The 226,951-nt window shown below is 58.7% G+C and carries 210 protein-coding genes, 5 tRNA genes, 1 other RNA gene, 1 pseudogene and 1 other annotated feature (1 of these 218 running past the window's edge); of the genes and pseudogenes, 128 read left to right on the forward strand and 89 right to left on the reverse strand.

What is annotated here, in order from left to right; all coding sequences use genetic code 11:
* Positions 1–78 precede the first annotated feature (78 nt).
* From ptrA to recD, 3 genes are read left to right on the forward strand one after another with little or no spacing between them, the layout of a single operon-like run.
* The gene (ptrA, locus tag BBB56_RS02890; RefSeq protein WP_123798632.1) at positions 79–2,973 is read left to right on the forward strand and encodes a pitrilysin; all 2,895 of its coding nucleotides are present in this window, start codon (positions 79–81) and stop codon (positions 2,971–2,973) included.
* A complete protein-coding gene (recB, locus tag BBB56_RS02895) occupies positions 2,970–6,506 on the forward strand; it encodes an exodeoxyribonuclease V subunit beta (RefSeq protein WP_123798634.1) in 3,537 nt (1,178 codons plus the stop codon). The genes ptrA and recB overlap by 4 nt, the downstream gene beginning before the upstream one ends.
* Positions 6,503–8,344: an exodeoxyribonuclease V subunit alpha gene (gene recD / locus BBB56_RS02900; protein ID WP_123798636.1), complete on the forward strand. Its 1,842-nt coding sequence runs from the start codon at positions 6,503–6,505 to the stop codon at positions 8,342–8,344. Before recB ends, recD begins: the two co-directional genes overlap by 4 nt.
* 239 nt (positions 8,345–8,583) lie before the next feature.
* Here recD and argA read toward each other — a convergent pair whose 3' ends face one another.
* Entirely contained in the window at positions 8,584–9,912 is a 1,329-nt protein-coding gene (gene argA / locus BBB56_RS02905) for an amino-acid N-acetyltransferase (RefSeq protein WP_123798638.1), read from the reverse strand.
* A gap of 232 nt (positions 9,913–10,144) precedes the next feature.
* Here argA and amiC point away from each other — a divergent pair, with 232 nt between their 5' ends.
* Entirely contained in the window at positions 10,145–11,389 is a 1,245-nt protein-coding gene (gene amiC, locus BBB56_RS02910) for an N-acetylmuramoyl-L-alanine amidase AmiC (protein WP_123798639.1), read from the forward strand.
* 78 nt (positions 11,390–11,467) lie between these two features.
* Here the strand turns inward: amiC and BBB56_RS02915 are convergent.
* From BBB56_RS02915 to BBB56_RS02925, 3 genes are all read right to left on the reverse strand, one after another.
* Positions 11,468–11,544: transfer RNA gene (locus BBB56_RS02915), tRNA-Met, on the reverse strand.
* Between the two features lie 50 nt (positions 11,545–11,594).
* A tRNA-Met gene (locus BBB56_RS02920) sits at positions 11,595–11,671 on the reverse strand.
* A gap of 51 nt (positions 11,672–11,722) precedes the next feature.
* Positions 11,723–11,799: transfer RNA gene (locus tag BBB56_RS02925), tRNA-Met, on the reverse strand.
* A gap of 206 nt (positions 11,800–12,005) precedes the next feature.
* On the opposite strand from BBB56_RS02925, the gene mltA reads away from it, so the two are divergent.
* Both mltA and tcdA read left to right on the forward strand, forming a co-directional pair.
* On the forward strand, positions 12,006–13,157 hold the full coding sequence (gene mltA, locus BBB56_RS02930) for a murein transglycosylase A (RefSeq protein ID WP_370661847.1): 1,152 nt from the start codon (positions 12,006–12,008) through the stop codon (positions 13,155–13,157).
* Positions 13,158–13,205: 48 nt separating this feature from the next.
* Complete coding sequence (gene tcdA / locus BBB56_RS02935; RefSeq protein ID WP_123798643.1) at positions 13,206–14,009, forward strand: tRNA cyclic N6-threonylcarbamoyladenosine(37) synthase TcdA; 804 nt, start codon at positions 13,206–13,208, stop codon at positions 14,007–14,009.
* A gap of 3 nt (positions 14,010–14,012) precedes the next feature.
* Here tcdA and csdE read toward each other — a convergent pair whose 3' ends face one another.
* Both csdE and csdA read right to left on the reverse strand, forming a co-directional pair.
* Entirely contained in the window at positions 14,013–14,465 is a 453-nt protein-coding gene (csdE, locus tag BBB56_RS02940; RefSeq protein ID WP_123798645.1) for a cysteine desulfurase sulfur acceptor subunit CsdE, read from the reverse strand.
* Positions 14,462–15,676: a cysteine desulfurase CsdA gene (gene csdA, locus BBB56_RS02945; protein WP_123798647.1), complete on the reverse strand. Its 1,215-nt coding sequence runs from the start codon at positions 15,674–15,676 to the stop codon at positions 14,462–14,464. The genes csdE and csdA overlap by 4 nt, the downstream gene beginning before the upstream one ends.
* Positions 15,677–15,872: 196 nt before the next feature.
* On the opposite strand from csdA, the gene BBB56_RS02950 reads away from it, so the two are divergent.
* The 4 genes from BBB56_RS02950 to rlmM all read left to right on the forward strand — a co-directional run bounded on the left by BBB56_RS02950 (position 15,873) and on the right by rlmM (position 18,901).
* Positions 15,873–16,094, forward strand: coding sequence for a YgdI/YgdR family lipoprotein (locus BBB56_RS02950; RefSeq protein WP_123798649.1), 222 nt, complete (start codon positions 15,873–15,875; stop codon positions 16,092–16,094).
* A 350-nt stretch (positions 16,095–16,444) separates the two neighbouring features.
* Complete coding sequence (locus BBB56_RS02955; RefSeq protein WP_123798651.1) at positions 16,445–17,362, forward strand: transcriptional regulator GcvA; 918 nt, start codon at positions 16,445–16,447, stop codon at positions 17,360–17,362.
* 50 nt (positions 17,363–17,412) lie between these two features.
* Positions 17,413–17,808: a DUF423 domain-containing protein gene (locus BBB56_RS02960; protein WP_123798653.1), complete on the forward strand. Its 396-nt coding sequence runs from the start codon at positions 17,413–17,415 to the stop codon at positions 17,806–17,808.
* Positions 17,801–18,901 carry a 23S rRNA (cytidine(2498)-2'-O)-methyltransferase RlmM gene (rlmM, locus tag BBB56_RS02965; protein WP_123798655.1) on the forward strand — a complete coding sequence of 367 codons (1,101 nt, stop codon included), beginning with the start codon at positions 17,801–17,803 and terminating at the stop codon, positions 18,899–18,901. Before BBB56_RS02960 ends, rlmM begins: the two co-directional genes overlap by 8 nt.
* 3 nt (positions 18,902–18,904) lie before the next feature.
* Here the strand turns inward: rlmM and xni are convergent, their stop codons facing one another.
* The 3 genes from xni to queF form a co-directional block, all read right to left on the reverse strand.
* Complete coding sequence (xni, locus tag BBB56_RS02970) at positions 18,905–19,681, reverse strand: flap endonuclease Xni (protein WP_123798657.1); 777 nt, start codon at positions 19,679–19,681, stop codon at positions 18,905–18,907.
* Between the two features lie 40 nt (positions 19,682–19,721).
* Positions 19,722–21,083, reverse strand: coding sequence for a nucleotide 5'-monophosphate nucleosidase PpnN (ppnN, locus tag BBB56_RS02975; RefSeq protein WP_123798658.1), 1,362 nt, complete (start codon positions 21,081–21,083; stop codon positions 19,722–19,724).
* Between the two features lie 170 nt (positions 21,084–21,253).
* On the reverse strand, positions 21,254–22,099 hold the full coding sequence (gene queF, locus BBB56_RS02980) for an NADPH-dependent 7-cyano-7-deazaguanine reductase QueF (RefSeq protein WP_123798660.1): 846 nt from the start codon (positions 22,097–22,099) through the stop codon (positions 21,254–21,256).
* 65 nt (positions 22,100–22,164) lie between these two features.
* Here queF and syd point away from each other — a divergent pair, with 65 nt between their 5' ends.
* From syd to BBB56_RS03000, 4 genes are all read left to right on the forward strand, one after another.
* Positions 22,165–22,731 carry a SecY-interacting protein gene (syd, locus tag BBB56_RS02985; RefSeq protein ID WP_123798662.1) on the forward strand — a complete coding sequence of 189 codons (567 nt, stop codon included), beginning with the start codon at positions 22,165–22,167 and terminating at the stop codon, positions 22,729–22,731.
* Between the two features lie 565 nt (positions 22,732–23,296).
* Entirely contained in the window at positions 23,297–23,620 is a 324-nt protein-coding gene (locus tag BBB56_RS02990) for a YqcC family protein (RefSeq protein WP_123798664.1), read from the forward strand.
* Positions 23,620–24,396, forward strand: a complete 777-nt coding sequence (gene truC, locus BBB56_RS02995; RefSeq protein ID WP_123798666.1) for a tRNA pseudouridine(65) synthase TruC — start codon at positions 23,620–23,622, stop codon at positions 24,394–24,396. The genes BBB56_RS02990 and truC overlap by 1 nt, the downstream gene beginning before the upstream one ends.
* 11 nt (positions 24,397–24,407) lie before the next feature.
* Complete coding sequence (locus tag BBB56_RS03000; RefSeq protein WP_123798668.1) at positions 24,408–24,854, forward strand: flavodoxin; 447 nt, start codon at positions 24,408–24,410, stop codon at positions 24,852–24,854.
* Positions 24,855–24,888: 34 nt separating this feature from the next.
* On the opposite strand, the gene garD is transcribed toward BBB56_RS03000, so the two are convergent.
* Positions 24,889–26,448, reverse strand: a complete 1,560-nt coding sequence (gene garD / locus BBB56_RS03005; RefSeq protein ID WP_123798669.1) for a galactarate dehydratase — start codon at positions 26,446–26,448, stop codon at positions 24,889–24,891.
* A 507-nt stretch (positions 26,449–26,955) separates the two neighbouring features.
* Here garD and BBB56_RS03010 point away from each other — a divergent pair.
* The 6 genes from BBB56_RS03010 to BBB56_RS03035 all read left to right on the forward strand — a co-directional run bounded on the left by BBB56_RS03010 (position 26,956) and on the right by BBB56_RS03035 (position 33,943).
* Positions 26,956–28,302, forward strand: coding sequence for an MFS transporter (locus tag BBB56_RS03010; RefSeq protein WP_123798671.1), 1,347 nt, complete (start codon positions 26,956–26,958; stop codon positions 28,300–28,302).
* A 9-nt stretch (positions 28,303–28,311) separates the two neighbouring features.
* Positions 28,312–29,658 carry an enolase C-terminal domain-like protein gene (locus BBB56_RS03015; RefSeq protein WP_123798673.1) on the forward strand — a complete coding sequence of 449 codons (1,347 nt, stop codon included), beginning with the start codon at positions 28,312–28,314 and terminating at the stop codon, positions 29,656–29,658.
* Positions 29,659–29,668: 10 nt separating this feature from the next.
* Entirely contained in the window at positions 29,669–31,000 is a 1,332-nt protein-coding gene (gudD, locus tag BBB56_RS03020; RefSeq protein WP_123798675.1) for a glucarate dehydratase, read from the forward strand.
* Positions 31,001–31,045: 45 nt separating this feature from the next.
* Positions 31,046–31,816 (forward strand): 2-dehydro-3-deoxyglucarate aldolase, encoded by a 771-nt coding sequence (garL, locus tag BBB56_RS03025; protein ID WP_123799422.1) that lies wholly within the window; start codon positions 31,046–31,048, stop codon positions 31,814–31,816.
* An 18-nt stretch (positions 31,817–31,834) separates the two neighbouring features.
* Positions 31,835–32,719 carry a 2-hydroxy-3-oxopropionate reductase gene (gene garR / locus BBB56_RS03030; protein ID WP_123798676.1) on the forward strand — a complete coding sequence of 295 codons (885 nt, stop codon included), beginning with the start codon at positions 31,835–31,837 and terminating at the stop codon, positions 32,717–32,719.
* Between the two features lie 81 nt (positions 32,720–32,800).
* Positions 32,801–33,943 (forward strand): glycerate kinase, encoded by a 1,143-nt coding sequence (locus BBB56_RS03035; RefSeq protein ID WP_123798678.1) that lies wholly within the window; start codon positions 32,801–32,803, stop codon positions 33,941–33,943.
* Between the two features lie 27 nt (positions 33,944–33,970).
* Here BBB56_RS03035 and BBB56_RS03040 read toward each other — a convergent pair whose 3' ends face one another.
* The 4 genes from BBB56_RS03040 to pepD all read right to left on the reverse strand — a co-directional run bounded on the left by BBB56_RS03040 (position 33,971) and on the right by pepD (position 39,282).
* Positions 33,971–35,035: a sugar ABC transporter substrate-binding protein gene (locus tag BBB56_RS03040; RefSeq protein ID WP_123798680.1), complete on the reverse strand. Its 1,065-nt coding sequence runs from the start codon at positions 35,033–35,035 to the stop codon at positions 33,971–33,973.
* A gap of 25 nt (positions 35,036–35,060) precedes the next feature.
* Complete coding sequence (locus BBB56_RS03045; protein WP_123798682.1) at positions 35,061–36,062, reverse strand: ABC transporter permease; 1,002 nt, start codon at positions 36,060–36,062, stop codon at positions 35,061–35,063.
* The gene (locus tag BBB56_RS03050; RefSeq protein WP_123798684.1) at positions 36,059–37,564 is read right to left on the reverse strand and encodes a sugar ABC transporter ATP-binding protein; all 1,506 of its coding nucleotides are present in this window, start codon (positions 37,562–37,564) and stop codon (positions 36,059–36,061) included. Before BBB56_RS03050 ends, BBB56_RS03045 begins: the two co-directional genes overlap by 4 nt.
* A gap of 260 nt (positions 37,565–37,824) precedes the next feature.
* The gene (gene pepD / locus BBB56_RS03055; RefSeq protein WP_123798686.1) at positions 37,825–39,282 is read right to left on the reverse strand and encodes a beta-Ala-His dipeptidase; all 1,458 of its coding nucleotides are present in this window, start codon (positions 39,280–39,282) and stop codon (positions 37,825–37,827) included.
* 254 nt (positions 39,283–39,536) lie between these two features.
* Between pepD and gpt the strand changes: the two genes are divergently transcribed.
* The 5 genes from gpt (at position 39,537) to BBB56_RS03075 (ending at position 48,264) form a co-directional block, all read left to right on the forward strand.
* Positions 39,537–39,998: a xanthine phosphoribosyltransferase gene (gpt, locus tag BBB56_RS03060; protein ID WP_081141165.1), complete on the forward strand. Its 462-nt coding sequence runs from the start codon at positions 39,537–39,539 to the stop codon at positions 39,996–39,998.
* A gap of 105 nt (positions 39,999–40,103) precedes the next feature.
* Complete coding sequence (gene frsA, locus BBB56_RS03065; protein ID WP_123798688.1) at positions 40,104–41,351, forward strand: esterase FrsA; 1,248 nt, start codon at positions 40,104–40,106, stop codon at positions 41,349–41,351.
* A 58-nt stretch (positions 41,352–41,409) separates the two neighbouring features.
* Positions 41,410–41,811, forward strand: coding sequence for a sigma factor-binding protein Crl (gene crl / locus BBB56_RS03070; protein ID WP_123798690.1), 402 nt, complete (start codon positions 41,410–41,412; stop codon positions 41,809–41,811).
* A gap of 482 nt (positions 41,812–42,293) precedes the next feature.
* Positions 42,294–44,204, forward strand: a complete 1,911-nt coding sequence (locus BBB56_RS23695; RefSeq protein ID WP_233592980.1) for a pectate lyase-fold domain-containing protein — start codon at positions 42,294–42,296, stop codon at positions 44,202–44,204.
* A complete protein-coding gene (locus BBB56_RS03075) occupies positions 44,152–48,264 on the forward strand; it encodes an autotransporter outer membrane beta-barrel domain-containing protein (RefSeq protein ID WP_233592981.1) in 4,113 nt (1,370 codons plus the stop codon). Before BBB56_RS23695 ends, BBB56_RS03075 begins: the two co-directional genes overlap by 53 nt.
* Before the next feature lie 205 nt (positions 48,265–48,469).
* Here the strand turns inward: BBB56_RS03075 and ompC are convergent, their stop codons facing one another.
* The gene (ompC, locus tag BBB56_RS03080; RefSeq protein ID WP_123798692.1) at positions 48,470–49,582 is read right to left on the reverse strand and encodes a porin OmpC; all 1,113 of its coding nucleotides are present in this window, start codon (positions 49,580–49,582) and stop codon (positions 48,470–48,472) included.
* Between the two features lie 252 nt (positions 49,583–49,834).
* Between ompC and proB the strand changes: the two genes are divergently transcribed.
* From proB to BBB56_RS03150, 15 genes are all read left to right on the forward strand, one after another.
* Positions 49,835–50,938 carry a glutamate 5-kinase gene (proB, locus tag BBB56_RS03085; protein WP_123798693.1) on the forward strand — a complete coding sequence of 368 codons (1,104 nt, stop codon included), beginning with the start codon at positions 49,835–49,837 and terminating at the stop codon, positions 50,936–50,938.
* An 11-nt stretch (positions 50,939–50,949) separates the two neighbouring features.
* Positions 50,950–52,203 (forward strand): glutamate-5-semialdehyde dehydrogenase, encoded by a 1,254-nt coding sequence (gene proA, locus BBB56_RS03090; protein ID WP_123798695.1) that lies wholly within the window; start codon positions 50,950–50,952, stop codon positions 52,201–52,203.
* Between the two features lie 361 nt (positions 52,204–52,564).
* The gene (locus tag BBB56_RS03095; RefSeq protein ID WP_123798697.1) at positions 52,565–53,296 is read left to right on the forward strand and encodes an XRE family transcriptional regulator; all 732 of its coding nucleotides are present in this window, start codon (positions 52,565–52,567) and stop codon (positions 53,294–53,296) included.
* Between the two features lie 423 nt (positions 53,297–53,719).
* The gene (locus BBB56_RS03100) at positions 53,720–53,998 is read left to right on the forward strand and encodes a transcriptional antitermination N peptide (protein ID WP_123798699.1); all 279 of its coding nucleotides are present in this window, start codon (positions 53,720–53,722) and stop codon (positions 53,996–53,998) included.
* Positions 53,999–54,200: 202 nt separating this feature from the next.
* Entirely contained in the window at positions 54,201–54,668 is a 468-nt protein-coding gene (locus BBB56_RS03105; RefSeq protein WP_123798701.1) for a glycoside hydrolase family protein, read from the forward strand.
* Positions 54,665–55,012 (forward strand): DUF7940 domain-containing protein, encoded by a 348-nt coding sequence (locus tag BBB56_RS03110; protein WP_123798703.1) that lies wholly within the window; start codon positions 54,665–54,667, stop codon positions 55,010–55,012. The genes BBB56_RS03105 and BBB56_RS03110 overlap by 4 nt, the downstream gene beginning before the upstream one ends.
* On the forward strand, positions 55,009–55,302 hold the full coding sequence (locus BBB56_RS03115; RefSeq protein ID WP_123798705.1) for a hypothetical protein: 294 nt from the start codon (positions 55,009–55,011) through the stop codon (positions 55,300–55,302). The genes BBB56_RS03110 and BBB56_RS03115 overlap by 4 nt, the downstream gene beginning before the upstream one ends.
* Before the next feature lie 28 nt (positions 55,303–55,330).
* Positions 55,331–55,456: a hypothetical protein gene (locus tag BBB56_RS23900; protein ID WP_255420532.1), complete on the forward strand. Its 126-nt coding sequence runs from the start codon at positions 55,331–55,333 to the stop codon at positions 55,454–55,456.
* Between the two features lie 47 nt (positions 55,457–55,503).
* On the forward strand, positions 55,504–57,252 hold the full coding sequence (locus BBB56_RS03120; protein ID WP_123798707.1) for a putative phage tail protein: 1,749 nt from the start codon (positions 55,504–55,506) through the stop codon (positions 57,250–57,252).
* Between the two features lie 197 nt (positions 57,253–57,449).
* Positions 57,450–57,525 (forward strand) — tRNA-Thr (locus BBB56_RS03125).
* 567 nt (positions 57,526–58,092) lie between these two features.
* A complete protein-coding gene (locus tag BBB56_RS03130) occupies positions 58,093–59,100 on the forward strand; it encodes an alpha/beta hydrolase (protein ID WP_123798708.1) in 1,008 nt (335 codons plus the stop codon).
* Positions 59,101–59,230: 130 nt separating this feature from the next.
* On the forward strand, positions 59,231–59,620 hold the full coding sequence (locus BBB56_RS03135) for an acyl-CoA thioesterase (protein ID WP_123798710.1): 390 nt from the start codon (positions 59,231–59,233) through the stop codon (positions 59,618–59,620).
* Positions 59,621–60,332: 712 nt separating this feature from the next.
* Positions 60,333–61,319, forward strand: a complete 987-nt coding sequence (locus BBB56_RS03140; RefSeq protein WP_123798712.1) for a glycosyltransferase family 2 protein — start codon at positions 60,333–60,335, stop codon at positions 61,317–61,319.
* Between the two features lie 2 nt (positions 61,320–61,321).
* Positions 61,322–62,611, forward strand: coding sequence for an oligosaccharide flippase family protein (locus BBB56_RS03145; RefSeq protein WP_123798713.1), 1,290 nt, complete (start codon positions 61,322–61,324; stop codon positions 62,609–62,611).
* A 16-nt stretch (positions 62,612–62,627) separates the two neighbouring features.
* Positions 62,628–63,623, forward strand: a complete 996-nt coding sequence (locus BBB56_RS03150; protein WP_123798715.1) for a glycosyltransferase family 2 protein — start codon at positions 62,628–62,630, stop codon at positions 63,621–63,623.
* A 104-nt stretch (positions 63,624–63,727) separates the two neighbouring features.
* Here the strand turns inward: BBB56_RS03150 and BBB56_RS03155 are convergent, their stop codons facing one another.
* Both BBB56_RS03155 and BBB56_RS03160 read right to left on the reverse strand, forming a co-directional pair.
* On the reverse strand, positions 63,728–65,296 hold the full coding sequence (locus BBB56_RS03155; RefSeq protein ID WP_123798717.1) for a methyl-accepting chemotaxis protein: 1,569 nt from the start codon (positions 65,294–65,296) through the stop codon (positions 63,728–63,730).
* Between the two features lie 405 nt (positions 65,297–65,701).
* Positions 65,702–66,664 (reverse strand): chemotaxis protein, encoded by a 963-nt coding sequence (locus tag BBB56_RS03160; RefSeq protein ID WP_123798719.1) that lies wholly within the window; start codon positions 66,662–66,664, stop codon positions 65,702–65,704.
* A gap of 179 nt (positions 66,665–66,843) precedes the next feature.
* On the opposite strand from BBB56_RS03160, the gene BBB56_RS03165 reads away from it, so the two are divergent.
* Positions 66,844–67,236: a YgiW/YdeI family stress tolerance OB fold protein gene (locus tag BBB56_RS03165; protein ID WP_123798720.1), complete on the forward strand. Its 393-nt coding sequence runs from the start codon at positions 66,844–66,846 to the stop codon at positions 67,234–67,236.
* A gap of 167 nt (positions 67,237–67,403) precedes the next feature.
* Here the strand turns inward: BBB56_RS03165 and dbpA are convergent, their stop codons facing one another.
* A complete protein-coding gene (dbpA, locus tag BBB56_RS03170) occupies positions 67,404–68,786 on the reverse strand; it encodes an ATP-dependent RNA helicase DbpA (RefSeq protein ID WP_123798722.1) in 1,383 nt (460 codons plus the stop codon).
* Between the two features lie 410 nt (positions 68,787–69,196).
* Between dbpA and BBB56_RS03175 the strand changes: the two genes are divergently transcribed.
* The 5 genes from BBB56_RS03175 (at position 69,197) to yniD (ending at position 72,321) form a co-directional block, all read left to right on the forward strand.
* Positions 69,197–69,409 (forward strand): hypothetical protein, encoded by a 213-nt coding sequence (locus tag BBB56_RS03175; RefSeq protein ID WP_123798723.1) that lies wholly within the window; start codon positions 69,197–69,199, stop codon positions 69,407–69,409.
* A gap of 242 nt (positions 69,410–69,651) precedes the next feature.
* Positions 69,652–70,419 carry a transcriptional regulator LldR gene (gene lldR, locus BBB56_RS03180; protein WP_123798725.1) on the forward strand — a complete coding sequence of 256 codons (768 nt, stop codon included), beginning with the start codon at positions 69,652–69,654 and terminating at the stop codon, positions 70,417–70,419.
* 18 nt (positions 70,420–70,437) lie between these two features.
* Positions 70,438–71,625, forward strand: coding sequence for an FMN-dependent L-lactate dehydrogenase LldD (gene lldD, locus BBB56_RS03185; protein WP_123798727.1), 1,188 nt, complete (start codon positions 70,438–70,440; stop codon positions 71,623–71,625).
* Between the two features lie 44 nt (positions 71,626–71,669).
* A complete protein-coding gene (locus BBB56_RS03190) occupies positions 71,670–72,098 on the forward strand; it encodes an OsmC family protein (RefSeq protein ID WP_123798729.1) in 429 nt (142 codons plus the stop codon).
* A gap of 115 nt (positions 72,099–72,213) precedes the next feature.
* A complete protein-coding gene (gene yniD, locus BBB56_RS23700) occupies positions 72,214–72,321 on the forward strand; it encodes a small membrane protein YniD (RefSeq protein ID WP_233592982.1) in 108 nt (35 codons plus the stop codon).
* Between the two features lie 116 nt (positions 72,322–72,437).
* Here yniD and BBB56_RS03195 read toward each other — a convergent pair whose 3' ends face one another.
* The 3 genes from BBB56_RS03195 to BBB56_RS03200 form a co-directional block, all read right to left on the reverse strand.
* Positions 72,438–72,674, reverse strand: a complete 237-nt coding sequence (locus BBB56_RS03195) for a hypothetical protein (protein WP_123798732.1) — start codon at positions 72,672–72,674, stop codon at positions 72,438–72,440.
* A 109-nt stretch (positions 72,675–72,783) separates the two neighbouring features.
* Positions 72,784–72,954, reverse strand: coding sequence for a hypothetical protein (locus BBB56_RS23600; RefSeq protein ID WP_199756186.1), 171 nt, complete (start codon positions 72,952–72,954; stop codon positions 72,784–72,786).
* A 117-nt stretch (positions 72,955–73,071) separates the two neighbouring features.
* On the reverse strand, positions 73,072–73,719 hold the full coding sequence (locus tag BBB56_RS03200) for a CPBP family intramembrane glutamic endopeptidase (RefSeq protein WP_123798733.1): 648 nt from the start codon (positions 73,717–73,719) through the stop codon (positions 73,072–73,074).
* Positions 73,720–73,936: 217 nt separating this feature from the next.
* Between BBB56_RS03200 and BBB56_RS03205 the strand changes: the two genes are divergently transcribed.
* Positions 73,937–76,543 (forward strand): bifunctional diguanylate cyclase/phosphodiesterase, encoded by a 2,607-nt coding sequence (locus BBB56_RS03205; protein ID WP_123798735.1) that lies wholly within the window; start codon positions 73,937–73,939, stop codon positions 76,541–76,543.
* 245 nt (positions 76,544–76,788) lie between these two features.
* The gene (locus BBB56_RS03210; protein ID WP_123798738.1) at positions 76,789–77,085 is read left to right on the forward strand and encodes an I78 family peptidase inhibitor; all 297 of its coding nucleotides are present in this window, start codon (positions 76,789–76,791) and stop codon (positions 77,083–77,085) included.
* A gap of 145 nt (positions 77,086–77,230) precedes the next feature.
* Here BBB56_RS03210 and BBB56_RS03215 read toward each other — a convergent pair whose 3' ends face one another.
* Entirely contained in the window at positions 77,231–77,479 is a 249-nt protein-coding gene (locus BBB56_RS03215; protein ID WP_123798740.1) for a biofilm development regulator YmgB/AriR family protein, read from the reverse strand.
* 422 nt (positions 77,480–77,901) lie between these two features.
* Here BBB56_RS03215 and BBB56_RS03220 point away from each other — a divergent pair, with 422 nt between their 5' ends.
* The gene (locus BBB56_RS03220; RefSeq protein ID WP_123798742.1) at positions 77,902–79,173 is read left to right on the forward strand and encodes a multidrug efflux MFS transporter; all 1,272 of its coding nucleotides are present in this window, start codon (positions 77,902–77,904) and stop codon (positions 79,171–79,173) included.
* Here the strand turns inward: BBB56_RS03220 and BBB56_RS03225 are convergent.
* On the reverse strand, positions 79,073–82,183 hold the full coding sequence (locus tag BBB56_RS03225) for a beta-galactosidase (RefSeq protein WP_123798744.1): 3,111 nt from the start codon (positions 82,181–82,183) through the stop codon (positions 79,073–79,075). The two genes, BBB56_RS03220 and BBB56_RS03225, sit on opposite strands and share 101 nt — an antisense overlap.
* A 608-nt stretch (positions 82,184–82,791) precedes the next feature.
* Between BBB56_RS03225 and iraP the strand changes: the two genes are divergently transcribed.
* The 4 genes from iraP to BBB56_RS03245 all read left to right on the forward strand — a co-directional run bounded on the left by iraP (position 82,792) and on the right by BBB56_RS03245 (position 86,267).
* Positions 82,792–83,046 (forward strand): anti-adapter protein IraP, encoded by a 255-nt coding sequence (iraP, locus tag BBB56_RS03230; RefSeq protein WP_123798746.1) that lies wholly within the window; start codon positions 82,792–82,794, stop codon positions 83,044–83,046.
* 109 nt (positions 83,047–83,155) lie between these two features.
* Positions 83,156–83,464, forward strand: a complete 309-nt coding sequence (locus BBB56_RS03235; protein WP_123798748.1) for a PsiF family protein — start codon at positions 83,156–83,158, stop codon at positions 83,462–83,464.
* 200 nt (positions 83,465–83,664) lie between these two features.
* Positions 83,665–84,576: a lipid A hydroxylase LpxO gene (gene lpxO / locus BBB56_RS03240; RefSeq protein ID WP_123798750.1), complete on the forward strand. Its 912-nt coding sequence runs from the start codon at positions 83,665–83,667 to the stop codon at positions 84,574–84,576.
* Between the two features lie 164 nt (positions 84,577–84,740).
* A complete protein-coding gene (locus BBB56_RS03245; RefSeq protein WP_123798752.1) occupies positions 84,741–86,267 on the forward strand; it encodes an FAD-dependent oxidoreductase in 1,527 nt (508 codons plus the stop codon).
* 39 nt (positions 86,268–86,306) lie between these two features.
* Here the strand turns inward: BBB56_RS03245 and proC are convergent, their stop codons facing one another.
* Entirely contained in the window at positions 86,307–87,119 is an 813-nt protein-coding gene (gene proC / locus BBB56_RS03250; RefSeq protein WP_123798754.1) for a pyrroline-5-carboxylate reductase, read from the reverse strand.
* An 88-nt stretch (positions 87,120–87,207) separates the two neighbouring features.
* Here proC and BBB56_RS03255 point away from each other — a divergent pair, with 88 nt between their 5' ends.
* Genes BBB56_RS03255 through BBB56_RS03265 form a run of 3 tightly spaced genes read left to right on the forward strand, consistent with a single transcriptional unit; the run spans position 87,208 to position 88,633 of the window.
* Positions 87,208–87,717, forward strand: a complete 510-nt coding sequence (locus tag BBB56_RS03255) for a hypothetical protein (protein WP_123798756.1) — start codon at positions 87,208–87,210, stop codon at positions 87,715–87,717.
* Between the two features lie 10 nt (positions 87,718–87,727).
* On the forward strand, positions 87,728–88,171 hold the full coding sequence (locus BBB56_RS03260) for a DUF421 domain-containing protein (RefSeq protein ID WP_123798758.1): 444 nt from the start codon (positions 87,728–87,730) through the stop codon (positions 88,169–88,171).
* Between the two features lie 12 nt (positions 88,172–88,183).
* On the forward strand, positions 88,184–88,633 hold the full coding sequence (locus BBB56_RS03265) for a YaiI/YqxD family protein (RefSeq protein WP_123798760.1): 450 nt from the start codon (positions 88,184–88,186) through the stop codon (positions 88,631–88,633).
* A 2-nt stretch (positions 88,634–88,635) separates the two neighbouring features.
* Here BBB56_RS03265 and BBB56_RS03270 read toward each other — a convergent pair whose 3' ends face one another.
* A complete protein-coding gene (locus BBB56_RS03270) occupies positions 88,636–89,328 on the reverse strand; it encodes a DUF2076 domain-containing protein (protein WP_123798762.1) in 693 nt (230 codons plus the stop codon).
* Positions 89,329–89,609: 281 nt separating this feature from the next.
* On the opposite strand from BBB56_RS03270, the gene aroL reads away from it, so the two are divergent.
* From aroL to ppnP, 7 genes are all read left to right on the forward strand, one after another.
* Complete coding sequence (gene aroL, locus BBB56_RS03275) at positions 89,610–90,134, forward strand: shikimate kinase AroL (RefSeq protein WP_123798764.1); 525 nt, start codon at positions 89,610–89,612, stop codon at positions 90,132–90,134.
* Between the two features lie 123 nt (positions 90,135–90,257).
* Positions 90,258–90,449: a YaiA family protein gene (locus tag BBB56_RS03280; RefSeq protein WP_123798766.1), complete on the forward strand. Its 192-nt coding sequence runs from the start codon at positions 90,258–90,260 to the stop codon at positions 90,447–90,449.
* A gap of 271 nt (positions 90,450–90,720) precedes the next feature.
* Positions 90,721–91,482, forward strand: coding sequence for an IclR family transcriptional regulator (locus BBB56_RS03285; RefSeq protein ID WP_123798768.1), 762 nt, complete (start codon positions 90,721–90,723; stop codon positions 91,480–91,482).
* A 166-nt stretch (positions 91,483–91,648) separates the two neighbouring features.
* Positions 91,649–93,205: an OPT/YSL family transporter gene (locus BBB56_RS03290; RefSeq protein WP_123798770.1), complete on the forward strand. Its 1,557-nt coding sequence runs from the start codon at positions 91,649–91,651 to the stop codon at positions 93,203–93,205.
* 12 nt (positions 93,206–93,217) lie between these two features.
* Positions 93,218–94,147: a DUF1177 domain-containing protein gene (locus BBB56_RS03295; protein WP_123798772.1), complete on the forward strand. Its 930-nt coding sequence runs from the start codon at positions 93,218–93,220 to the stop codon at positions 94,145–94,147.
* A 2-nt stretch (positions 94,148–94,149) separates the two neighbouring features.
* Entirely contained in the window at positions 94,150–94,830 is a 681-nt protein-coding gene (locus BBB56_RS03300) for an AroM family protein (RefSeq protein ID WP_123798774.1), read from the forward strand.
* Positions 94,831–94,934: 104 nt separating this feature from the next.
* Positions 94,935–95,225, forward strand: a complete 291-nt coding sequence (ppnP, locus tag BBB56_RS03305) for a pyrimidine/purine nucleoside phosphorylase (protein WP_123798776.1) — start codon at positions 94,935–94,937, stop codon at positions 95,223–95,225.
* A gap of 251 nt (positions 95,226–95,476) precedes the next feature.
* On the opposite strand, the gene BBB56_RS03310 is transcribed toward ppnP, so the two are convergent.
* Together BBB56_RS03310 and rdgC are read right to left on the reverse strand one after the other, a co-directional pair.
* On the reverse strand, positions 95,477–96,871 hold the full coding sequence (locus BBB56_RS03310; protein WP_123798778.1) for a hypothetical protein: 1,395 nt from the start codon (positions 96,869–96,871) through the stop codon (positions 95,477–95,479).
* Positions 96,872–96,929: 58 nt separating this feature from the next.
* Positions 96,930–97,841: a recombination-associated protein RdgC gene (gene rdgC / locus BBB56_RS03315; RefSeq protein ID WP_123798780.1), complete on the reverse strand. Its 912-nt coding sequence runs from the start codon at positions 97,839–97,841 to the stop codon at positions 96,930–96,932.
* A 146-nt stretch (positions 97,842–97,987) separates the two neighbouring features.
* Between rdgC and mak the strand changes: the two genes are divergently transcribed.
* A complete protein-coding gene (gene mak, locus BBB56_RS03320; RefSeq protein WP_123798782.1) occupies positions 97,988–98,914 on the forward strand; it encodes a fructokinase in 927 nt (308 codons plus the stop codon).
* Here the strand turns inward: mak and BBB56_RS03325 are convergent.
* The 3 genes from BBB56_RS03325 to sbcD are packed head-to-tail and all read right to left on the reverse strand — an operon-like array spanning position 98,903 to position 104,141.
* Complete coding sequence (locus BBB56_RS03325; RefSeq protein ID WP_123798784.1) at positions 98,903–99,262, reverse strand: cell envelope integrity protein TolA; 360 nt, start codon at positions 99,260–99,262, stop codon at positions 98,903–98,905. The genes mak and BBB56_RS03325 overlap by 12 nt on opposite strands.
* The gene (locus tag BBB56_RS03330) at positions 99,262–102,945 is read right to left on the reverse strand and encodes an SbcC/MukB-like Walker B domain-containing protein (RefSeq protein WP_123798787.1); all 3,684 of its coding nucleotides are present in this window, start codon (positions 102,943–102,945) and stop codon (positions 99,262–99,264) included. Before BBB56_RS03330 ends, BBB56_RS03325 begins: the two co-directional genes overlap by 1 nt.
* Positions 102,942–104,141 carry an exonuclease subunit SbcD gene (gene sbcD / locus BBB56_RS03335; protein ID WP_123798789.1) on the reverse strand — a complete coding sequence of 400 codons (1,200 nt, stop codon included), beginning with the start codon at positions 104,139–104,141 and terminating at the stop codon, positions 102,942–102,944. Before sbcD ends, BBB56_RS03330 begins: the two co-directional genes overlap by 4 nt.
* A gap of 195 nt (positions 104,142–104,336) precedes the next feature.
* Here sbcD and phoB point away from each other — a divergent pair, with 195 nt between their 5' ends.
* The 6 genes from phoB (at position 104,337) to proY (ending at position 111,715) form a co-directional block, all read left to right on the forward strand.
* Complete coding sequence (phoB, locus tag BBB56_RS03340; RefSeq protein WP_033788773.1) at positions 104,337–105,026, forward strand: phosphate response regulator transcription factor PhoB; 690 nt, start codon at positions 104,337–104,339, stop codon at positions 105,024–105,026.
* Between the two features lie 14 nt (positions 105,027–105,040).
* On the forward strand, positions 105,041–106,354 hold the full coding sequence (phoR, locus tag BBB56_RS03345; RefSeq protein ID WP_123798791.1) for a phosphate regulon sensor histidine kinase PhoR: 1,314 nt from the start codon (positions 105,041–105,043) through the stop codon (positions 106,352–106,354).
* An 18-nt stretch (positions 106,355–106,372) separates the two neighbouring features.
* Complete coding sequence (locus BBB56_RS03350) at positions 106,373–107,308, forward strand: PstS family phosphate ABC transporter substrate-binding protein (RefSeq protein ID WP_123798793.1); 936 nt, start codon at positions 106,373–106,375, stop codon at positions 107,306–107,308.
* 164 nt (positions 107,309–107,472) lie between these two features.
* Entirely contained in the window at positions 107,473–108,576 is a 1,104-nt protein-coding gene (locus BBB56_RS03355; protein ID WP_123798794.1) for a cobalamin-independent methionine synthase II family protein, read from the forward strand.
* A gap of 401 nt (positions 108,577–108,977) precedes the next feature.
* Entirely contained in the window at positions 108,978–110,297 is a 1,320-nt protein-coding gene (gene brnQ / locus BBB56_RS03360; RefSeq protein ID WP_123798796.1) for a branched-chain amino acid transporter carrier protein BrnQ, read from the forward strand.
* Between the two features lie 68 nt (positions 110,298–110,365).
* Complete coding sequence (proY, locus tag BBB56_RS03365) at positions 110,366–111,715, forward strand: proline-specific permease ProY (RefSeq protein ID WP_123798798.1); 1,350 nt, start codon at positions 110,366–110,368, stop codon at positions 111,713–111,715.
* A 75-nt stretch (positions 111,716–111,790) separates the two neighbouring features.
* On the opposite strand, the gene BBB56_RS03370 is transcribed toward proY, so the two are convergent.
* From BBB56_RS03370 to BBB56_RS03380, 3 genes are all read right to left on the reverse strand, one after another.
* Entirely contained in the window at positions 111,791–113,746 is a 1,956-nt protein-coding gene (locus tag BBB56_RS03370) for an acyltransferase family protein (RefSeq protein WP_123798800.1), read from the reverse strand.
* A 478-nt stretch (positions 113,747–114,224) separates the two neighbouring features.
* Positions 114,225–115,040 carry an inositol monophosphatase family protein gene (locus BBB56_RS03375; RefSeq protein ID WP_123798801.1) on the reverse strand — a complete coding sequence of 272 codons (816 nt, stop codon included), beginning with the start codon at positions 115,038–115,040 and terminating at the stop codon, positions 114,225–114,227.
* 128 nt (positions 115,041–115,168) lie between these two features.
* Positions 115,169–115,750 carry an ACP phosphodiesterase gene (locus BBB56_RS03380; RefSeq protein ID WP_123798803.1) on the reverse strand — a complete coding sequence of 194 codons (582 nt, stop codon included), beginning with the start codon at positions 115,748–115,750 and terminating at the stop codon, positions 115,169–115,171.
* 105 nt (positions 115,751–115,855) lie between these two features.
* On the opposite strand from BBB56_RS03380, the gene queA reads away from it, so the two are divergent.
* The 5 genes from queA to secF all read left to right on the forward strand — a co-directional run bounded on the left by queA (position 115,856) and on the right by secF (position 121,336).
* On the forward strand, positions 115,856–116,926 hold the full coding sequence (gene queA / locus BBB56_RS03385) for a tRNA preQ1(34) S-adenosylmethionine ribosyltransferase-isomerase QueA (protein ID WP_123798805.1): 1,071 nt from the start codon (positions 115,856–115,858) through the stop codon (positions 116,924–116,926).
* A 76-nt stretch (positions 116,927–117,002) separates the two neighbouring features.
* Positions 117,003–118,127, forward strand: coding sequence for a tRNA guanosine(34) transglycosylase Tgt (gene tgt / locus BBB56_RS03390; RefSeq protein WP_123798807.1), 1,125 nt, complete (start codon positions 117,003–117,005; stop codon positions 118,125–118,127).
* 24 nt (positions 118,128–118,151) lie between these two features.
* The gene (gene yajC / locus BBB56_RS03395) at positions 118,152–118,484 is read left to right on the forward strand and encodes a preprotein translocase subunit YajC (RefSeq protein ID WP_031374695.1); all 333 of its coding nucleotides are present in this window, start codon (positions 118,152–118,154) and stop codon (positions 118,482–118,484) included.
* Positions 118,485–118,509: 25 nt separating this feature from the next.
* Complete coding sequence (gene secD, locus BBB56_RS03400; protein ID WP_123798809.1) at positions 118,510–120,357, forward strand: protein translocase subunit SecD; 1,848 nt, start codon at positions 118,510–118,512, stop codon at positions 120,355–120,357.
* 10 nt (positions 120,358–120,367) lie between these two features.
* The gene (gene secF, locus BBB56_RS03405; RefSeq protein WP_123798811.1) at positions 120,368–121,336 is read left to right on the forward strand and encodes a protein translocase subunit SecF; all 969 of its coding nucleotides are present in this window, start codon (positions 120,368–120,370) and stop codon (positions 121,334–121,336) included.
* Positions 121,337–121,408: 72 nt separating this feature from the next.
* Here the strand turns inward: secF and BBB56_RS03410 are convergent, their stop codons facing one another.
* On the reverse strand, positions 121,409–121,969 hold the full coding sequence (locus BBB56_RS03410) for a SadB/YajI family lipoprotein (RefSeq protein WP_123798813.1): 561 nt from the start codon (positions 121,967–121,969) through the stop codon (positions 121,409–121,411).
* A 17-nt stretch (positions 121,970–121,986) separates the two neighbouring features.
* Positions 121,987–122,424 (reverse strand): peptidoglycan-binding protein LysM, encoded by a 438-nt coding sequence (gene lysM / locus BBB56_RS03415; protein ID WP_123798815.1) that lies wholly within the window; start codon positions 122,422–122,424, stop codon positions 121,987–121,989.
* Positions 122,425–122,600: 176 nt separating this feature from the next.
* On the opposite strand from lysM, the gene nrdR reads away from it, so the two are divergent.
* The 6 genes from nrdR (at position 122,601) to pgpA (ending at position 126,669) form a co-directional block, all read left to right on the forward strand.
* Complete coding sequence (nrdR, locus tag BBB56_RS03420; protein WP_120451265.1) at positions 122,601–123,050, forward strand: transcriptional regulator NrdR; 450 nt, start codon at positions 122,601–122,603, stop codon at positions 123,048–123,050.
* Between the two features lie 2 nt (positions 123,051–123,052).
* On the forward strand, positions 123,053–124,156 hold the full coding sequence (gene ribD, locus BBB56_RS03425; RefSeq protein WP_123798817.1) for a bifunctional diaminohydroxyphosphoribosylaminopyrimidine deaminase/5-amino-6-(5-phosphoribosylamino)uracil reductase RibD: 1,104 nt from the start codon (positions 123,053–123,055) through the stop codon (positions 124,154–124,156).
* Between the two features lie 89 nt (positions 124,157–124,245).
* Complete coding sequence (gene ribH / locus BBB56_RS03430) at positions 124,246–124,716, forward strand: 6,7-dimethyl-8-ribityllumazine synthase (RefSeq protein ID WP_123798819.1); 471 nt, start codon at positions 124,246–124,248, stop codon at positions 124,714–124,716.
* Between the two features lie 19 nt (positions 124,717–124,735).
* Complete coding sequence (gene nusB / locus BBB56_RS03435) at positions 124,736–125,155, forward strand: transcription antitermination factor NusB (RefSeq protein ID WP_123798820.1); 420 nt, start codon at positions 124,736–124,738, stop codon at positions 125,153–125,155.
* Positions 125,156–125,207: 52 nt separating this feature from the next.
* Positions 125,208–126,185 carry a thiamine-phosphate kinase gene (gene thiL / locus BBB56_RS03440; RefSeq protein ID WP_123798822.1) on the forward strand — a complete coding sequence of 326 codons (978 nt, stop codon included), beginning with the start codon at positions 125,208–125,210 and terminating at the stop codon, positions 126,183–126,185.
* Positions 126,172–126,669, forward strand: a complete 498-nt coding sequence (gene pgpA, locus BBB56_RS03445; RefSeq protein WP_123798824.1) for a phosphatidylglycerophosphatase A — start codon at positions 126,172–126,174, stop codon at positions 126,667–126,669. The genes thiL and pgpA overlap by 14 nt, the downstream gene beginning before the upstream one ends.
* Positions 126,670–126,829: 160 nt before the next feature.
* On the opposite strand, the gene BBB56_RS03450 is transcribed toward pgpA, so the two are convergent.
* The 4 genes from BBB56_RS03450 to xseB form a co-directional block, all read right to left on the reverse strand.
* Positions 126,830–127,804 (reverse strand): aldo/keto reductase, encoded by a 975-nt coding sequence (locus BBB56_RS03450; protein WP_123798826.1) that lies wholly within the window; start codon positions 127,802–127,804, stop codon positions 126,830–126,832.
* Between the two features lie 62 nt (positions 127,805–127,866).
* On the reverse strand, positions 127,867–129,732 hold the full coding sequence (gene dxs / locus BBB56_RS03455; protein WP_123798828.1) for a 1-deoxy-D-xylulose-5-phosphate synthase: 1,866 nt from the start codon (positions 129,730–129,732) through the stop codon (positions 127,867–127,869).
* A gap of 19 nt (positions 129,733–129,751) precedes the next feature.
* Positions 129,752–130,651 carry a (2E,6E)-farnesyl diphosphate synthase gene (gene ispA / locus BBB56_RS03460; RefSeq protein WP_123798830.1) on the reverse strand — a complete coding sequence of 300 codons (900 nt, stop codon included), beginning with the start codon at positions 130,649–130,651 and terminating at the stop codon, positions 129,752–129,754.
* Positions 130,651–130,893 (reverse strand): exodeoxyribonuclease VII small subunit, encoded by a 243-nt coding sequence (xseB, locus tag BBB56_RS03465; protein WP_123798833.1) that lies wholly within the window; start codon positions 130,891–130,893, stop codon positions 130,651–130,653. The genes ispA and xseB overlap by 1 nt, the downstream gene beginning before the upstream one ends.
* A gap of 230 nt (positions 130,894–131,123) precedes the next feature.
* Between xseB and thiI the strand changes: the two genes are divergently transcribed.
* A complete protein-coding gene (thiI, locus tag BBB56_RS03470; RefSeq protein ID WP_123798835.1) occupies positions 131,124–132,572 on the forward strand; it encodes a tRNA uracil 4-sulfurtransferase ThiI in 1,449 nt (482 codons plus the stop codon).
* A 33-nt stretch (positions 132,573–132,605) separates the two neighbouring features.
* On the opposite strand, the gene yajL is transcribed toward thiI, so the two are convergent.
* Complete coding sequence (yajL, locus tag BBB56_RS03475; RefSeq protein WP_123798837.1) at positions 132,606–133,202, reverse strand: protein deglycase YajL; 597 nt, start codon at positions 133,200–133,202, stop codon at positions 132,606–132,608.
* A complete protein-coding gene (gene panE / locus BBB56_RS03480; RefSeq protein ID WP_123798839.1) occupies positions 133,156–134,076 on the reverse strand; it encodes a 2-dehydropantoate 2-reductase in 921 nt (306 codons plus the stop codon). Before panE ends, yajL begins: the two co-directional genes overlap by 47 nt.
* A gap of 135 nt (positions 134,077–134,211) precedes the next feature.
* Between panE and BBB56_RS03485 the strand changes: the two genes are divergently transcribed.
* The gene (locus tag BBB56_RS03485; protein WP_123798841.1) at positions 134,212–134,703 is read left to right on the forward strand and encodes a YajQ family cyclic di-GMP-binding protein; all 492 of its coding nucleotides are present in this window, start codon (positions 134,212–134,214) and stop codon (positions 134,701–134,703) included.
* Positions 134,704–134,847: 144 nt separating this feature from the next.
* Complete coding sequence (gene adhP / locus BBB56_RS03490) at positions 134,848–135,873, forward strand: alcohol dehydrogenase AdhP (protein ID WP_123798843.1); 1,026 nt, start codon at positions 134,848–134,850, stop codon at positions 135,871–135,873.
* 47 nt (positions 135,874–135,920) lie between these two features.
* Here the strand turns inward: adhP and BBB56_RS03495 are convergent, their stop codons facing one another.
* From BBB56_RS03495 to BBB56_RS03530, 8 genes are all read right to left on the reverse strand, one after another.
* On the reverse strand, positions 135,921–137,309 hold the full coding sequence (locus BBB56_RS03495) for an MFS transporter (RefSeq protein ID WP_123798845.1): 1,389 nt from the start codon (positions 137,307–137,309) through the stop codon (positions 135,921–135,923).
* 132 nt (positions 137,310–137,441) lie between these two features.
* Positions 137,442–138,329 carry a heme o synthase gene (gene cyoE, locus BBB56_RS03500; RefSeq protein ID WP_123798847.1) on the reverse strand — a complete coding sequence of 296 codons (888 nt, stop codon included), beginning with the start codon at positions 138,327–138,329 and terminating at the stop codon, positions 137,442–137,444.
* Positions 138,330–138,342: 13 nt separating this feature from the next.
* Positions 138,343–138,672 carry a cytochrome o ubiquinol oxidase subunit IV gene (locus tag BBB56_RS03505; protein WP_123798849.1) on the reverse strand — a complete coding sequence of 110 codons (330 nt, stop codon included), beginning with the start codon at positions 138,670–138,672 and terminating at the stop codon, positions 138,343–138,345.
* Positions 138,672–139,289: a cytochrome o ubiquinol oxidase subunit III gene (locus BBB56_RS03510; protein WP_123798851.1), complete on the reverse strand. Its 618-nt coding sequence runs from the start codon at positions 139,287–139,289 to the stop codon at positions 138,672–138,674. The genes BBB56_RS03505 and BBB56_RS03510 overlap by 1 nt, the downstream gene beginning before the upstream one ends.
* Positions 139,289–141,271: a cytochrome o ubiquinol oxidase subunit I gene (gene cyoB, locus BBB56_RS03515; RefSeq protein WP_123798853.1), complete on the reverse strand. Its 1,983-nt coding sequence runs from the start codon at positions 141,269–141,271 to the stop codon at positions 139,289–139,291. The genes BBB56_RS03510 and cyoB overlap by 1 nt, the downstream gene beginning before the upstream one ends.
* Before the next feature lie 4 nt (positions 141,272–141,275).
* The gene (gene cyoA, locus BBB56_RS03520) at positions 141,276–142,199 is read right to left on the reverse strand and encodes a cytochrome o ubiquinol oxidase subunit II (protein ID WP_123798855.1); all 924 of its coding nucleotides are present in this window, start codon (positions 142,197–142,199) and stop codon (positions 141,276–141,278) included.
* A 453-nt stretch (positions 142,200–142,652) separates the two neighbouring features.
* Positions 142,653–144,137, reverse strand: a complete 1,485-nt coding sequence (gene ampG / locus BBB56_RS03525) for a muropeptide MFS transporter AmpG (protein WP_123798857.1) — start codon at positions 144,135–144,137, stop codon at positions 142,653–142,655.
* A 51-nt stretch (positions 144,138–144,188) separates the two neighbouring features.
* Positions 144,189–144,767 carry a lipoprotein gene (locus BBB56_RS03530; RefSeq protein WP_123798859.1) on the reverse strand — a complete coding sequence of 193 codons (579 nt, stop codon included), beginning with the start codon at positions 144,765–144,767 and terminating at the stop codon, positions 144,189–144,191.
* Positions 144,768–145,044: 277 nt separating this feature from the next.
* Here BBB56_RS03530 and bolA point away from each other — a divergent pair, with 277 nt between their 5' ends.
* The 9 genes from bolA (at position 145,045) to BBB56_RS03575 (ending at position 155,432) form a co-directional block, all read left to right on the forward strand.
* Positions 145,045–145,359 carry a transcriptional regulator BolA gene (gene bolA, locus BBB56_RS03535; RefSeq protein WP_123798861.1) on the forward strand — a complete coding sequence of 105 codons (315 nt, stop codon included), beginning with the start codon at positions 145,045–145,047 and terminating at the stop codon, positions 145,357–145,359.
* 299 nt (positions 145,360–145,658) lie between these two features.
* A complete protein-coding gene (gene tig / locus BBB56_RS03540; protein WP_123798863.1) occupies positions 145,659–146,963 on the forward strand; it encodes a trigger factor in 1,305 nt (434 codons plus the stop codon).
* A 333-nt stretch (positions 146,964–147,296) separates the two neighbouring features.
* Complete coding sequence (clpP, locus tag BBB56_RS03545; RefSeq protein ID WP_033788807.1) at positions 147,297–147,920, forward strand: ATP-dependent Clp endopeptidase proteolytic subunit ClpP; 624 nt, start codon at positions 147,297–147,299, stop codon at positions 147,918–147,920.
* 127 nt (positions 147,921–148,047) lie between these two features.
* Positions 148,048–149,319 carry an ATP-dependent protease ATP-binding subunit ClpX gene (gene clpX, locus BBB56_RS03550; RefSeq protein WP_120451289.1) on the forward strand — a complete coding sequence of 424 codons (1,272 nt, stop codon included), beginning with the start codon at positions 148,048–148,050 and terminating at the stop codon, positions 149,317–149,319.
* Positions 149,320–149,507: 188 nt separating this feature from the next.
* Positions 149,508–151,862, forward strand: coding sequence for an endopeptidase La (lon, locus tag BBB56_RS03555; RefSeq protein WP_123798865.1), 2,355 nt, complete (start codon positions 149,508–149,510; stop codon positions 151,860–151,862).
* A 215-nt stretch (positions 151,863–152,077) separates the two neighbouring features.
* On the forward strand, positions 152,078–152,353 hold the full coding sequence (gene hupB, locus BBB56_RS03560; protein WP_033752705.1) for a nucleoid-associated protein HU-beta: 276 nt from the start codon (positions 152,078–152,080) through the stop codon (positions 152,351–152,353).
* A 246-nt stretch (positions 152,354–152,599) separates the two neighbouring features.
* Positions 152,600–154,468: a peptidylprolyl isomerase gene (gene ppiD / locus BBB56_RS03565; RefSeq protein ID WP_123798867.1), complete on the forward strand. Its 1,869-nt coding sequence runs from the start codon at positions 152,600–152,602 to the stop codon at positions 154,466–154,468.
* Between the two features lie 139 nt (positions 154,469–154,607).
* Positions 154,608–154,931 carry a helix-hairpin-helix domain-containing protein gene (locus BBB56_RS03570; protein ID WP_123798869.1) on the forward strand — a complete coding sequence of 108 codons (324 nt, stop codon included), beginning with the start codon at positions 154,608–154,610 and terminating at the stop codon, positions 154,929–154,931.
* Between the two features lie 102 nt (positions 154,932–155,033).
* Positions 155,034–155,432: an acyl-CoA thioesterase gene (locus BBB56_RS03575; RefSeq protein ID WP_123798871.1), complete on the forward strand. Its 399-nt coding sequence runs from the start codon at positions 155,034–155,036 to the stop codon at positions 155,430–155,432.
* 43 nt (positions 155,433–155,475) lie between these two features.
* Here the strand turns inward: BBB56_RS03575 and queC are convergent, their stop codons facing one another.
* Both queC and BBB56_RS03585 read right to left on the reverse strand, forming a co-directional pair.
* Positions 155,476–156,171, reverse strand: a complete 696-nt coding sequence (gene queC / locus BBB56_RS03580; RefSeq protein WP_123798873.1) for a 7-cyano-7-deazaguanine synthase QueC — start codon at positions 156,169–156,171, stop codon at positions 155,476–155,478.
* A 74-nt stretch (positions 156,172–156,245) separates the two neighbouring features.
* Positions 156,246–157,931: an SgrR family transcriptional regulator gene (locus BBB56_RS03585; protein ID WP_123798875.1), complete on the reverse strand. Its 1,686-nt coding sequence runs from the start codon at positions 157,929–157,931 to the stop codon at positions 156,246–156,248.
* A gap of 92 nt (positions 157,932–158,023) precedes the next feature.
* Here BBB56_RS03585 and cof point away from each other — a divergent pair, with 92 nt between their 5' ends.
* A complete protein-coding gene (gene cof, locus BBB56_RS03590; RefSeq protein WP_123798877.1) occupies positions 158,024–158,845 on the forward strand; it encodes an HMP-PP phosphatase in 822 nt (273 codons plus the stop codon).
* 34 nt (positions 158,846–158,879) lie between these two features.
* On the opposite strand, the gene BBB56_RS03595 is transcribed toward cof, so the two are convergent.
* Positions 158,880–159,911: a PLP-dependent cysteine synthase family protein gene (locus BBB56_RS03595; protein ID WP_233592983.1), complete on the reverse strand. Its 1,032-nt coding sequence runs from the start codon at positions 159,909–159,911 to the stop codon at positions 158,880–158,882.
* A gap of 115 nt (positions 159,912–160,026) precedes the next feature.
* Between BBB56_RS03595 and BBB56_RS03600 the strand changes: the two genes are divergently transcribed.
* The 5 genes from BBB56_RS03600 to amtB all read left to right on the forward strand — a co-directional run bounded on the left by BBB56_RS03600 (position 160,027) and on the right by amtB (position 165,969).
* The gene (locus tag BBB56_RS03600) at positions 160,027–160,488 is read left to right on the forward strand and encodes an Lrp/AsnC family transcriptional regulator (RefSeq protein WP_123798881.1); all 462 of its coding nucleotides are present in this window, start codon (positions 160,027–160,029) and stop codon (positions 160,486–160,488) included.
* A 23-nt stretch (positions 160,489–160,511) separates the two neighbouring features.
* Positions 160,512–162,290: a SmdA family multidrug ABC transporter permease/ATP-binding protein gene (locus BBB56_RS03605; RefSeq protein ID WP_123798883.1), complete on the forward strand. Its 1,779-nt coding sequence runs from the start codon at positions 160,512–160,514 to the stop codon at positions 162,288–162,290.
* On the forward strand, positions 162,277–164,052 hold the full coding sequence (locus BBB56_RS03610; protein WP_123798885.1) for a SmdB family multidrug efflux ABC transporter permease/ATP-binding protein: 1,776 nt from the start codon (positions 162,277–162,279) through the stop codon (positions 164,050–164,052). Before BBB56_RS03605 ends, BBB56_RS03610 begins: the two co-directional genes overlap by 14 nt.
* A 258-nt stretch (positions 164,053–164,310) precedes the next feature.
* Positions 164,311–164,649 carry a P-II family nitrogen regulator gene (glnK, locus tag BBB56_RS03615; protein ID WP_003850469.1) on the forward strand — a complete coding sequence of 113 codons (339 nt, stop codon included), beginning with the start codon at positions 164,311–164,313 and terminating at the stop codon, positions 164,647–164,649.
* A gap of 33 nt (positions 164,650–164,682) precedes the next feature.
* Positions 164,683–165,969 carry an ammonium transporter AmtB gene (gene amtB / locus BBB56_RS03620; protein ID WP_123798887.1) on the forward strand — a complete coding sequence of 429 codons (1,287 nt, stop codon included), beginning with the start codon at positions 164,683–164,685 and terminating at the stop codon, positions 165,967–165,969.
* Positions 165,970–166,194: 225 nt separating this feature from the next.
* Here amtB and tesB read toward each other — a convergent pair whose 3' ends face one another.
* Positions 166,195–167,058, reverse strand: coding sequence for an acyl-CoA thioesterase II (gene tesB / locus BBB56_RS03625; protein ID WP_123798888.1), 864 nt, complete (start codon positions 167,056–167,058; stop codon positions 166,195–166,197).
* Between the two features lie 200 nt (positions 167,059–167,258).
* On the opposite strand from tesB, the gene BBB56_RS03630 reads away from it, so the two are divergent.
* Positions 167,259–167,816 carry a YbaY family lipoprotein gene (locus BBB56_RS03630; RefSeq protein ID WP_123798890.1) on the forward strand — a complete coding sequence of 186 codons (558 nt, stop codon included), beginning with the start codon at positions 167,259–167,261 and terminating at the stop codon, positions 167,814–167,816.
* Between the two features lie 32 nt (positions 167,817–167,848).
* On the opposite strand, the gene BBB56_RS03635 is transcribed toward BBB56_RS03630, so the two are convergent.
* Positions 167,849–168,160: an MGMT family protein gene (locus tag BBB56_RS03635; protein WP_123798892.1), complete on the reverse strand. Its 312-nt coding sequence runs from the start codon at positions 168,158–168,160 to the stop codon at positions 167,849–167,851.
* A gap of 166 nt (positions 168,161–168,326) precedes the next feature.
* Between BBB56_RS03635 and ffs the strand changes: the two genes are divergently transcribed.
* Positions 168,327–168,423, forward strand: an RNA gene (gene ffs / locus BBB56_RS03640) — signal recognition particle sRNA small type.
* Between the two features lie 123 nt (positions 168,424–168,546).
* On the opposite strand, the gene hha is transcribed toward ffs, so the two are convergent.
* From hha to BBB56_RS03655, 3 genes are all read right to left on the reverse strand, one after another.
* Positions 168,547–168,765, reverse strand: a complete 219-nt coding sequence (gene hha, locus BBB56_RS03645) for a hemolysin expression-modulating protein Hha (RefSeq protein ID WP_123798894.1) — start codon at positions 168,763–168,765, stop codon at positions 168,547–168,549.
* A 23-nt stretch (positions 168,766–168,788) separates the two neighbouring features.
* The gene (tomB, locus tag BBB56_RS03650) at positions 168,789–169,166 is read right to left on the reverse strand and encodes an Hha toxicity modulator TomB (protein ID WP_123798896.1); all 378 of its coding nucleotides are present in this window, start codon (positions 169,164–169,166) and stop codon (positions 168,789–168,791) included.
* A gap of 149 nt (positions 169,167–169,315) precedes the next feature.
* Positions 169,316–169,669: a hypothetical protein gene (locus BBB56_RS03655; protein ID WP_123798898.1), complete on the reverse strand. Its 354-nt coding sequence runs from the start codon at positions 169,667–169,669 to the stop codon at positions 169,316–169,318.
* Between the two features lie 349 nt (positions 169,670–170,018).
* Between BBB56_RS03655 and BBB56_RS03660 the strand changes: the two genes are divergently transcribed.
* Genes BBB56_RS03660 through BBB56_RS03670 form a run of 3 tightly spaced genes read left to right on the forward strand, consistent with a single transcriptional unit; the run spans position 170,019 to position 172,414 of the window.
* Complete coding sequence (locus BBB56_RS03660) at positions 170,019–170,687, forward strand: metal ABC transporter ATP-binding protein (protein ID WP_123798900.1); 669 nt, start codon at positions 170,019–170,021, stop codon at positions 170,685–170,687.
* Positions 170,684–171,523, forward strand: a complete 840-nt coding sequence (locus BBB56_RS03665) for a metal ABC transporter permease (protein WP_123798902.1) — start codon at positions 170,684–170,686, stop codon at positions 171,521–171,523. Before BBB56_RS03660 ends, BBB56_RS03665 begins: the two co-directional genes overlap by 4 nt.
* A gap of 12 nt (positions 171,524–171,535) precedes the next feature.
* Positions 171,536–172,414: a metal ABC transporter substrate-binding protein gene (locus tag BBB56_RS03670; protein WP_123798904.1), complete on the forward strand. Its 879-nt coding sequence runs from the start codon at positions 171,536–171,538 to the stop codon at positions 172,412–172,414.
* Positions 172,415–172,455: 41 nt separating this feature from the next.
* Here the strand turns inward: BBB56_RS03670 and ykgO are convergent, their stop codons facing one another.
* The 4 genes from ykgO to BBB56_RS03690 form a co-directional block, all read right to left on the reverse strand.
* Positions 172,456–172,596, reverse strand: coding sequence for a type B 50S ribosomal protein L36 (ykgO, locus tag BBB56_RS03675; RefSeq protein WP_123335743.1), 141 nt, complete (start codon positions 172,594–172,596; stop codon positions 172,456–172,458).
* A gap of 2 nt (positions 172,597–172,598) precedes the next feature.
* A complete protein-coding gene (locus BBB56_RS03680) occupies positions 172,599–172,859 on the reverse strand; it encodes a type B 50S ribosomal protein L31 (RefSeq protein ID WP_123798906.1) in 261 nt (86 codons plus the stop codon).
* Positions 172,860–173,109: 250 nt separating this feature from the next.
* Positions 173,110–176,265 (reverse strand): efflux RND transporter permease subunit, encoded by a 3,156-nt coding sequence (locus tag BBB56_RS03685; protein ID WP_123798908.1) that lies wholly within the window; start codon positions 176,263–176,265, stop codon positions 173,110–173,112.
* Between the two features lie 16 nt (positions 176,266–176,281).
* Positions 176,282–177,484, reverse strand: a complete 1,203-nt coding sequence (locus tag BBB56_RS03690; protein ID WP_123798910.1) for an efflux RND transporter periplasmic adaptor subunit — start codon at positions 177,482–177,484, stop codon at positions 176,282–176,284.
* Positions 177,485–177,626: 142 nt separating this feature from the next.
* On the opposite strand from BBB56_RS03690, the gene acrR reads away from it, so the two are divergent.
* Positions 177,627–178,265, forward strand: coding sequence for a multidrug efflux transporter transcriptional repressor AcrR (gene acrR, locus BBB56_RS03695; RefSeq protein ID WP_123798912.1), 639 nt, complete (start codon positions 177,627–177,629; stop codon positions 178,263–178,265).
* On the opposite strand, the gene rsmS is transcribed toward acrR, so the two are convergent.
* The 3 genes from rsmS to priC are packed head-to-tail and all read right to left on the reverse strand — an operon-like array spanning position 178,262 to position 179,230.
* Positions 178,262–178,417 carry a pleiotropic regulatory protein RsmS gene (rsmS, locus tag BBB56_RS03700; protein ID WP_123798913.1) on the reverse strand — a complete coding sequence of 52 codons (156 nt, stop codon included), beginning with the start codon at positions 178,415–178,417 and terminating at the stop codon, positions 178,262–178,264. The two genes, acrR and rsmS, sit on opposite strands and share 4 nt — an antisense overlap.
* Before the next feature lie 9 nt (positions 178,418–178,426).
* Entirely contained in the window at positions 178,427–178,672 is a 246-nt protein-coding gene (locus BBB56_RS03705; protein WP_123798915.1) for a GlsB/YeaQ/YmgE family stress response membrane protein, read from the reverse strand.
* 36 nt (positions 178,673–178,708) lie between these two features.
* Positions 178,709–179,230, reverse strand: coding sequence for a primosomal replication protein PriC (gene priC / locus BBB56_RS03710; RefSeq protein WP_123798917.1), 522 nt, complete (start codon positions 179,228–179,230; stop codon positions 178,709–178,711).
* Positions 179,231–179,286: 56 nt separating this feature from the next.
* Between priC and BBB56_RS03715 the strand changes: the two genes are divergently transcribed.
* The 6 genes from BBB56_RS03715 to htpG all read left to right on the forward strand — a co-directional run bounded on the left by BBB56_RS03715 (position 179,287) and on the right by htpG (position 185,478).
* Positions 179,287–179,676 carry a DUF454 family protein gene (locus tag BBB56_RS03715; protein WP_123798919.1) on the forward strand — a complete coding sequence of 130 codons (390 nt, stop codon included), beginning with the start codon at positions 179,287–179,289 and terminating at the stop codon, positions 179,674–179,676.
* Between the two features lie 141 nt (positions 179,677–179,817).
* Positions 179,818–180,369, forward strand: a complete 552-nt coding sequence (gene apt, locus BBB56_RS03720; RefSeq protein ID WP_123798921.1) for an adenine phosphoribosyltransferase — start codon at positions 179,818–179,820, stop codon at positions 180,367–180,369.
* Positions 180,370–180,508: 139 nt separating this feature from the next.
* Positions 180,509–182,515 (forward strand): DNA polymerase III subunit gamma/tau, encoded by a 2,007-nt coding sequence (dnaX, locus tag BBB56_RS03725; protein WP_123798923.1) that lies wholly within the window; start codon positions 180,509–180,511, stop codon positions 182,513–182,515.
* Positions 181,866–181,927 (forward strand) — a sequence feature (DnaX frameshifting element). Its footprint overlaps the gene before it by 62 nt.
* A 55-nt stretch (positions 182,516–182,570) precedes the next feature.
* Positions 182,571–182,900 carry a YbaB/EbfC family nucleoid-associated protein gene (locus tag BBB56_RS03730; protein ID WP_081139342.1) on the forward strand — a complete coding sequence of 110 codons (330 nt, stop codon included), beginning with the start codon at positions 182,571–182,573 and terminating at the stop codon, positions 182,898–182,900.
* On the forward strand, positions 182,900–183,505 hold the full coding sequence (recR, locus tag BBB56_RS03735; protein WP_123798925.1) for a recombination mediator RecR: 606 nt from the start codon (positions 182,900–182,902) through the stop codon (positions 183,503–183,505). Before BBB56_RS03730 ends, recR begins: the two co-directional genes overlap by 1 nt.
* A gap of 104 nt (positions 183,506–183,609) precedes the next feature.
* Complete coding sequence (gene htpG / locus BBB56_RS03740; RefSeq protein ID WP_199756187.1) at positions 183,610–185,478, forward strand: molecular chaperone HtpG; 1,869 nt, start codon at positions 183,610–183,612, stop codon at positions 185,476–185,478.
* 219 nt (positions 185,479–185,697) lie between these two features.
* Here the strand turns inward: htpG and BBB56_RS03745 are convergent, their stop codons facing one another.
* Positions 185,698–186,567 carry a LysR substrate-binding domain-containing protein gene (locus BBB56_RS03745; protein WP_123798929.1) on the reverse strand — a complete coding sequence of 290 codons (870 nt, stop codon included), beginning with the start codon at positions 186,565–186,567 and terminating at the stop codon, positions 185,698–185,700.
* 179 nt (positions 186,568–186,746) lie between these two features.
* Between BBB56_RS03745 and BBB56_RS03750 the strand changes: the two genes are divergently transcribed.
* The 4 genes from BBB56_RS03750 to BBB56_RS03765 all read left to right on the forward strand — a co-directional run bounded on the left by BBB56_RS03750 (position 186,747) and on the right by BBB56_RS03765 (position 190,811).
* Positions 186,747–187,592, forward strand: a complete 846-nt coding sequence (locus BBB56_RS03750) for a DUF6024 family protein (RefSeq protein WP_123798931.1) — start codon at positions 186,747–186,749, stop codon at positions 187,590–187,592.
* Positions 187,593–187,738: 146 nt separating this feature from the next.
* Positions 187,739–188,383 carry an adenylate kinase gene (gene adk / locus BBB56_RS03755; RefSeq protein WP_123798933.1) on the forward strand — a complete coding sequence of 215 codons (645 nt, stop codon included), beginning with the start codon at positions 187,739–187,741 and terminating at the stop codon, positions 188,381–188,383.
* A gap of 110 nt (positions 188,384–188,493) precedes the next feature.
* Positions 188,494–189,453, forward strand: a complete 960-nt coding sequence (gene hemH, locus BBB56_RS03760) for a ferrochelatase (protein ID WP_123798935.1) — start codon at positions 188,494–188,496, stop codon at positions 189,451–189,453.
* 56 nt (positions 189,454–189,509) lie between these two features.
* The gene (locus BBB56_RS03765) at positions 189,510–190,811 is read left to right on the forward strand and encodes an inosine/guanosine kinase (RefSeq protein WP_123798937.1); all 1,302 of its coding nucleotides are present in this window, start codon (positions 189,510–189,512) and stop codon (positions 190,809–190,811) included.
* 37 nt (positions 190,812–190,848) lie between these two features.
* On the opposite strand, the gene ybaL is transcribed toward BBB56_RS03765, so the two are convergent.
* Positions 190,849–192,537, reverse strand: coding sequence for a YbaL family putative K(+) efflux transporter (gene ybaL / locus BBB56_RS03770; RefSeq protein WP_123798939.1), 1,689 nt, complete (start codon positions 192,535–192,537; stop codon positions 190,849–190,851).
* A gap of 452 nt (positions 192,538–192,989) precedes the next feature.
* On the opposite strand from ybaL, the gene ushA reads away from it, so the two are divergent.
* Positions 192,990–194,744 carry a bifunctional UDP-sugar hydrolase/5'-nucleotidase UshA gene (gene ushA / locus BBB56_RS03775; RefSeq protein ID WP_233592984.1) on the forward strand — a complete coding sequence of 585 codons (1,755 nt, stop codon included), beginning with the start codon at positions 192,990–192,992 and terminating at the stop codon, positions 194,742–194,744.
* 175 nt (positions 194,745–194,919) lie between these two features.
* Here ushA and BBB56_RS03780 read toward each other — a convergent pair whose 3' ends face one another.
* Positions 194,920–195,354, reverse strand: coding sequence for a multidrug/biocide efflux PACE transporter (locus tag BBB56_RS03780; protein WP_123798943.1), 435 nt, complete (start codon positions 195,352–195,354; stop codon positions 194,920–194,922).
* A gap of 87 nt (positions 195,355–195,441) precedes the next feature.
* Between BBB56_RS03780 and BBB56_RS03785 the strand changes: the two genes are divergently transcribed.
* On the forward strand, positions 195,442–196,311 hold the full coding sequence (locus tag BBB56_RS03785; protein WP_123798945.1) for a LysR family transcriptional regulator: 870 nt from the start codon (positions 195,442–195,444) through the stop codon (positions 196,309–196,311).
* On the opposite strand, the gene ybaK is transcribed toward BBB56_RS03785, so the two are convergent.
* From ybaK to copA, 3 genes are all read right to left on the reverse strand, one after another.
* The gene (gene ybaK, locus BBB56_RS03790) at positions 196,308–196,787 is read right to left on the reverse strand and encodes a Cys-tRNA(Pro)/Cys-tRNA(Cys) deacylase YbaK (RefSeq protein WP_123798947.1); all 480 of its coding nucleotides are present in this window, start codon (positions 196,785–196,787) and stop codon (positions 196,308–196,310) included. The two genes, BBB56_RS03785 and ybaK, sit on opposite strands and share 4 nt — an antisense overlap.
* A 175-nt stretch (positions 196,788–196,962) precedes the next feature.
* The gene (locus tag BBB56_RS03795) at positions 196,963–197,763 is read right to left on the reverse strand and encodes a TraB/GumN family protein (RefSeq protein ID WP_123798949.1); all 801 of its coding nucleotides are present in this window, start codon (positions 197,761–197,763) and stop codon (positions 196,963–196,965) included.
* A 61-nt stretch (positions 197,764–197,824) separates the two neighbouring features.
* Positions 197,825–200,344, reverse strand: a complete 2,520-nt coding sequence (gene copA / locus BBB56_RS03800) for a copper-exporting P-type ATPase CopA (RefSeq protein WP_123798951.1) — start codon at positions 200,342–200,344, stop codon at positions 197,825–197,827.
* 136 nt (positions 200,345–200,480) lie between these two features.
* Between copA and cueR the strand changes: the two genes are divergently transcribed.
* A complete protein-coding gene (cueR, locus tag BBB56_RS03805; protein WP_123798953.1) occupies positions 200,481–200,897 on the forward strand; it encodes a Cu(I)-responsive transcriptional regulator in 417 nt (138 codons plus the stop codon).
* On the opposite strand, the gene BBB56_RS03810 is transcribed toward cueR, so the two are convergent.
* From BBB56_RS03810 to tesA, 5 genes are all read right to left on the reverse strand, one after another.
* Positions 200,894–201,340, reverse strand: coding sequence for an NfeD family protein (locus BBB56_RS03810; protein WP_123798955.1), 447 nt, complete (start codon positions 201,338–201,340; stop codon positions 200,894–200,896). The genes cueR and BBB56_RS03810 overlap by 4 nt on opposite strands.
* The gene (locus BBB56_RS03815) at positions 201,340–202,254 is read right to left on the reverse strand and encodes an SPFH domain-containing protein (RefSeq protein WP_123798957.1); all 915 of its coding nucleotides are present in this window, start codon (positions 202,252–202,254) and stop codon (positions 201,340–201,342) included. The genes BBB56_RS03810 and BBB56_RS03815 overlap by 1 nt, the downstream gene beginning before the upstream one ends.
* Before the next feature lie 62 nt (positions 202,255–202,316).
* Positions 202,317–203,174, reverse strand: coding sequence for a co-chaperone YbbN (locus BBB56_RS03820; RefSeq protein WP_123798958.1), 858 nt, complete (start codon positions 203,172–203,174; stop codon positions 202,317–202,319).
* Positions 203,175–203,242: 68 nt separating this feature from the next.
* Positions 203,243–204,016, reverse strand: a complete 774-nt coding sequence (locus tag BBB56_RS03825) for an SDR family oxidoreductase (RefSeq protein ID WP_123798960.1) — start codon at positions 204,014–204,016, stop codon at positions 203,243–203,245.
* Positions 204,017–204,047: 31 nt separating this feature from the next.
* Positions 204,048–204,674, reverse strand: a complete 627-nt coding sequence (tesA, locus tag BBB56_RS03830) for a multifunctional acyl-CoA thioesterase I/protease I/lysophospholipase L1 (protein WP_123798962.1) — start codon at positions 204,672–204,674, stop codon at positions 204,048–204,050.
* Here tesA and ybbA point away from each other — a divergent pair.
* A complete protein-coding gene (gene ybbA, locus BBB56_RS03835; protein ID WP_123798964.1) occupies positions 204,642–205,328 on the forward strand; it encodes a putative ABC transporter ATP-binding protein YbbA in 687 nt (228 codons plus the stop codon). The two genes, tesA and ybbA, sit on opposite strands and share 33 nt — an antisense overlap.
* Positions 205,325–207,742 (forward strand): putative ABC transporter permease subunit YbbP, encoded by a 2,418-nt coding sequence (ybbP, locus tag BBB56_RS03840; RefSeq protein ID WP_123798966.1) that lies wholly within the window; start codon positions 205,325–205,327, stop codon positions 207,740–207,742. The genes ybbA and ybbP overlap by 4 nt, the downstream gene beginning before the upstream one ends.
* Positions 207,743–208,071: 329 nt before the next feature.
* Here the strand turns inward: ybbP and purK are convergent, their stop codons facing one another.
* From purK to ppiB, 4 genes are all read right to left on the reverse strand, one after another.
* Positions 208,072–209,136 carry a 5-(carboxyamino)imidazole ribonucleotide synthase gene (gene purK, locus BBB56_RS03845; RefSeq protein WP_123798968.1) on the reverse strand — a complete coding sequence of 355 codons (1,065 nt, stop codon included), beginning with the start codon at positions 209,134–209,136 and terminating at the stop codon, positions 208,072–208,074.
* Entirely contained in the window at positions 209,133–209,642 is a 510-nt protein-coding gene (purE, locus tag BBB56_RS03850; protein WP_123798970.1) for a 5-(carboxyamino)imidazole ribonucleotide mutase, read from the reverse strand. The genes purK and purE overlap by 4 nt, the downstream gene beginning before the upstream one ends.
* A gap of 131 nt (positions 209,643–209,773) precedes the next feature.
* On the reverse strand, positions 209,774–210,490 hold the full coding sequence (gene lpxH / locus BBB56_RS03855; protein WP_123798972.1) for a UDP-2,3-diacylglucosamine diphosphatase: 717 nt from the start codon (positions 210,488–210,490) through the stop codon (positions 209,774–209,776).
* The gene (gene ppiB / locus BBB56_RS03860; RefSeq protein WP_123799424.1) at positions 210,490–210,984 is read right to left on the reverse strand and encodes a peptidylprolyl isomerase B; all 495 of its coding nucleotides are present in this window, start codon (positions 210,982–210,984) and stop codon (positions 210,490–210,492) included. Before ppiB ends, lpxH begins: the two co-directional genes overlap by 1 nt.
* Positions 210,985–211,201: 217 nt before the next feature.
* On the opposite strand from ppiB, the gene cysS reads away from it, so the two are divergent.
* Both cysS and BBB56_RS03870 read left to right on the forward strand, forming a co-directional pair.
* A complete protein-coding gene (cysS, locus tag BBB56_RS03865; RefSeq protein WP_123798974.1) occupies positions 211,202–212,587 on the forward strand; it encodes a cysteine--tRNA ligase in 1,386 nt (461 codons plus the stop codon).
* 35 nt (positions 212,588–212,622) lie between these two features.
* A complete protein-coding gene (locus tag BBB56_RS03870) occupies positions 212,623–213,720 on the forward strand; it encodes an AAA family ATPase (protein WP_123798976.1) in 1,098 nt (365 codons plus the stop codon).
* A gap of 23 nt (positions 213,721–213,743) precedes the next feature.
* Here the strand turns inward: BBB56_RS03870 and ybcJ are convergent, their stop codons facing one another.
* Positions 213,744–213,956 carry a ribosome-associated protein YbcJ gene (gene ybcJ / locus BBB56_RS03875; RefSeq protein WP_123798978.1) on the reverse strand — a complete coding sequence of 71 codons (213 nt, stop codon included), beginning with the start codon at positions 213,954–213,956 and terminating at the stop codon, positions 213,744–213,746.
* Complete coding sequence (folD, locus tag BBB56_RS03880) at positions 213,956–214,822, reverse strand: bifunctional methylenetetrahydrofolate dehydrogenase/methenyltetrahydrofolate cyclohydrolase FolD (RefSeq protein ID WP_123798980.1); 867 nt, start codon at positions 214,820–214,822, stop codon at positions 213,956–213,958. The genes ybcJ and folD overlap by 1 nt, the downstream gene beginning before the upstream one ends.
* A 181-nt stretch (positions 214,823–215,003) precedes the next feature.
* Between folD and BBB56_RS03885 the strand changes: the two genes are divergently transcribed.
* Positions 215,004–215,080: transfer RNA gene (locus tag BBB56_RS03885), tRNA-Arg, on the forward strand.
* Between the two features lie 15 nt (positions 215,081–215,095).
* Here BBB56_RS03885 and BBB56_RS03890 read toward each other — a convergent pair.
* Positions 215,096–215,332: pseudogene (locus BBB56_RS03890) on the reverse strand (tyrosine-type recombinase/integrase); the annotation flags it as partial.
* 236 nt (positions 215,333–215,568) lie between these two features.
* Between BBB56_RS03890 and BBB56_RS03895 the strand changes: the two are divergent.
* A complete protein-coding gene (locus tag BBB56_RS03895) occupies positions 215,569–216,012 on the forward strand; it encodes a TOBE domain-containing protein (RefSeq protein ID WP_123798981.1) in 444 nt (147 codons plus the stop codon).
* A gap of 225 nt (positions 216,013–216,237) precedes the next feature.
* Here BBB56_RS03895 and BBB56_RS03900 read toward each other — a convergent pair whose 3' ends face one another.
* From BBB56_RS03900 to BBB56_RS03910, 3 genes are read right to left on the reverse strand one after another with little or no spacing between them, the layout of a single operon-like run.
* Entirely contained in the window at positions 216,238–216,741 is a 504-nt protein-coding gene (locus tag BBB56_RS03900) for a DUF1543 domain-containing protein (RefSeq protein ID WP_123798983.1), read from the reverse strand.
* Between the two features lie 22 nt (positions 216,742–216,763).
* The gene (locus tag BBB56_RS03905; RefSeq protein WP_123798986.1) at positions 216,764–217,393 is read right to left on the reverse strand and encodes a LysE family translocator; all 630 of its coding nucleotides are present in this window, start codon (positions 217,391–217,393) and stop codon (positions 216,764–216,766) included.
* Positions 217,390–218,124 carry a YqcI/YcgG family protein gene (locus tag BBB56_RS03910; RefSeq protein ID WP_233592985.1) on the reverse strand — a complete coding sequence of 245 codons (735 nt, stop codon included), beginning with the start codon at positions 218,122–218,124 and terminating at the stop codon, positions 217,390–217,392. Before BBB56_RS03910 ends, BBB56_RS03905 begins: the two co-directional genes overlap by 4 nt.
* Before the next feature lie 165 nt (positions 218,125–218,289).
* Here BBB56_RS03910 and BBB56_RS03915 point away from each other — a divergent pair, with 165 nt between their 5' ends.
* Complete coding sequence (locus tag BBB56_RS03915; protein ID WP_123799426.1) at positions 218,290–219,231, forward strand: LysR substrate-binding domain-containing protein; 942 nt, start codon at positions 218,290–218,292, stop codon at positions 219,229–219,231.
* Between the two features lie 337 nt (positions 219,232–219,568).
* On the opposite strand, the gene BBB56_RS03920 is transcribed toward BBB56_RS03915, so the two are convergent.
* Both BBB56_RS03920 and eat read right to left on the reverse strand, forming a co-directional pair.
* The gene (locus BBB56_RS03920; RefSeq protein ID WP_123798990.1) at positions 219,569–220,909 is read right to left on the reverse strand and encodes an aspartate aminotransferase family protein; all 1,341 of its coding nucleotides are present in this window, start codon (positions 220,907–220,909) and stop codon (positions 219,569–219,571) included.
* Positions 220,910–220,972: 63 nt separating this feature from the next.
* Entirely contained in the window at positions 220,973–222,337 is a 1,365-nt protein-coding gene (gene eat, locus BBB56_RS03925; protein ID WP_123798992.1) for an ethanolamine permease, read from the reverse strand.
* Positions 222,338–222,583: 246 nt separating this feature from the next.
* On the opposite strand from eat, the gene BBB56_RS03930 reads away from it, so the two are divergent.
* Together BBB56_RS03930 and qhpR are read left to right on the forward strand one after the other, a co-directional pair.
* A complete protein-coding gene (locus BBB56_RS03930; protein ID WP_199756188.1) occupies positions 222,584–223,588 on the forward strand; it encodes a phosphotransferase enzyme family protein in 1,005 nt (334 codons plus the stop codon).
* 138 nt (positions 223,589–223,726) lie between these two features.
* On the forward strand, positions 223,727–224,833 hold the full coding sequence (gene qhpR / locus BBB56_RS03935; protein WP_123798996.1) for an AraC-like transcriptional regulator QhpR: 1,107 nt from the start codon (positions 223,727–223,729) through the stop codon (positions 224,831–224,833).
* 204 nt (positions 224,834–225,037) lie between these two features.
* Here the strand turns inward: qhpR and BBB56_RS03940 are convergent, their stop codons facing one another.
* Both BBB56_RS03940 and BBB56_RS03945 read right to left on the reverse strand, forming a co-directional pair.
* The gene (locus BBB56_RS03940; protein WP_199756189.1) at positions 225,038–225,391 is read right to left on the reverse strand and encodes a hypothetical protein; all 354 of its coding nucleotides are present in this window, start codon (positions 225,389–225,391) and stop codon (positions 225,038–225,040) included.
* A gap of 358 nt (positions 225,392–225,749) precedes the next feature.
* Positions 225,750–226,658, reverse strand: coding sequence for a LysR family transcriptional regulator (locus BBB56_RS03945; protein ID WP_123798997.1), 909 nt, complete (start codon positions 226,656–226,658; stop codon positions 225,750–225,752).
* Positions 226,659–226,919: 261 nt separating this feature from the next.
* On the opposite strand from BBB56_RS03945, the gene BBB56_RS03950 reads away from it, so the two are divergent.
* Positions 226,920–226,951: the 5' portion of an aldo/keto reductase gene (locus BBB56_RS03950; RefSeq protein ID WP_123798999.1), read on the forward strand. The gene runs 955 nt beyond the window's last position; 32 of the gene's 987 nt are visible here — the first part of the coding sequence; it begins with the start codon at positions 226,920–226,922; its stop codon lies beyond the right edge, outside the window.

Below are 226,951 nucleotides of genomic sequence, written 5' to 3' on the forward strand. Positions count from 1 at the left end.
ACGTCAGTTGGCACGATTTTCGGCTGCGCCTGCCCGGCAGCGCGGCTTCAAGGGTACAGGGTAACAGAAGGGGTTTACATGCGTAGATACGCTCGCTGGATAGCGGCGCTGATGTTGAGCCTGACGGCCTGCGGCGCGCTGGCACAGGCGACGACGGGCTGGGAGCCGGTCAACGAGACCATTCGCAAGAGTGAAAAAGATCCACGCCAGTATCAGGCGATCAGGCTGACCAACGGTCTGACCGTGCTGCTGGTCTCCGATGCCGAGGCGCCCAAATCGCTGGCGGGCTTAACCCTGCCGATCGGATCGCTGGACGATCCGGATCGGCAGCCTGGGCTGGCGCACTTTCTTGAGCATATGGTGTTAATGGGATCGGCGCGCTACCCGCAGCCGGATAATCTGGCGGAGTTTCTGAAAAAGCATGGCGGCAGCCACAACGCCAGCACCGCCTCCTGGCGCACCGCGTTCTACCTGGAGGTGGAAAACGACGCGCTGGAACCGGCGGTGGATCGTATGGCCGACGCGCTGGCCGCGCCGCTGCTCGATCCGGTTAACGCCGATCGCGAACGTAACGCCGTCAACGCCGAGCTGACCATGGCGCGCTCGCGCGACGGGCTGCGTATGGCGCAGGTTGGCGCAGAGACGCTTAATCCGGCCCATCCCGGCTCGCGTTTCTCCGGCGGCAACCTTGATACTCTTAAAGATAAGCCGGGCAGCAAACTGCTGGACGCGCTGGCGACCTTCTACCAGACCCACTACTCCGCTAACCTGATGAAGGCGGTGATCTACAGCAATAAACCGCTGCCGGAGATGGCGGAGATCGCCGCCCGCACCTTTGGCCGCATCGCTAATCATGATGCCACGGTGCCGGCCATCGATGTCCCTGTGGTGACCGACGCTCAGCAGGGCATTATTATTCACTACGTCCCGGCGCAGCCGCGCAAGCAGCTGAAGATTGAGTTCCGCATCGCCAATAACAGCGATCGCTTCCGCAGCAAAACCGATACCCTGATTGGCTATCTGATCGGCAACCGCAGCAAAAACACGCTGGCCGACTGGCTGCAAAAGCAGGGGCTGGCCGATGGCGTCAGCGCCGGCGCCGATCCGATGAGCGAGCGCAGCAGCGGGGTATTCGCGATTACCGCCTCGCTGACCGATAAGGGGCTGGCGCAGCGCGATCGTGTTGTGGCGGCGATTTTTAGCTACCTCACCATGCTGCGCGAACAGGGCATCGACAAGCGCTATTTTGATGAGGTTTCTCACGTGCTGGCGCTGGATTTCCGCTATCCCTCGCTGACGCGCGATATGGATTACATTGAATGGCTGGCGGACACCATGCTGCGCGTGCCGGTCGAGCACACGCTGGACGCGCCCTACCTGGCTGACGACTACGATGCGGCGGCCATCAAGGCGCGCCTCGACGAGATGACGCCCCAGCATGCGCGCATCTGGTACATCAGCCCGCAGGAGCCGCACAACAAAGAAGCCTACTTTGTTAACGCTCCCTATCAGGTCGATCGCATCAGCGAGAAGACGTTTGCCGACTGGCGGCAGCTTGCCAGCCAGATCCAGCTGTCGATGCCGCTGCTGAACCCCTATATCCCCGATGACTTCACCCTGATACCGGATGACGGCAAACGCTATTCCCATCCGGTTGCGCTGCCCGGCGCGGAGGGCGATATGCCGGTGTACTGGATGCCCAGTCGTTACTACGCCAGCGAACCTAAAGCCACGATTATGCTGGCGCTGCGCAATCAGCATGCTATCAGCGACGCGCGCCAGCAGGTGCTGTTTGGTCTGAACGACTATCTCTCCAGCCTGGCGCTGGATGAGCTGAACTCGCAGGCCTCGGTAGGCGGCATCAGCTTCTCCACCAGCGAAAATGACGGTCTGGTATTCAGCGCCAGCGGCTTCACTCAGCGCTTGCCGACGCTGCTGAAAAAGCTGGTAGAAGGCTATGCGTCCTTCCAGCCTGACGCGCAGCAGCTGGAGCAGGCGAAATCCTGGTATCTGGATCAGCTGGACGCGGCGGACAAGGGCAAGGCATTTGAGCTGGCGATTCAGCCGATGCAGATGCTGTCGCAGCTGCCCTATACGCAGCGGGAAACGCGCCGTGCGCTGGTAAAAGAGATTCGTCTCGACGAGGTTATCGCCTATCGCGACAATCTGATCCATCATGCGACGCCTGAAATGCTGGCGGTAGGGAATCTCAGCGCCGGCAGCGTCGCGCAGCTGGGGCGCGAGCTGAAACAGCAGATGCAGCCCCAGGGCACGCGTCTCTGGCGCAACAGCTACGTCTCCTTTGCGACGCCGCTGAAGGTCAATCTGCAAAAAGCGGGCAGCAGCAGCGATTCGGCGCTGGCGGCGCTCTATGTGCCGCTGGGCTACAGCGAGTATCAGAGCATGGCGAACAGCTCTCTGCTGAGCCAGATTGTGCAGCCCTGGTTCTACAACCAGCTGCGCACCGAAGAACAGCTGGGCTATGCCGTGTTCGCTTTCCAGATGCCGATTGGCCGACAGTGGGGCATCGGCTTCCTGCTGCAAAGCAACAGCAAGCAGCCTGCTTACCTGTTGCAGCGCTATCAGGCATTTTATCCGCAGGCGGAAAAGCGGCTGCGCGCGATGCCGCAGAGCGACTTCGCCCAGTATCAGCAGGCGATGATCAATCAGCTTAAGCAGCGGCCACAGACCCTTGATGAAGAAGCGTCGCGCTTTAGCCGTGATTTTGACCGCCAGAACTACGCGTTCGATACGCGGCAGAAAGTGATTGAGCAGATCCAGCAGCTGACGCCGGACTCGCTGGCGAACTTTTTCCATCAGGCCGTGATGCAAAAAGAGGGCATGGCGATGACCTCGCAGATTGCGGGCAACGGAGCGGGCAACATCGAGTTTGCGCAGCTGCCGGGCTGGAAAACCTGGAATGAGGTCGCGAAACTGCAACAGTCGCTACCGGTTAAGAGTGAGACACAATGAGTTACCCTGAGTCGCTGAATCCTCTGACGCTGCCGCTGCGCGGCGAGCGTCTGATTGAGGCGTCGGCGGGAACCGGCAAAACCTTTACCATCGGCGTGCTCTATCTGCGCCTGCTGCTGGGGCTGGGCGAGGAAAACGCCTACAGCCGGCCGCTGTCGGTTGAAGAAATTCTGGTGGTGACCTTTACCGAGGCCGCCACCGCCGAGCTGCGCGGACGCATCCGGGAAAACATCCACGAGCTGCGGCTCGCCTGCGTGCGCGGCGCCAGCAGCAATCCCGTGCTGGCGCAGCTGCTGGGGCAGATCGCCGATCTCGCGCAGGCCGCTGCGCTGCTGCTGGCGGCCGAGCGTCAGATGGATGAGGCGGCGATTTTTACTATTCACGGCTTCTGTCAGCGTATGCTCAACCTTAACGCCTTTGAATCCGGCATGCTGTTTGAGCAGGAGCTGATTGAAGATGAGGCGGCGCTGTTTAAACAGGCGACGGCGGACTTCTGGCGACGTCACTGCTATCCGCTAACGCTGGATGTGGCGCGCGCCATTATCGCCGAGTGGAACGGCCCGGAGAGTCTGCTGACCACGCTGCGCCCCTGGCTACAGGGGGAATCGCCGCAGCTGAAGCGCCCGCCCGCCGAGGATGAAACCCTGGCGACGCGTCATGCCGCGAATCTGGCGCGCATTGCGGCGATGAAGCAGCAGTGGCAGGCGGTCAGTGAGGAAGTTGAGGGCATCGTCAGTCAGTCGGGCGTTGATAAGCGCAGCTACAGCAGCAAATACCTGCCGCTCTGGGTGGCGAAGATCACCCAGTGGGCCAACAGCGACACGGTGGATTACCTCTTTCCCAAAGAGCTGGAGCGTTTTGCCCAGCGCGTGCTGGTGGAGAAAACCAAAAAGGGCGAGCCGCCGCGGCATCCGCTGTTTCAGGAGATCGACACCTTTCTCGCCGAGCCGCTGTCGCTGCGTGATTTGGTGATTGCCCGCGCGCTGGTCGAAGTGCGCGATGCGGTGCGTAAAGAGAAACGACTGCGGGCCTTGCTGGGATTTGACGATCTGCTCAGCCGTCTCGACGAGGCGCTACAGCAGCCGGGGGGCGCGCTGCTGGCGGAGACCATCCGCAGCCGTTTCCCGGTGGCGCTGATCGATGAGTTTCAGGATACCGATCCGCAGCAGTACCGCATATTCCGCACGCTTTACCTGAATCAGCCTGAGCTGGCGCTGCTGCTGATCGGCGACCCCAAACAGGCTATCTATGCTTTCCGCGGCGCGGATATTTTCACCTATCTGCGCGCGCGCAGCGAGGTCAGCGCCCATTATACGCTGGACACCAACTGGCGATCGTCGCCGGGCATGGTGCAGAGCGTCAATCGCCTTTTCGCCCGCATGCCGTCGCCGTTTCTCTTCTCGGCAATCCCGTTTTTGCCGGTCAATCCCGCCGCGCCCAACCAGCAGCTGCGTCTGCTGAAGGATAATCAGCCGCAGGCGGCGCTGCGCTTCTGGCTACAGCCCGGCGACGGCGTCGGCGTCAGCGATTATCAGCAGTTTATGGCCCAGCAGTGCGCCGCCGACATCAGCCGCTGGCTGGTCGCCGGTCAGCAGGGTCGCGCGCTGCTGGGCAAAGGGGAAGATTTGCGGCCAGTGCAGGCCTCCGACATCACCGTGCTGGTGCGCAGCCGCAACGAAGCGGGGCTGGTTCGGGATGCGCTAAACGGCCTGTCTATCCCGTCGGTTTACCTCTCCAACCGCGACAGCGTCTACACCACGCCCGAAGCGCGCGAGCTGTTGTGGCTGCTACAGGCGGTACAGGCTCCGGAGCAGGAGCGATTGCTGCGCAGCGCGCTGGCGACCTCTATTTTCGCCATTGATGCCGCCTCGCTGGATCGCCTGAGTCAGAACGAACGGGAATGGGATGCGCTGGTCGAGCAGTTCGCGGGCTGGCAGCAGCTATGGCATCAGCGCGGCGTGTTGCCGATGCTGCGCGACGTGATGAATCAGCGACAGCTGGCGGAGAATATGCTGGCCTCGGAGAACGGCGAGCGCAGGCTGACCGATTTAATGCACCTTGGCGAACTGTTGCAGGAAGCCTCGACGCAGCTCGACAGCCCCCATGCGCTGGTGCGCTATCTGGCGCAGCAAATTGCCCGGCCAAACAGCCAGTCGGCGGATCAGCAGCTGCGTCTTGAGAGCGATCGCCATCTGGTGCAGATCGTCACCATCCATAAATCCAAAGGGCTACAGTATCCGCTGGTATGGCTGCCTTTCGTGGCGGGTTTCCGCGAGGCGGCCAGCGCCCTGTATCACGACCGCGAAAGCTTTGCGACGCTGCTCGACGTGCAGGGGGATGAGCAGAGCATGGAGCTGGCCGAGCAGGAGCGGCTGGCCGAGGATTTGCGTCTGCTCTACGTCGCCTTAACGCGCTCGGTGTTTCATTGCAGCGTGGGCATCGCTCCGCTGTTCAAAGGCGCGCGCAAAAAAGAGGGCGACAGCGATCTGCATAAAAGCGCGCTGGGCTATCTGGTGCAGCAGGGCGAGAGCGGTAATGCCGACCAGCTGCGCGCCAGTCTGGCGACGCTGGCGGATGCGGATACCGACATCGTCACCGAGGCGCTGATCCCCGGCGAGAACTGGCGCGAGCAGGCGCAGCCCGATGATGCGCTCAGCAGCCGTCAGGTAACGCGCGACCTGCGCGACGCCTGGCGAGTGACCAGCTATTCCGGCCTCCAGCAGCACAGCAGTTCGCCGCTGCTGGAGGCGATGCCCGCTTTTGACATCGACGCGGCCGGGGAAGAGGGCGGCGAAGCCGAACAGGCGCTGACGCCGCATCACTTCCCGCGCGGCGCCGCGCCGGGCACCTTTCTGCACAGCCTGTTTGAATCCATCGATTTTACGCGTCCGCCAGACAGCGCCCTGCTGGAGACGCAGCTGGAACAGAACGGCTATCCCGGCCACTGGCTGCCGGTGCTGGAGGCGTGGATCGCGCGCGTGCTGCATACGCCGCTGAATCGCGACGGCCTGACGCTGGGCGCGCTGCAAAATCGCGACCGTCTGGTGGAGATGGCGTTTTATCTGCCGCTGGAGCAAATGCTCAGCGCCTCGACGCTGGACGGGCTGATGCGTCGCCACGACGAGCTGTCGGCGCGCGCGCCGCGTCTTGAGTTCCAGCAAGTGCAGGGGATGCTGAAGGGGTTTATCGATCTGGTGTTTCGCTGGAACGGCCAATATTATCTGCTGGATTATAAATCTAACTGGTTAGGCGACAGCGAAGCGGCCTATACGCCCGAAGCGATGGCGCAGGCGATGGTGGATCACCGTTACGATCTGCAATATCAGCTCTATACGCTGGCCCTGCATCGCTATCTGCAACATCGTCTGCCTGGTTATGATTACTCGCGCCATTTTGGCGGCGTGTTTTATCTGTTTTTACGCGGCGTTGACGGCAGTTCGCCGGAAAATGGTATTTTTACCGCGCGTCCTTCGGCTGAGTTTATCGCCGGCCTGGACGCGCTGTTTCGACGCCCGGAAGAGGAGGAAGTATGACGGAGATGGTGTCACTGCTCGATCAGGCGGTAGAAAAACGTCTGCTGCGGCCGCTCGACCTGCAATTCGCCCGACTGCTGGCCGATGCCTCGCAGCCCGCATGGCTGCTGGCGGCGGCCTGCGTCAGCGCTGAAGCGGGCGACGGCCATGTGTGCCTGCCGCTGGCGCACCTGAACGCGGAGACGCTGTTTGCCGGACGCCATCCTGAACTGGCGCAGGCGCTGTGGCGCGCCGCGGGCGCGCCGTCGTGCTGGAAAACCGCATTGTCAGGCTGGCCGGCGCTGAGCGACGGGGCCATCGCCACGCCGCTGGTGCTCAATCACGAGCGGCTCTATCTGCATCGTCTGTGGCAAAGCGAAGGGCAGGTGGCGCGCTTTTTCACGCTCCAGGCCGATCTGGCTGATATGGACGTGGCTGAGGCGCAGCGCGTGCTGAGCGCGCTGTTCGGCGATCGCCCGGATGACTGGCAGAAAATCGCGGCTGCCGTGGCGCTGACGCGTAAAACCGCCGTTATCTCCGGCGGACCGGGAACCGGCAAAACCACCACCGTGGCGAAGCTGCTGGCTGCGATGATCCGTCTCAGCCGCAACAGCCTGCGCATCCAGCTGGCTGCGCCGACCGGTAAAGCGGCGGCGCGTCTGACGGAGTCCCTGGGACAGGCGCTTCAGGCGCTGTCGGTCAGCGACGAAGAGCGGGCGCGTTTTCCCAGCGAGGCCACCACGCTGCATCGTCTGTTAGGCGCGCAGCCCGACACGCAGCGGCTGCGCTACCACGCCGCGAACCGGCTGCATCTCGACGTGCTGGTGGTGGATGAGGCATCGATGGTGGATCTGTCGATGATGGCGAAGCTGATCGCGGCGCTGCCGGAGCACGCGCGCGTCATTTTTCTCGGCGATCGCGATCAGCTGGCGTCGGTGGAGGCGGGCGCGGTGCTGGGCGATATTTGCCGCTGCGCCGAAACCGGCTACAGCCTGGCGCGCGCGCAGCAGCTGGTGGCGCTGACGCAGTGCGCGCTTGATGGCGCAGATGACGCGCACGCGCCTCACGTACGCGACAGCATCTGTCTGCTGCGTAAAAGCTACCGTTTTGATGCGAAGTCCGGGATCGGCCAGCTGGCGAGGGCGGTTAACCTCGGCGATCCGCGCGAGGTCGAGTCCGTTATCAATGCCGCTTTTGAAGACATCGATTTTCAGGCGTTGCAGAGTGGCCAGGCCTATCAGGCGATGCTTGACGCGGTGGCCGAAGGCTATCGACCCTATCTGAAGCTGGTGCAGTCGCGCGCGCCGGTTGAAGAGATCCTGCTGGCGTTCAGTCGTTATCAGCTGCTCTGCGCGCTGCGCGACGGGCCGTTTGGCGTGCAGGGGCTGAATCAGCGTATTGAGCAGCGGCTGGTGCAGCTACAGCGCATCCGGCGTCCGGCTGTGGGCAGCCGCTGGTATGCCGGACGACCGGTGATGGTGACGCGTAACGACAGCGCGCTGGGGCTGTTTAACGGCGACATCGGCATTACCCTGCGCGACGCCGGGAATCAGCTGAAGGTGTTTTTCCCGCTGCCGGACGGTTCGGTAAAGGCCGTGCAGCCGAGCCGCCTGCCGCCGCATGATACCGCCTGGGCAATGACGGTGCATAAATCTCAGGGATCGGAGTTTGAGCACACGGCGCTGGTGCTGCCTGCTCAGTTTTCGCCGGTGCTGACGCGCGAGCTGGTCTATACCGCCATTACCCGCGCGCGCAGTCGGCTCACGCTGTATAGCGAACCGGCGGTTTTCCAGCGCGCGGTGCAGCTGCAAACCCAGCGCCGCAGCGGGCTGGTGGAAAGGCTGAGTCTGGCTGGCTAATCGGTTTCAGCCGCAAACGGCTCGGTAGATAACAGCGCGGGCCAACAGGGGCTGTGGAACAAAGCGCCCCGTAGCAGGGGCAAAACGTCGGAGCGTTTTTGAACAGCGCACAGGCTGGTTTCTTTACAGGCGCACCTCAGGGATGAGGTGCGTATACTGTGCGGGATGCCTTGAGCGGCTTTGTGCAACGGCGCTGGCTGCCTGTGCCTGCCCGGTTATGTGGCCTGGATTGGTTTAGATCAGGTCAGGTCTGCCATCAGTACCTTAGAGCGGCGCTGATAGTTGTACATCTGCTTTTTGCTCTCCGGCAACGACTCAATATCCACCGGCGTAAATCCGCGCTCCTGGAACCAGTGGATGCTGCGCGTCGTCAGCACAAACAGCTTCTCCAGCCCCATCTGACGAGCCTGAAGCGCCACGCGCTGAAGCAGCAGTTCGCCGCGCGACGAGCTGCGATAGTCAGGGTGAACCGCCACGCAGGCCATCTCACCGATTTTCTCATCCATAAAGGGATAGAGCGCGGCGCAGGCGATGGTCAGGTTATCGCGAATGATAATGGTGAACTTGTCGATCTCCATCTCCAGCTGCTCGCGCGAGCGACGAACCAGAATGCCCTGCTGCTCCAGCGGGCGGATCAGCTCCAGAATGCCGCCAATATCATTAATGGTGGCGCGGCGAATCTGTTCGCTCGACTCCATAACGATCTGCGTGCCGATACCGTCGCGTGAGAAAAGCTCCTGCAACAGCGCGCCATCTTCCTGATAGCTGATGAGATGGCTGCGGCGCACGCCGCTGCGGCACGCTTTTACCGCGCCGCGCAGAAAGCGCACGGTGCCGGAAAGGTAGTCGCCGTCGCTCTCCATCTCGTCGATGCGCGCCTGCGCGTCGTTGGGAAACAGTTCGGAAATAATGGTGCCGTCGCGGCGGGTCACGCCCTGTTCCGAGCAGAAGCCGATCATTTTTTCCGCTTTCAGCTTAATCGCCAGCTGGGTCGCGACCTCTTCCGACGTCAGGTTAAAACTCTCGCCGGTGACGGAAACCGCCACCGGGCCGAGCAGCACGATGGCGTTGTTATCCAGCTGCCGGTGGATCGCCTCTTCGTCAATACGACGGATGCGTCCGCTGTGGCAGTAATCGACGCCGTCATCCACCCCCAGCGGCTGGGCGATAATAAAGTTGCCGCTCACGACGTTGATATGCGCGCCCTGTAGCGGCGTGTTATTCAGACTCATTGAGAGGCGCGCCGTGATGTCGAGCTGCAAGCGGCCTGCCGCCTGCTTTACCAGCTCCAGCGACTGCGCGTCGGTGACGCGGGTGTACTTATGGTATACCGGCTCCAGCTGATGCTCAGCCAGGCTGGCGTCAATCTGCGGACGCGCGCCGTATACCACCACCAGGCGAATACCGAGGCTGTGCAGCAGACCGATATCGTTGACGATGCTGGAGAAGTTCTCGTGCTCGATAGCCTCGCCGCCCAGCATGATGACAAAGGTCTTATCCCGATGGGCGTTGATATAGGGAACGGTATGGCGAAACCCCTGAACCAGCTCAGTACTACGTTCCTTCACGGCAAACCCTCAATGAATGATTATTCGTAATTTATGTATTTTTATTCTTTTAGAGCGGCTTTTGCAAGGGCTAAACCTGACGTAAATTTACGTTTTTTCGGATGCGAAACGCGCTAAGAGACTGCATTATTTAGCTTTTCCAGGATGACTTCGCCAAAAGGATGGGCTAAAGTTTTCACCGCCTTTTATTGATATGGCGTTTTTTTAGACAGAACAGAGTTGCTGGAGCGGCATGTCAGAATCAGATCCTCTTTTTTCCCGTCGGCGGTTGTTACAAGGTACAGGCGCGCTGCTGCTGTTGAGCGTGAGCCGCGCAGGCCTGGCGGCAAAAAATCATATCGTGGCGGTACGCATCTGGCCCTCATCGACCTATTCGCGCATGACGCTGGAGTCCAGCGTGCCGCTGCACTATAAGCAGTTCGCGCTCAGCCACCCGGATCGGCTGGTGATCGATATACAAAATATGCACCTGAATCCGGTGCTAAAGGGCGTGGATAAACTGGTTCGCGTCGACGATCCCTTTATCAAAAACGCGCGGGTAGGGCAGTTCGACGCCACGACCGTGCGCATCGTGCTGGAACTGAAGCGCAACGTCGCGCCTAAAACCTTTACGCTGGCCCCGGTGGCGGGTATTAAACATCGGCTGGTGGTGGATCTCTATCCCAGTCAGGACCGCACCGAAGACGATCCGCTGCTGGCGCTGCTCAAAGACTATAACCAGGGCGAGCTGGAGCGCAATGAACCGGCGAGCGCGCCGCTGCCCGGCAAAGCGGGACGCGACAGGCCGATTATTATCATGATCGACCCCGGTCACGGCGGCGAAGATCCCGGCGCGCACGGTAAACACAAAACGCGTGAGAAAGACATCGTGCTGAAGATTGGCCGACGTCTCAGGGCGTTGATCGAAAAAGAGCCGAATATGAAGGCCTATATGACGCGCAACGAGGATGTATTTATTCCGCTGCGCGTGCGGGTGGCGAAAGCGCGCAAACAGCGCGCCGATCTTTTTGTCTCTATACACGCCGATGCCTTTACCAGCCGCAGCGCGCGCGGCTCTTCCGTGTTTGCGCTGTCAACCAAAGGAGCCACCTCGGCGGCCGCGCGTTTCCTGGCGCAAACGCAGAATGAATCCGACCTGATTGGCGGCGTCAGCATGAGCGGCGATCGCTACCTCGACCATGCCATGTTCGATATGGTGCAGCGCCAGACCATTCACGACAGCCTGAAGTTCGGTAAAGAAGTGCTGCAACGCATGGGGCGCATTAACCATTTGCATAAGCGCACCGTCGATCAGGCCGGTTTCGCTGTGCTGAAAGCGCCGGACATTCCGTCGATTCTGGTGGAGACTGCCTTTATCAGTAACGTGGAGGAGGAGCGTAAGCTACGCACCAGCCGCTATCAGCAGCAGGTTGCCGAGGCGATTTTTCACGGTATCAAAGCTTATTTCGACAAGGGCGGCGCGCTGGCGCGACGCTGAGGCAGAGGGATGGCGCAGGCTGTCCCGCTTTTACCAGGGACAAAAACAAAAAAACACCCTTTCAGGTGTTTAAATGATTGGTTGCGGGGGCCGGATTTGAACCGACGACCTTCGGGTTATGAGCCCGACGAGCTACCAGGCTGCTCCACCCCGCGTCCGTCTTGCGCTTTGCGACTTTTCACTGTGCTCTTCATGAAAGAAGAGTTGGTTGCGGGAGCCGGATTTGAACCGACGACCTTCGGGTTATGAGCCCGACGAGCTACCAGGCTGCTCCATCCCGCGTCCGTAGTGCGCATTGCGACTTTTCACATTGTCTCTTCACTAAAGAAGAGTTGGTTGCGGGAGCCGGATTTGAACCGACGACCTTCGGGTTATGAGCCCGACGAGCTACCAGGCTGCTCCATCCCGCGTCCGTGGATGCGCACTATACCTTGCAACGCCGATGATGCAACCCCTTTTTACGGTAAAGCGCTAAATTGGTAACCATTTGCTGAATATTTTTCCCATCTGATTATTTTGCGCACAGCCGTGCGCAGAGAAGGGGCGGACGGATTTCAATCTGCCGGGCGCTTTGCTATCGTCGCGTGGCGAACACTGATGATGAAAAGAGATGGCGATGAATAAAGGACACTGGGCGAAGTACGCACTTACTGGGGCAGTTTTTGCCCTGCTGGCGGGTTGTAGCTCAAAACCCACCGATCGCGGTCAGCAATATAAAGACGGCAAGCTGGAACAGCCGCTGGCGCTGGTTAATCAGCCCAATGCAAAGGGCAGTCCCGTTAACGGCAGAGATTTTGGCGAACAGGTGCGACAAATTCAGTCGGCCTCGTCTGCCTTATATGGCCGTCACACCGGCACCTATAGCGCCATTGAGAGCTGGCTGATGGCTGGCGCCGATACGCGACAGCTGCGCCAGTTCGGCCTGAACGCCTTCCAGATGGAGGGAACGGATAACTACGGCAACGTGCAGTTTACCGGCTACTATACGCCGGTGGTGCAGGCGCGCTATACGCGTCAGGGCGAGTTCCAGTATCCCATCTACCGTATGCCGCCGCGTCAACGCGGCGCGAAACTGCCGAGCCGCGCCTCTATTTATAGCGGCGCGCTGGACGAGCGTTACGTTATTGGCTGGAGCAACTCGCTGATCGATAATTTTATTATGGACGTGCAGGGCAGCGGCTACGTTGATTTCGGCGATGGCCGCCCGATGACGTTCTTCGGCTACGGCGGCAAAAACGGCTGGGCTTACCACAGTATCGGCAAAGAGTTGATCGACCGTGGCGAAGTGAAGCGTGAAGATATGTCGATGCAGGCCATCCGCGACTGGGCGGCCGCCCACTCCGAGCAGGAGGTGCGCGCGCTGCTGGAAACCAACCCTTCATTCGTCTTCTTTAAGCCGGAACCTTATACGCCGGTGCGCGGCGCCAGCGCGGTGCCGCTGGTGGCGAAAGCCTCTGTGGCTTCCGACCGCTCGCTGATCCCGGCAGGCACCGCGCTGCTGGCCGAAGTGCCGCAGCTTAACGAAAAGGGCAAGTTCAACGGTAAGTATGAGATGCGCCTGATGGTAGCGCTGGATGTCGGCGGGGCGATCAAAGGCCAGCACTTTGACATCTATCAGGGCATCGGACCCGACGCGGCGCATCTGGCGGGCTTCTACAATCACTATGGCCGCGTCTGGGTGCTGAAAGCCGCGCCGGGAACCGGCCAGCCGCTGTTCAGCACGCCGCAAAACGGCGATAATGGCTCTCTGTTACTGGGTTCAAACTGATATCACGCTTACGGGCGGCAGCGCCCGCAAGCGGCAACAAGGTTAATTATGAGTGTGGTTAACGACGCCTGGCGTCAGCGCTTCGGCGGCACGGCACGTCTTTATGGGCAGGATGCGCTGGCGCAGTTTGCGGCGGCGCATTTCTGCGTGATCGGTATCGGCGGCGTCGGCTCCTGGGCGGCGGAAGCCCTGGCGCGCACCGGCATCGGTAAAATTACCCTGATTGATATGGATGATGTCTGCATCACCAATACCAATCGTCAAATCCATGCGCTGAACGGCAACGTCGGTAAGGCGAAAACCGAGGTTATGGCGGAGCGCTTGCGCGCCATTAATCCTGACTGCGAAGTGATCTGCATTGATGACTTCATCACGCCGGACAATACGGCGCAGCTGATGGCCGCGGGCTTTGACTACGTGATCGACGCCATCGACAGCGTGCGGCCGAAAGCCGCGCTGATCGCCTGGTGCCGTCGCAATAAGATCCCGCTGATCACGACGGGCGGCGCGGGCGGACAGATCGATCCCACGCAGATCCAGGTCGCCGATCTGGCGAAAACCATTCAGGATCCGCTGGCGGCGAAACTGCGTGAGCGGCTGAAGCAGCTTGGCGTGGTGAAAAACAGCAAAGGCAAGCTGGGCATCGACTGCGTTTTCTCTACCGAAGCGCTGATGTACCCACAGCCGGACGGCAGCGTCTGCGCGGCGCGCAGCACGGCGGAAGGGCCAAAAAGAATGGACTGCGAGGCGGGATTCGGCGCGGCCACGATGGTGACCGCGACCTTTGGTTTTGTCGCGGTGTCTCACGCGCTGAAGAAATTTCTGGCGCGCGCCGCGCGTCAGGCGGCGTAAGCCTCAGAGCTGGCTGGCGCGCGCGGCCTGCTGACGCACCGCTTCCGCCAGCGCTTTCAGCCCGCTGCTGCGCGAGGCGCTGAGCTGGGCGCGCAGGCCCAGTTCGTCAAACAGCTGAAGCGGATCGCTTTGCAGCAGCGCCTGCGGCGTTTGCCCTTCCACGGCGGTGAGCAGCACCGCCAGCAGGCCGCGTACGATACGGCCTTCGCTGTCGCCATAGAAGTGCAGCGTGCCGTCGTGGCGCAGCTGGCTGCTGAGCCAGACGCGGTTTTCGCAGCCGCTCAGCTCGATGCCGGGGGTTTTGAGTTCGTCTGGCAACGCGGGCAGCTGGCGGCTAAGCTGGATCAGCTGACGGTAGCGATCTTCCCACTGCTGAAAATGGGCGAATTTCTCTTTCAGGCTATCAAGCGTGATGAGATCGCCAAACGGGTGCGGGCCAGTCAACGTCTGACTCATGATTCCTCCTCCGCTAACAGATCGAGCGCGGTATAGACGGCGCGCGTCAGTGCATCAACGTCCTGTAAATTATTATAGGGGGCAAAAGAGACGCGCAGCGTGCCGCTTACGCCCAGCGCCGCCATCAGCGGCTGCGCGCAGTGCTGGCCTGCTCGCAGGGCGATGCCCTGTTCAGCCAGCAGCGTCACGATGTCGCTGTGGTGAATGCCCTCAAAATCAAAAGACAGCACGCTCGATCTTCCTGCGCGGTAACTGCGAAAGCCGGGAAATTCCCCTAGCTGCTCTTCAGCCAGACTGGCAAGCTGCTGGCTCCACATCTCCGCTTTCAGCCGATCGTGCCGCTCCAGCCAGCTGAGCGCGGCGCTTAGCCCGACGACGCCCGCCACGTTCGGCGTGCCGGCTTCAAAACGCCAGGGAACCGGCTGCGGGGCAAAGCCGTTAAAATCGACCTGCGTCAGCATCTTGCCGCCGCCCTGCCACGGCGCCATCTCGTCCAGCAGCTCGGCTTTGCCATACAGCGCGCCGATGCCGGTGGGACCGTAAAGCTTATGGGCGGAGAAGGCATAAAAATCAATGTCCAGCGCCTGCACGTCGGGCGGGCAGTGCGCCACGCCCTGCGCGCCGTCGACCATGACTTTCGCGCCGACGCTGTGCGCCAGCGCGATCGCCTGCGCCAGATCCGGACAGCCGCCCGTGACGTTAGACATCTGACCAATAGCCAGCAGGCGGGTACGGGAAGTCAGCAGCGCGGGCAGCAGGCGACTATCGGGCAGGTAATCAGCGCCGATCGGCCACTTCACCACTTTTGCGCCGCGCGCCTGCGCGGCCATTAGCCAGGGCACCAGATTGGCGTGATGCTCCGCCTCGCTGACCACAATTTCATCGCCAGCCTGGAGACGCGGCAGCAGCCAGCTGTTAGCCACCAGGTTAATGGCTTCCGTGGTGCCGCGCGTCCAGACGATCTGATGCTCATGGGCGGCGTTCAACAGCCGCGCCACCTGATGCCGCGCCTGCTCATATCGTTCCGTTAGCTGACGCGCCGCAGCATACTGGCTGCGATGGACGGTGCCAGCGCTCAGGCTGTAAAACTGTTCAGTGGTGTCAATCACCACCTGAGGTTTTAGGGTGGTGGCGGCGCTGTCGAGATAGACGCCTGCATCGCTCAGCGCCGGAAACTGCTGGCGGAATGTGGTGGGATTAAATGCAGTCATGTCGGCTCGTCATACAAATAGATAGGCCCAAAACAAAAGCCTGGCTCTCTCCTGGCAAAGCTGTAAAAGCGCGTTATGCTGAATAATGCAAGGTTTAAACCAAAACCCGCATTATGAGCAACCTTCTTTAGTCGATTTGACTACCGGTTAGCGCATGCGGGCGGTTTTATGCAATCAATCTGCAAGGAGATAGAAGATGAAAAAACTTTCCGCAGTGCTGGCCATCTGTGCCATGGCTTTTACTCTGGCCGCGTGTTCAAGCAATTATGTCATGCATACCAACGACGGTCGCACCATTATTTCAGAAGGCAAGCCATCCGTTGACAACGATACCGGTATGATTAGCTATAAAGATGCAAACGGCAACAAGCAGCAGATCAACCGTGCTGACGTTAAAGAGATGGTAGAGGTGCAGTAAGCGAGAACGCGCTTGTTGCAGGCAAAAAAAAGCACCGCAATTTGCGGTGCTATTCAAAATCACTATGGACAGACAGGGTAAATCTACAGGAATTAAAAGTTTGATCTGCAATCGTCAGATCAAAATGCAAACACAACATCACGACCACAAGCCAAAAGTTTCCCGGAAGTCTGCGAACTCACTCACAAATCCTGAAATCTTTTCGTTCCGGCTCAGGAAGTGCGGCAACTATAGGTATTTGCTGGAGCTTCCTCAACGGACAATTTATAATGTCTCGGATTACTAAAACTAATATGTAAGCGCTGTGTATTAGCTTATGTGTTTTGCCTTCGATCCGAGCACGGAAAACCATGTCGAAACGCCTTCCTCCTCTCAATGCCCTCCGCGTATTTGATGCCGCGGCGCGTCATCTTAGCTTTACCAAAGCCGCCGAAGAGCTGTTCGTGACTCAGGCAGCTGTAAGCCACCAGATAAAATCTCTGGAAGATTTTTTGGGGTTAAAGCTGTTTCGCCGGAGGAATCGTTCGCTGTTGCTGACGGAAGAGGGGCAAAGCTACTACCTCGACATCAAGGAGATTTTTACCGCGCTCAACGATGCGACGCGCAAACTTCAGGCGCGCAGCGCGAAAGGGGCGCTGACGGTGAGCCTGCTGCCCAGCTTCGCCATTCAGTGGCTGGTGCCGCGTCTTTCCAGCTTTAATATGGCTTATCCGGGCATCGATGTCCGTATTCAGGCGGTGGACCGCGATGAAGAGAAGCTGGCTGACGATGTGGATGTCGCCATTTTCTACGGACGCGGCAACTGGCCTGGGCTGCGCGTGGAGAAACTCTATGCGGAATATCTGCTGCCCGTCTGCTCGCCGGTGCTGATGACCGGCGATAACCCGTTGAAAACGCCGATGGATTTGTCACGCTTTACGCTGCTGCATGACGCGTCGCGGCGCGACTGGCAATCCTATATTCGTCAGCTAGGCTTGCAGCACATTAACGTGCAGCAGGGACCTATCTTCAGCCATAGCGCCATGGTATTGCAGGCCGCCATTCACGGTCAGGGGGTGGCGCTGGCGAATAACGTGATGGCGCAAAGCGAGATTGAAGCGGGACGATTAATTTGCCCGTTCAACGACGTATTAGTCAGTAAAAACGCTTTTTATCTGGTTTGTCATGACAGCCAGGCAGAACTGGGTAAAATAGCTGCCTTTCGGCAGTGGATCCTTGCGAAAGCCGCCAGCGAACAAGAAAAATTCCGTTTTCGCTATGACCACTAACCTGTTGATTTCCGTGCAGTGAATGATCGCTGCGCCTTAAGGATAGTCAGATGTCCAGTCGTGCCATGTTTATTTTTTCCGCCATCAGCGGTTTTTTGCTGGTGGCGTTTGGCGCTTTCGGCGCCCACGTATTAAGTCGCTCGCTGGGTCCAGCCGAAATGGCCTGGATCCATACCGGGCTGGAGTATCAGGCCTACCATACGCTGGCCGTGATCGGTTTAGGCGCGGCGATGCTGCGCCGCGCCAATCTCTGGTTTTACTGGAGCAGCGCGTTTCTCGCGCTGGGGATCGTGCTGTTTAGCGGCAGCCTGTATTGTCTGGCGCTGTCGCATCTGAAGTTTTGGGTTTTCGTGACGCCGGTAGGAGGGTTTTGCTTCCTGATCGGCTGGTTTTTGATGTTGATTGGCGCGCTGCGTCTGAAACGAAAGGCAGATCGCCATGAATAAAGTTTTACTCTATTGCCGTCCCGGTTTTGAAAAAGAGTGTGCGGCAGAAATCGCCGCCAACGCCGCCGAGCGCGAGATCTATGGTTTTCCGCGCGTAAAAGAGAACAGCGGCTATGTGCTGTTTGAGTGCTATCAGCATGAAGACGCCGAGCGTCTGGTGCGTGATATGCCGTTTGATTCGCTGATTTTTGCCCGGCAGATGCTGGTGGTGGGCGAGCTGCTGAAGGATCTGCCGCCGGAAGATCGCATTACGCCTGTCGTCGGTATGCTGACCGGGGTGGTGGAGAAGGGCGGTGAACTGCGGGTTGAGGTGCCAGACACCAACGAAGCCAAAGAGCTGACAAAGTTTTGCCGCAAATTTACCGTACCGCTGCGCGCCAGCCTGCGCGAAGCGGGGATTTTGCTTAATTATGAAAGTCCGAAACGCCCGGTGGTGCACGTCTTCTTTATCGCCCCCGGCGCCTGCTACGTCGGCTACTCGCTGGTCGGCAATAACTCGCCGTTCTATATGGGCATTCCGCGCCTGAAATTCCCGGCGGATGCGCCGAGCCGCTCCACGCTGAAGCTGGAAGAGGCGTTTCACGTTTTTATTCCCGCCGACGAATGGGATGAGCGGCTGGCCGGCGGCATGCACGCCGTCGATCTGGGCGCCTGTCCTGGCGGCTGGACCTATCAGCTGGTTAAGCGCAGCATGTGGGTTTACGCGGTGGATAACGGTCCCATGGCGCCGAGCCTGATGGACACCGGTCAGGTGACGCACTGCCGCGAAGACGGCTTTAAGTTTCGCCCGACGCGCAACAACAACGACTGGCTGGTGTGCGACATGGTGGAAAAACCCGTGCGCGTCGCTAACCTGATGACGGAGTGGCTGGTCAACGGCTGGTGCCGCGAAGCCATTTTTAACCTCAAGCTGCCGATGAAAAAGCGTTATGAAGAGGTCACGCAGAATCTGACTATGATGGCCGAAGCGCTTAAAGCGCAGGGCATCAACGCGCAGATCCGCGCACGCCAGCTTTATCACGATCGCGAAGAGGTGACGGTGCATATTCGCCGCATCTGGGGAGCCATTCCAGGCCGCCGCGACGAACGCTAAGCTTCAGGCCGGGCGTGACAACGCCTGGCCTTCATAGCGCAGCGTTTTCAGATTTCCCTGCAACGCCAGATCCTGCTTCAGTCTCGCTACCTCCCGGCTGAGGAGAGCAGACTCCTGTCCCGCTGCCAGCTTCGCGCGCCATTTCTCCGGCACCGCGTCGAGCTGTTGATAGATAGCGTCGAGTGAGCCAAAGGTTTGCAACAGGGTTTTCGCGCTTTTCGGACCGATGCCCGCCACGCCGGGAATTTTACTGCTGCTAATGCCGCACAGTCCCCAGTAATCCGGCAGTCGATCCGGCGCAACGCCAAATTCACTCTCGATAAAAGGCACATCCAGCCAGCGCTTCTGGAAATAGTCGCGAATGCGGATTTGCGGCGCAAGCAGCTGACAATAGCCTTTGTCGGTAGAGACAATGGTCGCCTGATGACCCGCCTGGGCCATTTTTACCGCCAGCGTGGCGGCCAGGTCGTCCGCTTCGTCGCTTTCCGCAACCCAGCAGCTTACGCCGATATGGCGAAAAGCCTCCTGTAGCGCGGGCATTTCCGCGTGCAGATCGTCAGGCATCGGCGGCCGCCCGCTTTTGTAGTCCGGCAACAGCTGATGACGCCAGCCCTGATGGCGCAGCTCGCTGTCGAATACCGCGACGACATGCGTCGGCTGCGTATGGCCCAGCAGCTGACGCAGCGCCGCGACGCAACCCTCGACGCAGGGCGATCCCTGTACGGCATGCAGACGACGTATCAAATTGAGGGCGTCTACGATAAGAAGATGAAATGACATAGGCTAACCGGCAGCCCGTTCGGGCTGCCTTCCTTGCGGGTTATTTAATAATCTCATAGCAGGGAATATAGGCGGTGCCCGGCAGCTTCATGCGGTGCTGAGCAACAAATCCCTGTAGCAGTTCGTCCATGCGGCGCATAATCTCAGGCTCGCCGTGCAGTTTGTACGGCCCTTTTTCGCGAATTTCGCGGATGCCCACCTCTTTAACGTTGCCCGCCACGATACCGGAGAAGGCGCGTCGCAGATCCGCCGCCAGCTGCTCTGCCGGCTGGCTGGTGTAGAGATTGAGGTTCGCCATATTTTCGTGAGACGGATAAAACGGCTTTTGCAGATCTGACGAGATGCGAATCGACCAGTTAAAGCTGTAGGCGTCGCCGGTTTCACGGCGATACTCTTTCACCTGCGGCATCGCTTTTTTCATCAGACGAGCCACTTCCGCCGCATCGTCGATCACGATCTTGTAGTGCTTACGCGCGGCCTCGCCCAGCGTGTTAACGATAAAATCGTCCAGCACGTGGAAGTAGTCGGCGCTCTCCTGCGGGCCGGTAAGAATCAGCGGCAGCACCTGCTCATGGTTTTGCGGGTTCATCATAATGCCCAGAAGGTAGAGCAGCTCTTCCGCCGTGCCCACGCCGCCGGGGAAAATAATGATGCCGTGCGCGATACGCACAAAGGCTTCCAGACGCTTTTCAATGTCCGGCATGATGATCAGCTCATTGACCAGCGGATTCGGCGGCTCGGCGGCGATGATCGACGGCTCGGTCAGGCCGATAAAGCGGCTGTCGCGATAGCGCTGCTGGGCATGGCCCACGGCCGCGCCTTTCATCGGCGCTTCCATCACGCCTGGGCCGCAGCCGGTGCAGATATTCAGCTCACGCAAGCCCAGCTGCGTGCCGACGTTGCGGCAATACTGGTACTCCACCGCGTTAATCGAGTGGCCGCCCCAGCACACCACGGTATTGGGGTATTCGCCGATGTGCAGCGCGCGCGCGTTGCGCAGAATAGAAAAGACCTGATTGGTTATATGCGCCGAATCGTCCGGCGCGGCTTCTTCCAGCCCGGCAATCGACAGCTGGCCGTTAACGAAAAGAATATCGCGCAGCACGGCGAACAGGTTGGCCTGCAGGGAGCGAATAATGCGCCCGTCGACAAACGCCTCTTCCGGCGGATTGATGAGTTCCAGCTTTACGCCGCGTTCACGGCGCAACACGTTAATGTCGAAGCTTTCAAAGCGGGAAAGCAGTTCGTGACTACTGTCGGTCTGGCTGCCTGAATTAAGCACGGCGAGCGAGCAGTTACGAAACAGCTGGTAAAGATCGCTGCTCGCCGTGCGCTTGAGCATGTCCACTTCCAGCTGAGACAGCAGATCCATCGAGCCAAGAGGGCTGATATGCGTAATCAAATGAACTCCGTTACACCCGCCTGGGTGACTGATGACACCGCCTTCGCGGCGGCGAAAATCCCTGGTCGGCCATCCTCCGATCGCCGCCTCCACCAGAGTAGCCTTGTCGAGCGGGAATGCTCAAGAGGAACGCAACGCCTGACGCGCAGGCTGCGAGAAGCCTCGCAAAGCTACTGACGCGCCAGACGCGAAAAGCCCGGCGTAAAGGGAACGTTGCTGCGCCAGGGGTTAATATCCAGGCCGCCACGGCGCGTATAGCGCGCATACACCGTAAGCTGTTCCGGCTGGCAAAAGCGCAGCACATCGTTAAAGATGCGTTCCACGCACTGCTCATGAAACTCATTGTGCTGTCGGAAAGAGATCAGATAGCGCAGCAGCGCCTCGCGGTCGATGCGCGGGCCTTTATAGCGGATCATCACCGAACCCCAGTCTGGCTGATGAGTAATCAGACAGTTGGATTTCAGCAGATGGCTGACCAGCGTCTCTTCAACGCGGTCGCTGCCCGCTGCGCCAGCGAGATAGTCGGCGTTAAAACTGTAGTCGTCGATCTCGATGTCCTGCTCGTCGATGCAGGAACCGCTAAACTGACCGACAGGCTGGCCTTCGATTTCGCTCAGGCGAAACAGCGCCACGCTGACCTCGCCCTGCGCGCAGGCGCCTAAATCGCGCTCCAGCGTCTGACGAACCTCGCCCCAGTCGGCGAAGCGCGTCTGGTTAAAGCTGTTAAGGTAGAGCTTAAAACTTTTCGACTCGATAAGATGTTCGCTGGTGGCGTTGAGGACGACTTCGCCCAGCGCCACCTGCGGAACGCCTTTACTGTTGAGCCAGGAGAGTTCATACAGCGTCCAGATGTCGGCGCCGGTAAACGGCAGCGAGTCTGGCGTCAGGCCCAGCGGCGCGCGGTTCAGGCTGCGCGGCACCGCCTGTAGCAGGCTGGCATCGTAGCGATCCTGATAGGCTGTGGGTTTGCCCAGGGTCAGGTTGCTCAGCGCCTGATCCTTTTCATATAAAGACATAGCGGTTACCCGTTAAACAAAACAAAGTGGGTAAGTGTAACCCATCAGAGGTGAGAAAAAGAGTAATGCAACAGACTACGGACGCCCTGCGACAGTTTACCACCCGATATTGCGATGCCTGGCAGCAGCGCACCGGTCACGCGCCCGCCAGTCAGGCGCTGGTCGGCGTGCCGTCGCCCTGCATTGTGGCGACGCAGACCGATGAAGTCTGGTGGCAGCCGCAACCTTTTACCTTGCCCGCAACGCTGGAAGCGGTCGAGCGCGCGCTGGATATTCAGCTTCAGGAGGCGATCACCGCCTTTTACACCACGCAGTTTGCCGGCGATATGACGGCGTGCGCCGATGGGAGGAGAATATCGCTGCTACAGGTCTGGAGCGAAGAGGATTTTGTGCGGTTGCAGGAGAACCTGATCGGCCATCTGGTGATGAAGCGTCGTCTGAAACAGACGCCGACCCTGTTTATCGCCACCACGGCGTCCGAGCAGGAGATCATTTCGCTGTGTAATCTCTCCGGCGAGGTGATTCTTGAACAGCCCGGCACAAAAAAACAGCAGATCCTGGCCTATGATCTTCAGATGTTTCTTAAGAACTTACAACCGGTTATCGAACCCTTTGCAGATAATACCTGGTAGTCTTGTGAGATATTTCTCACATTGGATGTGAGAGATTGGCATTTTTACAAAAACACTGCCATATGTCTCGAATGTAAAAATATTGTGAATCATTGACTTAATGGCATTAGTCCTAATTTGGGTCTATAAATAATAGCGTAACGATTTTTAGTACCTTGTTTATTCAACGGTCTCTGCCAGAATAAACAGCATTGGCAGGAAGCCAGAGGATAAGGACCGCGTCTGGAGACGCAGGCCAGGAGGCGGGACCGTAACGGAGTTTACGTCACAGGGAAGGCTTCAGGATGAAGCAGGACACTCAGGAACGAGACAGGGACACCTCCAGGACGGAGAATGAGAGTCACCCATGATGGGCGGCGGGCCAGGAAGCCAAGGGAATTATCAGGATGATAAGCGCAGGATGGCGCACAGGAAAAGTTGTCAGGGAAGAGCAGGGAGCATCAACGTAGCGGGAAGGCTGCAAACGAACCGGGAGCACTGTTAACACAGTGCTCCCTTTTTTTGCGCGCGCGTCCGGCGATGGTATATGCTTGCCGCCCGATTTTTTGCTCGCCGGAGGTGGCGTATGACGCCTTTATTGTTACAACGGCTGGACCAGCTTGAAATGCTGATGCGCGATCATCAACACTGGCAGACGACGCCGCCGTCGGCCAGCGCGCTCGCCAGCAGCCAGCCTTTCTGCCTGGATACGCTGGAGCCGCTTGAGTGGCTGCAATGGGTATTGATCCCGCGTATGCGGGCGCTTATCGCCGCGCGGCAGCCGCTGCCGCAAAATTTCGCCGTCGCGCCCTATTTTGAAGTCGCGCTGGCGTCCAGCACCCCTGGCCACGCCGCGCTCCTGCGCTGTCTGACGCAGCTTGACGCCCTGTTCTCAGATGAGACGTCCTGATGCTGGAGATTATCTATCAGGACGAGTGGCTGGTCGCGGTCAACAAACCTGCTGGCTGGCTGGTACACCGCAGCTGGCTGGACCGTAAAGAGAAAGTGGTGGTGATGCAGACCGTGCGCGACCAGATTGGCCAGCACGTTTTCACTGCCCACCGCCTCGATCGCCCTACCTCCGGCGTGCTGCTGATGGGCCTGTCCAGCGAGGCAGGACGTCTGCTGGCGCAGCAGTTCGAGCAGCATAAAATACAAAAAACCTACCATGCGGTGGTGCGCGGCTGGTTGCAGGAGAGCGGCACGCTGGATTATCCGCTGGTCGAAGAGCTGGATAAGATCGCCGATAAGTTCGCCACGCAACAACGCGCCGCTCAGCCGGCGGTCACCGATTATCAGGCGCTGGCCTGGACGGAGATGCCGGTAGCGATTGGCCGATATTCAAGCGCGCGCTACAGCCTGATGCAGCTCTCGCCGCGCACCGGCCGCAAACACCAGCTGCGTCGTCATATGGCGCATCTGCGTCATCCGATCATCGGCGACACTACGCACGGGGATCTGCGTCAGAATCGCGGCGCGGCGCAGCATTTCGCTGCCGATCGCCTGATGCTGCACGCCAGCAGTCTGGCGCTGACGCACCCGATAACCGGCGAGCCGCTGGTGATCCGCGCCGGACTGGATGGGGTATGGCGGCATCTGGCGCAGCAGTTTGGCTGGCAAGAGGCGTTTAATGCCGCAGCACTTGAGTTTGCCGACGAGGCGGGCGAGGATAACCTTCTGGTTTAAGGAGCAGGCACATGGCAAAGATTGGCATATTTGTAGGTACGGTGTACGGCAACGCGCTGCTGGTGGCGGAAGAGGCGCAGCCGATTTTGCAGGCGCAGGGTCATGAGGTGGCGGTATTTGACGATGCCACCTTAGCGCAGTGGCAAAATTACAGCAGTGATGTGGTTCTGGTGATCACCTCCACCACCGGCCAGGGCGATTTTCCCGACAGCATCGCCGGTCTGTATCGCGAAGTGAAAGATAAGCTGGGCTATCAGCCAGAGCTGCGCTATGGGGTCATCGCCCTGGGCGACAGCAGCTACGACCATTTTTGCGGCGCGGGCAAGACGTTTGACGCGCTGTTGCAGGAGCAGAGCGCGAAGCGCGTCGGCGACGTCTTGCTGGTGGATGCCGTTGAGGATCCCGAACCGGAGTCCGTTACCTCGCCCTGGGTTGAAGCCTGGGGAAAAGAGCTTTGAGTTAACCGCGCTGCGCCAGCGCAGCGCGTGATATTCAGGTCACCGGCGCCGGATTGAATACCGCCAGCTGGTTGCGGATCCCCCAGCGATCCGACCAGGTTTGCTGACGGCCGCTGGCGATCTCCAGAATCAGATGAAACAGCCGCCAGCCAACCTGCTCAATGGTCTCTTCGCCCGTCGCGATCGTTCCGGCATTGATGTCCATCAGATCGTGCCAGCGATCGGCCAGCGCCGTGCGCGTCGCCATTTTTATCACCGGAATCGCCGCCAGCCCGTAAGGGGTGCCGCGGCCGGTAGTAAACACCTGCAACGTAATTCCCGACGCCATTTGCTGCGTGCCGCAGACAAAATCGCTGGCGGGCGTGGCGGCGTAAATCAGCCCGCGCCGCGTGGGACGCTGGCCCGGCGACAGCACTTCGACAATGGGGCTGCGGCCCGACTTGGCGATCGAACCCAGCGCTTTTTCCACGACGTTCGCCAGTCCGCCTTTCTTATTGCCGGGCGAAGGGTTCGCGCTGCGGTCGGTTTTTCCCTGATCGAGATAGTCGTCATACCACGCCATCTCTTCCAGCAGTCGCCTGCCAACCTCTTCATTAATGACGCGTGGCGTCAGCAGATGAATCGCGTCGCGCACTTCGGTCACTTCCGAAAACATCACCGTCGCGCCGCAGCGTACCAGCAGATCGGAGGCGAAGCCCACGGCGGGATTGGCCGTTACGCCGGAAAAAGCGTCGCTGCCGCCGCACTGCATCCCGACGATCAGCGCCGACGCCGGGCAGGTTTCGCGCTGGCGCTGATTGAGGCGCTCCAGATGTTTTTTCGCCACGCTGAGGATCTCCTCGACCATCGCGCCGAAGCCGACGTGGCGTTCGTCCTGTAAGCGCACAATATCGCTGTCATCCAGCGAGATGGCCTGCACGTCGTCGGTGCCGGTCAGTAACCGCTCAGGCTGCAACTTTTCGCAGCCGAGACTGACCACCATAATTTCACCGCCGAAGTTGGGGTTCAGCGCCAGGTTATGGATAGTGCGAATCGGCACCACGGCCGCGGGCGCGTTAATCGCTACGCCGCAGCCGTAAAGATGGTTGAGCGCCACGACGCCGTCGACGTTGGGATAAAGGGGCAGCAGGTCGCGCTCGATAATCTGCACCACATAATCCACCACGCCCGCCACGCAGTGCACGCTGGTGGTGATGCCGAGCAGATTGCGCGTTCCCACGCTGCCGTCGGCGTTGCGGTAGCCTTCAAAGGTGTAGCCTTCAAGCGGGGGCAGATCGGGCGGCACATTAGTGGCCAGCGGCAGGCTGGCGAGCGGCGGCGCTTCAGGCAAAGCCACCAGCGACTCTTCAATCCAGCTGCCCTGCGGAATATCGCGCAGCGCGTAGCCGATGACTTCGCCATAGCGGCGAATAGCTGCGCCTTGCGCAATGGGCGATAACGCGACTTTATGCCCCTGCGGCACATGTTCTGTCAGCGTCAGGCCATCGGGAAAGAGGGTGCCTGCCGGGAGTCCCTGGTTATTGACCACGATGGCGACATTGTCATCTTCATGGACTTTAATACAGAGTGGCGGCTCATTGACTATTCGCTTCATCGCTCACCTTTCAGTCATATGCGCCGTACATGGCGGCGCCTTATCGTTTCTTTATCATGCCTATCGGATTTGCCAGCTTTAGTATAGGGGCGAGGTATGCCCGCCGCATTGTGCAACTGACTGGCTTTAAGCCCCTGTATCAGCTGTTTTCATAGCGTTTATCCAAACGCAAGTGAAGAGTCTCACAAAGCCCTGTTTATCTGTTTAAAAGTTAACCGTTTTCGGGTGAAAAAACCGGGTTCCGTGAGGTACGCCGCAGACAGTTGTGCAGGTGCAAAAGAATGCCTCGCAAATACCCGTTATTGTCAGGCATTCATCCAGTGCCACCGCTTTTTGCCCTTTCTATACTGGCTCTCGCAATACGACGTTAGGTTATTCGTCACGACGCACTATCGGTTTGCCCCTATAAAAAAATCGCCGTGTTTAACCCGACTTCTCTCTGATACCCAACGCGATGTGTATGCAGTCAGAGCGAATGTAGCGAACGCTATATTTCAGGAGTGCATCATGAATAGTTACAGCCAGACGGCGGAAGCGGTGCAAAAGCGCACCAACGCCCGCTACTGGATCGTGGTGATGCTGTTTATCGTCACCTCGTTCAACTACGGCGACCGCGCCACCATTTCCATTGCCGGTTCCGCCATGTCCAAAGATATTGGTCTGGATTCGGTCGGCCTCGGCTACATCTTCTCTGCGTTTTCATGGGCCTACGTTATCGGTCAGATACCCGGCGGCTGGCTGCTGGACCGCTTTGGATCGAAACGCGTCTACTTCTGGAGCATCTTCCTGTGGTCGCTGTTTACCCTGTTGCAGGGCTTCGTCGATGTCTTCAGCGGCTATGGCATCGTGGTGTCGCTGTTTCTGCTGCGTTTTATGGTCGGTCTGGCGGAAGCGCCCTCTTTTCCCGGCAACAGCCGTATCGTGGCAGCCTGGTTCCCGGCGCAGGAGCGCGGCACCGCCGTCGCCATCTTTAACTCGGCGCAGTACTTCGCCACGGTGATCTTCGCGCCGATTATGGGCTGGCTGGTATCGGCAGTGGGCTGGGCGCATGTGTTCTGGTTTATGGGCGGTCTCGGCATCATCCTGAGCTTTATCTGGCTGAAGGTGATCCACGATCCCAACGACCATCCCGGCGTCAATAAAGCGGAGCTGGAGTACATGGAGCAGGGCGGCGCGCTGATCAATATGGACGCGAAAAAAGCTGAGCGCAAAGTGAGCTGGGATGAAAAGTGGTATCAAATCAAACAGCTACTCTCAACGCGCATGATGTGGGGCATCTATCTCGGCCAGTACTGCGTTAACGCCCTGACCTACTTCTTTATTACCTGGTTTCCGGTTTATCTGGTGCAGGCGCGCGGCATGTCGATTCTCAAGGCGGGTTTTATCGCCTCTGTCCCGGCGGTGTGCGGCTTCCTCGGCGGCGTGCTGGGCGGCGTGATCTCCGACTACCTGATGCGCAAAACCGGCTCGCTTAATATCGCGCGCAAAACGCCTATCGTCCTCGGCATGTTGCTCTCGATCAGCATGGTGATGTGTAACTACACCGAAACGGAATGGGTGGTGGTGTTCTTTATGGCGCTGGCGTTCTTCGGCAAAGGCATCGGGGCGTTGGGCTGGGCCGTGATGGCGGATACCGCACCGAAGGAGATCAGCGGTCTGAGCGGCGGACTGTTCAATATGTTCGGCAACTTCTCCGGCATTGTGACGCCGATTGCTATTGGTTACATCATCGCCACCAGCGGCTCGTTTGAGGGCGCGCTGATCTATGTCGGCATTCATGCGTTCGTCGCCGCGTTTAGCTTCCTGGTGATTGCCGGGGACATTAAACGCGTCGAACTGAAACACCGGACATAAGGAGAGAATATGAGTACGCAAAGTACGCCGGTGATTACCGATATGCAGGTGATCCCGGTCGCCGGATACGACAGCATGCTGTTGAACATCGGCGGCGCGCACAACGCCTGTTTTACCCGCAATATCGTGGTGCTGACCGACAGCGCGGGTCATACCGGCGTTGGCGAAGCGCCGGGCGGCGACACCATTTATCAGACGCTGCTCGCGGCGATCCCGCAGGTGAAAGGCCAGCAGGTGGCCCGCATGAACCGGCTGGTGCAGCAGGTGCATCAGGGCAATCAGACCGCCGACTTCGATACGTTCGGCAAGGGCGCCTGGACGTTTGAGCTGCGCGTCAACGCCGTGGCGGCGCTGGAAGCCGCGCTGCTCGATCTGCTCGGTCAGTGCCTTGGCGTACCGGTGGCGGAGCTGCTCGGTCCCGGCCAGCAGCGCGCTGAAGTGACGGTGCTCGGCTATCTGTTTTATATCGGCGATCGGCGTAAAACCGATCTGCCGTACCAGAGCGGCGATAGCGGCGGCCATGACTGGTATCGCCTGCGTCATCAGGAAGCGTTGACGTCAGACGCCATTGTACGGCTGGCGGAAGCGGCGCAGGACAAGTACGGCTTTAAGGACTTCAAGCTTAAAGGCGGCGTGCTGCCGGGCGAGCAGGAGATCGACGCCGCCGTCGCGCTGAAGCGGCGCTTTCCGGAGGCGCGCATCACCGTCGATCCCAACGGCGCCTGGCATCTGGACGAAGCGATTCGCCTGTGTAAAGGGATGGGCGATGTCCTGACCTATGCCGAAGATCCGTGCGGCGCGGAGCAGGGCTATTCCGGGCGCGAAGTGATGGCGGAGTTCCGCCGCGCAACGGGGCTGCCTGTCGCCACCAATATGATCGCCACCAACTGGCGCGAGATGAACCATGCGGTGATGCTTAACGCCGTCGACATCCCGCTGGCCGATCCCCACTTCTGGACGCTGAGCGGCGCGGTGCGCGTGGCGCAGCTGTGCGACGACTGGGGACTCACCTGGGGCTGCCACTCTAACAACCACTTCGATATTTCCCTGGCGATGTTTACCCACGTAGGCGCGGCCGCGCCGGGCAAACCCACCGCGATCGATACCCACTGGATCTGGCAGGAGGGCGATCAGCGCCTGACGAAACAGCCGCTGCAAATTCGCAACGGCAAAATCGCCGTGCCGGACGCCCCTGGTCTTGGCATTGAGCTGGACTGGGATCGTCTGCGGCAGGCCAACGATCTCTATACCTCACTGCCCGCGGGCGCGCGTAACGACGCCACCGCGATGCAGTATTTAATTCCCGGTTGGACATTCGACCGCAAGCGCCCGGCATTTGGCCGCGCCACAGTGTAAGGAGCAGGAAATGAGTTCGACACCGAAAGTCACCGCGATGCAGGTCATTCCGGTTGCCGGTTATGACAGCATGTTGCTCAACCTGAGCGGCGCGCACGCGCCTTTTTTCACCCGTAACATCGTTATCATCAAGGACAACGCGGGCCACACCGGGGTAGGGGAAATACCCGGCGGCGAAAAAATTCGGCAGACGCTGGAGGACGCCGCATCGCTGGTGGTCGGCAAAACGGTCGGCGAGTATAAAAACGTGCTCAGCCTGGTGCGCAGCACCTTTGCCGATCGCGACTCATCGGGACGCGGCAGCCAGACCTTTGACCTGCGCACCACGATTCACGTCGTCACCGGCATCGAAGCGGCGCTGCTCGACCTGCTGGGGCAGCATTTACAGGTCAACGTCGCTACGCTGCTGGGCGACGGCCAGCAGCGCGACCGCGTCGAGATGCTCGGCTACCTGTTCTACGTGGGCGACCGTAAAAAAACCGCGCTGCCCTATCAGAGCCAGGAGAGCGACGCCTGCGACTGGTATCGCCTGCGTCACGAAGAGGCGCTGACGCCGGAGGCGGTAGTGCGCCTGGCGGAAGCCGCTTACGACAAATATGGCTTCAACGACTTCAAGCTTAAGGGCGGCGTGCTGCGCGGCGGCGAAGAGGCGGAGGCGGTAACGGCGCTGGCGAAGCGCTTTCCGGAGGCGCGCATCACGCTTGACCCCAACGGGGCCTGGTCGCTCAATGAGGCGATCCTGCTGGGCAAACAGCTAAAAGGCGTGCTGGCCTATGCAGAAGATCCGTGCGGCGCGGAGCAGGGCTATTCCGGGCGCGAAGTGATGGCGGAGTTCCGCCGCGCGACCGGGCTGCCCACCGCCACCAATATGATCGCCACCGACTGGCGTCAGATGGGCCACACCCTGTCGCTTCAGTCGGTGGATATTCCGCTGGCCGATCCGCATTTCTGGACCATGCAGGGTTCGGTGCGGGTGGCGCAGATGTGTCACGACTTTGGCCTGACCTGGGGTTCGCACTCCAACAACCATTTCGACGTGTCGCTGGCGATGTTTACCCACGTCGCGGCCGCCGCGCCGGGGGCTATCACCGCGATCGATACCCACTGGATCTGGCAGGAGGGCAATCAGCGCCTGACCAAAGAGCCGCTGCAAATCAAAGGCGGCATGGTGCAGGTGCCGCAAAAGCCGGGTCTCGGCGTCGAGCTGGATATGGATCAGGTGATGCAGGCCAACGCGCTCTATCAGAAACATGGCCTGGGCGCGCGCGACGATGCGCAGGCGATGCAGTATCTCGTGCCGAACTGGACCTTCGACAATAAACGTCCATGCCTGGTGCGCTAACCTTTTGGCTCCCTGCGGGGAGCCGTTGTAACGGGAGAAGAGATGATGAGTAACACGGCCTGGCCGAACACCTTCCGCCGTCGTCTGCTGGCGGGTGAGACCCTGATTGGCAGCTGGTGCGCGCTGGCGAACCCTACTACTACCGAAGTGCTCGGCCTCGCCGGTTTCGACTGGCTGGTGCTGGACGGCGAACATGCGCCCAACGACATTACCACCTTTGTGCCGCAGCTGATGGCGCTAAAGGGCAGCGTCAGCGCTCCCGTGGTGCGTCCGCCCTGCAACGAACCGGTGATCATCAAGCGTCTGCTGGATATTGGTTTCTATAACTTCCTTATTCCGTTTGTGGAAACAGAGGAAGAGGCGGCGCGCGCCGTGGCGTCAACGCGCTATCCGCCTGCCGGTATTCGCGGCGTCTCGGTTTCACACCGCAGCAATATGTACGGCACGCTGCCCGACTACAACGCCACGGTAAACAGCAACATCACGCTGCTGGTGCAGATCGAAACCCAGCAGGCCGTAGACAATATCGATGCTATCGCCGCGGTAGAGGGCGTAGACGGCATCTTTGTGGGGCCGGGCGATCTCTCAGCCGCGCTGGGCTATCTTGGCCAGCCTGCGCATCCGGAGGTGCTGAAGGTCATCAAGCATGTGTTTGAGCGCGCCAGAGCGGCGGGCAAGCCGAGCGGCATTCTTGCGCCGGTTGAAGCCGATGCGCGCCGCTACCTGGAATGGGGCGCGAGCTTCGTTGCCGTAGGCAGCGATTTAGGGGTTTTCCGTCAGGCCACTCAGGCGCTGTGCGACAAATTTAAGAAGTAACCCGAGAGGAGAAAGGCAATGAAAATTGGATTTATCGGCCTTGGCATCATGGGCAAACCGATGAGTAAAAACCTGGTGAAAGCCGGTTACTCGCTGGTGGTGCGCGACCACAACGCCAGCAACGAGGCGGAACTAACCGAGCTGGGCGCGACCGTGGCGAAATCGCCGAAAGAGGTCGCCGAGCAGGTTGACGTGGTGATCACCATGGTGCCCAACTCGCCGCAGGTGAAAGAGGTCTGCCTGGGGGAGAACGGCATCATCGACGGCGCGAAGCCGGGCCTGATCGTTATCGATATGAGTTCAATCGCCCCGCTGGCCAGCCGCGAGGTGCATGACGCGCTGGCGGAGAAGGGCATTCATATGCTCGACGCGCCGGTCAGCGGCGGCGAGCCGAAGGCGATTGAAGGCACGCTCTCAGTGATGGTCGGCGGCGACAAAGAGATTTTCGAACGCTGCTACGACATTATGAAGGCGATGGCCGGGTCGGTGGTGCACACCGGCGACATCGGCGCGGGCAACGTTACCAAGCTGGCAAACCAGGTGATCGTCGCGCTCAATATCGCGGCCATGTCAGAAGCGCTGTCGCTGGCCACTAAAGCAGGCGTTAATCCTGAACTGGTTTATCAGGCGATCCGCGGCGGGCTGGCGGGCAGCACGGTGCTCGACGCAAAAGCGCCGATGGTGCTGGACCGCAACTTCAAACCGGGATTCCGTATCGATTTGCATATCAAAGACCTGGCTAACGCGCTGGACACCTCGCACGGCATTGGCGCGCACCTTCCGCTCACGGCTGCGGTGATGGAGATGATGCAGGCGCTGCGCAACGATGGCCAGGGCAACGCCGACCACAGCGCGCTTGCCTGCTATTATGAGAAATTAGCGAAAGTCGAGATTACCCGTTAACGCTATGCGGCGGTCCACGGCGGCCGCCACACAGCGTCATCATGGATGATGAATCGTCCAACAACAGCGCCTGGATTGCCTATGAAAATCGTAATCGCACCGGATTCATACAAAGAGAGTTTATCCGCCCAGGGCGTGGCATCGGCAATCGAAGCGGGGTTCCGCGACGTCTTTCCTGACGCCACCTATGTGAAAATACCGGTTGCCGACGGCGGGGAGGGAACGGTAGAGGCGATGGTGGCGGCGACCGAGGGCAGTCTGGTCAACCTGTGCGTCACCGGGCCGCTTGGCGCGCCGGTCGACGCGTTTTACGGACTGTCGGGCGATGCGCGCACCGCTTTTATTGAGATGGCGGCGGCCAGCGGGCTGGAGCTGGTGCCTGCGGCGCAGCGCGATCCGCTGATTACCACCTCTTTTGGCACCGGCGAGCTGATTAAAAGCGCGCTGGATAAGGGCGTGCAGCACATCATTATCGGCATTGGCGGCAGCGCCACCAATGACGGCGGCGCAGGCATGATGCAGGCGCTGGGCGCGCGGCTGCTGGATGCTCAGGGCAAAGAGATCGGCTATGGCGGCGGCGCGCTGCCCGCGCTGAAGAAAATTAATATTGACGGGCTGGACGCGCGCGTAAGGCAGTGCCGGTTTGAGGTGGCCTGCGATGTGACCAACCCCTTGACCGGCAGCGACGGCGCGTCCGCCGTGTTCGGCCCGCAAAAAGGGGCCACGCCGGAGCTGGTGGCGCAGCTGGATAAGGCGCTGGCGCACTATGCGGCCATTATTCAGCGCGACCTCGACATCGACGTGCTGCATATTCCCGGCGGCGGCGCAGCCGGCGGCATGGGAGCGGCGCTGCACGCCTTCTGCCAGGCGGACCTGCGGCGCGGCATTGAGATCGTCACCGAAGCGCTGGGGCTGGCGGAACAGGTTAAAGACGCCACGCTGGTGATCACCGGCGAAGGGCGTATCGACAGCCAGAGCATCAACGGCAAGGTGCCGATTGGCGTGGCGCAGGTGGCGAAACAGTTTCATAAGCCGGTGATCGGCATTGCGGGCAGCCTGACGGCCGACGTCGGCGTCGTTCATCAGCACGGGCTGGACGCGGTATTCAGCGTGCTCTACAGCATCTGTACCCTGGAGGAGGCGCTGGCGAAAGCGGAAGAGAATTTGCGGCTGGCGGCGAGAAATATTGCGGCCACGCTTAAGATCGGCAGCGTGATGCGGTAAAAAAGCGGCCTTCAGGCCGCTTTTCTTTTACTTCTTATACTTCGCTTCCAGCGTGGCGAACCACGGCGCGACGAAGTCGGTGTTGCCGCCCCAGCCGGGGACGATCTTATTCAGCGAGGCCACGTTAATGGCGCCCTGCTGGCTGTTAAGCTGCTGCTGGGAGATCGACGCCCCTTTAAAATCATAGGTAGCCGGTGTGGTTTCGCCCGCGATCTTGTTCGCCACCAGACGCATATTTACCGCGCCGATAGTTTTTGGATCGACCGCCACCGTCTGCACCCACGGACTGTTCTTCTCGCGCATCAGCTGCAAATCCTGGTTGGAGACGTCGATGCTGTAGAGCTTGATTTCCGTCCGGCCATTTTCCTGCAACGCTTTATACGCGCCCTGACTGAACGCGTCCCACGAGCCCCAGATGGCATCGATCTTGCCTTTCGGGTACTTCGCCAGAATCGCGCCGATCTTGTTGGCGGTATCGCCCTGTACGTCAGAGGAGACGGCGCCTATGGATTCCAGCTGGTGAATGCCTGGGTTTTCCTTCAGCAGCTTCTCATACACCACCTGACGACGCTCCATCGCCGGGAAACCGGCGACCCACAGCTTGACGATACTGGCCTTGCCGTTGAAATCTTTAATCAGCTGGCCGAGCGACGACTGCGCCAGAGAGGCGTCATCCTGCGCGGTCACGGTTACGCCCGGAATCGGCGTATCGACAGGCGTATCAAATACCGACACTTTAATGCCCGCGTCAGCGACGCGCTTCACCAGTCCGCTGGCGTAGGGCGCTTTGCCGTGCGACAGGATAATGCCGTCATACTTCTGGCTGATGGCCTGATTGACAAAATCCTGAAAGCGCGCGTCGTCGCCGTTGCTGAGAAAGGTGCTGACCTTAAAGCCCAGCTTGCGGCCCTCCTGAATTGCGCCCGCAACGAACTGCGTGGTGTTGTCATCGGAACCTAAGTTGCGGATCACCGCGATGCGCACCGGTCCTTCATGATTCGCGATAGGGGCAGGCACCGGCGCAAGGGTGTCAGCCAGGGCGCTGGCAGAGAGCAGACTAACGGCCAGCAAGGAGAGCGATCGTATTTTCATTGTCATTTTTCCAGGTTAATCAGCGTTAGCGGCGCTGAACATAGGTCATCGCCAGTGCCAGAGCCAGCACCAGTCCTTTAATAATATCCATGGCGTAATAGGGCACAGAGAGCATCACCAGGCCGTTTTGCAGCACGCCGAGCAGTACGGCGCCGACCAGGGTGCCCAGCGCGTTGGGCTTGCCGGAACCGGCCAGCGACAGGCCAATCCAGGCCGCGGCCACCGCATCCATCAGATAGCCGCCGCCCGCATTGACCTGCGATGAGCCGATGCGCGACGCGAGCAGAATGCCGCCCAGTCCCGCCAGCAGCGAGGCGATCACATAGGCCAGCACGCGATAGCGCGTGGTGCGAATGCCGGAAAGGCGCGCGGCTTCAGGATTGCCGCCCAGCGCATACATGCGGCGGCCGTGAGTGGTCAGCGACAGGGCGAGCTGCGCCACCAGCGTCACCACCAGCATGATAATGACGATCACCGGCACCTGGCCCAGCAGGCCAAAGCCCGCCGGAATGGCGCCTTCGGCCATATCGCCGCTCGGCATCACCATGTTTTCCGTAATCGAGCCGCCGAAGCTGTAGGTCATGGCCACGCCCTGAATAATAAACAGCGTGGCGAGCGTCGCCAGCATATCGGGAATGCGCAGCACCACGATAAGAAAGGCGTTAAACAGGCCGATCAGCGTACAGAGCGCCAGCGTTATCGCAATCGCCTCGCCGGTGTTCATGCCGTACCAGACGAACAGCGAGATCACCAGCGCGTTAGCCAGCGAGGCGGTGGAGCCGACCGACAGATCGAAGCCGCCCACGGTCAGCGAGATCGACACGCCGACTGCGATTACCGTTACGATGGCGATAGAGCGCAGGATATTGATGATATTGTTCGGGTCCAGGAAGCTGTCAGACGCCAGGCCAAAGCCCGCGATCAATATCGCCACCGTAATCAGCATGCCCCACTTATAGAGGAAGTCGAACACTTGATGGCGCAGCGACGGGGAGGCCGCATTCAGGGAAATCTCTTTGCTGCTCACGCAGGGGTTCCTCCAGTGGAATAAAGCAGAAGCGTCTCTTCAGTGACCGCGTGCGCGTCCAGCTCGGCCACAATGCGCCCGTCCCAGAGCACACAAATACGGTCGCAGAGACCGACCAGCTCAGAAAACTCGCCGGAGGCGTAAATAATGCCTTTGCCCTCCTGCGCCAGTTCGCTGATTAACCGGAACAGTTCGGTTTTGGCTTTGATGTCGACCCCTTTGGTCGGCTCGTCAAAAATCAGCACGTCGGCGTTGTTGCGTAGCCATTTGCCGATAGCCACTTTTTGCTGGTTGCCGCCGGACAGGCGGCGCAGCGACTGCGCCGGACCGGTGGTGCGTACGTTGAGCCGCTGAATAATCTCCTCTGCCCAGCGCCACGCCTGGCGATGGCCGAACAGACTCCAGCGCGAAAAGCTGTTATCGGCGCTGACGCTGAGGTTCATCGCCACCGGTTCGTCGATAAAAATGCCCTCTTTACGCCGCTCTTCCGGCACCAGCGCCATGCGCTGACTGACGGCGTCGTGCGGCGAACGCGGACGCCACGGCCTGCCGTGCAGCTCGCCGCGCGTGACGCGGCTTTTGCTGGCGCCGAACAGCGCCTTGCACAGCTCGGTTTTCCCTGCGCCCGCCAGCCCGGCAATGCCAAGGATTTCGCCTTTATGCAGCCGCAGCGAAATATCCTGCAACAGCCGATCGTCGTGCAGACCCTCGACCGCCAGCAGCAGCGGCTGCGGCCTGACAGGGCGGCGCGGCGGATAAATATCAGTCAGTTCATGGCCGAGCATCTTCGCGACGATCTGCTCGCCGCTCAGCGCCGCCAGCGGGCCGCTCTCAATCAGTCGGCCGTCGCGCAGCACCGTTAGCCGATCGCAGATGGCCTTTAGCTCGTGGATACGGTGAGAGATAAACACCACGCCGATGCCGCTGTGTTGCAGGCGGCGCACCACGGCGAACAGCCGCTCGCTCTCGTGCTGGTCAAGGGGAGCGGTGGGTTCGTCGAGGATCAGAAAGCGGCAGGGATGCGACAGGGCGCGCGCCAGCAAAATCTGCTGTTTTTCCGCCAGCGTGCAGCGCTCTACCAGGCGGTTAACGTCCAGGCTGACGTCGAGCTGCGCCAGCAGCGCGCGCGCCTGACGGCGGAGGGCGCTCCAGCGAAAGCCGTGCCCCGGTTCGGCCAGCCGATCCAGCAAAATATTTTCCGCCACGCTCAGCTGAGGCACTAAGGCAACGTCCACCTCCTGCTGCACCAGATGAATGCCGAGTCGTTTGGCGTCACGCGGGCTGCGTATTGAAACCGGCGAGCCGTCCAGCCGGATTTCACCGCTGTAGTGACTGTGCGCACCCGACAGCACCGCCATCAGCGTCGATTTTCCCGCGCCGTTGGCACCGGTCAGCGCGTGAACCGAATGGCCGTCGGCGACAAAATCCACCTGCGTCAGGGCAGCAAATCCGCCGAAGGCAATAGAGATATTGCGCATCTCAAGGCGATTTAACGCGCTCATCAAGCGAAGCTCCCGTGTAAATAACTGGCCGCAATTTTTTCCTGAAGTTTCAGGCGCGGCAACAGCCGAAAGCGCATAAGCTAGCACGAAATCTTATTAGCCATCCAGACATCTGGATACTTTGGCGGCTAAAGCTGAGGCGCCCGCTAACCCTGGTGTTTTACAACAGGAAACAGCAATAAGGTGGTGTTTTGTGCTGGGAAAAAGGCGCAGGCATAAAAAAACCAGGCCGGAGCCTGGTTAATGAAGGGGCAGGGCGATTACTTTTCTGGAACCACATTCAGCAAGGTGGTAAGCAGTTTCCAGTAAAGGCCCACGCTCTCGATATGCACCTGTTCGTCCGGCGAGTGCGGACCGGTAATGGTTGGGCCGATAGAGACCATATCCATGTTCGGGTAGGGCTTCTTGAACAGGCCGCACTCCAGACCGGCGTGGATGACCTGAATATTCGGCGTCTTATCGAACAGCGCGATGTAGGTCTGGCGGGTCAGCGCCATAATCGGCGAGTTAGCGTCAGGCTGCCAGCCCGGATAGCCGCCTTTCGGCGTGGTCTGCGCGCCAGCCAGCTGGCCGAGCGAGGTCAGCATCTGCACCACGTAGTCGCGGCCGGTGTCGATCAGCGAACGGATCAGGCAGTTAATCTCGGCTTTGTCATGGTCCATGGTTACCACGCCCACGTTCAGCGAGGTTTCAACCACGCCTTTCGCCACGTCGGAGTTGCGGATAACGCCGTTCGGCGTGCTGTTCAACAGGTTGAGAAAGCGATCGCGGCTGTCAGCGGTCAGCGCGTCGCCCTGATGCGCCAGCGGCTCGGTGACGACATTGATGTTCTTCTCTTTCACGCCGTGTTCATTTTGCAGCGCCAGCAGGAAGTGCGCGGCCGCCGCTTTCAGCGCGTCGACTTTATGGCTCTCTACCGCCAGCGTGGCGAAGGCTTCGCGCGGAATGGCGTTGCGCAGCGTGCCGCCGGTAAAGTCGATCAGACGCAGGTCCAGCTCGGCGGCGTGCGCGGCAAGAAAACGCGCCAGCAGCTTGTTGGCATTGCCGAGACCCATATGAATATCGGCGCCGGAGTGGCCGCCGCGCAGCCCTTTCAGCGTCAGCTTCAGGGTTTCAAAGCTGGCCGGAACCGCTTCGCGCGTCAGCGGCAGCGTGGTAATAAAGTCGATGCCGCCCGCGCAGCCCATGTAGATCTCGCCTTCCTCTTCCGAGTCGGTGTTGATCAGGATTTCGGCCTGAAGCCAGTTCGGTTGCAGACCGAAAGCGCCGTCCATGCCGGTCTCTTCCGTCATGGTGAGCAGCACTTCCAGCGGGCCGTGCGTCAGGCTGCTGTCGGCCAGCACCGCCAGCGCGGAGGCCATGCCGATGCCGTTGTCCGCGCCCAGCGTGGTGCCACGCGCCTTGACCCACTCGCCGTCGATATAGGGCTGGATAGGATCTTTCGTGAAGTCATGCACGGTGTCGTTGTTCTTCTGCGGCACCATATCGAGGTGCGCCTGAAGCGCGACCGGCGTGCGCTTTTCCATCCCGGCGGTGGCCGGTTTGCGGATCAGGATATTGCCGACCGCGTCGCGCTCGACCCAGAAACCCTGCTCTTTCGCCCAGCCAACAATATAGGTGGCCAGCGCTTCTTCATGAAAAGACGGGTGCGGAATGGAGCAGATTTTAGCGAAAATATCCCACAGCGGTTGGGGAGAAAGCTGAGACAATTCAGACACGACAGGTCTCCTGTGTCAGTGCGCCGGCCGGGCCGGGGCGCGCGAGTTTCCAGTAAAGGGTCGCCGTCAGGGAATCTGACGTGATGGGGCTGAGAATATCACTGTTTACCGCCGGGTGCGTACTCAGGCGCGCTAAAAAGCCGCAACCGGTCGTTCGTATGCTGGTTTTTAGCGCTGAGGATCCTTATAATCTCGCGCAACCTTTTTCCCGTTGCACATTTTTAAGCCGATTAAGTTGGCTGGGATCGCTATTCATGAGTGAAAAATACGTCGTTACCTGGGACATGCTACAGATTCATGCCCGCAAACTGGCTCAGCGCCTGCTTCCTGTTGAACAGTGGAAAGGCATCATCGCGGTCAGCCGCGGCGGTCTGGTGCCGGCTTCGCTGCTGGCGCGTGAACTTGGCATTCGCTATGTCGACACCGTTTGCATTTCCAGCTACGACCATGATCATCAGCGCGAGATGAAAGTTCTGAAGCGCGCGGAAGGCGACGGCGAAGGCTTTATCGTTATCGACGATCTGGTGGATACCGGCGGCACCGCGCAGGCGATTCGCGAAATGTATCCCAAAGCGCACTTTGTCACTATCTTCGCCAAACCGGCAGGCCGTCCGCTGGTGGACGACTATGTGGTGGACATCCCGCAGAATACCTGGATTGAACAGCCGTGGGACATGGGCGTGGTTTATATCCCGCCTATCGTTAAAGGCGCCTAATCCGCTGCTTCTGACAACGCCCGGCTTGCCGGGCGTTGTGCTTTTTTCGCCTCGCGCCCTCTGTTGCCGTGCAGTACACTAAAGTTCTTGCCAGGAGAACAGAGTATGTCGAGTAAAAACCTCAGCGAAGAACTCTTCAAGCCGCACTATAACTATCCCGAAACCTCGTCGCTGGTGCATCGCCAGCATCATGCCGCTGTGGACGTCGAAGCGACGCTGGATGGCGCCAGCCAGCACGGCTGGTATCGCATGCTGAACAAGCTGATGTGGACGTGGCGCGGCGTGCCGCCGCAGGAGATCAGCGAAGTGCTGGCGCGTATCGCCATCAGTGACCAGCGCCATACGGATGACGCGCTGCTTGACACCGTGATCGGCTTTCGCAGCGGCAACTGGCCGTTTGAGTGGACAAAGCAGGCGGGTTACTGGCAGGAGCGCGCGCAGAAAGAGCAGGATGACCATCTGGCGGGCGAACACTGGCTGCGCGCCTCGCATCTCTTTAGCCTGGCCGCCTATCCCTATATAAAAGGCGATGAGCTGGCGGATCAGGCGCAGACGCTGGCAAACCGCGCCTATGAAGAGGCGACGCAGCGTCTGCCGGGCGAACTCAAGGCGCTGAGCTTCAATATCGAAGGCAACAGCCCGATCACCGGCTTTCTGCATATGCCTCCCAACGCCAGCGCGCCCTATGCCACCGTGCTGTTTTGCGGCGGTCTCGACTCGCTGCAAAGCGATCACTATCGCCTGTTCCACGACTATCTTGCGCCGCGCGGCATCGCCATGCTGACGCTGGATATGCCGTCGGTCGGCTTTTCTGCGAAATGTCGGCTTAATCAGGACACCAGCTTTCTGCATCAGCAGGTGCTGCAAGAGCTGGCAAAGGTTCCCTGGGTGGACCACCAGCGCGTCGCGGCGTTCGGCTACCGTTTTGGCGCTAACGTGGCGGTACGGCTGGCCTATCTGGAGGCGAACCGGCTGCGCGCCGTCGCCACGCTTGGCCCGATTGTGCACAGCCTGCTGACCAACGCGCAGCAGCAGGACGCCATCCCCGATATGTACATGGACATGCTCGCCAGCCGTCTCGGCATGGACTTTGCCAGCGACAGCGCGCTGCGCACCGAGCTGAACCGCTACTCGCTGAAAGTGCAGGGGCTGCTGGGCCGCCGCACGCCGACACCGATGCTGGCGGGCTACTGGCCGAACGATCCCTTTGGTCCCGAAGAGGATGCGCGTCTGATCGTCAGCTCCTCCGCCGACGGCAAGCTGTTAACCATTGCCCCCCGACCGGCGCTGGCAAGTTTTGAACGCGCGCTGAATCAGGTTTGCGACTGGCTGGCAAAGCGGTTACAACAGTAGCTGGCAAATTCACTGTGGTTTGCTTTAATACTAACGGTCAAACTTATGGAGAATTAGCATGACGTTACCGAGTGGTCATCCCCGTAGTCGCCTGCTTAAGCGCTTCACCGAGCTGGGACCGTATATCCGCGAAGGGAAATGTGAAGAAACGCGGTTCTTTTTCGACTGCCTGGCCGCCTGCGTCAATGTCAAACCTGCGCCGGAAAGCCGTGAGTTCTGGGGCTGGTGGATGGAGCTGGAAGCGCAGGAAGATCATTTTACCTATGTCTATCATATCGGCCTGTTCGATAAAGACGGCGACTGGTCAGTGGCGACCATCAAGGGGAAAGAGAATAATCAGAAGGTGGAAGAAACGCTGCGTAACTTCCATACCCGTCTGAAAGCAATGTTGCAGGAGCTGAACCTGGGTCTGACGCCCGCCAGCGGCTTCGATGAGCAACCGGTAAAACTCAGCGCATAACGCCGCTGATGCCTGGATAACAGACATAGCCTGTTTTATAGCGGCTATGTCCTTTCTGAATAAGTTTCTCTCTCCCGCTGCGTTTATATTTGCCTCTCCGCTTTGCTTATTTCCTGCCCGGTATAATTTCTGCCGCTGTTAGTACCTTTTTAATCCGCACGCCTGAAAATATTCCTGCCGCTTATTTGATTATCATTATTAACTAAATCGACTTTATAAAACCTGCGTAATCAATACGGCCAGCCAAAATTACAGGTCCAGATAAAAAAGAGTCAGACAGGGCACAATTCCTATTCTTATTTTATTGAGTCCGATCTCACTTACGATTTGTAGACGTTTTCCTGACGAAATGGTGTGATGGCGACCAGCGCGACGCGTCTTGTTGCGGCTTTTCTCCGTTTGTTATCGCCTGAAAAAGAATGCCAACCCGGACACCCTAAAAGTTCGGGTGGCTCTGCGCCGTCTCTCTGGAGGAAAACCTTGTGTTTAAATTAAACCCGGTATTATTAAGCCTGGCCGCTGGGCCGGGCCTGTTATTTCCCGTTACTTTTAGTCAGGCCGCCACGTTAAAACCTTTTTCACCTTTATTAAATGATAATAAAGCCGGGGTGTTTTGCGTCTGTAATGGGTCAACGCAAACACTGAGCGGTATTCAGCGTTTTCAGCCAGGAGAAGAGGGCAGCAGGCCCGTTACCGTCGGGGAACTATTAGGCAGCGGCAGAATCATTTCGGATGACAACGTTATTGGCGCCGATCGCCTGACGTTCGGCGCGCAGGATTACGTAATTAGCCTGCCGAATAATAGCAGCGTTCAGGTTTATAACCCGGCCAGCATTCGTGCGCTGGCGTCGGTCACCCCCGCCAGCACGCTGCCCGACTATTACAACGTTAACGGTCAGCAGTACATCAACACGCGCGTCGCGCAGGTGAGCAACGGCACAATTAACATCGATATTGGCGTTGACGGCGCGGCCGCCACTGCCGCCACCAACGGCTGGAGCATGGCGGCGAAGCAGAGCCAGCTGTTCACCGCCAGCGGCAGCGGGGCGATGAACTGGCAGTCTGACAACCGCATTACTTTTACCGGTTCGGCAACGGAATATACCGCTAATCTGGCCTACTGGGTCGATAACGTGGCCCGCTACAGCGGGCCGTTTAGCGTGACCACGCTGGACGGCAACAGCCGCGCGTTCAACGTGACCAGCCTGAACGATTTACAGCAGTACAACAGCTGGCTGATCGAACAGCTGCAAAGCGGCAACCTGAGCGCGGACAGTTACAACGGGGAATTTAATAAGGCGCTGACGCTCTACAGCGCGCCGATCGCCTATGTAATCGACGCCGATGACTATAGCGATGAGGTCGTCATCCCGGTGGGCGAGCGCTCGGTGCTGAGCGCTGACGGGCCGGGCGCCAGCGTGTCGGTACAGAAAGGCGCCACGCTCGAAGTGGTGAACGCAGACGGCGGCGCAGTGCGCGCCACGGGCGGAGCCAGGGCGATTATCGACGGCAAGCTGGCCGCCAGCGGCTCGCCTGATCATGACAACACCGCGCTATGGCTGGTGGGCGGCACCGGCGTCAATAATGGGGTGATCAACGGCGGCTTCTTTAACCAGTCTGACGGCAGCGGCGTCGATCCGGCGACGCTGGGCTACAGCGGAACAACGGTGCGGGCGACGGACGGCAGTCGCTTCATCAATAACGGCGTGCTGAACTATGCGATAACGTCGGCAGGCAACCTCAGCAGCGCGCTGTGGCTCAGCGACTCGCAGGCTATTAATAACGGCACCATAAATATCGGCGTCGCCGACTCAGCCGTCAGCAGCAGCGCCGCCGGCGTGGTGCTGAATGGCGATGCCGCCAGCTTTATCAACGGCGCGGGCGGCACCCTCTATGTTGGCCGCACGCCGCAGAATGATAAAGCCGACGCCGCTGAAGATGTGGCGATTAATCAGCGCGGCGGCGTAAGCGCCATCTCGCAGCTGCTTAACTCGACGGCGATCAACGATGGCCGCATCGTTCTGGGCAGCAAAGTGCAGAACGCTGTGGCGATGCGCGTCGAGGGCGGACAGGAGGCGATAGCGCTGAATAACGGCACGATCGACATCAATGGCCGGGCGCAGTTCCGACCGGCGGAAAACGTTGGGATGCTGGTGCTGGATTCTGGCAGCGGCGGGCTGGTGGGCAACAGCGGCACCATTAATCTTAACGGCGACAGCGCCACCGCGGTGAAAGTGATTGCCCGCGACGGCAACCGCGCCAGCGCCTTTTCCAGCGGCGCGATCAACGTCGCCGGGCGCGCCGACACCCTGAACGGCAGCTTTAACACCGCCGTCTGGGTTGACGGACAGGGCAAGCGGTCAGGCATCCGCCACCCTGAACGGGCCGATTAATTTGCAGGGCGACGGCGCGGTCGGCATCCGCGCCGAGGGCAACGCGACGGTCGAGGTCGCCACAGACGCGGTGCCGCAGCTCGGCAGCAGCGGGCAGTTTCAGATGGGCTTTCTGGCTATTGGCCCGGATGCGAAAATCCATTTACCGACCAGCGGCAACTACGCGACCGGACCGGACGACTGGTACGCCACGATTTTCCGCTACCAGGATGGCGCGGACTTTTCTGGCGCAGGCCTGACGATTGCCCCCAACGCGGCCTTCTCGACCGGGGTCGAGGTGGTCGGCGCAGGATCACGGCTCAATACCAGGGGCGCAACAATCAATGTCGGCAACACCTCAACCGGCCTGCGCGTCGAAGGCGGCGCCCAGGGCGTCATTGACGCGGCGACGCAGCTTAACCTGAACGTGGGCGGCGCAACCGGCGCGGTGGTGGACGGCAACTATTACGATCTGACGCGCTATATCACCAATGCGCTGGATCAGCCTTACGCCTCGTCGCTGACCAACCACGCGGCTATCAATGGCGCAGGCAGTCAGCAGATCGGCCTGATCGCCCAGTATCAGGGCGCGCTAATCAACAGCGGCGCGATCGGTTTGCGCGGCGATCAGAGCTACGCGATTCAGGCGCTGCGCGGCGGCAAAGTCACTAACAGCGGCGATATTAACGTCAGCGACGGCGCAATCGCGCTCTATGCGTCGGGCTACTATTTCGACAGCGCCAGCGCCACCACCTCCGCGATAAGCAGCAGCGGCACGCTGAACGTGACGGCGGGCAGCGCCAGCGCGTTTTTTCCGTCAACGGGTCTCTCTGCCATCGGCGATGCGGCGCGCATTGAGCAGAACGGCACGGTTAATCTCTACGGCAGCCATGCGCTGGCGGGGGAAGCGCTGTACGGCGGCTGGATCACGCTCGGAGCGCAGAGCAAAGTGGTTTTCCACGACGCTAACCAGACCGGCTATCAGCTGACAGAGGGCGGCGGCAGTCTCACCACCTGGGGCAGCAGCCAGGAGGTCAGCACCGCGGGATCGACCCTCTATCGCCTTGCCGACGGCGCGATTTTCGCCGCGCGCGAACCCGCCACTGTCACCCTGAGCGGGGATAACACCACCGGCATCGCCATTTCCGGTTACGGCACCACCATGTATGGCAATGATAACTACCTCGTCAACGGCAGGGGCGCGGTGGCGCTGCGCGCGACCAGGGGGGCTTATGCGGATCTGGAAAATGTCGTGCTGAACGGCGAGAACAGTATCGGCGCCATCAGCGAAAACGGCGACGGCGCGGTGTTCAGCTACGGCGTTATCAGCGGCAGCGGCAAAAACATCACCGCGCTTCAGGCGAGCAACGGCGCCACGGTGATGAATAACGGCAGCATCGATCTCAGCGGCGAGAACAGCACCGGCGCGCATCTGTTTAACAATGGCCGACTCATCAACCAGAGCTGGATTCGGGTTGCCTCCGGCACCGGCATTAACGTCAGCGCAGGCGCAGGCATTTATCAACCCTATAACGGGTCGGTGCAGGTGGACGGCGGCATCGCGGGCGCGCGCGTCGGCGACAATGCCACGCTCGATATTCAGGGCGATCAACTGTTTCGCAGCGGTATCCGGGCGAGCGGCGGGGCGGATGCGGTGCTGCTCGATCGCGGCGCGGCCGGATTGCAGGCCAGCGAAATTACTCTCAGCGCCGCCGGCGGCGGCAGCGGCATCAACAACCGCGCAGAGACCACTAATATTGCGCTGAATAACGCCTATATTATTCCCGTTGACGGCGCAGGCATTCGCTCCGCCACCTCGTTCGACTATAACGGGAGGGCGTACCTGGACGTGATGGGCAGCGGCGTCGGCTACCTGTTCCAGAATGAAGACGGCTCGACCACGGTCAACGATCTGCGGGTGGGACCAGGCTATCAAATTATCGTCAACGGCACGGGCGACGGCATTCGCGCCAATACCACCGGTCGGGTTTTCTCCGACGGCTTTATCGCTATCGCCAGCGAACAGGGCGGCTCGGCGATTGTCACCCGCACCGCCAGCGAAGTGATCAACCGTGGCAGCATCGTCTCTTACAGCCGCGTCGCGCCGGTTATCGATCTGCGCGGCGGCCAGACGCTGTTTATCAACCAGGGGGATATTCAGGCTGAATTCCCGGAAACGCCGATAGTGGCGGGCGGCGCGACCAATGACCAGCTGGCGTTTATTGGCGGCAGCGTGGTGGGGGAGGTGAATACCGGCAACGGCAGCGACAGGCTGGCGGTAACCGGCGGCACCCTTGATGGCAGCCTGACCATGGGCAGCGGCGAGAATAATCAGGCGCTGATAGAGAATGTCAGCCTGGCCCGCACCCGCCATATCACTACCGCAGGCGGCGCGGGCAGCACGCTGAGTTTCAACAATATTGACGCCAGCGGCGGTTCGTTCAGCGGCGACGATGTCAGCAAAGGGGTTAACCTCGGCGCGGGCTGGAGCACGCTGAATTTCTACCACACTCAGTGGACGCTGACCGACAACCTTAAGCTGGCGCACAGCACCATCAATATTGACCCTGATTCAACGCTGTTCGCCGGTAATAACGTCAATCCGCTGCTGGCGGGCGCAACCGACGATTCGCTGGTGGTGAACAACGCCGGTACGCTGGATCTGAGCGGCGGCGGCGCGGCGAATAATCTGCTGACCATCAACGGCGCGCTGGCCTCGTCGGGCGGTACGCTGACGCTGACCACCCGACTGCTCGGCGCAGGCGGCCAGAGCGACGCGCTGCGGGTCAACGGCAACGTCACCGGCACCACGCTGATTGCGGACCGTATCAGCGGCTCCAGCGCCGTGTCGCCGGGAGACGCCAGCGGCGACGGCGTGATTGACCGCAGCGAAGGCGTGTCGCTGGCGCAGGTGTCCGGCAGCGCCAGCGCCGACAGCTTTGCGCTGAAGGGTGGCTATGTGACGGCCGGTCCGTGGCAGTACGGGCTTTACAGCTTTGCGCCGGAGAGCAGCGGGCAGAGCTGGGACTACCGGCTTGCCAGCCGCTATATCTGCGAGGACGGCTCGCTTTGCCAGCCGCAGGCGGGCCGCGCCGCATCGACCGCCGCGCGTCCGGCGCTGGCGCCGCAGGTGCCGTCCTGGCTCTCCGCGCCGGTTGGTCTGGCCTATTACACCCAGGCCATTACCGACGATCTGCATAAGCGCCTCGGCGAGCTGCGCGACGGCCAGCGCAGCGGCACCGGCGGCGAGCTGTTTCTGCGCTATCTCGGCTCAAATCTCACCTATGAAAGCAACCGCAGCTTTAGCGACTACGGCTTTGACGCCGATATCGACTACAGCGCGGTGCAGCTCGGCGGCAATCTGTTGCAGCTGGATGGCGTCAGCGATAGCCTGCGCGGCGGCATAGCCTACACGCGCGGCAATACGCGCATCCGGCCGCACGCGGCCGACGGCTTTAGCTCTACGACCTTTGACAGCGACAGCGTCTCGTTTTACGGCACCTGGCTGCGCGACGGCGGTTTCTATCTTGACGGCGCGCTGAGCTGGAGCTGGCATCGCGGCGACACCGATGTTGCGCGGCAGAAAGAGGTGGCGAAGCTGAAGGCCGACGGCTGGAGCGCCTCGCTGGAGTCGGGCTATCCCTTTATCTTCGCCAGCGGCGTGCGTCTGGAGCCGCAGGCGCAGCTGACCTGGATGCGTCTGACGTTTAACGACGCCACCGATAAAGATGGTTCTCGCGTCTCTTTCAACGATGATGCCCAGACGGTCGGCCGCGTCGGCGCCCGGCTGGACCGCACCTGGCAGGACGATGCGCAGCGCGAATACACGCCTTATCTGCGCGCCAGCTATTCTCATGGCTGGGGCGGCGGCGCGAAGGTCGAGGTCGGCTCGGTTGATAACGCGATCGACCAGAACTTTTACAGCGGCAGGTTCGGCCAGATGTGGGATGTGGGCGTCGGCGGCACGACGCGCTTCCGCCATGACGTGTCCCTGTATGCCGAGGCGGACTACCGCAAGGAGATTGACGGCAACGGCGCGAAGGGCTGGCGCTATAATGCCGGCGTGCGCTGGACGTTCTGATGCTTTGGCGAACCGTGTTGATGTCACTGCGCGGAGGGGACGGGACGAGCGCGCAGGGAAGCCTTGAGCGACTTTGCGACCGGCGCGTTCCCCGCGTCAGGGGCGGGGCAGGCAAAGAAGAAAGGGACGCTGATGAGGCGGCCCTTGTTTATCAGACACCGCGAGGGAAACGCTCTGTCGCCGCCGCGCGCGGCGGCGACAGGGATCAGAACTGGTAGGTCATACCCACGGCAACCACATCGTCGTTGTTCAGGCTCAGACGGTTGTCGTCGTCCAGCTGGTTGATTTTGTAATCCACAAAGGCCGACATGTTTTTGTTGAAGTAGTAGGTCGCGCCCACGTCGATATATTTCACCAGATCCGCGTCGCCGATTCCGTTTTCAATATCTTTGCCTTTGGTCTGCACGTAGCCCAGCGACGGACGCAGTCCGAAATCAAACTGATACTGCGCCACCAGCTCGATGTTTTGCGCTTTGTTCGCGGCGCCGGCTGCGGCCAGCCCTGTCGCGCGGTCGGTGCCGCTGAACGGCGTCATGTTGCGCGTTTCGGTATAGATAGCCGCAAGGTAAACGCTGTTGGCGTCATACTTCACGCCAGCGCCCCAGGATTCCGCGCGGTCGCCCTGACCATAGGCGCGCGCCTGCTGTTGATTAGTACGGTCAGAAGAGGTGATCGCTGACATCACGCTGATGCCGGTGTCGCCCAGGGTGTAGCCCAGCGACGCGCCGTAGCCGTCGCCGTTCTGACGGTTGATGTCGCTACGCGCGTTAGCGCCGTTGGCGTCGTTGCGGCCCTGGTATTGCAGCGCAAAGCGCAGGCCGTCCACCAGACCAAAGAAGTTGTTGTTGCGGTAGGTCGCGACGCCCGTCGCGCGCTGCGTCATAAAGTTATCGGAACGCGCGGTGCCGTCGCCGCCAAATTCCGGGAAGACGTCGGTCCAGGCTTCCACGTCGTAAAGCACGCCGTAGTTGCGGCCATAGTCCACAGAGCCATACTGCCCAAACTTCAGGCCGGCGAAGCCCAGACGGGTCTTGTTGCCGTTACTGGCATCCGAGCCTTCTGAGTTATTGACGTTGTACTGATATTCCCACTGACCATAGCCGGTCATCAGGTCGTTAATCTGAGTCTGGCCTTTGAAACCGATGCGCACATAGGACTTATCCCCGTCCTGGCTGTCCGCGTCGCTCAAATAGTGCATCGCTTTGACCTTGCCGTAGAAGTCCAGCTTGTTGCCGTCTTTGTTATACACTTCCGCGGCGTGAGCAGCCGAAGTCAGGGCCAGAGCAGAGACAACCAGTGCCAGTGTACTTTTCTTCATTTGCTATCAATCCCAGTGAGTAAAATGCGTTATGCCCTTCAAAGGGCTTATAAAACACGGGACGTTTTACCGGTTTGAGATGAAGGATTTATGACATTTTTTCTGGTTTCTTGTGATATGCGAACTTTTGGACTAGCAAAGTGTCTGGGGATTTTTGTGCTTTTCCCCGGCGGGGAGTTGGCTTCGCTTCCTACTCCTGATAAAACGTCCCTTCGCAGAAATTTTTTCTTTTTTATTTAAACGGCAGGAACTATGAGCGGCAGTCAGACCCTGGTGGTCAAATTGGGAACCAGCGTCCTTACCGGCGGATCGCGTCGGTTAAACCGGGCGCATATTGTAGAGCTGGTTCGTCAGTGCGCACAGCAGCACGCGGCCGGCCATCGCATCGTGATCGTCACCTCCGGCGCGATGGCCGCCGGGCGCGAACACCTGGGCTACCCTGAGCTGCCGCCTACCATCGCCTCAAAGCAGCTGCTGGCTGCGGTGGGGCAGAGCCGTTTAATCCAGCTGTGGGAACAGCTGTTTTCAATCTACGGCATTCATATCGGCCAGATGCTGCTGACCCGCGCGGATATGGAAGATCGCGAGCGTTTCCTTAACGCGCGCGACACGCTGCGCGCGCTGCTGGATAACCATATCGTGCCGGTAATCAACGAAAACGACGCGGTCGCCACGGCGGAGATCAAGGTCGGCGACAACGATAATTTGTCGGCGCTGGCGGCGATGCTGGGCGGCGCCGACAAGCTGCTGCTGCTCACCGATCAGCAGGGGCTGTTTACCGCCGATCCGCGCAGCAATCCGCAGGCCGAGCTGATCAGCGATGTGCATGAAATCGACGACGCGCTGCGCGCGCTGGCGGGCGACAGCGTCTCCGGGCTGGGCACAGGCGGCATGTCCACCAAACTACAGGCGGCGGACGTCGCCTGTCGCGCCGGTATCGACACCATTATTGCGGCAGGCAGCCGACCGGGCGTTATCGCCGACGTTATTGAAGGCAAGCCGGTGGGCACCCGTTTCCATGCCATGCAAACGCCGCTGGAGAACCGCAAACGCTGGATTTTCGGCGCGCCGCCAGCCGGCGAAATCACCGTCGATGACGGCGCGCTGGATGCGATACTCGAACGCGGCAGTTCGCTGCTGCCGAAAGGCATTCGCGACGTGCGCGGCAACTTCTCGCGCGGCGAGGTGATCCGCATACGCAGCCTGCAGGGGCGTGACATCGCACACGGCGTCTCGCGCTACAACAGCGACGCGCTGCGCATGATTGCGGGCCATCACAGCCAGCAGATCGGGGAAATCCTCGGTTATGAATACGGTCCGGTGGCCGTGCATCGCGACGATATGATCGTCAGTTAAGGAGCGGTCAAATGCTTGAAGAAATGGGTAAAGCGGCGCGCGCCGCCGCGTATAAGCTGGCCGATCTGTCGACCGCTGAGAAAAACCAGGTGCTGCTGGCCATTGCCGATCGGCTTGATGCCGAACGCGATGCGATCCTGGCCGCTAATGAGCAGGATCTCGCTGATGCGCGCGCTAACGGCATGAGCGCCGCGCTGCTCGATCGCCTGACGCTGAATCCAGCGCGCCTGAGCGCCATCGCCGAGGACGTGCGTAAGGTCTGCCAGCTGGCCGATCCGGTCGGCCAGCTGATTGACGGCGGCCAGCTCGACAGCGGGTTGCGTATCGAGCGTCGGCGCGTACCGCTGGGCGTGGTGGGCGTGATTTACGAGGCGCGCCCCAACGTGACGGTGGACGTTGCCAGCCTGTGTCTGAAAACCGGTAACGCGGCGATCCTGCGCGGCGGCAAAGAGACGTGGCGCACCAACGCCGCGACGGTGCGTGTCATTCAGAATGCGCTACAGCAGTATGGCCTGCCTGCTGCTGCGGTGCAGGCGATTGAAAATCCGGATCGCGAGCTGGTGAATCAGCTGCTGAAGCTGGATCGCTATGTCGATATGCTGATCCCGCGCGGCGGGGCAGGGCTGCACAAGCTGTGCCGCGAGAACTCAACCATTCCGGTGATTACCGGCGGCATCGGCGTCTGTCATATCTATCTTGATGAAACCATGGAGATTGCGCCAGCGCTGGAGGTTATCGTTAATGCGAAAAAACAGCGCCCCAGCGCCTGCAACTCGCTGGAGACGCTGCTGATCCATCGCGCCATGGCCGAACGCTTCTTACCCGCCTTTACGGCGCGGATGGCGCAGGAAGGCATTCCGCTGCACGCCGATGAGAATGTACTGGACCTGTTGCAGGGCAGCGACGCCAGCGTGACGCCGGTAAAAGAGGGCGACTACGACGACGAGTGGCTGTCGCTGGATCTCAATGTGAAGCTGGTGGATGACATGGATGCGGCCATTGACCATATCCGCACGCACGGCACCCAGCACTCGGACGCTATTCTGACGCGCAGCACGCAAAACGCCCGCCGCTTTGTCAATCAGGTAGACTCCTCGGCGGTTTACGTTAACGCCAGTACCCGTTTTACCGACGGCGGTCAGTTTGGTCTCGGCGCAGAGGTTGCGGTCAGCACGCAGAAACTGCACGCGCGCGGTCCGATGGGTCTGGAGGCGCTGACGACCTATAAATGGGTCGCCTGGGGTGACGATACCTTGCGCCCCTGATTGCGATTTTATTTAACAATAAGGGTGTCCATTTCGGACGCCCTTTTTTTTCATGCCTTTTTTTCGATCCAGCTAATTTTGGAGTTTTCAGGCGCATCTTCCGACGCCCCTGTCAGGGATTATTTTTCCTCTGCGGCAGACGCGCGTTTTTTACGCGTTTTGCAACGGAACATTCCTGAAAGCAGCGGCGCGTCAGGGCGCGGCGCGATTGCTGCTGGTTGCGCTGGAGGTGAACGGGATAATGATAATTAGCGTTGCTTTACAAAAGCAATTGGGTAGTAAACGGACGGTAATATAAAATGAACTGGTAGCAATAATGAAAATAACATTCAGTATCTCCTCTATGGCAGATTATTAACTAATGGTTAAAAAAGAGAGTACGAGACAAGCTTTCACTGCCAGGCTGATTGCCGCATGCGAAAGTGCGGGAATTGTCGGACATGGACGAAACAAACAGGTTGCCAGAGCGTTACAGCAGCAGGGGTGCAAAATATCGACGCCGGGCGTGTGGAAGTGGTTCAACGCGCAATCCATCCCGGACGATCAAAATTTGCTGGCGTTAAGCCATCTGCTGGGCGTGCGGGTTGAGTGGTTGCAGTACGGCATGGAGAAGCCTGCCGCGTCGCTGTCGAGCGACAGTCTGAACGTGCAGCGCAACGTTTTCCGTGTTGAGAGCCTGGATATTGGTCAGAAGTCAGCGTCCGGGCTGCATGCCCGCGATGAATTTGTCGAGACCATCCACGCCGTTGAGTACGGCGTCGATGAGGCGCGCGTGTTATTCAACGGCCGCCCGGCAGAGAACATCCGCCTTATCGCCATCAACAGTGATTCGATGGTAGAGACCTTTGCGCCGCGCGATCAGCTGTTTGTCGACATCAGCGTAAAGGTGTTTGACGGCGACGGCATCTACATTTTCACTCTGGATAACCAGCTTTACCTGAAGCGCCTGCAGTTGCAGCACAGGAAAATCGCTGTCATTTCAGACAATAAGCGCTATGAAACCTGGTATCTTAATCGCGAAGACGTTGACAGCATGCAGGTGCTGGCAAAAGTGATCCTCAGTCAGGCGCGTCACTATCAGATTCTGGGTTAAAGACCGGTCAAATCCGGTCTCCGCCCGGCTGTTGAAAAAAAATAATTCAGCAAAATTCAAAAATTTAACCAATAGTAAATAAAAAATTAACTGTTGGTGTTTGATAAAGCATAAGAACACGTTAATAATTTGAGCGTGGACCAACGAAGCAGTTAACTCAGGGAATGAGCCGCTCTTAAACAATCGAGGCGCTGCACAAGCGCGAATCAAACCATTCAAAGTCAGTGAACTTTGGGATGGGGTGGATGCGCACATGCAGCGTCGTCAGATGCCGCCTTTTTCTCCCTACTCGCGCTTAGCCTGGCTGTTATTACAGCCGGGTCACTGCGCTGTGAGCGGAAAACGCGGCATCCGGGACGGTTCGGCTTGCCGAAAACCCGCGCCTGCCACCCCATCGCCAAAGACTCATTCACAGGAGGAGTTATGGCGATAATAAACTATGGCAAAAGCGTCTTTGTAGGCAACGCCCGCACCCGCAGGCATCGGCGGCGACAGCCGCTCAGCCGACTCAAGCTCAGCATCGATCAGGCGCTGGGCTGTGAACCCGACACCCCCCCGTTACGCCGCGCCGAGCGCATTGCTCAGCGCCCCACAATCTCACGCGTTGAGCGGGCGATAGCCACACCGCACGTCACTCGTACCGAGACCGCCAGTTTTGATAATTGCTGTCTGCCGCATGTGCATCTCTACGCCGTGCGCTGAACCTGTCCTGATTGTTGCCTGTACCGCTTTACTTCACCTTTTCTCCCGTTTTGTCTGGACGGGAATTATCACCGCACTGTTCAGTCCTGCTGCTGGGTTTGGCTGGGCAAGCGCTGGGATTATTTCTGGCACTGATCAGTGCGCGTTAACTGTCGTTGTCGCATCGGAAAATTTTTCCCATGCCCGGAAAAGAGGAATGGCTATGAGTCAAATTATTGAGATTCTCAATTTTGAAGAGGGGTATGTCGAAGCGCCTTATCTCGACACGCAGGGATTTCCCACCGTGGCGGGCGGCATCCGCATCGGACCGAAAGGGGCATCGCTCAATAACTACGTGTTTCGCGTGCCGCGCCAGGTCGGCGACGTATGGAAGAAGTGCATCATTGAAGGCAAAGCGCAGCAGATGCAGAGCCGTCCGCTGATGCAGCAGGCGCTGGCGAAATGCAACGACGCGCGCAGCGATGTGCTCTACAGCATGGCCTATCAGCTTGGCGTCGATGGCCTGTCGCTGTTCAAAAATATGCTGAGCGCGGTCGCGGCGGGCGATTACGACGGCGCGGCTAACGCCATGCTCAATAGCCTGTGGGCGCGTCAGACGCCGGGACGCGCCCGTCGTCATGCCGAAGTGATGCGCAGCGGCACCTACGACGTGTACAGGGGGCTGCTATGAGATGGTTAATTTTCATTATCGCCGTGCTGGCGGTGATTATCGTGCTGCTCATTATGCAGCGCTTCACCACGCTGGAGTTTGTGGCGCACGCGCGTCTGCTGTTTAAAACCTGGTCGGTATGGCTCGCCTCGCTGGGATCGATGCTCAGCGCCTGGGTGCAGTCCTTTCCTTCCTCCGCGCTGGATGCCTGGAACGCTCTGCCCGAAGACGTTAAGTCGATTCTTCCTCACAACTACCTCGGCTTGATCGGCGCCTTTATGGTGGCGATGGGCGTGGTTGCGCAGTTTGTCCGGCAGAAGAATCTGGTTATCCAGAAGCAGCAGCTGGAGGCAAAAAAATCATGAGCCTACTTACAGCGCTGCTGGCGGGCAGCTGGCACTGGATCGCCGCGATCGGCGCCGTGGTTGCGGCGATCGGCGCCAGCTACTTCGGCGGTAAAAAGATCGGCAAGGCGCAGCAGCAGGCGAAAGCCGATACGGAAAGCGCGCAAAAAGAGGCGGCGCAAACCGCCGCCGTCGCGCATCAACAACAACAGCATCGCGAGGAGGCGACCCGTGTTGCGACCCAAAACAGCAATCTTGATGACGCTGCTGCTCGTGACAAGCTGCGGCAGTCGAAATACAACCAGCCCTGAACCTGTCGCCGTCACCGATTCGGCCTGCGTGCTTTTCTCCCCGATTTACACCCACGGCGACGACGCCCAGCGCCTCGACGCGCGCACCGTTCGCGCCATCAATACCCACAACGACATGTGGGATCAGCTTTGCGGCCATCCGGCCAAACCCTGATTAGCGCTATTCAAGCGTTAACATCCTGACATCCTGAGGAGGATACCATGATCGAAGTGAACTCTTATGCTGAACTGCGCCTGACCAAACCCAGCAAAGCCGGTGAAGTCGCCAGCCTGAACCGCTACTACGACAAGGATTCTACCTTCCGTGGCGGCGGCGATTTTGTCGGCTATCTCGGCACCACCACGCTGAAAGACGACGGCGGCACCATTGCGGTCGGCGATGGCTTTTACTGGAAGCGCACCATTAACGATCCTTCCGAACTGAACGTGCTGCACTTCGGCGCGAAAGGGGACGGGGCGACCGACGATACCGACGCCTTTATGCGGATGTATAACTGGACCAAAACCTGGAACGCCAACTGTGTCGCGCTGCCCGTGCGTTTTCCCGGCGGGAAGTTCCTGATCAAGCCTATCGATCTCAGCGCCTCTGAAGCGACCTTCTTTGGTCTGCTCGGCGACGACTCGCCGCTCGGCTCGCTGCCGCGCACCACCATTATCTCCGATAAAAGCGCCACGCCGGTGTTTAAGGTCAAAGCGCGCCGCACGGTTATCGCCGGTATGGCCTGGAACGGTCAGGCCAGTGCCGACACCGTTACTAATACCGGCACTATCACCGCCGATCTGGTGAGCAATAACCAGCCGTTCTTTGAGAACACCTGTATCGAAGGGGAGACGGTGAATATTCACTGCTTCCGCGCGCAGAATACCGGCGGGACGGTGTTTAAACTGCTGGATACGCTCGACAGTAAGTTTGACCAGATCTATACCCTTTACACCTATTCGCGCGTCTTTGATGTGGGCTGGTCAAACTCACCGAACGGCGTCTGGGATCACTCCACGGCGATTGAGCTGAGCAACGCCAACTTCCAGACCGGCTACGGCGACGCCACGCTCTATATGCCGCGCGTGACGCAGGGGATTTTACGCAACGTCTGGATTGAGCACACCCGCAACCCCGGCGATCTCTCCGACGGAGGCTGGACCATCGATACGCTGAATATCGAGGACTGCGGCAACCCGTTTAACCTCAATAATGCGCGCGTCGTGATGCGTCAGATTGGCCTGCAATCCGGCGCGAAAATCTCCCAGGATTCGGCCAGCGGCCGCTGGCTCTCGACCTTTGAGTACGGTTATCGCCGCGATGAAAACCACGGTACCTTTATGACCGGTTCGCTGCGCGTCGGTTATTACAGCGGCTATAAGGTGACGAATAACACCAGCACTGATAACTGGTATCGCCTGGGGCAGCTCTTTTTCCCTAATGCGAATCAGCAGTGGATCATTGAGCTGATCGGTAAGGCGGACGCCACTTCGCCCTCTACGACGGCGACCTCGCCGGTGAATATGGTGGGTACGGGTAAAACCTGGATTAACCTACAACGGCTGGAAACCGTCTGGGCGGATGCCTGCCATATGGGGCAGCCGGCGGTGCTGGATATTCGCTACAGCCGCGTCGGCACCACCTATGCGGTGGTGTGGGTCAAACTGGCCGCCAACAGCGGCGATACCATGTTTAACCTGAAAAACACCGGTCCGACGCGTTTCGATACCGGCTCCTGCTCGCTGTTCCAGCCTGATATGTCGGTGGTGACGGATACCACCAAAATGGGCACGCTCAAACCGGCGGCACGCTTTGGCCTGCACAATGGTCTTGCAGGGATTGGCGCTAATGAGAAAGGCGTAGTAACGCTCGCGACGACCGCTGGTACGCCGACAAATAAAACCACGCCTTCGGGCTTTGTGCTTATCAATATCAATGGTACGGACCGCAAGGTGCCTTATTACGATTGAGGATGGGCACGTTTTGGCGAGGCTTCGGCCTCGCCTTTTTTTGTTTCTGGCGCAGAAGACGCAGAGAGGAGAGGGCGTTCAGCCCGCTTTGCGGTTTTTATGTGTCAAATGACGAGAAAACCAGCATCCGCGCGCGCTGGCTCTTGACGGAAGTGCCGCTTTTTTCTAACGTATTGCCCCGTAGTTCTCGCCTTTATGCCGGTGTAGCTCAGTTGGTAGAGCAGCGCATTCGTAATGCGAAGGTCGCAGGTTCGACTCCTGTTTCCGGCACCACTCTGATCCTTCTTTTATCTGATCCAGTCCTGTTTATTCCTTTTTTCCGGCTTTTACCATGCTCCTGTCCGCAGCATCACGCTATCGTTTTCCCGGCATCTGATAATCTTTGCCGTGCTGGAAGCAGGAGCTGGAACAGACGATAACTCGCCTTTAGTTACAACACACCTAAATAAGTACTCCCGAACGCTGCCTTGCACACGGGTAGCAGTCAGTCTGCTGCACAGCATACAAAAAGCAGTCATGCAGACAGGTGACTGCTATGAGAATGCAGAAGGCGCGTTGAAAGAGTCACTGATCTCGCTTCAAATCAAACACGGGACAGATCATTCAGAAGCCGGATGCCTGCCTGTATTCACCCGCCCCATTTAGCAGTCTGTGCGGAAATAAATTATTAAAATAATATTAATCAAATAGTTATAAAATAATCGCTTCTTTGGTTATAAATTTAACTTGCTATTGAATAGCGCACTATATAAATTCACTGCATCCCGAATGCGCAACCAGCCTTAGCGCGCATTTAAATAGTGTGCGATTTAATAGTGAATTGATTAAAGGAGTAACCTCATGAAAGTTAAACAGACTGTTTTAGCACTGGCGCTGGCCGCCGCCTCTACCAGCAGCTTCGCCGCAGCACCGCAGCCGGAGCGTCACGTGCAGGATTTTTTGAATGCCCTGAACAGCAGCGGCGGCAAACCGATGGAGCAGCTGTCGCCTCAGGCGGCGCGCGAGGTGCTTATCGGCGCGCAAAAAGGCGCGGCCTTGCCTGATGCCGATGTCACGGAAAAAACCATTGAAGTGAATGGCCAGCCCCTGAAACTGAATATTGTGAAGCCGAAAGGCGCACAGGGCGCGCTGCCGGTCTTTATGTTTTTCCACGGCGGCGGCTGGGTATTAGGCGATTTCCCGACGCATGAGCGTCTGGTGCGCGATCTGGTGGTGGAGTCGGGTGCGGCCGCGGTATTTGTTAACTACACGCCGTCGCCAGAGGCGCACTATCCGGTGGCGATTAATCAGGCCTATGCGGCCACCCGTTGGGTTGCAGAACACGGTAGCGAGATTGGCGTAGACGGTAAACGTCTGGCGCTGGCGGGTAACAGCGTCGGCGGCAATATGGTGGCGGCGGTGGCGCTACAGGCGAAGCAGCAGCATACGCCGGCCATTCGCTACGATGTGATGCTGTGGCCGGTCACTGACGCCCGTTTTGATACCGGTTCCTATCATCAATTCCAGAACGGGTATTTCCTGACGCGCAATATGATGAAATGGTTCTGGGATAACTACACCACGAAGGCGAGCGATCGCAGTAATATCCTGGCCTCGCCGCTGCGCGCCACGCCTGAACAGTTGCAGGGTCTGCCGCCAACGCTTATTCAGACCGCGGAGCTGGATGTGCTGCGCGACGAAGGCGAAGCCTTTGGCCGTAAACTGGATGCCGCAGGCGTAGACGTGACCGTCACGCGCTACAACGGTCTGATCCACGACTATGGTCTGTTAAACGGTCTGAGTCAGGTTCCGGCGGTCCGCACCGCACTGCGTCAGGCCGCTGAGGAGTTGAAAGCGCATCTTAATTGATCCCAGGCCAGGCACATTGCCTGGCTTTTTTACATCATCTGTGGCACTAAAAACCGATGCGCCACCTTCAGCATCAGGATAAATTACAAAAATTATACAGTTAATTTAATCACTACTGCGAGAAATGGATATGTTTGCAAAGCATTATGAGGTAGACGAAAACCATATTGATTTTCAGGGCATCGTAGATGGCCTTTATTACCCCTTCTATATGGAATGGACGCGTCATGCCTATATGCGCGAAGCGCTGGGCATCGATATTGAAGAGGAATTCAAACAGGGGCGCCTGTATATGGTGCTGGAGTACTCGCTGCGCTTCCGCAAAAGTCTGCAAAAGGGCGATCGCCTGGAAGTAACCTGTGTGCTGGAGAAAAACGACAAGCGTAACCGGGTTAACTTTGTTCAGCAGATAAAGGTTGAGGGCGTGATTTATGCCGAAGCCACTTTTGTGGCCACCTGCCTGGTGAACGGCAGGCCCAGCATGCCAGAGGCGGTAATGAAGGCGTTGAATCCGCTCTAATCCACAAGGTGAAGAGCCATAAACGCGCTCTTCACCTTGCTTTTCAGTAGAATACCTTGTTTCTCTCTGCCCTGACATCTCATCCTATTCTTAAACCGCCGGGTCAAATTCAGGAGACATCCGTCACATTAATCTGTGTGATTTTTTTGTGCTGGTTAGTTCGCCTCTTTCACATCATCTTTGTTTAAGCTGGCGCTGTGTTTCCGGCGAATGATTTTTTTTGCATCAGACGGCCATTACCGATGGCTGATGAATATTATGCGGCTTGAGCAATAAAAATAATCAAGTCTGGCTAACCTGATCCTGAGGGTTTTTATCATGCCTGATGAAAACTAAGCCTTTTTATCTTCTCAACACCAGGAAAAATCCGAAGATAAAAGAATGCTGGCGAGCGTCTCGATACGCTTTTTAATTTGCGCGCTTTTTGTTGTTTAATCATTGCTTCTCAATTGAAAGAAAAGTCTCACAGATAATCGTAATCTCTGCTTATCCATTAATTCTGATAAATACCTGGCGCGCGGGTGCGGAAATTCCGGTTTAACGGGCATGCCATTGACGGGACCAGTGCGGTACGTAATATCTCATTAATCAAGTCTGCTATTTTCTTTAGTCGCGAACTTTTCCTGAGGGAAAAAGTGAAAAGATGCTGAGATGCTATCGGCACTAAAAATATATCGCGTACGTAAAACTCTTTATTTGCAGGGGACCTGTGATGACGCTTAACGACCCGTTAATCAGCGTAATTGTGCCGGTGTATAACGCCGAGAACTCGATTGTCCGCTGTGTTGAAAGCGTGCTGGCGCAAGGGGAGCCGCGCGTGGAACTGATCCTGATTGATGACGGCTCGACGGACAGCTCGCCGGTGATGCTGGAGAGCTGGCGCGCGCATCCACAGGTTCGCATTATCAGCCAGCGCAACGGCGGAGTGTCGTCGGCGCGCAATGCGGGCATTGCTGCGTCCCGCGGCGCCTATTTGCGCTTTGTCGATGCGGACGATTTTCTGCCTGCCGATGCGCTGAGCCGCTGCCTGTCGCTGATGAATGACAACGTAGGCCTGATTGTGGGCGAGTCGCAGCACTTTACGCCGCAGGGCGAGCCTGTCGCGCGCTCGTTCCCGGCAGAAGCGCAGCGCGTGCTCAGCGCCAGCGATGCGGTGAACGATCTGCTCTATTTTCATCCGCGCCACGGCATCTGCGACAAGCTTTTCAGGGGCGAACTGGTTCGCAGCCATCAGCTGCGCTTCAACGAGCAGATCGCCAACTTTGAAGATTTGCTGTTTGTTATGCAGTATCTCAGCCTGCTGGGAACACAGCAGGTGATCTGTATTAATAGCGTGATTTATCACTACGTCGAGTCGGAAAATTCCGCGACACGCTCATCGGTGCGCGAAAAGCATTTTTCTTTTGCGCGCTCATTTAGCGAAATGCAACGCGTGCTGGGACGCAGCAATGATAAGTTTTTCTATTTCTTGCTGCTGAAAGTCTCCTCGGCCTATTTATATAAGGCGATCGTCTCAGGTGAGTTTAATTCCGCCTTTATTAATGATCATATTCGCCGCTACCGTCAGGCCTTTAAGTCCTATCTCTCTTCTGGCGTGATTATTAACGGCTGGAGCCTCTACTTTATGCTCTTTTTCTGTTCGCCGCGCCTCATCTCGCAGATGCGCAAACTGGCGCAAAGCGCAGGACGCGGAGGTTAACCATGAAAGAGAAATTAAAAAACTCGATGTGGATGATCGCCGAGAAAATCATCGCGGTCTTTGGCCTGATATTCGTTACCTCTTTTGTGGCGAAGTATGTCGGGCCGACGACGTTCGGCATTATTTCCATTTCGCTGCTGGTGTTTCAGTTTTTGCAGACCGTGGCCTATATGGGCAGCGACGTTATTCTGCTGAAACGGCTGTCGCAGAATAAACGCTCAGGCATCAAACTGATGATTTCCGCTTCCGTGCTGATTCTGACGCTCTACCTGATACTGGCGTCGGCAGGCATGGTGGTGATGCATGAGGAGATGGCCTCTCAGGCGCAGATTTTTATTGTTGCCGCGGCCATAGCCTGCCTGTTCTCCGCTCTCGATCTGGTCAATGTGTTTAACGAGGCGATGCTGAACGCCAGGCTGAATGTGATTGCCAATGCCGTCGGCTTAACCATTAGCCTCGCGATACGCTTCGTTATCTCTTACTTTGAGCTGGACCCGAACTATCTGGCGCTGCCTGTCGTGCTGGCAACCTTTATTCCGTTTGTGATTAAGCTGGCGCTATTTCACCGCTATGAAGGCGCGCTGCGCAGGCCGAAGCCGAAGCAGCTTAAAGCCTATTCCCGCTATATGCTGGCTTCTGGCGGCACGCTCATTTTTTCCGTGGTTGCCGTCGCCCTTTATACCCGACTGAACCAGTTTAGCGTCAGCTATTTTCTCGGCGTTAAAGAGGCAGGGGTGTTTTCAGTGGCATTAACGCTGTCCGGCGCCTGGGTCTTTTTGCCGAACGCGTTACTGGCTTCCTTTTATCCCGCCTTTTTCTCGGAGCGCGATCCGAAGCGGGCCATTGTAAAAATCCAGCAGCTGCACCTGCTGGTGGTTGCGGTTTCGGCGCTGGTCATTGCCGCCGTCGCGCTGCTGGCACCGCCGTTTATTCACACCTTTTACGGCCCGGCCTATCAGGACGCGGTTGCGCCGACGGTCTGGCTCTGTTTAGGCGCGATGTTCGGTTTGCTGAGCAGCGTGATGGATCGCTTTATCATCAAATACAACGGCTATGCCTATCTGGTGAAAAAAACCTTTTTCGTCTTGCTGATTTGCCTGGTTTCCTCCGTCGTTCTGGTGCCGCTGTATGGCCTGACCGGCGCAGCCTTTAGCGTTATTTTGACCGAGCTGCTCTCTTTCACGCTGCTGAATTACTTTTTTGCCGCACAGCCGATGTTCAGCATTCATCGGTCTTTTCTGAGTCCCAAAAAAATATGGTTTTTATTAAACGACGCCAAAACCCTCAGATAGTAAAGAGGAATGAAAAATGAGTCCAACACCAAGGTTCAGCATCATTATTCCTGCGTGGAATGCCCAAAAAACACTGAGAAGAACATTAATCAGTGTGTTGCAGCAAACCTGCGAGGACTATGAAGTCATTGTCGTGAATGACGGCAGCACCGACGGCACTGCCGCGCTGCTGGACGAATTTAGCTACCAGCAAAATATCCACGTTATCTCTCAGCAGAATGCAGGGGTCAGCGCCGCGCGCAATCGCGCGCTGAAACAGGCGCAGGGAGAGTTTGTTATTTTCCTTGATGCGGATGACTGGGTAGACGATCACTTTCTCGCCAGTTTTCAGCAGTCGCTGGATAACCACTACGGCAGTCAGGTGGAGCTGATCGTAGGTAATCTTATTGACGACCGGATTGGCAGCATCCGCAAATATGGCTATTTTGCCGCACAGGAGATGCCTTATCTGCTCGGCGAGCTGGAGATGAGCGACAATATCGGCTATCTGCATAACAAATGTTATAACCGACGGGTCATTGAGGCGAACGGCCTGCATTTCCTCGAAGGCATCTCTATGAGCGAGGATTTGTTGTTCAACCTCAAATACTTTTACAACATCAGCAACTGCATAGTGATTGACAGTACGGCGTATCACTATGAAAACGTCATGGATTCGCTGTCAAAAAAGCGCGTTCAGTACAACGAGCTGAAGACACGCAAACAGTTCCTGACCGGGCTGTATGACACCATCATGAGTAAGTATAAGCATCGCGACATCGACTACTTTCTTAAGGGCGTGTCGAAACGCGTGCTGGCGCTGGATATGCAGATTGTGACCGCGATGTATCACGACCACTTCACGCACAATGAAATTTCACGCGAAATCAGTGAAATCAAACATGGCGGATACTCGAAGGGAATTTTTATTTTGCTGAACCGCAATGAAAAGCTGAAATATATTATTATGAACTTCAACAGCTTTGCGGCTTACTATTGTCTTTATGCCTTATATAAGGCGCGCGCTTTTTAATGGATGTGTTTCATCCGCTGCACACAATCAGGGTTTCGTTGTCTGTGGTATCGAGTAGTGAAATACAGCAGGCGGCCAGCGGTGGCCGCCTGCTGCTCACTGGGTCACTGCGCGGGATGCAGCGCGCCGGTTTTAAACACGCTCATCGCCTGAGCCATGCGCTCTGCCTGATCCTGTAGCGCCTGCGAGGCCGCCGAGGCTTCCTGCACCAGCGCGGCGTTCTGCTGCGTTACCGCCTCCATCTGGGTAATCGCCATATTGATTTCGCTAATGCCCGTGCTTTGCTCGCTGCTGGCAATCGTAATCTCGCTCATAATACCCGCCACGCTCTTCACGCTGTTGACGACTTCGCCAATGGTGGAACCGGCATGAGAAACCAGTCGGCTGCCTTCATCCACCTTAGTTACGGAATCTTCAATCAGCGTTTTAATCTCTTTGGCTGCTGATGCCGAGCGCTGCGCCAGATTGCGCACTTCACTGGCGACCACGGCGAAACCGCGCCCCTGTTCACCCGCGCGTGCGGCTTCGACGGCAGCGTTAAGCGACAGGATATTGGTCTGGAAGGCGATAGAGTCGATCACACTGATAATATCGACGATTTTTTTCGACGACAGTGCAATCGCCTCCATCTTCTCGATGACCTGCTCCATGACTTCACCGCCTTCACGCGCCACGGCAGAGGTTGTCGCCACCAGCTGATTAGCTTCACGCGCGTTGTCGGCGTTGTGCCTGACGGTTGAGGTCATCTGTTCCATCGCTGACGCGGTTTCTTCCAGCGAGCTGGCCTGCTGCTCCGTACGCGTGGAAAGGTCGAGGTTGCCGCTGGAAATCTGGTTCGAGGCCACGGCAATGGTATCGGAGCCGGTACGGATCTCGGTCACGATGCTCAGCAGGTTATCGTTCATCTGCTGTAGTGCCCGCATCAGAATGCCGGTCTCGTCGCGGCTGTCGATAGTAATTTTCGAGCTGAGGTCGCCTGCGGCCACGCGTTCGGCCACGCCTACCGCTTCGGTCAGCGGACGCACGATAGAGCGGGTCAGATAGATGCCCAGCAGGATTGAGGCGATAATGGCCAGCACGGCGCAGACCAGCGTGATGGTGATCGCGCTGCTGGCGGCGTCAACAATGACCTGGCCTTCGCTGCGCAGCTGCGAATCCTGCGAGGTGGCGAATTTCTCCGCGCCCTCTAAAAAGGCATTCTGAGAAGGGGTCATGGTTTTGAGCGCATAGACGCTGGCGCTGTCGAAATCGCCCGCCTTGATCAGCGCAATCAGCGCGGTTTTCGCGTTTTCAAAATCCTTGCCTGCCTGAATCAGCCCCTGAATTTTCTTTTTGCCGACGGCGGTCACCTGAATAGCGGCAATGCGGTTCATTGCGGTATTGGTGCGCTGGGTGGCTTCATCCAGCTGGCCATAGCGTTTAACGTTTCTGTCGGGATGCATGGTATCGATCACCAGGCCGCGCAGATATTTGATCTGGTCATTGACGCCGTCGCGCACGTCAAAGGCGAGGCGCACTTTGACATAACGGTCGTCGACAATAGCTGAGATACCGCTGTTAATACTCTGAATCTTGCTGACGGTCATTACGCCGATAATAATCATCAGCGCCACGACAATACCGAATGCGATGCCTAGCCGGGCACCCACCTTCATATTTTTTAGACTCCACATCTCTGTTTTCCCCGCGATGACATAAAACATTTCACTTTGACAGTTAAGTTTTTAACGTCTGTTTAAGGCTGGCCTGTGCCGAACCCTCAGACCGATACGCAACGGCTAAAAATGAGAGCTGGCGCACAGGTTATCGGATGTTTTTGTTTTGACTTTAATTTTTTTCCGGGCGTAACGTGCGGGGTCTGCTGCCAGCCTGCTGAATCTAAAGTAAATTCATTAGCGGCAAGCAGGGTTAAGAGCGGCAGGAAGGGGATCTAATTAGTCCGGCTAAGCGGTGCCATACCGGGGGGAAGCAATCGCAGGCCGCAGCGAAACACCCTGAAAAAGAGCGGCGCTGCCCGGTTGCTGACAGGAGAAAAAAGAGAGAAGAACACGCGACAGCGATCGCGTGTTCAGGACAGTTCAGAGCGTTTTTTCCAGCACGCTGTGAATAACGGCGGAGAGTTCGTTGATTTCGAATTTAGCGACGTAGCCGTCTGCGCCGACCTTACGAACGTGGTCTTCGTTGGCGCTGCCGGACAGCGAGGAGTGGATCACCACCGGGATGCGCTTCAGCACGTCATCGCGCTTGATATTACGCGTCAGGGTAAAGCCATCCATTTCCGGCATTTCCAGATCGGTGAGCACCAGCGCAATCTTGTCATGGATCGATTCGCCTGCCGCCAGTGCCGCGTCGCTCATCTCTTTGATTTTCAGCCAGGCTTCAAGGCCGGTATTGTGCATCAGCACGGGAATGCCCATGCTTTTCAGACCCTGATCCAGCAGCTGACGCGCCACTTTTGAATCTTCCGCAACGATAGCCACAGCGCCGGGTTTGATATTAAAGCTGCGCGCGGCTTCCGGCGACGGCTCGACGCCGCGCACTGAGGGGATGACATCGTGAAGGATCTGCTCTACGTCCAGCACCATCGCCAGGTTATTGCTGCCCTTGTCGTCATCCAGGCAGGCGATGCTGGTGATGTTATGGCCGCCGATGCCTTTTTCGGCGGTATGCACCTGACTCCAGTCGAGGCGCACAATATTGTCAACCGACTCAACGGCAAAGGCCTGAATATTGCGCGCGTATTCGGTGACCAGCAGCAGATTAAGACCAGTTTCCGGCGTGCAGCCTGCCACCGCCGGCAGATCGATTACCGGAATAAACTGGCCGCGAATATTGGTCATGCCGAGCAGCGGCGAGCACATGCCTGCCGCGCGGGTGATGGGCTGCATCGGCACGATTTCACGCAGTTTAAAGACGTTAATGCCAAACAGTTCTGATTTGCCTTTGGCCTGATCGATGCCCAGGCGAAACAGCAGTAGCTCAAAGCGGTTTGATAACGCCAGATTCGCTCTTTCATCTATCTCTTTTTGAAAATTATCCATCGTTGACTCTGCCTTGTAGCCGTCTGTGGCGCGGTAAAAGGGGGGTATAAGATTATTATCGGCATGAGCGGCTAAAAGGTGAGAGGCGGCTGTACAAAATTTATCAGTTCAGGCAGATAGCGATTCTTGTGCCAGGCTTACAGGGGAAAGACGGAAAAATTTTACTAAAGGAGCGCACCATGAAAAAAGTCATGACCTTTACGCTGTTGGCCTTATTAAGTTTACCGGCGCTGGCCGAGAAGGGCGGTTTTGAGGCAGGCGCGACGCCGCCGCCGCAGAAAGAGCAGGACGCCGGTTATAAGGGTTCAGAGGACACCGGTCAGACCCATATCAACCAGATCCGCGATTTTCGTCAGGACGGCTACGTCACGCTGGAAGGCTATATTGTGAAAAAGCTCCAGGGCGACAATTACCAGTTCCGCGACAGCACGGGAACACTCACTATTATCGCGCCGGAAAAAACCTTTGACGGAAAAACCTACAAAGCCGATGACCAGGTGCGCGTCAGCGGCCGCGTACACGGCAAGGGAGAAAAAACGGTTCTGCACGTCACCCAGATTGACGAGCCGTAAACGCCCGTAAGCTGGCGTGGCGGGGCGTCTCCACGCCAGGCCTTTCAGGGCGGCTCTGCCTTCGGCAACGTGGCGCGCCCGTAAACGCGCTGCGTTGCAGCAAAGCTTGCGGCAGGGTTGCCCGCAGCGCGTGCTGCTTCAGATCCTGCCATTAAGACGGGCGGCTGTTAATCCTTTAGCAGAATCGCCCGTACGCTTTTGCCCTTCATTTTCCCCTGTTTTAATTTCACCAGCGCCGCTTTGGCTTCGCTGGCCGTAACGGCAACGTAAGCGTGCGTCGGCGTCATATCGATTTTGCCGATCTGGTCGGCGCGGAAGCCGGCGTCCCCCGTCAGGGCGCCGAGAATATCGCCCGGACGAATTTTCGCTTTGCGTCCGCCGTCGATGCACAGGGTCATCATGGCTGCCGGTAGCGGCTGACGCGCGCTTTTTTTCAGAGCGCTGGCCGCCAGCCAGTTAAGCGGCCGTTGCAGAAAATCTTCCAGCGCATGGGCGCGCGCCATTTCGTCCGCCGCAACGAGACTTACCGCGCAGCCCTGTTCGCCTGCGCGGCCGGTGCGGCCGATACGGTGCACATGCACTTCGGGATCCCACGCCAGCTGATAGTTGACGACCATCGGCAGCGCCTTAATATCCAGCCCGCGCGCCGCGACGTCGGTCGCCACCAGCACGCGCGTGCTGCCGTTAGCGAAGCGGATCAGCACGCGTTCACGCTCGCGCTGCTCCAGATCGCCATGCAGCGCCAGCGCGCTCATCTCCTGCTGGTTAAGCGCGGCGGCGATGTCGTCACACTCGCGTTTGGTATTACAGAACACCACGCAGGATGACGGCTGACGCTGCGCCAGCAGCCCCTGAAGCAGAGACAGCTTTTCATTCTGGGAGGCTTCGATAAATTGTTGCTCAATAGCGGGCAGTTCGCTGACCTCTTCGGTGGCGACGTGCAGGGCATCGCGCTGAAAGCGGGCGCTGAGCGCGGCGATGCTCTCCGGCCAGGTGGCGGAGAAGAGCAGGGTCTGGCGGCTGGCGGGCGTCAGCGCGGCCACCGCCTCCATATCGTCGCGGAAGCCCATCTCCAGCATACGGTCCGCTTCGTCCAGCACCAGCGTTGTCAGCTGGTCGAGCTTAAGCGTTTCCCGTTGCAGGTGATCCAGAATGCGGCCCGGCGTGCCGACGACAATATGCGGCGCGTGAACCAGCGAGTCGCGCTGCGCGCTGATGGGCTGGCCGCCGCACAGGGTCAGGATCTTAATATTGCGGGTAAAGCGCGCCAGCTGACGCAGCACATTGCTGACCTGATCCGCCAGCTCTCGCGTCGGGCAGAGCACCAGCGCCTGGGTGGCGAAGCGCGCGCTATCAATATGCTGTAGCAGTCCAATGCCGAATGCCGCCGTCTTGCCGCTGCCGGTTTTGGCCTGCGCGCGCACGTCGCGTCGCGCCAGGATCGCAGGCAGCGTAGCAGCCTGAATGGGCGTCATCTCGGTGTAACCCATTTCGCGCAGATTAGCGATCTGGCTGGCAGGAAGAGTGGTAAGGGTGGTGAATGCGGTCACAGGCGGCCTCGGCGGCTAAAAGGTGGTCGAAAAAGAGCGCGGCAAGTCTGGCAGAATGCGCGGCGCGCGGCAACCTGCTTGCAAAGGTTATCTGCGCGAAAGCATTCGCGTCAGGTCCCTTAGGAATAACCCGAAGATAGATGAGAATGCGTGTTATTTTCTAATGTTTTTCGGGGTAAATGAACTTTTTGTGCACTTTTTGCTATATCTGTAAGTCCAGTGTTAACTTTATAAGAGGTGGAATGTAAAAATTAATTCCTTTTTGCATCAGATAAATCCTGTTTTTTTGCTCCAGAAAAAGAATTAACCATTAAAAAAACTCCACGGTCTGGCCGATAAAATAATTACGGTAATTGCTTTATATTTAGCGCGCCATACTTCTATTACAACGACAGTTTGAGGGTTTTCCATTGAGTAATATTGCCCAGGGATCACATGACGACGTGCTGAAAATTGTGGGTCGTGCAGTGCTTACGCTGCATGTCCACGGTGAAAGCCTGTCGGCTGACAAGGTTGTCTCAATGATCGGCTGTTATGCCGAAAATGCAGAACAGCAACAGCAGCCGCTGTTTGCGCTGGCGATGGAAATGATGACCACAGAAAAATGGGCGAAAAGCGCATAACGCTATAGCCTGGTGTGCCAAGCCTCCACCGGGAGGCTTTTTTATTTCCGCTTCCCCGACGTTCGTCTCTTCCCAGATTGGTCCTACCAATCTCGTTTTCTGCTGGATTTTCGTCACAAAAGCAACAATCCCCAGGGCAAAACGGTTGCCTGAAATTAACAGAACATTAACTATCAGCCTCATCTACCCTGTTGTGAGCCTTTTTGGTCAGACCAAAAGGCACGCGTTTTGCGGACATGACCATGATCGACTCAACACCTGACCTTGCAGAGCACCTCGTCGTGCGGCTCCGACGCTACATTCAGCAGCACAGGCTAGAGCCGGGGATGAAACTGCCGGCTGAACGTCAGCTTGCCGCGGAGCTTGGCGTCTCGCGCTCGTCGCTGCGCGAAGCGTTACAGCAGCTGGTCAGCAGCGGCATGCTGATAAGCCGCCGCGGCGGCGGCACCTGGCTGCGTCAGCCGCTTGCGCCCTGGTCAGAACAGCGCATCGTCGCCCCTGTGCGCGAACTGCTACAGGATGACCCGGACTACCGTTACGACATTCTTGAGGCGCGCCACGCCATAGAGGCGAGCACCGCCTGGTACGCCGCTCAGCGCGCGACCGACGCGGATAAAGAGCGGCTCAGGCTGGCTTTCGACGCCACGCTGAAACTCACAGAGCGCGACGATCCCGACCTGGCCGCGCAGGCCGATGTGCGCTTCCATCTCGCTATCGCCGAGGCATCGCACAATGTGGTGCTGCTACAGACGATGCGCGGTTTTTTTGAACTGCTGCAATCCTCTGTGTTACAGAGCCGTCAGCGTATGTACAGCCAGCCGCTGATCTTCGCCCGCCTCACCGGGCAGCATCAGCATCTGCTTGAGGCGATCCTCGCCGGGGATGCCGATGAAGCGCGCCGCGCGGCGATGGAGCACCTGAGTTTTGTTCACGCTACCCTGAAAAGCCTGCATGAAGACGAAGCCCGGCAGGCGCGCAGCGCGCGTCTGCCGGGCGATCATCCTGTTTAAACGCAAGGAAAACGCCTTATGATCATCTCTGCCGCCAGTGACTACCGCGCCGCCGCGCAGCGGATTCTGCCGCCCTTTCTGTTCCACTATATCGATGGCGGCGCCTACAGCGAGCGTACGCTACAGCGCAACGTTGAGGATCTCGCCGACGTGGCGCTGCGCCAGCGCGTGCTGAAAAATATGTCCCAGCTCAGCCTGGAAACGCGCCTGTTCAACGAAACCCTGGCGATGCCCGTTGCGCTGGCGCCCGTGGGGCTGTGCGGCATGTATGCGCGACGGGGTGAAGTGCAGGCGGCGCGAGCGGCGGCGCTGAAGGGCATCCCTTTTACGCTGTCGACGGTTTCCGTCTGTCCGATTGAAGAGGTGGCGCCCGCGATCAACCGCCCGATGTGGTTCCAGCTCTATGTGCTGCGCGACCGCGGCTTTATGCGCAACGCGCTGGAGCGCGCCAAAGCGGCAGGCTGCTCGACCCTGGTTTTCACCGTCGATATGCCCACGCCCGGCGCGCGCTATCGCGACGCTCACTCCGGCATGAGCGGGCAGCACGCCGCGCTGCGCCGCTACTGGCAGGCGGCGACCCATCCGCAGTGGGCCTGGGATGTAGGCCTGCATGGCCGCCCGCACGATCTGGGCAATATCTCCACCTATCTCGGTCAGCCGACCGGACTGGAGGATTACATCGGCTGGCTGGCGAAGAATTTCGATCCCTCGATCTCCTGGCGCGATCTGGAGTGGATCCGCGAATTCTGGGACGGTCCGATGGTGATCAAGGGGATCCTCGATCCTGAAGATGCCCGCGATGCGGTGCGTTTTGGCGCGGACGGCATTGTGGTCTCGAACCACGGCGGCCGCCAGCTCGACGGGGTGCTGTCGACGGCGCGCGCGCTGCCTGCCATTGCCGATGCGGTGAAAGGCGATATTACGCTGCTGGCCGACAGCGGCATTCGCAACGGGCTGGACGTGGTGCGCATGATTGCGCTGGGGGCTGACAGCGTGCTGCTGGGGCGCGCCTGGCTTTACGCGCTGGCGACCCACGGCCAGCGCGGCGTGGAGAATTTACTGACGCTGATTGAAAAAGAGATGCGCGTGGCCATGACCCTGACCGGAGCCAACAGTGTCAGTGACATTACGCGCGACTCGCTGGTGGAAGCCAGCGCGCTGCTCAATATCGCAGCAGAAGCGCCGCGTCCCCGCGCCGTCAGCTGAGCCTTGTCTATACTTATTCACTGTTAACCAACAGGAGGAAGGATATGACTATTCACAAGCAAGGTTCGGCGCACTGGGAAGGCGATATTAAAGGAAAAGGCACCGTCAGCACCGAAAGCGGCGTGCTGAGCCAGACGCCGTACGGCTTCAACACCCGCTTTGAAGGCGCGAAGGGCACCAATCCGGAAGAGCTGATTGGCGCGGCGCACGCGGCCTGTTTCTCTATGGCGCTGTCGCTGATGCTGGGCAACGCGGGCCACAAAGCGGAAAGCATCGACACCACCGCCGACGTGTCGCTGGACAAAAAGGGCGACGGCTTCGCCATTACTAAAGTGGCGTTGACCAGCACCATCAGCCTGCCGGGCATTGAAGACGCCGCGTTTGATGAGATTATTCAGAAGGCGAAAGCGGGCTGCCCGGTGTCTCAGGTGCTGAATGCCGAGATCACCCTCGACTATACCCTGAATAATTGATCCAGCCGGTCGCCCTGAATCGGCGATCGCACTATGCTGGCTTACACTGGTTCTGATGAACCGCAATGGATGCGCCCTGGGGCGCATCTTTTCTTTCTGCGGAAGGAGAGTAAGCGTGGCGAAATATCTGGCGGCAAAGAAACACTGGAAGATGGTGCTGGTATTGCTCTGTATTTGCGGTGCGTTAATGCTGATTCGATGGGCGGCGATGATATGGGCATAAAGGAGTGGGTCTGCCGCCACAAACTCGGTGTGTTAGCGATGGTGATACTGGCGCTGGAGCTGATTCACTTTCTGCTGACCGCCTCCTGGTTACCCTGGGTTTCTCACTGAACCCCCTCACACGTATTCACGATCCTGCTCGCGCTGTCTGGCGCGAATATCGCTGCGCGCGATACGGTACGCTTTGCCCGGATCGCCTGCGACAAACTCAAAGGTCGGCGAATAATAAAACGGCAGCCAGCCGCCGTAGCCGCTCTCCCACTCCCAGCGAACCGGGCAGGGCCAGAGAATGCCGTCATACAAAATGTAATAAACCCAGCGTCCAGTGGGACGGCGGGGGCGTGGTGTTTTCATGGGAATCACAACGATAATGGTTTAAAACAGCTTATATTTTGAACGCTGATGCCGCTGACCGCAACGTTAAAACTGTCTCTTTTTTGCTCATATTGATCTCAGGTCCTGATTAGCGATGCACTTCGCCGCACAGCAGGACCACGTTAGGCCGTACTTTATGGATGCGATCGGCCATAGTTTCACAGGCCGCTTTAGTCGGATAAATACGCTCCGATACCGGCAGGGCATCACAGGCGTCATGGCCGCAGGCGCTCACTAACAACACAAATCCAATCAACATGGCTCGACTCCTTTACACGGTCTCGTTGGTACGGACTGTGATGCATATGATCCTTTTTTACGATCCAGTATAGACAAAGGTGTCGGCTCGACGTTATCAACCTGAGCGGTAAGGCGATCAGGAGAAAAACCAGGCGGGCAGCAGGGCGATAAGATTATTAAGCGTATGCAGAAAAACAGGCAGGGCCAGGCTGTTGCTGCGCAGGCGGGCATAGCAGAGCAGCAGCGAGAAAAGCGTCAGCGCCACCAGCGTCTCCCAGTGCACATACTGAGTGTGCATGGCGGCGAACAGCAGCGAGGTCAGCAGCATACAGGCAAAGCGGCTGCGCGGCGCCCACAGCAAAAAAGCCTGAAGCAAAAAGCCGCGAAACAGCACCTCTTCAAACACCGGCGCCAGCAAGACGGCGGTCAGCAGCAGAATAAGCATCGAGTTGCGCCCCTGCTGCGCCTGCTCCACCAGCCAGCCTTCGGGCTGTAAAAACTGGGTCTGCGCGGCCATCAGCGCAAAAAGCGCGAAAATAAACAGCAGCGTCTGACGAATGCGCAGCTCGCCCAGCGGCAGATCGTTGCGGCGCTGGCAGTAGAAGCGATAAAGCGGATAGATCACAGCAAATTCAAACAGGCAGAGCACCGGCACCAGAAGTCCGTCGTTACGCAGCACGCCGTAATTAGGAAACAGCGTTATCAGCATCGTCACGAGGTAATAGATCACAAAGCTGCCGACGTAGAACAGCGTCAACGTCACTCTGTCGGGATTGGTGTTCATAGGCGACCCAGCCAGCGAAGGAAAGCGCATAGTAGCAACGCGCCCGATCCCTGTCGAGGGAGGCGCGCGTACAAACTTAGCGCAGGAAATTCCGCCCTCAGGCTAAAACCGCGCAGCGGCGCGCCGATAACGGCTTAAACCTGTTCGGAAGCGCTCTGCCGGTAGAAGGCGACGCGTTAGCCGGACGAATTTTATCGCTTAGTTGTGAGCGCTTCTGATGACTTTTGTTCCACCAGAATCGCCGTCGCGCCTGGTTGCGCTGGCGGCAGAAGATCGCACCCTGCGCATTACGCGCCGCAGCCTGCGCGTTTTGTCGCTGCTGCTCACTGGCGTGCTGCTGCTCTCTGTGCTGATGACCATTGTTATCGCGCAGCGGCAAAATCGCGAGGCGACGGAACACGATCGTCAGCTGTTACGCCAGACGTGGCTGGCGCGTCAGGAAAGCATGCTGACGGATGTGCGTGACTATGCGTTCTGGGGAGAGGCGTGGCGCAATCTGCACGTCACGCTGAATAAGAGCTGGGCCTGGGATCAGGAGAACCTGGGGCCGGAACTCTATAAGGAGTACCACTACGATGGCGTCTTTGTGGTGGATGGTCAGGGCCGCACGCGCTACGCGCTGATCGACGGCAGGCTCAGCAAGCTATCGCTGGAGTCCTGGCTGGGTCCCCAGCGCGCGGCCCGGCTGATGCGCGACGCGCGACGCCTGAACCATGCGGCGCTGGTGCGCGATATGGTGATTGAACGGCAGCCCGCGATTGTGGTGGCGGCGCCAGTCTCAATGGGAAAAGCTCCCAACCTGCCGATCGTGCCGGGACCGCCGTCGATTATGATTTTTGTTAACCTGTTTACGCCGGAAAAACTCCAGGCGCTGGGCAGGATGCTGGACGTGCGCGCGCTGCGCGCGGCGGCCAGCAGCAGCGACGCCGCCCTGGAGCCGCGCCTGCTACAGGCGACGCAGGACGATCAGCCCGTTGTGCTGCGCTGGCAGTCAAAGATGCCCGGCGCGCGCCTGCTTGCGCTGCTGCTGCCGGTGCTGGCGGCAATGGCGCTGGTGACGGGCTGGATCGCCCACCGCGTCAGCCGTCAGGCGATCCGCAATGCCGTGCTCTCCGACCGCCGCTTCGCGATGCTGGTTATCAGTCAGCAGGAGCTGGCGAACAGCGAGGCGCGCTTTCGCGATCTGGCCGAGGCCGCTTCCGACTGGATTTGGGAAACCGATGAGCAGGGGCGTCTGATCTATCTCTCTTCCCGCTTTCAGTGCGTGACCGGACATACCGTTGCCGACTGGACCGGGAAGCATATCGATCGTCTGTTAACCCATCCCAGCCACTCGCTGGTGGCCTGGCTGATGCGTCAGGAAGAGAACAGCTCTTCCGCGCCGCTGCGCTGCCAGTTTATGAGCGCTCAGGGCGAGCGCCGTATCGGCCATCTGGTGGCGAAAACCATCTGGCATCAGGAGCGCTGCGTGGGTTTCCGCGGCACGGTTTCTGATATTACCCAGGGGATGGAGGCGGAAGCGCGCATTCACTTCTTATCCCATCATGACGCGCTGACCGGGCTGTCGAACCGCCTTCAGCTACAGGCCTTTCTGACGCGCCATCTGGAGTCGCCCCACAGCGCGTCGCCGCTGGCGATCCTGAGTCTCGATCTCGACCAGTTTCGACAGCTAAACGATACCTGGGGACACAGAGTCGGCGATCAGGTGCTCTGTCAGATCGCGCAGCGGTTGCAGCGTAGCGTTGCGGCGCATGAGCTGGCCGCGCGGCTGGGCGGCGATGAGTTTGTCCTGGTGCTGCAAGAAGATGGGCCTGAAGCGGTAGCGCAGCGCTGTACCCGGCTGCTGCAAGAGGTGCAGCTGCCCGTCGGCGCCGGTCAGCATGTGCACTATCTCACCGCCAGCATCGGCATCGCCTGCGCGCCGCAGGACGCCAGCCATCCCGAAGCGCTGCTGCGTTTGTCCGATATGGCGCTAAACGAAGCGCGTGCGGCAGGCCGCAACCGCTGGGTCCGGTATGCCGATAATATGGCCAGCCAGCATGAGCAAAAACGCGAAATGGCCTGGCGAATTGAACAGGCGCTGCACAACGACGAATTTTGCCTGCACTATCAGCCGCGCTATCAGCTGCAAAGCGGCAGGCTGGCGGGGGCGGAGGCGCTGATCCGCTGGCAGCCTGCTACCGGACAGCCGATTACCCCGGATCGTTTTATTCCGCTGGCGGAAGAAAATGGCCTGATTGTCGCCATCAGCGACTGGGTGCTGGCGCGCGCTTGCCGTGACGCCAGCGCCTGGGGAGCCGATCGCTATGTGTCGGTGAATATCTCGCCGGTTGAGTTTCGTACCACCGATCTGGTTCAGCGCGTCGCGCGCGCGCTGGCGAACAGCGGGCTACCGGCGACGCGGCTGGAGCTGGAAATTACCGAAAACGTGACCTTTGAACACCCTCAGCAGGCGCTGGAGATGATGCAGGGGCTGCGCGCGCTGGGCGTGCGGCTGACGGTGGATGATTTTGGCACCGGCTATGCGGCGCTCGGCTATCTGAAGTCATTCCCGTTTAACGGGCTGAAGATCGATCGGTCATGGATGAAGGATTTTCCAGAGTCGCCGCAGGCGGAGTCGGTGGTGGCGGGTATTATCGCGCTGGCGCACGCTTTCGCCCTGACGATTACGGCGGAAGGAATTGAGACAGAAGCGCAGCTCGAGCAGCTAAAACGGCTCTCCTGCGAAGAAGGGCAGGGCTATTTTTTAGGACGCCCGGTGCCGCTGGCGGCCTTTACTGCGCTTCTGGATGCGACATCTCATACATCACGGATTCGGGCTTAACGAACTTTAACCGCAACCACGGTCATCAGAACGGCAAAGCCCACAAAAATTGCCAGTTCCATCATTTTTCTCCTCAGATAAGTCCTAATAATTGTAGTGAATCGAGGCGGAAAAATTGGTCAGTAAGTGCGAATTATCTGAAAAAACGGGGCGGGTTAGCGCCTCTTTTCCCACAAGCGGGTTAAGCCCGCCGCCATGCTTTGCTACTCTTGGGCGCAGGTTCACCATGTTCATGAGGAGAAAACGTGAAATATTACGGAAAAGCGCTGCTGGCTCTGGCCGTTCTCGCCCTGGCCGCCTGTCAGTCAGCCAGCAAAACGGAAACCGCCGCGGCGGGGTCGGACGTTGAAAACGACACCTGCGGCGCCGCGCAGTATCAGAACTACGTTGGCAAGCCGCTCAGCGCTGTCAACAGCCTGCGTTTTGACACCCCGGTGCGCGCCATTTCCTGGAACAGCGCGGTCACGATGGACTTTAATCTGCATCGGCTTAATTTCCTTGCGGATAAAAACGACACCATCAGCAAAGTGTACTGTGGCTGACGCGTCATAAAAAAGGCGCAGCAGTGTCATCCGGCTGTCATCGATCCCGGCGAGGATAGTCCGCGAACAACAGAGATTTCTCGTCACTCTCGATATGCACTGCTCGTCTTGTTTATTCCCGCTGCGGCGGGAATTTTTTTTGCCTTTACTCTTGCGGACCCGTTTCCATCAGCCGCGCCAGCAGCTGGCGATAGTTTTGCAAACGGCGAGCATCCCCTTCGGCCTCCAGACGCTGTATCACGCGCGCAATAACCGCCTTATTGGTCGCAGGCTGGCCTGCCTCCATCAGTTCACGCAAAATCACCGCCAGCAGATCCGACTCCTGCGGGGCGTTCCATGCGGGGCTGTTGAAGTAGTCCACAATCGCACGGCTGGCACTGTTTTGAACTCTCATACCTACCTCAGCTAAGGCGATGGCGTGCCTGTCACGGCGTGCAAACGCAGCGTGACGGCCAGCAGGGTTTGATCAATGGACCTCGCCGCGACGGGATCTGGCGGAGGCGTTAGCGTGGCCAGGACGGCACACCGACGTCAGCGAAAGCTGGCGTTTTTTTAAACATAGATCTGACGTCAGAAGTTGTCAGTAACAGACTGACATATTTTTTTATCTTTTCTTAACGCAGGCTCAACCGCTGACGCCGGGCGCGTAGAACGCGCCCAAATTCACTGTAAAAAAGGGCAAACCGGGAATTTGCCGCAGCAAAAGCGCCGATGCGCAGCGTAAAACGGTTTTTTCCATTTTGTGCCATGATTTGCCGCTCGGCGTAAAAGATGCATTGGTAAACTATTACCTCCTTTTGCTATCGCTGCCTGCTCATGCCACGCTCAATAGAATCCTGGAAAATTAATCTTATCTCGGTCTGGTTCGGCTGCTTTTTTACCGGCCTGGCTATCAGTCAAATCATTCCTTTTCTCCCGCTTTATATCGAGCAGCTGGGCATTGCCGGCGGTGACGCGCTCAGTATCTGGTCTGGGTTGACCTTCAGTATTACTTTTGTTGTTTCGGCTGCCGTCGCGCCGCTGTGGGGAAGCCTGGCCGACCGGAAAGGACGCAAACTTATGCTGCTGCGCGCCGCGTTCGGTATGGGCGTGGTGATCCTGTTGCAGGCGTTTGTCACTCAGGCATGGCAGCTGTTGCTGCTGCGTGCGCTGATGGGTCTGACCTCTGGCTACATTCCCAACGCCATGGCGCTGGTGGCGGCGCAGGTGCCGCGTGACCGCAGCGGCTGGGCGCTGAGCTGCGTCTCCACCGGCCAGATTGGCGGCGTTATCCTGGGACCGATGCTGGGCGGCCTGCTGGCCGACTGGGTGGGGTTGCGGATGGTGTTTATTGTCACCGCTGCGCTGCTGCTGATTAGTTTTCTCGTCACGCTGTTTCTGATTAAAGAGACCGGCTACACGCCGGTCAGCAAAAAAGAGAAGCTGAGCGGACGCGAGGTTTTCGCCTCGCTGGATAATCCAAAGCTGATGCTATGCCTGTTCGTTACCACTATGGTGATCCAGATGTGCAACGGCTCGGTAAACCCTATTCTGACGCTGTTTGTGCGTGAGCTGGCGCCCACGGCGGAAAATATCGCCTTCCTTAGCGGGGTCATCGCCGCGCTGCCGGGCGTCTCGGCGCTGATTGCCGCGCCGCGTCTCGGCAGGCTGGGCGATCGCATCGGCACCCAACGCATTCTGCTGGCCACCATGGTGGCGTCGCTGCTGCTACTGCTCGCGATGTCTTTTGTCACCAGCGCGACGCAGCTTGGCGTGCTGCGCTTTCTGCTCGGCTTCGCCGACGGCGCGATGATGCCCGCGGTGCAGACGCTGCTGGTGCGCCACTCGCGCGATAACATCACCGGCCGAATCTTTGGCTATAACCAGTCGTTTATGTATCTCGGCAACGTCGCCGGCCCGCTGCTTGGCGCAGCCGTCTCGGCGCTGACCGGCTACCGCTGGGTGTTCTTCGCGACGGCGCTGGTGGTGCTGCTTAACGTGCTGCTGCTCAGGCGTTTTTACCGTCGCCCGCGCACGCTGCTGGCGTCGACGGAGAGAAGCTCAACGCATAGCGCCAGCGCTGCTGAGTCAACAAAAACTCCTCGCTGACGCTCGGACTCCATGAATCGTCGCCGCCGACGCCCATATGAGCGGCGTCCAGATGCAGCCAGCATCCTGGCTCCGCGCGCAGCAGATGGCGGTGCGAGGTGTCGCGCAGCTGTTCCAGACTGTAGCGCCCCAGCGTAAAGCTAAAGTCGCCGCACACCTGCCAGCTTCCCCCGTCAAGCTGACGCGTGCCGCCGCGCAGGCCGTTTTCGCTGGGAAAAACATAGGGCGTAGAGAGCGCCTCCGGCGGCAGCCGCCAGCGTGAGAACTGGGCCGCCAGCTGGCGGTCGGGATAGTTTTCATGCGGGCCGAGTCCCAGCCAGCTTACCTGCTGCGGCAGATCGGCAAGCTGGCAGCGCAGGCCAATCCGCGCAGGCGCAGGCAGCCCGGCGGCCTGTTCGACCTCGACATCCAGCCGCATTGCGCCCTGAGCGTCGAAGCGGTAGCGCTTATGGCTGAGAAACGCCAGTTTGCCGCTGGCATACCAGCCGTGCAGCACCCTGATCTGCACCGCATCCGCCAGCGCCTCTGTTGCTATCTGCTCGACGCGACTGGTCATCGCGTTATAACCGGCGGCTTTCCAGCGCTCCGACCAGGCGTTGGGATCGATGCGCTCCGCCTCGCTGGTGCCGATATCGTTATCCAGCGGCGCGCGAATAAAGCAGTCCTGCAAGGGCGACAGCAGAGTCTCATGCTCATCGATACACCACTGCGTCAGCTCGCCGCTGCGAGGGTGAAAGCGCCAGTGCTGACGGCGATGCGTCACGGCGATCAGGTCATCGTCGACGGTCAGCGTCGGCGGCTCCCCGGACGCCGGCGGCGGCGGCAGAACCAGCGCGGCAGGCAGCGGCCACTGATGCCAGGCGACGCGCCAGTCCGCTGGCGACCATGCGGTGGCGGCGCGCTGGCAGACGGCGACGTTCAGCCAGCATTCGCCCGTCAGCGCGTCCACCGGCGTCAGGGTAATCTGCTGCTCGCCCTGCGGCGCAAGATCCAGCGCCACCTCGCCCTGCGCCACCCGCTCTCCCTGCCGCTCGATGTGCCAGCGCAGCACCTCGTTATCGCTGCGGCGGAACAGGTAGTCGCTGCTGACGGTAAAACGCCAGGGGTTGTCGGCGTCGGGTCTGAACTGAAAGAACTGCTGCGCGCGCTGCGCTTCAAACAGCGCCGGATGCGGCGTCCGATCGGCAAAAACCAGCCCGTTCATACAGAACTGGCGGTCGTTGGGTTTGTCGCCAAAGTCGCCGCCGTAGGCCTGCCAGGGCTGGCCGCGCTCGTCGTAGCGCGTCAGGCTCTGGTCGACCCAGTCCCAGACAAAGCCGCCCTGCAAGCGCGGAAACTGGCGAAACGCCTGCCAGTATTTCGCAAAGCCGCCAAGGCTGTTGCCCATAGCATGGGCGTATTCGCACAGAATCAACGGCCGCGTCTCGCCGGGCAGGCCAATCCACTTTTTCAGTGACCACTTGGGCACGGCGGGGAAGGGCTGGTCTTCGTCAACGCGCGCGTACATCGGACAAATAATATCGGTCGCCGCGCTGTTGGCGCCGCCGCCCTCATACTGAACGGGACGGGTCGGATCGGCGCTTTTTACCCAGCGATAGAGCGCGTCGTGGGTGCTGCCGTGCCCCGACTCATTTCCCAGCGACCAGATAATAATGCTGCAATGGTTGCGGTCACGCTGCACCATACGCGTCACCCGCTCGCTAAAGGCGGCAAACCAGCGCGGGTCGTCCGCCAGGCGGCTCATCGGCTGCATGCCGTGAGTTTCGATATTGGCCTCGTCCACCACATACAGGCCGTAGCGGTCGCACAGGCGATACCACAGCGGGTGATTAGGATAGTGCGAGCAGCGCACCGCGTTAAAGTTGTGCTGTTTCATCAGTTCGATGTCGCGGCGCATCGTGGCTTCGTCCACCACCTGGCCCTGTTCAGGATGGTGCTCGTGCCGGTTTACGCCGCGGATCAGCAGCGGCTTGCCGTTCAGGCACAGCAGGCCGTTTTCAATAGCGACGCGGCGAAAGCCAACGTCGAAGGCTTCCACCTCCGCCACCTCGCCGGCGGCATCAAGCAGCGCCAGGGTCGCGCGATAGAGCGCAGGGACTTCAGCGCTCCAGAGTTCAGGCGCATCAATGTGCAGGCGCAGCGCGGCGCGCTCCGCGTAATGGCCGCGCTCGTCGATCGTCGCGCTGCCGAGCGGCTGTTCAACCACGCCTGTGGCCAGGCCATCTCGCCACAGGGTCAGACGCAACGACATGCCCGTCGTGGGCGCCGCGACGCGCACGCGCGCCCGTAGCTCAGCGCTGCGGTACTCCGGGCTGAGCAGGGTTTCCAGCTGCACGTCCGCCAGGTGCGTGTCGGGCTTGTGCAGCAGCGAGACGTCGCGGAAGATGCCGCTCATGCGCCACATATCCTGGTCTTCCAGATAGCTGCCGTCGCTCCAGCGCAGCACCATTACCGTCAGGCGGTTAGGGCCGCGCACCAGCGCCGCGCTGAGATCAAATTCGGCGGGCAGGCGACTGTCCTGTGAATAGCCTATCCACTGCTCGTTGCACCAGAGATAGAAGGCCGAGCTGACGCCGTCGAAAATAATGCGGGTCTGGCCTGACGCCAGCCAGCTTTCATCAATATCGAATGTGAGCGAGTAACATCCTGTCGGATTGTCGCGGGGCACGAAAGGCGGATTAACCGGGAAGGGATACTGAACGTTGGTATAAATCGGCGCATCGTACCCGTGCATCTGCCAGTTTGCCGGCACCGGCAGCGCACCCGCATCAGGCAAATCCTGACGCAGCCAGTCAGCAGGAACCGCTTCCGGCTGGTGAAAGTAACTGAAGGTCCACAGGCCGTTAAGGCTGCGCAGCGCCGGGGAGAGAAGCTCATCGCGCGCCGCTGTTTCGCTACGCCAGCTGGCGAAAGGGGGATGGGCGTCCAGACGCTGAAGACTGGTGACAACCGGATTTTCCCAGTCGCGGCGGGCAAGGATCTCACTCAGTGAAGCCGATAAAATTGACATAGCGGTGTCCTTAAAATGTATTGCGCTCACAATGCGATTTTTTTCTTCCCCTGTAAAGTGGCGCGGCTGGTCGAGATGCCGATTTTTTTAATCTGTCCGTCAGAAAAAAACGGCCAGATGCAGGTTTTGTGTCACTTTCGTGCCAGTAAATTGTTAAGTCTGGTATGCAGGCGTTAATACCGCCCGGAGTCGGAAAATTCTCGCTTGTCGCCTGACTGGGGCGCTCATACACTCGGCTCGTTTTTTCCTTCACCCTGAGGTCGTTATGGTACGTATAGCTAAACTTGCCGCGGTTGCGGCGCTGGTTACCGCATTAAGCGGTTGTCTTTTTCCGCCTCCGGGTGGCGGCGGCGGCTGGGGAGGCCCTGGCGGCGGCGGTCATGGGCACGGTTTTTCTGGCCCGCGTTAATGCGCCATAACCCGGCGTTTAATTAAAGCTGAAACGATTTACGTCTCGCTTAAATATCAGTCAAACGTTTCGCCCGCTTTAAATTAAGCGTTTAAGCGTTGTTTTAAGAAAACTTGTTATAAACAACAGCCTGAAAAGGCTGTTTTTTTATTTGGGCTGGTGATAACTTCTGCTTTTATTTCTCCGGTAGGACAAGGGCATGAAGAACCTTATCGCTGAATTGCTGGTAAAACTGGCGGCAAAAGAAGAAGAGTCGAAGGAACTGGTCGCCCAGGTTGAGGCGCTGGAAATTATTGTCACCGCCATACTGCGCAAACTTGAACCGGAGCAGCAGCAGTCTATTGCGGCGGGTATCGACGATGCCATGCACAATGCCAGCGCGGATACGCAAAGCGAAGACGCGCAGCTATTACGCAATTATCTGGATAAAATGCTTAATCATCCGCGCGTCTGAGCGCATCAGGGTAGCTGTGCGATCGCTGCTGCAAATTCGCGCAATTTTTCTGCCGCTTTAGTGAGTTCGTGCCAGGCTTAACGGGTTAGTCATTAAGGGAGTTTCAACGATGAAATCGTATTTAACGTTGTTCGTGACGGCGGCGTTATTATTTAGCGGCGTCAGCGTGGCGCAGGCCGCTGAAAAAACCGAACAGCAGCAAAAAATGGCGCTGTGTAACCAGCACGCCAGCTCGCAAAATCTCAAGGGCGACGCGCGTAAATCTTTTATGAGCGACTGCCTGAAAAAGGACAGTAAATTATCGGGTATGACCCCGCAGCAGATGAAAATGAAAACCTGCAATAGCGAAGCGGGCGACAAAAAGCTCAGCGGCGACGCGCGTAAGACCTTTATGAGTAGCTGTCTGAAAAAAGCCTGATCCCCTTTGAACACGGCCCGCTGCTGGCCGTGTTCTCTTCAGCCGTCCCGGCCGTTTACTCCCCGTTTAATTCCGCTGGCGACCGCCGCACGCGTTGCCAAACTATTGCGTAAAAGCTATCTAAATATTACCGCTTAATGAACCCCGCGGCGCATAGCGCAGCGGCAATTCTCTCTGTTGCAACATAAGGAACCCGTTGTATGGTAGCGGCGATCATTATCGGCGTATTTATTATTAGCGTTTTTTACGCCCACTCTCGCGGGATAGAAAAACAAAAACTTTCGCGCCAGCTTTTTGACCACTCAACCTTTATGGCGCCGATCAATATGTTTATGACCGGTTTTTCAACCTTGCCGGGAAAACAGCCCTATTTTCCCGTGGAGTCGTTTCCTGAGCTGCGCCAGCTGACCGATAACTGGCAGGTTATTCGTGAAGAGGCGCTGCGTTTACAGGATCATATTAAAGCAGCGCAAACAAATAACGATGCGGGCTTTAATACCTTCTTTAAACGCGGCTGGAAGCGGTTTTACCTGAAATGGTACAGCGAGGCGCACCCTTCCGCCCGCGAGCTGTGTCCGGTTACCACCGAACTGGTCAGCCGTATTCCGTCAGTTAAAGCGGCGATGTTCGCCGAATTGCCCGCAGGCAGCCATCTGGGCAAACATCGCGATCCCTACGCCGGCTCGGTACGCTACCATCTGGGCCTGCAAACCCCCAATGACGATCGCTGCTTTATCGAGGTCGATCGCCAGCGCCACAGCTGGCGCGACGGCGAAGCGGTGATTTTTGATGAAACCTATGTGCACTGGGCGCAGAACGAGAGTGAGCAGACGCGAATTATTCTGTTCTGCGATATTGAACGCCCGATGAAGTGGCGCTGGGCGCAGGCGGTCAATCACTGGGTCGGTAGCTCTTTAATGTCGGCCGCGGCCTCGCCCAATGATGAAAACGATCGCACCGGCTTTATCAACCGTATTTTTAAATATGTCTATGCGCTGCGTAATGCCGGACAGAATCTAAAAAAACGCAACAGGAGACTCTATTACTGGGTTAAGCATGGCCTGATCGTCGCGATCTTCGCCCTGATTATCCTGCCCAGCCTCTTTTTCTGATACTCACACGGTTACAACTTTAAACAGGCGGCTTAACAATGGGTTAGCCGCTTTTTGTCTTTTCAGGCGCAGATTTGCCGTTTCCTTTGCCACACTTACTTTTTGCAGGGGTATGCGTACGCCTAAGGTGGCGCGCGTAAAAACGACGAATAAGGAGCCATGTCATGAATTATCAGCCCGTGATCGCCCTACAGGATCTGCCTGAACGCCAGCCCACCAAAGCAAAAATCGCCGATACCGACGTCTTGCTGATACGCGACGGAGAAAAGGTGCGAGCTTATCAGGCTACCTGTCCCCATGCGGGCGCACCGCTGGAACAGGGCGCGATCTGCGGCGATAAGCTGGTTTGTCCGTGGCACAAAGCGGTATTTGCACTGGAAGACGGTCACCTGTGCGAACCCCTTGCGCTGGCCGATCTGAAACAGTATCCGCTGCGCGTCGAGAACGGCATGGTGCTGGTCAATCCCAAAGCCATGTCCTCTGCGACGCCTGTCGGCAGCGGCGGCGAAGCGCCGGTGTATGTCGTGCTCGGCGGCGGCGCGGCAGGCAGCGCCGCTATCTGGACGCTGCGGCGTGAAGGTTTTAAAGGAAAAGTGGTGCTGGTGGAGCGGGAGGCGGAAGCGCCTTATGACCGCACCGCGCTGACCAAGTTTGTTCCCTCCGGCAAAATGGACATCAGCGAAGTGCCGCGCATTCTCAAAGAGGATATTTTGCAGCACGTTGAGCGCATGCAGGGAGAGGTGACGCGTCTGGACACTCGCGAACAGCGACTTCATTTCGCCGATGGCAACACGCTGTTCTATGACAAATTGCTGATAGCGTCCGGCGGCGCGCCGCAGCGTCCTGAATTGCCCGGCAGCGATCTGGCGGGCGTGCATCTGCTGCGCTCGCTACAGCAGGCGGATGAACTGCTAAAAGAGGTGGATCAGAGTCAGCAGCTGGTGATTATCGGCAACAGTTTCATCGGTATGGAGATGGCGTCGGCGCTGCGCAATCGCGAGGTTGAGGTCACCGTCGTCGCCCGTCATCCGCTGCCGTTTGCGCAGCAGTTTGGCGAGCAGGTCGGACGCTATTTCCGCGATCTGCACCAGAGCAACGGCGTGCACTTTGTCGATGGCGATCCCGCCGGGCTGGAAGGAGAGCATCACGTGACGGCCTTGCGCATGCAGGATGGTCAGCGTATTAAGGCGGACGTGGTGCTGCTGGCGACCGGTATTAAGCCTGCAACTGACTTTATTCACGATCTGCCGCTCAGAGAGGATGGCAGCCTGCTGGTCGATAGCCAGCTGCGCGTGACGGAGAATGTCTGGGTGGTGGGCGATATTGCCAGCTATCCCACGCCGCAAGGGCCGTTGCGCATCGAACACTACCGCGTCGCGCACCAGCAGGGACGCATCGCCGCTTTTAATATGCTGGACCAGCGGACACTCTACGATCGCGTGCCCTTTTTCTGGACTACCCATTTCGGCACGCGCTATGAGTATCTCGGCCATGCTGAAGAGTGGGATGAGTACCGGCTGATCGGCTCGCTCGAAGAGAAAAACTTCATTGCGCTCTATGGTCGGCAGGGCGAGCTGGCCGCCGTGTTTTCCTGCGGCAGGTATAGGCTGACGGCATCGCTGGTGCTGGAGATGCAGCAGCCCATGACGCTGGAACAGGCGCAGGCGAAAATCGGGGGACAGCAGGCGTAACGAACGGCGGACGGAGCCTGCTGCGGCTCCGTCCGTGCGTTACTTCTTGCTCAGCGCTTCGGACTTCGCCATGCACTGCTGCATCGCTTCCATCACGGCCGCGCGAAACCCTTTTTCTTCCAGCACCTTCACCGCTTCGATAGTGGTGCCGCCGGGCGAACAGACCATATCTTTCAGCTCGGCGGGATGTTTGCCGGTTTCCAGCACCATCTGAGCGGCGCCTTTTACCGCCTGCGCGGCGAACTCATAGGCCTGGGCGCGCGGCATGCCGCCGAGTACAGCGGCGTCCGCCATGGCTTCAATAAACATAAATACATAGGCGGGCGCGGAGCCGCTGACGCCCACAACTGAATGGATCAGGTATTCGCTGACCACCGCCGCTTTGCCGAAGCTTGCAAAGATCGCCACCACCTCGTCGACTTCCGGCTGCTCAACCAGCGCGTTCGGGGTCACCGAGGTCATCCCCTCGTTAACCAGCGCGGGCGTATTCGGCATAACACGCACGATTTTTCGATCGTGGCCCAGCACCGTTGCCAGCGAATCGAGCGTTACGCCAGCGGCGATAGAGACTACCAGCGCCTCTTTTTTCAGCTGGCTCGCCAGATCTTTCAGGACTTTCAAAATGACGCCAGGCTTTACCGCGCCAAACAGAATATCGACCTCGCGCGCCAGCGCCTCGGCGCTCTCGGCGGCATTGATGCCGTGCTCGCGCGCCAGCGCCTGGTTGGTGTCCGCTTTACGATCAAAAACCCAGATATTTGACGGCGCAACCTGGCCGCTTTTTACCAGCCCGCCGATAATGGCTTTCGCCATATTGCCGCCGCCAACAAACCCAATTTTCTTCTCCAGCATCGCCGTATCCTTTAGAAAGTTCGAAAATCTTAACGCGTTAGCTTACTTCAGCCAGGATTAATAACAAGTCAGCGAAGGAGAAGCCAGTATGGCAGAGGACGAAAATCAGAGTCGGCGCTACCCGGTTAACGAAAGCATGCCTTGGCAGCGGCTTGAGTGGCATATCCAGCGCGGCGGTTTCGTGCTGCTGCTGCTGCTGGTGCTGGCCGGGGCGGCAGGGGTTTTTTCAAAAGGATGGCTAAGCAATCAGCGCGTCGCCAGCGCCGATAACCGGCTGAGCGTGGACTATGAACGCTTTGGCCGACGGGAAAGTAATATGGACATGACGTTACGCCTCAGGCAGCTGCGCGGGGATTATTATGAAATCAGGCTGAGCGGTCCGCAGCTGGACGATATTCAGCTTCAGACGCTTCAGCCGCAGCCGGACGACGCCTGGAGCACCCAGGACAGCCTGGTGCTGCGCTGGCACCGGCGCGCCGATCAGCAGGACGCTACGGTCTGGATAGGCACGCAGCCGCAGGATTTTGGCCGTTATCACTTTACCGTTGCGCTGGACGATGCCTCGCGCGCGCAGTTCAGCCAGTTTATTTACCCTTAGGAGGGGCAACATGGAAACGGTTTTACGCGCAGCCAGCATGTATCTGCTGCTGATGGTGGTATTTAAAATCGCCGGCCGTCGGACGCTGATGGAGATGACGTCGTTTGATCTGATTTTATTGTTGATCATCAGCGAAGCAACGCAGCAGGCGCTGCTGGGCGATGACTTTTCCGTTACCGGCGCAGGGCTGACCATTGTCACGCTGATCGTGATCGATATTCTGTTTGGCATGCTGAAAACCCATTTTCCCCGCGTGGAACGGCTTATCGACGGCACCTCGCTGATTCTGGTGGAGGAGGGCAAACTGCTGCGTCAGCGGGCGAAGCGCGCCGGTATCGATGAAGAGGATATTTTGCAAAGCGCGCGCAGCACTCAGGGGCTGGAGCGGCTGGACCAAATAAAGTTTGCCATTCTGGAGAAGACCGGCAAGATCTCCATCATTCCCAAAGAGTAGTAAGGAAAAATCATGGTTATCTGGGTCGATGCCGACGCCTGCCCCAATGTCATCAAAGAAGTGCTCTACCGTGCGGCGGATCGCACCAAAACGCAGGTGACCTTTGTCGCCAATCAGTCGCTGCGCGTGCCGCCCTCGCCCTGGCTGAAAACGCTGCGCGTGCCCGCCGGATTTGACGTGGCGGATAATGAGATTGTGAAGCGTGTGGCAGCGGGCGATCTGGTGATTACCGCTGATATACCGCTGGCGGCGGAGGTGCTGGAAAAGGGCGGCGCAGCGCTTAATCCGCGCGGCGAGCGCTATTCGCCCGCCACCATTCGTGAAAAGTTAACGCTGCGCGATTTTATGGATACGATGCGCGCCAGCGGCGTGCAAACAGGCGGCCCGGCGGCGATGAGTCCGCGCGACCGCCAGCAGTTTGCTAACGCGCTGGATAGCTGGCTAACGCAGCGTCAGCGCTGACCTCAGACGAAGCTGTCGTCGTCGTCGTTGAAATCGCCGAAGCCGTCGTTGCCTGGATCGTTGAAGTCATTATTGTCGGCATAGTTATTATCCCAGCCGTTGTTCTGGTCGAGGAATCCGCTCCCGCCGCTGTTAAAGGTGTCGAGATTCTCATCCACCTGAGGCAGCGGCGGCTCGTTGATAATGTTCACGATCTCTTCCGGCTGCGAGTGGTGGAACAGGCTGGTCAGCATGTCCGCCATCACCACGCCGCCCGCTACGCCGACAGCCGTTTGCAGCGCGCCGCCGAGAAAGCCGGTGCCGCGCGCAGGCGCAGCCGGGGCCGGCGCGTTGTTGTACTGCGGCGGCTGCTGCGGCGCGCTGTTCCACGCCGGCTGCTGCTGTTGCGCTCCCGACGGCTGACGCGAGCCGCCTCCAAACAGGCTCGACAGAAAACCGCCGCTGCTCTTCTGCTGCTGCGGCTGCTGCTGTTGGGCCAGACGGTTTTCCAGCTCGGTAATGCGATCGTTCATTTTCTTCATCGCGGCTTCCTGGATCAGGATCGCCTGCGCCATATAGTAAGGCGCGCCGGGCTGCCGTTGCAGATGCTCTTTAATCAGCTGTTCCGCCGCGGCGTCACGGGGACCGGTCTGGCTTTCAGCCTGTTGTAAACGACTAAACAGACCTTCAATCAATTGGTGTTCCTGGCTATACATGATGGCTCTCCTGTTAGGACTAAATAAGTATATGGGGGCGAGAGGCGGCAAAGTAAAATTCGCCAGGTAAGAAAATGTTGCTGCCGGTTAACTTATCGCGAACTGCACGAAACGCGCATGGTTAACCCGTTAAAAATTAATGAATAGGTTGTAAAAGCGCGAAAAGGATGCGCAATTCTTGCTTCGTGGGTGGAGGCGTTACCCGTTTCCCGCTATCATGCCTCGCATTGTCAAGCGATACACCGTGCTACATAGCCTGCAACGGCGGAGGATTTGCCCTGATGTCTCGACCCATTTACCTGATCGGCGCGCGCGGATGCGGCAAAACCACGGTGGGCGAAGCCTTATCGCGCGCGCTGGGCTATGCCTTCCGCGACACCGATCACCATCTGCAACTCAGCACCCAGCGCAGCGTGGCGCAGATCGTGGCAGATGAGGGATGGGAAGGCTTCCGCGCGCGGGAAACCGAATCGCTGAAGGCCGTTACCGCGCCGGCTACGGTGATCGCCACCGGCGGCGGAATGGTGCTGGCGGAGTACAACCGGCGCTTTATGCGCGAGCACGGGCAGGTGATCTGGCTGAGCGCGCCCTCGCAGGTGCTGGCGCAGCGGCTGGAAAGCCAGCCGGAAGCGGCGCAGCGGCCAACCTTAACGGGCCGTCCGATAGCAGAAGAGATGGGCGATATTTTGCGTGAGCGCGCACATCTCTACCGCGACGCCGCCCATCATGAAGTCAACGCCATGCAGGCCCCTGAGCGCGTCGTCGATGAGATCCTTCACTCGCTGTCGCTGGCGCGCGCCAGCTAACCGTCGCGCTTTTTCCTCAGATTCTTCCCGCTTTCCCGCCTGAGCCGTATAGCCTGGCTATACTTGTCCTCAGACGGGAATCGTCTCGTCGTGTGGAATACGACCAGCCAGGAGGGATTAACCATGCCAACCAGACCACCCTATCCACGCGAAGCTCGCGTTGTCGCCGTAGAAAAAGGGCCGCAGGGCAGCACCGTGACATCATGGGAATTACGCGCCGACCACCCATCGCCTAATACGCTTATCAGCGAACATGAAACGGAATCGGAAGCGCAGGACGCCAAAATCCGTTATGAAGATGTGGAAAAAGAATAAGGCAATCTCTCTGGCAGGGACGCCAGCCTGATAGCGCGACAGGTTTATTTGACGTATTTACTGTTATTTGCTGCTCAGGCAGGAGAGAGCTGTTATCCATCCTGCCTTTAAGCCGTACCGCAATATAAAATCATTTCTCCCGGCCGCCTGACCTGTTATTTAACTACCGCCTGACAGAGCGATAAAAAATTGCGGCTTGACCCAGCTACCGTTGCGCCTTAATTTGTGGGCATCCATGTCGGAACTTAGTTCCATATAGTGAAACCCGATTATGTCCACACTCGAAAATGCCGCTGCCGTGCTTAAGCTGTTTCAGCAAAAAGGCGTGACGCTGGGCCATCCGGGGCTGACGTTCACCGACGTCGTTGAGGCGCTGCGACTGCCGAAAAGCACGGTTTCGCGTCTGCTGGCGACTATGGAAAGTCAGGGCATGCTTGAGCGGGACGCTGACAGCCGCTGTTTTCATATCGGGCGCGTGCTGCTAGCGGTTTCCGGACACTATCTTTCCGCGCCGCTGGTGGACAGCGCCTCGCCTGACATGGCGCGGCTGGCGGACAAAACCGGCTGTATTGGCTATATCTCGCGTCTCGACGGCAACGATCTGGTGGTGATGCGCATGTTTCACGGACGCCACTTTACCCAGCTGATTACGCCGCCCGGCAGCCGCCTGCCTGCGGCCGCTACCTCGACCGGTCGCGTGCTGCTGGCGCAGTTCAGCGAAGAGGAGGTGCGCCAGCGCTTTGAGAATAGCTGGCAGCCGCTGCCGCCCAATTCGCCGCAAACGCTGGACGCGCTCTGCGCGCAGCTGGCGGAGATTCGGCAGCTGCGCTGGTCGCTGGCGCGCAACGAAACCCTGCCGGGCATCAGTTCGCTCTCCGTCGCGCTGCATAATAAATATCACGGCGATACGGTGGCGCTCTGCCTGTCATTTTTATCAACGGCAAACGCGCTGGATTATCCGCCTGCGCTGCTGGACCAATTACGCCATACGGCCAGTGACGTGGCCGCTAAATATGGCGCAGCGCTACTCTGACTCTATTTTTTTATCGGCGTAATACTTTCGCCACACCGGGAAAATACCAGGCCTTCGGGCCTGTTTATTCACACTCACGGACGAAATAAAAAAACGGCGTAAGCGAGCCTGATTCAGGCTCGCGAAGCGTCATTCTATTTCTACCGGTATTCCTGACGGGGACAGTATGGAGAAGGCTAATCCAGTAAAACATATTGGCGTGGCGATGGTTTTAATTGCCTTGTCGGTGGCAGGCGCCATTATCGGCGTGCAGCTTATTACCACCATCGGCGTTACGCCGAATACCTCTATTATCGGCGCGTTATTTGCCATGCTGCTGGCGCGTATTCCACTTCAGGCGTTTCGCCGCTATCGCTCAGTTGAAATTCAGAACCTCGCGCAGACGGCCATTTCTTCCGCCACCTTCGGCGCGGCGAATAGTTTATTAATGCCGATCGCCGTTCCCTGGGCGCTGGGCCAGCCGCAGCTGGTGCTGCCGATGTTCTGCGGCGTCAGCGCCGCCATGCTGCTGGACGCCTATCTGCTCTATCGCCTGTTTGACACCCGCGTCTTTCCCGCCAGCAACGCCTGGCCGCCGGGCGTGGCCGCCGCCGAGGCCATTAAGGCGGGCGACAAGGGAGGACGTCAGGCCTGGCTGCTGGTGGCGGGCATTGTCGGCGGCATTGCCGGCTCGATGCTGAAGATCCCCATGTCCGCCTTCGGCACCGCCTTTATTGGCAATATCTGGGCGCTGGCAATGCTCGGTCTGGGCTTTCTGGCGCGCGCCTATGCGCAGCCGGTCGCAGGAATCGACATTAACGCGCTCTATCTGCCGCACGGCGTGATGGTCGGCGCGGGTCTGGTGGCGTTAATCCAGGTGGTTATGGTGATTCGCAGCCGCCGCAACGACGGCCAGCAGGTGAGCCGCGGCGGCAGCGAGGTCAGGCGCGCGCTTGGTCTGGGCGGCGCGGGCTATCTGATCATCTCGGCGCTGCTGGCGCTGGCCGGCGGGCTGTGGAGCGAAATGAGCATCCCGATGCTGCTGCTGTTTATCGCCTATGCCGCGTTCGCCGCCTTTGTGCATGAGCTGATTGTGGGGATCGCCGCCATGCACTCCGGCTGGTTTCCGGCCTTCGCGGTGGCGCTGATTACCCTGATCGTGGGTATTCTGCTCGGCTTTCCGCCGCTGGCGCTCTGCCTGCTGTGCGGCTTTACCGCAGCGACCGGGCCAGCCTTCGCCGACATGGGCTACGATCTTAAAGCGGGCTTTATTTTGCGCGGTAACGGCAGCGATCTTCAGCAGGAGCTGTGGGGACGACGCGTCCAGCTGATCGCCGCGATGATTGCGTTCGTGGTTGCTATCCCGGTGGTGTGGTATGCGCACCATCTGTTTTTTGCCGAAAACTTGCTGCCGCCGGTCGCGCGCGTGTATGCGAAAACCATTCAGGCGGGCGCAGAGCCAGGCATCGCAGGCAGCCTGCTGATGTGGGCGGTTCCCGGCGCGCTTATTCAGCTGATCGGCGGGCCTAAACGCCAGCTCGGCGTGCTGCTCGCCACCGGCCTGCTGATCAATAACGCCATGGCCGGATGGGCGGTGGTGGTGGGTATTGCGCTGCGCATCGTTATTCTTCGCGTATGGGGCGAGCGCGGCCGCTCACCGATGGAGGTGATGGCGGCGGGCTTTATCGCCGGCGACGCCCTGTACAGTTTCTTCAATTCGCTGTTTGCCAGCGGCAAAAAATAACTAAGGGAACCCATGAGTCTGCAACAGACGTTACAGGTATTTGAATTATTTGACAGCGCTTATGTTGACGGTCAGCAGGTGGTGGATCTGTTTGCCCCTTTTCCCGGCGTAAGCGCCAGCTATAAGCGTGTCAGCGGCGCTAAAGGGCGCACCGATTTTGTCCGTATTACTATTCCCGGCGCGCAGGGCAGAGCGGGCGGCGGTCGCGCGCCGACGCTGGGTATTATTGGCCGTCTCGGCGGCATCGGCGCGCGCCCGACGCGCACCGGCATGGTGTCGGACGCGGACGGCGCGGTTGCCGCCGTGACCAGCGCGCTAAAGCTGGCGGTAATGCAGACCAAAGGCGACGTGCTGGCGGGCGATGTCATTGTCACCACCCATATCTGTCCGGACGCCCCAACGCGTCCGCACGAGCCGGTGGACTTTATGGATTCGCCGGTCGACGACGTCACCATGAATAACAACGAGGTGGTGCAGGAGGTAGACGCTATCCTGTCAATCGATACCACTAAAGGGAATCGCATTATCAACCACAAAGGGTTTGCCCTGTCGCCAACGGTTAAAGAGGGGTACATCCTGCGCGTGTCGGAAGATCTGCTGCGCATTATGGAGATGACCACTGGCCGTCCGGCGGTGACGTTTCCTGTTACCACTCAGGACATCACCCCTTACGGCAACGGCATTTATCACCTTAACAGCATCCTGCAACCCTCAACCGCCACCGATGTGCCGGTCGTGGGCGTGGCCATCACCGCTGAATCCGTGGTGCCGGGCTGCGGCACCGGCGCGAGCCATGAGGTCGATATTGCGGCGGCGGCGAAATTTGCGGTAGAGGTTGCGAAAGAGTTTGGTCGCGAGACCTGCCATTTTTATGACGCAGACGAGTATGGCCGCCTGCTGGCACTGTACGGCAGCCTGAGCCACCTGCGTAAACGAGACTAACGATGACAAAATCCCTGGTTACTCTGACCATCGGTCAGTCGCCGCGCAGCGATATTATGCCGCTGCTGACCGCCCATTTACCGGCCGGGCACACCGACCACGTCGGCCTGCTGGACGGGCTGAGCGAGGCGGAGATTGCCGCCCGTTTCGCGCCTGGCGAAAACGACGGCGTGCTGGTATCGCGTTTGCACAACGGCGCCCAGGTGCGGCTGGCGACGGCGAAGGTTGAGCAGGGATTGCAGGCAAAAATCAACGCGCTGGAAGCCGAGGGCTACGATACCATTCTGCTGCTGTGCACCGGCGAGTTTGGCGCGCTGACCACGCGGAGCGCGCTGCTGCTGGAGCCGGATCGCATTATCCCGCCGCTGGTGTCCGCCATTGTGCACGACCATCAGGTCGGCATTCTGGTGCCGGTGGCGGAGCAGATGCGCGAGCAGGCTAACAAGTGGCGCAACCTCCAGCGCCCGCCCTGTTTTGCCGTCGCCAGCCCCTATATTCCCGATAATGAAAAGCTCACCGATGCGGCGCTCTCGCTTCAGGAGCAGGGCGCGGACGTGGTGGTGCTGGACTGCATCGGCTATAACAGGACGCACCGCGATTTTTTGCAGGCGCTGCTGGGCATTCCGGTGCTGCTTTCCAACGTGCTGGTGGCGAAACTGGCTGCTGAACTTATCATCGAATAACCGGCAGGATCACAAAGCTGTGGCTGAAGCGGCAATTCGCGTGACAGATCAGCGAGTTCCGCTCTACACTGCCAGACACCTTTAATGTGCTGCGAGGAAGTAACATGCTCAATATCAGTGAGTATTTTGACGGAAAAGTGAAATCGATTGGTTTCGACAGTGCGAGCACCGGCCGCGCCAGCGTCGGCGTGATGGCGGAAGGCGAATACACCTTTGGCACCGCGCAGCCGGAAGAGATGACGGTAGTCAGCGGATCGCTGAAGGTGCTGCTGCCGGGCGAGACCGAGTGGCAATGGTTTGAGGCGGGTTCGGTGTTCAACGTGCCGGGCCACAGCGAGTTTCATCTTCAGGTTGGCGAACCAAGCTCTTATCTCTGCCGCTATCTGAAAGAGTAATAGTGACGGGGCGTGGCGCGCGATAGCGAGATGCTGGCGCAATAGCCCCGCCGCAACGGCGCTTTACGTCTCCACGCCCGTTCGTCCCGCGCGAAGACGCACTTCATCCCCTGAGGTGCGTCTGTAAAGCAGCCAGCACGCTGTGTTGTCTCACCAGGCTTGCGGCGTTTCTGCTCCTGTCACGGACGCCTGACGCGCCGAGCCATTTTAATGACGCGCAGGCCTGGTGGCTAGCCGCGCGTAGCCCCTGTTTAGCGCATAATCTCGACCTGCTCCAGCCGGGTCTCCTGCCACGCGGCGCTACCCAGCTTCGACGCCAGCGGCACCAGCACGCGCAGATCCTCCAGCCAGGCCTCACGCGTCTCGACCGGCTTCTGTGCGTCACCTTCGCTTCGACACGCCAGTTGCAGATAGCGGCCGCTAAAGGCAGGGTTGATGGTCCGCGCCTCGCCGCCCGCCTGCACCTTGCACTGCTGCCGCGTGCGACGCGCGTCCGACGGCTGTGCGCTCTCCACTAAATCGGTGTCGGCCTCAAACTGCTGCCCGGCCACCAGCGGGAAACGCAGCGTGGTTTTTAGCGTTTCCAGTCGGCTGGGCTGCGAGGCGATCGACATGGCAAACTTCAGCTGGATCAGATTGCCCAGCGTCAGGCGCTGCACCTTCCAGATACCGTAGTTCTCCAGCTTGCGCAGATAGCCCTGATCATCGACGTCGATGCGCACCTCTACCTTGCCTGACGGGCTGTTCTCTACCCAGCTCAGCTGGCGGAAACGCGGCATCGCCCAGGGCGAAATCAGCTGATGAAGCTGCTGTTGCAGCGCCTTATCCAGCGGCAGCGCCGCCATGACCGAGGCCGGATTGTCGCTCAGGTCGGGCAGAATGGCGCGCGCGTCGCCGCTGACCGCTTTGCGCGCGGCCGGGGTAAAGCGGCCCAGCGCATGAAAGCGGGGCAGATCGGCGGAGGCGCACAGGCGGGTAAAGGTCTGCTTCATCAGCGGCGTCAGCGGAAAAGAGGCTTTGCGGCGCGCGACATCGGCGCCGTCCAGCGAGTCGGTGACGTAGCCCTTGTCATCCACATCCATTAACGACAGGGCTTCGTGCGTCTGCGTCTGGCAGTTAAAACGATAATTTTCCACCTTAAACGCATAGGGCGCGTCATAAGGCGGGTCGAAATCGCTGCTGGCGTAGTCGTAGCCGAGGCGCACCTGTAGTTCATCGCCGCTGCGCTTCAGGCTGGCGACATCGATCAGCGCGGTGGCGCCGAAGCGATCGGTGGGCGCAATTTGTTCCCACACTACCGCCTTCTCCGGCAGGCTACAGATGCGCTTCAGCGTGTCAGCATCCTGATTGGGACCTGGCTGCGGCGGCGCGTAGCGGCCAAATTCGCTGCCGTAAAAGCGTGCGGTTGTGACGCCCCGATCATTAAGCAGATTGCGATACAGCGCCTCTGCGGAGAGGGTTTTGCAGTCATACGCCTGCCACACCTGCATCGCGCCGCCGGATTTACCGGCCAGCGCCACCATTACATTGAGGCGGTCGTTGATGCGCAGCGCATTGAGGCGGCTGAAAGAGGCGTCCCCGGCGCTGGCGGCAGAGAAGAGCGTTAACCCGGCGAACAGCGCCGCGCGGACAGAGAGATGAAACATAGCGGAAATCCTTTGCCGAAAAGGAGCATTATCGGCAAAGGCGGGGCAGACTTGATACTTAACGCTGGGCTTCGCCGCCCAGCGCGTCTACCAGATTGCTGGTGAGCGCGGCAAGCTCGCTGGTCATCAGGATAAAGTCGGCATCGAAACGCTGAGCGAAATCTTCGCGGTCAATATCGTCGTTCTGCTCGCGCAGCGTGTCGCTGAACTTCAGGCGCTTCACCGACCCGTCATCCGCCAGCACGAACTGGATGCGCTCCTGCCAGTCGAGCGCCAGTTTCGTCACCAGCTTGCCGGCTTCGATATGATTGGCGATCTCGTCACACACCAGATCCTGCTTTTTACAGCGGATCACGCCGCCATCTTCCAGGATCGCTTTCAGCTCCGCTTCATCCATCAGGGCGAAACCGGCAGGCAGATCGCCAGATCGCACCCATTCGGTCAGCGTCAGTTCGATCGGGCTTTCCAGCGTCAGCGGCACCACCGGCAGCGATCCCAGACTTTTACGCAGCAGCGCCAGCGTATCTTCCGCTTTTTTCGCGCTGGCGCAGTCGACCATGATCAGATTGTTAACGGTGTCGATCCAGATAAAGGTCTGGCTGAGACGGCTAAAGGCGCGCGGCAGCAGACTGTGCAGCACCTCATCTTTCAGGGCGTCTTTTTCGGTCTTCTTCAGCTTGCGGCTCTGTTCCGCTTCCAGCTTGCTGATCTTCGCTTCCAGCGCCTGTTTCACCACCGGCGACGGCAGAATTTTTTCTTCTTTACGGGCGCAAATCACAATCTGGCCGTTATTAACATGGGTCAGCGCATCGCTGCGGTTGCCCATCGGCGACACCCAGCCGGTCTTGCTCATATCCTGGCTGCCGCACGGCGAGAAGGTGTAAGCCTCAAGCTGTTTTTCCATGTCGTCTGCGGAGAGGGGGATCTCGCGATTCAGACGATAAACCATCATATTTTTAAACCACAACATCACAATTCCTTACCGGGGCGCGCGATCTGGCGCACAAGTCGAGAGGTCAGCGCGCATGATAGCGAAACATCGGAGTGGTTTCATTGCCTTTCCCTGACGGCGCTCCTAATGTATCTCTCACCCAGACGAATAATGAGGAATAACCTGTGCGTATAGGCATTGATTTAGGCGGCACTAAAGTAGAGGTAATCGCGCTGTCTGATGAGGGAGAGACGCTGTTTCGCCACCGCGTGGACACGCCGCGCGACGACTATGCGGCCACAGTGCGGGCGATTGCCGATCTGGTGCATCTCGCCGAAGCCACAACCGGGCAAACCGGCAGCGTCGGCGTCGGCATTCCGGGAACGATCTCGCCCTATGCGCATCGCGTAAAAAACGCCAACTCCACCTGGCTCAACGGCCAGCCGCTGGATCGCGACCTGGCGCAGGCGCTACAGCGCGAGGTGCGCATCGCTAACGACGCCAACTGCCTGGCGGTCTCTGAGGCGACTGACGGCGCGGGCGCGGGCCAGCCGCTGGTCTTTGCGGTGATTATCGGCACCGGATCGGGCGCGGGCGTGGCGATCAACGGCGAGGCGCGTATCGGCGGCAACGGTAACGCGGGCGAGTGGGGCCACAACCCGCTGCCGTGGATGGATGAGGACGAGCTGCGCTATCGTGAAGAGGTGCCGTGCTACTGCGGTCAGAAGGGCTGCATCGAGACCTTTGTTTCCGGCACCGGGTTCGCCACTGATTACCGGCGGCTGAGCGGTCAGGCGCTGAAGGGCGCGGAGATCGTAAAACTGATCGCGCAGCAGGATGCGATCGCCGAAGAGGCGATGCGCCGCTACGAAATCCGGCTGGCAAAATCGCTGGCGCAGGTGGTGAACCTGCTGGATCCGGATGTGATCGTGCTGGGCGGCGGCATGAGCAACAACGACCGTCTCTATCAGAGCGTGCCGACGCTGATGAAGCGGTGGGTCTTTGGCGGAGAGTGTGAAACGCCGGTGCTGAAGGCAAAACACGGCGATTCAAGCGGAGTGCGCGGCGCGGCCTGGCTGTGGCCGCTGAAGCGCCAGGCGCTATTGCGCTGATCCGAAGGCGAACTGCCAGTCTTCCGGCACGCCGACCGGCGGCAGCGGCAGATTGCGCGCGCTGCTCACCTGCTGCCAGGCGCGCAGGCAGAGCGCCTCGTCGCCTTCGATGCGCAGTACGCTGTAGCCGCCGTCGGCGCGGCGATGCGCCGACACCAGGCAGGTCTGGCCGGGATAGCGCGGCGCGACGGTGGCGTTAAAGGTGCCCATCAACTGCTGCTGCACGTCGCGCAGATAGCGACACTGCGCGGTCGCGTCGTCGCGGTCGCAGGTGACATCCGACTGGGGTTTGCTGCTGCATCCTGCCAGCAGCGCGCTGGCGAGCAGCAGCGCCATGACTGTTTTCATTACGCCTCCTGAGCGCGGGGCAGTTCCAGTTTGCTGTAGCCCAGCCCGTTAATTTTACGCACCCGAATCTGCACCGGAATACGCTCTTTCATAGCCTCAACGTGACTGATCACGCCGATGGTTTTGCCGCTGGCGTTAAGCGCATCCAGCGCATCCAGCGCGGTGTCGAGCGTTTCAGCGTCCAGCGTACCGAAGCCTTCATCGAGAAACAAAGACTCTATACGGGTTTTCACGCTGACTAAATCTGAAAGCGCCAGCGCCAGCGCGAGGCTGACCAGGAAACTTTCGCCGCCGGAGAGAGTGCGCGTATCGCGCGCCGCGTCGGCCTGCCAGGTGTCGATGACGTCCAGCTCCAGCGCGTCGCTGGCGCGGCGTTGCAGCAAATAGCGGCCATGCAGCCGATCGAGCTGGCGGTTGGCGAGCGCCACCAGATGATCCAGCGTTAACCCCTGCGCGAAGCGGCGGAACTTATCGCCGCTGGCCGAACCGATCAGGTCGTTGAGCTGACTCCAGTGCGTCAGCGCCGCCTCATCCTCTTCAATCTGCTTCATCAGGCTCTGCTGCTGCTCGCGCAGGCGCGCATCGCTCTGAAGCTGCTGCTGCGCTTCGCCCTGCTGGCGCGCATTGTCGCGCAGCGCCAGACGCAGCTGCTCAAGCTGCTGTTCCAGCGCCGCCGCGTTTTCCTCCGCGCCCTCTGGCTGGCTTTGCTGGTGCGCCGCGCGGCGCTGCGTCAGCTGTTCAAGCTGACTCAGCCGGGTCTGGCGCTGCTGATCCAGCTGCTGCAGGCGCGAACGCAGCGCCTGGGCCTCCTTTTCATCAAGCAGCGCGGCGCGCAGGCTGGCTTCGTCGCTAAAGGCGGCGGCGGCCAGCGCCGCGCTAAACAGCTGCTGCGCCGTACTCAGCGCCTGGCTGACTTTTTGCTGCTGCGCCTCCAGTTCCGCCGCGCGCCCGCCCAGCAGGCTAAGCTGGCTCTGCGTTTTTTGCCGCGACTCCAGCGCCGCCGCCAGCGCGGCGTCCTGCTGCTGAAGCCGGACCTGCATCTGCTGTCGCGCCTCGGCGACCTGACGATCGTCAAACAGCGTCCGGCGCTGGTCGCGCAGCTGCGTCAGCGACGCTTCAGTCTGCGCGCGCAGCCGTTGCAGGGCGTCAAACCGCTGCCGCTCGCTCTCTACGCGCTGTTGCAGACTGCTGCACTGCGCGTCGGCACGCGCCAGCTGCGGCTGAAGCGTGGCGAGCAGCTGCTCGCTCTGGTTCCAGCGCAGCCAGCGCTGCTGCTGCTGGTGCAGCCAGCCGTCGCGCGCCTCCCGGTCGGGCAGGGCAAGGCCCGCGTCGGCCAGCTCCTGATGCAGCGCGTCGCTGCGCTGTCGCCAGTCGCGTTCTTCCTGATCCAGACGCTGCGCCAGCGTCGCCGCGCTCTCTTGCAGGTTAGTGAGCGTTTGCTGGGCCAGCTGAAGCTGCTGTTGATGCTGTTGCAGTTTCTGCTGATGTTGCAGATGTTCATCCCTGGCCTGCTGGCGCAGGCGCGCGGCGCTCTCCTGCTGGCGGGCGAGCTGCTGCAATTGCTGTTCTTCATGGCTTTGCTGCTGCTGCCAGGCCTCCAGCGCGGCGCTGTCGCCCGCAGCGAATGTGAGCGCCAGCTCACTCTGTAGCGCTTGCCACTGCTGGCTCAGGGTATCCAGTCGCTGGGTTTCTGCGGCCAGCTCGTCGCGCAGCCGCAGCTGTTCGGCCTTTGCCTGCTTCAGCGCTTCGCCTGTTTTGATGCCCTGTTCGCGCAGCGCCTCGACCTGCTGTTCCTGCTCAGCCAGGCGACGCTGATTTTCGCTCAGCTCCAGCGCGGCATAGCGCTCTACCGCCGGATGCTGGCAGGAGCCGCACAGCGGGCAGGGCTGCTCAGGGGCCAGACGTGCGCGATAAGCCGACAGATCGGCGATATGCTGCTCCAGCTCGCAGATCTTTTTGATGTCCGCCAGAGAGGCTTTTTCCCGCGCAAAGGCTGCGCGCAGCGCGTTAAGCGCGTCGTCATCCTGCTGAACGCGCTTTTCCAGATCGGCGAGGCGCTGCTGGCGCTGCGCGATCTGCTGCTGTAATGGCGTCCACTGCGAGGCCAGCACCGCCAGCTGCTGACGCAGCGGACGGTTCGCCTCAAACTGCGCCAGACGCGCGTGCAGCGCCTGCGTCGGGTGCGTCTGTTCCAGTTCAGCCAGCGCCCGATCCGCCGCCTGAAGCGCGCTGGCGGCCTGGCGTTCGGCCTGGCTAAGCGGTTCCGCCTGCTGAGTGAGCCGGACGAGTTCGGCCTGCTGCTGAGCCAGCGTCCCCCTCTGTTGCCGCTGCTGTGCGCCAAGCGTCTCCAGCGCGCTTTCCCGCTGCGCCAGCTGGCCGAAACGTTCCTGCCACAGCGCCAGCGACGCGCCCCATTGCGGCAGAGAACCCTGCGCCGCACGCCACTGCTGCTGTTCCGCCAGCGTGGCCTGTAAGCTGTCCCGCTGCGCCGCTTCATTTTGCAGCGCGGTCTGGCTCTGGGTCAGAAGCTGCTGCTGCTGGTCGGCTTCACGCTGCTGCTGCTGCGCCTGGGCGTGCAGGGCGGTAATCTGCTGATCCAGCGGAATGATCTGTTCTGTCAGCAGCGTCTCCTGATCCTGCTGCTGACGCAGCGCGGCATCGCGCGCAGCCTGCGCCGCGGCGTGTTGCTGCTGGTCGTTCTGATTCTGCCGTTCAGCGGCCAGGCGCTGCTGCGCCAGCTGCTGCTGCGTCTGTTGCAGGCTCTGCTGTTCATGCAGCAGGCCGTCGCGCTGCTGTAGCTTGTCGCGCAGCTTCTCTGCCGGCTCGCTGAGCGCCAGCCGCTGGCGGTCCGCGTCGGCGGCGCGCCACGCCTGCTCCGCCGCCTCAAGGGCGGCGCGGGCGGCCTGAATTTCGCTATCCAGCTGCTGCGCCTGAGTCAGCCACTGATGCTGCTGACGCCGCTGCTCGCTTTGCTGAGTAAGCGCCTGCTCCGCTTCGGTTAGCGCTGCCAGCTGCTGTTGCAGCGCGGCGCGCGCCTCGGCGTCGAGCAGGGCCAGAGTGCCGGCGCGGCTGCGCAGCGTCTCCAGCGCCAGCCGCGCGCTTTTGTGCTGTTCATAAATCGCGACCGAAATCTGGCCGTAAATTTCCGTGCCGGTCAGCTCTTCCAGCAGCTCCGCGCGCTCGCCGGGTCGGGCGTTAAGAAAGGCGGCAAACTGCCCCTGCGACAGCATCATCGAGCGGGTAAAGCGTTCGAAATCGAGACCCGACAGCGACTCGATCAGCCGGAGTTTGTCATTCACCTTGTCGGCGAAGATCTTGTCGTCGATGCAGCGCGCCAGCTCGACGCGCGGAGCCTGTAGCTTGCCGTCGGCCGCGCCGCGCGCGCGGTTCTGACTCCAGAAGGCGCGCCAGGCTTCGCCTTTGATCTCAAACTCCACCTCAGCGAGACATTCGGCGGTGTCGCGCGTCATCAGCCCGTTTTGCGTCTGTGACAGCACGCCGAGGCGCGGCGTCTGGTGATAGAGCGCCAGGCAGATGGCGTCGAGCAGCGTGGTTTTGCCTGCGCCGGTCGCGCCGGTAATGGCGAACAGGCCGTTGCTGGCGAACGGCTCGGCGCGGAAGTCGATAAACCATTCGCCTTTCAGCGCGTTCAGGTTCTTAAACCGTAGCGTGAGGATCTTCATTCGCTCTCCTCCAGTGAAGCGAGGGTGGCGCGAAACAGCGCGCTGAGACGCGCATGCTGCGGCTCTTCAATATCGTCCGCCAGCGCGAGGCGGCGGGCGAAAACTTCTTCCACCTTTAGCTCGTTCAGGGTTTCGTTTTTCAACTGCGCCAGACTGTGCTGACGCTGCTCACGGCTGCGGCGCAGCAGCAGCACCTCTACCGGCAGATCGGCGGTCAGCGCTTCGACCCGGCGCTGCAAATCGCTGAGAAACTCCTGGGTGGTCACCTCAATGTCGAGCCAGACCTTTTTTTCTTCCTGGTGCGCGGCAAAAGGAGCCAGCTGCTCTTCAATCTGCGCCAGCGAACCTTTCAGCATTTTCATCGGCTGAAACTGCGGTATCGGCAGCGGCGTAACGGCGCGCAGGCCAGCCTTGTCCAGCTCCAGCAGAAACACGCTTTTCTCACTGCCGAGTTCGTCGAAGCTGAGCGGAATAGGCGAGCCGCTGTAGCGGATATGGTCGCTGCTGGCGACGCGCTGGGCGCGATGGATATGGCCGAGCGCCACATAGTCGACGTCGGGAAAAGCCGACGCGGGGAAGGCGTCGAGAGTGCCGATATAAATGTCGCGCACCGAATCGCTTTTGCTGACGCCAACGGTGGTGAGGTGCCCGGTGGCGATGACCGGCAGCGCCAGCGGGTGCTGGCGCGCCGCGTCAACGCTGCGCTGATAGTGCGCCGCAATGGCGTCCAGCAGGCTTAGCTGTTTTTCGCGCCCGGACTGACCCGCGCGGCTGCGCAGAATGTCGCGCGGGCGCAGGTAGGGAATGGCGCACAGCAGCGCGCCCGGCTCGCCGTGGCGATCCCGGAGCAGCAGCAGATTGTGATCCGCCTGCGGCGTGGTAATGACCTGCGTATTAAGGCAGGCGAGAAGCGCGCGCGACTCGTTCAGCGTGGCGACCGAATCGTGATTGCCCGCCAGCACCACCAGCTGGCAGCCGGTTGGCTGTAGCGCGACCACAAAGCGGTTGAAAAGCTCACGGGCATAGCTCGGCGGCGTACCGCTATCAAACAGGTCGCCCGCGACGATAAGCGCATCGACCTGATGCTCTTCAATGCGCGCCAGCAGCCAGTCGAAAAAGGCCTGATGTTCGGCCGCCCGGCTCTTGTTATAGAAAAACTGACCGAGGTGCCAGTCCGCGGTGTGAATGATGCGCATAAAACTCCCTGCCGTAACGGTTTGCCGGACGATTATACCGGCTAAGGCGCAAAAGCGAAAAAAGGCGTCCTTACCGTCATAAAGCGATATTAAAGCGCTGATTAAGCGGCTATGTTTTTCATAAAAGTGTCATAAATCTGACGCATAATGGCGCCGCATATAACGGTGACAGCGGTCACATCAGCAGGAGTTACAATGGCTAAGCGCATTTTGGTTGTGGAAGATGAAGCCCCTATCCGTGAAATGCTGTGTTTCGTTCTGGAGCAGAACGACTACCAGCCCATTGAAGCCGAGGATTATGACAGCGCGGTAGGGAAACTGATTGAACCCTGGCCTGATCTGATTCTGCTGGACTGGATGTTGCCGGGCGGCAGCGGCATTCAGTTTATTAAGCACCTTAAGCGCGAAGCCCTGACGCGGGATATTCCCGTGATGATGCTGACGGCGCGCGGCGAAGAGGAGGATCGCGTGCGCGGTCTGGAAGTCGGGGCCGATGACTACATCACCAAGCCCTTCTCGCCGAAAGAGCTGATGGCGCGTATCAAGGCGGTGATGCGCCGTATTTCGCCGATGGCGGTGGAAGAGGTGATCGAGATGCAGGGGCTGAGCCTGGATCCGTCGTCGCACCGCGTAATGTCGGAATCGACGCCGCTGGAGATGGGACCGACCGAATATAAACTGCTGCACTTCTTTATGACGCATCCGGAGCGGGTTTACAGTCGCGAGCAGCTGCTGAACCACGTCTGGGGCACCAACGTCTACGTGGAAGATCGCACCGTTGACGTGCATATCCGCCGCTTACGCAAGGCGCTGGAAGTTTCCGGCCACGATCGCATGGTTCAAACCGTTCGCGGAACGGGGTATCGTTTCTCCGCCCGCTACTAAACGGAGTCTCTACCGTGCTGGAACGACTCTCCTGGAAGAGACTGCTCTTTGAGCTGGCGCTGGCCTGCCTGCCCGCGCTGATTATCGGTCTGATTATCGGTTATCTGCCCTGGCTGCTGCTGGTCAGCGTGCTGGCGGTACTGCTGTGGCATTTCCACAACCTGATGCGCCTGTCGCACTGGCTGTGGGTCGATCGCACCATGACGCCGCCCGCCGGTCAGGCCAGCTGGGAACCGCTGTTTTATGGCCTGTACCAGATGCAGCTGCGCAACCGACGGCGGCGGCGCGAACTGGGCAATCTGATTAAGCGCTTTCGCAGCGGCGCCGAAACGCTGCCCGACGCGGTGGTGCTGACCACGGAAGAGGGCGCGATTTTCTGGTGCAACGGACTGGCGCAGCAGCATCTTGGCTTACGCTGGCCGGAAGATAACGGACAGAACATCCTGAACCTGCTGCGCTACCCGGAATTTTCCCGCTATATTCGCCGGCGTGACTTCAACAAGCCGCTCACCTTAATCCTGAATAACCAGCGCCATATGGAATTTCGCATCATGGCCTACAGCGAAGGGCAGTGGCTGATGGTGGCGCGCGACGTAACCCAGATGCACCAGCTGGAAGGGGCGCGCCGCAACTTCTTCGCCAATGTCAGCCACGAGCTTCGCACCCCGCTGACGGTGCTCCAGGGCTATCTGGAAATGATGAGCGACTCGGTGATGAACGAGCGTTCGCGCGGCAAGGCGTTGCAGACCATGCAGGAGCAGACGCGACGCATGGACAGCCTGGTGCGCCAGCTGCTGACGCTGTCGCGTATTGAAGCTGCGCCAGCCATCGATATGAAAGAGACGGTGGACGTGCCGATGATGCTGCATCTGCTTCAGCGCGAAGCGGAAACGCTGAGCGGCGGCCGCCATCAGATCCATTTCCACACCGATCCCCATCTCAAGGTGCTCGGCGATGACGATCAGCTGCGCAGCGCCATCTCTAACCTGGTGTACAACGCCGTCAATCATACGCCAGAGGGAACGCGCATCGACATCAGCTGGTTACGCACCCGCCAGGGCGCGCAGTTTAAGGTATGCGACAACGGGCCAGGCATCGCCGCCGAGCATCTGCCGCGCCTGACGGAGCGCTTCTACCGCGTTGATAAGGCGCGCTCGCGCGCTACCGGCGGCAGCGGTCTCGGACTGGCCATCGTTAAGCACGCGCTCAGCCACCATAACGCGCGGCTGGAGATTACCAGCGTACCCGACAAAGAGACCTGTTTTACTTTTACGCTGCCGTCGAGGTTGATCGTCAGCGCGGGATTGCAGGAAAATGCCGTCCATTAATCGTTAATGGAACTTCTTATGCGCGCCATGCTGTTGTTGCTTTCCCTGATAACGCCTGCCGCCGCCGTGGCGGCAGCGCCGCAGCCTGAAATGCTCGCCGGCAATCTCAGCAGCGTCGGTTCCGATACGCTGGGCGCGTTGATGATGCTGTGGAGCGAGGATTTCAGCGCGCTGGCGCCGGGCGTTAATCTCCAGGTGCAGGCCTCTGGCTCTTCAACCGCGCCAACCGCGCTGGCAGCGGGCGCCGCGCAGCTCGGCCCGATGAGCCGCCCGATGCAGGCGGAAGAGCGGCAGCTTTTTCAGTCGCACTATGGCTATGCGCCGCTTGCTGTGCCGGTCGCCCTCGACGCGCTGGTGGTGGTGGTTAATCAGCGCAACCCGATGACGCAGATCGATATGCGCCAGCTGGACAGTATTTTCTCCGTGACGCGCCTGTGCGGCGCAACGCAGACGCCGGCGCGCTGGGGAGAGGCAGGCGTGCGCCAGGCTGACTGGGCGCAGCGGCCGATTCAGCGCTACGGACGCAACTCCGCGTCGGGCACCTGGGGATTCTTTAAGCAGCAGGCGCTGTGTAACGGGGATTTTCGCGCCGACGTGGCGGAGTTTCCCGGCTCTGCCGCCGTGGTGCAGGCGGTCGCCGCCAGTCCGCGCAGCATTGGCTACGCCAGCTTCGGCTTTCACCTTAGTGGCGTAAAAATGCTTTCGGTCACTGACGGGCAGGGCGTGACCGTTGCGCCAGACGCCGAAGCGATCCGCAGTGGTCGTTATCCCTGGGCGCGCCCGCTTTACATCTATGTGAACAAAGCGCCCGGCAAACCCCTGCCGCCGCTGGTTGACGCTTTTCTCCATCAGGTACTCTCGCCCCAGGGGCAGCGGCGCGTGAGCGAAGCGGGCTATCTTCCCCTTTCTGCCGCCCAGCGCGAGCAGGCGCTGGCCGCCATCGAAGCCCGGTAAGCCGACAACATGAATTTTTTTCATCACCGCTGAAATTTCTTCTGTTGCACGCAGGGCGCACTCGTGCCACTCTACTTCCAGACGTTTAGCCGTCCAGACGGCTTTATATAACTTAGCGAAATTATTCCCTGAGGTGATTAACCTTCAGGGTGCCAGGAGTAGAGATGACTGCACAAATCGCCCCGTTCCGCGCCGACACCGTCGGCAGTTTCCTGCGTCCCGCCGCGATTAAACAGGCGCGTGAGCAGTACGCCGCAGGCCAGATCGATAAAGCTCAGCTGACCCGTATCGAAGATGAAGCTATTCGGGAGGTGGTGAGCAACCAGATCGCCAACGGTTTGCAGGTGGTTACTGACGGCGAGTTCCGCCGTGCCTGGTGGCATTTTGACTTTTTCGGCGGGCTGGACGGCGTGGAGCTGTTCGAAGCCGATCAGGGCATTCAGTTCAACGGCGTGCAGACCAAAGCGCACGGCGTGCGCGTCGTCGGCAAACTGGGCTTTAGCGATCACCCGATGCTGGCGCATTTCCGTTTTCTGCAAAGCATCGCAGGCGACGCGGTGCCGAAAATGACCATTCCCAGCCCCAGCGTGCTGCACTTCCGCGGCGGCCGTAAGGTGATTGACGAAAAGGTTTATCCCGATCTGGCCGACTACTTTGACGATCTGGCCGCAACCTATAAAACGGCGATTAAAGCCTTTTATGATGCGGGCTGCCGCTATTTGCAGCTGGATGACACCGTCTGGGCCTATCTCTGTTCGGAAGATCAGAAGCGTCAGATCCGCGAGCGCGGCGACGATCCTGAAGAGCTGGCGCGCACCTATGCCCGCGTGCTTAATAAGGCGCTGGAGGGCAAACCTGCCGATCTGACGGTCGGCCTGCACGTCTGTCGCGGCAACTTCCGCTCTACCTGGATCTCTGAGGGCGGCTATGAGCCGGTGGCCGAAATCCTGTTCGGCGGCGTGAATATCGACGCGTTCTTCCTCGAATACGATAACGAACGCTCTGGCGGCTTCGAGCCTCTGCGCTTTATTAAGCCAGGCCATCAAAAAGTGGTGCTGGGCCTGGTGACCACGAAAAACGGCGAGCTGGAAGATCCGGCGCAGGTGAAGGCGCGTTTACAGGAAGCGGCGAAATTTGTCAGCCTCGACCAGATCTGTCTCAGCCCGCAGTGCGGCTTTGCCTCTACCGAAGAGGGCAACAGCCTGACGGAAGAGCAGCAGTGGGCGAAGATCCGTCTGGTGGTCGATATTGCGGGTCAGGTGTGGTAATGCTGTAAACTTGTGCAAACAGGCGCGTAAAACGCGCCTTTTGTGCATGAAAAAGGGCGTCAGTGCTGAAATTTCCTGCCCGCTGGAGAAAAAACAGGCACATCATCTGATGCCCTGCCTGAATATAACCGCTGTTTCCACTGCTTTTAGCCTGTTTTTCGTCATATCCTTCCGGTTTTCCGATCCCGTATTGCCTTTCTTCGCTATAAACGTTCTACTTACGGCCGTTGTCGCATCATCCCACTTGTGAACAGAACAAAATCAGCTCAAATCACCTGCGCGACACGATTACAGCAAGCATAATGCTCTGGCATAGCGCGCTAAGTCGTTGTCACTGCGCGGTTTGGGGACAACGTAAACCCAACTTCCACCGCAACACTCGTAACAGGCTAGACAGTTGTATGACACACCGCTTAACCTCGAAGGATATCCTCGCGCTGGGCTTCATGACATTTGCCCTGTTTGTCGGCGCGGGTAACATTATTTTCCCGCCCATGGTCGGTATTCAGTCAGGCGAACACGTCTGGACTGCCGCTATTGGCTTTCTGCTCACCGCCGTTGGTCTGCCGGTCATGACGGTTATCGCGCTGGCGCGCGTCGGCGGCGGCATTGACGCCCTTAGCTCGCCGATCGGCAAAACGGCGGGCCTGGTGCTGGCTACCGTCTGCTATCTGGCCGTCGGGCCGCTGTTTGCCACGCCGCGTACCGCGACCGTGTCGTTCGAAGTGGGCATCGCGCCCCTGACCGGCGACGGCGCGCTGCCGCTGCTGGTTTACAGCGTGCTCTATTTTGCGCTGGTGATCGGCATTTCGCTCTATCCGGGCAAACTGCTGGACACCGTGGGCCATTTCCTTGCGCCGCTGAAAATCGTGGCGCTGACCATTTTGGGCGTGGCGGCGCTGCTCTGGCCAGCGGGCACGATTGCCCCTGCGACGGAAGATTATCAGCGTGCGGCCTTCTCCAGCGGTTTCGTCAACGGCTATCTCACCATGGATACCCTGGGCGCGCTGGTGTTCGGCATCGTTATCGTCAATGCGGCGCGTTCGCGCGGCGTAGAGAGCGCCAGCCTGCTGACGCGTTATACCGTGCTGGCCGGTCTTATCGCCGGTGTCGGCCTGACGCTGGTCTACCTGAGCCTGTTTAAGCTCGGCAACGGCAGCGGCGCGCTGGTGGAGCAGAGCGCGAACGGCGCGGCGATCCTGCATGCCTATGTGCAGCAGACCTTTGGCGGCCTGGGCAGCTTCTTCCTCGCGGCGCTGATTTTCGTTGCCTGTATGGTCACGGCGGTCGGCCTGACCTGCGCCTGTGCGGAATTTTTTGCGCAATACCTGCCGTTGTCGTATAAAGCACTGGTCTTTATTCTGGGTCTGTTCTCCATGGTGGTGTCGAACCTCGGCCTGAGCCACCTGATTCAGATCTCCATTCCGGTGCTGACGGCGATTTATCCGCCGTGCATCGTGCTGGTCGTGCTGAGTTTCACCCTGAACTGGTGGAACAAGAGCAGCCGCCTGATTGCGCCGACCATGCTGGTTAGCCTGATTTTCGGCATTATCGACGGCGTGAAAACTACCAGTTTTAAAGATATGCTGCCGGCCTTTAGCCAGCATCTGCCGCTGGCGGATCAGGGACTCGCCTGGCTGCCGCCCGCGCTGGTGATGCTGCTGATCGCGGCGATTGTGGATCGCGTGAAAGGACGCGAGCAGGTTACGGCTCACTCGTAATCGCCACTGCGGTTTTTCTCTGACCACGGGCTTGCCCGTGGTTTTTCTTTTCACAGGTACAGGTTGTTATGCAAGAAACCAATAAGCTCAAACGCGGACTGAGCACGCGCCACATCCGTTTTATGGCGCTGGGATCGGCGATTGGCACCGGACTGTTCTACGGGTCAGCGGATGCGATCAAGATGGCGGGACCGAGCGTGCTGCTCGCCTATATTATCGGCGGCGCGGTGGCCTACATTATTATGCGCGCGCTGGGCGAGATGTCAGTGAACAATCCGCAGGCCAGCTCGTTTTCGCGCTACGCCCAGGATTATCTTGGCCCGCTGGCGGGCTATATCACCGGCTGGACTTACTGCTTTGAAATCCTGATCGTCGCCATCGCCGACGTGACCGCTTTCGGTATTTACATGGGCGTCTGGTTCCCGGAGGTGCCGCACTGGATTTGGGTGCTGAGCGTGGTGCTGATCATCGGCGCGGTTAATCTGATGAGCGTAAGGGTGTTCGGCGAGGTGGAGTTTTGGTTCTCTTTCTTCAAAGTCGCCACCATCATCGTGATGATTGTCGCCGGTTTCGCCATGATTTTCTGGGGCATCGGCAACGGCGGTCAGCCGACCGGCATCCATAACCTGTGGAGCAACGGCGGATTCTTTGCGCACGGCGTGGTCGGGATGCTGCTGTCGCTGCAAATGGTGATGTTCGCCTACGGCGGCATTGAGATTATCGGCATCACCGCTGGCGAAGCCAAAGACCCGGCGCAGTCGATTCCGCGCGCGATTAACTCGGTGCCGATGCGTATTCTGGTGTTCTACGTGGGCACGCTGTTTGTGATTATGTCGATCTATCCCTGGAATCAGGTCGGCACCAACGGTTCGCCCTTTGTTCTGACCTTTCAGCATCTCGGCATTGCCGCTGCGGCGTCGATTCTTAACTTCGTGGTGCTGACGGCTTCGCTGTCGGCGATCAACAGCGACGTGTTTGGCGTGGGCCGTATGCTGCACGGCATGGCGCAGCAGGGCCATGCGCCGAAGATCTTTATGAAGGTGTCAGAGCGCGGTATTCCCTGGGTGACGGTGGTGGTGATGATGGCGGCGATGCTGATCGCGGTCTATCTCAACTACCTGATGCCTGAAAAAGTGTTCCTGGTTATCGCGTCGCTGGCCACCTTCGCCACTGTCTGGGTCTGGATTATGATCCTGCTGTCGCAGATCGCTTTCCGTCGCAAAATCGGCAAAGAGGCGGCCAGCAAGCTGCAGTTTGCCGTGCCGGGCGGAAGCTGGACCTCGCTTTTCGGCGTGCTGTTTCTGGGCTTTATCATCGCGCTGATCGGCTACTTCCCGGATACGCGCATCTCGCTCTACGTCGGACTGGTGTGGATTGTGCTGCTGCTGGCGGGCTATAAGCTGGTACGCAAGGCATAACCGGCAGTGAGACGGAAACGGCCCGCGCAAGAGATTGCGCGGGCCGTTTTGTTTTGGCTGTGGTTTTCGGCTGCGCTACCAGCGGCTGCCGAGCGCGATCTCTACGCCCTGCGGACTCAGATGGTTGTTATCGTAGTAGAGCGGCAGACCCTGCCAGGTCACCAGGCAGCCGCTGCGGTTGCATAAATTTTCCCGCAGCGAGACCACGCGCACGTCGCGCTGCTCATAGCCGCGCAGCAGCCGCGTCAAATCGTCTTCCGGCAGCGAATAGAGCGTGGTGCGTTCGTTCTGCGTGGGTAAGGTTTTCCAGTTGCTTAGCCACTGGCTCAGCTCACGACGCAGCGGCATATTACGATTGTTGCTGTAGCGCAGGGCGTCCAGCGACAGCGCAGGCGCGTCCTCTATCAGCACCACCTTTTTACCCGCCTGACGCAGCCGGGCGATAACGGCATCCATTCCCTGTTTTAAGGCGCTGAGATTGTCCAGGTCGGGATGATTCATATCGCGATAGCCTGCGCCGGGCAGGGTTTCTATGCCTGACGCCCAGAATGCGGTGATCACCACCTCACTGATGCGGTCGCTGAGTATCTCTTTCATCACCGCCTCGTTAAAGGCCGCGCACTGCTTCGCGTGGGCGGGCTGCTGATAGACCGCGCGCGTGACCCCTGCGGTCAGCAGCGGACAGGTCGCTTTCGTAAGCTGATACAGCGGTTTCTGCTGCGCCTCGGCGTAGCGCGCCACGGCGACGCGCATCGCGGCCGCATGGCTGTCTCCCACCAGCGCAATGCCGGGACGCGACGCGTCAGGCTGACAGCGCTTATCCGTCGAGGGCAGGTTAGGACCCGCGTCGAGCAGGCAGGGGTTGGTCTGCGCCGCGATTTTATAGGCTTCGCTGCTGATCACTTTTTCGTTGACGCGCCAGGTCAGGCCGCCGCTCGCCCACAGGCCGACCATCGCCGCCGCCGCCGCCGCCGACATCAAACAGTAGGTGGGAATGACTTTTCGCGGCTGTCTGACCGGACCGCGGAAAGGCTGTTCGACATAGCGCCATGACAGCCAGGCGACAGCCAGCGCGAGCGCGCTGACGCCCAGCCCCTGCGAGACGCTCACCGGACCGTCGCTACAGATGCGCGCCAGCGCCAGCAGCGGCCAGTGCCACAGATACCAGGAGTAGGAGATCTTGCCGATAAAGCGCATCAGCGCATTTTCCAGCACCAGGCGGCTGAGCGCGCCGCGCGCCGCGATCAGCAGGCAGGCCGCCAGCACCGGCAGCAGCGCCAGGTAGCCGGGAAAGGCGTCGCTTTTGTTCAGCGTCAGCGCGCAGTACGCGGTGAGCGCCAGCCCGGCCAGCGTCAGCAGACTGGCGCCGCGGCCGCCGAACGGCTGGGGCTTCCACAGCGCCAGCAGCACGCCGGCGCCGAGTTCCCAGGCGCGCGTCGGCAGCAGATAGAAAGCCTGGGAGCTGTTTTGTGGCGTCAGCCAGATGCAGCCCGCCAGCGACAGCAGGCTCAGCAGCGCCACCAGCCCGAACATCGAGGCGCGCAGTCTGGCCGCCAGCAGCAATATAAACGGCAGCACGACATAGAACTGTTCTTCAATACCCAGCGACCAGGTCATCAGTAGCGGATTGAGATCCGCGGAGGCGCTGAAATAATCGGTTCCCTTGAGCAGAATAATATTTGGCACCGAAAGAAATACGCCAAAACTGTATTTCGCCAGCTGACCATACTCCAGCGGAGAGAGCAGGAAATAACCGATAAACAGCAGACTGAACAGCATGACCATTAGCGCCGGCGCGATACGGCGAATACGGCGCACATAGAACTGATAAAAAGAAAACTGACCGGACGTGATGTCGCGGCTGAGAATGCCGCCGATAAGAAAGCCTGAAATAACAAAGAAAATATCGACACCGACGTAGCCGCCGGGCAGATCGCTGACGCCCGCATGAAACAGCACCACCAGCAGAATAGCAATGGCGCGCAGGCCATCAATATCCGCACGATACCCCTGAGAAGAGAATGTTTTCATTATCTGATTCCCCTGCATCGACCAACGTATTTAACACCGCTTACATCGTTAACCCGCCGCCAATAAAGAAATCGGCGAATCCAGTCGCCGAAATATACAAAAGAGAAAAAATAATGATAAAGGGATGATTGACGCGGCTATCTTAAAACAAAAAAGCGCGGTGAAATCATTCGGGCGGTGAATATAGAAAAGTTCGCAGCGGCGCGGTGAAAATGGTGAAGCGGAGGTTATGGATAAAAGGGCGAGTGATAAGCGATGTTGTAGTGAGATTAAGGTGGGATAAGGGCTGATGCGCGAAAGAGGGCGCGCGCGCAACGTTCAGGCTATCCCTGCGCGTCTGTCCCGCGACGCATCTTATCCTTCAGGCGCGCCTGGACAGGCCAGCGCGCGGCGTTGCGCAGAAACGTCCGGCGTTGTCGTCCGTCGCGGGAGGTGGCGCGCTTCAGGCCCTCTCTCCCGCGTTCTGGACGGGCAAACCTCAGGCTTCTTTAACAGCGGCCGGGCCGAGCAGGGCGTTGATTTGGGCGTAGATAGCCGGATTCGCCAGCAGCACCGGATTGCCGTTTTTCAGTCCGTTATTTGCCAGATAGTCGCTGGCGACGCCGCCCGCTTCGCGCATCAGCACGATACCGGGCAGACTGTCCCAGGGATTCATATGCGCTTCGTAGTAGCCGATCAAGCGGCCTGCGGCGGCCCAGGCGGTGGTGAGCGCGCCGGAGCCGATGCGGATAAACATGCCGCCCTGTTCAAGCAGGCCCTGAATCAGGCTGGCGACAGCCTCTGCCGGCGCGCGGCTGGAGTTGCTCAGCCCCAGCACGCCCTCGCTGAGATGCTGCGCGCTGTGCGCCTGCATGCGCGTTTCGTTGACCCAGGCGCCTTTGCCTGCGCAGGCATGGAACAGCTCCTGATGGTTAGGATCGCAGACCACGCCGATGACGGCTTCTCCGTTGCACAGCACGGCCAGCGAGACGCACCAGTTATGCAGGCCGTTAAGGAAACTGGCGGTGCCGTCAATGGGATCGACCACCCAGATCCAGGTCGCGCCCTCGACATCGCCGCCGCTCTCTTCGCCCAGCACCGCGTCATCGGGGAAGCGTTCGGCAATCAGCGTTTTAATCAGCTCTTCAACGTTGCGATCCGCCTCGCTGACTACATCCTGCAAATCTCGCTTGTGTTCCACCACCAGCTGCTGGCGCTGCTGATACCAGGCGTAAGCGCGGCTGGCGGCCGCACGGGCGATCTCACAGGCGTAATGGTAACGCGCGTCTGTCTCAGTTTGCGAAGCGGATGACATCCTTTCCCTCTAATGATTTATCACACGGCTGAAGCGATTATTCACCAGAAATAGCGGCCTGGCTGCCAGCCATTGTTAAGAAGGGTTTCATTAAGCCGCAAATGCGCAGCGCTGGCAAGCCGGGAAAATCAGAGCGTTTTGCTGCGGGCCAGCGCCATCAGGCGCGGGTAAAAGCGAAAAAACAGCGCCTCCAGCCGGGTGTAGTGATCGAGGAAATCCTGACAGGAGTCGCGCAGCGCAGCGAGACGCGGCCGCCGCCGGGCCATGCCGTCCAGCACGCGCGCCATATAGGCGGGTTCGGCGTAGCGCTCCAGCCAGCGTTCGCGCCACATCACCGCATTAAGCGCCTGAAAGCTCTCCGGCGTGCCCGGCAGAGAGGGCATGATGCTCTGTTCCGCGAAGCGCGAGAAATCGGCCAGCGTCACCTCCGGGCTGAAGCGATGCCAGTGACGCGCCAGAAAATGGTCCCAGACCACATCCAGCGTGATGGGCGCGACGCGACGGGTCTCAGGCCGGAACAGCGGACGCGCTTCCTGCACCTCAGGCAGATTATCGGTCATCGCATCCAGGCGGCGGTGCATCAGAATGCCGTCGGCGACCGGCGTTGGCCAGTGCTCATAGGGATTGCCGCGCACAAAGTCGGCCAGCAAGTTGCCAGGCAGCGAGCTTTCAGCGAGGTGGGCGAGGTGAAGATGGGCAAGAAAGTTCATGCCGCATTATAGCCAGAAGTGCGGATGCGCAGCCAGTTGTTCAGAATTGGCCGCTTTTCCGCTAAACTGTGCCGCCTGTTTTTCGCCAGAGATAAGAAATTAGCCATGCGTGTTGCCGATTTTGCCTTTGAGTTGCCTGAATCTTTAATCGCCCACTATCCGCAGGCGCAGCGTAGCGGCTGCCGCTTACTGTCGCTGGACGGGCCAGGCGGGCAGCTGACGCACGGCGTTTTTACCGACGTGCTGGAGAAGCTGAACCCCGGCGATCTGCTGGTATTTAACAATACCCGCGTCATCCCGGCGCGCGTTTTCGGTCGCAAGGCGAGCGGCGGTAAAATCGAAATGCTGGTCGAGCGTATGCTGGACGACAAGCGCGTGCTGGCGCACGTTCGCGCCTCTAAAGCCCCGAAGCCGGGCGCGCAGCTACTGCTGGGCGATGACGAAAGCGTCAGGGCCACGATGGTGGCGCGCCATGACACCCTGTTTGAGATCGCCTTTGAAGATGACCGCGCGGTGCTGGATATTCTTAACAGCGTTGGCCACATGCCGCTGCCGCCCTATATCGATCGTCCCGACGAAGAGGCGGACCGCGAGCTGTATCAGACGGTCTACAGCGCGCGTCCGGGCGCCGTCGCCGCCCCGACTGCCGGTCTCCATTTTGACGAGCCGCTGCTGGCGGCGCTGCGCGAAAAGGGCGTAGAAATGGCCTTTGTCACGCTGCACGTCGGCGCAGGCACGTTCCAGCCGGTGCGCGTCGACAGCATCGAAGAGCATGTGATGCACTCGGAATATGCCGAAGTGCCGCAGGAGGTGGTCGATGCGGTGCTGGCGTGCAAAGCGCGCGGCAATAAAGTGGTGGCCGTGGGCACCACCTCGGTGCGTTCGCTGGAGAGCGCCGCGCAGGCGAGCAAAGAGGCGCTGATTGCGCCGTTCTTCGACGATACCCAGATTTTTATCTATCCCGGCTATCACTACCAGGTGATCGACGCGCTGATCACCAATTTCCATCTGCCGGAATCGACTCTGATTATGCTGGTATCGGCGTTCGCCGGCTATCAGCACACCATGACGGCCTATCAGGCCGCCGTGGCCGAACAGTATCGCTTCTTCAGCTATGGCGACGCGATGTTCATTACGAAAAATCCCCAGGCGCCGCAGGAGAAAATCGGCGCCTGATGACGTCCGGTTTATGGCTGCGCCGTAAACTGCTTGTTTAACTATCGCATCAGACTGTTTCTCTGATGGAGGCTTTGTGAAGTTTGAACTTGATACCACAGACGGTCGCGCGCGCCGCGGCCGTCTGATTTTCGATCGCGGCGTGGTGGAAACCCCGGCGTTTATGCCAGTGGGCACCTACGGCACGGTTAAGGGCATGACGCCGGAAGAGGTGCAGGATACCGGCGCGCAGATTATTCTCGGCAATACCTTCCATCTCTGGCTGCGTCCCGGCCAGGAGATTATGAAGCTGCACGGCGATCTGCACGACTTTATGCAGTGGAAAGGCCCGATCCTCACCGACTCCGGCGGCTTTCAGGTATTTAGCCTCGGCGACATTCGTAAGATCACCGAAGCGGGCGTGCACTTCCGTAACCCGATCAACGGCGATCCCATCTTCCTCGATCCCGAAAAGTCGATGGAGATCCAGTACGATCTGGGGTCGGACATCGTGATGATCTTCGACGAGTGCACGCCGTATCCGGCCGACTGGGACTATGCGAAGCGCTCAATGGAGATGTCGCTGCGCTGGGCGAAACGCAGCCGCGACCGCTTTGACAGCCTGGGCAATAAAAATGCGCTGTTCGGCATTATCCAGGGTTCTGTTTACGAAGATTTACGTGATGTCTCGGTCAAAGGTCTGGTGGAGATTGGCTTTGATGGGTACGCTGTGGGCGGCCTGGCCGTAGGCGAACCCAAAGAGGATATGCATCGCATCCTTGAGCACGTTTGCCCGCAAATCCCGCAGGACAAACCTCGTTATCTGATGGGCGTCGGCAAACCGGAAGATTTGGTGGAAGGCGTTCGTCGCGGCGTGGATATGTTTGACTGCGTGATGCCGACGCGCAACGCGCGCAACGGCCACCTGTTTGTGACGGACGGCGTGGTGAAAATCCGTAACGCGAAGCATAAAGATGACACCTCGCCGCTGGATGCGGAGTGTGATTGCTACACCTGTCGCAATTACAGCCGCGCCTACTTGCATCATCTCGATCGCTGCAACGAAATACTCGGCGCGCGTTTGAATACTATCCACAATCTGCGCTATTACCAGCGTCTGATGGCGGGTTTACGCCAGGCTATCGAAGAGGGTAAATTGGAGCACTTTGTTAGCGAGTTCTATCAACGGACGGGCAAAGCGGTTCCGCCGTTAAACGTCTGAAATTCTATCAATGAGGGAAATTAAATGAGCTTTTTCATTTCTGACGCCGTGGCTGCCGCAGGTGCACCGTCGCAGGGAAGTCCGTATTCTCTGGTGATCATGCTGGTGGTCTTTGGCCTGATTTTTTACTTCATGATCCTGCGTCCGCAGCAAAAGCGTGCGAAAGAGCACAAAAAGCTGATGGACTCCATCTCCAAAGGTGACGAAGTGCTGACCAGCGGTGGTCTGGTAGGCCGCGTGACCAAAGTGTCCGACACGGGCTATGTTTCTATCGCCCTGAACGAGACCAACGAAGTGGTTATCAAACGTGATTTCGTAGCTGCCGTCCTGCCGAAAGGTACGATGAAAGCGCTGTAATTTTTACTTCCCTAAGGGAACTGCCGTGTTAAATCGTTATCCTTTGTGGAAGTACGTGATGCTGGTCGTCGTTATCCTCGTCGGCCTGCTGTATGCGCTTCCCAACCTGTATGGTGAGGATCCGGCCGTTCAGATCACTGGCGCGCGCGGCGGCGCCGCCAGTGAGCAAACGTTGGATCAGATTCAGAGCCTGTTAAAACAAGAGAATATCCAGAGCAAATCTCTCGCGCTGGAAAATGGCGCTATTATGGCGCGCTTCGCCAATACCGACGTGCAGCTGCGCGCTCGTGAAGCGATCATGAATAAGCTGGGCGAAAACTATGTCGTCGCGCTTAACCTGGCTCCGGCGACGCCGCGCTGGTTAAGTATGCTGGCGGCTGAGCCGATGAAGCTCGGTCTGGATCTGCGCGGTGGCGTGCACTTCCTGATGGAAGTGGATATGGACACTGCGCTGAGCAAACTGCAAGAGCAGAATGCCGACAGCCTGCGCAGCGACCTGCGTGAAAAGAATATCCCTTACACCAACGTCAATAAAATCGCTAACTACGGCGTTGAAATCCGTTTCCGCGACGGCAGCAGCCGCGACGATGCGGTTAACTGGCTGACCACGCGTCATCGCGACATGGTGATCTCCTCCAGCGGCAGCGATGCACTGCGTGCGGTGATGAGCGACGCGCGCCTCAGCGAAGCGCGTGAATATGCCGTTCAGCAGAACATCACTATCCTGCGTAACCGCGTTAACCAGCTTGGCGTTGCCGAACCGCTGGTGCAGCGTCAGGGAGCGGACCGCATTGTGGTCGAGCTGCCGGGTATTCAGGATACGGCGCGCGCCAAAGAGATCCTCGGCGCGACAGCGACGCTGGAGTTCCGCCTGGTCAACACCACCGCCGATCCGACGGCCGCTGCCAATGGCCGCGTGCCGGGCGACTCAGAAGTGAAGCAGACGCGTGAAGGCCAGCCGGTCGTGCTCTATAAGCGCGTTATCCTGACCGGTGACCACATCACCGATTCCACGTCGAGCATGGATGAGTACAACCAGCCGCAGGTGAATATTTCACTGGACGGCGCGGGCGGCAACATCATGTCTAACTTCACCAAGGACAATATCGGCAAGCCGATGGCGACCCTGTTTGTGGAGTACAAAGACAGCGGTAAGAAAGACGCGAACGGTCGCGCGGTGCTGGTGAAGCAGGAAGAGGTGATTAACGTCGCCAATATCCAGTCTCGCCTGGGCAACAGCTTCCGCATCACCGGCATCAACAACCCGAACGAAGCGCGCCAGCTGTCGCTGCTGCTGCGTGCGGGCGCGCTGATTGCGCCGATTCAGATCGTGGAAGAGCGCACCATCGGCCCGACCATGGGCGCGCAGAACATCACCCAGGGACTGGAAGCCTGCCTGTGGGGTCTGATCGCCTCGATTCTGTTTATGGTGGTGTTCTATAAGAAGTTCGGCCTGATCGCCACCAGCGCGCTGCTGTGTAACCTGGTGCTGATTGTCGGCGTCATGTCGCTGCTGCCGGGCGCTACGCTGACCATGCCGGGTATTGCCGGTATCGTGTTGACGCTGGCGGTGGCGGTAGATGCGAACGTACTGATCAACGAACGTATTAAGGAAGAGCTGAGAAACGGACGTTCCGTGCAGCAGGCGATTCATGAAGGCTACAAAGGAGCCTTCTCCAGTATCGTCGATGCCAACGTAACGACGCTGATCAAGGTTATCATCCTGTATGCGGTTGGTACGGGTTCAATCAAAGGCTTTGCGATTACCACCGCAATTGGTATCGCCACCTCGATGTTTACCGCGATCGTTGGAACGCGCGCCATCGTGAACCTGGTGTACGGCGGCAAACGCATCAACAAGCTGTCTATCTGAGGAGTGCGTTGTGGCACAGGAATACAATATTGAACAGCTGAACCACGGGCGTAAAGTTGTCGACTTTATGCGCTGGGACACGCTGGCGTTTATCATCTCCGGCCTGCTGATCGTGGCGTCGATTGCCATGGTCTCAGTGCGCGGTTTCAACTGGGGTCTCGACTTTACCGGCGGAACGGTTATCGAGATTAACCTGGAGAAACCGGCCGAGCTGGATACGCTGCGTGACGGGCTGGAAAAAGCGGGCTATGCCGATCCTGTCGTGCAGAACTTTGGCAGCAGCCGTGACGTTATGGTGCGTATGGCGCCGATGGACGGTCCGGCAGGCCAGGAGCTGGGCAACAAGATCATTACTATCATCAATCAGACCGCGCAGCAGAACGCGACCGTGAAGCGCATTGAGTTCGTCGGCCCAAGCGTGGGCAACGATCTGGCGCAGGCGGGGGCGATGGCGCTGCTGGCGGCGCTGATTGCGATTCTGATCTATATCGGTTTTCGCTTTGAGTGGCGTCTGGCGCTCGGCACCGTACTGGCGCTGGCGCACGACGTGATCATCACCTGCGGTATTTTGTCGCTGGCGCACATCGAAATCGACCTGACGATTGTCGCCTCGCTGATGTCGGTGATTGGCTACTCGCTCAACGATAAGATCGTGGTCTCCGACCGTATTCGTGAGAACTTCCGCAAGATCCGCCGCGGCTCTTCTTACGATATCACCAACGTGTCGCTGACCCAGACGCTGAGCCGTACCCTGATCACCTCGCTGACCACCCTGGCGATGATCCTGATCCTGTTCATCTTTGGCGGCGCGCTGCTGAAAGGCTTCTCGCTGACCATGCTGATCGGTGTCTCTATCGGTACGATTTCGTCAATTTATGTCTCTTCTGCGCTGGCGCTGAAGCTGGGCATGAAGCGCGAACATATGCTGGTGCAGAAAGTGGAAAAAGAGGGCGCGGATCAGCCTTCTATTCTGCCGTAACGCGCCGAGTCATAAAAAGCTGAGTAATAAAAAAGGGCTGCCGATGGCAGCCCTTTTTGCTGGCGCGTTTTCCTACTGCGCAGGAACGGCAGGCGCGTCGCCGACGACGTCGTGTACGCGCACAAAACCAGGCTGATCCGGCGCGAAGCCGCTCAGACGCAGCGGCACCGTAACCGAGGCGCGCGGCAACAGCGCGGCGGGCACCTCAATGCTCTGGCTCAGACTGCTGGCTTCCAGCGGTTTACCGGTGGTCGGGTCCAGCTCGCCCCATACGACGCGCGCGCGCAGCGCGGGCACCGTCCCGCTGCCGGTCGCGCTGATAGTAAGATTCGCGCGCGCGCCGTTGGCTTCGGGGGCAAAGCGGGTCAGCGACAGGCGCAGCGTGCCGAGCTGAGTTTGCAGCTCCACAGGCGTGTTGGCCTGTGGGATCAGCCAGGCGCCCTGAGCGGAATTGCTGTTAAGCTGCCCCTGGGTTTCGATAGCGCTCGCCTGAGTTGTCAGATGGCGCATCTGCTGATTCAGCTGGCTCACTTCCTGATGCAGCTGATTCACTTTTGGGCTGGTCGGCGCAGAGGCGCAGCCGCTCAACAGCGTAACGGCACACGCCAGCGAAGCCCAAACCGTCCTGATCATAACGTCGTCCTTGTGGGTTATTTAGGAATGCGTAATACCTGGCCTGGATAGATTTTATCAGGGTGGGTCAGCATCGGTTTATTCGCTTCGAAAATCTTGTTGTACTCGTTAGCATTGCCATACAGGGTTTTTGAAATCGCGCTCAGGGTGTCGCCTTTTTTTACGGTGTAAAATTCGGCTTCTGGTGCGTTGTCGGCCACTTTCACCTGATCGTCCACTTTGGTAATGCCCGCCACGTTACCGGCCGCCACCAGAATTTTCTCTTTCAGCTCCTGAGAAATGCCGTCGCCGCTCACCGTTACGGTGTCGCCGTTTACCGCCACGTTCACTTTGTCGCTGTCAGGTAAGCCCAGCTTGTCGATATGATCCTTCAGCTTTTTGCTGGCATCGTCATGGCCGGAGACCGCATCCCACAGTTTTTCGCCTGCCTCTTTCACAAAGTTAAACAAACCCATATATCCTCCAGATTATCGTGGTGTAAGCCGTCGTTCTGACGACAACACTAAGCATAGTCACATTCTCGCTACGTCTCCTGCTATCAGACAAAAGTGGAAAGGCACGCTTATACATTTTGTTGACATGGCATTCGCGCTACACTGTGTGGCCCATTTATTTCGCGTCAGGAAACGTCATGCACTGCCCATTCTGCTCTGCTGTGGACACCAAAGTCATTGATTCACGTCTGGTTAGTGAAGGTTCGTCTGTGCGTCGCCGACGTCAGTGTCTGGTGTGCCATGAACGTTTCACCACCTTTGAAGTGGCGGAGCTGGTTATGCCGCGAGTGGTAAAAAGCAATGACGTGCGCGAACCTTTTAACGAAGACAAGCTCAGCAGCGGCATGATGAAGGCGCTGGAGAAGCGCCCGGTCAGCGCCGATGCGGTTGAGAGCGCAGTGAATCATATTAAAACGCAGCTGCGCGCCACCGGCGAGCGGGAGATCCCCAGCAAGCTGATCGGCAACCTGGTAATGGATGAGCTGAAGAAGCTTGATAAGGTGGCCTACATTCGCTTTGCCTCGGTTTACCGCAGCTTTGAAGATATTCGCGATTTCGGCGCGGAAATTGCGAAGCTACAGGATTAACCATGACCGATGAACGCTATATGGCGCGCGCGCTGGAGCTGGCGCGACGCGGTCGTTTTACCACCACGCCTAATCCTAACGTCGGCTGCGTTATTGTGCGCGACGGCGAGGTGGCAGGCGAGGGCTGGCACCAGCGCGCGGGCGAGCCGCATGCCGAAGTGCACGCCCTGCGCATGGCAGGCGACAAGGCGCGCGGCGCGACCGCCTACGTCACCCTGGAGCCGTGCAGTCATCATGGCCGCACGCCGCCGTGCTGCGACGCGCTGATAGCCGCAGGCGTCAGTCGGGTGGTCGCCGCGATGCAGGACCCCAATCCGCAGGTGGCCGGTCGCGGTCTCTATCGGCTTCAGCAGGCGGGCATCGAGGTCAGCCACGGCCTGATGATGGCGGAGGCGGAAGCGCTGAATCGCGGTTTTCTGAAGCGGATGCGCACCGGCTTTCCCTGGGTGCAGCTCAAGCTCGGCGCGTCGCTGGACGGCCGTACGGCGATGGCGAGCGGCGAAAGCCAGTGGATTACCTCGTCGGCGGCGCGGCGCGACGTGCAGCGCCTGCGCGCGCAGAGTTCAGCTATTCTCAGCAGTAGCGCTACCGTGCTGGCAGACGATCCTTCGCTGACGGTGCGCTGGGACGAGCTGGACAGCGAGACGCAGTCGCTGCTGGAACCTTCAGCGCTGCGCCAGCCGCTGCGCGTGATTATCGACAGTCACAATCGCGTCACGCCGCAGCATAAACTGATCGCGCAGCCGGGCGAAACCTGGCTGATGCGCGCCGCGCCGGATGCGCAGGCCTGGCCAGAGAGCGTCACGCAGATTGCCGTCCCGCCGCGCGGCGAACGGCTCGATCTGGTGGCGCTGCTGATGCTGCTGGGCAAACGCCAGGTGAACAGCCTGTGGGTTGAAGCGGGCGCGTCGCTGGCCGGCGCGCTATTGCAGGCGGGCGTGGTGGACGAACTGATCGTCTATCTGGCGCCGAAGCTGCTCGGCGACGCCGCGCGCGGTCTGTGCCAGCTGCCCGGCTTAGAACGTCTGGCGGATGCGCCTGCCTTTTCATTTAGCGACGTGCGTCAGGTGGGGCCCGATTTGCGCCTGACGCTGACGCCGCGCTGAGCGCGGCGGAAAAGCGAGAGCACGTCGCCAAAGAGTGTGATAGAATCCGCCCCCCTGCGGGGCCATAACAAAACCCTGAAAGGATAAGTATGAAAGTTATCGAAGCTGCTGTTGCCACACCTGAGGCCAATGTCGCCATCGTCATCGCGCGTTTTAACAACTTCATCAACGACAGTCTGCTGGACGGCGCGATCGATGCCCTGAAGCGTATCGGTCAGGTGAAAGACGAAAACATCACCGTTGTCTGGGTGCCTGGCGCGTACGAACTGCCGCTGGCAGCCCGCGCGCTGGCGAACAGCGGCAAGCACGACGCCATTGTGGCGCTGGGCACCGTCATCCGCGGCGGCACCGCTCACTTTGAATATGTCGCCGGCGAAGCCAGCTCCGGCATTGCCAGCGTGGCGATGACCAGCGAAATCCCGGTGACCTTCGGCGTGCTGACCACTGAAAACATCGAGCAGGCTATTGAGCGTGCCGGTACTAAAGCGGGTAACAAAGGCGCCGAAGCGGCCCTGACCGCACTCGAAATGATTAACGTATTGAAAGCCATCAAAGCCTGATTTTTGTAAGGGGAATTTTGTGAAACCTGCTGCTCGTCGCCGCGCCCGCGAGTGCGCTGTCCAGGCGCTTTACTCCTGGCAGTTGTCCAACAACGACATTGCCGATGTGGAATACCAGTTTCTGGCGGAACAGGACGTCAAAGACGTCGACATTACCTATTTCCGCGAACTGCTGTCCGGTGTGGCGACCAACAGCACATACCTGGACGGGTTGATGAAACCTTACCTGTCGCGCCAGCTGGAAGAGCTGGGCCAGGTTGAAAAAGCGATCCTGCGTATTTCGCTGTATGAACTGAGCAAGCGCGATGATGTGCCCTATAAAGTGGCGATCAACGAAGGCATCGAGCTGGCGAAAGTATTTGGCGCCGAAGACAGCCATAAGTTTGTTAACGGCGTGCTGGATAAAGCCGCTCCACAAATTCGACCCAATCGCAAATAAATAAAAGGCCAGCTGCGTGCTGGCCTTTTTCATCTGTAAGCGGAACGTAACCATGTCCTGTGGCGAATTTGAACTCATCGCACGCTACTTCAATCGCAGAACGCGCAGCCGTCGGGATGTTGAAACCGGCATTGGCGACGATTGCGCGCTGATGAGCGTGCCGGAGAAACAGACGCTGGCGATCAGCACCGACACGCTGGTGGCGGGCATCCACTTTTTACGCGACATCCATCCGGCCGATCTCGGCTACAAAGCGCTGGCGGTCAATCTCAGCGATCTGGCGGCGATGGGCGCCGATCCGGCCTGGCTGACGCTGGCGCTGACGCTGCCGGAGGTGGATGAAAGCTGGCTGGCGGCCTTTAGCGAGAGCCTGTTTGAGCTGCTGGAGTACTACGATATGCAGCTGGTGGGCGGCGATACCACGCGCGGCCCGCTGAGTCTGACGCTCGGCATTCACGGCCTGGTGCCGCAGGGGCGCGCCCTGAAACGCTCTGGCGCGAAGCCGGGCGACTGGATCTATGTTACCGGCACGCTGGGCGACAGCGCGGCGGGGCTGGCGCTGTTGCAGCATCATCGCCGCATCGACGATCCGGCGGTGCATGAGGCGCTGATCAAGCGTCATCTGCGCCCGATGCCGCGTATCCTTCAGGGGCAGGCGCTGCGATCGCTGGCCTCGGCGGCGATCGATATCTCCGACGGCCTGATTTCCGATCTCGGCCATATTCTCAAAGCCAGCGGCTGCGGCGCGCGACTCCATCTGGACGCGCTGCCGCTGTCACCGGCGCTGCGCGATCACTTTGAGCCTGAGCAGGTGCTGCGCTGGGCGCTGAGCGGCGGCGAGGATTATGAGCTGTGCTTTACCGTGCCGGAGATCAATCGCGGCGCGCTCGATGTTGCGCTGGGCCACCTCGGCGTCGCTTTTACCTGCATCGGGCAGCTAATGCCGGAAGCCGAAGGGCTGACGCTGCTGGATCAGGGTAAACCGGCCACCTTCAGCCATAAGGGTTTTGATCACTTTGACGCGAAATAAAGATGTGGCGAAGAGCCGTCTGCGCATGGGGAATCCCTGGCATCTGCTCGCCACGGGCTTTGGCAGCGGACTCAGCCCCTACGTGCCTGGCACTATGGGTTCGCTGGCGGCGATCCCGTTCTGGTGGCTGATGGCGCGCCTGCCGCAGGACCTCTACTCGCTGATTGTGCTGGTTGGTATCAGCACTGGCGTCTATATCTGCCATCGCACGGCAAAAGATATGGGCGTGCACGATCACGGCAGCATCGTCTGGGATGAGTTTATCGGCATGTGGATCACGCTGATGGCGATTCCGGTCAACAGCTGGCAGTGGGTGCTGGCCGGTTTTGTGGTGTTCCGCATTTTTGATATGTGGAAGCCCTGGCCGATCCGCTGGTTCGATCGTAACGTGCACGGCGGCATGGGCATTATGGTGGACGATATTATCGCCGGGGTGATCTCAGCGGCGCTGCTCTATGCGGCAGGGGCGTGGCTGGCGGCCTGACAGGCTGCCATAGTGTGCCCACGCGGGTGGTATGGGCCGATCGCAAAGTCGCTCAAGGCGTCCATGCTCGCTCGGCCCGCGCCATCCCTGGCGCGGGACGCTTTGCTCTTCTGCCCATGCCACCCGCTTGTTGTGACATTGTGCGGCCTGAAAGAGAACTTTATTCGAAGCCTACTACTGGATGGGGCTGATAAACCGTTTCCAGCTCGGCAATCTCCTCAGCACTCAGTTCCACCTCAACCGCTTTCACCAGGTCCGCCAGCTGCTCGGCGCGCGATGCGCCGATAATCGGCGCGGTCACGGCAGGCTTATGCAGCAGCCAGGCGAGCGCCACCTGCGCGCGGCTCACGCCTTTACGCGCCGCAATCGCCTCTACGCGCTGCGCGATGGCCGCATCGTTCTCCTCAGTGGCGTGATAAAGGGTTTTGCCGTACTCGTCCGAGGCGGTACGCGCGGTGGCTTCGCCCCAGGGACGCGTCAGGCGACCGCGCGCCAGCGGACTCCAGGGCAGCACGGCGATATTCTCCGCCAGGCAAAGCGGGTGCATCTCGCGCTCTTCTTCGCGCTGAATCAGATTGTACTGATCCTGCATACTGACAAACGGCGCCCAGCCGTGCTGGCGCTGGGTATACACCGCTTTGGCGAACTGCCAGGCATACATGGAAGAGGCGCCGATATAACGCGCTTTGCCCGCTTTCACCACGTCGCTTAACGCCTCCAGCGTCTCTTCCAGCGGCGTGTCGTAGTCCCAGCGGTGGATTTGCAGCAGATCCACATACTCCATATCCAGACGTGTCAGGCTGTCGTCGATCGACTGCATGATGTTTTTGCGCGACAGACCCTGCGACAGATTGCTGAGGGGAAAATAGACTTTGGTCGCGACCACGACATCTTCACGGCGCGCAAACTCTTTTAGCGCGCGGCCCACAATCTCTTCGCTGCTGCCGTCGGAATAGCTGTTCGCCGTATCGAAAAAGTTAATGCCCGCCTCCAGCGCCTGCTGGATCAGCGGACGGCTACTCTCTTCCGGCAACGTCCAGGCGTGACGGCCTCGATCCGGCTCGCCGAATGTCATACAGCCGAGACAAAGACGGGAAACCTGAAGGTCGGTGTTACCTAACTGAGTGGTTTTCATGACGGCTCCTGCTATGCATTTAACAATCGGGTAAGCATAGCAGGAGAGAGGGGCAGGGGAATTTACCGGTCGTGCCAGCTTTCAATCTGCTGCTGGATGCCTTGCGCATCCAGCTGGTAATCGCGACGCACTTCGTCCTGCGTACCCTGCGGGATAAATTCGTCCGGCAGGCCGAGGTTCAGCACCGGCACGCGCAGACGCTTCGCCATCACCACTTCGTTGACGCCGCTGCCCGCGCCGCCTTTGATCGCGCCTTCTTCCAGCGTAATCAGCGACTCGTGGCTCTGCGCCAGCTCAGCGATAAGGGCTTCATCCAGCGGCTTCACAAAACGCATATCCACCAGCGTGGCGTTGAGCGCTTCCGCCGCTTGCGCCGCCGCAGGCAGCAGGGTGCCAAAGTTAAGGATCGCCAGCTTCTCGCCCTGACGCTTCACCACGCCTTTGCCCAGCGGCAGACTTTGCAGCGGCGTCAGCTCAACGCCAACCGCATTGCCGCGCGGATAGCGCACCGCGCTCGGCCCATCCTGATAGTGATAGCCGGTATAGAGCATCTGGCGACATTCGTTCTCGTCGCTCGGCGTCATAATCACCATGTCAGGCACGCAGCGCAGGAAGGCGAGATCGAAGGCGCCCTGATGCGTCTGTCCGTCGGCGCCGACGATGCCGCCGCGATCGATGGCGAACAGCACCGGCAGTTTCTGAATCGCCACGTCGTGAATCACCTGATCGTAGGCGCGCTGTAAGAAGGTGGAGTAGATGGCCACAATCGGCTTATAGCCGCCGATCGCCATGCCGGCCGCGAACGTCACCGCGTGCTGCTCGGCAATCGCCACATCAAAGTACTGCGACGGAAAGCGACGAGAAAATTCCACCATGCCGGAGCCTTCGCGCATCGCCGGCGTCACCGCCATTAACTTCGCATCGTCCTGGGCCATTTCGCACAGCCAGTTGCCGAAAATCTTGGAATAGCTCGGCAGTCCCTCGGCGCTTTTGGGCAGCGCGCCGCTGGCGGGATCGAACTTCGGCACCGCGTGCCAGGTAATGGGATCTTCTTCCGCCGGGGCGTAGCCTTTGCCCTTTTTGGTCATAATGTGCAAAAACTGCGGCCCTTTCAGGCTGCGCATGTTCTTCAGCGTGTTAACCAGCATCAGTACGTCATGACCGTCGACCGGGCCGATATAGTTAAAGCCCAGCTCTTCAAACAGCGTGCCGGGAACGACCATGCCTTTCAGGTGCTCTTCGGTGCGCTTGACCAGCTCTTTGATCGGCGGCAGTCCGCCCAGCACGCGCTTGCCGCCTTCGCGCAGGCGCGAGTAAGTTTTTCCAGAGAGGATCTGCGCCAGGCGGTTATTGAGCGCGCCGACGTTTTCGGAAATCGACATCTCGTTGTCGTTCAGCACCACCAGCATATCGGGCTTGATGTCGCCCGCGTGGTTCATCGCCTCAAACGCCATACCGGCGGTAATGGCCCCGTCGCCAATGATACAGGCGGTGCGACGGCCCAGACCTTCGCGCTCCGCCGCCGCCGCCATGCCCAGCCCGGCGCTGATCGAGGTCGAAGAGTGGCCGACGCTCAGCACGTCATATTCACTTTCGCCGCGCCACGGAAAAGGGTGCAGCCCGTTTTTCTGCCGGATCGTGCCGATGCGATCGCGGCGGCCGGTCAGGATTTTATGCGGATAAGCCTGATGCCCCACATCCCATACCAGATGGTCGAACGGGGTGTTATAGACGTAATGCAGCGCAACGGTCAGCTCGACAACGCCCAGACCCGAAGCGAAATGGCCGCTGGAGCGGCTGACGCTGTCCAGCAGGTATTGACGAAGTTCGTCGCACAGCGCCGGAAGCGACTCTTTCGGCAGCGCGCGCAGCTCCTCAACGGTGCTTGCCTGCGCCAGTGTCGGGTATTTTGCAATATCAAAACTCATCAGAGACTCATTATCGAAGTTATTTGTCGCGTTCAATTACGAAGCTTGCCAGCGCCTGCAATGCTGTGGTGTCTAACGATTGCGCGGCAAGAATGTCCAGCGCGCTCAGCGCTTGCTGGTAAAGCTCCCTGGCCTTTATACGGGCGTTGTCCAGACCCAGCAGCGATGGATAGGTGCTCTTCTCCAGCGCCTGATCGGCACCCTGTTTTTTGCCGGTAACCGCGCTGTCGCCGACCACATCCAGAATATCGTCCTGTACCTGGAAGGCGAGTCCGATAGCATCGGCGTAGCGATCGAGCGCCGGCAGCGCAGCGCGTCCGCGCTCGCCCGCCGCCAGTGCGCCAAGCCTTACGGCGGCGCGGATCAGCGCCCCGGTTTTATGGCGGTGGATCTGTTCCAGCTGCTCCAGACCGACGCGCTGGCCTTCCGCCGCCAGATCGAGCGCCTGACCGCCGCACATGCCTGCCACGCCGCTGGCGCGCGCCAGTTCGGCGATCATAGCAAGACGATTCGCGTCGCTGACGCCCGGCATCGGTTCATCGGCCAGGATGGAAAAAGCCAGCGTTTGCAGCGCATCGCCTGCCAGTATCGCCGTATCTTCGCCATATTTAATATGGCAGGTCGGCTGGCCGCGGCGTAGTGCGTCGTCATCCATCGCGGGCAGGTCATCATGAATAAGAGAGTAGGCGTGGATGCACTCAACGGCGGCGGCTGGCGCATCAAGGCTTGCCGGATCGGCATTTAGCATTTCGCCCGTGGCGTACACCAGAAAGGGGCGCAGACGTTTACCGCCTAAGAGTGCCCCATAGCGCATAGCGTTGACCAGAGGAGAACTCTGAAAAGGTAGTGGATCTAATAAGCGCGACAGCGCGGCGTTTACGCGTTCCGGGTAAACGCTCAGCAGTTGAGTAAAATCCATTAACTGTTTTCCGGCGTGAAGGCGCTCAGATCGGCGTCTTTATCATCGCTGAGCAAAATGCGTACGCGCTGCTCGGCCTGTTGTAATGTTTGCTGTCCGGTACGCGCCAGCTGGACGCCGCGCTCAAACTCATTCAGCGCCTCTTCCAGCGGCAGCTCGCCGCTCTCCAGTCGGCTGACGATCTGTTCCAGCTGCTGTAAGGAGGTTTCAAAACTGGCAGGCGATTCGGCTTTTTTCGGCATATTCAGTGTCGACTCACGTGTAAAACTTGATCTCGTAATCGGTCATGGTAGCGGAGAGCGTTTGATTAGCAAAATAATCAATGTGACTGCGGTTGCAGAAGCAGTCATCTGACAAAGGTGATATACTCTCGCGCCTCGGATGCGGCTGCGCCCTTTAGCCCGCAATATTATGATTTTATCAGCTAAGTGCCGCGCGCTCGCACTTATTTGCCCAACGAATTTGTGTCGCCATGAAGTTTATCGTCAAGTTATTTCCCGAAATCACCATTAAAAGTCAGTCGGTGCGACTGCGCTTTATTAAAATCCTGACCGGCAACATTCGCAATGTGCTGAAAACCGTTGGCGAAGAGATTGCCGTGGTGCGTCACTGGGATCACATTGAAGTCCGTTCAAAAGATGAAGGGCTGCGCGGCGTGATTGTTGATGAGCTGACCCGCATTCCCGGTATTCATCACGTTCTGTCCGTAGAGGATCGCCCCTACACCGACGTCCACAATATTTTTGAGCAGACGCTGGCGCTGTATGGCAGCAGCCTGCAAAACAAAACCTTCTGCGTGCGCGTAAAACGCCGCGGCAAACATGAGTTTAGCTCGCAGGACGTAGAACGCTACGTGGGCGGCGGTCTGAATCAGCACATCGCCAGCGCGAAGGTGCAGCTGAATAAGCCGGACGTGACCGTTCATCTCGAAATTGAGGATCAGCGTCTGCTGCTTATCACCGGCCGCTATGAAGGACTGGGCGGTTTCCCGATCGGCACGCAGGAAGATGTGCTGTCGCTGATCTCCGGCGGCTTCGATTCCGGCGTCTCCAGCTATATGCTGCTGCGTCGCGGCTGCCGCGTGCACTACTGCTTCTTTAACCTCGGCGGCGCGGCGCATGAAATCGGCGTGCGTCAGGTTGCGCACTATCTCTGGAACCGCTTCGGCCGCTCGCATCGCGTGCGTTTTGTGGCGATTAATTTCGAACCCGTGGTCGGCGAAATTCTGGAAAAAGTGGATGACGGTCAGATGGGCGTGGTGCTGAAGCGTATGATGGTGCGCGCCGCCTCTATGGTGGCGGAGCGCTACGGCGTACAGGCGCTGGTCACCGGCGAAGCACTGGGCCAGGTCTCCAGCCAGACGCTGACCAACCTGCGCCTGATCGATAACGCCTCTGACACCCTGATCCTGCGTCCGCTGATTTCGCATGACAAAGAGCACATCATTAAGATCGCGCGCGACATCGGCACGGAAGATTTTGCCCGCACTATGCCGGAGTATTGCGGCGTGATTTCAAAAAGCCCGACGGTAAAAGCGGTGAAGGCGAAAATCGAGGCGGAAGAGCAAAACTTCGACTTCAGCATTCTGGACCGCGTGGTGGAAGAGGCGAATAACGTCGACATCCGCGACATCGCCGAGCAGGCGCAGGAAGAGGTGGTGGAAGTCGAAACCGTTGACTCTTTCGGCGCGGATGAGTGGGTGCTGGATATTCGCGCCATCGACGAGCAGGAAGAGAAGCCGCTGAAGCTGGAAGGCACCGAGGTGAAATCGCTGCCGTTCTATAAGCTCAGCACGCAGTTTGGCGACCTTGACCAGAGCAAAACCTGGCTGCTCTACTGCGATCGCGGCGTGATGAGCAAACTTCAGGCGCTCTACCTTCACGAACAGGGCTTTAAAAACGTGAAGGTGTATCGTCCGTAATAAAAAGGGCTGCGCGCTGAGCGCAGCCTTTTTTTATTCGGTGTAGTCGTAAATGCCTGCCGCCAGCACCAGCTGAGAGGCGACCTGCGCCGCTTTCTCTTTGCCTGCCAGCAGATCGATCAGCTTCAGCGCAAAATCCATCGCCGTACCCGGCCCCTGGCTGGTCAGCAGGTTGACGCGCGGATCCCAGACCACGCGCCTCTCCATCCATTTCTCCGCCGGGATCGTCTCTTTTAATCCGGGGAAGCCGGTCATATTGCCCACCGGGAACAGGTCATGCGGCACCAGCACGGTGCCCGCTGCCGCGCAGATTGCCGCAACGATGCGGCCGGAGAGGTGAAACTGACGAACGGTTTCCACCAGCAGCGGACTGTCGCGAAAGGTTTCCGCGCCTTTCAGTCCGCCCGGCAGCACAATCGCGGCATAATCGTTGTCGGCAACCTCAACCAGCGGCGCATCCGCCAGCAGACGCACGCCGCGCGAACAGATAATCTCTCGCGTGCCGTCGCTCTCTACGCTGGCGGTCACCACCTTTAGTCCGCCGCGCACCAGTAAATCAATAGTGGTGACCGCTTCGGTCTCTTCACTGCCATGTGCGAGGCAAACCAGAACGGCTGTGTTCGCGGTCATAATGGGACTCCTTGCGTTTTACCAGTTCATACAGGCGGGTGTTTTCCGGCACGGCAATGCCCTGCGCGCGCGCGCGTCGCAGCAGAAAGCCGGTAATGTAATCGATTTCGGTCAGGCGCTGCGCGCGCACGTCCTGAAGCATCGAAGAGGTGTTTGCCGCCGTGGTTTCAATCACGTCGTAAACAATGTCTTTCAGACTGTCGGCGTTGATGTGCTGGCCTTCGCGTTCCATTACCCAGCTCAGCTCGCGGCAGAGCTGGTTAATCTGCTCTGGCCAGGCGCGCAGCGCGCCATTCTGGCAGTCGTGCTCGACGGTGAGAGGATTAATCACGCAGTTGACCGCCAGCTTGCGCCAGCAGGCGGCGGCGATATTGTCGTGCCAGGCGACGTCCGGCAGCGCCGCGTGCAGAATGTCGGCCAGATCGCTCCAGGCGGCGCTTTTGCGGTTGGCAGGACCGATATGCGTAATCCCGCTGGCGACGTGTTTAATCACCGTTCCGTCGCGCATCGCCGCGTGCGTGGTAATACCGCGCAGCAGCGGCTGGCTGAGACCTTTTAACTCCTCCAGCGTGCCCATACCGTTGTGCAGCAGCAGCACAGGGCAATCGTCCGACAAAACGCTCTGTAAGTTGCGCACCGCGGGAGAAACCTGCGGTGCCTTTAGCGTTACCAGCAGCAGCTGGCTGTCGGCCAGAAAAAGCGGATCGTTAGCGATAAAGGTATTGTTGCTGACCTGGCCCTGATAATCGATGACGTTAACGGAACAGTAGGGCTGCGGCACGCGCAGCCATCCCTGAACCTCATGACCCTGGCGTGCAAGGGCAGCGAGCCAGATCTGCCCAATGGCCCCGCAACCCAACACGGTAATTTTCATACTGCCTCCCGCTGGCGGGTTTGTTGTTTGTTCTTTACTACACAGCGATAAGTATAGCGTTACGCGCAGCCTGATTTTATTTAGTGCGGCAAGACGCGTATTATGCATGTCACTTTAGCGTCAGGAGAAGAAGAGATGCCATCTTTCGATATCGTTTCAGAAATCGACATGCAGGAAGTCCGCAATGCGGTCGAAAATGCCAACCGTGAATTAACGACCCGCTTCGATTTTCGTAACGTCAGCGCCAGTTTCGAGCTAAACGAAAAGAGCGAAACCATTAAGGTGACCAGCGAATCCGACTTTCAGGTAAAACAGCTGGTGGATATGCTGCGCGAGAAGATGCTCAAGCGCGGCATTGAGGGAGCGGCGCTGGATATTCCTGAGGAGATCGAGCACAGCGGCAAGAGCTGGAGCGTGGATGCCAAAATGAAAAAAGGCATTGAAACCGACGTGGCGAAAAAGATCGTTAAGCTGATCAAAGACAGCAAGATCAAGGTGCAGACGCAGATTCAGGGTGACTCGCTGCGCGTGACCGGCAAATCGCGCGACGATTTGCAGAGCGCAATGGCGCTGGTGCGCGGCGGCAACCTCGGCCAGCCGTTCCAGTTTAAAAACTTCCGCGATTAATCCTCTCTGGCGTGCGGCAGGTGATCTGCTGCACGCTTTGCTTACTGCGCCTGCTTTCCCCCTCTTCCCCTGCGTTAAATCAATATGCTTTCCGGCCAGGCTATGCAAATCTCTTGATGAAACCCTCAACAGGAGAACGAAGTCATGAAAATGATGAAAGCTGCCGTGGTTAAGGCGTTTGGCGCACCTTTGGTTATCGAGCAGGTACCGATACCCGAAGCTGGCGCAGGACAGGTACTGGTAAAAATTGCGGCGACGGGCGTTTGCCATACCGATCTTCATGCGGCAGAGGGCGACTGGCCCGTCAAACCGGTGCCGCCTTTTATTCCCGGCCATGAAGGGGTTGGCGAGGTGGTGGCGGTAGGACCTCATGTCACTCACCTTAAGCTGGGGGATCGCGTCGGCGTGCCCTGGCTCTATTCGGCGTGCGGACATTGCGAGCACTGCCTTGATAGCTGGGAGACGCTCTGTCATGAACAGAAGAATGCGGGCTATTCGGTCAACGGCAGCTTTGCGGAGTATTGCCTTGCCGATGCCAACTATGTCGGCATTCTGCCTGATAACCTTGATTATGCGGAGGTGGCGCCGATCCTCTGCGCCGGGGTAACCGTCTATAAAGGGCTGAAAATGACCGAAGCCCGGCCTGGGAACTGGGTGGTCATTTCCGGTATCGGCGGTCTGGGCCATCTGGCCATACAGTACGCCGTGGCGATGGGGCTAAACGTTGCCGCGGTAGACGTTGACGATGATAAGCTGGCGTTCGCGCAGCGTCTCGGCGCCAGCGTCGTGGTGAACGCCCGTAAAGCGGATCCGGCGCAGGTGTGTCATGCGCAGTTCGGCGGCGCGCATGCGGCGCTGGTCACCGCCGTGTCACCTGCGGCGTTTGAACAGGCTATCGGCACGCTGCGGCGTGGCGGAACCATGGTGCTTAACGGGCTGCCGCCAGGCAAATTCGACCTCTCTATCTTTGATATGGTGCTGGACGGTATCACGGTGCGTGGCTCTATCGTCGGCACGCGAAAAGATTTGCAGGAGGCGCTCGACTTTGCCGGACGGCATAAGGTGAAAGCCACCATTGCCGTCGAGCCGCTGAGTAATATCAACGCCATTTTTGAACGTATGCACGCCGGAAAAATTGAGGGGCGGATCGTGGTGGATATGTCGCTTTAACACCGGCGTGAAAAGCAAAGAACCGGCATAAAGCCGGTTCTTTTGTCTCAGTATGCTGAAGCCGTTTTGCCCTGGCTGCTTGCCAGCAGCGCTTCCAGCTCGGGACGGCTGGTCACCTTACTGTCGATTTTGATATAGGCGCTTTTCTCTTCCGGGACAATCAGCACCGCAGAGACGCCCGGCTGGGCTTTCAGCCGCTGCTCCAGATTGGGCACCGCCAGCACCTTATCGCTCAGCACGATGCGCAGGCTGCTGACGTACGGGGGTTCCTGCATCGTCATGGCCACAAATAGCCAGACGGCCGCGACAATGGCGCCGACCAGGAATACCGTCTGCGCATCGAAATGGCCAAAGACCCAGCCGCCGAGACTGCCGCCGATCGCCACGCCAATAAACTGGCTGGTGGAATACAGTCCCATCGCGGTGCCTTTATAGCCAGCCGGCGACTCCTTGCTGACCAGCGACGGCAGAATCGCCTCCATCAGGTTAAAGGCGAAAAAGAACAGCTGCACGCCGATCACCAGCGTCCAGAAGTGACCCTCTGCGCCCCACAGCACGATTTCGGCAATAACGATTAACCCGACGCAGGCCACAAATACGCGCTTCATGCGGCGTTTCACTTCCGCGTAAATAATAAAAGGCACGACGCCGACAAAGGCGATCAGCATGGTGATCAGGTAGACTTTCCAGTGTTCGGCGGCAGGCAGACCCGCCTGTTCAAACTGGCCGGGCAGGGCGACAAAGCTGGACATCAGCAGGATATGCAGACAAAGAATGCCGACGTTGAGCTTGATCAGGCGCGAATTGCCGAGCACTTTGCGGAAGCTGCCTTTTACCATGCCCGATTCGCGGTTCAGCACATGGCCCGGCGCGCTGGGCACCACCAGTAAGGTAATAACGATCCCCAGCGAGGCGAGAAGGGCGATCATCCAGAACAGCGCGTGCAGGCCAAGCGCGTGGGTGACAATGGGGCCGACCACCATGGCAATGGCGAAGGTGACGCCGAAACTGATGCCAATAAACGCCATGGCTTTGGTGCGGTTCTGCTCGCGGGTTAAATCCGAGAGCAGCGCCATGACGGCGGCGGCGATGGCGCCGGAACCCTGTAGCGCGCGGCCAAGAATAATGCCCCAGATTGAGGTGGTGGTCGCGGCGATAACGCTGCCGAAAACGAACAGCAGCAGACCGCCGACGATCAGCGGTTTTCGACCGATGCGGTCAGACATCAGCCCAAACGGAATTTGAAACACAGCCTGCGCCAGCCCGTAAATTCCGATGGCCAGGCCAATCAGCGTTTCACTTGCCCCCTGAAGCGCCATGCCATAGGTGGTCAATACCGGCAGGACCATAAACATGCCCAGCATTCGCAGGGAAAATACCGTACCCAAACCCCATGTGGCGCGAAGCTCCACCGGCGTCATTTTATTGTCGCTCATTCCAACCTCTGTAAGTTTGCCGTCTGTATTTTAGGGAGCAGGGCAGGGCGGGTAAAACAATAGTGTTTAAGAAGTCGTAACAAAAAGAAAGGGCGCGAAATCGCGCCCTTAGTTTGCTCTGTCAGTGCGGCATTACCACACGTAGGTCAGCAGATCTTTTGACGCCGGCGCCATAAAGTCCACGGACATCATCACGCTCAGCGCGGTGATCGCTACGATGGAGAAGACGAACAGCTTACGCGCCCAGACGCGGTCGTTAGAGGTTTTGTAACCTGATAACGCCATGCCCAGCCACCATACGCTGACGGCAGCGGCGACAACCAGATACTTGTAGCCCGCATAACCGCCCAGCGACAGCATCAGCGTGGCGATCATAAACGCCAGAATGTAGAGCGTAATATGATTCTTCGCCACGGAGATGCCTTTGACGACCGGCAGAACCGGAATGTTCGCCGCCTGGTAATCTTTAAAGCGGAAGATGGCAATCGCGTAGGAGTGCGGCATCTGCCACAGACTAAAGATAGCCAGCAGGATCAGCGCGCCCGCATCAAACTCATTGGTGACGGCGCAATAGCCAATCACCGGCGGCGCTGCGCCTGACAGGCTGCCAATCAGCGTCCCGTAAACCGAGTGACGCTTCATGTACAGGCTGTAAATGCCGACATAAACCACGAAGCCCATCACCGCCAGCCACATGGCCAGCGGATTAGCACCAAAGTAAAGCAACGCAAAGCCAGCAATACCCAGCGCGGTAGCATAAATCAGGCTTACTTTCGCGGAAATGAGGCCTTTAACCAGCACTCGATTCCTGGTTCTCTCCATCTTCACGTCAATGTCACGGTCGATCACGTTGTTGAAAACACAACCAGAGGCGACAACCAGCGACACGCCGATCAGCGAGACGAGAAACAGGGCGTAATCAATGCTGCCTTTGGAAGCCAGCAGAAATCCGCCAATCACAGAAATTAAATTCCCGAAAATAATTCCTGGTTTTGTTACTTGCAGGTATTGCTTAATCATTACGCGCGACTCTTTAGTGGGCCATCATGTTGTAGTTGAGGTTCCACATAATCCACAGCGAGCCAACCACGACGATCAGAATAATGACCGCCGAGAAGACGATGGCCACCATGTTCCAGCCGCCCTCGGACTTGCTGTCCAGATGCAGGAAGTACACCAGGTGAACCAGCACCTGCACCACGGCACAGACCAGCACGACGCCCAGAATCGTTCCGTGCGACGCGCTGCCATCCATTACCATCCAGAACGGGATCGCCGTCAGGATGATAGAGAGGATGAAGCCAATCATGTAAGACTTCACGCTGCCGTGTGATGCACCATGTTCAGTTACAGAATGACTCATTACATGGCCCCCATCAGGTAAACAACGGTAAACACGCAGATCCACACCACGTCCAGGAAGTGCCAGAACAGGCTCAGACACATGATACGGGTACGGTTAGTTGACGTCAGACCGCGACGAGAGATCTGGAACATCAGCACCGCCATCCAGATCAGGCCAGAGGTTACGTGCAGACCGTGGGTGCCGACCAGCGTAAAGAAGCCAGACAGGAAGCCGCTGCGATCCGGACCGAAACCTTCGGCGATCAGGTGATGGAACTCATAAATTTCCATGCCGATGAAGCCCGCACCGAACAGGAAAGTTAACGCCAGCCAGCCGATTACGGCGCCTTTGTTTTCTTTGTTCATGGCGATAACCGCCATGCCGTAGGTGATGGAGCTTAACAACAGCAGAGCTGTTTCAACCAGAACGAACGGCAGCTCGAAAATGTCTTTCCCTGCCGGGCCGCCAGCAGTGCTGTTGACCATAACTGCATAGGTCGCAAACAGAGTTGCGAAGATAATGCAGTCACTCATCAGGTAGATCCAGAAGCCAAAGACTTTATTGGCTCCCGCATCGTGATGCCCATGCTCCGCATGGGCGTCGTGGTGGTGTTTTGTCAGAGTTTCAGTTGACATTATTTCAGACCCGCTTTGCTGATATCGTCAAAGTGCTGCTTTTCGATCTTCTCAATCTCGGCAACCGGAACGTAGTAGTCCACGTCTTCGTCGAAGCTCTTCACAATCCAGGTCACGATCATGCCCAGGAAGGTGAGGCCAGCCAGCCACCAGATGTGCCAGATCAGCGCGAAACCGAACAGGGTACCGAAGGCTGCGATGACGATAGCCGCGCCGCTGTTCTTCGGCATATGAATCTCTTCATATTTCGCCGGCTGCTTGTACGCTTCGCCTTTCTCTTTCATTTCCCAGAACGCATCGCGCTCGTGGATATGCGGGATAGTGGCAAAGTTGTAGAACGGCGGTGGTGAAGAGGTTGCCCACTCCAGCGTACGGCCGCCCCACGGGTCGCCGGTCAGATCGCGGTTCTGATGACGGTCACGCACTGAGACGTAGAACATGATCAGCTGGCTGATGATACCGCAGGCGATCAGCGCTGCACCCACTGCGGCGATAACCAGCAGAGAGTGGAACTGCGGATCGATGTCCTGGCTCAGACGACGGGTCATACCCATGAAGCCCAGGATATACAGCGGCATAAACGCAACGAAGAAGCCGATGATCCAGAACCAGAAGGCGCGCTTGCCCCAGGTTTCGTTCAGGGTAAAGCCGAAGGCTTTCGGGAACCAGTAGGTCACGCCTGCCATACAACCGAATACCACACCGCCGATGATGACGTTATGGAAGTGCGCAATCAGGAACAGGCTGTTGTGCAGCACGAAGTCCGCGCCCGGCACCGCCAGCAGCACGCCGGTCATACCACCAACAGAGAAGGTGACCAGGAAGCCTACGGTCCACAGCATGGCAGAGTGCATTACGATGCGGCCCTGATACATGGTGAACAGCCAGTTAAAGATTTTCACACCGGTCGGAATGGCGATAATCATCGTCATGATGCCGAAGAAGGCGTTAACGTTCGCACCTGCGCCCATGGTGAAGAAGTGGTGCAGCCAAACGATGAACGACAGTACGGTAATGGCGATAGTTGCCCAAACCAGTGAGGTATAACCAAACAGACGTTTTTTCGAGAAGGTCGCAGTGACTTCAGAGAAGACGCCAAATACCGGCAGAACCAGGATGTACACTTCCGGGTGACCCCAGACCCAGATCAGGTTGACGTACATCATCATGTTACCGCCCATATCATTGGTAAAGAAATGGAAGCCAAGGTAACGATCGAGTGTCAACAGCGCCAGGGTCACGGTGAGAACCGGGAACGCAGCGATGATCAGGACGTTAGTACAGAGTGAAGCCCAGGTGAACACAGGCATTTTGAACAGGTCCATGCCCGGCGCACGCATCTTCAGAATGGTAACGAAGAAGTTGATACCGGTCAGCGTGGTCCCGATACCGGAAAGCTGGAGACTCCAGATCCAGTAATCGACCCCGACGCCAGGACTGTACTCCGCGCCAGACAGCGGCGGATACGCCAGCCAGCCGGTCTGCGCAAACTCGCCCACGCCCAGAGACAGGTTAACCAGGATCACGCCGATCGCGGTAAACCAGAAGCTCAGGTTGTTCAGGAACGGGAATGCAACGTCGCGCGCGCCGATTTGCAGCGGAACCGCGATGTTCATCAGACCAACCACGAAAGGCATCGCCACGAAGAAGATCATAATCACGCCGTGCGCGGTAAAGATCTGGTCGTAGTGGTGCGGTGGAAGTATGCCGGCTTCACCTGCGGAAGCCATTACCTGCTGGGTACGCATCATAATCGCATCGGCAAAGCCGCGCAGCAGCATGACGAACGCCATGATGATATACATGATACCCAGTTTTTTATGGTCGACGGAGGTGAGCCATTCCGACCACAGATACTGCCATTTACCAAAGTAGGTGAGGGCAGCGATGATTGCCAGACCACCAATGATGATCCCGGCAACCGTGACCATGATAATCGGCTCATGGTACGGCACTGCATCCAGTGTTAATTTTCCGAACATCGTATTATTCCTCGGCTCCCGCGGAAGCGGTGTGACTCATGTCCATGCCTTCGTGCTGCATGTCCATCTTCCCGTGGCTGGTCATGAACTTAGCGATAACTTGCTTGAACAGTTCAGGATTCGCTGAAGAGAAATATTCCACCGGATGATTTTCGCTTGGCACCGCCAGCTTCTCGAAATCTTCCATCGTGGTCAGCGTGTTAGGCGCCGCTTTAACTTTGGCGACCCACTGCTGGAATTCCGCATCGTCCTTAGTTGCAATGGCTTTGAACTTCATACCAGAGAAACCTCGACCACTGAAGTTCGAGGAAATACCGTCGAACGTTCCTGGCTCATTGGCGATCAGGTGCAGTTTGGTCTGCATGCCCGCCATGGCGTAAATCTGGCTGCCGAGCGTCGGAATAAAGAAGGAGTTCATAACGGAGTTAGAGGTAATTTTGAAGCTCACCGGCGTATTAGCCGGGAAAGCGATCTGGTTTACGGTGGCAATACCCTGTTCCGGGTAGATAAACAACCATTTCCAGTCCAGCGCAACCACTTGGATCTCGACCGGTTTCACGTCAGAGGCCAGCGGTTTGCTCGGCTCCAGCGCGTGGGTTGATTTCCAGGTCAGCACGCCGAGGAAGAGAATGATCAGGATCGGAATGGTCCAGACCACGGCTTCGACTTTGTTAGAGTGCGACCAGTTAGGGCTGTACTTCGCTTCAGTGTTGGATGCACGATATTTCCATGCAAACATCACTGCCATCAAGATTGCGGGAATAACGACGATCAACATCAAGCCAAAGGCTGTCAGAATCAACGAACGTTGCTCAAGTGCAATCTGTCCCTTGGGATTTAACAACGCATTATCGCAACCACTCATTAACAAAGTGCCTGCAATTAATGACAAAATCCCCAAACTTTTATTGTATTTCCTGAGTCTCATTTAACGACCTCAATGACAAAGGGCTTATTGTCGTTTAAGTGTGCGCGCATTTTACGGGAAGGTTTATGCAGTGTAAACCAGCATAAGGATGTGTCAGCAGCGTGTTGACACCTTTTGCTAAGGGTGTCACAGATGTTGCCTGGGGTGACAAATTATTAACTGCGACAAGCAGTTGAGACTAATATAACAAAAACCGATGAAAGTATCCTTAAAGAAAACAGGGAAAGAATAAACCTTACCTTTTGTGCTCAAACCTTTAACAAATCTGCATCATTTGTGTGATGAAATTTATACAAGATAATTGCTCACCGGTTTTTAATATATTTCATACTTGAGAAAAAACAGGCCTAAATATTTTCAGGAAAATAACACGCGATGACAAAATTTAACTTTTGTCCGTGGCAAAGCGTGATTAATACAAATTTCCGCCAGCCGCAAACGCCTGTTTAACCCTCAGGAAAACCTGGCCGCGGCGCCTCTGCGCAGCGCCATGTAATCGAGCGTTACGCCAGCGCATACCGCCAGCAGCAGCAGCGCCATGCCCGCTTCAAACAGCCCGCTCAGCGCCATGCCCGACAGCCCGATATTCAGCGCCTGCAAACCCAGCGCCGCCAGCCACAGCGCAATCAGCGCGCAGCCGGCGCAGAACAGGCGCGTAGTCCAGCGGTAGCCCGACGCGAATCGCGCGCGCGGCGGGAAGTGGTCGCTGTTTTGCGCCTGGTTAAGGGTTTCGCGGCACAGCAGCAGCAGCAGCAGGCCCGGCAGCGCCGCCAGCACGGTAAAAGCGTAAAAAGTGGGCCAGCCCCAGAGTTCGACCAGCCAGCCTGCCGCCGGACCCACATACACCCGACCGACCGCAGAGAGTGCGGAGAGCAGAGCGAACTGGGTGGCGGAGAACGACTTGTTGCACAGCGTCATCAGCAGCGCGACAAAAGCCGCGGTGCCCATACCGCCGCACAGGTTTTCCACAAAGACCGCGCTGGCCATGCTCCACAGATGCTGCGGCGTAACCGCCAACAGCCAGTAAGCGAAGTTGGAAACGGCCTGTAGCACGCCAAAAATCAACAGGGCGCGGAACAGGCTCAGGCGCTGCATCACCACGCCGCCGTAGAGCGCGCCGATAATCGTCGCCAGCAGACCCAGGGTTTTGTTTACCAGACCCACATCGCCCGCGTTAAACCCCACGCCGCGAATCAAAAAGGTGGTGGTCAGCGAGGCGGCAAAGGCATCGCCGAGCTTATAAAGCACGATAAGGGTGATCAGCAGCCAGGCATTGTTGCGCTGAAAAAAGTCTTTCAGCGGCAGCGAGACCGCGTCGCGCAGAGAGTGCGGCGTGGCGGCGCGGGTGTCCGGCTCTTTCGCCATAAAGGTCGCTATCAGCGCGGGGATCAGCAGCAGCGCCATTAGCCAGTAGGTTGTCTGCCAGCCGAGATAGCGATCGGCCAGCCAGAGCGCCAGACCGCCGGAGACCAGCATCGCCAGTCGATAGCCCAGCACGGTGATGGCTGCGCCGCTGCCGCGCTCTTCCGGCGGCAGCACATCGGTTTTCCAGGCGTCAAAAACAATATCCTGCGAGGCGGAGCAGAACGCGACCAGCACGGCCAGCGCGGCCAGCAGCGTCAGGTCGCGGCTGGGTTGCATAAAACCCATCGCGACAATGCCGAGGCTCAGCGCCAGCTGCGTTAACAGCAGCCAGCCGCGACGGCGGCCAAGAAAGGGTGGGGTAAAGCGGTCCATTACCGGGGACCAGAGAAACTTAAAAACGTAGGCCTGACCGACAAGAGAAAAGAAGCCGATGGTTTTCAGGTCAACATTTTCTACCGTCATCCACGCCTGTAGCGTACCCGCCGTGAGCGCCAGCGGCAGGCCGGAGGCAAAGCCCAGCAAAAGTAAGACGGCGGCGTTTCGTTGCGTAAAGATGCGAAGATAAGGGTTCATGCTGATCCTGAAGCAATGCCCGGCATCGCGCCGGGCATAACGAGCAGCCGCTTAGCGTGCGTTCTGCTTAATGAAATTGTGAATGCTGGTATCCTGCGCCATATCGGCAATGACATCGCCCAGCGTTGAGTTCACCGCATTGGTGATCTTATCGTTGGTCGCGCTAAACGCGCCCTCTACGCTGTAAGTCTGACGATAATTTTTTACCTGCTTGTTGCCGTTCTTAGCGGTGGCGATAATAGAGATGTCAGCTTTGGTGGTGATGCTGTAGCGCACATTGCCCTGAGTCACGTCTGCATACAGGTTATTGACCACAATTTGCAGATCGACTGCGCCTTGAGGACCAATCATGTAGCCGCGCGCGGTCATCTGCTTCTCCAGCACTTCCTGAAGCAAGAAACGCAGATCGCGTGACGGCGTCAGGGTGACCAGCTGTCCGTCGCGGTTCACTTTCGCCAGCGCCTGATCGCTGCGCTGGTCTGCGCCGTTGATGCTGACGGTGACGCCCATCAGGCTGGGATCCTGCTGCGGCAGCTCGATCTTAGGCTGAATGGTCAGTGTATTGCTGTTAGTGGCACAGCCAGCCAAAATAAACGCAGCCAGCAGGGGAAATAACAGTTTTTTCAACATGCTTATTCTCATTAGTGTGGTGGGTTGGTTTGCAAAAACTGCGGCCATCATAGCACTGCATGGCAGTGAAAAAAGCCCTCACAGGGGGGAAATTGATTGTAAAAGCCTTTTTCGGCGTCATTGAAAAAGCGCGCGTTGACCCACTCAATAGCTGCGCTATCATGCCGCTCGGCTTAGACGGCGGCAGAAATATTTTCACACATCTGTACGGACGCGTCTGAAAACCTACTAATATTTAATCAGATGGGGCACAGCGCTCGCCATTGAGGAAAAGACAATGATTCGCGAACAAATCGAAGAGAAGCTGCGCCTGGCTTTCCAGCCGGCACATCTGGAAGTGCATGACGAAAGCTATCGTCACAACGTACCGGCAGGATCGGAAAGCCATTTTAAAGTGGTGATTGTCAGCGATTTTTTTGCCGGCCAGCGCTTTCTGGCTCGCCATCGCGCCATTTATGGCGAGCTGACGGCCGAGCTGGCAGGCAGCGTGCATGCGCTGGCGCTGCATACCTACACCCTGAAGGAGTGGGAAGGTTTACAGGACACCGTGCTCGCCTCGCCAAACTGCCGCGGCGCCGGCTCCCTCGCCTGACGGCCCTCCTCTTTTAGAAAACGGCCTGCGGGCCGTTTTTTTTATTATTTAACGATAAAACGCGATCTCTGGCGCAAAAAAGCAGCAAAGCCGCTAAAAAGTGGTGAGTTTCCAGCCTCGACTCACCAGGGCGATGCCGCTATAATGCGGCGTCTATTTTTCCGGAATGTCTTCGGGATGCTTCTGGTGACAGGGATCTGGTTCTTTTAACTGGAAGCCGTCCCGGTTGTTGGATACGGCGCATTACATAATGTGTGGTGTCTGAAGTTGACCGAGCACGCGATTTTTGAGGTAACAAGATGACAGTTTCAGTAGAAACCACTCAGGGTCTGGGCCGTCGCATTACGATTACTGTCGCAGCTGACAGCATCGAAAGCGCAGTAAAGAAAGAACTGGTGGAAGTGGCGAAAAAAGTCCGTATCGATGGTTTCCGTAAAGGCAAAGTGCCTGCCAATATCATCGCACAGCGCTACGGCGCTTCTGTTCGCCAGGACGTGCTGGGCGAACTGATGACGCGCAACTTCGTTGACGCCATCATCAAAGAAAAAATCAACCCGGCTGGCGCGCCGAACTACGTGCCGGGCGAGTATAAAGAAGGTGAAGATTTCACCTACGCCGTGGAATTCGAAGTCTACCCGGAAGTTGAACTTCAGGGTCTGGACAGCATCGAAGTGGAAAAGCCGCTGGTTGAAGTGACCGAAGCTGACGTCGACGCCATGCTGGACACCCTGCGCAAGCAGCAGGCCACCTGGAAAGAGAGCGATGCAGCCGCGACCGCTGAAGATCGCGCCACTATCGATTTCACCGGCTCTGTTGACGGCGAAGAGTTCGAAGGCGGTAAAGCCTCTGACTTCGTGCTGGCGATGGGCCAGGGCCGTATGATCCCTGGCTTCGAAGAGGGCATCGTTGGCCATAAAGCTGGCGACACCTTTACTATCGACGTGAAATTCCCGGACGACTACCACGCGGAAAACCTGAAAGGGAAAGACGCGAAGTTCGAGATCGTGCTGAAGAAAGTTGAAACGCGCGAGCTGCCGGAGTTCACCGAAGAGTTTATCAAGCGTTTCGGCGTAGAAGATGGTTCGGTTGAGGGTCTGCGCGCTGAAGTGCGTAAGAACATGGATCGCGAGCTGAAAGGCGCTATCCGCAACCGCGTGAAAACTCAGGCCATCGACGGTCTGGTAAAAGCCAATGAAATCGACGTGCCGGCCGCGCTGATCGACAGCGAAATCGACGTGCTGCGTCGCCAGGCCGCGCAGCGCTTCGGCGGTAACGAGAAGCAAGCGCTGGAACTGCCGCGCGAGCTGTTCGAAGAGCAGGCTAAACGCCGCGTTATCGTTGGTCTGCTGCTGGGCGAAGTGATTCGCACCCACGAGCTGAAAGCTGACGAAGCGCGCGTTAACGCCCTGATCGAAGAGATGGCTTCTGCGTACGAAGATCCGCAGGAAGTGATCGAGTTCTACAGCAAGAATAACGAGCTGATGAACAACATGCGCAATGTCGCGCTGGAAGAGCAGGCGGTGGAAGCCGTTCTGGAAAAAGCGAAAGTGACTGAGAAAGCGACCAGCTTCCAGGAACTGATGAATCAGACTAACGCTGCCTGATCGCTGAATTAACCAGAAATGCTAAGCCCGCGGCTGCAAGGTCGCGGGCTTTTTTGTTTTTCCGCCCTGGCGATTCCGCTATGACGGCTATTCGCTTAATTAATCGGCAAATTATCGCCGTTGCGCTTTTTCCCGGTTAGCGAATGGAGAAAAGGTTGTTATGCTTGAAACAGCTGGGCAGTATCCCCAAATTGAGGGAGTATGCAAGAGAGAGAGACTGACTGATTAACCGTCCTTGAAGGTGTCGGTAACGGGGCTGAGCAGCGTAGCGCTGGCTTGCTCTAAAGAAATCGGTACAGAATGTTGCCAATGAACTATATCCAGGAGACGGTAATGTCATACAGTGGCGATCGTGAATTTACTGCGCCGCGCAATGCGCTGGTGCCCATGGTGGTTGAACAGACGTCGCGCGGCGAACGTTCCTACGACATCTATTCCCGCCTGCTTAAAGAGCGCGTCATCTTTCTGACGGGGCAGGTCGAAGATCACATGGCCAACCTGATTGTGGCGCAGATGCTGTTTCTGGAAGCGGAAAACCCTGAAAAAGATATTTATCTCTATATCAACTCCCCTGGCGGGGTGATTACCGCCGGTATGTCGATTTATGACACCATGAAGTTTATCAAGCCTGACGTGAGCACTATCTGTATGGGCCAGGCCTGTTCGATGGGAGCATTCCTGCTGACGGCCGGCACCAAAGGCAAGCGCTTCTGCCTGCCGAACTCGCGCGTGATGATCCATCAGCCGCTGGGCGGCTACCAGGGTCAGGCTACCGATATCGAAATTCATGCGAAAGAGATTCTGAAAGTGAAGCAGCGCATGAACGAGCTGATGGCGCAGCACACCGGCAAGTCGCTGGAAGAAATTGAGCGCGATACCGAGCGTGACCGTTTCCTCTCTGCGAGTGAAGCGGTAGAGTATGGATTAGTCGACTCCGTTCTGACGCATCGTGAATAAGACTCATCTGCCCGGCTCCTTACGCTATAGTTAGTGGGATACGGGTTTGAGTTGAATGAATATTGGCTGTGCTTGCACGGCCTGCGCCGTACGCCAGTATGGCCTGAGAACAAGAAGAGGTTAACTGATGACAGATAAGCGCAAAGACGGTTCAGGGAAGTTGCTGTACTGCTCTTTTTGCGGCAAAAGCCAGCATGAAGTGCGTAAGCTGATTGCCGGGCCGTCAGTGTATATCTGCGACGAATGTGTCGATCTGTGCAATGACATCATTCGCGAAGAGATTAAAGAAGTTGCCCCGCATCGCGAACGTAGCGCGCTGCCTACGCCGCACGAAATCCGCCATCACCTCGATGATTATGTTATCGGCCAGGAAAAGGCGAAAAAAGTGCTGGCGGTTGCGGTGTACAACCACTACAAACGCCTGCGCAACGGCGATACCAGCAACGGCATTGAGCTGGGCAAAAGTAACATTTTGCTGATTGGCCCAACCGGTAGCGGTAAAACCCTGCTGGCGGAAACGCTGGCGCGCCTGCTGGATGTGCCTTTCACCATGGCCGACGCCACTACGCTCACCGAAGCGGGCTATGTGGGCGAGGACGTGGAGAACATCATCCAGAAGCTGTTGCAGAAGTGCGATTACGATGTGCAGAAAGCGCAGCGCGGCATCGTCTATATTGATGAAATCGACAAGATCTCACGTAAATCCGACAACCCGTCAATTACGCGCGACGTTTCCGGCGAAGGCGTGCAGCAGGCGCTGCTGAAGCTGATCGAAGGAACGGTTGCGGCCGTACCGCCGCAGGGCGGTCGTAAGCATCCGCAGCAGGAGTTTTTGCAGGTTGATACCTCTAAGATTCTGTTTATCTGCGGCGGCGCGTTTGCGGGTCTGGACAAGGTGATTTCGCAGCGTGTTGAAACCGGCTCCGGCATCGGCTTCGGCGCCACGGTGAAAGGTAAATCGCAAAAAGCGACCGAAGGCGAACTACTGTCGCAGGTCGAGCCTGAAGATCTGATCAAATTCGGTCTGATCCCAGAGTTTATCGGCCGTCTGCCGGTAGTAGCGACCCTGAACGAGCTGAGCGAAGAAGCGCTGATTCAGATCCTGCGCGAACCGAAGAACGCGTTGACCAAACAGTACCAGGCATTGTTCAACCTGGAAGGCGTCGAACTGGAATTCCGTGACGAAGCCCTGACGGCCATCGCGAAAAAAGCCATGTCGCGTAAAACCGGCGCACGCGGTCTGCGTTCTATCGTAGAAGGCGCGCTGCTGGAAACCATGTATGACCTGCCTTCGATGGAAGACGTGGAAAAAGTGGTGATTGACGAATCGGTTATCGAGGGTCAGTCAGAACCGATGCTTATCTACGGCAAGCACGAAGCCCAGGCGTCTGGCGAATAATTCACCAGAGCAAGGGTGTTGATATCGTTAAAAAAGGGGAAAATTCTTTCCCCTTTTGTTTTTCTCGCTCTCATGACATTGAATGTCGAACAATCATCCCCATATACTCATAATCCTGTGGGTTTAACTGCACGTTCCTGCATTTGCGGTGCCCATCACCTGGCGGACACTAACTAAGAGAGAGCTCTATGAATCCTGAGCGTTCTGAACGCATTGAAATCCCCGTGTTGCCTCTGCGCGACGTGGTGGTTTATCCGCACATGGTAATTCCGTTGTTTGTTGGTCGGGAAAAATCGATTCGTTGCCTCGAAGCGGCGATGGATCATGACAAGAAGATCATGCTGGTTGCCCAGAAAGAGGCGTCAACGGATGAACCTGGCATTAACGATCTCTTCTCAGTAGGGACCGTAGCCTCTGTATTGCAGATGCTGAAGCTGCCTGACGGCACAGTCAAAGTTCTGGTCGAAGGTTTGCAGCGCGCGCATATCACCACGCTGGCGGATAACGGCGACCATTTTACCGCGCAGGCCGAATACCTGATCTCGCCGGAAATCGAAGAGCGCGAGCAGGAAGTGCTGGTGCGCACGGCGATTAACCAGTTTGAAGGCTATATCAAGCTCAACAAAAAGATCCCGCCGGAAGTGCTGACCTCGCTGAATAATATCGACGATGCGGCGCGCCTGGCTGACACTGTTGCCGCGCATATGCCGTTGAAACTGGCCGATAAGCAGTCGGTGCTGGAGATGTCGGACGTTAACGAACGTCTGGAATATCTCATGGCGATGATGGAATCGGAAATCGATCTGTTGCAGGTTGAGAAGCGCATTCGCAACCGCGTGAAAAAACAGATGGAGAAGAGCCAGCGCGAGTACTATCTGAATGAGCAGATGAAAGCCATTCAGAAAGAGCTGGGCGAAATGGATGATGTGCCCGACGAGTACGAAGCCCTGAAGCGCAAAATCGACGCGGCGAAAATGCCCGCCGAAGCGCGTGAAAAAGCCGAAGCCGAGCTGCAAAAATTAAAAATGATGTCGCCGATGTCCGCCGAAGCGACGGTGGTGCGCGGCTATATCGACTGGATGGTTCAGGTGCCGTGGAACGCGCGCAGCAAGGTGAAAAAAGACCTGCGCAAAGCGCAAGAGACGCTGGATACGGACCATTATGGTCTGGAGCGCGTCAAAGACCGCATCCTTGAATACCTTGCGGTGCAGAGCCGCGTCAGCAAAATCAAAGGTCCTATCCTCTGTCTGGTAGGACCGCCGGGCGTGGGTAAAACCTCGCTGGGTCAGTCCATCGCCAAAGCCACCGGCCGTAAGTATGTGCGCATGGCACTAGGCGGCGTGCGCGATGAAGCGGAAATTCGCGGCCACCGCCGTACCTACATCGGTTCGATGCCGGGCAAACTGATTCAGAAGATGGCGAAGGTCGGCGTTAAAAACCCGCTGTTCCTGCTGGATGAGATCGACAAAATGTCTTCTGACATGCGCGGCGACCCTGCGTCGGCGCTGCTGGAGGTGCTGGATCCTGAGCAGAACATCGCCTTTAACGATCACTATCTGGAAGTTGACTACGATCTCTCTGACGTGATGTTTGTCGCCACCTCCAACTCCATGAATATTCCGGCGCCGCTGCTGGATCGTATGGAGGTGATTCGTCTCTCTGGCTATACCGAGGACGAGAAGCTCAATATCGCCAGGCAGCATCTGCTGCCGAAGCAGATTGAGCGTAACGCCCTGAAAGAGAGCGAAATCACGGTGGAAGACAGCGCGATCGTCGGCATCATCCGCTACTACACCCGCGAAGCGGGCGTGCGTAGCCTGGAGCGCGAACTGTCGAAGCTTTGCCGTAAAGCGGTGAAGGCGCTGCTGCTGGATAAAGATCAGAAGCACATCACCATCAACGGCGAGAACCTGAAGAATTACCTCGGCGTGCAGCGCTTTGACTATGGCCGTGCCGACAGCGAAAACCGCGTGGGTCAGGTTACAGGCCTGGCGTGGACCGAAGTCGGCGGCGATCTGCTGACCATCGAAACGGCCTGCGTGCCGGGTAAAGGCAAGCTGACCTATACCGGTTCACTGGGCGAAGTGATGCAGGAGTCGATTCAGGCGGCGCTGACCGTGGTGCGCGCGCGCGCAGAGAAGCTGGGCATTAACGGCGACTTCTACGAGAAACGCGATATTCACGTTCACGTTCCGGAAGGGGCTACCCCGAAAGATGGCCCAAGCGCGGGTATTGCCATGTGTACCGCGCTGGTCTCCTGTCTGACCGGCAATCCGGTGCGTTCCGACGTCGCCATGACCGGCGAGATTACGCTGCGCGGTCAGGTGCTGCCTATCGGCGGTCTGAAAGAGAAACTGCTGGCGGCGCATCGCGGCGGCATCAAAGTCGTGCTGATCCCGGACGATAACAAACGCGACCTGGAAGAGATTCCGGCCAATGTTATCGCCGATCTGGAAATCCATCCGGTGAAACGCATCGAAGAGGTGCTGAGCCTGGCGCTGGAAAATGCCCCTTACGGCATGCAGGTGGCCACCGCTAAATAGTGATTAGCCACATAAAGCATTAAAAAGCGAAGCTGGCAGGCGCAATGAGCGCTTGCCAGCTTTTTTTAGTGCCGCTACTTTAAGGGGCTGCGGAAACAGCGATTAAGAGGAATTACGTTGTTTCGGCTCCACAGGCTTGATATAACGTGCTGCGCATTCGTCTCCGGCAGGACGCACGGGTGTGACGTGAAATAATAAAAGAGGGGATGAAGAGAGTGAATAAATCACAGTTGATCGACAAAATTGCTGCGGATGCTGACATTTCTAAAGCAGCAGCGGGACGTGTTTTAGATGCATTCACCAGTTCTGTTTCCGACGCGCTGAAAGGCGGTGACGAAGTGGCTCTGGTGGGCTTTGGTACTTTCTCTGTTCGCGAGCGCGCCGCACGTACCGGCCGTAATCCGCAGACCGGCAAGGAAATCACCATTGCCGCAGGTAAAGTACCGGGCTTCCGCGCAGGTAAAGCGCTGAAAGACGCTGTCAACGCATGACAACGCACCCGTCCACAGAAGCATTTTCTTCCGTGGACTAGAGGACGGTTCATGCGTTCTCATGTAACATACGGGCACATCAAATTTGATGTGCCTTTTTTATTCGGATCCGGGGATAAATCGCTGTCAGACTTGTCTCAACAGGAGTGAAGCTGCCAGGCTAAACGGCAGTTGCGTAACGGCCTTAATCCGACAGGCGTTGCGCCCGAGTTTGCTATCCACACTACAGCGGAGCGTTGTCATACCATGATGGACAATTTACGCGCGGCGTCGAATCATGTCGTGCTCAAGGTTATTTTGGGGTTGATTATTCTCTCCTTCGTGCTGACCGGCGTTGGCAGCTACCTGACCGGCGGCGGCAGTGACTATGCAGCAAAAGTTAACGGGCAGGAGATCAGCCGCGCGCAGCTAGACCAGGCGTTCAACAGCGAGCGCAGCCGTCAGCAGCAGATGCTGGGCGATCAGTTCTCGCAGCTTGCCAGCAACGATGGCTACATGCAGCAGATTCGTCAGCAGGCGCTGTCGCAGCTGGTGGATCAGGCGCTGCTCGATCAGTACATCAAGGATCTGCATATCTCTATCAGCGACGATCAGGTCGAAAAGGCGATCTTTGCGCAGCAGGCGTTCCAGACCAAAGGCCAGTTCGATAACGCTAAATATAATGCGCTGCTCGCCAATGCGGGCTTGTCCGCCGATCGCTATGCGGAAGGGCTGCGCAAGCAGCTGGCCACCCAGCAGCTGATCAACGCGGTAGCGAATACCGACTTTATGCTGAAAGGCGAAACCAGCAAACTGGTGGAGCTGGTGTCGCAGAAGCGCGACATTCGTCAGGCGACCATTGACGTCAACGCGCTGGCGGCAAAACAGACCGTTACCGATGATGAAATCGCGCAGCACTATCAGCAGCATAAAAATGACTTTATGGCGCCGGAGCAGTTCCGCGTCAGCTATATCAAAATGGATGCGGCCAGCCTTCAGGAGAACGTGAGCGAGGCGGACATTCAGAGCTGGTACGATCAGCATAAAGCGGACTATACCCAGCCGCAGCGCAATCGCTACAGCGTTATCCAGACCAAAACCGAAGCGGATGCCAGCGCCGTGCTGGAGCAGCTTAAAGGCGGCGCCGATTTCGCCGCGCTGGCTAAAAGCAAATCTATCGACCCGATTTCGGCGCGTAAAGGCGGCGATATGGGCTGGCTGGAGCCGGCTACGACGCCGGACGAGCTGAAAAATGCCGGACTGACGCAAAAAGGTCAGCTCTCTGGCGTGATCAAATCCTCAGTTGGCTTCCTGGTGGTGCGCCTGGACGACGTACAGCCGGAGCAGATCAAACCGCTGGCGGAAGTGCGCGACGCCGTTGCCGATAAAGCGAAGCAGGAGAAAGCGGTAGACGCCTTCTATCAGCAGCAGCAGAAAGTGAGCGAAGCGGCGAGCAACGACAACGAATCGCTGGCGGGCGCGGCTCAGGCTTCCGGTCTGAAAGTCGTGGAAACCGGCTGGTTCAGCCGCGACAGCGTGCCGCAGGAACTCAACTTTGACGCGGTGAAAAATGCCGTGTTCAACGGCGGCCTGATGGGGCAGAACGGCGCGCCAGGCAATAACTCTGACGTTATTACCGTCGATGGCGACCGCGCGTTCGTGCTGCGCATCAGCGAGCACAAACCAGAGGCGGTTAAGCCGCTGGATGAGGTGAAAGCGCAGATTGCCGACACGCTGAAGCACAACAAAGCCGCGCAGCAGGCGAAAGCGCAGGCGGATAAGCTGCTGGCCGATCTCAACGCCGGAAAAGCGGATGTGCTGAGCGCGGCGGGACTGACGCTGGGCGCCAGCAAAACTGTCGATCGCAACAGCCAGGATCCGGTTGCGCAAACCGCTTTCAATCTGCCTCAGCCTGCCGCAGGTAAAACCACCTGGGGCGTCAGCGAAGATATGCAGGGCAATGTCGTGCTGGTGGCGCTGGATAAAGTCAGCAGCGGCGCGCTGCCGCAGGAGCAGGTTGACGAGATGGTTAAAGGCATGACGCAGAACAACGCCCAGCTGGCATTCGAAGCGCTGCTGGAGAACCTGCGTAAGGACGCCAAAATCAAATACGGCGCGGCTGCACAAATGCAGTAACGCTCGCAAAAATCTGTTTTGCTATGTAACCCTAAAAGGCCGCCTGCGCGGCCTTTTCCATTTCTGCGCTTTGCCTTTTGAGACCCTCTCGCTTCTCTGTCAGGCTGTGACTGCTGTTAAACACAAGGAGAAACACAGCATGGCTAAAACACAACTCTCAGCACTTTACCTCAGCCTGGCGCTTGGCGGCGCGTTCTGCTCCCCAGGCCTGATGGCGGCGGACGCGGAAACGGATACAAAAGTCGCGCAGGTCGTTTCGCCGCAGGGCGAACAGGTCAGTATCAACGAGGCGACAGCCGAGCAGCTGTCGGCGGCGATGAACGGCGTCGGACTGAAAAAGGCGCAGGCCATCGTCAGCTACCGCGAGCAGTATGGTCCCTTTACCGCCATTGAGCAGCTAAAGGAGGTGCCTGGTCTCGGCAATGCCCTGGTGGAGCGTAACGCCGCGCGGCTGAAACTGTGAGCTAATGCGCAACCCTGACGCTTTTGCCGCGCGGGAAGAGGGCTTTTGCTACGCTGAAGAGGTCTTACCAGTTAAGCCCATTAGCGACAGGAGATGTCAGAGATGCATACCACTATTAAAGTTCGCGGCTATCACCTTGATGTGTACCAGCACGTCAATAACGCGCGCTATCTGGAGTTTCTGGAAGAGGCGCGCTGGCAGTGGCTGGAAGAGGCCGGGGCCTTTGACTGGCTAAGCGCGCAGCAGCTGGCGTTTGTCGTGGTGAATATCAATATCAACTATCGTCGCCCGGCCGTGCTGGGCGACGTTCTGACGATTCACAGCGAAATCACTCAGCTGAACGGGAAAAGCGGCATCATCGCCCAGCGCGTGATGCTGGCGGAAAGCGACACGGTGGTGGCGGATGCGACCCTGACCTTTGTCTGCATCGACCTGCGCACGCAAAAAGCGGTCGCGCTGGAGGGCGAATTGCGTGCGCGGCTGGAGACCTTTCTGCGCTGAGTCAGAGGGAACGGCGCAGCGGGTCTGCGCCGCGCCCGCCTCTTCAGGCCAGGCCGCTTTTACGCTTCATGGCCGCCATGACGCCTTCGCGATCGGCGAGATAGTCATTCAGGCCGCGAGCGCGTAAATGACAGGCCGCGCATTCGCCGCAGCCATCGCCTTTCACGCCGTTGTAGCAGGTCAGCGTCTCTTCGCGCACCAGCGTCAGGCTTTGCCAGTAATCCGCCAGCGCCCAGGTTTCGGCCTTGTTCAGCCACATCAGCGGCGTCTCAAAGCGGATGTCGCGCGCCATGCCCAGCGTCACCGCATGGTTGAGCGCCTTAACAAACTCATCGCGGCAGTCAGGGTAGCCGGAAAAGTCGGTTTCGCAGACGCCGGTGATCACCGCTTCCGCTTCAACCTGCCAGGCGTAAACCGAGGCCAGCGTCAGAAACAGAATGTTGCGCCCCGGCACAAAGGTGCTGGGCAGGCCGCTGGCGCTGGGATCGTAAGAGGGCACCGGAATATTGTCGCGGGTCAGGCTGCTGACGGCGAGTTCATTTAGCAGGGTGACATCAAGCACTTTATGCGCGCGCGCCCCCAGTTTAAGCGCCAGCGCCTGCGCCACTCCGATCTCTTCGCGATGACGCTGACCGTAGTCAAAGGTTACGCAGTGCACTTCGTCATATTGCTGTAATGCCTGAATCAGGCAGGTGGTGGAGTCTTGTCCACCGCTGAAAACGACAACGGCTCGTTTCATCTTTTTGTCCTGGTCAATAATTTTGCGCCTATGGTAATGGCTCTCTGCGCCGCTGAACAGCCTGACGCGCACTATCACACCGCCAGCGGCGGCGGAACCCAGGCGCGGCTGAAGTCAAACCAGCCCAGCGTGTTGAGCCGGATGCCTTCGACGCCTGGCGGGGCAAAGATTTGATAGCGATAGTTAAACAGCGGCAAGAGCAGACCGTCGCGCATCAGCTGATGGTAAAGCTGATGCAGCGCATCGCTGCGCGTGGCGCTGTCGGCCAGCTGCTGTATCGCCGCCAGCTGGCGCCGCACAGCGTGGCTGGCGTCAGCGGGCCACAGCCGATCCAGCTCCAGCCAGCTTGCCAGCGTAAAGACGGGCGCATCGCCAATCAGGCGGTCACCCATGATCAGATCGGCCCGATCCAGATCCTTTACCCGCTGCCAGTTTTTAACGTCGTGAAAGACAAGGGTTAGCTCACAGCCTTCCGCCCGCAGCAGCTGGCGCAGCGCCTGAGCCATTTCATGCAGCTCAACCGGCAGCTGATAGTGCAGCGTCAGGCGCGGAGGCAACGCCGTCGCGTCATCCTCCGCTATCAGCGGCACCGGCCAGCCGGGCAGCAGCTCTTTGCTGGGCGTAATCAGGCCCTCTTCCAGCGGCAGCCGGGACACCAGTCCGCTTTGCTGCAACAGACGGAACAGACGACGCGCCTGCGCCAGGCTAAAACCGGCGCGCGGACGGCAGGCAAGGTAGCAGAATCCGAGGCTGATACTGCGGCTCACCGGACGCAGCGACGCCATATCCGCCGCATCGCCGATGGCGATCTGCACCGGATGGCGGCAGCTGGTGCCCAGCGCGCGATCGAATAGCGTTGGCGTAATCCAGTACTCTACCGCCTGCATTAACGGCTGTTGCAGATGCCAGCGCGTATGGCTTTCAATGCGCACCAGCTCCGGCGTAAAGTGTGCCAGTTTCCACGGGCCGCTGCCGAGACGGGGGTGCTGCGGGTGCGGCAGCAGGCAGAGCTGATGCGCCAGACGATGCGGCAGCCAGTAATCGCTGCTGCTGAGACGAAAGCGCAGCGCCAGCGGATGCGGCGCGTCAACCTCTTCCACGTTCGCCAGCAGGCGTCGCGCGCGCTCATCCAGCAGGATGCGCTGAAACTGCGTGACCAGCTGCGCCGCCTGAAGCGGTTCATCGTTGTGCCAGAACAGCTGGGGGCGCAGCCAGAACAGCCAGACGCGCCCGTCCTCGCTGTGCTGCCAGTGATGAGCCAAATCCCCCGTCGGTTCATCCGCCTCGAAGCGCGTCAGGCCGGAAAAAATCTGGTGGGCCAGATGCTGCTCGGCGCGTCCGCTGATCTGCAACGGCGTGAACGACTCCAGCGGGCGATAGTAGGGGATACGCAGCACTGGCGCGTCGTTTTGCCACTGGCCGCCCATCAGCGGACGCAGCAGATCAACCAGCCGCTCCGGCGCCATATCCAGCACCTGTAAGGCTTCGGCGGCGTTACCCGCCTGTAGCTGCGTCTGCAATAGCTGTTGACGCAGCTGCTCAGGAGAGCGGAAAAAGGTCAGCAGGCCCAGTTTGCCGCGTCCCGACTCGCCCTGCCAGCGCAGCCAGCCTGCCTGCTGCCAATGGGAAAGCAGCGTGCGCAGGTGACGATCGCTACAGAAACAGCGGCTGGCCATCTCAGCGACACAGGTGTGCTGCGGCGCGCCCTGGCTCTGCTGCCACAGGCGTTGAAACTGATTAAGACGGTTAAGCTGACGCATACTAAACCCGGAACAGTTTTTTCAAAGTATTCACTATTAGTTCCGGGATTGCCAGGCGATAGTATTGACTGTCTTGTCAACGGGAGAGAGCCATGGCGCGATTAGCCGCATTCGATATGGACGGAACGCTGTTGCTGCCCAGCCACCAGCTGGGACAGGAAACACTTACCAGTCTGCTGGCGCTGCATCAACGGGATGTGCATCTGGCCTTTGCCACCGGTCGCCATCTGCTGGAGATGCAGATTCTGCGCCAGCGCATTACGCTACCGGCATGGTTGATCACCGGCAACGGTACGCGGGTGCACGATCTGGACGGTAACCTGCTGTTCGCCAGCGATCTCTCTCCCTCGGTAGCGGAAGAGGTGCTGCACAGCCGCTGGGAAAGCTCAGCCTCGGTGCACGTCTTTAACGATGAAGGCTGGTTTACCGATGTGCCGGTGCCGCAGATGTTGCAGGCGCATGCGCTGAGTGGTTTCCACTATCAGCTGCGCGATCTGAAACGGTTTCCCGCGCATGAGGTCACGAAAATCTGCTTCGTGGACGATCATGACGCGCTCTGTCAGCTGAAAACGCAGCTGGATGCGGCGCTGGGCGATCGCGCTCATATCTGCTTTTCGGCATGGGATTGCCTGGAAGTGTTGCCGCTTAACTGCAACAAGGGCAGCGCGCTCGCCATGCTGTGCCAGCACCTTGAGCTGACGCTGGCGGAGTGCATGGCCTTTGGCGACGCCATGAACGATCGCGAAATGCTGTCGCTGGTGGGCAAAGGGTTTGTTATGGGCAACGCCATGAGTCAGCTGAAGTCGGCGCTGCCGCATCTGCCGGTTATCGGTCATTGCGAGACACAGGCGGTGTCTCACTATTTAAATCACTGGATGGCCACGCCGCACCTCGCGTATTCCCCCGAATGCTGAGGATTACAGTGAAGCGGACAGGACGTCCGCGATTTTATTCCAGTTCGCGCTGCCAGCGGCTGATGTCGCCGATATGCTGCGCCACCCAGCTTTCGTTGTAGTAGCTGTCCGGGTAACGCTCGCCGCTGTCGCACATCAGCGTGACCAGCGCGCCCTGTTCGCCTTTCGCGCGCATCCGCTTCGCCACCTGCATCATGCCCCAGAAGTTGGTGCCGGTAGACGCGCCGGGCCTGCGGCCGATAATCTGCGCCAGTTTGCGCATCGCCGCCAGGGTCGCGCCATCCGGCACTTTCATCATCTCGTCAATAACGTCCGGCATAAAAGAGGGTTCAACCCGCGGACGGCCAATGCCTTCGATTAAACTGCCGCGCGGGCTGCGCAGCGCCGCATCGCGGCTGTGCCAGTAATCAAAGAAAACCGAGTGTTCTGGATCGACCACCAGCAGCTGCGTCTCCAGGCCCTGGTAGCGGATATAACGGCCTAGCGTGGCTGAAGTGCCGCCGGTTCCGGCGCTCATAATCAGGGTGTGCGGCACGGCGAAAGGCTCGTGCGCCATCTGACGAAAAATACTCTCCGCGATGTTATTATTGCCGCGCCAGTCGGTGGCGCGCTCGGCATAGGTAAACTGATCCATAAAATGCCCGTTCAGCTCGCGCGCCAGCTGCGCGGAGGCGGTATAGAGCTGGCAGGGATCGCTGACGAAATGACACTGGCCGCCGTAAAACTGAATCTGCTCAATTTTACGCCTGGCGGTACTGGCTGGCATAACGGCGATAAAAGGCAGCCCCAGCAGCTGGGCAAAATAGGCTTCTGACACCGCCGTACTGCCCGAAGAGGCCTCGATAACCGGCGTCTTTTCTTTGATCCAGCCGTTCGCCAGCCCGTAGAGAAACAGCGAACGCGCCAGCCGATGCTTCAGGCTGCCGCTGGGGTGCGTACTCTCATCTTTCAGGTAAAACAGAATGCCAGGATAATCCGCCAGGCTAAAGCGGATCAGGTGGGTTTCGGCAGAGCGCTGAAAGTCAGCGTTGATTTCGTTGATGGCGTGACGAGTCCAGTTACTCATAATGCGATTCCGGCAAAATTGATGCGCTGATTGTAAGGCACGGGCAGGAAAATGAGATTGCTTTATTGCCGCTATAATGGCGCGACTGGAGAAAAAATTTCTCCCGGAGAGGACTATGTTAGATAAAACTGACCGTCACCTGCTGGATCTGTTGCAGCGTGACTGCACATTATCGCTTCAGGCGCTGGCCGATGCCGTTCATCTCACCACCACCCCGTGCTGGAAGCGCCTGAAAAAGTTAGAGGATGACGGTATCATCCGCGCGCGCGTGGCGCTGCTGAATGCTGAAAAGCTCGGCCTGGCGCTGACCGCCTTTATGTTTGTCAAAACGCAGCAGCACAGCAGCGAGTGGTATCAGCGCTTCGTCACGACGGTGCAGGGGATGCCGGAAGTCCTGTCGTTTTACCGCATGGCGGGCGAATACGACTATCTGCTGCGCATTCAGGTGGCGGATATGAAGCGTTACGATGACTTCTATAAGCGTCTGGTCAACAGCGTGCCAGGCCTGATTGATGTGACCTCCAGCTTCGCCATGGAGGAAATTAAATTCACCACGGCGTTACCCGTCGCCCCCTGAGGCAAAAGAAAGAGAACAGCGTAGTGCGATTATTCAGCCAGTTAAGTTGGTACTTTATCCGCGAGTGGCGGCGCTATCTGGGCGCGGTGACTCTCTTAATCATTATTGCGCTCCTGCAACTGTTGCCGCCGCATCTGGTGGGGGTGATCGTCGATGGCGTCACGCACCGCAGCATGAGCGCAGGCACCATTATGATGTGGATCGGCGTGATGCTGGGCACCGCCGTCGCGACCTATCTGCTGCGCTATGTCTGGCGCGTGCTGCTGTTTGGCGCGTCCTACCAGCTGGCCGTGGAGCTGCGCGAAGATTTTTACCGTCAGCTGAGCCGACAGCATCCCGCGTTTTATCTGCGGCATCGCACTGGCGATCTGATTGCGCGTGCAACCAACGATGTGGATCGCGTGGTGTTTGCCGCAGGCGAGGGCGTGTTAACTCTGGTGGATTCGCTGGTGATGGGCTGCGTGGTGCTGCTGGTGATGAGCCTGCAAATCAGCTGGCAGCTGACGCTGCTGTCGCTGGTGCCGATGCCGATTATGGCGCTGTTTATTCATCGCTATGGCAACCAGCTGCACGATCGCTTCAAGCTGGCGCAGGCGGCGTTTTCCAGCCTGAACGATCAAACGCAGGAGAGTCTGACCAGTATCCGCATGATTAAAGCCTTTGGTCTGGAGTCGCACCAGTCAGAGCAGTTTGCCGCGATTGCTCGCGACACCGGCGCGAAGAACCTGCGCGTGGCGCGCGTCGACGCCCGTTTCGATCCCACCATCTATATCGCCATTGGCTTTTCTAACCTGCTGGCGATAGGCGGCGGCAGCTGGATGGTCTGGCACGATCTGCTGACGCTGGGGCAGCTCACCAGCTTTGTAATGTACCTCGGCCTGATGATCTGGCCGATGCTGGCGCTGGCGTGGATGTTCAATATTGTCGAGCGCGGCAGCGCCGCCTGGAGCCGCATAGGCGCGCTGCTGGCGGAAGCGCCTGCGGTAAAAGACGGCGAAAAAGAGTTACCTGCCGAGCCAGGCGTATTGCAGGCGGCAATACGGGAGTTTCACTATCCGGCCAGCGCTGGACCGGTGCTGCAAGACCTCGATTTTCAGCTGAAGCCGGGGCAGATGCTGGGTCTGTGCGGGCCGACCGGCAGCGGGAAAAGTACGCTGCTCAGCCTGATACAGCGCCACTTCGATATCGATCGAGGCGAGATCCGCTACCACAACCTTCCGCTGACCCAGCTGCGTATCGATAGCTGGCGTCGTCGTCTGGCGGTGGTCAGCCAGACGCCCTTTCTTTTTTCCGACAGCGTAGCGAGCAATATCGCGCTGGGCAAACCTGAGGCCAGCCAGCAGGAGATCGAGCAGGCGGCGAAACTGGCCTGCGTGCACGACGATATTTTACGTCTGCCGCAGGGCTATGAGACAGAGGTCGGCGAGCGCGGCGTGATGCTGTCGGGCGGGCAGAAACAGCGTATCTCGATTGCGCGCGCGCTGCTGCTCAACGCGGAAATTCTTATTCTGGATGACGCGCTGTCGGCGGTTGATGGCCGCACCGAGCATGACATTCTGCATAACCTGCGCCTCTGGGGCAAAGGCAGAACCCTGATTATCAGCGCGCATCGCCTGTCGGCGCTGACGGAGGCTAACGAAATTCTGGTGCTGCAACAGGGCAAGGTCGCACAGCGCGGAGAGCATGAGGCGCTGGCGGCGCAGCCAGGCTGGTATCGCGATATGTATCGCTATCAGCAGCTTGAAGCCGCGCTGGATGATGAAGAAGAGGCGGTTAAAGGGGCATCCCATGGCGAAGTCTAAACGCTTATGGCCGACGTTAAAGCGGCTGCTGGCCTACGGCAGGCCGTGGCGCAAATCGCTGAGCGTGGCGGTGGGCATGTTGTGGATCGCGGCGGCGGCCGAAGTTACCGGACCGGTGCTGGTCAGCTACTTTATCGATCGCCTGGTGGCGAAACATCAGATGCCCTGGGGGATTGTCGCCGGGCTGGTGGTGAGCTTTATCCTGCTTCAGCTGCTGGCGGCGGGGCTGCACTATTTTCAGGCGCTGCTGTTTAACCGCGCGGCGATTGGCGTGGTGCAGCGTCTGCGCAGCGACGTTATGGACGCGGCGCTGCGTCAGCCGCTCAGCGCTTTCGATACCCAGCCGGTCGGGCAGATCATTTCGCGCGTCACCAACGATACCGAAGTGATCAAAGACCTCTACGTTACCGTGGTGGCGACGGTGCTGCGCAGCGCCGCGCTGATTGGGGCGATGATGGTGGCGATGTTCAGCCTCGACTGGCGCATGGCGCTGGTAGCGATGGCTATTTTTCCGCTGGTGCTGGCGGTAATGCTGATTTATCAGCGTTACAGCACGCCGGTTGCGCGCCGCGTGCGCAGCTATCTGGCGGACATAAACAACGGCTTTAACGAAGTCATCAATGGAATGAGCGTGATCCAGCAGTTTCGCCAGCAGGCGCGCTTCGGCGAACGCATGAACGAAGCCAGCCGATCGCACTATCTGGCGCGAATGCAGACGCTGCGCCTGGACGGTTTTTTGCTGCGTCCGCTGCTCAGCCTGTTTTCCGCGCTGATCCTGTGCGGCCTGCTGATGCTGTTTAGCTTCTCGTCGCCGGGCGTCTTTGAAGTCGGGGTGCTCTATGCCTTTATTACCTATCTCGGCCGTCTTAACGAACCGCTGATTGAGCTGACCACCCAGCAGTCGATGCTGCAACAGGCGGTGGTGTCGGGCGAGCGTATTTTCGAACTGATGGATGCGGCGCAGCAGCAGTATGGCCGCGACTCGCGTCCGTTAACATCAGGACGCATTACGCTGCGGCAGGTCAGTTTCGCCTATCGTGCCGACCGCGACGTTCTGAGCGACATTAACCTCGATGTCCCCTCACGCAGTTTCGTGGCGCTGGTAGGGCATACCGGCAGCGGGAAAAGCACGCTCGCCAGCCTGCTGATGGGCTATTACCCGGTGACGCGCGGCGAAATTCGACTCGACGATCGTCCTGTCAGCGAGCTGAACCATCAGACGCTGCGCAGCGGCATTGCTATGGTTCAGCAGGATCCGGTGGTGCTGGCCGATACGCTGCTGGCTAACGTTCGCCTTGGGCGCGACATCAGCGAAGAGGCGGTGTGGCAGGCGCTGGAGCAGGTGCAGCTTGCCGGGCTGGCGCGCAGCCTGGCGCAGGGCATTCACACGCGACTAGGCGAGCAGGGCAATAATCTGTCAGTGGGGCAGAAGCAGCTGCTGGCGCTGGCGCGCGTGCTGGTTGAAATGCCGCAGATTTTAATCCTCGACGAGGCGACGGCGAATATCGACTCCGGCACCGAACAGGCTATTCAGCAGACGCTACGCCAGCTGCGTCAGCACACGACCCTGGTGGTCATCGCCCATCGACTGTCGACGATTACCGAGGCGAATACCATTCTGGTGCTGCATCGCGGTCAGGTTGTCGAGCAGGGCGATCACGCCGCGCTGCTGGCGCGTCAGGGCCGATACTGGCAAATGTACCAGTTGCAGCAGGCGGGGGATGAACTCGCGTCGGGCAAGGCCGTCACCGTCGCCTCCTGAAATGCACCTTTTTTGCGCGCAATTATCAGAATGTTCCGTATCCCTGCACTTCTTTGAGGCCATAAGCACCAAAGAAGTGCAGCATCAGTGCTGACTCGTTTCGCTTTTTTCTCTCCCTTGTTTCCGCTGGCGATCGCAACCCGTGTCGCGCTGCATTTTGCGACGCGCGTCGCGTGCTTTTTCATTTCTGGCACAGCCTTTGCTTCTGTCACTGCATATCTGAGTTGACGCCTTTGTCTACTACCCGGAGGGGATGCAATGAAGCTGGTTACCGTGGTGATTAAACCGTTCAAGCTGGAGGATGTGCGTGAAGCGCTCTCCTCTATCGGTATTCAGGGGCTGACCGTCTCTGAAGTTAAAGGGTTTGGCCGTCAGAAAGGGCACGCTGAGCTTTATCGCGGCGCTGAGTACAGCGTGAATTTTCTGCCCAAGGTCAAAATTGATATCGCCATTGCTGATGACCAGCTGGACGAGGTGGTGGATGTGATCAGCAAAGCGGCCTACACCGGCAAAATCGGTGACGGCAAAATCTTCGTTGCTGAGCTTCAGCGCGTTATCCGTATTCGCACCGGTGAAACCGACGAAGCAGCGTTGTAATTTCGGCTAAGTAATCTGATGGGATGGAAAAAAATGAATAAAGCACTCACCTTGTTGGGCCTCATCAGCCTGGCGCTGTTACCGTCGCTGGCGATGGCTGCGCCTGCCGTTGCGGATAAGGCCGATAACGCATTTATGATGATTTGCACCGCGCTGGTGCTGTTTATGACAATTCCAGGGATTGCGCTGTTTTACGGCGGCCTGATTCGCGGCAAAAACGTGCTGTCTATGCTGACTCAGGTTGCAGTGACCTTCGCGCTGGTGTGCGTGCTGTGGATTGTCTACGGCTACTCGCTGGCGTTCAGCGAAGGCAACGCCTTCTTTGGCAGCTTCCAGTGGGCGATGCTGAAAAACATTCAGCTGACCGCGGTGATGGGCAGCTTCTATCAGTATATTCACGTGGCGTTCCAGGCGTCGTTCGCCTGTATCACCGTGGGGCTGATCGTCGGCGCTATCGCAGAGCGTATTCGCTTCTCCGCCGTGCTGATCTTTGTGGGCGTATGGGTCACGCTGGCCTATCTGCCGATTGCGCATATGGTGTGGGCGGGCGGCTTTCTGGCGCAGGACGGCGCGCTGGACTTCGCCGGCGGTACGGTGGTGCACATTAACGCTGCGGTCGCCGGTCTGGTCGGCGCCTATCTGGTAGGCAAGCGCGCGGGCTTTGGCAAAGAGGCCTTTAAGCCGCACAACCTGCCGATGGTCTTTACCGGTACGGCTATCCTCTATGTGGGCTGGTTTGGTTTCAACGCCGGTTCAGCTTCCGCCGCGAACGAAATCGCCGCGCTGGCTTTCCTCAACACCGTGGTAGCGACCGCAGGCGCGGTGCTTTCCTGGACTTTTGGCGAGTGGGCGTTGCGCGGTAAACCTTCGCTGTTAGGCGCCTGTTCAGGCTTTATCGCCGGTCTGGTCGCCATCACGCCAGCCTGTGGCTACGTGGGCGTCGGCGGCGCGCTGATTATTGGTCTGGTAGGCGGTCTGGCTGGCCTGTGGGGCGTGACCTCGCTGAAGAAAATGCTGCGCGTGGACGACCCGTGCGACGTATTCGGCGTACACGGCGTTTGCGGCATCGTCGGCTGTATCCTGACCGGCGTGTTTGCCTCCTCATCGCTGGGCGGCGTCGGTTATGCCGAAGGCGTAACCATGGGCCATCAGGTATGGATTCAGCTGCTCAGCGTAGCCATTACCATCGTCTGGTCTGCCGTGGTGGCCTTTATCGGCTTTAAACTGGCGGATATGATTGTCGGTCTGCGCGTCCCTGAAGAGCAGGAGCGTGAAGGTCTGGATGTGAACAGCCACGGCGAGAACGCTTACAACCAGTAAGCCGTCGGGGGCAGAAGAGCAGGGCGCGACAGAGTAAACATCAAAGGGGCGAAGATTCGCCCCTTTTTTTGTTTTGCATGGCTCGCGTGCAAAGGCGAAAACCGCCTGCGAGCTTGCAGCCTTCCCTCGTCAAATCCGCGCGCGGCGCGCTTAAAAAGGCGCCTGACGCGCTGGCGTCTCAGGCAGGGTTCTCCTCAGCCATCGCTTTTTTCGCGCGCTGAAAGGCTATTCGCTGCGCTGGCGCATAACGCCTTCCTGCACCGTCGAGGCGACCAGCACCCCCTGCTGGTTATAAAACTCCCCACGCACAAAACCGCGCGCGCCAGACGCTGAGGTGCTGACTACGCTATACAGCAGCCAGTCGCTGAAGTTGAACGGACGGTGAAACCACATAGAGTGGTCAATGGTAGCCACTTGCATATCCGGCTCCAGAAAGCCTTTGCCGTGCGGCTGTAGCGCGACCGGCAGGAAATTGAGATCGGAGGCGTAGCCCAGCAGATATTGATGAATGCGCAGGTCGGCAGGCAGGTTGCCGTTAGCGCGGATCCAGACCTGGCGTACCGGCTCATCCACGCGGCCTTTAAGCGGATTGTGGATCTGCACCGGCCTGATCTCTAACGGGCGTTCGGCGATAAACTTCTCACGCACCTTTTCCGGCAGCAGATGCGCCATCTTTTGCGCCAGGTCCTGTTCCGACGCCAGCGCGTCGGGTCCCGGCACGGCAGGCATCGCATTCTGATGCTCGAAGCCGCTTTCGGGAGCCTGAAACGAGGCGGTCATATAAAAAATCGGCTGGCCGTTTTGCACGGCGCTGACGCGGCGCGCGCTAAAACTTTTGCCGTCGCGCAGCGTTTCGACGTCATAAATAATGCCTTTTTTGCTGTCGCCCGGCCGTAAAAAGTAGCTGTGAAAGGAGTGAATAATGCGTTCTTCCGGTACGGTCTGTTTGGCCGCGTAAAGCGCCTGGCCCACCACCTGACCACCGAAAACCTGACGCAGGCCTAAATCTTCACTCTGGCCACGGAATAACCCCTCTTCCAGTTTTTCCAGATTCAATAAATTCAGCAGATTTTGCAGCGCCTGGCTCATAGTGCGATCCTCATGAAGTTAACCGGCTCAGTGTGAAAGATCCGACCAGTTTCCGTCAATGAAAGAGTGCGCCAGACGCAGCGCGGCTACAGACAGGAAATATCTGGATTTTATGCCAGGATTAAGCACATAAGGCGAGTGAAACGCTGTGCTATAAAATCGCAGCCAATAATCATAGTGTTCAGATGGAGACGACATCAATGAAACTCTGGCAAGTGGTAAGTGGTATTACGTTGATTGCAGCCGCCGCAGGCTGCGCCGATCACAGCAAACCGGTGCCGGTGCCGACGCTGGGGGCGAGCGCGCCGGGACAGCAGGCGGCGATTGCGCAACCTAATGTGAGCGGTTCTATCTATATACGTCAGCGCATCGCGCTGCCGCCGGATGCGGTGTTGACGGTTACGCTCTCTGACGCGTCAATGTCGGACGCGCCGTCCAAAGTTTTGTCGCAGCGTGCCGTTCATACGCAGGGCAAGCAGGCGCCTTTCCAGTTCGTGCTGCCGTTTAACCCGGCGGATATTCAGCCGAACGCGCGTATTCTGCTGAGCGCAGCCATTACCATTGATGGCAAGCTGGCGTTTATTACCGACGCGGTTAAGCCGGTCATCAATCAGGGCGGAACCAAAGCAGAGCTGCTGCTGGTGCCGGTGCCGCATACAGCGCTGCCTACGCAGCCGGGCGCGGTGACAACAGTGCCGCCGACCTCGCCGACACAGGTGACGCCGTCTTCTTCGGTTCCCGCACCAACCAGCCTGTAACCGGCTGACGGCGGGGCGGTGAAGCCCCGCCGTCAGGGTCGCCAGCGATACTGCTCCAGCGCAATGCGTCCGTCGTCGCTGACCTCAACGCCTTCTGCCGCCAGCGCATCGCGCTGCCTCAGCAGATCGTCGCCCTGTAGAGAGATCGCCCCGTGCCGGTTTATTACGCGATACCACGGCAGTAGGCTGCCAGGCGGCAAGCGACGCAGGACGCCGCCCACCTGGCGCGCAGCGCGCGGCGATCCTGCCAGCTGGGCAATATCGCCATAGGTGGCGACTTTACCGGGTGGAATAGCCGCGACAATGTGCCATACGCGCTGTTGAAAACTGTCTTGCGCATCCATAGCGAGACTCCGCCAGAGCAAAAGCGCTATTTTATCACAGGGACAATCAGGGGGAACGCCGGGCATTGTTCAAGAAAACAACGGTCATCGGGACGGCCCTTGCAATTGCCGGGTCCTTCCCTGATAATGCCCCCGCCTTCGCAAGAGGGCTTATCAATGGAGGCTCTGTTGGTCCTCCCGCAATGCTAACTTGTGAACTCGGTCAGGTCCGGAAGGAAGCAGCCGCAGCAGGTGACGCGTGTGCCGGGATGTGGCTGGCAGGGCCTCCACCATTTTCACGCCGCAAAAATCCCAGACATCTCTTTTGATAGCCATTCCATGGCCAGCGACGACTGTTATTCAAAAAAAGAAGGGTGTGCTACATCAGAAGAAAGGAAAACAACAGGTTAACGCACAAACTTCCATACCGAACCGGGTACTTTATCGTAAAGCTTATTCATAGTGAGTTCAGCCAGGCGATGATCGGCAGCCGAGTAGAATACCGCCAGTTCATCATCGGATAATTCGTACTTATTCTTTTCAATAACGCGTTCAAGCGTGTCGATAGAGCGGCAGCGTCTCAGCCGCATCAAATAATCAGTTTTAGTCAAAGCTTGATTGTTCATAAATAAACCGGTCTCATGTTTACCTAAATGGAATGGCTGGGTTGCTGAAGGTCAGCGCACTCTTCACTAAAAAGATTAAATAAGCGACGGGCAGAACGCTGCCACCGATTCAGATCCTGAGCATTGATACCATAATTACTGAATAGCATAAAAGTATCGTCAAGATAGTCATCGATTTGCGTTATCAACGCTTCATCTTCAGCATGCTTTATTTTGTAATTCATCGTGAAAGAAGCAATGTGCTCAATCAAATCATTGAGCTGCAAATTGCTCTCTGAAGTAGGGTCGTTAACCCAGCCGTGATGGCTGTCGGTTAGCGTCGCCATACTTTCATCGAACAGGCTCTCGCACAGGAATTTAAGCTGGGCAATATCATGCCGTTTCGGCGAGTACTCGTCCATCTTTTTCCCCTCCATAGCTTGCACGGATGCCGCAGTGCGGCGAGTTAAGGTTTAGCGGCCAGGAAGCGGTTTTGAATAGCGTATAGATTTTAAGGACACATTAAATATAAGACACAATCATTAGATTTGCTCACCTCAATTACCAAATATTACAATTCGTCAGCGGGCGAGGGAGGCTGATTGTCAATCAGCTCAAACTCAAGTACGCCGGGGAGAAGCCGAAACGAAACTTGCTCTTCACGCGTAAAGGTTTCGTTTAAATCCAGACAAGGACTAAATATATGTCCATCAAATTGATAAAGCATTTTAAAACGATTACTGGCTAACTTTTCAACAGACTTAATTTTAAAACTCTCAGGAAGTAACTGGGCATGGGGAGAGTACCACTGTAAATCACCTGCCAGAGGCTGCGCTATTTTGGGAATATTCCGTTGGATAAACGCTATTAATTCTGGAAGGTCCGGGTTGTCAGGACAGATATTAGTTGCGAGCTGAAAAGACATCTCTTTTTCCGGTTCAGTAGATTGTTAAACCGATCATTGGGCTTGTGCAACCACTTTGCAACGTTTCTCTGCGCGCCATAACCTATTGCTGCTATTTGCCTGCTCTTTTCCTTTATCAAATCAGACGAATGCCATCATAAATCTCCTCTTTACCACTCTGTGCGGATACTTTTTGAAACAAATTGACGGTCATAACCCACCGGCATTCAGGATAGAGTATTGTTATGTTATAACGTAATGAGGTGGTTATGGGGCAGAGTGGGATGCTGTTATCGCTGGGCGGACGCCTGGCTATGGCGCTGGTCATTATCGCGCTGCTGGCGCTGACAATGTTATGGGGAATGGCAGCGTGATGCGTTTCAGGCAACTTCAGGCCGGCTATCAGGGCGTCGCCGTCACGCCGGTCATTAATGCGCAAATCGCGCCGGGCAGCATGACGGCGCTGGTCGGCGCGAACGGCAGCGGAAAATCAACGCTGCTGAAAACCATCGCCGGTTTGTTAAAGCCGGTCGCAGGAAGCTGTGAGCTGGCGCTACCCCGTAAGGCCGTGGGCTGGATGCCGCAGCGTAGCGAGCTGGAAACGCGGTTTCCTTTAACCGTTTTCGAACTGGTTTCAACAGGCTGCTGGTCGCGCTGCGGCTGGTCCGGCGCTATCAGTCGCGCTATGCGAGGCGAGATTGACGCCGCGCTGGATGCGGTGGAAATGGGTGAATTCGCCGATGCGCAGCCCGCCACCCTGTCAGGCGGCCAGCTTCAGCGCGTGCTTTTCGCGCGTTTATTACTGCAACACAGTCGGCTATGGCTGCTGGACGAGCCGTTTAACGGCATCGATAACCAAACGGTGAAACTGCTGATGTCTGTTTTGCAACGGCAACAGCAGGCGGGTACGACGCTGCTGGTCGTGCTGCACGACCGCCCGCTGGTGGAGCGCTACTTCAGCGACGTGCTGTCGATAGATGCCCCTGGTTGCGTCCATAACGGCGAAGCCGCGGCCTTGCTGCGGAGTCTGGCGTCATGACGTTAATCCAGCCCTTAATAGAATTTGGTTTTATGCGGCGCGCGCTGGTCGCCTGCGTGGCGCTGGCCGTCAGCGCCACGCCGCTCGGCGTTTTTTTATCGCTGCGGCGTATGAGTCTGATCGGCGATGCGCTGTCACATGCCGTGCTGCCGGGAGCCGCTATCGGCTATCTGATGTCTGGCCTGTCGCTGGTGGCGATGGGCATCGGCGGGGTGATCGCCGGGCTGGCGGTGGCGCTGCTCTCCGGCGCGGTAAGCCGCTATACCCCGCTGAAAGAGGATGCCAGCTTTGCCGGTTTTTATCTGGGTTCGCTGGCGCTTGGCGTCACGCTGGTTTCACTGCGCGGCTCCAGCGTCGATCTGCTGCACGTTCTGTTCGGCTCGTTGCTGGCGGTGGATAACCCGGCGCTGCTGCTGGTCGGCGCCATCGCCGCCTTTACGCTGCTGATGCTGGCGATCATTTACCGGCCGCTGGTGATTGACGCATTCGATCCTGATTTTTTACGCGCCCAGGGAAAATGGAGCGCTCCGCTGGTGCACGGCCTGTTCCTGATGCTGGTGGTGCTCAATCTGGTGGCGGGTTTTCAGGTGCTTGGCACGCTGATGTCGGTCGGGTTAATGATGCTGCCCGCCGCCAGCGCCCGGTTCTGGAGTCGCCGTCTGGCATGGATGCTGGCTGTGGCGATGGGGCTGGCCATCGTTGCCGCCGCTGTCGGGCTGATGCTCTCCTGGCATTTCTCCCTACCGGCAGGGCCGGCTGTTGTACTCAGCGCTGCGCTGCTTTTTTTTCTTTCCATTCTGGCAGGACCATGCGGCGGCCTGCTGCGCCGCCATTAAACAGGGGTATTTATGAAGAAGTTTCCATTGAGTCTGGCCATTGGCGCGCTGCTGGTCAGCCCGCTATCGATGGCAAAAACCGTTAACGTCGTCGCCAGCTTTACGGTGCTGGCAGATATTGTGCAGCAGGTTGGCGGCGATCACGTTAAGGTCAAATCGCTGGTTGGCCCGGATGGCGATCCCCATACCTTTGAGCCAACCCCGCAGGACAGCCAGGCTCTGGCCAGAGCGGATGTGGTGTTCGTCAGCGGACTGGGTCTCGAGGGCTGGATGGATCGGCTGGTCAGCGCCTCCGGCTATAAGGGCGAGACGGTAGTGGCTTCGCGCGGCGTCGCGACGCGCAGCATGGAGGAAGAAGGGAAAACCATTACCGATCCGCATGCGTGGAACAGTATGCAAAACGGGGTAATCTACGCTACCAATGTAATGAACGCCCTGATCAACGCCGACCCGCAAGATGCGGATGCCATTCGCCGCAGCGGCGCACGCTATATTCAGCAGCTTCAGGCGCTGGACAGCTGGGCGAAAACCACACTGGCGGCGATACCGGCGGCCAGGCGCAAGGTGCTAACCAGCCATGACGCCTTTGGCTACTTTGGTCAGCGCTACGGCGTAACCTTCCTTGCGCCGGTGGGGTTCTCTACCGAAGCGGAAGCCAGCGCCAGCGACGTTGGCGGCCTGATTAAACAGCTTCAGACCGAGCATATCCAGACTTACTTTATTGAGAACCAGACCGATCCGCGCCTGGTGAAGCAGATTGCCAGCGCCACAGGCGCGCAGCCGGGCGGCGAACTCTATCCGGAAGCGCTGTCGCAGCCTTCCGGCCCGGCAGCTACCTACGTGGCGGCGTTCCGTCACAATGTGGAAACCATGACCCGCAGCATGAAATAAAAAAGGCCGGGGAGTTCCCCGGCCAGCTGTCACGACACATCCTAACGTTTTTTCTTTCTTCCCTGCACCGCTTTAAAACGCGGATTCGATTTACAAATCACGAAAACGCGTCCGTGGCGGCGAACAACTTTGCAATCCTTATGGCGCTTTTTTGCCGACGCCAGAGAGCTGAGCACCTGCATTTTTACTCACCTTGTTTTTTAAGAAAGCGGCCAAAGCGCTGGTTAAAGCGCGCGGCGCTTCCCTCTTTGGTGAAATCTTTCTGCTTGCCGGTGTAGTAGACGTGGGAAGCGGAAGAGACGTCCAGCGTCACATAGGGCAGGGTCTCACCTTCGAACTCAACGGTGCGCTCTGTTCTGATGGTCGAGCCGATTTTGAAATATTTATCAACGGTGGTGTCGTGGAACACCACGGGACGGTAAGCAGGGTGAATATTCGGTTTCATAACGCCTCGATTTGTTATGTTATAAAGTAACATTATTATGGTCCTCATCCAGGCGAAATGCAACCCTGCGTCATGATTAAGCGCACAGCCTGCTTACTCAGGGCAGAGGCTGGCGGCGGGCAGGGGCGCTAAAAAGCAGGGCGGGGACGAAGCCGGGCTGGCCGTGCTGGCGGGGTATTCCATCGTGGCTGGCACCGCTCGCAGAAATAAAAAAGGCCGCTTGCGCGGCCTTTTCGTATTACAGCATCAATTAATGTTGATGGCTCTGTTCGGTCGGATGACCTTTTTCCAGCTCCGCTTTGTTCTTGCTAAAGCGGCGGCGAACCACCACGAAGAACACAGGAACAAAGAAGATCGCCAGCGCCGTTGCCGTTACCATCCCGCCCATTACGCCGGTACCGACGGCGTTCTGCGCGCCGGAACCTGCGCCGGTGCTGATAGCCAGCGGCAATACGCCGAGAATAAAGGCCAGCGAGGTCATCAGAATCGGACGCAGACGCATACGGGATGCCTCCAGCGTCGCTTCCACCAGGCCTTTGCCCTCTTTCTCCATCAGATCTTTGGCAAATTCCACGATAAGAATGGCGTTCTTCGCCGACAGACCAATGGTGGTCAACAGGCCGACCACGAAGTAGACGTCGTTACTCAGTCCGCGCAGCGTCGTAAAGATCAGCGCGCCGATAACGCCCAGCGGGACAACCAGCATCACCGAGAAGGGGATAGACCAGCTCTCATACAGCGCCGCCAGACAGAGGAAGACGACAATCAGCGAGATCGCATACAGCGCCGGAGCCTGGTTACCAGACAGACGTTCCTGATAGGACATCCCCGTCCAGTCATAGCCAATGCCCGCAGGCAGTTTCGACGCCAGCTCTTCCATCAGGTTCATGGCGTCGCCAGAACTTTTGCCCGGCGCCGCCTGGCCCAGAATCTCCATAGACGGCAGACCGTTATAGCGTTCCAGACGCGGCGAACCATACTGCCACTTCGCCGAGGCGAAGGCCGAGAAGGGGACCATGGTGCCGCTGCTGTTGCGCACATACCATTTGCTGATGTCGTCAGGCAGCATACGGTCTTTGGCTTCGCCCATTACGTAAACCTTCTTCACACGACCGCGGTCGATAAAGTCGTTAACGTAGGAGCCGCCCCAGGCCGCGCCGAGCGTGGTGTTGATGTCAGAGAGCGACACCCCCAGCGCCTGCGCCTTCTCCTGGTCAATCGTCAGCTTGTACTGCGGCGTATCTTCCAGACCGTTAGGACGGACGCCAACCAGCGTATCGCTGTGCTGCGCCACCATACCCAGCAGCTGGTTACGCGCTTCGGTCAGCTTTTCATGACCCAGGTTGTTCTGATCGATCAGCTCAAAGTCAAAGCCGGTGGCGTTACCCAGTTCGATAATCGCCGGCAGGTTGAACGGGAACACCATCGCATCTTTGATCTGACCCAGCGCCTGCATGGCGCGTCCGGCAATAGCGGGCACCTTCAGGTCGCTGCCGCTGCGCTCATCCCAGGGTTTCAGGCTGACGAAGGCGATACCGGTGTTCTGTCCGCGGCCGGAGAAGCCGAAGCCGTTAACGGTAAACACCGACTGCACGCTGTCCTTCTCTTTATTAAGGAAGTAGTCCGTGACCTGATCCAGCACCTTCTGCGTACGCTCCTGCGTCGCGCCCGCAGGCAGCTGCGCCTGCGCCAGCAGCAGACCCTGGTCCTCTTCCGGCAGGAACGAGGTCGGCAGGCGCATAAACAGATAGGCCATGCCCACGACGATCACCAGATAGATCACCAGATAGCGGCCGGTGCTGCGAATGATATGGCCCACGCTGTCCACATAGTGGTTGGTGCTCTTGTCGAACAGACGGTTAAACCAGCCGAAGAAGCCTTTGGTCGTGCCGTGCTCGCCTTTTTTAACCGGCTTCAGCATGGTGGCGCAGAGAGCAGGCGTCAGGATCAACGCGACCAGCACCGACAGCGCCATCGCCGAAACGATGGTGATAGAGAACTGACGATAGATCACGCCGGTAGAGCCGCCAAAGAAGGCCATCGGGATAAATACCGCCGACAGCACCAGCGCGATACCCACCAGCGCGCCCTGGATCTGCTCCATAGAGCGGCGCGTCGCCTCTTTCGGCGGCAGCCCCTCTTCGGCCATAACGCGCTCGACGTTTTCAACCACGACGATGGCGTCATCCACCAGCAGGCCGATCGCCAGCACCATACCGAACATGGTTAGCGTGTTGATGGAGTAGCCGAAGGCGCTGATAATGGCGAAAGTGCCGAGCAGCACCACCGGCACCGCGATAGTGGGGATCAGCGTCGCACGGAAGTTTTGCAGGAAGAGATACATGACCAGGAACACCAGCACGATCGCTTCGAACAGGGTTTTCACCACTTCGAAAATCGAGATCTTAACGAACGGCGTGGTGTCGTACGGGTAAACCACTTTCAGGCCAGCCGGGAAGGTGGACTGCAATTTGGTCAGCTGCGCCTTCACTGCATTAGCCGTATCCAGCGCGTTCGCGCCGGTAGCCAGCTTAATACCGATACCGGAGGCCGGTTTGCCGTTATAGCGCGCAACCACCTCGTAGTTCTCGCCGCCCAGCTCAATTTTCGCCACGTCGCGCAGGCGAACCTGCGAACCGTCGGTATTGACCTTCAGCAGAATTTTGCCGAACTCGTCGGTCGAGGTCAGACGCGTCTGCGCGATAATCGAGGCGTTAAGCTGCTGATTCGGCGCGGCAGGCGCGCCGCCCAGCTGACCCGCAGCGACCTGGGCGTTTTGGGTGTTGATGGCGCTGATAACATCGACCGGCGTCAGCTGATAGTTATTCAGCTTCGCCGGGTCCATCCAGATACGCATCGCATACTGCGCGCCGAAGATCTGGGTGTCGCCCACGCCTGACGTACGGCTGATAGGGTCCTTGATCGTTGACGCCACGAAGTCGGCGATGTCGTTCTGCGTCATGTTGCCGTCATCGCTGACGAAACCCGCGACCATCAGGAAGCTGCTGGAGGATTTCTGAACCTGAATCCCCTGCTGCTGCACTTCCTGCGGCAGCAGCGGCATGGCCAGCTGAAGTTTGTTTTGCACCTGCACCTGAGCAATATCAGGATCGGTGCCGGATTCGAAGCTCAGGGTCAGCTGCAGGTTACCGGAAGAGTCACTGTTTGATGAGAAGTACATCAGCCCATCAATACCGTTCATATTCTGTTCGATAACCTGCGTTACGGAGTCCTGTAACGTTTTCGCATCCGCGCCGGGATAAGCAGCACGAATCTGCACGGCCGGCGGAGCAACGTTAGGGTATTGCTCGATCGGCAGCTTGAGAATCGATAACGCACCCGCCAGCATCACGATGATGGCGATTACCCACGCAAAGATGGGGCGATCGATAAAGAACTTAGCCATGTATCAACGGCTCCTGTTATGACGAAGATTTTTCAGCCTGAGGCTGAGATTGCGCACCGGCGTCGGATTTCTGTTCAGCCGCGACTTCCTGCGGCGTGACCTGAGCGCCTGGCTTAGCACGCTGAACGCCTACGCTGATTACGCGCTCGCCCTCTTTCAGACCGGACGTCACCAGCCACTTGTCGCCGATCGCCTGCGCGGCGTTGACGTTGCGCACTTCAACCTTGTTGTCAGCGCCCACAACCATAACGGTGGCCTGACCGGTCGGGGTGCGCGCCACGGCCTGCTGGGGCACCAGCAGCGCATTCGGGTTAGTGCCTTCCTCCAGACGCGCGCGGACGAACATGCCCGGCAGCAGACGGTGATCCGGGTTCGGCATAATGGCGCGCAGCGTGATCGAGCCGGTGGTCTCATCCACGGTCACGTCAGAAAATTCCAGCGTGCCTTTCTGCGGCGCTTCGCTGCCGTCCGGCATCAGCAAGGTAACGCTGGCTTTGCCGTCCACCTGCTTGAGCTGACCAGACTCCAGCTCGGCGCGCAGACGCATAAAATCATCGCTGGACTGGGTGACATCGACATACATCGGGTCCAGCTGCTGCACAGTGGCCAGCGCGGTAGACTGCGCACTCTGCACCAGCGCCCCTTCGGTCACGGAAGATTTACCGATACGGCCGCTGATCGGCGAGGTGACTTTGGTATAGGCGAGATTGATACGGGCGGTTTCGACGTTGGCTTTAGCAACCTGCACGGCAGCGGCGTTCTGCGCGGCGGTGGCAACGGCGTTGTCGTAATCCTGCTGACTGATATATTTGGTGCCGAGCAGCGGCTTGTAGCGGTTGACCGTCAGCTGCGCGATGCGCGCATTGGCTTCGGCCTGCGCCAGATCGCCTTTCGCGCTGTCATAGCTTGCCTGGTAAGTGGCAGGATCGATCTGATAAAGGGATTCACCCGCTTTAATATCGCTGCCTTCTACAAAATTGCGCTTCAGAATGATACCGGAAACCTGAGGTCGTACTTCCGCCACGCGATAGGCCGAGGTACGGCCCGGCAATTCCGTGGTGATCTTCAGGGGTTCGCTTTTCAGGGTCACCACGCCGACTTCAGGCGGATGTTGCTGGGCGGCTTGCTGGGATTTATTATCATCACATCCTGTTAACACAAAGCTGCCTGAAAGCATCAGGACGGCCGCCAGAGGCGCTAATCCTCTGTTTTTATTCATAAATAAACCTCTAGTGTCCGATATCAATTGATCAATGGATCACAAACCGATAAACCCATTGCTGCGCTAAAACCTGGGTCGTGCTATGGTACATACATTCACAAATGTATGTAAACTTGCCTGTCTGTAAAAAAAGTCCCCTATGGCACGAAAAACCAAAGCCCAAGCACTTGAAACACGTCATCAAATTCTTGATGCCGCTCTTGACCTGTTTTCATGCCAGGGCGTTTCTGCGACTTCACTGGCGGACATCGCGGCAGCGGCTGGCGTTACGCGGGGCGCGATATACTGGCACTTTAAAAATAAAGCCGATGTATTACACGAAATCTGGCTGCGCGCTGACGCTGGGCTTGACGATGTGGAACTTGAGTATCAGACAAAATACCCTGGCGATCCACTTTCTGTTTTGCGCGCAATGTTAATCTATATCTTTGAAGCGACAGCAAAGGATCCTCAGCGCCGCTCGCTGATGGAGATCATCTTCCATAAGTGCGAATTTGTCGGCGAAATGGCCGCGCTGCAAATTATGCAGCAAAGCCTGCTGAATGAGTGCTATGACAAAATAGAAGATGTTTTGAAAGAGTGCATCGAAGCCGGGCAGTTGCCTGCCGCACTGAACACGCGTCAGGCGGCGCTGCTGATGCGAGGCTATGTCAATGGCATGATGGAGAGCTGGCTGTTTACGCCAGACAGCTTCGACCTGGCGGCAACGGCGGGGCAAATTGTCGAAGCCTTGCTGGATATGCTGCGGCTCAGCCCCACGCTGGTGACGACCCGCTAGCGCTGCTGCTCGGCCGCGCGTTTTTTCTCAAAATCGCGCTGCACAATCGCCAGCGCTGCCAGCACCGTTTCCGCAGGCAGCCGGTTCTCCTCCAGCAGCTGAATTAAATCCACTGCCAGTTTGACTTCATCAGGCGCGTTTTCCAGCGACATTTTGGCTCCTCATATACGCAGTTTCGCCGCAACCAGCATCATCATCAACGCGCCGGCCAGCGCGACGCCGAGGGCGCCGGGATGAAATATCGCCAGTGAGCCGAGACCAAAATAGCTGGCGATATAGCCGCCGACCAGCGCGCCGATAACGGCCAGCACCAGGGTGGCGACAAAGCCGCCGGGGCGACCCGGCAACCAGAACCGCTTCAGCCAGCCTGTCACCAGGCCAGTGATAATCCAGCTTATGATCCCCATGTCAGACTCCTGAACCGATCGGGCTAAGTATAGGCGTCAGCGTGCCTCGCCGCGCAGCGAAAGCGCCCAGTCCACGGCATTAATCGCCTGACGGCAGCGCGCCAGACGGCCCTCCAGCACCTCCAGATCCTGCTTTAGCTGCCGCTGTACCGCCAGGCTCTCCGCCAGCGCCAGCCGCTGCTCGCGCTGATCGATCATCGCCTGTAGTCGTCGCTCATATTCGCGATACTCATCCAGCTTCTGCTGGCGTGGACCGGCGGCTGGCTGCTCATGGCGCGGCCGCAGCTGCTGAGTGCGGGCCTCTCGTTGCAGCGCGGCAATCTGGTTGAGCACTTTTTCCGCCAGCCAGGCGCGCTCTTGATCGTTGCCGCTGCTGCCCAGCAGATGAAGATTACGCTCGATCTCCCGCAGATAATCAGCCAGCCGCGTGCCGCTGGTGACAAACAGCTGCCTGTCGAAGCGCGGCGTGCGGCAGCGCCCGTCAGGATGCTGCGCGATCTGCGTCTGGAGCGCGCTCAGGCAGGCGGCCAGGCGCTGTTGGAGGGTGGCGAATGCCATTATCTTTTCCTTATCTGTGCTAACGTAGCGCGCATGCAAAAGATCCAGGCATTACTATGCAACGTATTCTGTTACTGACGCTCGGCTGGCTGGCCATCATACTTGGCGCGCTGGGCATTGTATTACCATTATTACCCACCACGCCATTCGTGCTGCTGGCGGCCTGGTGCTTCGCCCGATCGTCGCCGCGCTTTCACCACTGGCTGCTGTGGCGTTCGCCTTTTGGTCGCTATCTGCGTCACTGGCAGCGCCACCGCGCCATGCCGCCGGGAGCGAAAGGGCGCGCCATGGCCTTGATACTGGTGACTTTTGCCGTGTCGATCTGGCTGGTGAAAATTCTGTGGGTACGCGTCTTTCTTGGCGTAATGCTCTGCTTTTTACTGCTGATGATGTGGCGTATTCCTGTGGTGGCGGAATCGCCCGACGATCGCACGCCGCCGCGATAAGGTTGCATTTAGCCGACCATTTGCTTAGATTTGGGCATCTTCGTGCGTGGCTTCCCTTTTTTTACTCTCTGCGTCTGATTCATTTCGGAATCTGACGCTATGGAAGCTGCGCGATATAAAGTTTTTACCAGGCGTAACATTATGACCGCAACTGCGCAGCAGCTTGAATTAATTAAAGAGAGCATTAAAAGCATTCCGGACTACCCGAAACCCGGCATCCTCTTCCGCGACGTCACCAGCCTGCTGGAGGATCCGCAAGCCTATGCGGCGACTATCGCGCTGTTTGTTGAGCGCTACCGCGACAAGGGCATTACCAAAGTAGTCGGAACCGAAGCGCGCGGCTTTCTGTTTGGCGCGCCCGTCGCGCTGGCGTTAGGCGTTGGCTTCGTGCCGGTGCGTAAACCCGGCAAACTGCCGCGCGAAACCTTCAGCGAGTCCTACGAGCTGGAATATGGCACCGATGCGCTTGAGCTGCACAAAGACGCGATTAAGCCCGGCGACGTGGTGCTGGTGGTTGACGACCTGCTGGCCACTGGCGGCACCATCGAAGCGACGGTGAAGCTGATCCGTCGCGCAGGCGGTGAGGTCAACGACGCTGCGTTCGTGATTAATCTCTTCGATTTGACCGGCGAGTCTCGCCTGAAAGCGCTGGACGTCAACTGCTTCAGCCTGGTCAACTTCCCCGGTCACTGAGTGACAATGGCCTCGCCGCGCGCGAGGCCAGCAAGTGATAGGCAATGCCCGCCGTCGCTGTTAAACTACTGCAACGATATACAGGGGTTGCAGCGCGTCTGCGCTCGTCTTTCTAACCACATCCAGTGATCGAATCCACATGAGCTATCAGGTACTTGCGCGAAAATGGCGTCCCCAGGCATTTGCTGACGTAGTCGGTCAGGAACATGTCCTGACCGCGCTGGCGAATGGACTGTCACTGGGACGTCTCCATCATGCTTATCTCTTCTCCGGCACGCGCGGCGTGGGTAAAACCACCATTGCGCGCCTGCTGGCGAAAGGACTTAACTGCGAAACCGGCATCACCGCCACCCCGTGCGGAGAGTGCGTAAACTGCCGTGAAATCGAGCAGGGCCGCTTTGTCGATCTGATCGAAATCGATGCCGCCTCCCGCACTAAAGTCGAAGACACGCGCGATCTGCTGGACAACGTGCAGTATGCGCCCGCGCGCGGCCGCTTTAAGGTCTATCTGATCGACGAAGTGCATATGCTGTCGCGCCACAGCTTTAACGCGCTGTTGAAAACGCTGGAAGAGCCGCCGTCGCACGTCAAATTTTTGCTGGCCACCACCGATCCGCAAAAGCTGCCGGTCACTATCCTGTCTCGCTGCCTGCAATTTCATCTTAAGGCGCTGGACGTCGAGCTGATCCGCAATCAGCTCGATTATGTGTTACAGCAGGAGCAGATTGAAAGCGAACCGCGCGCCTTGCAGCTGCTGGCGCGCGCGGCCGATGGCAGCATGCGCGACGCGCTCAGCCTGACCGATCAGGCGATCGCTATGGGGCAGGGCGCGATCAGCGGCAGCGTGGTCAGCCAGATGCTCGGCACGCTGGACGATGAGCAGCCGCTGGGCCTGATTGAGGCGCTGGTGGACGGCAGCGGCGAACAGGTCATGACGCTGCTTAACCAGGCCGCCTCGCGCGGCGGAGAGTGGGAGGCGCTGCTGGTTGAGATGCTGCGCCTGCTGCACCGTATCGCCATGGTGCAGCTGTTGCCCGCCTCTATTAATGATGAAGAGGAAAGCCATGCGCCGCGCCTGCGCGAGCTGGCGCGCATCGTGCCCCCGGCGGACGTGCAGCTTTACTATCAGACGCTGCTGATGGGGCGCAAGGATCTGCCGCTGGCTCCCGACCGCCGTATGGGCGTGGAGATGACGCTGCTGCGCGCGCTGGCCTTCCATCCGCATACGGCGATTGCCGAGCCGGTGGCGCGTCCCGCGATGACGCCGCAGGCCGAGCCGCCGCCAGCCGTCGCCCAGTCGCCGGCGGCGAGCGCTGCTGTCCGACCGCAGGCGTCGAACGCTGCCGCCCAGCCGCAGCACGCGGCCGCCGCGGCCCAGCCGCAGATGGCGCCGCCGTCCGTGTCGCCGCCGGTCGCCGCGCCGCCTGCCGCCGCGCCGGACGGACCCCTTTCCGATACCACCAGCCAGCTCCTGGAGGCGCGCACTCAGCTGCTGCGTCAGGGAGTCAGCAAAGCAAAAAAGAGTGAGCCGGCGGCGTCCCTGACGCGGCCGGCCAACTCCGCGCTGGAGCGCCTGGCTTCCGTCACTGAGCGCGCGCAGGCGCGTCCGCGCGAAGCCGCGCCAGAGAAAAAAGAGGCCTACCGCTGGAAGGCGCAAACCCAGGTGGAAGCGACGCCAGAGCCGGTCGCCACGCCAAAAGCCTTGCGTTCGGCGCTTGAGCATGAGAAAACCCCTGAGCTGGCGGCGCGCCTGATGGAAGAAGCCCAGCAGCGCGACGCCTGGGCCGCTGAAATCGCCACGCTGCCGCTGCCGAAGCTGGTGCAGCAGCTGGCGCTTAACGCCTGGAAAGAGACCACGGAGCAGGGGGTTTGCCTGCATCTGCGCTCCAGTCAGCGTCACCTGAACTCTGCCTCAGCGCAGCAGGTTCTCAGCGCGGCGCTAGGCGATGCGGCCGGTAAGCCAGTTGAATTGACTATCATTGAAGATGATAATCCTGCGGTATTGACGCCACTGGAGTGGCGGCAGGCCATTTACGAAGAGAAGCTGGCGCAGGCGCGTCAGTCTATTATTAGCGATACGCACATTCAGACGCTGCGTCGGTTTTTCGACGCCGATCTGGATGAAGAGAGTATTCGACCCGTTTGACCACGCTGCCGCTGTCTCATGGATAGCGATGCGGCCTTAGCTGAGAGAGAAAACTATGTTTGGTAAAGGCGGACTGGGCAACCTGATGAAGCAGGCCCAGCAGATGCAAGACAAAATGGCCAAAGTTCAGGAAGAGATCGCCGCGCTGGAAGTGACCGGCGAATCGGGCGCGGGCCTGGTGAAAGTCACCATCAACGGCGCGCACAACTGCCGTCGCGTGGAGATTGACCCCAGCCTGCTGGAAGATGACAAAGATATGCTGGAAGATCTGGTTGCCGCTGCCTTCAACGATGCCGCTCGCCGTATCGACGAAACGCAGAAAGAGAAAATGGCCTCTGTTTCCGCTGGCATGCAGCTGCCGCCGGGCTTTAAGATGCCGTTCTGATGCAAACCAGTCCACTGCTTGAGTCTCTGATGGAAGCGCTGCGCTGCCTGCCCGGCGTTGGGCCGAAGTCGGCGCAGCGCATGGCTTTTCAGCTGCTGCAACGCGATCGCAGCGGTGGCATGCGGCTGGCGCAGGCGCTAACGCGCGCCATGTCTGAAATCGGTCACTGCGCCGACTGCCGTACCTTTACCGAACAGGAAATTTGCACCATCTGCGCCAATCCCCGGCGTCAGCAGAATGGGCTGATTTGCGTGGTGGAGAGTCCGGCGGATATTCACGCCATCGAGCAAACCGGTCAGTTTGCCGGTCGCTATTTCGTTCTGATGGGGCATCTTTCTCCGCTGGACGGCATTGGTCCGCAGGACATCGGACTGGATCGTCTTGAGCAGCGGCTGGAGAAAGAAACCATCAAAGAGGTCATCCTCGCCACCAACCCAACGGTGGAAGGCGAAGCCACGGCTAACTACATCGCCGAGCTGTGCGGCCAGTATGGCGTTGACGCCAGCCGCATCGCCCACGGCGTGCCGGTAGGCGGCGAGCTGGAGATGGTTGACGGCACCACGCTGTCGCACTCGCTGGCTGGTCGCCACAAGATTACTTTCTGAACGCTTGCCGACGTCGTTAACGACGTCGGCTTGAAATTTTTCGCGCCATCCCCACATCAACCTCAACGTTCGTTTAACCTGATCCTGTTGAGGTAACAATGACCATGAAAGGACAAGAGACGCGTGGCTTTCAGTCAGAAGTAAAACAGCTTCTGCACCTGATGATCCATTCCCTCTATTCAAACAAAGAGATTTTCCTGCGCGAACTGATTTCCAACGCCTCGGATGCGGCCGATAAGCTGCGCTTCCGTGCGCTGTCGGACGCCAGCCTGTATGAAGGCGACGGCGAGCTGCGCGTGCGTCTCTCTGTTGACAAGGATAAACGCACCCTGACGCTGTCAGACAACGGTATCGGTATGCGTCGCGATGAGGTGATTGAAAACCTGGGCACCATCGCCAAATCAGGCACCAAATCTTTCCTTGAATCCCTCGGCTCAGACCAGGCGAAAGACAGCCAGCTGATCGGCCAGTTCGGCGTGGGCTTCTACTCGGCGTTTATCGTGGCGGACAAAGTCACTGTGCGCACGCGCGCAGCCGGCGCGGCGGCGGATGAGGGCGTATTCTGGGAGTCGGCGGGCGAGGGCGAATATACCCTGGCCGACATCAACAAAGCCGATCGCGGCACCGAAATCACCCTGCACCTGCGCGAAGGCGAAGATGAGTTCCTCGATGCCTGGCGCGTGCGCAGCATCATCGGCAAATATTCCGATCATATCGCGCTGCCGGTCGAGATTGAGACCAAAGACGCCGAGAGCGACACCACCAGCTGGGAAAAAATCAACAAAGCCCAGGCGCTGTGGACGCGCAACAAAGCGGAAATCAGCGACGAAGAGTACAACGAGTTTTACAAACATATTGCCCATGACTTCAGCGATCCCGCCATCTGGAGCCACAACCGCGTAGAGGGCAAGCAGGAGTACACCAGCCTGCTCTATATTCCGTCGCGCGCGCCCTTTGATATGTGGAACCGCGATCACAAGCATGGTCTGAAGCTCTATGTGCAGCGCGTCTTTATTATGGACGACGCCGAACAGTTTATGCCGAACTACCTGCGCTTCGTGCGCGGCCTGATCGACTCCAGCGACCTGCCGCTGAACGTCTCGCGCGAAATTCTCCAGGATAGCCGCGTGACCCAGAGCCTGCGCGCCGCGCTGACGAAGCGTACCTTGCAGATGCTGGAGAAGCTGGCGAAGGATGACGCAGAGAAATATCAGACCTTCTGGAAAGAGTTTGGTCTGGTGCTGAAAGAGGGACCGGCGGAAGACAGCGCTAATCAGGAAACCATCGCGAAACTGCTGCGCTTCGCCTCAACGCACAATGACAGCGCCGAGCAGACGGTGTCGCTGGAAGATTACGTCAGCCGCATGGTGGACGGGCAGGAGAAGATCTACTACATCACCGCCGACAGCTATGCCGCCGCGAAGAGCAGCCCGCATCTGGAGCTGTTCCGTAAAAAAGGCATTGAGGTGCTGCTGCTCTCCGATCGCATCGACGAGTGGATGATGAGCTACCTGACCGAGTTCGACGGCAAAGCCTTCCAGTCGGTCAGCAAGGCGGATGAGTCGCTGAGTAAGCTGGCGGATGAAGAGAGCGAAGAGCAGAAAGAGGCCGAGAAAGCGCTGGAGCCGTTTGTGGAGCGCGTGAAAACGCTGCTGGGCGACCGCGTGAAAGAGGTGCGTCTGACCCATCGTCTTACCGACACGCCGGCTATCGTCACCACCGATGCCGACGAGATGAGCACGCAGATGGCGAAGCTGTTCGCGGCGGCAGGCCAGGCGGTGCCGGAAGTGAAGTATATCTTTGAAATCAACCCGGACCACCAGCTGGTAAAACGCGTGGCGGACACCCAGGATGACGCGCGCTTCGGCGAATGGGTCGAGCTGCTGCTGGATCAGGCGCTGCTGGCTGAGCGCGGCACGCTGGACGATCCTAACCAGTTTATCCGCCGCATGAACCAACTGCTGACGGCGTAAGCCTGGCCCGGCGTCGTCACGGCGCCGGAGGCCATGCACGGCAGCGCAGACGAAAAGCCGCGCGCCAGCATGTTGCGGAGCAGGCGAGCAGGGCGCGCGATTGCGCGTTCAGCGCCAGCCGCGTAGCGTGAAAAAGACAAAAGGCCGGTGCAGACGCACCGGCCTTTTTACGTGGCAGAGGCGCCGCCGCGGGTAGCCGGATCGCCTTTTGCTGAACGCCTACTGCTGCGCCGCCTCGCGCAGCCAGTCGCGAAACAGGGTAATTTCCCCGTCGTTGCGCCGCGACTCTTTGGTCATCATCCAGGTGGCGCGGTTGACGCGCGCAAAGCCGAGCGGAGCAATCAGCGAGCCTTCCTCCAGCTCTTTGCGCACCAGCAGGCGCGGCGCCACAATCACGCCCAGCCCGTTTTTCGCTGCCTGGATACCCAGCGTCAGCGTGTCGAAATGCTTTCCCGCCCAGAAATTGCCCGGTACGTCGGCGGCTTGCGACCACTCCGTCCAGGCATGCAGTCGCGTGTCCGCATGCAGCAAGGGAAGGGTGGCAATATCCTGCGCGCTGCGAAAGTGTGGGGCGAACAGCGGCGCGCAGAGAGGACCCACATAGTCATCGTCGATCAGCGTCGCGTCAATGTCGCCATCCGGCGGCTCCTCGTAGCTCAGGATTAGCACGTCTATATGCTCGCTGCGCAGCTGATCCAGCTCCAGCTGCGTCTGAAACTGAATTTCAATATCGGGGTGGCGCTGATAAAAGGTGCTGATACGTGGAATCAGCCACTGCGACAAAAAGCTGGGCGCGCAGGAGACGTTCAGATGGTGACGCATGCCGGTGCGGATACTGGCGCAGGTGGTCGAAAGCTCGCTAAAGGCCTTCTGGCAGCTGAGCAGCAGGCGCTCGCCGTGTGAAGTTAATTTCACGCGTCCGTTGGTGCGCACAAAAAGCGGTTTGCCCATCCAGCTCTCCAGCTGGCGAATCTGGTGGCTCACGGCGCTGTGAGTGACGTGCAGGCGTTCGGCCGCCACGCTAAAACTGCTATGTAACGCCGCCTGGTGAAAATGGTGCAGCGCCCTTAGCGGAGGTAGCCGGGTCATACTCATCCCCTGTGTAAAAACCTAACAGGGATTGTCAGTTTATATCATTTTAAAGTCCAGCCGCATTCCCCTAACCTTGCCCGCTGATTATGGCGGGTTGACTCGCAGGCAAAGCTATGCGGGTCTGGTCGTTCCGCCAACCCGCCATCACCCGACAGACATAAGAGAAACGCAACGCGATGGCACTTCACCCCTATGCCGATCGACCCGCCGAGGCGCGGGATCGGTTACGCACCCTCTTGTCACGGCATTACCGGCTGGAGCACTACGATCTCTTCTTCGCCCCTTCGCTGCATGTGGCGCGCATCCTTCTTTCTCAGCTCTTTCTGCGCCAGGAGCAGGCGCGCAATCAGACGCGCTACGCCACGCACTTTCCGGTCAGCGAACTTCACGTTCTGCCCGCCGTGCCATTGATGGCGGGCAATATCAACTTTGTGGCGCATGTAGAGCTGCCGCACGGCCTGGTGCGGCCGCTGCGCGCGTGTCAGCAGCAGGGCGTGGTCGACGTCAGCGAAAGCTTTGCCAGCGTGCTGCATGATGAGGTCATTGACCAGGCCCGGCTGTTTGTCGCCTGTCTCGATCGCCATGCCGATCTGCATGGCGGGCTGGTGCTGGTGGCGCTGCGCACCGCCGACTTCAGCACCCTGGTCCGCAGCGAACTGCGCCTGTTTGAACAGGGCCTGCCGCTGGATGCGCCGGTGCTGGCCGCGCTGACGCGCGCCAAAGCGCCGGACTGGCGGCCTTATAATCATGCCAGCGTCGAGGCGATCGCTCTGCATTCGCCGCAGTGGCTCGCTTCCAGCCACCAGCCGGGATTACCTTTCGCCAGCTTCTCGCTCTCGCCGCCGCAGCTGGCGGCGCTGAAACCTGCCAGCGATCTGGAACTGTGGCCGCAACAGGGACGCCTGCTGGTGCGCGCCAGCCAGCGCGGCGGCGGACGAAAGCGAACCAACCTCACGGCGCAGGTCAGCAGACGACTTCAGCTGCTGTTTACGCCTGGCGGCCAGTCTGAAAAAAACGATTAGCGCGGTTAGCCCACGGCCCTTTATGGAGAAATACGCTACAGTCATCAGGGCGATGCATCCGCGCCTTTCTTGTGGTGAGCGGGTCATAATGGTATGGTCTTCGCCTTCTCAGATTGATCAATGCGATTCGCAAGGGGATTTACGCAATGCGTATTATTCTGCTCGGTGCTCCGGGCGCAGGTAAGGGCACTCAGGCTCAGTTCATCATGGAGAAATACGGCATTCCGCAAATCTCCACGGGCGATATGTTGCGTGCGGCGGTAAAAGCCGGCACCGAGCTTGGCAACCAGGCGAAAGCCATTATGGATGCCGGTAAACTGGTCACTGATGAGCTGGTTATCGCGCTGGTAAAAGAGCGTATCGCGCAGGAAGACTGCAAAAACGGTTTTCTGCTGGACGGTTTCCCGCGCACCATTCCGCAGGCGGACGCGATGAAAGACGCCGGCATTAAGATTGACTGCGTGCTGGAGTTCGCCGTGCCGGACGAGCTGATCGTCGACCGTATCGTTGGCCGTCGCGTGCACGCGCCGTCAGGCCGCGTTTATCACGTTAAATATAATCCGCCGAAAGTTGAAGGTCAGGACGATGTGACCGGCGAAGAGCTGACCACGCGTAAAGACGATCAGGAAGAGACCGTGCGTAAGCGTCTGGTGGAGTACCATCAGCTGACCGCGCCGCTGATCGCTTACTACAGCAAAGAAGCGGAAGCGGGCAATACCGCTTACCATAAAATCGACGGCACTCAGCCGGTTGCCGACGTCAGCAAACAGCTGGCAGATATTCTCGGCTAAGCTGTCGGGGCTGGCAGTGCCAGCCCCTTTTGCAGTAATTGCTTTTCCCTCTCCTGCTTTCCGCTACAATTTCCCCTGTTTTCACGCATCTCCGCTATCAAGGAATAACAATGAGGCAAGACAAGCCCGGCGTGTTACTGGTTAATTTAGGTACGCCAGACGCCCCCACCACAGCTGCTGTAAAGCGCTATCTGAAACAGTTTCTGAGCGATCCGCGCGTGGTCGATACGCCGCGCTGGCTCTGGTGGCCAATCCTGAACGGCGTGGTTCTGCCGTTTCGCTCACCGCGCGTGGCAAAACTCTACGCTTCCGTGTGGATGGAAGGCGGCTCGCCGCTGATGGTTTACAGCCAGCAACAGCGCGAAGCGCTGGCCGCACGCGTCGATATGCCGGTTGAGCTGGGCATGAGCTACGGCAATCCCAGCCTGCAAAGCGCGGTCGATCGTCTGATGGCGCAGGGCGTTACGCGCATGATCGTGCTGCCGCTCTATCCGCAGTTCTCCTGTTCCACCGTTGCGGCGGTCTGGGACGGCCTGTACAGCGCGTTTAAAAAGGCGCGCACGCTGCCGGACATCGAATTTATTCGCGATTATGCCGAACATCCGGCCTATATCGCCGCGCTGAAAGCCTCGGTGGAGCGCTCGTTTGCGCTACACGGGCAGCCGGATCTGCTGGTGCTCTCCTATCACGGCATACCGCAGCGTTTTGCCCGCGAAGGCGACGACTATCCGCTGCGCTGCGCCGATACCACCGCGCTGCTTCAGCAGGCGCTGGGACTGCGCGACGATCAAATTATGATGACCTTCCAGTCGCGCTTTGGCCGCGAACCCTGGCTGCAACCCTATACCGACGAGACCATGCAGGGGCTGGCGAAAAAGGGCGTGAAGCATGTACAGGTGATGAGTCCCGGCTTTGCGTCAGACTGCCTGGAAACGCTGGAAGAGATCAGCGAGCAGAATCGCGAGTTTTTCCTGCACGGCGGCGGCGAGAAATTTGAATATATTCCCGCCCTGAACGCCGATGTCGAGCATATCGACATGATGATACAACTCGTTAACGCGCGTCGTTAAATAGCAGGCGGAGAGTATGCTATTATCCTCCGCCTGTTTTTCTGACGGCACCCACCATGAAATTTCCCGGCAAACGCAAATCTAAACACTATTTCCCCGTTAGCGCCCGCGATCCCTTACTGCATGCTGCCTCGCAGGATGTGGAAGAGGGCAGCTGGGTCGTGGGTATCGACCAGACGCTGGTGGATATTGAAGCTAAAGTCGATGACGCCTTTCTGGTTCGCTACGGCCTGAGCGCCGGTCACTCTCTGGTGATCGCCGACGATGTGGCCGAAGCGCTCTATCATGAGCTGATGCGCGATAACCTGATCACCCATCAGTTTGCCGGCGGCACCATTGGCAATACGCTGCACAACTATTCGGTGTTGGCCGATGACCGCTCGGTGCTGCTGGGCGTGATGTGCAGCAATATTCAGATTGGGGGGTATGCCTACCGTTATCTGTGCAACACCTCCAGCCGTATGGATCTCAACTATCTTCAGGGCGTGGACGGGGCGATTGGCCGCTGTTTTACCCTGATTGACGAGCAGGGCGAGCGCACCTTCGCCATCAGCCCCGGCCAGATGAACCAGCTGCGCGCGGAGAGTATTCCTGAAGCGGTGATTGCCGGGGCCTCGGCGCTGGTGCTGACCTCTTATCTGGTGCGCTGTAGCGAAGGCGAGCCGATGCCGCAGGCCACGCTCCAGGCGATCGAGTATGCGAAGCGCCATAACGTGCCGGTGGTGCTGACGCTGGGCACCAAATATGTTATTGGCGATAACCCGCAGTTCTGGCGCGACTTTCTGCGCGATCACGTCACTATTGTGGCGATGAATGAGGAAGAGGCGCTGGCGCTGACCGGCGAGTCAGATCCGCTGCTGGCGGCGGATATGGCGCTGGAGTGGGTCGATCTGGTGCTCTGTACCGCCGGTCCGACCGGGCTTTACATGGCGGGCTATACCGAAGAAGAATACAAGCGCAAAACCAATCATCCGCTGCTGCCGGGCGCGATTGCGGAGTTTAATCAGTACGAGTTTAGCCGGGCGATGCGCCAGCAGGACTGCGAGCAGCCGATGCGCATCTTCTCGCATATCGCGCCCTATATGGGCGGTCCCGAAAAGATCATGAACACCAACGGCGCAGGCGACGGCGCGCTGGCAGCCTTGCTGCATGACATTACGGCAAATAACTTCCATAAACAGAAAGTCCCCAACTCCAGCAAGCATGCCCGTGAGTATCTGACCTACTCTTCGCTGGCGCAGGTGTGTAAATATGCCAACCGCGTCAGCTATCAGGTGCTGAATCAGCATTCGCCGCGCCTGACGCGCGGCCTGCCGGAACGAGAGGACAGTCTGGAAGAGTCATACTGGGATCGCTAAGCCAGCAGGCTTCCCCTGACGCGGGGAAGCCGCCAGGTTAAATCGGGCACTCGCGCACGACAGGGCGTTCGGCAATCTCCGCCTCCAGCATATGCAGCATGCTGCTGGCGATTTCACGTTCGCCCATTACCACGCGCGTTGCGCCGCGCGCCATGATGTACTCCACCTCATCGTCATAGTGCGCGCGCGCAATGATCTCTATCTCGCTAAATTTCTCGCGTGCGGTCGTGACAATTTCGCCGGACTCATAGCCGTTGGGAATGGTCAGCAGCAGCCAGCGCGCGCAGTCGAGCCGCGCCAGCTCCATAGTATCGAGGCGCACTGCATTGCCGAGCACCGCTTTAATACCCTGCTCGCGCAGCGCTTCCACGCGTGAGCGGGAGTTTTCCACCACCACAAAAGGCACGTCCGCCTCCAGTAGTTTCTGACCCAGCAGGCTGCCCACCCGACCGTAGCCAACGATCACCGCATGGTGGCAAATATCCACCGGGATCTGCTTCTCTTCCTCGGCGGCCTCTTCCTGCGCCTGTTCCTCGCGGCTTTCGCTTTTCGCCAGATAGCGCTCCAGCAGGCTGAACAGGATGGGGTTGAGCATAATAGAGAGGATAGCCGCCGCCAGCACCAGGTTCCGTCCTTCGCTGGTGAGCAGGTTAAGCGAAATCCCCAGTCCGGCCAGAATAAAAGCGAACTCGCCAATTTGCGCCAGACTCACAGAGATGGTCAGTGCGGTGCGGCGGGAATGTCCCAGCAGCGTAACCAGCAGCCAGGCGGCGATGGATTTGCCCAGCACCACAATCACCAGCGCGCCAAGCACGGCCAGCGGCTGCTCAACCAGGATCATCGGATCGAACAGCATGCCCACCGAAACAAAGAACAGCACGGCAAAGGCGTCGCGCAGCGGCAGGGTGTCATGCGCGGCGCGATGGCTCAGCTCGGATTCATTCAGCACCATTCCGGCGAAGAACGCGCCCAGGGCGAAAGAGACGTCGAAAAATTCCACGGCGCCAAAGGCGATGCCCAGCGCCAGCGCCAGCACCGACAGGGTAAACAGCTCGCGCGAGCCGGTTGCGGCGCTTTTCGCCAGAATCCACGGCACGACGCGACGGCCCACCACCATCATCAGCACCATAAAGGCGGCCACCTTGCCAATGGTCAGCAGCAGATCCCACGCCAGCAGCTGCGGACTGGCATTGCCCTGTTCCAGCATACCGGCAATCGCGGGCAGCAATACCAGCGTCAGCACCATCACCAGATCTTCGACAATCAGCCAGCCGATGGCGATCTGCCCGCGCTGGCTGTCAATCAGCTGACGCTCTTCCAGCGCCCGCAGCAGCACCACGGTGCTGGCCGTCGACAAACAGAGACCAAACACCAGGCCGGTCATCAGCGACCAGCCCAGCCAGGCAGAGAGCCCCATTCCCAGCAGCGTCGCAACGGCGATCTGCGCCACCGCGCCGGGAATGGCGATGCTCTTTACCGACATCAGATCCTTGAGAGAGAAGTGCAGGCCGACGCCGAACATCAGCAAAATAACGCCCAGCTCCGCCAGCTCTGGCGCCAGATTGGTATCCGCGACAAAACCGGGCGTAAAAGGACCGGCCAGCACGCCCGCCAGCAGATAGCCCACCAGCGGCGAGATGCGCAGGCGGTTTGCCAGCATGCCAAGGAGAAACGCCAGGACCAGTCCCCCGACGATAGTGGTAATCAACGGTGTGGTGTGATGCATGCCTGTCTCCTTGTGTGCAAATGTATCCGCCTGTAACAAATGAGTTTAAAGCAATTATTGCCTTTTCGCTGTGCGATTTGACGGATAATAAGAAAAAAGTTTGGAAATGAGAAGAAAGCGCAGTCGAAGGTCTGTTTTTCCAGGTTTTCGCGAATCGGAGCCGTGAAAATGCCAGTCAGCACGTCAGGAATTAATAATATCATCTGAAAAAAAAAGCGCGCTGGCCGCGACTATCGAACCAGAATGTGCGCTAAATGCCGAAAAGCGCATTAAGGTGCGGCTTTATATCAGCTTTCCCTGCCTTATTATCATTTGGTTGCAGAGGTTAAAAATAATCTCAGCAGAGGCGACCCTGCGTTTCATCTTGAGTTAAACCACGGAATATGCGACACAGTGGATCGGCATGCTATTACCACCCGGAACGGGCACTTCGTACAATAAGGAGACTGGCTTTGCTGTTATCTCGATGGGCTGCAACCAGCCTGGCGCTGCTGGCGCTGGCACCCGCGCTTTCTCAGGCCGCCGCGCCAGATCGCACTTACCGCTTTAGCATCCTCCACACCAACGACGAACACGGCCATTTCTGGTACAACGCGCAGGGCGAATATGGCCTGGCGGCCCAGAAAACCTTAATGGATACATTACGTTATGATGTACAGGCCAAAGGCGGCGGGGCGCTGATCCTCTCGGCGGGCGACGTTAACACCGGCGTGCCGGAATCAGACGCGCTGGATGCCGAACCCGATATTCGCGGCATGAATCTGATCGGCTATGACGCGATGGCGCTCGGCAATCACGAATTTGATCGTCCGCTTGACGTGCTGCGCAAGCAGGAGAGCTGGGCGCGTTTTCCTTTTCTGGCGGCCAATATTTATCAGAAAAGCACCGGACAGCGTCTGTTTAAGCCCTGGGCGATATTCAATCGTATGGGCCTGAAAATCGCCGTGCTGGGACTGGCGACGCCCGATACCGCGAAGCTGGCGAATCCGGATCATCTGCGCGACATCGAGTTCCGCGATCCCGTCAGCGAGACGAAAAAAGCCGTCGCGGAGCTGCGCGCCGGTGAAAAACCAGACGTGATTGTGGTGCTGAGCCATCTTGGCTATGACGATAACGGCGAGCACGGCAGCGACGCGCCCGGCGACGTCACGCTGGCACGCAGCCTGCCGCCCGGCACCGTGGCGATGATTGTGGGCGGCCATTCGCATGATACGCTCTGCATGGAAAAAACGAATGTGCGGGTGAAGGCTTTTCAGCCGGGCGCCGCCTGCCAGCCGGACAAACAGAACGGCGTGTGGATTATGCAGGCCGGAAAATGGGGCGAATATGTCGGACGCGGCGATTTTACCTGGCGCAACGGCGAGGTCGCGCTTGAGTCCTACACGCTGGTGCCGGTTAATCTCAAACATCAGATTAAAAACGCCGACGGCAGCGAAACCTGGCTCACCTGGCAGCAGGAGATCCCTAAAAACACCGCCATGATGAAGTTGTTAATGCCCTACCAGAAGCGCGCCGATGCGCGTCTCAGCGTCGAGGTGGGCAGCGCTGTGGGTCAGTTTAACGGCGAGCGCGAGCAGGTGCGTTTTACCCAGACCAACCTTGGTCAGCTGATTTTGCGCGCGCAGATGGCGCATACCCAGGCCGATTTCGCCGTGATGAGCGGCGGCGGGATTCGCGCGTCACTGCCGACCGGTAAGCTGAGCTGGCGCGATCTGTTGCAGGTGCAGCCGTTTGGCAATCAGGTGGTGTCAGTGACGATGACCGGGGAGGAGGTGAAGAAATATCTTGATGTGGTCGCCAACATTGATGCGGACAAAGGCGGCTTTGCCCAGTTTGCCCACGTCAGCCTGGTGGCGGACGGCAGCGGAGTGAGCGAAGTGCGCATTAACGGGCAGCGGTTACAGGCTGATAAAACCTACCGCATGGCGACCAACAGCTTTAACGCGGCGGGAGGCGACGGCTATCCGCGTATTGATACCTATGCAGGCTATCAAAATACAGGGGACAGGGATGCCGAGGTGCTACGCGATTATGTCAAAGCGCACTCGCCGCTGAAGGCAGACGACTACGCGCCAACCGACACCCTTCACAGGCTAACGGAAGCGGAGAAAAAGGCGCGCGAGAAGTCGAACAAGCGCAGCTATCCGAAGATGATCCTGGCCTGGCTCTGGCCCTGGGGACATGAAACGGCGCAGAAAGCGCCGTAAAAGCCTGGAGAGAGGCGAACCCAGGGTTATCTGTCGCCCGCAGCCGCGCGCAAGATTCTGTGCTGGCGCAGACGCGCGCTTTTTCGCCAGTCGCGCGCAGGCCGCTGTCCAGGTCCGCGTCGGCCGTTTTATCCCTGAGCGGACGCGTTGCCGTACCGGCTTAAGCGCGTAGCCGCTAAGCCTCACAGGATGCCGACCTGAACCAGCGCGGGCGCAGCTTGTCCCAGATCCAGTTATAGGCCATGGTATAGGGCAGGAAAAACAGAAAAAACGCCACTTCCAGCAGAAACGCCTGCCACAGCGAAATACCCAGCATCCAGGCGGCAATCGGCAGGCCGATTAAAATAAATCCCCCTTCAAACAGCAGGGCGTGCATGGCGCGCAGCAGCAAACCTCGATGCACCTTGCCCGGCGGAAATACCCGGTCAAATCCTGTGTTGTAAATCATATTCCACAGCATCGCCACGGTAGAGAGCATGATCGCCAGCGCGCCCATTTGAAACAGCGGTTTCTGCATCGCCCAGGCCGCCAGCGGCGAAACGGTCAGGATTGCCAGAGTTTCAAACCCCAGAGCATGTAAAAAACGTTCTTTTAGCGAACGGGTACGCATCGTCAACCTCCATCAGTGAGGCAGACATTCTGGCAGCTGAAAATGTTAAGATAAAATGATGACCTATCGATAAAAGCGATGGATGAAATGCGTTACTCTCCCGAATCCTTAGAAGCCTTTGTGCAGACCGTCAGCAGCGGTTCTTTTTCCGCCGCGGCGCGCGCGCTGGGCAAGAGTCAGTCGACAATCAGCACGGCGATTGCCAGTCTGGAAGACGATCTCGGCTTTATGCTGTTCGATCGCCGGGGTCGCCAGCCGATCCTGACCGATCAGGGCAGGCGCGCGCTGGCGCAGGTACAGCAGATCCTTGCAGCCAGCGAACGGCTGGATGCGCTGGCGATCAGGCTGTCGCAGGGGGTTGAACCGCGTCTCAGCTTCGCCGTCTCTGACTTCTGGCAGACGGAATACCACGAGCAACTGCTGAAACAGTTCGATGCGCAGTTTCCGGAGATCGAACTGGAATGCATGATCGCCGAAGATGCGGACGTGCTGGATCTGCTCCAGGCGGGACGCGTTCATCTGGGCGTGGTGCGCGCCCAGCCACGCCTGCCGCCCGATATTGCGGTCGCGCGACTTCAGGTTAATGCGGAAATGGCGATCTACATCCATCGCGATCATCCCCTGGCTGAGCAGCCGGGATTAACGGAGAGCGCACTGGAGCAGGTACGTCAGCTGCGGCTCAATACCTGGGTAGAGCCGCACGCCGTGACGCCGCCGGGGCGCGTCTGGTCCGCGCCGACCTACTTGCTGCTGCTGGAGATGGCGGAGCAGGGGTTCGGCTGGTCTGTTCTGCCGCGCTGGCTGGTGAAGCAGTTTGGTCATGACGTGTTGCAGGAGCTGAGCCTGCCGGGCTGGCCGCAGCATATTGCGGTCGAAGCGGTCTGGTCACGCCGCACGCCGCCTGGGCCGGCCGGACGCTGGATGATCGATCAGCTGTGCGCTCAGCCGCGGCGTTAATCGCGGCGCGCGATGTCCGCCAGCGGCGCATCCAGCAGGCGCGCCAGATCCTGCGCCGCCAGTTCCAGATCGAGTCCGCGCTTGCCGCCGGAGATAAAGATGGTGGCGAAATCGGCCGCAGAGTGGTCGATTACCGTTGGCAAACGCTTTTTTTGCCCCAGCGGACTGATGCCGCCAATCAGATAGCCGGTCACGCGCTGCGCCAGCTGCGGATCGGCCATATCCGCTTTTTTCGCGCCTAAGGCTTTCGCGACTTTCTTCAGGTCGAGCTGGCTGGAAACCGGCGTAACCGCCACCGCCAGCTGCTTTGCGTCGCCGTTCAGCGCCACCAGTAAGGTCTTGTACACCTGGCGCGCATCAAGGTTGAGTTTTCTTACCGCTTCGTCGCCAAAGTTGGTCTCATGGCTGTCATGCTCATAGGGATGGAGCGTAAAGGCGACGCGTTGTTTTTCCAGCAATTTTACCGCAGGCGTCATAAAATCCTTCTTATAGGAAAAATCTTATTCCTAAATTAAATAAATTAATGGTGGCGAAAGTTTGCGCTTTGCGCGAAAATGGCCCTGCGCCAGCCGAAAGGTTGAGCGATAACCAAAATCATAAACAAATTCCTCTTTGACGGGCCGGTAGCGATACCGGCCTTCTTTTTTTGCCTCAGCGCTGTAGCAGCATCAGCAAATTCTCTTCGCCGTACAGGTGTAGCGCGCCGACTGCCACCACATAGTGTCCTGACGGCAGCGCCCGCAGCCGATCGCGCCACAGAGCGTTGCGCTGTGAAATCAGCGTGTCGTTGAGCGCCGAACTAAAGGTCGAGGGCAGCGCGATATGCGGCTCGCGCGGCGGCGCGTCCAGCCACCAGCTCACCATCAGCTGCAACAGACGCGCATTGGTATGCCAGTGTGTCAGCGTATCCTGCAATAACGCCATTCCGTCATCCGGCAGCGATTTCAGCAGGGCGATCTGCGTGTCTGCGCCCTCCAGTTCGATGATCGGCTTATTCAGCGTTTTCGCCGCCTGTAACAGCTGATAGTCGATACCGTAGTCGGGACGCAATCCGAGCCGCTGCGCCTGCTGCGCCTGGAGCATCAGCGCGATTTGCCACGCGGGCAGGGTATCGAACATCGACAGCGACAGATGGAGTTCATTGCATAAGGCTGTCAGGCGCGTCTGCTCGTCTGGCGTAAGGCGCACGCTGAGTGGCTCACGCTCCTCAGCGGTGTCAAACGGCGAGCCGCCCTGAGTAATATCCGCTTCGACAATCAGCGCATCCGCTTTCTGTAACTGCCTTAGCAGGCGCGCGGGCAGCGGCTGCATATCGCGCGTGCCCATGTGAATGCTGCCGACCAGATGCAGCAGCCGGCCGTCCAGCCGAATATCCTGCGCAGGCCAGCGATAGCTGGCGGGAAAAAGTCGGCTTACCAGCCCGTGCAAACTACGCCAAATGCTGCCACTCATTCCCCGTCCTTACTCAGTCAAAACGCCATGCTAGCGATTCCCGCCGCTGAAAAACAGCGCATTAACGGCGATCGTCGCGCGTCGGGCGGTAGCGCAGCAGCCGGTTGGCGTTGCTGACCACGGTAATAGAGGAGAGCGCCATCGCGGCGCCCGCGACCACCGGGCTGAGCAGCGCGCCGGTCAGCGGGTAGAGCGCGCCCGCCGCCAGCGGAATGCCGAGACTGTTATAGATAAAGGCCCCCAGCAGGTTCTGCCGGATATTGCGCAGCGTTGCACTGGCGAGCGCCAGCGCGTCGGCGACGCTGTTCAGATCGGCGCGCATCAGGGTAATGGGCGCGGTTTCTACCGCCACGTCGCTGCCGCCGCCCATGGCAATGCCCACGTCCGCCTGCGCCAGCGCCGGGGCGTCGTTAATGCCGTCGCCCACCATAGCGACGCGGCGGCCCTGCTGCTGTAGCCTGGCGACCGCCTGCGCTTTCGCTTCCGGCAGCACGCCGGCAATCACCTCGTCAATGCCTGCTTGCTGCGCAATGGCGCGAGCGGTCTCTTCACGGTCGCCGGTCAGCATCATCAGGCGATAGCCTGACTGACGCAGCCGGTGCAGCGCCGCTTGACTCTCTGGACGCAGCCCGTCGCGCAGCGCGATCAGACCCACAAGCTCGCCGTTCTGCGCCAGCAGCACCGGCGTGGCGCCCTGGCGCGACAGCCGCTCTATATCTGACTGTGCGTCGTGCAGCGCAATCTGGTTATCCTGCATCAGCGCCGCATTGCCCAGCAGCAGCGGCTTGCCGTCGAGTATGCCGCTGACGCCTTTGCCGCGTATTGTACGAAATTGCGCAATCTCATGATGATTCGCGGTCTCCGCCGCCGCGACAATGGCCTGCGCCAGCGGGTGGCTGGCGTTTTTTTCCAGCGCGGCGGCATGCTGCAATACCGATTCGCGCGACGCGCCATTCCAGCTCAGCACCTCATCCACCTGCGGCCTGCCTGTGGTCAGGGTGCCGGTTTTATCAAATACCAGCGTATCGATGCGGCTGGCGCGCTGGAGCGCATCGGCATCGCGCACCAGCACCCCCAGTTCGGCGGCGCGTCCTACGCCTGCAATAATCGACATCGGCGTGGCGAGACCCAGCGCGCAGGGGCAGGCGATAATCAGTACCGTGGTGGCAACCACCAGCGTGTAGGCAATCTGCGGCTGCGGGCCGAACAGATACCAGATGGCGGCGCTGATCAGGGCGATCGCCACCACCACCGGCACGAACACCGCCGAGATGCGATCGGCGAGGCGGCCGACGTCGGGCTTGCTGCTTTGGGCCTGGCGCACCAGGTAAATAATACGCGCCAGCGCCGTCTGCTCGCCCGTGGCGCGCGCCACGAAGCGCACCGCGCCATCCTGAACCAGCGTCCCGGCGTAAACCTTATCGCCGGCGCGCTTGCTCTGCGGCACCGCTTCGCCGGTCAGCATCGCCTCGTCCAGCCAGGCTTCGCCGTCTTTGATCTCGCCGTCCACCGGCACGCGATCGCCGGTTGTCAGGCGCAGCGTCATGCCGGGCCGCACCGCGCTGAGCGGCACCAGCATTTCCCCTTGCTCGTCGATCAGTCTCGCCTGCGCGGGCGTGAGATCGAGCAGGCGCTCAAGGGCTTTAGAGGAGCGCTGACGCGCGCGCTGCTCCAGCGCATGGCCAAGATTAATCAGGCCGATAATCATCACGCTGGCTTCAAAATAGAGATGGCGCGCCTGCATCGGGAAAAAGTCTGGCCAGAGCGCGACGCTGAAAGAGTAGAGCCACGCGGCGGCCGTGCCGAGCGCGACCAGCGTATCCATAGTCGCGCTGCCGTTGCGCAGGCTGCGCCAGGCGCTGCGGAAGAAATGTCCGCCAGCGACGATCATCACCAGCAGCGTCACGCCGCCGATAACAAGCCACAGCGTACGGTTGTCGTCGCTGAGCATCATATTGTCGCCGAGCATGCCCCAGACCATCAGGGGCGCGCCCAGCGCCAGCGCCAGCGCGGCCTGCCAGCTAAAACGGCGCATCGCGCGGCGGGCGCTGCTCTGCTGTTTATCGCGCCGCTCCTGTTCATCCTGCACCGGCTGAGCCTGATAGCCCGCGGCTTCGACGGCCTCGACCAGCTGTGAGGCCGCGGCATCGCCCATGACCAGCGCGCTGCGCTCGCCGAGATTCACGCGCGCCTGGGTGACCCCCGGCACTTTTTCCAGCGCTTTCTCTACCCGGCTGACGCAGCTGGCGCAGCTCATACCCTCGATCAGCAGAAACTGCGCAGCGTCACTCTGTTGTGCCGGTTGGGTCTCCGCCACCGTTGTCAGCGCCTCCGGCGGCGGCTCTGAAGCTGTCAACGGCTCAGGCTTTGGGTGGCGGTCGCCGCTCAGGGTGGCGTGATAGCCTGCGGCTTCCACGGTGGCGATCAGCGCGGCGGCGTCGGCGCTGCCCGTCACCTGCGCCTCCTGCTGGGTGACGCTGGCCTGTTCGACATCGGCGCGCTGTTCAAGCGCTTCTTTAACACGTTTGACGCAGTGGCCGCAGGAAAGGCCTTCCAGCGCCAGCGAGATTGTCTGAGACATAATGCACTCCTGTCAGGTCGCAGTTAACAATGTGAGCTTTTTATCAGCTGTTCTACAGGCTAAACCTTCCATCAAGGGGAAGGTCAAACTATTTTAACAGGCGATAGCGGTGATGGGGTTACAGGGGGAGAACGCAGTGAATATTAGCGACGTCGCGAAAAAGACCGGGCTGACCAGCAAGGCGATCCGTTTTTATGAAGAGAAAGGGGTGGTAACGCCGCCGCTGCGCAGCGATAACGGCTACCGTCGCTACAGCGCTCATCATCTGGAGGAGCTTAATCTGCTGCGTCAAGCGCGTCAGGTTGGATTTACGCTCGACGAATGTCGCGAACTGGTCACGCTGTTTAACGATCCGGCGCGTCACAGCGCCGACGTAAAGGCGCGCACCTTACAAAAAGCGGCGGAAATCGCCGCTCATATCGAAGAGCTACAGGCGATGCGCATTCGCCTGCTGGCGCTGGCCGAGGCCTGTCCGGGCGACGACAGCGCCGAGTGCCCGATCATCAATAACCTGGCGGGCTGCTGCGCTCACGGAAAAGGCGCGTCGGACTAACGCGGCCTGATACGCAGCGTAATGCCTTCGATGCCGGTGACAATCACCTGCGTACCCGCAGGCAGGTCTTCATCGGCCTGTACGCGCCAGCTGCTGTCGCCCAGCTTCACATGGCCGATGCCGTTAACCAGCGGCGCATCCAGCGTCAGATGCGTGCCGATCAGCTGAAGGCCGCGCTGGTTAATCGAGCCGGGTTGTTGATTGCGTTCGCGGTGGCGCATCCAGCGATACCACAGATAAGCGCAGATCAGCGTCAGCAGGGCGAACAGCGTGCCCTGAGCCGTCCAGCCGAACGGGAATAACCACTCGACGATGCCCACCAGCACCGCAGCAACGCCGCTCCACAGCAGATAGCCGCTGGTGCCCAGCATTTCCGCCGCCAGCAGCAGGCCGCCTAAGGTCAGCCAGAACCAGTGGGGATGAGCGATGATTTCCATCAGCATCAGCGTTTCGACTCGGTCGATGAGCTTTTCAGCAGCTCGCTGATACCCGCCACCGATCCCAGCAGGCTGCTGGCGTCGAGCGGCATCATCACGACTTTGCTGTTGTTGGCTTCGCCAATCTTTTGCAGCGCGTCGGTGTATTTCTGCGCCACGAAGTAGTTCACCGCCTGAATATCGCCTGCCGCGATCGCTTCGGATACCATCTTAGTGGCGGCGGCTTCCGCTTCCGCCTGGCGCTCGCGCGCCTCGGCCTGTAAGAATGCAGAGGTTCGTTCGCCCTCGGCCTTGAGAATACGCGACTGCTTGTCGCCTTCAGCGCGCAGGATCGCCGCCTGCCGCACGCCTTCAGCCGCCAGAATATCGGCGCGTTTAGTACGCTCCGCCTTCATCTGCGCGTTCATGGCCGCGATCAGCTCCTGCGGCGGACGTACGTCGCGGATCTCGATGCGGGTGATTTTTACGCCCCAGGGATTGGTTGCCTCATCGACGATATGCAGCAGGCGCGTGTTGATGTTATCGCGCTGCGACAGCATCTCGTCCAGCTCCATGCCGCCGAGCACGGTGCGGATATTGGTCATGGTGAGGTTGATAATCGCCAGCTCAAGATTGCTGACTTCGTAGGCGGCGCGCGCCGGGTCTACTGCCTGAATAAAGCAGACGGCGTCGATGGTGACGTTAGCGTTGTCTTTGGAGATGACCTCCTGCGAGGGAATATCCAGCACCCGTTCCATCATATTGATCTTGCGGCCAATACGATCCATAAAGGGCACCACCAGGCTCAGACCGGGCTGGAGCGTGCGGGTATAGCGCCCGAAGCGTTCTACGGTCCACTGATAGCCCTGCGGCACGATTTTCACGCCCGCCCAAACGGTGATAAGTGCCAGCACGATCAGCACCGGAATGACTGTTAACATATAACCTCCTGGTTGTTAATGTACGGGCCGAGTCGCTTCGGCCCGGATACGGCGGAGCCGAATCAGTACAGCAGCGAGTAGAGCTGACGGCGATAGCGCGCAGCAAGGGCATCGCCCGTCCCGAGCGCCGCCAGAATCTCCTGTAGCATTTTACGTACCTGTCCGTCACCCGCATTTAAATCGCGCTTCAGGAAACCGAGCAGCAACTCCAGCGCCTCTTCGTTGCGCCCTACCTGGTGCAGCTGTAACGACAGCTTAGCAGCCAGCTCCGCATTCGCGGGATCGCTCTCCAACTGCGCCTGCAACTGCTGAATTTCCGGCGTATCGGCCGCCTGCTTCAGCAGCTCGATCTGCGCGATCAGGCTCTGATAGCGCGTGTCCTGATCCTGCAACGGCACTTTCGCCAGCACCTCTTCCGCCTCGTCGCTGCGGTTCAGGCTGATTAACGCCTCCGCCAGCAGGAAACCGATTTCGCTTGCCTGACGGCTGAGCTGCCAGGCCTCTTTAAGCAGCGGCAGCGCTTCCAGCGGCTTGCCTTCGTCCATCAGCGCCAGCGCCTGCTGCGCCTTCAGCTCTTCTTCGCGCGGCAGCACTTTTTCCAGCAGCGCGCGGATCGCCTCTTCCGGCTGCGGTCCCTGGAAGCCGTCCACCGGCTGACCGTTCTGGAACAGGTAGACCGTTGGAATCGAGCGCAGGCCAAACTGGGAGGCGACCATCTGCTCTTTATCGCAGTCGAGCTTCGCCAGAATAAACTGACCGGCATACTCCTGCGCCAGGCGCTCCAGCAGCGGCGTCAGCTGCTGACAATGTTGGCTGCGCTCCGACCAGAAATAGAACAGCACCGGGATCTGCATGGACTGTTCCAGCGTCTGGTGCAGGTTGGATTCGTTGATGTCGATAATCGAAGCGTGTGGTGACATGACTCAGTCTCTTGGCAGAAAGTGTTTAAAGAATATGGGGTCGAATGCGCCCGCTTCAAGATGAAATGTCAGTGGCTGCCTAAAATGCGATCCAGCATCCAGCCTGGCAGCACTCGTTTCAGGACGCTCATCACATGTGCGACCAGCGTCACCGGATAGCGCTGGCGCGGATGGCGGCTCTCCAGCGCGTGGCGCAGTTTGGGCAGAACGGCTTCCGGCGGCAGGGTAAAGCGCGCGGCGATACCGGGATTGCGCACGGGTTTACCCGGCTCTCCCTGCGTGACATTGTCGGTAAAGCGGGTCTGAATCGGACCAGGCTCAAGCAGGCTGACGCGCACGCCGCTGCGGCGAACTTCCATGCGCAGCGCGTCGCTCCAGGCTTCCAGCGCATATTTGCTGGCGGCATAGGCGCCGCGCCCCGGCGTGGAGATTAGCCCCATCACCGAGCTGGTATTGACGATGCGCGCGTCGCCGTGCGCCTCCAGCGCGGGCAGCAGCCGCATCGTGAGCTGATGCGTGCCGAAAAAGTTGGTAGAGAACTGCCGCTCCAGCTGCTGACGCGACAGCGTGCGCAGCGGCCCATACAACCCGAAACCGCCATTGTTAAACAGCGCGAACAGGCGATGGTCCGTCAGCGCCAGAATCTCATCGGCCGCGCGGTCGATGCTCTGCGCATCGTCGAGATCCAGCGCTACGCCGGTAAAGCCCAGCGCGTTCATCCGCGCCACGTCTTCCGGTTTGCGGCAGGCGGCGATAACGCGATAGCCGCGCGCCAGCAGATCGGCCGCCGCAACCTGGCCGATTCCGCTGGAACAGCCGGTTATTACAATGGTTTTTTGCATATCTTTACCCATAAAAGCGCGTCGCGGTCGGTTACTCGTGCTTAACTAAAGGAGCCAGCTCTTTCGCCATCAGCTCGGCGATAAAGGGCTGCGCGTCAGGATTCGGATGGATGCCGTCCTGCTGCATCCATTCAGGTTTCAGATAGACCTGCTCCATAAAAAAGGGCACCAGAGGAATGTTGTACTGCTGTGCCAGTCTGGGATAGATCCCGCTGAACGCTTCCGTATAACGCCGCCCGTAGTTAGCGGGCAGACGCACCTGCATCAGCAGCGGGCTGGCGTTCGCCGCCTTTACGTCGTCGATGATTTTACGCAGATTTTGCTCAATGCTCTGCGGCGGAAAACCGCGCAGGCCGTCATTACCGCCCAGTTCGATTAACACCCACTGCGGCTGATGCTGTTTTAATAGCGCGGGTAAGCGCGCCAGCCCCTGCGCAGCGGTATCCCCGCTGATGCTGGCATTGACGACTTTTGGCTGCTGCTGCCAGTGCGTGTTCAGCAGGCTCGGCCAGGCCGCGCTGGCCGACATGCGATAGCCCGCACTCAGGCTGTCGCCTAAAACTAATAAGGTGTTCGCTGCGGCGATATGCGACGCCAGCAAAAGAGCGAAAAACAGGAAAGAGTAATGCCAGCGGAAAACATTCTTGAAGTTCATCATCTTACAAAGTCCGTCGGTCAGGGGGAACACCAGCTGACCATCCTTACCGGAGTTGACTTCATTGTCAAACGGGCCGAGACCATTGCGCTAATCGGCGAGTCCGGCTCCGGTAAATCCACGCTGCTGGGTATCCTGGCGGGCCTTGACGACGGCAGCAGCGGCGAGGTGAATCTGCTGGGCCAGCCGCTACACCGGCTGGACGAAGAGCAGCGCGCCGCCCTGCGGGCGACGCAGGTCGGCTTTGTTTTTCAGTCATTTATGCTGGTGCCGACGCTCAATGCGCTGGAAAACGTGCAGCTGCCCGCGTTACTGCGCGGCGACAGCGACCGCCAGAGCCGCGAGCAGGCGCGCGAGCTGCTTATTCAGCTGGGGCTGGGGGAGCGCCTGACGCATCTGCCTGCGCAGCTTTCCGGCGGCGAACAGCAGCGGGTGGCGCTGGCGCGCGCCTTTAACGGTCGCCCAGGTCTGCTGTTTGCCGATGAGCCGACCGGCAACCTCGATCGCAAAACCGGCGACCGCATCGCCGATCTGCTCTTTTCCCTCAACCGCGACTACGCCACCACGCTGATCCTGGTGACGCATGATGAACAGCTGGCGGCGCGCTGCGACCGTCGCCTGCGCCTGCGCGACGGCAAAGTGTGGGAGGAGCGATGATCTGGCGCTGGTTCTGGCGCGAGTGGCGTTCGCCCTCGCTATTGATTGTCTGGCTGGCGCTGACGCTGGCGGTGGCCTGCGTGCTGGCGCTCGGCACCATCAGCGACCGTATGGAGAAGGGGCTGAGCCAGCAGAGCCGCGACTTTATGGCGGGCGACCGCACGCTGCGCAGCAGCGCGGCGGCGCCGGAAGCCTGGCTGGCGAAGGCGCGGGAAGAGGGGCTGAGCGTCAGCGGACAGCTCAGCTTTATGACCATGACCTTCGCTGGTGAGACGCCGCAGCTGGCGGCGGTGAAGGCGGTGGATAACCACTATCCGATGTTTGGCGAGCTGCAAACCGATCCTCCAGGCCTGAAACCTCAGCCCGGCACCGCGCTGGCCGCGCCGCGTCTGATGGCGCTGCTTAACCTCAGGGTCGGCGACAGGCTGGATGTCGGCGACGCCAGCCTGCGCATCGCGGGCGAGGTGATTCAGGAGCCAGACGGCGGCTTTAACCCGTTTCAGATGGCGCCGCGCCTGTTGATTAACCTGGGTGACGCGCAGAAAACGGGCGCGATCCAGCCCGGCAGCCGCCTGACGTGGCGCTATAAGTTTGCCGGCAATGCCGCGCAGCTGGCGCGCTATGACCGCTGGATCCAGCCGCAGCTTAAGGCCGATCAGCGCTGGATTAGCGTGGAAAATTCAGAGGATGCGCTGGGCCGGTCGATGCAGCGCGCCCAGCAGTTTCTGCTGCTGTCCGCGCTGCTGACGCTGATGCTGGCGATTGCCGCGGTGGCGGTGGCAATGAGCCACTACTGCCGCAGCCGCTACGATCTGGTGGCGGTGCTGAAAACCCTGGGCGCGACGCGCGGCGCGCTACAGCGGTTGATTATCGGCCAGTGGCTGGCGGTGCTGCTGCTGGCCGCCCTGGGGGGCGGGGCGCTGGGACTGGGCGTCGAGGCGCTGCTGATGCAGATGCTGAAGCCGGTGCTGCCCGCTACGCTGCCGCCTGCCAGCGGCTGGCCGTGGCTCTGGGCCGTCGGCTCGCTGTTTGTGATTTCGCTGCTGGTGGGGCTGCGCCCCTACCGCCTGCTGCTGGCGACGCAGCCGCTGCGCGTGCTGCGGCGTGACGCGGTGGCGACGCTCTGGCCGCTGAAGCGCTACATTCCGGCGATGGCGGCGCTGGTGGTTGCGCTGCTGGCGCTGCTGGTGGGCGGCAGCAAGATGCTGTGGGCGCTGCTGCTGGGCGTCGGGGCGCTGGCGGGGCTGCTGGCGCTGCTCGGCTGGGGCGCGCTGCTGCTGCTGCGACGGCTGGCGGTGCGCGGCCTGGCGCTGCGGCTGGCGATCAACCGTTTGCTGCGTCAGCCAGCGATGACGCTGAGCCAGCTGGCGGCCTTTTCATTCTCCTTTATGCTGCTGGCGCTGCTGCTGGTGATGCGCGGCGACCTGCTGGATCGCTGGCAACAGCAGCTGCCGCCCGACAGCCCGAACTTTTTCCTGCTTAATATGACGCAGGATCAGGTGCCGCAGGTGCGCGATTTTCTCGCCTCGCATCAGGTCAAAACCGAGACCTTTTATCCGATTGCGCGGGTGCGGTTGACGGCGCTGAATGGCAAAGAGGCCGATCCCAGTCTGGACAATGCGCTGAACCGCGAGCTGAATCTGACGTGGATGAGTGAGCGTCCGGATCACAATCCGCTGGTGGCGGGAAGCTGGCCGCCCGGACCGGGCGAAGTATCAATGGAGGTCGAGCTGGCCGATCGGCTCGGCGTCAGGCTGGGCGATACCCTGACCTTTACCGGCGATACCCAGGCGTTTAGCGCGAAGATTACCAGCCTGCGTAAGGTGGACTGGGAGAGCCTGCGGCCTAACTTTTTCTTTATCTTCCCGCCTGGCGCGCTCGACGCGCAGCCGCAAACCTGGCTTACCAGCTTCCGGCTGGATAACGATCCGGCCTTACTGGCGCAGCTTAACCGCGCGTTTCCAACGCTGAGCCTGCTGGATATTGGCAGCATTATGCGGCAGATCGGTCAGGTGTTGACCCAGGTGAGCCAGGCGCTGGAGATTATGGTGGTGCTGGTAACGATCTGCGGCGTGCTGTTGCTGCTGGCGCAGATTCAGGTCGGAATGCGGCAGCGACGTCAGGAGCTGGTGGTGTGCCGCACGCTTGGCGCGGGTAAAAAGCTGCTGCGCGCGACGCTGTGGTGGGAGTTCGCGCTGCTTGGCGGCCTCGCCGGCGTGGCGGCGGCGCTGGGCGCGGAAGCGGCGCTGTGGGCGTTGCAGCGTAAAATTTTTGATTTTCTGTGGCAGCCCGACTGGACGCTGTGGCTGGCGCTGCCGCTGTGCGGCGCGCTGCTGCTGTCGCTGTGCGGCGGCTGGCTGGGCGTGCGGCTGCTGCGCGGCAGGGCGCTGTTTCGCAGCATGGAATCAGCCTGACGTCAGTTCGCCGCCGGCGCCTGCGAGCGGATAACCGGGCGCTGAGCAGAGAGCGCCCCTGTCAAAGGCAAACGGCGGATGCATTTTGAATCGCCTGAGGCGCTGGCCCGTTACGGGCGCGCCTCAGGGAGAAGGGGTGTAGCCATACGGGCCGGGAGGCCGTTGTGACGATCGAGCCGGGTTATTCGCGCGGCCCCGTTACCGGAGCCTGGCGATTCGCACCAGCTATGCGCGCGCGTTACCGGCAGCCCGGCGACTGGGCCAGGCTATTCGAGGCTGACTATTCGGGGCTGGCTATACGGCGCTTCACCGGCAGCCCTGGCGCAGCGTCAGAACGTCTCAATCGCCCAGGCAATGCCGCTGGCATAGTCCGGCGGCAGCATTGGCGCCAGCGCCTTCAGCGCGGCGGTCAGTCGCGCGCTGTCGCTGTCGGTCAGGTTAAGATGGCCCACCTTGCGGCCTGGACGCACCTCTTTGTCATACCAGTGCAGGTGCACCAGCGGCTGCTGTAGCCAGTCGCTGTTCAGCGCCGTGCCGATCAGGTTCACCATTACCGAGGGCGCGAAAACCACCGGCTGCGGCAGCGCCAGCCCCAGAATGGCGCGCAGATGCAGCTCGAACTGGCTGATGGAGGCGCCGTTCTGCGTCCAGTGCCCGCTGTTGTGCACGCGCGGCGCCAGCTCGTTAATCAGCAGGCCTTCTGGCGTCACGAAACACTCCATCGCCATCACGCCGACATAATTCAGCTCCTGCATAATGGCGCTGAGCATCGCTTCGGCCTGCGTCTGCTGCGCGGCATCCGCCTGCGGAAAGGCAACGCTGGCGCGCAGAATCCCTTCCTGATGCAGATTGTGCGTCAGCGGGTAGAACACCGTGCGGCCGTCCTGACCGCGCGCGCCCACCAGCGACACTTCGCCAGAAAAGTTGATGCCCTGCTCGACAATGCACTCGCCGTAGCACTCATCGGGCAGCGCGGCGGTCTCATCCGCGCGCAGCCGCCACTGACCGCGACCGTCATAGCCGCCGGTGCGGCGCTTAACGATCGCCAGTTCGCCCAGCGAGGCGAAGACCTGCGGCCACTCGCTTTTATCCGCCAGCAGCTGCCAGGGCGCCGTGGCGAGGTTCAGCTGGTCGAGCAGCTGTTTTTGCGTCAGGCGGTCGGCCAGGCGCGGAAAAATATCACGGTTAACAAACGCCGGATGCACCGCCAGCTCGCGCGTCAGCGCGGTCTCCGGCCAGCGCTCGATCTCGGCGGTAATCACGCTCTGCGCAATCGGCAGCGCGTCGGGTTCGGCGTCAAGCCCCACCGGATAGACGGCAATACCCAGCGGCTCGCCCGCCTGACGCAGCATACGGCCCAGCTGGCCGTTACCCAGTACGCAAACCGGCTTCATGCTTCCTCCCGCGGGTCCGGGTTATTCAGCACCTCGTCGGTCTGCGCCTGACGCCAGTCGCTGAGGCGCGTGGCCAGCGCCGCGTCGTGGATCGCCAGGATCTGCGCGGCCAGCAGAGCTGCATTGGCCGCGCCGGCTTTGCCGATGGCTAAGGTGCCGACCGGAATGCCGCGCGGCATCTGCACGATAGAGTAGAGGCTGTCAACGCCGCTCAGCGCCGCGCTCTGCACCGGCACGCCCAGCACCGGCACCAGGGTTTTCGCGGCCAGCATGCCCGGCAGATGCGCCGCGCCGCCTGCGCCCGCGATAATCACCTGAAAGCCGTTATCCGCCGCCGTTTCGGCGAAGCTGAACAGTTTATCGGGGGTGCGGTGTGCGGAGACCACTTCGACATGGAAGGGCACGTCCAGGCTGGTGAGAATGTCCGCAGCGAACTGCATGGTAGCCCAGTCACTTCTGGAACCCATTACAATGGCAATGCGGGCCGGGGCGGCGTTGGATGACATGCGGTCAACTCCTGTGAATAAACAAACGAACCTGGCCGGTCGGTCAGGTAAAGAAGGGCACAGAGAATAGCATGAGAAAGCAGCGAGGAAAACGGTTGCGTCCCTGCTTTTGCGGCAGTTTACGCCGCTTTTCACCAGTCAAATTCAATCAGGCTAATACCGCTGGCGTCGAGCTGGATCATAGAGCCGCGCTCGTGCCATGCGCCTAAGACGGCACGTTCGGCAGGCTGGTTAGCGAGGGTAAAGCGATGTATAGCCGGGCGATGGGTATGACCATGGATCATCATCCTGACCTGCTGGCGCTGCATGGTCGCCGCAACCGCCTGAGCGTTGACGTCCATAATGCTCAGCGACTTGTGCTGATTCGCCTGTTTGCTGCCGTCGCGCATCCGTGCGGCAATGCGTTTTCGCACTAACAGCGGCAGGGCGAGGAAGAGACGTTGCAGCCAGCGCTGATGCGCCTTTGCGCGAAAACGCTGATAGCCCGCGTCGTCGGTGCAGAGGGTATCGCCATGCAGGATCAGCAGACGATGGCCATAGCACTCCAGCACCTGCTCTTCCGGCAGCAGCGTCATGCCGCTGGCGCGGCCATACGCCTTGCCCAGCAAAAAGTCGCGGTTGCCGTGGATAAAGTAAACCGGAACCGGCAGCGCACGCAGCGCGTCGGCAACCTGCTGGTGCAGCGGGTTGGGATCGTCATCGCCAATCCAGGCTTCGAAAAGATCGCCAAGGATATAAAGCGCGTCGCAGTGCGAGGCTTCGCGGGCCAGAAAACGCAGAAAACCGGCGGTAATCGCCGGTTCTTCCTGGCACAGATGCAAATCTGCGATAAACAGAGTGCGCGACATTACTCGCTGACGGTCACTTTCTGAATAACAACGTCATCTTTCGGTACGTCCTGATGCATGCCGCTGCGACCGGTTGAGACCGCTTTGATTTTATCGACCACGTCCATGCCTTCTACCACTTCAGCAAAGACGCAGTAGCCCCAGCCTTGCAGGCTTTCGTCGCGGAAGTTCAGGAAGTCATTGTCGGCAACGTTGATAAAGAACTGCGCGGTGGCGGAGTGCGGAGCGGAAGTACGCGCCATAGCCAGGGTGCCGCGGGTATTTTTCAGGCCGTTGTTCGCTTCGTTGCGGATTTCCGCTTTGGTCGCTTTCTGCTTCATGCCCGGCTCAAAACCGCCGCCCTGAATCATAAAGCCATTGATGACACGGTGGAAAATAGTGTTGTCATAAAAACCTTCACGGCAGTATTCGAGGAAGTTTTGCACGGTAGCAGGCGCTTTATCGTCGAAGGTTTTAATTACGATGTCGCCGTGGTTGGTCTGGAAGGTAACCATCATTCTCGTCCTGTAAAGGTTGTCGTCAGCTGTCTGGCCGCCGTAAAACCGGCTGGCCATTTTTGTCGACGCCTCTTATATCATAAATTCCGATGACGCGTCAGCCCGCCCGCAACGCTCCAGGCACGCTGCCGTCGCGCAAGCGTGAAAAATACGGCACAATAACTGAATAACCTGATAAAAGTGTTTACCGCACTCGTCTAAACGGAACTGTTCAATGCTAAAGATTTATAACACCCTGAGTCGACAGAAAGAGGAATTTAAGCCTATCCATGCTGGTGAAGTCGGCATGTACGTGTGCGGTATCACGGTGTACGACCTTTGTCATATTGGCCACGGACGTACCTTTGTGGCCTTCGACGTGGTTTCGCGTTATCTGCGCTACAGCGGCTATCGTCTTAACTATGTGCGCAATATCACCGACATCGACGACAAAATCATTAAGCGCGCCAACGAGAACGGCGAGAGCATTGAAACGCTCACCAACCGCATGATCGGCGAAATGCACAAGGATTTCGCCGCGCTCGGCATCCTGCCGCCGGATCAGGAGCCGCGCGCCACGCGCCATATCGCGGAGATTATTGAGCTGGTGGAGCGTCTGATTGAACGCGGTCACGCCTACGTCGCCGATAACGGAGACGTGATGTTTGACGTGCCGAGCGATGCCGATTACGGCGCGCTGTCGCGTCAGGATCTGGAGCAGTTGCAGGCCGGCGCGCGCGTGGAAGTCGCCGACGTGAAGCGCAATCCCATGGACTTCGTGCTGTGGAAGATGTCAAAAGCCGACGAGCCGGCCTGGCCGTCTCCGTGGGGCAATGGCCGTCCGGGCTGGCATATCGAGTGCTCGGCGATGAACTGTAAACAGCTTGGCGCGCACTTCGATATTCACGGCGGCGGCTCCGATCTGATGTTCCCGCACCATGAGAACGAGATCGCGCAGTCTACCTGCGCCCATGACGGCCCTTATGTAAATTACTGGATGCACTCCGGCATGGTGATGGTGGATCGCGAGAAGATGTCGAAATCGCTGGGCAACTTCTTTACCGTGCGCGACGTGCTGAAGCATTACGACGCCGAAACGGTGCGTTACTTTCTGATGTCAGGCCACTACCGCAGCCAGCTTAACTATGGCGAAGAGAACCTGAATCAGGCGCGCGCGGCGCTGGAGCGCCTGTACACCGCGCTGCGCCACACCGATCGCGCCGTAGCGGCCGCAGGCGGCGAAGAGTTTGACGCGCGTTTTCGTGCGGCGATGGATGATGACTTCAATACGCCAGAAGCCTACTCCGTGCTGTTCGATATGGCGCGCGAGGTGAACCGCCTGAAAGGCGAGAACCGCGATGCGGCGAATGCGCTGGCGGCGAAGCTGCGCGACATCGCTAATGTGCTGGGCATTCTGCAACAGGATCCGGAACAGTTCCTGCAAAGCGGCGCGCAGAGCAACGCTGACGAAGTGGCCGAGATTGAACACTGGGTGCAGGCGCGCGCCGAGGCGCGTAAAGCGAAAAACTGGGCGCAGGCCGATGTGGCGCGCGACAAGCTGAACGAGCTGGGCGTGATCGTGGAAGACGGGCCGCAAGGCTCGACCTGGCGTCGTAAGTAATATCAGAGAGGAGGGCGCGCAAGCGCCCTTTTTTTATGCCGGTTGAAAAAATTGAGATTCGTGGTTTTCGCTCGGTGCGACAGCTAACGCTGTCGCTAAAGCCGCTTAACGTTATCAGCGGGCCGAACGGCTGCGGTAAATCCAACCTCTATAAAGCGGTCAAACTGTTGCATGACGCCGCCTGCGGTCGGCTGGCGGCGGCGCTGGCGGAAGAGGGCGGGATTCAGAAAGTGATGTGGGCGGGCGGCCTGCGGCGCGGCGATCGACGCCACGACCCGAAGCGCCTGACGCTGGCGGCGCAGATGGACGATCTCGACTATCAGCTCGATATGGGGTTTCCAGAGCCGCTGGCCACCTCGCTGTTCAACCTCGATCCGCTGGTAAAAGAGGAGAGTATCTGGCTGAGCGGTCAGCGGCGCAGACCCTCCTCCTGCATTATGCAGCGGCAGAACCAGACGGCGTTTTTGCATAACGTCGAGGGTGAGCGCGTGTCCTATCCGGCGGCGCTCCATCCCGACGAGTCGCTGTTCGGCCAGCTGGGCGAGCCGCACCGCTACCCTGAGCTGTCACAGCTGCGCGAACGGCTGCGACAGTGGCGCTTTTATCATGAGTTTGCCGTCTGGCCCGGCTCGCCGATCCGCGCGCCGCAGATCGGGATACGCTCGCCGGTGCTGGCGCACGATGGCAGCAATCTCGCGGCCGCCTGGGCGACGATAGTTGAGCGCGGCCATCATGAGCTGCTGTATGCGGTGACCGCTCAGGCATTTCCCGACTGCGAGTTTCATGTTGACGTGCAGAACGGCCGCTTTCAAATGCAGATGTCGCGGCGCGGCGTGCTGCGTCCGCTCGACAGCGTAGAGTTTTCAGACGGCACGCTGCGCTTTCTCTGCCTGGTCGTGGCGCTGCTCAGCCCCAGACCGCCGCAGTTTATGGCGCTTAACGAGCCGGAGAATAGCCTGCATGACGATCTGCTGCCCGCGCTGGCGCACCTGATTGCCGAGGCGAGCCAGTTTTGTCAGCTGTGGATCACCAGCCATTCGCCGCGTCTGGCGCACCTGATTGCGCAGCATGCGCCGGTGAATCATATTCGGCTGGAGCAGGTTGAGGGCGAGACGCGTATTGCGGAGGAGTAGGGCGCCCCGCAGGGCGCCGCGGGTCAGGCGGTAACGGTGACGCGCTGTCCGGCAAACTCAACGGTTTGTCCGGCCACGATTTTACAGCGCTTACGGGTTTCGACCGCGCCGTCAACGGTGACTTCACCGTCAGCAATAACGATTTTCGCCTGCGCGCCGCTCTCGACCCAGCCTTCCAGCTTCAGCAGATCGCACAGGTCGACGTGCGGGAATTTACCCAGTGAAAAGCTCGCCATTACGCTTCCTCTTTATCGTGATACGTTTCGCACGCGTGCAGCGTGTTTTCAATCAGCGTAGCAACGGTCATGGGTCCGACGCCACCCGGCACAGGGGTGATGTAAGAGGCGCGCTCGGACGCGGTGTCGAAATCGACGTCGCCTACCACTTTGCCGCTTTCCAGTCGGTTAATGCCGACATCGATCACCACCGCGCCTGGCTTGATCCAGTCTCCCGGAATAAAGCCGGCTTTGCCGACCGCTACGACCAGCAGATCGGCGTGCTCGACGTGGTGACGCAGATCTTTGGTGAAGCGGTGGGTTACGGTGGTGGTGCAGCCCGCCAGCAGCAGCTCCATGCTCATCGGACGGCCAACGATATTGGATGCGCCGACCACTACCGCGTTGAGACCGTAAGTGTCGATATTGTAGCGCTCCAGCAGCGTTACGATGCCGCGCGGCGTGCACGGGCGTAGCGTGGGCGCGCGCTGGCAGAGACGACCAACGTTGTAAGGATGGAAACCGTCGACGTCTTTGTCAGGGGTGATGCGTTCCAGCACTTTGACGTTATCGATACCGGCCGGTAGCGGCAGCTGTACCAGGATGCCGTCGATTTCATGGTCTTCATTCAGATCGTCGATCAGCTGTAACAGGTCTGCTTCGCTGGTGGTGGCGGGCAGATCGTACGAGCGGGAGACAAAGCCCACTTCTTCACAGGCGCGGCGTTTACTGCCTACGTAAATTTGCGATGCCGGGTTTTCGCCTACCAGAACGACTGCCAGACCAGGGGCGCGTTTACCGGCTGCCAGACGCTGCTTTACTTTTTCCGCAACCTCAAGGCGCACCTGCTGCGCAATCGTTTTACCGTCAATAATTTTTGCTGCCATCAGAGAGGAAATCCACTGTGTTGTGTTAAATCGGGGAAAGGCGCCTATTCTGTCAGAAGCGTGACGTGCTGTCAGGTTTTGAATCGCCGCTGGTTGTCTGATTCTTCGGCATACGCGTCGCACAAACGGCCAAAACCGTTGACTCGTTGAGGTCTCGCCGTATAATCCTCGCCATCCCCGTGCGCCCTTAGCTCAGCTGGATAGAGCACCGGCCTTCTAAGCCGTAGGTCACAGGTTCGAATCCTGTAGGGCGTGCCATTTAAAATCAATAAGTTACTTGCTCCCTCCTGCTTTCAAATTTTCCCCATGAGACAGATTGGGGACGCGAATACCAAAAATTGCATCAATATGTCTCGCATGCTCCGTAACATGGCTGGGCGCCAGGTGCGCATACCGCTGTACCATTTCGATGCTTTCCCATCCGCCTATTTCCTGCAATGCAGACAGCGGAACGCCAGACTGAATCAGCAGGCTCGCCCACGTATGCTTCAGGTCGTGAAAACAGACATCCAGAATTGAAACTGAGCGCTCGCCTGATAAATTCTGCCAGACTCAAAGACCCACATAAGCTCTCAAAGAGCGCCGGGGTGTACTTGCTTGTTCCTGATATGACCTTTAGCCATGCGGGGAAGCTCATGTCGGCCGTCCGCTTTATGCCATCAACGCACGGCCGGGCGGACATAATGAAGCCGGTTTTCATATACACTTTCGGGGATGATTATCGTCCTGCATATAAGGAGAATGATATGTCAGTTTCTGCACGTAATCAGCTGCACGGAAAGGTTTCTGCAATTCACCCCGGGTCCATTAATGATGAAATTGAGATTGCCCTTGATAAAGGGGGGCGACTGGTCTCTGTGGTGACCAGTAGCAGCAGGCTCAGGCTGGGTCTGGAGAAAGGGAAAGAAGTAATAGCACTTGTCAAAGCCCCCTGGATTATTCTTGCTTCTGAGGATAACGGCATGTTGTTTTCAGCCCGTAATCAGTATCCAGGTCAGGTCACCTCGCTTGAAAAGGGTGCGGTTAACGCCACTATTCACATTCTGACAGATGAAGGTTCGAACCTGACTGCTGTAATTACAAACGAAAGCATGGCAGAGATGGATATTAGTGAGGGAAAAAGAGTTGTTGCCCTGATTAAAGCGTCTTCTGTATTGCTTGCAGTAAAACAGCCGGGCACATCAGCATAAGTTTTTTCTGCACAGGACGGCGTCTGATTTGCGCCGCTGTTATGAATGCTATCCTCGTTGTGAAGAGACAGGCTTCCTTTTTGAACGGTACGCCTGGCTATATAAAAGCGTTTTGCTAATCGGTTAATCCCTCTCCTCAGACCCGGCAGAGCAGCAGAACCGCGGCATAAAGAAAGCCGCAACCTTTCCATGTTGTTATATAGAACCGGGCGGCCGCCGGTTATCTTACTGACCGATAGGTTGATAGCCCTGCCATTCAGGCTTAAAAGGCGTGCCGTTTTCTGCGAGGGTGAGATGAATATATTTATCTGCCACCTTCTCCAGCAAAATGCAGTCATCCACATCTTTAAGGTTATCTTTATGCTGATGGAGCGCGCCGTTGAGCAGCGTTGCCAGACCTTTCTTTTTAGCTTCTTTGCTGTTTTCCGCCACAAACAGGTCAAAGGCGTGTAGCTCTGCCAGAGACGAAGGATGATAGGCACCGGCGTTAACGAACCACAGCCGTTTGCTGTTTTCAGACGGCATATCCGCCAGAGTCACGGCATAACCATCGGCCCAGGTAACTCGCGCATAGCCATCAATGTGTAATTTGTCAGCATCGCCAAACCAGGCTTCACGCAGCGCCGGCCAGGCGTCCTCCGGCTTTTCTGCCGCCACGAACTGCACATCATGCACTTCAATATTGGATCGGCCGGCATTGCCGCCGATGTAAAACATAAACAGATTCACGCTTTTCTCCTTTTGCTACGCGTCAGGCATAGCAGGTAAAAATTTCATTAGCGTTATATACGATACCACATAGCGAAACAGCAAGCAGGAACAGAGAAGAGATCAGCTCGATACGCCCGCCATGCCGCTCCGGCACCCAGCGCCTTATCATCAGGATATAAAACGATAAAACGGTAAAGTCGAAAAAAATCCATACCAGAGAAAGCGTCATAATGCTGGTGGTAAAGTCCTGCGTGACCGCGATGAACTGCGGAAAAAAAGCGACAAAGAAAAGAATATCTTTGGGGTTAGAAATTCCCGTTAAAAACCCCCGGACAAAGCCACCCGACTCACGTAACGGCGTCGTTTCTTTAGCAGATGACTTCTCAAAAACGGCCCTGATGCTGGCAACCGCTCCCCAGCCGATATACAGCGAGCCTGCCGTTCCCAGCAGATAAAGAAACAGCGGGGAAAGAGAAATGACGCCAGCCAGCATCAGCGCGGCAAGCATAATCAGCACCAGCGATGCGCCGTTTGTGCCCGTGACCGTGGCAAACGCCTTGCGACTGCCGTAACGTGCCGCCGTGCCGGTCACCAGCGCCACCACCGGGCCTGGAGTGAGCAGCAGCATTAATACCGCCAGGATATAAGCGATCAGCAGGGTCAGGTTCATTGTTCAGGTTTATCTTTTCGTATATGCAGAGGACAGCGCGCGAGATTCAGAGCGCCGGGTTCGTCAAGCTGATACTGTTTCCATTCCAGGCTGTTCTCATCCCCGTAAAAACCAAGTTCAGACGGAACGTAGCCGTTGTTGTAGTTACAGACGCGGTGGCGTATTTTTTCCCTTATCTTAATCCCTTTGGGATCGCGCTGACTGGCCAGAATGTCAAAGTGTGGACGGGGATTGATGATGAGTACCGCTCGCTTGCCCAGATTACGGCTTCGCAGCCGTGAATGTCCCGGACAGCTTATATTGACGAACAGCTCCACACCGCCGAAGCAGAACGACCAGGCACTGTCCTGCGGATTTTCAGGAATATGTTCAGGCCAGGAGTGAGTGTCGTTATCATGCAAAAACTGTAGCTGCTGCCAGGCGAACTGCTGCGCTTCGGCGAGCGTGTGCAGACCTGAGCGTTCGAATATCAGTATCAGCGGACTGTAAAGCCGGGCTTCTTCCGGCAGCGTTTTCGTGCGGTGAACAAATTGCTGCATCACCGCCAGAAGATCCTTTTCAGTCGCTTGCTGGCTAATCAGGCCAAACAGCAGCGTTTCAGACTTCCACGCATGACGGGCAAACAGGCAGGGAAATTCCCGGTCGGCAAGCCGAAAAGCGATATCGCGAAAACCCTCTGTTTTCCAGTCGTGCATCAGGCAATGGCTGTCGGCATCCCGGCTGAGCATCATCAGGTCAGCCTGCCTGATGATTGTTCCTGTTTTAAACAACACGTCATCCACTGTTAACCCTCCGGCAATCCATTTCGTCGCGCCAGATTATTGCCTCACTGAAGAGGGTTGAAAAACGGATAAAACTCTCGCTTAATGTGACTTAAACTCACAATGAAGAACGCCATGCCCTTACCACCTCTTTATGCTCTGCGCGCCTTTGAAGCCGCCGCACGCCTCGGCTCTTTCAGCAAGGCCGCAGAATTACTCAATATCACGCCTGGAGCGGTGAGCAGGCATATACGTACCCTTGAGGCCTGGTTTGATTGCGAGCTTTTTACAAGGAACGGGCCCAGGGTAAAGGTGAGTGAAGCCGGGCGGCTTCTTGCCAGTCAGCTGACAGAAGGTTTTCTGAACATCGAACGGGCCTGTCACGCTTTCAGAAGCAACCGCCAGCTTTTACGACTTAAGGCGCCTTCAACGCTTACCATGCGCTGGCTGCTTGACGTGCTTAATGCTTTTCGGGAAAACCACGTCACCCCTCGTACCGAAATCACCAGCGTGTGGATGGACACGGACAGCGTGGACTTTATAAGCGAGCCATATGACTGCGCCATTCTGCTCGGTAACGGAAACTTTGGTGACGCGACCGAAAGCAGAGCGCTCTTTGATGAATGGCTGATCCCGGTCTGCTCGCCGGCAATGCTGGATAAAGCACGGCACCAGCTCCCGGAGTGTGAGTTGATTCACCCATCGCCCGACCGGCGCGACTGGCGCAGATGGCTGAGAGGGACAGGGCGCTTTCCCGGACTGAATCTGACCGGGGGCAAGGTGTTTGACACGCTTGAACAGGGAAATCTGGCCGCCCTGAGTGGTCACGGCGTATCGGTAGGCGATCTTCTGCTGAGTCTGGACGCCATTAACGGCGGGCTTCTTTCTCTTCCGTTTAATGAGGCGGTGGCCACCGGGGATGCTTACTATCTTGTCTGGCCACGAGACTCAGTAAAAAAGAGCAATATTGAGCTACTGCTCAGCTGGTTAAGGCTTCATGTCAGGGCCTTGCCTGAGGGCGACCTTATTTTCATTAAAAGGGAAGAAATGCCCCTGAAACCTGTAGACAGAAGTTAAGCCTGTAGGCTTTTCTCAGAACCAAAATAATAATGTTGTTAAGTAGGGGGCCGGCGCTGTCGAGCCCTTTTTTCCAGCCGAAGGGTTATCTTTCTGGCGAGGGCTGGTTGCTAAATCCTGACTGCTGGACAACGGCGGATAACAGCCACAGCCTGGATCTGTCCTCCGGCTCCCGCTTGTCAGGTGTCTTATGTGGCCCGACGGATATCGGACCACATATACTCAGGTTATACAGCCTTTGACGGCTGAGGTTACCGCTTCCGTCTGCCGCCGTTCCCCCTTAAGGCTCGCCGTTAAGGCGGCAAACCGGTTACGCGCGCTCCGGCGTTTTAATGGTTCAGCCCTGTAATTTCCTCAGGCAGCGATCCATCGCGCTGACTACCCAGTCGATGTCGTGCGTCTGGAAACAGAGCGGTGGGCGGATTTTCAGCACGTTGCCGTATGGCCCGGCAACGGAGGTCAGCACAAACTCCTCGCGCAGCGCCTCCACCAGGTCAAGCGCCAGACGCTTATCAGGCTGCTTACTTTCCCTGTCTTTCACCAGCTCAAAGCCAATAAACAGACCCGCGCCGCGCACTTCACCGATGCAGGGGTAGGTCGCCTGGAGCGATTGCAGGGCCGCCAGAAGCGCGGCGCCGGTTTTCAGACTGTGCGCCTGAAGCGCCTCCTGTTCAATCACATCCATGACCGCATGCGCCGCCGCCATGGAGACCGGATTGCCGCCGAAGGTATTAAAGTAGGGCAGCGCATCGCTAAACGCCGCCATGACCGGCGCTTTCGCCATTAACCCCGATACCGGAATGCCGTTCCCCATGGGTTTGCCGGTGGTCACTACATCGGGCACCACGCCGTGTCGGGCAAAGCCCCAGAAGGCCTCGCCGGTGCGGGCAAAACCCGGCTGCACTTCGTCGGCAATAAAGATGCCGCCGTTCTGATGCACGACATCTATCGCCTGCTTCAAAAAGCCGGGCTGGCCGGGTAAAACGCCGTCTGACGAGAAGATCGAGTCGGCAAGAAAGCCCGCAAACTTAATACCCTGCGCGGTCATGTCATCAATCTGCTTCTGAATCTCCTGCGCAAACCATGCGCCCTGATCCGCCGTCTGGATGCGATAAAAATCGGGCGGCGCGACCAGCCGGGTATGCGGTGAAAGCGGCTGACCGCTGCCCAGCGCAGGCGAAACGCCGGAGGTAAGGGCGCTGGTGCCGTGATAGGCTTCTTTTGAAACGATGATCCCCGTGCCGCCGCTCCAGCACTGGGCAATGCGGATAGCCAGATCGTTCGCTTCGGATCCAGTACACATGTACATGGCCCGATCGATTTCAGCGGGCATAGTGGCCAGAATGCGATCGCTGTACGCCAGGATCGACTCGTGCAGATAACGCGTATGCGTATTTAACTGCATCATCTGCTTGTGCACCGCGTCCACGACCGCCGGATGACAGTGGCCAATGCTGGCGACGTTGTTATACATATCCAGATACTGATTGCCTGCCTTATCCCACAGATACTGGCCCTGTCCGCGCACCAGATGCACCGGATTGCGGTAAAACAGCCGATAGGACTCGCCCAGCACCTGGCTGCGCTTATCGGTCAGTTGTCGAATGTCCGGCGCCAGCGTTTCCGCGTGTTCAGCACGAAAGCTGTTGGTATCCATAATGGTTGATCGTACCGTCATCGTGACTCCTTGATGTTTGTGCCGCCCTGCTGCGCGCAAAGCGCGGCAGGGCTTGTATAAGCGTTAGTCGGTTTCTGCGGCGACAGAGGTCTGCGCGATAGCGCCGCGGCGGGACTGGGTGGTAAGAAAATAGAGATAGCCAGCCACCATAAAGCCCACAAACAGCGCGCCGATCTGCGGGTTAAACCACAGCATCGCGATCAGGCAAATCACCGCGCCGCACAGGGCGATGCCAGGGATCACCGGATAGCCCGGCGCACGGTAGCTGCGCGCCAGTGTGGGATCCGTACGACGCAGTTTAAACAGGCTCAGCATGCTCATGATGTACATGACGATCGCGCCAAATACCGACATCGTGATCATCGCTGCGGTCAGGCTCATTCCCTGAAAGCTGATGCCGTCCGAGAAAATCGCGAGGATGCCGACCACGCCGCCCGCCAGAATCGCCCGATACGGCGTGTTGAAGCGCGACAGCTTCGCCAGCGACGGCGGTAAATAGCCTTCCCGCGCCAGCGCGAAGAACTGGCGAGAGTAGCCCATGATAATGCCGTGAAAGCTGGCGATCAGTCCGAACAGCCCAATCCATACCAGCATGTGCATCCAGCGCGAATCGTTACCGACCAGCATTTTCATCGCCTGCGGCAGGGGATCGTTAATGCCGGACAGCGTGCGCCAGTCGCCTGCGCCGCCCGCAAACACCATGACGCCGATTGCCAGCACCACCAGCGTTAAAATGCCGCTGATATAGGCGCGAGGAATCGTGCGGCGCGGGTTTTTGGCCTCTTCGGCCGCCATAGCAACGCCTTCGATAGCCAGAAAAAACCAGATAGCAAAGGGGATGGCGGCAAACATGCCGGACACTGATGTCAGGGAGAACGCCTCCTGTCCCGCCCAGCCGTGCGCCACAAAATTCGCCAGACTGAAGCCTGGCGCCACCACGCCCATAAACACCAGCAATTCAATCACCGCCAGCAAAGTGACCAGCAGTTCAAAGGTGGCCGCAATGCTTACCCCGATGATGTTGAGCCCCATAAAGATCAGGTAGGCGCAGACCGCGATAAGTTTGGGGTTCACCTCCGGAAACTGCACATTGAGGTAGGCGCCTATCGCCATGGCGATGGCCGGGGGCGCGAACACAAACTCGATTAACGTGGCTATTCCCGCAATCAAGCCTCCGGTATCGCCAAAGGCGCGACGACTGTAAGCAAAGGGACCGCCTGCCTGCGGAATAGCGGTCGTCAGTTCGGTAAAGCTGAAGATAAAACAGCTGTACATGGCGGCGACGAAAACCGTCGTGACCAGAAAGCCCAGGGTACCCGCAGCGCCCCAGCCATAGCTCCAGCCAAAATACTCTCCTGATATAACCAGGCCTACGGCGATGCCCCAGAGTTGCAGGGTGCCCAGGGTGGGTTTCAGTTTCTCTTTCATCACTGCGTTCCCCCGTCTGTGTAAAGTGAAAAAGGCGATGCCTGAAAAGCTGACGGGTAGATGATGGACACAGTGCCAACAGAAAAACTTGACCGCAGAAAACAGAAACTCGTCGGCTGGGGTCAAGTTGCCCCTGCCTGGTCCGTCTTCACTCTGCTGAAGTCAATTTTTGCCTGCTCTCCTGTCAAGCGTGCAGGGATGGTTCAGCGCCATGCTGAATCCACACGCAGAGAGAGGGAGCCAGACATGAGCATCAAGCAATATGACACCTTAAGTAACGACGCTATTCTTCAGCTTGCCCGTCAGGCGTTGCAGGCCTATCCCGCCTGTCTGGGCGCTGAGGTCAAACTTCTGTGCCGTTCCGAGAACGCGACTCTGTCTGTCAGCACGCCGCAGGGCCGCTATGCGTTACGTATTCACCGGGGCGATTACCACGCTAAGCAGGATATTGAAAGCGAGCTTCACTGGCTGGATGCCCTTCAGGCCGCAGACATCTGTGTGCCGGTGGCCGTGAGCGACGGGCAAGGTAAGCGGGTTCAGACGCTTTCCCTGCCTGATGGCGGTGAGCGCTATGCGGTGCTGTTTCACTGGATAGAGGGCGATATGCTTACCGATGCGGTCGATCCTGCGGCATTTCGCCAGTTAGGCCGCATCACCGCGCAGCTGCATCACCACAGTCGCCGCTGGCATAAGCCGCAGGGGTTTCGCCGTATTGTCTGGGATCATCACAGCATGGTTTCCCCGGCAGGCCACTGGGGCGACTGGCGGGATGTGGCTGGCCTGGCGCGGTCGCAACATGGGGTAATAGAAGAGACGCTGGCGCATGTGGGCCGCGAGATGGCGGCATTTGGCCAGTCGCCCGACCGCTACGGCCTGATCCACGCCGACCTGCGCCTGACCAATCTGCTGGTTCACAAAGGCGAAACGCGGGTGATTGATTTTGATGACTGCGGAATGGGCTGGTATCTGCACGATCTTGCCGCGGCCATCAGCTTTGTCGAGCATCACCCCAGCGCCCCGCAGTGGGTGGAAAACTGGTTAAACGGCTACGAGCAGGTGGCCCACGTCAGCGATGAGGAGCTGGCCATCGTTCCGTCGATGCTGATTCAGCGCCGCATTCAGCTTACGGCCTGGGTGGCCTCCCATCGGGAAACAGAGATGGCCCGCAGCCTGGGCGACGGCTGGGCCGACGATACGGTGCGTCTGTGCCGTCGCTACCTCGAAGGCGCCAGCTTGCCGATTGGCGTTTAGCGCACTCTGGCGGTGCCTGCATGGCTAATCACAGTGCAATCTTCGCCGGAACGGCGCTAAGTGGCTGTTATCCGGCGCCGGATGGCTGGTATGTTTTTTGCAAAAGCTAAAGATGTTCAGTTTCAGGCGGAAAACATCATGACCAGCAGATTTCCAGAGGTCGCGCTGACGGCCATGTCCAGCGCTGGCAGCAGTCACCGTGGCGTCCTGTCGGCGGCCGCGACAGGACTGGGCGATTTTATTAACGCCCAGGGCGGCGATGTGGATCGCATTTTTGGCATCAGCGGCATCGATCCTGATACGCTCGCCTGTCCAACGCTGAGTCTGGATCTGGTGAATTACTGCCGGGTGCTGGAAGAGGCCGCCACCCAGGCGGGCGTGGACAATTTTGGTTTGCAGTATGGTCATCAGTTCCGACCGCAGTCTCTGGGACTGATCGGCTATATCGGTTTATGTTCGGCAACGCTGGAACAGGCGCTGCGCAACGTGGTGAATGCCTTTCCTTACCACCAGCACAATACCTGTATCCGTCTGACGGAACACGGCGATTGCTGGCAGCTGGATTACCAGGTGCGTCACGGCGCGATTCTTCTGCGACGACAGGATGCAGAGCTGACGTTAGGCATGTTCCTTAACCTGATTCGCCACGCCGCAGGGCGCTACTGGGCGCCGCGCGAAGTTCATTTTGAGCATCCGCGCCCTGAGCACTGGCATGAGCACTGCAAAGTATTTGATGCGCCGGTTTATTTCGATCAGCCGTTTAACTCGATGATCATTGCTAAAACGGATCTGAGCCGCAAAATGCCGGATCACGATCCCATGCTGCTGCTGGTGATGCAGGATGCGATCCGGCGGCTCAGCCCGCCAGCGATTACGCAGAATACCGTTAATCAAACGCGCACCGACATTCATCTCCAGTTATTGAGCGGCGAACCCTCGCTGGAAATTATCGCTGAGAAACAGGGGTTATCGGCCTGGTCGCTACAGCGGCGACTGCGCGATGAGCAAACCAGCTTTTCCGCCCTGGTCGACAGCGTCCGCAAAGAGATGGCTACGCACTATCTCAGGCAGCACCATTTATCGGTCTCAGAAATGGCTCTGTTACTGGGCTATTCTGAAGTCAGCGCCTTCTCACGCGCGTTCCGGCGCTGGTTTGGTTGCAGCCCGCGCGACTGTCGTAAATCGCAAAATAGCCTTTTCTCTGACGACGAGCCTGTTATTAACGGTCACGCCTCAGGTGAGTAAACCCTTTTTTCGATGAGGCTGGCGGGGACTTTTGATGATGCTCTTATTGCTTACAGCGGTCTGCCTCAGAGGCTGACTAAATCAGCGCCTGATTAAACGGAAGCCTGATGGCAGGCAACAGCAGATACCGGCATAAATAACAACACCTGACAGAGAGGCCAGGTGTTTGACTGAAAAATTATTTTAATATTTCTTATGGTTATCTTACTGGGCTGCGACAGTCTTACAGTTGTGGCTGTTTAGCTTGAGTCCGAGGCGCCCGGCGGCCAGCTCGTTTTCAGTGTGGGTCGCGGAAAATACAAACCCTTTCTTTAACAGTCCCGTCGTGTAGTATTTATTGTACATAAAAGACCATATTAACATGACGAAAAAGGGCGCAATGCCGAGGCTAACGAAGGCCAAAATAATTAAAATCACGAACAAACCAATAAAGGTAATAAAATCTTTTCTGAACAGAGCGGGAAACGCGCCAAAGAAAAGGGTTGTCCATGAAAAGCCGTAAAAACCAGAAGTCGTTTCCCCCGTCTGCGGATTTTCCATTGTTATTTTAGTTGCCATGCGTAATCTCCATTTTTTTAAGCCGTCTAAAAATAATTAACTGTTTTTTACCTGAACAGAAAAGCGCGAGCTGTCTGCTTTCCGTCACGCCTGTCGGGAGACATGCATTCATGGTTCTCCTTTTCTGGCGAGCGGCTGTCAACTCCCACTCCGTTATCGGCAGAAAGGAATTTTACTTTAGCTATTTTTATCTGTTACCCTTGACTGACGCTCCGGCGTCATAAAGGGTTTCAGCGGCCTGTGATAGCCCTGGCTGATGACTGTTATTCAATTAATACGGATGCCGTGCTCAACGTTTGTCGGCACTTTGGGAGGATAGCTGCCTGTTCGTCTGGTTATGAGGAAATTAAATCAAATATTACAGCCCCAGCGGCCTGACCTCCTGAATGAAATCAATTAGCAGGCGAAGCCCGGTCGGGACTTGCCGACGGCTTGAATAGTAAATATGAAAGCCGTCCTCAAGCGGAGACCATTCGGTAAGAACCAGCCTTAGCCGTCCGTCTTTTACATAAGAGGCAACCAGCGGCTCCGGAAAATACATCAGGCCTGCCCCGCCCAGCACGGCGATGAGACCTGTTTCCGCCTGGTTGACGGTAAACGACCCAGGCACGGCGATTTGCAACGCCTCGCCGTCCCGCGCCAGTTCCCAGCGGTAAATCCGGTTGTCGCCCAGACGGCTGCTGATGCAGCGATGACGGGAGAGATCGTCAGGATGCGCGGGCGTTCCATAGCGCTCCAGGTAGGCGGGTGAAGCCGCAATCACCCAGCGGATGTCCGCAGACAAACGTCGGGCGACCATATCTTCCGGGACAGTTCCGCCATAACGGATACCGGCATCGAAACCTGCATCAGTGACATCAACCATCAGGTTGCTGGCCACGACATCAATTTCAACATCGGGGTAGCGATCCATAAAAGCCGGCATGACAGGAGCCAGCAGCAGATTCGCTGCTTCAACCGCGGCATTGATGCGGATACGGCCGCTGGGCGTGTCACGAAACCGGTTGAGGGATTCAAGCGCGCTGTCAATGGCCTCAAAGGGCTTATGCACAGACTGAGCCAGCACATCGCCCGCAGCCGTAAGCGTGACGCTTTTAGTCGTGCGATTGAGCAGGCGAACGCCGAGTCGGGTTTCCAGATTTTTCAGGGCGTGGCTCAAGGCCGATGCGCTTACCCCTAATTCAACCGCCGCACGACTAAAACTGCGATGCCGTGCGATAGTCAAAAAATAAATCATATCGGCAACGTCAGCTCTGCTGGTTTGCATACCGAATGGTTCTCCCTATCGTGAAGCCTTTTTTGCGGATGCCGTTTATCTTCCTGCTCTTTGTCGTCCACAGGGCCGATTACTGAAGCGGCCATAATACCGCTTATAGACCGATCGTCGCTATGGATTGCTGAATTTGCTTCACAAGCCCTTCAGGCCAGAGCCGCTAACTAAAGACGATGCGCCTCTTTATTCTTGAATGTTCTGCAACCCTGCTCGCGAACCTTCTCCGGGTCGGGAGATGATATAACGGAGCCATCTATGAACTACACGCATTTGGGGCGCACCGGCCT

The sequence above is a fragment of the Candidatus Pantoea deserta genome, from assembly GCF_003813865.1.
Classification (GTDB): Bacteria; Pseudomonadota; Gammaproteobacteria; order Enterobacterales; family Enterobacteriaceae; genus Pantoea; species Pantoea deserta.

Bases quoted from the DNA above. Each gene is read 5' to 3' on its own strand.
- BBB56_RS03115 (WP_123798705.1), top strand. From the start codon at position 55,009: ATGAGCCTACTTACAGCGCTGCTGGCGGGCAGCTGGCACTGGATCGCC.
- ybaL (WP_123798939.1), bottom strand. From the start codon at position 192,537: ATGCATCACACCACACCGTTGATTACCACTATCGTCGGGGGACTGGTC.
- BBB56_RS03810 (WP_123798955.1), bottom strand. From the start codon at position 201,340: ATGCTGATGGAAATCATCGCTCATCCCCACTGGTTCTGGCTGACCTTA.
- hemH (WP_123798935.1), top strand. From the start codon at position 188,494: ATGAGGCAAGACAAGCCCGGCGTGTTACTGGTTAATTTAGGTACGCCA.
- BBB56_RS03920 (WP_123798990.1), bottom strand. From the start codon at position 220,909: ATGACGGTACGATCAACCATTATGGATACCAACAGCTTTCGTGCTGAA.
- BBB56_RS03715 (WP_123798919.1), top strand. From the start codon at position 179,287: ATGCAACGTATTCTGTTACTGACGCTCGGCTGGCTGGCCATCATACTT.
- purE (WP_123798970.1), bottom strand. From the start codon at position 209,642: ATGTCATCCAACGCCGCCCCGGCCCGCATTGCCATTGTAATGGGTTCC.
- iraP (WP_123798746.1), top strand. From the start codon at position 82,792: ATGAAGAACCTTATCGCTGAATTGCTGGTAAAACTGGCGGCAAAAGAA.
- BBB56_RS03825 (WP_123798960.1), bottom strand. From the start codon at position 204,016: ATGCAAAAAACCATTGTAATAACCGGCTGTTCCAGCGGAATCGGCCAG.
- gpt (WP_081141165.1), top strand. From the start codon at position 39,537: ATGAGTGAAAAATACGTCGTTACCTGGGACATGCTACAGATTCATGCC.
- proY (WP_123798798.1), top strand. From the start codon at position 110,366: ATGCAAGAAACCAATAAGCTCAAACGCGGACTGAGCACGCGCCACATC.
- thiI (WP_123798835.1), top strand. From the start codon at position 131,124: ATGAAGTTTATCGTCAAGTTATTTCCCGAAATCACCATTAAAAGTCAG.
- BBB56_RS03100 (WP_123798699.1), top strand. From the start codon at position 53,720: ATGGCGATAATAAACTATGGCAAAAGCGTCTTTGTAGGCAACGCCCGC.
- cof (WP_123798877.1), top strand. From the start codon at position 158,024: ATGGCGCGATTAGCCGCATTCGATATGGACGGAACGCTGTTGCTGCCC.
- BBB56_RS03285 (WP_123798768.1), top strand. From the start codon at position 90,721: ATGTCCACACTCGAAAATGCCGCTGCCGTGCTTAAGCTGTTTCAGCAA.
- yajC (WP_031374695.1), top strand. From the start codon at position 118,152: ATGAGCTTTTTCATTTCTGACGCCGTGGCTGCCGCAGGTGCACCGTCG.
- queC (WP_123798873.1), bottom strand. From the start codon at position 156,171: ATGAAACGAGCCGTTGTCGTTTTCAGCGGTGGACAAGACTCCACCACC.
- BBB56_RS03310 (WP_123798778.1), bottom strand. From the start codon at position 96,871: ATGTTTCATCTCTCTGTCCGCGCGGCGCTGTTCGCCGGGTTAACGCTC.
- rlmM (WP_123798655.1), top strand. From the start codon at position 17,801: ATGAATAAAGTTTTACTCTATTGCCGTCCCGGTTTTGAAAAAGAGTGT.
- BBB56_RS03765 (WP_123798937.1), top strand. From the start codon at position 189,510: ATGAAATTTCCCGGCAAACGCAAATCTAAACACTATTTCCCCGTTAGC.
- BBB56_RS03595 (WP_233592983.1), bottom strand. From the start codon at position 159,911: ATGAGTAACTGGACTCGTCACGCCATCAACGAAATCAACGCTGACTTT.
- BBB56_RS02955 (WP_123798651.1), top strand. From the start codon at position 16,445: ATGTCGAAACGCCTTCCTCCTCTCAATGCCCTCCGCGTATTTGATGCC.
- BBB56_RS03000 (WP_123798668.1), top strand. From the start codon at position 24,408: ATGGCAAAGATTGGCATATTTGTAGGTACGGTGTACGGCAACGCGCTG.
- BBB56_RS03905 (WP_123798986.1), bottom strand. From the start codon at position 217,393: ATGAACCTGACCCTGCTGATCGCTTATATCCTGGCGGTATTAATGCTG.
- nrdR (WP_120451265.1), top strand. From the start codon at position 122,601: ATGCACTGCCCATTCTGCTCTGCTGTGGACACCAAAGTCATTGATTCA.
- lldD (WP_123798727.1), top strand. From the start codon at position 70,438: ATGATCATCTCTGCCGCCAGTGACTACCGCGCCGCCGCGCAGCGGATT.
- BBB56_RS03820 (WP_123798958.1), bottom strand. From the start codon at position 203,174: ATGTCACCACACGCTTCGATTATCGACATCAACGAATCCAACCTGCAC.
- xni (WP_123798657.1), bottom strand. From the start codon at position 19,681: ATGTCATTTCATCTTCTTATCGTAGACGCCCTCAATTTGATACGTCGT.
- cyoA (WP_123798855.1), bottom strand. From the start codon at position 142,199: ATGAGACTCAGGAAATACAATAAAAGTTTGGGGATTTTGTCATTAATT.
- BBB56_RS03370 (WP_123798800.1), bottom strand. From the start codon at position 113,746: ATGAAAACATTCTCTTCTCAGGGGTATCGTGCGGATATTGATGGCCTG.
- BBB56_RS02950 (WP_123798649.1), top strand. From the start codon at position 15,873: ATGAAAAAACTTTCCGCAGTGCTGGCCATCTGTGCCATGGCTTTTACT.
- BBB56_RS03145 (WP_123798713.1), top strand. From the start codon at position 61,322: ATGAAAGAGAAATTAAAAAACTCGATGTGGATGATCGCCGAGAAAATC.
- BBB56_RS03140 (WP_123798712.1), top strand. From the start codon at position 60,333: ATGACGCTTAACGACCCGTTAATCAGCGTAATTGTGCCGGTGTATAAC.
- BBB56_RS03510 (WP_123798851.1), bottom strand. From the start codon at position 139,289: ATGTCAACTGAAACTCTGACAAAACACCACCACGACGCCCATGCGGAG.
- BBB56_RS03570 (WP_123798869.1), top strand. From the start codon at position 154,608: ATGGCTAAAACACAACTCTCAGCACTTTACCTCAGCCTGGCGCTTGGC.
- folD (WP_123798980.1), bottom strand. From the start codon at position 214,822: ATGGCAGCAAAAATTATTGACGGTAAAACGATTGCGCAGCAGGTGCGC.
- clpP (WP_033788807.1), top strand. From the start codon at position 147,297: ATGTCATACAGTGGCGATCGTGAATTTACTGCGCCGCGCAATGCGCTG.
- purK (WP_123798968.1), bottom strand. From the start codon at position 209,136: ATGAAGCCGGTTTGCGTACTGGGTAACGGCCAGCTGGGCCGTATGCTG.
- BBB56_RS02990 (WP_123798664.1), top strand. From the start codon at position 23,297: ATGACGCCTTTATTGTTACAACGGCTGGACCAGCTTGAAATGCTGATG.
- cysS (WP_123798974.1), top strand. From the start codon at position 211,202: ATGCTAAAGATTTATAACACCCTGAGTCGACAGAAAGAGGAATTTAAG.
- tesB (WP_123798888.1), bottom strand. From the start codon at position 167,058: ATGAGCCAGGCGCTGCAAAATCTGCTGAATTTATTGAATCTGGAAAAA.
- BBB56_RS03270 (WP_123798762.1), bottom strand. From the start codon at position 89,328: ATGTATAGCCAGGAACACCAATTGATTGAAGGTCTGTTTAGTCGTTTA.
- recB (WP_123798634.1), top strand. From the start codon at position 2,970: ATGAGTTACCCTGAGTCGCTGAATCCTCTGACGCTGCCGCTGCGCGGC.
- BBB56_RS03690 (WP_123798910.1), bottom strand. From the start codon at position 177,484: ATGAATAAAAACAGAGGATTAGCGCCTCTGGCGGCCGTCCTGATGCTT.
- BBB56_RS03255 (WP_123798756.1), top strand. From the start codon at position 87,208: ATGGCAGAGGACGAAAATCAGAGTCGGCGCTACCCGGTTAACGAAAGC.
- BBB56_RS03485 (WP_123798841.1), top strand. From the start codon at position 134,212: ATGCCATCTTTCGATATCGTTTCAGAAATCGACATGCAGGAAGTCCGC.
- BBB56_RS03575 (WP_123798871.1), top strand. From the start codon at position 155,034: ATGCATACCACTATTAAAGTTCGCGGCTATCACCTTGATGTGTACCAG.
- garL (WP_123799422.1), top strand. From the start codon at position 31,046: ATGAGTAACACGGCCTGGCCGAACACCTTCCGCCGTCGTCTGCTGGCG.
- ptrA (WP_123798632.1), top strand. From the start codon at position 79: ATGCGTAGATACGCTCGCTGGATAGCGGCGCTGATGTTGAGCCTGACG.
- tig (WP_123798863.1), top strand. From the start codon at position 145,659: ATGACAGTTTCAGTAGAAACCACTCAGGGTCTGGGCCGTCGCATTACG.
- ybcJ (WP_123798978.1), bottom strand. From the start codon at position 213,956: ATGGCGAGCTTTTCACTGGGTAAATTCCCGCACGTCGACCTGTGCGAT.
- ykgO (WP_123335743.1), bottom strand. From the start codon at position 172,596: ATGCAGGTGCTCAGCTCTCTGGCGTCGGCAAAAAAGCGCCATAAGGAT.
- BBB56_RS03635 (WP_123798892.1), bottom strand. From the start codon at position 168,160: ATGGATGCGCAAGACAGTTTTCAACAGCGCGTATGGCACATTGTCGCG.
- cyoE (WP_123798847.1), bottom strand. From the start codon at position 138,329: ATGATTAAGCAATACCTGCAAGTAACAAAACCAGGAATTATTTTCGGG.
- BBB56_RS03205 (WP_123798735.1), top strand. From the start codon at position 73,937: ATGACTTTTGTTCCACCAGAATCGCCGTCGCGCCTGGTTGCGCTGGCG.
- BBB56_RS03130 (WP_123798708.1), top strand. From the start codon at position 58,093: ATGAAAGTTAAACAGACTGTTTTAGCACTGGCGCTGGCCGCCGCCTCT.
- crl (WP_123798690.1), top strand. From the start codon at position 41,410: ATGACGTTACCGAGTGGTCATCCCCGTAGTCGCCTGCTTAAGCGCTTC.
- BBB56_RS03265 (WP_123798760.1), top strand. From the start codon at position 88,184: ATGGTTATCTGGGTCGATGCCGACGCCTGCCCCAATGTCATCAAAGAA.
- BBB56_RS03150 (WP_123798715.1), top strand. From the start codon at position 62,628: ATGAGTCCAACACCAAGGTTCAGCATCATTATTCCTGCGTGGAATGCC.
- yajL (WP_123798837.1), bottom strand. From the start codon at position 133,202: ATGACCGCGAACACAGCCGTTCTGGTTTGCCTCGCACATGGCAGTGAA.
- ybbA (WP_123798964.1), top strand. From the start codon at position 204,642: ATGCCAGCGGAAAACATTCTTGAAGTTCATCATCTTACAAAGTCCGTC.
- phoB (WP_033788773.1), top strand. From the start codon at position 104,337: ATGGCTAAGCGCATTTTGGTTGTGGAAGATGAAGCCCCTATCCGTGAA.
- tesA (WP_123798962.1), bottom strand. From the start codon at position 204,674: ATGATGAACTTCAAGAATGTTTTCCGCTGGCATTACTCTTTCCTGTTT.
- apt (WP_123798921.1), top strand. From the start codon at position 179,818: ATGACCGCAACTGCGCAGCAGCTTGAATTAATTAAAGAGAGCATTAAA.
- BBB56_RS03135 (WP_123798710.1), top strand. From the start codon at position 59,231: ATGTTTGCAAAGCATTATGAGGTAGACGAAAACCATATTGATTTTCAG.
- syd (WP_123798662.1), top strand. From the start codon at position 22,165: ATGCAACAGACTACGGACGCCCTGCGACAGTTTACCACCCGATATTGC.
- BBB56_RS03375 (WP_123798801.1), bottom strand. From the start codon at position 115,040: ATGTCATCCGCTTCGCAAACTGAGACAGACGCGCGTTACCATTACGCC.
- BBB56_RS03225 (WP_123798744.1), bottom strand. From the start codon at position 82,183: ATGTCAATTTTATCGGCTTCACTGAGTGAGATCCTTGCCCGCCGCGAC.
- BBB56_RS03685 (WP_123798908.1), bottom strand. From the start codon at position 176,265: ATGGCTAAGTTCTTTATCGATCGCCCCATCTTTGCGTGGGTAATCGCC.
- ppiB (WP_123799424.1), bottom strand. From the start codon at position 210,984: ATGGTTACCTTCCAGACCAACCACGGCGACATCGTAATTAAAACCTTC.
- recR (WP_123798925.1), top strand. From the start codon at position 182,900: ATGCAAACCAGTCCACTGCTTGAGTCTCTGATGGAAGCGCTGCGCTGC.
- BBB56_RS03095 (WP_123798697.1), top strand. From the start codon at position 52,565: ATGGTTAAAAAAGAGAGTACGAGACAAGCTTTCACTGCCAGGCTGATT.
- aroL (WP_123798764.1), top strand. From the start codon at position 89,610: ATGTCTCGACCCATTTACCTGATCGGCGCGCGCGGATGCGGCAAAACC.
- amiC (WP_123798639.1), top strand. From the start codon at position 10,145: ATGTCAGAATCAGATCCTCTTTTTTCCCGTCGGCGGTTGTTACAAGGT.
- BBB56_RS03040 (WP_123798680.1), bottom strand. From the start codon at position 35,035: ATGAAAATACGATCGCTCTCCTTGCTGGCCGTTAGTCTGCTCTCTGCC.
- garD (WP_123798669.1), bottom strand. From the start codon at position 26,448: ATGAAGCGAATAGTCAATGAGCCGCCACTCTGTATTAAAGTCCATGAA.
- BBB56_RS03680 (WP_123798906.1), bottom strand. From the start codon at position 172,859: ATGAAACCGAATATTCACCCTGCTTACCGTCCCGTGGTGTTCCACGAC.
- BBB56_RS03195 (WP_123798732.1), bottom strand. From the start codon at position 72,674: ATGAAAACACCACGCCCCCGCCGTCCCACTGGACGCTGGGTTTATTAC.
- BBB56_RS03410 (WP_123798813.1), bottom strand. From the start codon at position 121,969: ATGATCAGGACGGTTTGGGCTTCGCTGGCGTGTGCCGTTACGCTGTTG.
- BBB56_RS03630 (WP_123798890.1), top strand. From the start codon at position 167,259: ATGAAACTCTGGCAAGTGGTAAGTGGTATTACGTTGATTGCAGCCGCC.
- csdE (WP_123798645.1), bottom strand. From the start codon at position 14,465: ATGAGTCAGACGTTGACTGGCCCGCACCCGTTTGGCGATCTCATCACG.
- BBB56_RS03190 (WP_123798729.1), top strand. From the start codon at position 71,670: ATGACTATTCACAAGCAAGGTTCGGCGCACTGGGAAGGCGATATTAAA.
- dnaX (WP_123798923.1), top strand. From the start codon at position 180,509: ATGAGCTATCAGGTACTTGCGCGAAAATGGCGTCCCCAGGCATTTGCT.
- ampG (WP_123798857.1), bottom strand. From the start codon at position 144,137: ATGAACCCTTATCTTCGCATCTTTACGCAACGAAACGCCGCCGTCTTA.
- lon (WP_123798865.1), top strand. From the start codon at position 149,508: ATGAATCCTGAGCGTTCTGAACGCATTGAAATCCCCGTGTTGCCTCTG.
- ribD (WP_123798817.1), top strand. From the start codon at position 123,053: ATGACCGATGAACGCTATATGGCGCGCGCGCTGGAGCTGGCGCGACGC.
- adhP (WP_123798843.1), top strand. From the start codon at position 134,848: ATGAAAATGATGAAAGCTGCCGTGGTTAAGGCGTTTGGCGCACCTTTG.
- BBB56_RS03010 (WP_123798671.1), top strand. From the start codon at position 26,956: ATGAATAGTTACAGCCAGACGGCGGAAGCGGTGCAAAAGCGCACCAAC.
- rsmS (WP_123798913.1), bottom strand. From the start codon at position 178,417: ATGTCGCTGGAAAACGCGCCTGATGAAGTCAAACTGGCAGTGGATTTA.
- BBB56_RS03910 (WP_233592985.1), bottom strand. From the start codon at position 218,124: ATGATGCTCAGCCGGGATGCCGACAGCCATTGCCTGATGCACGACTGG.
- ybaK (WP_123798947.1), bottom strand. From the start codon at position 196,787: ATGACGCCTGCGGTAAAATTGCTGGAAAAACAACGCGTCGCCTTTACG.
- lysM (WP_123798815.1), bottom strand. From the start codon at position 122,424: ATGGGTTTGTTTAACTTTGTGAAAGAGGCAGGCGAAAAACTGTGGGAT.
- BBB56_RS03495 (WP_123798845.1), bottom strand. From the start codon at position 137,309: ATGAGCGACAATAAAATGACGCCGGTGGAGCTTCGCGCCACATGGGGT.
- BBB56_RS03930 (WP_199756188.1), top strand. From the start codon at position 222,584: ATGAGCATCAAGCAATATGACACCTTAAGTAACGACGCTATTCTTCAG.
- BBB56_RS03295 (WP_123798772.1), top strand. From the start codon at position 93,218: ATGAGTCTGCAACAGACGTTACAGGTATTTGAATTATTTGACAGCGCT.
- eat (WP_123798992.1), bottom strand. From the start codon at position 222,337: ATGAAAGAGAAACTGAAACCCACCCTGGGCACCCTGCAACTCTGGGGC.
- thiL (WP_123798822.1), top strand. From the start codon at position 125,208: ATGTCCTGTGGCGAATTTGAACTCATCGCACGCTACTTCAATCGCAGA.
- BBB56_RS03670 (WP_123798904.1), top strand. From the start codon at position 171,536: ATGAAGAAGTTTCCATTGAGTCTGGCCATTGGCGCGCTGCTGGTCAGC.
- proC (WP_123798754.1), bottom strand. From the start codon at position 87,119: ATGCTGGAGAAGAAAATTGGGTTTGTTGGCGGCGGCAATATGGCGAAA.
- glnK (WP_003850469.1), top strand. From the start codon at position 164,311: ATGAAGCTGGTTACCGTGGTGATTAAACCGTTCAAGCTGGAGGATGTG.
- BBB56_RS23600 (WP_199756186.1), bottom strand. From the start codon at position 72,954: ATGTTGATTGGATTTGTGTTGTTAGTGAGCGCCTGCGGCCATGACGCC.
- BBB56_RS03585 (WP_123798875.1), bottom strand. From the start codon at position 157,931: ATGCGTCAGCTTAACCGTCTTAATCAGTTTCAACGCCTGTGGCAGCAG.
- BBB56_RS03940 (WP_199756189.1), bottom strand. From the start codon at position 225,391: ATGGCAACTAAAATAACAATGGAAAATCCGCAGACGGGGGAAACGACT.
- BBB56_RS03655 (WP_123798898.1), bottom strand. From the start codon at position 169,669: ATGTCTTTTCAGCTCGCAACTAATATCTGTCCTGACAACCCGGACCTT.
- panE (WP_123798839.1), bottom strand. From the start codon at position 134,076: ATGAAAATTACCGTGTTGGGTTGCGGGGCCATTGGGCAGATCTGGCTC.
- BBB56_RS03120 (WP_123798707.1), top strand. From the start codon at position 55,504: ATGATCGAAGTGAACTCTTATGCTGAACTGCGCCTGACCAAACCCAGC.
- BBB56_RS03600 (WP_123798881.1), top strand. From the start codon at position 160,027: ATGTTAGATAAAACTGACCGTCACCTGCTGGATCTGTTGCAGCGTGAC.
- adk (WP_123798933.1), top strand. From the start codon at position 187,739: ATGCGTATTATTCTGCTCGGTGCTCCGGGCGCAGGTAAGGGCACTCAG.
- ispA (WP_123798830.1), bottom strand. From the start codon at position 130,651: ATGGATTTTACTCAACTGCTGAGCGTTTACCCGGAACGCGTAAACGCC.
- BBB56_RS03280 (WP_123798766.1), top strand. From the start codon at position 90,258: ATGCCAACCAGACCACCCTATCCACGCGAAGCTCGCGTTGTCGCCGTA.
- BBB56_RS03330 (WP_123798787.1), bottom strand. From the start codon at position 102,945: ATGAAGATCCTCACGCTACGGTTTAAGAACCTGAACGCGCTGAAAGGC.
- ompC (WP_123798692.1), bottom strand. From the start codon at position 49,582: ATGAAGAAAAGTACACTGGCACTGGTTGTCTCTGCTCTGGCCCTGACT.
- BBB56_RS03220 (WP_123798742.1), top strand. From the start codon at position 77,902: ATGCCACGCTCAATAGAATCCTGGAAAATTAATCTTATCTCGGTCTGG.
- frsA (WP_123798688.1), top strand. From the start codon at position 40,104: ATGTCGAGTAAAAACCTCAGCGAAGAACTCTTCAAGCCGCACTATAAC.
- BBB56_RS03110 (WP_123798703.1), top strand. From the start codon at position 54,665: ATGAGATGGTTAATTTTCATTATCGCCGTGCTGGCGGTGATTATCGTG.
- queA (WP_123798805.1), top strand. From the start codon at position 115,856: ATGCGTGTTGCCGATTTTGCCTTTGAGTTGCCTGAATCTTTAATCGCC.
- priC (WP_123798917.1), bottom strand. From the start codon at position 179,230: ATGGCATTCGCCACCCTCCAACAGCGCCTGGCCGCCTGCCTGAGCGCG.
- lpxH (WP_123798972.1), bottom strand. From the start codon at position 210,490: ATGTCGCGCACTCTGTTTATCGCAGATTTGCATCTGTGCCAGGAAGAA.
- BBB56_RS03160 (WP_123798719.1), bottom strand. From the start codon at position 66,664: ATGGATAATTTTCAAAAAGAGATAGATGAAAGAGCGAATCTGGCGTTA.
- copA (WP_123798951.1), bottom strand. From the start codon at position 200,344: ATGTCTCAGACAATCTCGCTGGCGCTGGAAGGCCTTTCCTGCGGCCAC.
- ybbP (WP_123798966.1), top strand. From the start codon at position 205,325: ATGATCTGGCGCTGGTTCTGGCGCGAGTGGCGTTCGCCCTCGCTATTG.
- BBB56_RS03665 (WP_123798902.1), top strand. From the start codon at position 170,684: ATGACGTTAATCCAGCCCTTAATAGAATTTGGTTTTATGCGGCGCGCG.
- proA (WP_123798695.1), top strand. From the start codon at position 50,950: ATGCTTGAAGAAATGGGTAAAGCGGCGCGCGCCGCCGCGTATAAGCTG.
- BBB56_RS03745 (WP_123798929.1), bottom strand. From the start codon at position 186,567: ATGACCCGGCTACCTCCGCTAAGGGCGCTGCACCATTTTCACCAGGCG.
- BBB56_RS03260 (WP_123798758.1), top strand. From the start codon at position 87,728: ATGGAAACGGTTTTACGCGCAGCCAGCATGTATCTGCTGCTGATGGTG.
- mltA (WP_370661847.1), top strand. From the start codon at position 12,006: ATGAATAAAGGACACTGGGCGAAGTACGCACTTACTGGGGCAGTTTTT.
- BBB56_RS03795 (WP_123798949.1), bottom strand. From the start codon at position 197,763: ATGAGTGGCAGCATTTGGCGTAGTTTGCACGGGCTGGTAAGCCGACTT.
- BBB56_RS03355 (WP_123798794.1), top strand. From the start codon at position 107,473: ATGACTGCACAAATCGCCCCGTTCCGCGCCGACACCGTCGGCAGTTTC.
- hha (WP_123798894.1), bottom strand. From the start codon at position 168,765: ATGAACAATCAAGCTTTGACTAAAACTGATTATTTGATGCGGCTGAGA.
- ppnP (WP_123798776.1), top strand. From the start codon at position 94,935: ATGCTCAATATCAGTGAGTATTTTGACGGAAAAGTGAAATCGATTGGT.
- brnQ (WP_123798796.1), top strand. From the start codon at position 108,978: ATGACACACCGCTTAACCTCGAAGGATATCCTCGCGCTGGGCTTCATG.
- ribH (WP_123798819.1), top strand. From the start codon at position 124,246: ATGAAAGTTATCGAAGCTGCTGTTGCCACACCTGAGGCCAATGTCGCC.
- amtB (WP_123798887.1), top strand. From the start codon at position 164,683: ATGAATAAAGCACTCACCTTGTTGGGCCTCATCAGCCTGGCGCTGTTA.
- truC (WP_123798666.1), top strand. From the start codon at position 23,620: ATGCTGGAGATTATCTATCAGGACGAGTGGCTGGTCGCGGTCAACAAA.
- proB (WP_123798693.1), top strand. From the start codon at position 49,835: ATGAGCGGCAGTCAGACCCTGGTGGTCAAATTGGGAACCAGCGTCCTT.
- BBB56_RS03705 (WP_123798915.1), bottom strand. From the start codon at position 178,672: ATGGGGATCATAAGCTGGATTATCACTGGCCTGGTGACAGGCTGGCTG.
- BBB56_RS03290 (WP_123798770.1), top strand. From the start codon at position 91,649: ATGGAGAAGGCTAATCCAGTAAAACATATTGGCGTGGCGATGGTTTTA.
- BBB56_RS03155 (WP_123798717.1), bottom strand. From the start codon at position 65,296: ATGTGGAGTCTAAAAAATATGAAGGTGGGTGCCCGGCTAGGCATCGCA.
- rdgC (WP_123798780.1), bottom strand. From the start codon at position 97,841: ATGTTGTGGTTTAAAAATATGATGGTTTATCGTCTGAATCGCGAGATC.
- bolA (WP_123798861.1), top strand. From the start codon at position 145,045: ATGATTCGCGAACAAATCGAAGAGAAGCTGCGCCTGGCTTTCCAGCCG.
- BBB56_RS02960 (WP_123798653.1), top strand. From the start codon at position 17,413: ATGTCCAGTCGTGCCATGTTTATTTTTTCCGCCATCAGCGGTTTTTTG.
- lldR (WP_123798725.1), top strand. From the start codon at position 69,652: ATGATCGACTCAACACCTGACCTTGCAGAGCACCTCGTCGTGCGGCTC.
- htpG (WP_199756187.1), top strand. From the start codon at position 183,610: ATGAAAGGACAAGAGACGCGTGGCTTTCAGTCAGAAGTAAAACAGCTT.
- BBB56_RS03610 (WP_123798885.1), top strand. From the start codon at position 162,277: ATGGCGAAGTCTAAACGCTTATGGCCGACGTTAAAGCGGCTGCTGGCC.
- xseB (WP_123798833.1), bottom strand. From the start codon at position 130,893: ATGCCGAAAAAAGCCGAATCGCCTGCCAGTTTTGAAACCTCCTTACAG.
- acrR (WP_123798912.1), top strand. From the start codon at position 177,627: ATGGCACGAAAAACCAAAGCCCAAGCACTTGAAACACGTCATCAAATT.
- csdA (WP_123798647.1), bottom strand. From the start codon at position 15,676: ATGACTGCATTTAATCCCACCACATTCCGCCAGCAGTTTCCGGCGCTG.
- BBB56_RS03785 (WP_123798945.1), top strand. From the start codon at position 195,442: ATGCGTTACTCTCCCGAATCCTTAGAAGCCTTTGTGCAGACCGTCAGC.
- BBB56_RS03235 (WP_123798748.1), top strand. From the start codon at position 83,156: ATGAAATCGTATTTAACGTTGTTCGTGACGGCGGCGTTATTATTTAGC.
- BBB56_RS03450 (WP_123798826.1), bottom strand. From the start codon at position 127,804: ATGAAAACCACTCAGTTAGGTAACACCGACCTTCAGGTTTCCCGTCTT.
- lpxO (WP_123798750.1), top strand. From the start codon at position 83,665: ATGGTAGCGGCGATCATTATCGGCGTATTTATTATTAGCGTTTTTTAC.
- gudD (WP_123798675.1), top strand. From the start codon at position 29,669: ATGAGTTCGACACCGAAAGTCACCGCGATGCAGGTCATTCCGGTTGCC.
- dxs (WP_123798828.1), bottom strand. From the start codon at position 129,732: ATGAGTTTTGATATTGCAAAATACCCGACACTGGCGCAGGCAAGCACC.
- BBB56_RS03215 (WP_123798740.1), bottom strand. From the start codon at position 77,479: ATGAGAGTTCAAAACAGTGCCAGCCGTGCGATTGTGGACTACTTCAAC.
- tcdA (WP_123798643.1), top strand. From the start codon at position 13,206: ATGAGTGTGGTTAACGACGCCTGGCGTCAGCGCTTCGGCGGCACGGCA.
- BBB56_RS03245 (WP_123798752.1), top strand. From the start codon at position 84,741: ATGAATTATCAGCCCGTGATCGCCCTACAGGATCTGCCTGAACGCCAG.
- BBB56_RS03780 (WP_123798943.1), bottom strand. From the start codon at position 195,354: ATGCGTACCCGTTCGCTAAAAGAACGTTTTTTACATGCTCTGGGGTTT.
- BBB56_RS03350 (WP_123798793.1), top strand. From the start codon at position 106,373: ATGCGCGCCATGCTGTTGTTGCTTTCCCTGATAACGCCTGCCGCCGCC.
- BBB56_RS03895 (WP_123798981.1), top strand. From the start codon at position 215,569: ATGTCAGTTTCTGCACGTAATCAGCTGCACGGAAAGGTTTCTGCAATT.
- BBB56_RS03105 (WP_123798701.1), top strand. From the start codon at position 54,201: ATGAGTCAAATTATTGAGATTCTCAATTTTGAAGAGGGGTATGTCGAA.
- recD (WP_123798636.1), top strand. From the start codon at position 6,503: ATGACGGAGATGGTGTCACTGCTCGATCAGGCGGTAGAAAAACGTCTG.
- queF (WP_123798660.1), bottom strand. From the start codon at position 22,099: ATGTCTTTATATGAAAAGGATCAGGCGCTGAGCAACCTGACCCTGGGC.
- sbcD (WP_123798789.1), bottom strand. From the start codon at position 104,141: ATGCGCATCATTCACACCGCGGACTGGCACCTCGGTCAGTTTTTCTAT.
- BBB56_RS03870 (WP_123798976.1), top strand. From the start codon at position 212,623: ATGCCGGTTGAAAAAATTGAGATTCGTGGTTTTCGCTCGGTGCGACAG.
- BBB56_RS03730 (WP_081139342.1), top strand. From the start codon at position 182,571: ATGTTTGGTAAAGGCGGACTGGGCAACCTGATGAAGCAGGCCCAGCAG.
- BBB56_RS03200 (WP_123798733.1), bottom strand. From the start codon at position 73,719: ATGAACACCAATCCCGACAGAGTGACGTTGACGCTGTTCTACGTCGGC.
- BBB56_RS03505 (WP_123798849.1), bottom strand. From the start codon at position 138,672: ATGAGTCATTCTGTAACTGAACATGGTGCATCACACGGCAGCGTGAAG.
- BBB56_RS03915 (WP_123799426.1), top strand. From the start codon at position 218,290: ATGCCCTTACCACCTCTTTATGCTCTGCGCGCCTTTGAAGCCGCCGCA.
- cyoB (WP_123798853.1), bottom strand. From the start codon at position 141,271: ATGTTCGGAAAATTAACACTGGATGCAGTGCCGTACCATGAGCCGATT.
- BBB56_RS03015 (WP_123798673.1), top strand. From the start codon at position 28,312: ATGAGTACGCAAAGTACGCCGGTGATTACCGATATGCAGGTGATCCCG.
- clpX (WP_120451289.1), top strand. From the start codon at position 148,048: ATGACAGATAAGCGCAAAGACGGTTCAGGGAAGTTGCTGTACTGCTCT.
- BBB56_RS03380 (WP_123798803.1), bottom strand. From the start codon at position 115,750: ATGAACTTTCTTGCCCATCTTCACCTCGCCCACCTCGCTGAAAGCTCG.
- BBB56_RS03325 (WP_123798784.1), bottom strand. From the start codon at position 99,262: ATGAAAACAGTCATGGCGCTGCTGCTCGCCAGCGCGCTGCTGGCAGGA.
- BBB56_RS03300 (WP_123798774.1), top strand. From the start codon at position 94,150: ATGACAAAATCCCTGGTTACTCTGACCATCGGTCAGTCGCCGCGCAGC.
- BBB56_RS03815 (WP_123798957.1), bottom strand. From the start codon at position 202,254: ATGTTAACAGTCATTCCGGTGCTGATCGTGCTGGCACTTATCACCGTT.
- garR (WP_123798676.1), top strand. From the start codon at position 31,835: ATGAAAATTGGATTTATCGGCCTTGGCATCATGGGCAAACCGATGAGT.
- BBB56_RS03035 (WP_123798678.1), top strand. From the start codon at position 32,801: ATGAAAATCGTAATCGCACCGGATTCATACAAAGAGAGTTTATCCGCC.
- ppiD (WP_123798867.1), top strand. From the start codon at position 152,600: ATGATGGACAATTTACGCGCGGCGTCGAATCATGTCGTGCTCAAGGTT.
- qhpR (WP_123798996.1), top strand. From the start codon at position 223,727: ATGACCAGCAGATTTCCAGAGGTCGCGCTGACGGCCATGTCCAGCGCT.
- BBB56_RS03165 (WP_123798720.1), top strand. From the start codon at position 66,844: ATGAAAAAAGTCATGACCTTTACGCTGTTGGCCTTATTAAGTTTACCG.
- tomB (WP_123798896.1), bottom strand. From the start codon at position 169,166: ATGGACGAGTACTCGCCGAAACGGCATGATATTGCCCAGCTTAAATTC.
- BBB56_RS03750 (WP_123798931.1), top strand. From the start codon at position 186,747: ATGGCACTTCACCCCTATGCCGATCGACCCGCCGAGGCGCGGGATCGG.
- BBB56_RS03050 (WP_123798684.1), bottom strand. From the start codon at position 37,564: ATGAGCGCGTTAAATCGCCTTGAGATGCGCAATATCTCTATTGCCTTC.
- BBB56_RS03945 (WP_123798997.1), bottom strand. From the start codon at position 226,658: ATGCAAACCAGCAGAGCTGACGTTGCCGATATGATTTATTTTTTGACT.
- BBB56_RS03530 (WP_123798859.1), bottom strand. From the start codon at position 144,767: ATGTTGAAAAAACTGTTATTTCCCCTGCTGGCTGCGTTTATTTTGGCT.